Origin of the sequence: Shewanella sp. KX20019 (assembly GCF_016757755.1) — a bacterium.
In the GTDB taxonomy this organism is placed as follows: domain Bacteria; phylum Pseudomonadota; class Gammaproteobacteria; order Enterobacterales; family Shewanellaceae; genus Shewanella.
Map to the genome: position 1 here is coordinate 461,373 of NZ_CP068437.1, position 230,686 is coordinate 692,058.

At 42.8% G+C, this 230,686-nt stretch carries 205 protein-coding genes, 2 tRNA genes and 6 pseudogenes (2 of these 213 only partly in view); 122 read left to right on the forward strand and 91 right to left on the reverse strand.

Features of this window, described 5'->3' with window-relative positions; translation table 11 throughout:
• The 4 genes from JK628_RS02020 to JK628_RS02035 all read left to right on the forward strand — a co-directional run.
• Positions 1–9, forward strand: partial view of an NfeD family protein gene (locus JK628_RS02020; protein WP_202287621.1) — the end only. 468 nt of this gene lie to the left of the window's left edge; 9 of the gene's 477 nt are visible here — the last part of the coding sequence; the start codon falls outside the window, past its left edge; its stop codon occupies positions 7–9.
• 41 nt (positions 10–50) lie between these two features.
• Positions 51–980 (forward strand): SPFH domain-containing protein, encoded by a 930-nt coding sequence (locus JK628_RS02025; protein WP_202287622.1) that lies wholly within the window; start codon positions 51–53, stop codon positions 978–980.
• The gene (locus tag JK628_RS02030; protein WP_202287623.1) at positions 980–1,921 is read left to right on the forward strand and encodes an SPFH domain-containing protein; all 942 of its coding nucleotides are present in this window, start codon (positions 980–982) and stop codon (positions 1,919–1,921) included. The genes JK628_RS02025 and JK628_RS02030 overlap by 1 nt, the downstream gene beginning before the upstream one ends.
• 197 nt (positions 1,922–2,118) lie before the next feature.
• Positions 2,119–2,532, forward strand: coding sequence for an NUDIX hydrolase (locus JK628_RS02035; protein ID WP_202287624.1), 414 nt, complete (start codon positions 2,119–2,121; stop codon positions 2,530–2,532).
• On the opposite strand, the gene JK628_RS02040 is transcribed toward JK628_RS02035, so the two are convergent.
• Complete coding sequence (locus JK628_RS02040) at positions 2,516–4,648, reverse strand: putative bifunctional diguanylate cyclase/phosphodiesterase (RefSeq protein ID WP_237524114.1); 2,133 nt, start codon at positions 4,646–4,648, stop codon at positions 2,516–2,518. The genes JK628_RS02035 and JK628_RS02040 overlap by 17 nt on opposite strands.
• A gap of 485 nt (positions 4,649–5,133) precedes the next feature.
• Here JK628_RS02040 and JK628_RS02045 point away from each other — a divergent pair, with 485 nt between their 5' ends.
• The 4 genes from JK628_RS02045 (at position 5,134) to JK628_RS02060 (ending at position 9,959) form a co-directional block, all read left to right on the forward strand.
• On the forward strand, positions 5,134–5,487 hold the full coding sequence (locus JK628_RS02045) for a RidA family protein (protein WP_202287625.1): 354 nt from the start codon (positions 5,134–5,136) through the stop codon (positions 5,485–5,487).
• A gap of 479 nt (positions 5,488–5,966) precedes the next feature.
• The gene (gene uvrD, locus JK628_RS02050) at positions 5,967–8,132 is read left to right on the forward strand and encodes a DNA helicase II (RefSeq protein WP_202287626.1); all 2,166 of its coding nucleotides are present in this window, start codon (positions 5,967–5,969) and stop codon (positions 8,130–8,132) included.
• A 107-nt stretch (positions 8,133–8,239) separates the two neighbouring features.
• Positions 8,240–9,103, forward strand: a complete 864-nt coding sequence (gene ubiA / locus JK628_RS02055; RefSeq protein ID WP_202287627.1) for a 4-hydroxybenzoate octaprenyltransferase — start codon at positions 8,240–8,242, stop codon at positions 9,101–9,103.
• 319 nt (positions 9,104–9,422) lie between these two features.
• A complete protein-coding gene (locus JK628_RS02060) occupies positions 9,423–9,959 on the forward strand; it encodes a hypothetical protein (RefSeq protein ID WP_202287628.1) in 537 nt (178 codons plus the stop codon).
• On the opposite strand, the gene JK628_RS02065 is transcribed toward JK628_RS02060, so the two are convergent.
• A complete protein-coding gene (locus tag JK628_RS02065; RefSeq protein WP_202287629.1) occupies positions 9,956–10,888 on the reverse strand; it encodes an alpha/beta hydrolase in 933 nt (310 codons plus the stop codon). The genes JK628_RS02060 and JK628_RS02065 overlap by 4 nt on opposite strands.
• 188 nt (positions 10,889–11,076) lie before the next feature.
• Between JK628_RS02065 and JK628_RS02070 the strand changes: the two genes are divergently transcribed.
• Entirely contained in the window at positions 11,077–12,141 is a 1,065-nt protein-coding gene (locus JK628_RS02070) for a hypothetical protein (RefSeq protein WP_202287630.1), read from the forward strand.
• Between the two features lie 142 nt (positions 12,142–12,283).
• On the opposite strand, the gene JK628_RS02075 is transcribed toward JK628_RS02070, so the two are convergent.
• From JK628_RS02075 to JK628_RS02105, 7 genes are all read right to left on the reverse strand, one after another.
• Entirely contained in the window at positions 12,284–12,772 is a 489-nt protein-coding gene (locus JK628_RS02075; protein ID WP_202287631.1) for a hypothetical protein, read from the reverse strand.
• A 1,527-nt stretch (positions 12,773–14,299) separates the two neighbouring features.
• Complete coding sequence (locus JK628_RS02080; protein WP_202287632.1) at positions 14,300–14,878, reverse strand: nucleoside triphosphate pyrophosphohydrolase family protein; 579 nt, start codon at positions 14,876–14,878, stop codon at positions 14,300–14,302.
• 132 nt (positions 14,879–15,010) lie between these two features.
• The gene (locus tag JK628_RS02085; RefSeq protein ID WP_202287633.1) at positions 15,011–15,274 is read right to left on the reverse strand and encodes a hypothetical protein; all 264 of its coding nucleotides are present in this window, start codon (positions 15,272–15,274) and stop codon (positions 15,011–15,013) included.
• Between the two features lie 3 nt (positions 15,275–15,277).
• Complete coding sequence (locus JK628_RS02090) at positions 15,278–15,511, reverse strand: hypothetical protein (RefSeq protein WP_202287634.1); 234 nt, start codon at positions 15,509–15,511, stop codon at positions 15,278–15,280.
• 235 nt (positions 15,512–15,746) lie between these two features.
• A complete protein-coding gene (locus JK628_RS02095; protein ID WP_443020005.1) occupies positions 15,747–16,283 on the reverse strand; it encodes a TlpA family protein disulfide reductase in 537 nt (178 codons plus the stop codon).
• A 76-nt stretch (positions 16,284–16,359) separates the two neighbouring features.
• On the reverse strand, positions 16,360–16,827 hold the full coding sequence (locus tag JK628_RS02100) for a cytochrome c-type biogenesis protein (RefSeq protein ID WP_237524115.1): 468 nt from the start codon (positions 16,825–16,827) through the stop codon (positions 16,360–16,362).
• Positions 16,814–18,811, reverse strand: a complete 1,998-nt coding sequence (locus JK628_RS02105; RefSeq protein WP_202287636.1) for a heme lyase CcmF/NrfE family subunit — start codon at positions 18,809–18,811, stop codon at positions 16,814–16,816. The genes JK628_RS02100 and JK628_RS02105 overlap by 14 nt, the downstream gene beginning before the upstream one ends.
• 646 nt (positions 18,812–19,457) lie before the next feature.
• On the opposite strand from JK628_RS02105, the gene JK628_RS02110 reads away from it, so the two are divergent.
• The 11 genes from JK628_RS02110 to JK628_RS02160 all read left to right on the forward strand — a co-directional run bounded on the left by JK628_RS02110 (position 19,458) and on the right by JK628_RS02160 (position 30,661).
• Positions 19,458–21,491 carry a cytochrome c3 family protein gene (locus tag JK628_RS02110; protein WP_202289684.1) on the forward strand — a complete coding sequence of 678 codons (2,034 nt, stop codon included), beginning with the start codon at positions 19,458–19,460 and terminating at the stop codon, positions 21,489–21,491.
• Positions 21,492–21,585: 94 nt separating this feature from the next.
• Positions 21,586–22,014 carry a rhodanese-like domain-containing protein gene (locus tag JK628_RS02115; RefSeq protein ID WP_202287637.1) on the forward strand — a complete coding sequence of 143 codons (429 nt, stop codon included), beginning with the start codon at positions 21,586–21,588 and terminating at the stop codon, positions 22,012–22,014.
• Between the two features lie 60 nt (positions 22,015–22,074).
• Positions 22,075–22,866, forward strand: a complete 792-nt coding sequence (locus tag JK628_RS02120) for an FKBP-type peptidyl-prolyl cis-trans isomerase (protein WP_202287638.1) — start codon at positions 22,075–22,077, stop codon at positions 22,864–22,866.
• A gap of 43 nt (positions 22,867–22,909) precedes the next feature.
• Positions 22,910–23,626 (forward strand): tetratricopeptide repeat protein, encoded by a 717-nt coding sequence (locus tag JK628_RS02125; RefSeq protein ID WP_202287639.1) that lies wholly within the window; start codon positions 22,910–22,912, stop codon positions 23,624–23,626.
• A 53-nt stretch (positions 23,627–23,679) separates the two neighbouring features.
• Positions 23,680–24,384, forward strand: coding sequence for a 4Fe-4S dicluster domain-containing protein (locus JK628_RS02130; RefSeq protein WP_202287640.1), 705 nt, complete (start codon positions 23,680–23,682; stop codon positions 24,382–24,384).
• Between the two features lie 2 nt (positions 24,385–24,386).
• Positions 24,387–25,334 (forward strand): NrfD/PsrC family molybdoenzyme membrane anchor subunit, encoded by a 948-nt coding sequence (gene nrfD, locus JK628_RS02135; RefSeq protein ID WP_202287641.1) that lies wholly within the window; start codon positions 24,387–24,389, stop codon positions 25,332–25,334.
• Positions 25,335–25,478: 144 nt separating this feature from the next.
• A complete protein-coding gene (locus tag JK628_RS02140) occupies positions 25,479–25,964 on the forward strand; it encodes a nitrous oxide reductase accessory protein NosL (RefSeq protein ID WP_202287642.1) in 486 nt (161 codons plus the stop codon).
• Between the two features lie 21 nt (positions 25,965–25,985).
• The gene (gene nosD / locus JK628_RS02145) at positions 25,986–27,317 is read left to right on the forward strand and encodes a nitrous oxide reductase family maturation protein NosD (RefSeq protein ID WP_237524116.1); all 1,332 of its coding nucleotides are present in this window, start codon (positions 25,986–25,988) and stop codon (positions 27,315–27,317) included.
• On the forward strand, positions 27,307–28,299 hold the full coding sequence (locus tag JK628_RS02150; RefSeq protein WP_202287643.1) for an ABC transporter ATP-binding protein: 993 nt from the start codon (positions 27,307–27,309) through the stop codon (positions 28,297–28,299). The genes nosD and JK628_RS02150 overlap by 11 nt, the downstream gene beginning before the upstream one ends.
• The gene (locus JK628_RS02155; RefSeq protein WP_202287644.1) at positions 28,296–29,141 is read left to right on the forward strand and encodes an ABC transporter permease; all 846 of its coding nucleotides are present in this window, start codon (positions 28,296–28,298) and stop codon (positions 29,139–29,141) included. Before JK628_RS02150 ends, JK628_RS02155 begins: the two co-directional genes overlap by 4 nt.
• 227 nt (positions 29,142–29,368) lie before the next feature.
• Entirely contained in the window at positions 29,369–30,661 is a 1,293-nt protein-coding gene (locus tag JK628_RS02160) for a winged helix-turn-helix domain-containing protein (protein WP_202287645.1), read from the forward strand.
• 134 nt (positions 30,662–30,795) lie between these two features.
• On the opposite strand, the gene fre is transcribed toward JK628_RS02160, so the two are convergent.
• Together fre and ubiD are read right to left on the reverse strand one after the other, a co-directional pair.
• Entirely contained in the window at positions 30,796–31,506 is a 711-nt protein-coding gene (fre, locus tag JK628_RS02165; RefSeq protein ID WP_202287646.1) for an NAD(P)H-flavin reductase, read from the reverse strand.
• Positions 31,507–31,582: 76 nt separating this feature from the next.
• A complete protein-coding gene (gene ubiD / locus JK628_RS02170; RefSeq protein WP_202287647.1) occupies positions 31,583–33,064 on the reverse strand; it encodes a 4-hydroxy-3-polyprenylbenzoate decarboxylase in 1,482 nt (493 codons plus the stop codon).
• A gap of 232 nt (positions 33,065–33,296) precedes the next feature.
• On the opposite strand from ubiD, the gene JK628_RS02175 reads away from it, so the two are divergent.
• Positions 33,297–33,821 (forward strand): hypothetical protein, encoded by a 525-nt coding sequence (locus tag JK628_RS02175; RefSeq protein ID WP_237524117.1) that lies wholly within the window; start codon positions 33,297–33,299, stop codon positions 33,819–33,821.
• Positions 33,822–33,841: 20 nt separating this feature from the next.
• On the opposite strand, the gene JK628_RS02180 is transcribed toward JK628_RS02175, so the two are convergent.
• The 3 genes from JK628_RS02180 to lepB all read right to left on the reverse strand — a co-directional run bounded on the left by JK628_RS02180 (position 33,842) and on the right by lepB (position 35,984).
• Positions 33,842–34,414, reverse strand: coding sequence for an outer membrane beta-barrel protein (locus JK628_RS02180; protein ID WP_202287648.1), 573 nt, complete (start codon positions 34,412–34,414; stop codon positions 33,842–33,844).
• A gap of 226 nt (positions 34,415–34,640) precedes the next feature.
• Complete coding sequence (locus tag JK628_RS02185) at positions 34,641–35,153, reverse strand: TlpA family protein disulfide reductase (protein WP_202287649.1); 513 nt, start codon at positions 35,151–35,153, stop codon at positions 34,641–34,643.
• A gap of 162 nt (positions 35,154–35,315) precedes the next feature.
• Complete coding sequence (lepB, locus tag JK628_RS02190; RefSeq protein ID WP_202287650.1) at positions 35,316–35,984, reverse strand: signal peptidase I; 669 nt, start codon at positions 35,982–35,984, stop codon at positions 35,316–35,318.
• 274 nt (positions 35,985–36,258) lie between these two features.
• Between lepB and JK628_RS02195 the strand changes: the two genes are divergently transcribed.
• A tRNA-Ser gene (locus tag JK628_RS02195) sits at positions 36,259–36,349 on the forward strand.
• Between the two features lie 315 nt (positions 36,350–36,664).
• Here JK628_RS02195 and JK628_RS02200 read toward each other — a convergent pair.
• The 3 genes from JK628_RS02200 to JK628_RS02210 form a co-directional block, all read right to left on the reverse strand.
• Positions 36,665–37,756 (reverse strand): response regulator, encoded by a 1,092-nt coding sequence (locus JK628_RS02200; RefSeq protein WP_202287651.1) that lies wholly within the window; start codon positions 37,754–37,756, stop codon positions 36,665–36,667.
• A gap of 29 nt (positions 37,757–37,785) precedes the next feature.
• Entirely contained in the window at positions 37,786–43,254 is a 5,469-nt protein-coding gene (locus JK628_RS02205) for a response regulator (protein ID WP_202287652.1), read from the reverse strand.
• A 292-nt stretch (positions 43,255–43,546) separates the two neighbouring features.
• The gene (locus JK628_RS02210) at positions 43,547–44,014 is read right to left on the reverse strand and encodes an AraC family transcriptional regulator (RefSeq protein ID WP_237524118.1); all 468 of its coding nucleotides are present in this window, start codon (positions 44,012–44,014) and stop codon (positions 43,547–43,549) included.
• A 303-nt stretch (positions 44,015–44,317) separates the two neighbouring features.
• Here JK628_RS02210 and JK628_RS02215 point away from each other — a divergent pair, with 303 nt between their 5' ends.
• Positions 44,318–44,953 carry a DsbA family protein gene (locus JK628_RS02215; RefSeq protein ID WP_202287653.1) on the forward strand — a complete coding sequence of 212 codons (636 nt, stop codon included), beginning with the start codon at positions 44,318–44,320 and terminating at the stop codon, positions 44,951–44,953.
• Positions 44,954–44,964: 11 nt separating this feature from the next.
• Here the strand turns inward: JK628_RS02215 and JK628_RS02220 are convergent, their stop codons facing one another.
• The 5 genes from JK628_RS02220 to arfB all read right to left on the reverse strand — a co-directional run bounded on the left by JK628_RS02220 (position 44,965) and on the right by arfB (position 47,573).
• Positions 44,965–45,318 carry a hypothetical protein gene (locus JK628_RS02220; protein WP_202287654.1) on the reverse strand — a complete coding sequence of 118 codons (354 nt, stop codon included), beginning with the start codon at positions 45,316–45,318 and terminating at the stop codon, positions 44,965–44,967.
• A gap of 98 nt (positions 45,319–45,416) precedes the next feature.
• Complete coding sequence (locus JK628_RS02225; protein WP_202287655.1) at positions 45,417–46,079, reverse strand: SDR family NAD(P)-dependent oxidoreductase; 663 nt, start codon at positions 46,077–46,079, stop codon at positions 45,417–45,419.
• 50 nt (positions 46,080–46,129) lie between these two features.
• Positions 46,130–46,588, reverse strand: coding sequence for an acetyl-CoA carboxylase biotin carboxyl carrier protein (gene accB / locus JK628_RS02230; RefSeq protein ID WP_202287656.1), 459 nt, complete (start codon positions 46,586–46,588; stop codon positions 46,130–46,132).
• 15 nt (positions 46,589–46,603) lie between these two features.
• Positions 46,604–47,056 (reverse strand): type II 3-dehydroquinate dehydratase, encoded by a 453-nt coding sequence (gene aroQ / locus JK628_RS02235; protein WP_202287657.1) that lies wholly within the window; start codon positions 47,054–47,056, stop codon positions 46,604–46,606.
• Positions 47,057–47,150: 94 nt separating this feature from the next.
• Positions 47,151–47,573 carry an alternative ribosome rescue aminoacyl-tRNA hydrolase ArfB gene (arfB, locus tag JK628_RS02240; RefSeq protein ID WP_202287658.1) on the reverse strand — a complete coding sequence of 141 codons (423 nt, stop codon included), beginning with the start codon at positions 47,571–47,573 and terminating at the stop codon, positions 47,151–47,153.
• A 193-nt stretch (positions 47,574–47,766) separates the two neighbouring features.
• On the opposite strand from arfB, the gene JK628_RS02245 reads away from it, so the two are divergent.
• The 6 genes from JK628_RS02245 (at position 47,767) to JK628_RS02270 (ending at position 55,174) form a co-directional block, all read left to right on the forward strand.
• A complete protein-coding gene (locus JK628_RS02245) occupies positions 47,767–48,126 on the forward strand; it encodes an STAS/SEC14 domain-containing protein (RefSeq protein ID WP_202287659.1) in 360 nt (119 codons plus the stop codon).
• A 65-nt stretch (positions 48,127–48,191) separates the two neighbouring features.
• Positions 48,192–48,368: a DUF3012 domain-containing protein gene (locus JK628_RS02250; RefSeq protein ID WP_202287660.1), complete on the forward strand. Its 177-nt coding sequence runs from the start codon at positions 48,192–48,194 to the stop codon at positions 48,366–48,368.
• A 168-nt stretch (positions 48,369–48,536) separates the two neighbouring features.
• On the forward strand, positions 48,537–48,944 hold the full coding sequence (locus JK628_RS02255; RefSeq protein WP_202289687.1) for a hypothetical protein: 408 nt from the start codon (positions 48,537–48,539) through the stop codon (positions 48,942–48,944).
• A gap of 364 nt (positions 48,945–49,308) precedes the next feature.
• Positions 49,309–50,613 (forward strand): TolC family protein, encoded by a 1,305-nt coding sequence (locus JK628_RS02260; protein ID WP_202287661.1) that lies wholly within the window; start codon positions 49,309–49,311, stop codon positions 50,611–50,613.
• Between the two features lie 10 nt (positions 50,614–50,623).
• On the forward strand, positions 50,624–51,904 hold the full coding sequence (locus tag JK628_RS02265; protein ID WP_202287662.1) for an efflux RND transporter periplasmic adaptor subunit: 1,281 nt from the start codon (positions 50,624–50,626) through the stop codon (positions 51,902–51,904).
• 12 nt (positions 51,905–51,916) lie between these two features.
• A complete protein-coding gene (locus JK628_RS02270; protein WP_202287663.1) occupies positions 51,917–55,174 on the forward strand; it encodes an efflux RND transporter permease subunit in 3,258 nt (1,085 codons plus the stop codon).
• Between the two features lie 807 nt (positions 55,175–55,981).
• On the opposite strand, the gene JK628_RS02275 is transcribed toward JK628_RS02270, so the two are convergent.
• Positions 55,982–56,269, reverse strand: a complete 288-nt coding sequence (locus tag JK628_RS02275) for a hypothetical protein (RefSeq protein WP_202287664.1) — start codon at positions 56,267–56,269, stop codon at positions 55,982–55,984.
• Positions 56,270–56,522: 253 nt separating this feature from the next.
• Here JK628_RS02275 and JK628_RS02280 point away from each other — a divergent pair.
• Together JK628_RS02280 and JK628_RS02285 are read left to right on the forward strand one after the other, a co-directional pair.
• A pseudogene (locus JK628_RS02280) lies at positions 56,523–57,374 on the forward strand (IS30 family transposase); the annotation flags it as partial.
• A 65-nt stretch (positions 57,375–57,439) separates the two neighbouring features.
• Positions 57,440–58,590 (forward strand): IS3 family transposase gene (locus JK628_RS02285; protein ID WP_202286106.1). Its coding sequence is split into 2 segments (ribosomal slippage): positions 57,440–57,677 and positions 57,677–58,590, totalling 1,152 coding nucleotides; the frame shifts between segments, so codons are not numbered across the junction.
• A gap of 18 nt (positions 58,591–58,608) precedes the next feature.
• On the opposite strand, the pseudogene JK628_RS02290 reads toward JK628_RS02285, so the two are convergent.
• Both JK628_RS02290 and JK628_RS02295 read right to left on the reverse strand, forming a co-directional pair.
• Positions 58,609–59,499: pseudogene (locus tag JK628_RS02290) on the reverse strand (IS30 family transposase); the annotation flags it as partial.
• A gap of 735 nt (positions 59,500–60,234) precedes the next feature.
• Complete coding sequence (locus tag JK628_RS02295; protein WP_202287667.1) at positions 60,235–60,513, reverse strand: hypothetical protein; 279 nt, start codon at positions 60,511–60,513, stop codon at positions 60,235–60,237.
• 712 nt (positions 60,514–61,225) lie between these two features.
• On the opposite strand from JK628_RS02295, the gene mepA reads away from it, so the two are divergent.
• Positions 61,226–62,119, forward strand: coding sequence for a penicillin-insensitive murein endopeptidase (gene mepA, locus JK628_RS02300; protein WP_202287668.1), 894 nt, complete (start codon positions 61,226–61,228; stop codon positions 62,117–62,119).
• 114 nt (positions 62,120–62,233) lie between these two features.
• Here mepA and JK628_RS02305 read toward each other — a convergent pair whose 3' ends face one another.
• From JK628_RS02305 to JK628_RS02320, 4 genes are all read right to left on the reverse strand, one after another.
• On the reverse strand, positions 62,234–64,519 hold the full coding sequence (locus JK628_RS02305; protein WP_202287669.1) for an aminotransferase class V-fold PLP-dependent enzyme: 2,286 nt from the start codon (positions 64,517–64,519) through the stop codon (positions 62,234–62,236).
• Between the two features lie 337 nt (positions 64,520–64,856).
• Positions 64,857–65,390 (reverse strand): protein tyrosine phosphatase family protein, encoded by a 534-nt coding sequence (locus tag JK628_RS02310; RefSeq protein WP_202287670.1) that lies wholly within the window; start codon positions 65,388–65,390, stop codon positions 64,857–64,859.
• A 25-nt stretch (positions 65,391–65,415) separates the two neighbouring features.
• Entirely contained in the window at positions 65,416–65,877 is a 462-nt protein-coding gene (locus JK628_RS02315) for a YhcH/YjgK/YiaL family protein (protein WP_202287671.1), read from the reverse strand.
• A gap of 86 nt (positions 65,878–65,963) precedes the next feature.
• The gene (locus JK628_RS02320; protein WP_202287672.1) at positions 65,964–66,392 is read right to left on the reverse strand and encodes a hypothetical protein; all 429 of its coding nucleotides are present in this window, start codon (positions 66,390–66,392) and stop codon (positions 65,964–65,966) included.
• A 103-nt stretch (positions 66,393–66,495) separates the two neighbouring features.
• Here JK628_RS02320 and JK628_RS23235 point away from each other — a divergent pair.
• Positions 66,496–66,624: pseudogene (locus JK628_RS23235) on the forward strand (alpha/beta hydrolase); the annotation flags it as partial.
• Positions 66,625–66,801: 177 nt separating this feature from the next.
• Here the strand turns inward: JK628_RS23235 and JK628_RS02325 are convergent.
• The 6 genes from JK628_RS02325 to JK628_RS02350 form a co-directional block, all read right to left on the reverse strand.
• Positions 66,802–67,197 (reverse strand): hypothetical protein, encoded by a 396-nt coding sequence (locus tag JK628_RS02325; RefSeq protein ID WP_202287673.1) that lies wholly within the window; start codon positions 67,195–67,197, stop codon positions 66,802–66,804.
• 159 nt (positions 67,198–67,356) lie between these two features.
• Positions 67,357–69,285: a S8 family peptidase gene (locus JK628_RS02330; RefSeq protein WP_202287674.1), complete on the reverse strand. Its 1,929-nt coding sequence runs from the start codon at positions 69,283–69,285 to the stop codon at positions 67,357–67,359.
• Positions 69,286–69,352: 67 nt separating this feature from the next.
• Entirely contained in the window at positions 69,353–71,338 is a 1,986-nt protein-coding gene (locus JK628_RS02335) for an Ig-like domain-containing protein (protein WP_202287675.1), read from the reverse strand.
• Between the two features lie 850 nt (positions 71,339–72,188).
• Entirely contained in the window at positions 72,189–73,013 is an 825-nt protein-coding gene (locus JK628_RS02340) for a hypothetical protein (protein WP_202287676.1), read from the reverse strand.
• Positions 73,014–73,035: 22 nt separating this feature from the next.
• Entirely contained in the window at positions 73,036–73,449 is a 414-nt protein-coding gene (locus JK628_RS02345) for a hypothetical protein (RefSeq protein ID WP_202287677.1), read from the reverse strand.
• An 87-nt stretch (positions 73,450–73,536) separates the two neighbouring features.
• The gene (locus tag JK628_RS02350; RefSeq protein ID WP_202287678.1) at positions 73,537–73,944 is read right to left on the reverse strand and encodes a hypothetical protein; all 408 of its coding nucleotides are present in this window, start codon (positions 73,942–73,944) and stop codon (positions 73,537–73,539) included.
• Positions 73,945–74,517: 573 nt separating this feature from the next.
• Between JK628_RS02350 and JK628_RS02355 the strand changes: the two genes are divergently transcribed.
• From JK628_RS02355 to JK628_RS02375, 5 genes and pseudogenes are all read left to right on the forward strand, one after another.
• Positions 74,518–75,102: an ECF-type sigma factor gene (locus tag JK628_RS02355; RefSeq protein WP_202287679.1), complete on the forward strand. Its 585-nt coding sequence runs from the start codon at positions 74,518–74,520 to the stop codon at positions 75,100–75,102.
• 28 nt (positions 75,103–75,130) lie between these two features.
• Positions 75,131–77,959 carry a serine/threonine-protein kinase gene (locus JK628_RS02360; protein ID WP_237524210.1) on the forward strand — a complete coding sequence of 943 codons (2,829 nt, stop codon included), beginning with the start codon at positions 75,131–75,133 and terminating at the stop codon, positions 77,957–77,959.
• A 109-nt stretch (positions 77,960–78,068) separates the two neighbouring features.
• Positions 78,069–79,010, forward strand: a pseudogene (locus JK628_RS02365) (alpha/beta hydrolase); the annotation flags it as partial.
• 170 nt (positions 79,011–79,180) lie between these two features.
• Positions 79,181–79,771, forward strand: a complete 591-nt coding sequence (locus JK628_RS02370; protein ID WP_202287682.1) for an LON peptidase substrate-binding domain-containing protein — start codon at positions 79,181–79,183, stop codon at positions 79,769–79,771.
• Positions 79,772–79,872: 101 nt separating this feature from the next.
• On the forward strand, positions 79,873–80,790 hold the full coding sequence (locus tag JK628_RS02375) for a pseudouridine synthase (RefSeq protein WP_202287683.1): 918 nt from the start codon (positions 79,873–79,875) through the stop codon (positions 80,788–80,790).
• 31 nt (positions 80,791–80,821) lie between these two features.
• Here JK628_RS02375 and JK628_RS02380 read toward each other — a convergent pair whose 3' ends face one another.
• Positions 80,822–82,711 carry an alkaline phosphatase D family protein gene (locus tag JK628_RS02380; RefSeq protein ID WP_202287684.1) on the reverse strand — a complete coding sequence of 630 codons (1,890 nt, stop codon included), beginning with the start codon at positions 82,709–82,711 and terminating at the stop codon, positions 80,822–80,824.
• 102 nt (positions 82,712–82,813) lie between these two features.
• Between JK628_RS02380 and JK628_RS02385 the strand changes: the two genes are divergently transcribed.
• The 4 genes from JK628_RS02385 to JK628_RS02400 all read left to right on the forward strand — a co-directional run bounded on the left by JK628_RS02385 (position 82,814) and on the right by JK628_RS02400 (position 86,828).
• Entirely contained in the window at positions 82,814–83,722 is a 909-nt protein-coding gene (locus JK628_RS02385; protein WP_202289688.1) for a dTDP-4-dehydrorhamnose reductase family protein, read from the forward strand.
• A gap of 61 nt (positions 83,723–83,783) precedes the next feature.
• Positions 83,784–85,088 (forward strand): ATP-binding protein, encoded by a 1,305-nt coding sequence (locus tag JK628_RS02390; protein WP_202287685.1) that lies wholly within the window; start codon positions 83,784–83,786, stop codon positions 85,086–85,088.
• Positions 85,085–85,621 (forward strand): response regulator transcription factor, encoded by a 537-nt coding sequence (locus JK628_RS02395; protein WP_202287686.1) that lies wholly within the window; start codon positions 85,085–85,087, stop codon positions 85,619–85,621. Before JK628_RS02390 ends, JK628_RS02395 begins: the two co-directional genes overlap by 4 nt.
• Positions 85,622–85,850: 229 nt before the next feature.
• Complete coding sequence (locus tag JK628_RS02400) at positions 85,851–86,828, forward strand: sensor domain-containing diguanylate cyclase (protein ID WP_202287687.1); 978 nt, start codon at positions 85,851–85,853, stop codon at positions 86,826–86,828.
• A gap of 111 nt (positions 86,829–86,939) precedes the next feature.
• On the opposite strand, the gene JK628_RS02405 is transcribed toward JK628_RS02400, so the two are convergent.
• Positions 86,940–88,994 (reverse strand): TonB-dependent receptor plug domain-containing protein, encoded by a 2,055-nt coding sequence (locus tag JK628_RS02405; protein ID WP_202287688.1) that lies wholly within the window; start codon positions 88,992–88,994, stop codon positions 86,940–86,942.
• 367 nt (positions 88,995–89,361) lie between these two features.
• Here JK628_RS02405 and JK628_RS02410 point away from each other — a divergent pair, with 367 nt between their 5' ends.
• Positions 89,362–89,715: a YkgJ family cysteine cluster protein gene (locus tag JK628_RS02410; protein ID WP_202287689.1), complete on the forward strand. Its 354-nt coding sequence runs from the start codon at positions 89,362–89,364 to the stop codon at positions 89,713–89,715.
• A gap of 50 nt (positions 89,716–89,765) precedes the next feature.
• Here the strand turns inward: JK628_RS02410 and JK628_RS02415 are convergent, their stop codons facing one another.
• Together JK628_RS02415 and JK628_RS02420 are read right to left on the reverse strand one after the other, a co-directional pair.
• Positions 89,766–90,251, reverse strand: coding sequence for a VOC family protein (locus JK628_RS02415; RefSeq protein WP_202287690.1), 486 nt, complete (start codon positions 90,249–90,251; stop codon positions 89,766–89,768).
• Positions 90,252–90,469: 218 nt separating this feature from the next.
• Positions 90,470–91,384, reverse strand: coding sequence for a LysR family transcriptional regulator (locus JK628_RS02420; RefSeq protein WP_202287691.1), 915 nt, complete (start codon positions 91,382–91,384; stop codon positions 90,470–90,472).
• A gap of 150 nt (positions 91,385–91,534) precedes the next feature.
• On the opposite strand from JK628_RS02420, the gene JK628_RS02425 reads away from it, so the two are divergent.
• Positions 91,535–92,629, forward strand: coding sequence for an alkene reductase (locus JK628_RS02425; RefSeq protein ID WP_202287692.1), 1,095 nt, complete (start codon positions 91,535–91,537; stop codon positions 92,627–92,629).
• 51 nt (positions 92,630–92,680) lie between these two features.
• Here JK628_RS02425 and JK628_RS02430 read toward each other — a convergent pair whose 3' ends face one another.
• From JK628_RS02430 to JK628_RS02490, 13 genes are all read right to left on the reverse strand, one after another.
• The gene (locus JK628_RS02430) at positions 92,681–93,265 is read right to left on the reverse strand and encodes a hypothetical protein (RefSeq protein WP_202287693.1); all 585 of its coding nucleotides are present in this window, start codon (positions 93,263–93,265) and stop codon (positions 92,681–92,683) included.
• A gap of 9 nt (positions 93,266–93,274) precedes the next feature.
• Positions 93,275–94,495, reverse strand: coding sequence for a S1 family peptidase (locus JK628_RS02435; protein ID WP_202287694.1), 1,221 nt, complete (start codon positions 94,493–94,495; stop codon positions 93,275–93,277).
• Positions 94,496–94,957: 462 nt separating this feature from the next.
• On the reverse strand, positions 94,958–96,106 hold the full coding sequence (locus JK628_RS02440; protein ID WP_202287695.1) for a putative sulfate/molybdate transporter: 1,149 nt from the start codon (positions 96,104–96,106) through the stop codon (positions 94,958–94,960).
• Positions 96,107–96,379: 273 nt separating this feature from the next.
• Complete coding sequence (locus JK628_RS02445) at positions 96,380–106,213, reverse strand: VCBS domain-containing protein (RefSeq protein WP_202287696.1); 9,834 nt, start codon at positions 106,211–106,213, stop codon at positions 96,380–96,382.
• Positions 106,214–106,227: 14 nt separating this feature from the next.
• The gene (locus JK628_RS02450; protein WP_202287697.1) at positions 106,228–107,553 is read right to left on the reverse strand and encodes an HlyD family type I secretion periplasmic adaptor subunit; all 1,326 of its coding nucleotides are present in this window, start codon (positions 107,551–107,553) and stop codon (positions 106,228–106,230) included.
• The gene (locus tag JK628_RS02455; protein ID WP_202287698.1) at positions 107,546–109,666 is read right to left on the reverse strand and encodes a peptidase domain-containing ABC transporter; all 2,121 of its coding nucleotides are present in this window, start codon (positions 109,664–109,666) and stop codon (positions 107,546–107,548) included. The genes JK628_RS02450 and JK628_RS02455 overlap by 8 nt, the downstream gene beginning before the upstream one ends.
• Positions 109,663–111,321: an ABC transporter transmembrane domain-containing protein gene (locus JK628_RS02460; protein WP_202287699.1), complete on the reverse strand. Its 1,659-nt coding sequence runs from the start codon at positions 111,319–111,321 to the stop codon at positions 109,663–109,665. The genes JK628_RS02455 and JK628_RS02460 overlap by 4 nt, the downstream gene beginning before the upstream one ends.
• A 259-nt stretch (positions 111,322–111,580) precedes the next feature.
• Positions 111,581–112,411: an alpha/beta fold hydrolase gene (locus tag JK628_RS02465; RefSeq protein WP_202287700.1), complete on the reverse strand. Its 831-nt coding sequence runs from the start codon at positions 112,409–112,411 to the stop codon at positions 111,581–111,583.
• A 32-nt stretch (positions 112,412–112,443) separates the two neighbouring features.
• Entirely contained in the window at positions 112,444–112,731 is a 288-nt protein-coding gene (locus JK628_RS02470; RefSeq protein WP_202287701.1) for a hypothetical protein, read from the reverse strand.
• 373 nt (positions 112,732–113,104) lie between these two features.
• A complete protein-coding gene (locus JK628_RS02475) occupies positions 113,105–114,478 on the reverse strand; it encodes a tetrathionate reductase family octaheme c-type cytochrome (protein ID WP_443020006.1) in 1,374 nt (457 codons plus the stop codon).
• A gap of 69 nt (positions 114,479–114,547) precedes the next feature.
• Positions 114,548–116,260: a DUF3373 domain-containing protein gene (locus JK628_RS02480; protein WP_202287703.1), complete on the reverse strand. Its 1,713-nt coding sequence runs from the start codon at positions 116,258–116,260 to the stop codon at positions 114,548–114,550.
• 171 nt (positions 116,261–116,431) lie between these two features.
• Positions 116,432–116,761: a c-type cytochrome gene (locus tag JK628_RS02485; protein ID WP_202287704.1), complete on the reverse strand. Its 330-nt coding sequence runs from the start codon at positions 116,759–116,761 to the stop codon at positions 116,432–116,434.
• Between the two features lie 449 nt (positions 116,762–117,210).
• A complete protein-coding gene (locus tag JK628_RS02490; RefSeq protein WP_202287705.1) occupies positions 117,211–117,930 on the reverse strand; it encodes an SDR family oxidoreductase in 720 nt (239 codons plus the stop codon).
• A gap of 201 nt (positions 117,931–118,131) precedes the next feature.
• On the opposite strand from JK628_RS02490, the gene JK628_RS02495 reads away from it, so the two are divergent.
• The gene (locus JK628_RS02495) at positions 118,132–119,031 is read left to right on the forward strand and encodes a LysR family transcriptional regulator (RefSeq protein WP_202287706.1); all 900 of its coding nucleotides are present in this window, start codon (positions 118,132–118,134) and stop codon (positions 119,029–119,031) included.
• Between the two features lie 896 nt (positions 119,032–119,927).
• Here the strand turns inward: JK628_RS02495 and JK628_RS02500 are convergent.
• A complete protein-coding gene (locus tag JK628_RS02500) occupies positions 119,928–120,092 on the reverse strand; it encodes a hypothetical protein (RefSeq protein WP_202287707.1) in 165 nt (54 codons plus the stop codon).
• 698 nt (positions 120,093–120,790) lie between these two features.
• Here JK628_RS02500 and JK628_RS02505 point away from each other — a divergent pair.
• On the forward strand, positions 120,791–121,366 hold the full coding sequence (locus JK628_RS02505) for a YdeI/OmpD-associated family protein (RefSeq protein ID WP_202287708.1): 576 nt from the start codon (positions 120,791–120,793) through the stop codon (positions 121,364–121,366).
• A 236-nt stretch (positions 121,367–121,602) separates the two neighbouring features.
• Here JK628_RS02505 and JK628_RS02510 read toward each other — a convergent pair whose 3' ends face one another.
• Positions 121,603–121,797: a hypothetical protein gene (locus tag JK628_RS02510; protein WP_202287709.1), complete on the reverse strand. Its 195-nt coding sequence runs from the start codon at positions 121,795–121,797 to the stop codon at positions 121,603–121,605.
• 884 nt (positions 121,798–122,681) lie between these two features.
• Between JK628_RS02510 and JK628_RS02520 the strand changes: the two genes are divergently transcribed.
• Positions 122,682–123,875 (forward strand): conjugal transfer protein TraF, encoded by a 1,194-nt coding sequence (locus JK628_RS02520; RefSeq protein WP_202287711.1) that lies wholly within the window; start codon positions 122,682–122,684, stop codon positions 123,873–123,875.
• A 23-nt stretch (positions 123,876–123,898) separates the two neighbouring features.
• On the opposite strand, the gene JK628_RS02525 is transcribed toward JK628_RS02520, so the two are convergent.
• Both JK628_RS02525 and metJ read right to left on the reverse strand, forming a co-directional pair.
• Positions 123,899–124,627 carry a sulfite exporter TauE/SafE family protein gene (locus JK628_RS02525; RefSeq protein WP_202287712.1) on the reverse strand — a complete coding sequence of 243 codons (729 nt, stop codon included), beginning with the start codon at positions 124,625–124,627 and terminating at the stop codon, positions 123,899–123,901.
• An 83-nt stretch (positions 124,628–124,710) separates the two neighbouring features.
• Complete coding sequence (metJ, locus tag JK628_RS02530; protein WP_020914530.1) at positions 124,711–125,025, reverse strand: met regulon transcriptional regulator MetJ; 315 nt, start codon at positions 125,023–125,025, stop codon at positions 124,711–124,713.
• Positions 125,026–125,235: 210 nt separating this feature from the next.
• Between metJ and metB the strand changes: the two genes are divergently transcribed.
• The 6 genes and pseudogenes from metB (at position 125,236) to JK628_RS02565 (ending at position 131,015) form a co-directional block, all read left to right on the forward strand.
• Positions 125,236–126,396, forward strand: coding sequence for a cystathionine gamma-synthase (gene metB, locus JK628_RS02535; protein ID WP_202287713.1), 1,161 nt, complete (start codon positions 125,236–125,238; stop codon positions 126,394–126,396).
• A gap of 15 nt (positions 126,397–126,411) precedes the next feature.
• Positions 126,412–128,805, forward strand: coding sequence for a bifunctional aspartate kinase/homoserine dehydrogenase II (locus JK628_RS02540; RefSeq protein ID WP_202287714.1), 2,394 nt, complete (start codon positions 126,412–126,414; stop codon positions 128,803–128,805).
• Between the two features lie 261 nt (positions 128,806–129,066).
• Positions 129,067–130,107, forward strand: a pseudogene (metF, locus tag JK628_RS02545) (methylenetetrahydrofolate reductase).
• A 30-nt stretch (positions 130,108–130,137) separates the two neighbouring features.
• Positions 130,138–130,257, forward strand: a pseudogene (locus JK628_RS02555) (methylenetetrahydrofolate reductase); the annotation flags it as partial.
• 128 nt (positions 130,258–130,385) lie between these two features.
• Positions 130,386–130,754 carry a GFA family protein gene (locus tag JK628_RS02560; RefSeq protein ID WP_202287716.1) on the forward strand — a complete coding sequence of 123 codons (369 nt, stop codon included), beginning with the start codon at positions 130,386–130,388 and terminating at the stop codon, positions 130,752–130,754.
• A 15-nt stretch (positions 130,755–130,769) separates the two neighbouring features.
• On the forward strand, positions 130,770–131,015 hold the full coding sequence (locus JK628_RS02565; RefSeq protein WP_202287717.1) for a cysteine-rich CWC family protein: 246 nt from the start codon (positions 130,770–130,772) through the stop codon (positions 131,013–131,015).
• 283 nt (positions 131,016–131,298) lie between these two features.
• On the opposite strand, the gene JK628_RS02570 is transcribed toward JK628_RS02565, so the two are convergent.
• From JK628_RS02570 to uvrA, 4 genes are all read right to left on the reverse strand, one after another.
• Complete coding sequence (locus JK628_RS02570; RefSeq protein WP_202287718.1) at positions 131,299–133,128, reverse strand: DEAD/DEAH box helicase; 1,830 nt, start codon at positions 133,126–133,128, stop codon at positions 131,299–131,301.
• Between the two features lie 224 nt (positions 133,129–133,352).
• Positions 133,353–134,309 (reverse strand): M28 family peptidase, encoded by a 957-nt coding sequence (locus tag JK628_RS02575; protein WP_237524119.1) that lies wholly within the window; start codon positions 134,307–134,309, stop codon positions 133,353–133,355.
• A 107-nt stretch (positions 134,310–134,416) separates the two neighbouring features.
• The gene (locus tag JK628_RS02580; protein WP_237524120.1) at positions 134,417–134,722 is read right to left on the reverse strand and encodes a hypothetical protein; all 306 of its coding nucleotides are present in this window, start codon (positions 134,720–134,722) and stop codon (positions 134,417–134,419) included.
• Between the two features lie 18 nt (positions 134,723–134,740).
• Complete coding sequence (gene uvrA / locus JK628_RS02585; RefSeq protein ID WP_202287720.1) at positions 134,741–137,581, reverse strand: excinuclease ABC subunit UvrA; 2,841 nt, start codon at positions 137,579–137,581, stop codon at positions 134,741–134,743.
• A gap of 265 nt (positions 137,582–137,846) precedes the next feature.
• Here uvrA and JK628_RS02590 point away from each other — a divergent pair, with 265 nt between their 5' ends.
• The 3 genes from JK628_RS02590 (at position 137,847) to JK628_RS02600 (ending at position 141,246) form a co-directional block, all read left to right on the forward strand.
• On the forward strand, positions 137,847–139,214 hold the full coding sequence (locus tag JK628_RS02590) for an MFS transporter (protein ID WP_202287721.1): 1,368 nt from the start codon (positions 137,847–137,849) through the stop codon (positions 139,212–139,214).
• A gap of 32 nt (positions 139,215–139,246) precedes the next feature.
• Positions 139,247–139,936 (forward strand): single-stranded DNA-binding protein, encoded by a 690-nt coding sequence (gene ssb / locus JK628_RS02595; protein ID WP_202287722.1) that lies wholly within the window; start codon positions 139,247–139,249, stop codon positions 139,934–139,936.
• A gap of 302 nt (positions 139,937–140,238) precedes the next feature.
• Positions 140,239–141,246: a LysR family transcriptional regulator gene (locus JK628_RS02600; RefSeq protein WP_202287723.1), complete on the forward strand. Its 1,008-nt coding sequence runs from the start codon at positions 140,239–140,241 to the stop codon at positions 141,244–141,246.
• 66 nt (positions 141,247–141,312) lie between these two features.
• Here JK628_RS02600 and JK628_RS02605 read toward each other — a convergent pair whose 3' ends face one another.
• Both JK628_RS02605 and JK628_RS02610 read right to left on the reverse strand, forming a co-directional pair.
• On the reverse strand, positions 141,313–143,601 hold the full coding sequence (locus JK628_RS02605; RefSeq protein ID WP_202287724.1) for an OmcA/MtrC family decaheme c-type cytochrome: 2,289 nt from the start codon (positions 143,599–143,601) through the stop codon (positions 141,313–141,315).
• A 293-nt stretch (positions 143,602–143,894) separates the two neighbouring features.
• Positions 143,895–144,875, reverse strand: a complete 981-nt coding sequence (locus tag JK628_RS02610; protein ID WP_202287725.1) for a LysR family transcriptional regulator — start codon at positions 144,873–144,875, stop codon at positions 143,895–143,897.
• A gap of 482 nt (positions 144,876–145,357) precedes the next feature.
• Here JK628_RS02610 and JK628_RS02615 point away from each other — a divergent pair, with 482 nt between their 5' ends.
• From JK628_RS02615 to JK628_RS02635, 5 genes are all read left to right on the forward strand, one after another.
• Positions 145,358–145,852, forward strand: coding sequence for a DUF2726 domain-containing protein (locus tag JK628_RS02615; protein WP_202287726.1), 495 nt, complete (start codon positions 145,358–145,360; stop codon positions 145,850–145,852).
• Positions 145,853–145,959: 107 nt separating this feature from the next.
• A complete protein-coding gene (locus JK628_RS02620) occupies positions 145,960–146,403 on the forward strand; it encodes a cytochrome c3 family protein (RefSeq protein WP_237524121.1) in 444 nt (147 codons plus the stop codon).
• 12 nt (positions 146,404–146,415) lie between these two features.
• Positions 146,416–147,099 carry a 4Fe-4S dicluster domain-containing protein gene (locus tag JK628_RS02625; RefSeq protein WP_202287728.1) on the forward strand — a complete coding sequence of 228 codons (684 nt, stop codon included), beginning with the start codon at positions 146,416–146,418 and terminating at the stop codon, positions 147,097–147,099.
• Positions 147,096–148,037 (forward strand): cytochrome c nitrite reductase subunit NrfD, encoded by a 942-nt coding sequence (nrfD, locus tag JK628_RS02630; protein ID WP_202287729.1) that lies wholly within the window; start codon positions 147,096–147,098, stop codon positions 148,035–148,037. The genes JK628_RS02625 and nrfD (JK628_RS02630) overlap by 4 nt, the downstream gene beginning before the upstream one ends.
• A gap of 22 nt (positions 148,038–148,059) precedes the next feature.
• Entirely contained in the window at positions 148,060–148,347 is a 288-nt protein-coding gene (locus JK628_RS02635) for a cytochrome c3 family protein (RefSeq protein ID WP_202287730.1), read from the forward strand.
• Positions 148,348–148,586: 239 nt separating this feature from the next.
• On the opposite strand, the gene JK628_RS02640 is transcribed toward JK628_RS02635, so the two are convergent.
• Positions 148,587–149,321 carry a substrate-binding periplasmic protein gene (locus JK628_RS02640; protein ID WP_202287731.1) on the reverse strand — a complete coding sequence of 245 codons (735 nt, stop codon included), beginning with the start codon at positions 149,319–149,321 and terminating at the stop codon, positions 148,587–148,589.
• Positions 149,322–149,860: 539 nt separating this feature from the next.
• On the opposite strand from JK628_RS02640, the gene JK628_RS02645 reads away from it, so the two are divergent.
• The gene (locus JK628_RS02645; RefSeq protein ID WP_202287732.1) at positions 149,861–150,280 is read left to right on the forward strand and encodes a hypothetical protein; all 420 of its coding nucleotides are present in this window, start codon (positions 149,861–149,863) and stop codon (positions 150,278–150,280) included.
• A 60-nt stretch (positions 150,281–150,340) separates the two neighbouring features.
• Here JK628_RS02645 and JK628_RS02650 read toward each other — a convergent pair whose 3' ends face one another.
• The 8 genes from JK628_RS02650 to cutA all read right to left on the reverse strand — a co-directional run bounded on the left by JK628_RS02650 (position 150,341) and on the right by cutA (position 162,797).
• On the reverse strand, positions 150,341–151,372 hold the full coding sequence (locus JK628_RS02650; protein WP_202287733.1) for an aldose epimerase family protein: 1,032 nt from the start codon (positions 151,370–151,372) through the stop codon (positions 150,341–150,343).
• 95 nt (positions 151,373–151,467) lie between these two features.
• Positions 151,468–152,625 carry a galactokinase gene (galK, locus tag JK628_RS02655; protein ID WP_202287734.1) on the reverse strand — a complete coding sequence of 386 codons (1,158 nt, stop codon included), beginning with the start codon at positions 152,623–152,625 and terminating at the stop codon, positions 151,468–151,470.
• 164 nt (positions 152,626–152,789) lie between these two features.
• A complete protein-coding gene (locus JK628_RS02660; RefSeq protein WP_202287735.1) occupies positions 152,790–153,821 on the reverse strand; it encodes a UDP-glucose--hexose-1-phosphate uridylyltransferase in 1,032 nt (343 codons plus the stop codon).
• 66 nt (positions 153,822–153,887) lie between these two features.
• Positions 153,888–155,309, reverse strand: coding sequence for a solute:sodium symporter family transporter (locus JK628_RS02665; protein WP_202287736.1), 1,422 nt, complete (start codon positions 155,307–155,309; stop codon positions 153,888–153,890).
• An 89-nt stretch (positions 155,310–155,398) separates the two neighbouring features.
• The gene (locus JK628_RS02670; RefSeq protein WP_202287737.1) at positions 155,399–158,632 is read right to left on the reverse strand and encodes a glycoside hydrolase family 2 TIM barrel-domain containing protein; all 3,234 of its coding nucleotides are present in this window, start codon (positions 158,630–158,632) and stop codon (positions 155,399–155,401) included.
• A 103-nt stretch (positions 158,633–158,735) separates the two neighbouring features.
• The gene (locus JK628_RS02675; protein ID WP_202287738.1) at positions 158,736–160,376 is read right to left on the reverse strand and encodes a cation:proton antiporter family protein; all 1,641 of its coding nucleotides are present in this window, start codon (positions 160,374–160,376) and stop codon (positions 158,736–158,738) included.
• A gap of 286 nt (positions 160,377–160,662) precedes the next feature.
• On the reverse strand, positions 160,663–162,477 hold the full coding sequence (locus tag JK628_RS02680; RefSeq protein ID WP_202287739.1) for a protein-disulfide reductase DsbD: 1,815 nt from the start codon (positions 162,475–162,477) through the stop codon (positions 160,663–160,665).
• Positions 162,474–162,797, reverse strand: coding sequence for a divalent-cation tolerance protein CutA (cutA, locus tag JK628_RS02685; protein ID WP_202287740.1), 324 nt, complete (start codon positions 162,795–162,797; stop codon positions 162,474–162,476). The genes JK628_RS02680 and cutA overlap by 4 nt, the downstream gene beginning before the upstream one ends.
• A 299-nt stretch (positions 162,798–163,096) precedes the next feature.
• On the opposite strand from cutA, the gene JK628_RS02690 reads away from it, so the two are divergent.
• Complete coding sequence (locus JK628_RS02690) at positions 163,097–163,684, forward strand: FxsA family protein (protein WP_202287741.1); 588 nt, start codon at positions 163,097–163,099, stop codon at positions 163,682–163,684.
• Here the strand turns inward: JK628_RS02690 and JK628_RS02695 are convergent.
• Positions 163,681–165,495, reverse strand: a complete 1,815-nt coding sequence (locus JK628_RS02695) for a serine/threonine protein kinase (RefSeq protein WP_202287742.1) — start codon at positions 165,493–165,495, stop codon at positions 163,681–163,683. The genes JK628_RS02690 and JK628_RS02695 overlap by 4 nt on opposite strands.
• Positions 165,496–165,736: 241 nt before the next feature.
• Between JK628_RS02695 and JK628_RS02700 the strand changes: the two genes are divergently transcribed.
• Both JK628_RS02700 and JK628_RS02705 read left to right on the forward strand, forming a co-directional pair.
• Complete coding sequence (locus tag JK628_RS02700) at positions 165,737–166,087, forward strand: hypothetical protein (protein WP_202289690.1); 351 nt, start codon at positions 165,737–165,739, stop codon at positions 166,085–166,087.
• Between the two features lie 171 nt (positions 166,088–166,258).
• Positions 166,259–166,918 (forward strand): thiopurine S-methyltransferase, encoded by a 660-nt coding sequence (locus tag JK628_RS02705; protein WP_202287743.1) that lies wholly within the window; start codon positions 166,259–166,261, stop codon positions 166,916–166,918.
• A 579-nt stretch (positions 166,919–167,497) separates the two neighbouring features.
• On the opposite strand, the gene JK628_RS02710 is transcribed toward JK628_RS02705, so the two are convergent.
• Positions 167,498–168,574 carry a porin gene (locus JK628_RS02710; RefSeq protein WP_202287744.1) on the reverse strand — a complete coding sequence of 359 codons (1,077 nt, stop codon included), beginning with the start codon at positions 168,572–168,574 and terminating at the stop codon, positions 167,498–167,500.
• 495 nt (positions 168,575–169,069) lie between these two features.
• Entirely contained in the window at positions 169,070–170,131 is a 1,062-nt protein-coding gene (locus tag JK628_RS02715; RefSeq protein ID WP_202287745.1) for a porin, read from the reverse strand.
• Positions 170,132–170,513: 382 nt separating this feature from the next.
• Here JK628_RS02715 and tcdA point away from each other — a divergent pair, with 382 nt between their 5' ends.
• Entirely contained in the window at positions 170,514–171,329 is an 816-nt protein-coding gene (tcdA, locus tag JK628_RS02720; protein WP_202289691.1) for a tRNA cyclic N6-threonylcarbamoyladenosine(37) synthase TcdA, read from the forward strand.
• Between the two features lie 143 nt (positions 171,330–171,472).
• A complete protein-coding gene (locus tag JK628_RS02725) occupies positions 171,473–172,090 on the forward strand; it encodes a superinfection exclusion B family protein (protein ID WP_202287746.1) in 618 nt (205 codons plus the stop codon).
• Between the two features lie 391 nt (positions 172,091–172,481).
• On the opposite strand, the gene JK628_RS02730 is transcribed toward JK628_RS02725, so the two are convergent.
• Entirely contained in the window at positions 172,482–172,616 is a 135-nt protein-coding gene (locus JK628_RS02730) for a DUF3149 domain-containing protein (protein WP_202287747.1), read from the reverse strand.
• 543 nt (positions 172,617–173,159) lie between these two features.
• Here JK628_RS02730 and JK628_RS02735 point away from each other — a divergent pair.
• The 20 genes from JK628_RS02735 (at position 173,160) to JK628_RS02830 (ending at position 184,470) form a co-directional block, all read left to right on the forward strand.
• Positions 173,160–173,244 (forward strand) — tRNA-Leu (locus tag JK628_RS02735).
• Between the two features lie 1,141 nt (positions 173,245–174,385).
• Positions 174,386–174,901 carry an H-NS histone family protein gene (locus tag JK628_RS02740; RefSeq protein WP_202287748.1) on the forward strand — a complete coding sequence of 172 codons (516 nt, stop codon included), beginning with the start codon at positions 174,386–174,388 and terminating at the stop codon, positions 174,899–174,901.
• Between the two features lie 174 nt (positions 174,902–175,075).
• A complete protein-coding gene (locus JK628_RS02745) occupies positions 175,076–175,531 on the forward strand; it encodes a hypothetical protein (RefSeq protein WP_202287749.1) in 456 nt (151 codons plus the stop codon).
• Entirely contained in the window at positions 175,531–176,076 is a 546-nt protein-coding gene (locus tag JK628_RS02750) for a hypothetical protein (RefSeq protein ID WP_202287750.1), read from the forward strand. Before JK628_RS02745 ends, JK628_RS02750 begins: the two co-directional genes overlap by 1 nt.
• Positions 176,077–176,296: 220 nt before the next feature.
• Positions 176,297–177,265, forward strand: coding sequence for a hypothetical protein (locus JK628_RS02755; RefSeq protein WP_202287751.1), 969 nt, complete (start codon positions 176,297–176,299; stop codon positions 177,263–177,265).
• Between the two features lie 99 nt (positions 177,266–177,364).
• The gene (locus JK628_RS02760) at positions 177,365–177,646 is read left to right on the forward strand and encodes a hypothetical protein (protein WP_202287752.1); all 282 of its coding nucleotides are present in this window, start codon (positions 177,365–177,367) and stop codon (positions 177,644–177,646) included.
• Between the two features lie 39 nt (positions 177,647–177,685).
• A complete protein-coding gene (locus tag JK628_RS02765) occupies positions 177,686–178,000 on the forward strand; it encodes an integration host factor subunit alpha (protein WP_202287753.1) in 315 nt (104 codons plus the stop codon).
• On the forward strand, positions 177,963–178,358 hold the full coding sequence (locus tag JK628_RS02770; protein WP_202287754.1) for a hypothetical protein: 396 nt from the start codon (positions 177,963–177,965) through the stop codon (positions 178,356–178,358). The genes JK628_RS02765 and JK628_RS02770 overlap by 38 nt, the downstream gene beginning before the upstream one ends.
• Before the next feature lie 45 nt (positions 178,359–178,403).
• Positions 178,404–178,682, forward strand: coding sequence for a helix-turn-helix transcriptional regulator (locus tag JK628_RS02775; RefSeq protein WP_202287755.1), 279 nt, complete (start codon positions 178,404–178,406; stop codon positions 178,680–178,682).
• Position 178,683: 1 nt separating this feature from the next.
• Positions 178,684–179,070 carry a hypothetical protein gene (locus JK628_RS02780; RefSeq protein WP_202287756.1) on the forward strand — a complete coding sequence of 129 codons (387 nt, stop codon included), beginning with the start codon at positions 178,684–178,686 and terminating at the stop codon, positions 179,068–179,070.
• Between the two features lie 103 nt (positions 179,071–179,173).
• A complete protein-coding gene (locus JK628_RS02785; protein WP_202287757.1) occupies positions 179,174–179,947 on the forward strand; it encodes an LPD25 domain-containing protein in 774 nt (257 codons plus the stop codon).
• A gap of 65 nt (positions 179,948–180,012) precedes the next feature.
• Positions 180,013–180,255 (forward strand): hypothetical protein, encoded by a 243-nt coding sequence (locus JK628_RS02790; protein ID WP_202287758.1) that lies wholly within the window; start codon positions 180,013–180,015, stop codon positions 180,253–180,255.
• A 48-nt stretch (positions 180,256–180,303) separates the two neighbouring features.
• Complete coding sequence (locus tag JK628_RS02795) at positions 180,304–180,600, forward strand: hypothetical protein (RefSeq protein WP_202287759.1); 297 nt, start codon at positions 180,304–180,306, stop codon at positions 180,598–180,600.
• On the forward strand, positions 180,597–181,010 hold the full coding sequence (locus JK628_RS02800) for a hypothetical protein (RefSeq protein WP_202287760.1): 414 nt from the start codon (positions 180,597–180,599) through the stop codon (positions 181,008–181,010). The genes JK628_RS02795 and JK628_RS02800 overlap by 4 nt, the downstream gene beginning before the upstream one ends.
• A gap of 101 nt (positions 181,011–181,111) precedes the next feature.
• Complete coding sequence (locus JK628_RS02805; protein WP_202287761.1) at positions 181,112–181,456, forward strand: hypothetical protein; 345 nt, start codon at positions 181,112–181,114, stop codon at positions 181,454–181,456.
• Positions 181,428–182,168, forward strand: coding sequence for a hypothetical protein (locus tag JK628_RS02810; protein WP_202287762.1), 741 nt, complete (start codon positions 181,428–181,430; stop codon positions 182,166–182,168). The genes JK628_RS02805 and JK628_RS02810 overlap by 29 nt, the downstream gene beginning before the upstream one ends.
• Positions 182,169–182,179: 11 nt before the next feature.
• Positions 182,180–183,580 carry a branched-chain amino acid transport system II carrier protein gene (gene brnQ / locus JK628_RS02815; RefSeq protein WP_202287763.1) on the forward strand — a complete coding sequence of 467 codons (1,401 nt, stop codon included), beginning with the start codon at positions 182,180–182,182 and terminating at the stop codon, positions 183,578–183,580.
• Positions 183,577–183,765 (forward strand): hypothetical protein, encoded by a 189-nt coding sequence (locus JK628_RS02820; protein WP_202287764.1) that lies wholly within the window; start codon positions 183,577–183,579, stop codon positions 183,763–183,765. Before brnQ ends, JK628_RS02820 begins: the two co-directional genes overlap by 4 nt.
• Positions 183,766–183,909: 144 nt before the next feature.
• Positions 183,910–184,089, forward strand: a complete 180-nt coding sequence (locus JK628_RS02825; RefSeq protein WP_202287765.1) for a hypothetical protein — start codon at positions 183,910–183,912, stop codon at positions 184,087–184,089.
• A gap of 225 nt (positions 184,090–184,314) precedes the next feature.
• Entirely contained in the window at positions 184,315–184,470 is a 156-nt protein-coding gene (locus JK628_RS02830) for a hypothetical protein (RefSeq protein ID WP_202287766.1), read from the forward strand.
• Positions 184,471–184,833: 363 nt separating this feature from the next.
• Here JK628_RS02830 and JK628_RS02835 read toward each other — a convergent pair whose 3' ends face one another.
• The 11 genes from JK628_RS02835 to JK628_RS02885 all read right to left on the reverse strand — a co-directional run bounded on the left by JK628_RS02835 (position 184,834) and on the right by JK628_RS02885 (position 191,824).
• Positions 184,834–185,010, reverse strand: a complete 177-nt coding sequence (locus JK628_RS02835; protein ID WP_202287767.1) for a hypothetical protein — start codon at positions 185,008–185,010, stop codon at positions 184,834–184,836.
• Entirely contained in the window at positions 185,007–185,789 is a 783-nt protein-coding gene (locus JK628_RS02840; protein WP_202287768.1) for a hypothetical protein, read from the reverse strand. The genes JK628_RS02835 and JK628_RS02840 overlap by 4 nt, the downstream gene beginning before the upstream one ends.
• Complete coding sequence (locus tag JK628_RS23535) at positions 185,779–185,997, reverse strand: helix-turn-helix domain-containing protein (protein ID WP_443019986.1); 219 nt, start codon at positions 185,995–185,997, stop codon at positions 185,779–185,781. Before JK628_RS23535 ends, JK628_RS02840 begins: the two co-directional genes overlap by 11 nt.
• Positions 185,912–187,144 (reverse strand): hypothetical protein, encoded by a 1,233-nt coding sequence (locus JK628_RS02850; RefSeq protein ID WP_202287770.1) that lies wholly within the window; start codon positions 187,142–187,144, stop codon positions 185,912–185,914. The genes JK628_RS23535 and JK628_RS02850 overlap by 86 nt, the downstream gene beginning before the upstream one ends.
• Positions 187,145–187,146: 2 nt before the next feature.
• Positions 187,147–188,826, reverse strand: coding sequence for a DEAD/DEAH box helicase (locus JK628_RS02855; RefSeq protein ID WP_202287771.1), 1,680 nt, complete (start codon positions 188,824–188,826; stop codon positions 187,147–187,149).
• A gap of 13 nt (positions 188,827–188,839) precedes the next feature.
• A complete protein-coding gene (locus tag JK628_RS02860) occupies positions 188,840–189,088 on the reverse strand; it encodes a hypothetical protein (protein ID WP_202287772.1) in 249 nt (82 codons plus the stop codon).
• A 48-nt stretch (positions 189,089–189,136) separates the two neighbouring features.
• A complete protein-coding gene (locus JK628_RS02865) occupies positions 189,137–189,625 on the reverse strand; it encodes a DUF669 domain-containing protein (RefSeq protein WP_202287773.1) in 489 nt (162 codons plus the stop codon).
• Between the two features lie 10 nt (positions 189,626–189,635).
• Positions 189,636–189,827: a helix-turn-helix domain-containing protein gene (locus JK628_RS02870; protein ID WP_202287774.1), complete on the reverse strand. Its 192-nt coding sequence runs from the start codon at positions 189,825–189,827 to the stop codon at positions 189,636–189,638.
• The gene (locus JK628_RS02875) at positions 189,806–190,588 is read right to left on the reverse strand and encodes an ATP-binding protein (protein WP_202287775.1); all 783 of its coding nucleotides are present in this window, start codon (positions 190,586–190,588) and stop codon (positions 189,806–189,808) included. Before JK628_RS02875 ends, JK628_RS02870 begins: the two co-directional genes overlap by 22 nt.
• The gene (locus tag JK628_RS02880; protein ID WP_202287776.1) at positions 190,581–190,997 is read right to left on the reverse strand and encodes a hypothetical protein; all 417 of its coding nucleotides are present in this window, start codon (positions 190,995–190,997) and stop codon (positions 190,581–190,583) included. The genes JK628_RS02875 and JK628_RS02880 overlap by 8 nt, the downstream gene beginning before the upstream one ends.
• A 218-nt stretch (positions 190,998–191,215) precedes the next feature.
• On the reverse strand, positions 191,216–191,824 hold the full coding sequence (locus JK628_RS02885) for a hypothetical protein (RefSeq protein ID WP_202287777.1): 609 nt from the start codon (positions 191,822–191,824) through the stop codon (positions 191,216–191,218).
• 308 nt (positions 191,825–192,132) lie between these two features.
• Between JK628_RS02885 and JK628_RS02890 the strand changes: the two genes are divergently transcribed.
• The 5 genes from JK628_RS02890 (at position 192,133) to JK628_RS02910 (ending at position 196,245) form a co-directional block, all read left to right on the forward strand.
• Positions 192,133–192,333 (forward strand): hypothetical protein, encoded by a 201-nt coding sequence (locus JK628_RS02890; RefSeq protein WP_202287778.1) that lies wholly within the window; start codon positions 192,133–192,135, stop codon positions 192,331–192,333.
• Complete coding sequence (locus JK628_RS02895; RefSeq protein WP_202287779.1) at positions 192,333–194,339, forward strand: bifunctional DNA primase/polymerase; 2,007 nt, start codon at positions 192,333–192,335, stop codon at positions 194,337–194,339. The genes JK628_RS02890 and JK628_RS02895 overlap by 1 nt, the downstream gene beginning before the upstream one ends.
• A gap of 318 nt (positions 194,340–194,657) precedes the next feature.
• Positions 194,658–195,080 carry a RusA family crossover junction endodeoxyribonuclease gene (locus JK628_RS02900; protein WP_202287780.1) on the forward strand — a complete coding sequence of 141 codons (423 nt, stop codon included), beginning with the start codon at positions 194,658–194,660 and terminating at the stop codon, positions 195,078–195,080.
• A gap of 91 nt (positions 195,081–195,171) precedes the next feature.
• A complete protein-coding gene (locus JK628_RS02905) occupies positions 195,172–195,714 on the forward strand; it encodes a hypothetical protein (RefSeq protein WP_202287781.1) in 543 nt (180 codons plus the stop codon).
• A 216-nt stretch (positions 195,715–195,930) separates the two neighbouring features.
• Positions 195,931–196,245 carry a hypothetical protein gene (locus tag JK628_RS02910; protein ID WP_202287782.1) on the forward strand — a complete coding sequence of 105 codons (315 nt, stop codon included), beginning with the start codon at positions 195,931–195,933 and terminating at the stop codon, positions 196,243–196,245.
• A gap of 126 nt (positions 196,246–196,371) precedes the next feature.
• Here JK628_RS02910 and JK628_RS02915 read toward each other — a convergent pair whose 3' ends face one another.
• Together JK628_RS02915 and JK628_RS02920 are read right to left on the reverse strand one after the other, a co-directional pair.
• Positions 196,372–196,758, reverse strand: a complete 387-nt coding sequence (locus JK628_RS02915) for a hypothetical protein (RefSeq protein ID WP_202287783.1) — start codon at positions 196,756–196,758, stop codon at positions 196,372–196,374.
• Positions 196,759–196,766: 8 nt separating this feature from the next.
• On the reverse strand, positions 196,767–197,057 hold the full coding sequence (locus tag JK628_RS02920) for a hypothetical protein (protein WP_202287784.1): 291 nt from the start codon (positions 197,055–197,057) through the stop codon (positions 196,767–196,769).
• Positions 197,058–197,143: 86 nt separating this feature from the next.
• On the opposite strand from JK628_RS02920, the gene JK628_RS02925 reads away from it, so the two are divergent.
• From JK628_RS02925 to JK628_RS03065, 29 genes are all read left to right on the forward strand, one after another.
• The gene (locus tag JK628_RS02925) at positions 197,144–197,470 is read left to right on the forward strand and encodes a hypothetical protein (RefSeq protein ID WP_202287785.1); all 327 of its coding nucleotides are present in this window, start codon (positions 197,144–197,146) and stop codon (positions 197,468–197,470) included.
• Positions 197,471–197,481: 11 nt separating this feature from the next.
• Entirely contained in the window at positions 197,482–197,625 is a 144-nt protein-coding gene (locus JK628_RS02930) for a hypothetical protein (RefSeq protein ID WP_202287786.1), read from the forward strand.
• On the forward strand, positions 197,622–198,257 hold the full coding sequence (locus tag JK628_RS02935; RefSeq protein WP_202287787.1) for a phage tail protein: 636 nt from the start codon (positions 197,622–197,624) through the stop codon (positions 198,255–198,257). The genes JK628_RS02930 and JK628_RS02935 overlap by 4 nt, the downstream gene beginning before the upstream one ends.
• 23 nt (positions 198,258–198,280) lie before the next feature.
• A complete protein-coding gene (locus JK628_RS02940; protein WP_202287788.1) occupies positions 198,281–198,550 on the forward strand; it encodes a hypothetical protein in 270 nt (89 codons plus the stop codon).
• A gap of 11 nt (positions 198,551–198,561) precedes the next feature.
• Entirely contained in the window at positions 198,562–201,132 is a 2,571-nt protein-coding gene (locus JK628_RS02945) for a hypothetical protein (protein ID WP_202287789.1), read from the forward strand.
• 9 nt (positions 201,133–201,141) lie between these two features.
• A complete protein-coding gene (locus JK628_RS02950) occupies positions 201,142–203,487 on the forward strand; it encodes a hypothetical protein (protein WP_237524123.1) in 2,346 nt (781 codons plus the stop codon).
• 792 nt (positions 203,488–204,279) lie between these two features.
• Complete coding sequence (locus JK628_RS02955; protein WP_202287791.1) at positions 204,280–204,780, forward strand: hypothetical protein; 501 nt, start codon at positions 204,280–204,282, stop codon at positions 204,778–204,780.
• The gene (locus JK628_RS02960) at positions 204,749–206,533 is read left to right on the forward strand and encodes a phage terminase large subunit family protein (RefSeq protein ID WP_202287792.1); all 1,785 of its coding nucleotides are present in this window, start codon (positions 204,749–204,751) and stop codon (positions 206,531–206,533) included. Before JK628_RS02955 ends, JK628_RS02960 begins: the two co-directional genes overlap by 32 nt.
• 3 nt (positions 206,534–206,536) lie before the next feature.
• A complete protein-coding gene (gene gpW, locus JK628_RS02965; RefSeq protein WP_202287793.1) occupies positions 206,537–206,749 on the forward strand; it encodes a gpW family head-tail joining protein in 213 nt (70 codons plus the stop codon).
• A complete protein-coding gene (locus tag JK628_RS02970) occupies positions 206,749–208,224 on the forward strand; it encodes a phage portal protein (protein ID WP_202287794.1) in 1,476 nt (491 codons plus the stop codon). The genes gpW and JK628_RS02970 overlap by 1 nt, the downstream gene beginning before the upstream one ends.
• Positions 208,225–208,282: 58 nt before the next feature.
• Positions 208,283–209,263 carry a head maturation protease, ClpP-related gene (locus JK628_RS02975; RefSeq protein ID WP_202287795.1) on the forward strand — a complete coding sequence of 327 codons (981 nt, stop codon included), beginning with the start codon at positions 208,283–208,285 and terminating at the stop codon, positions 209,261–209,263.
• A 3-nt stretch (positions 209,264–209,266) separates the two neighbouring features.
• The gene (locus JK628_RS02980) at positions 209,267–209,656 is read left to right on the forward strand and encodes a hypothetical protein (protein ID WP_202287796.1); all 390 of its coding nucleotides are present in this window, start codon (positions 209,267–209,269) and stop codon (positions 209,654–209,656) included.
• Between the two features lie 59 nt (positions 209,657–209,715).
• Entirely contained in the window at positions 209,716–210,750 is a 1,035-nt protein-coding gene (locus JK628_RS02985; protein WP_202287797.1) for a major capsid protein, read from the forward strand.
• 30 nt (positions 210,751–210,780) lie between these two features.
• The gene (locus tag JK628_RS02990) at positions 210,781–211,131 is read left to right on the forward strand and encodes a head-tail joining protein (RefSeq protein WP_202287798.1); all 351 of its coding nucleotides are present in this window, start codon (positions 210,781–210,783) and stop codon (positions 211,129–211,131) included.
• A complete protein-coding gene (locus JK628_RS02995) occupies positions 211,070–211,471 on the forward strand; it encodes a hypothetical protein (RefSeq protein WP_202287799.1) in 402 nt (133 codons plus the stop codon). The genes JK628_RS02990 and JK628_RS02995 overlap by 62 nt, the downstream gene beginning before the upstream one ends.
• Complete coding sequence (locus JK628_RS03000; RefSeq protein WP_202287800.1) at positions 211,471–211,893, forward strand: phage tail tube protein; 423 nt, start codon at positions 211,471–211,473, stop codon at positions 211,891–211,893. The genes JK628_RS02995 and JK628_RS03000 overlap by 1 nt, the downstream gene beginning before the upstream one ends.
• A 12-nt stretch (positions 211,894–211,905) precedes the next feature.
• Positions 211,906–212,289: a hypothetical protein gene (locus tag JK628_RS03005; protein ID WP_202287801.1), complete on the forward strand. Its 384-nt coding sequence runs from the start codon at positions 211,906–211,908 to the stop codon at positions 212,287–212,289.
• A 23-nt stretch (positions 212,290–212,312) separates the two neighbouring features.
• On the forward strand, positions 212,313–212,606 hold the full coding sequence (locus tag JK628_RS03010; protein WP_202287802.1) for a phage tail assembly protein T: 294 nt from the start codon (positions 212,313–212,315) through the stop codon (positions 212,604–212,606).
• A complete protein-coding gene (locus JK628_RS03015; RefSeq protein ID WP_202287803.1) occupies positions 212,590–214,611 on the forward strand; it encodes a phage tail tape measure protein in 2,022 nt (673 codons plus the stop codon). Before JK628_RS03010 ends, JK628_RS03015 begins: the two co-directional genes overlap by 17 nt.
• On the forward strand, positions 214,611–214,994 hold the full coding sequence (locus JK628_RS03020) for a hypothetical protein (RefSeq protein ID WP_202287804.1): 384 nt from the start codon (positions 214,611–214,613) through the stop codon (positions 214,992–214,994). Before JK628_RS03015 ends, JK628_RS03020 begins: the two co-directional genes overlap by 1 nt.
• Positions 214,945–215,415 carry a hypothetical protein gene (locus JK628_RS03025; RefSeq protein WP_202287805.1) on the forward strand — a complete coding sequence of 157 codons (471 nt, stop codon included), beginning with the start codon at positions 214,945–214,947 and terminating at the stop codon, positions 215,413–215,415. Before JK628_RS03020 ends, JK628_RS03025 begins: the two co-directional genes overlap by 50 nt.
• Positions 215,402–219,424 (forward strand): tail fiber domain-containing protein, encoded by a 4,023-nt coding sequence (locus JK628_RS03030; RefSeq protein WP_202287806.1) that lies wholly within the window; start codon positions 215,402–215,404, stop codon positions 219,422–219,424. The genes JK628_RS03025 and JK628_RS03030 overlap by 14 nt, the downstream gene beginning before the upstream one ends.
• Positions 219,390–220,268 (forward strand): hypothetical protein, encoded by an 879-nt coding sequence (locus JK628_RS03035; RefSeq protein ID WP_202287807.1) that lies wholly within the window; start codon positions 219,390–219,392, stop codon positions 220,266–220,268. Before JK628_RS03030 ends, JK628_RS03035 begins: the two co-directional genes overlap by 35 nt.
• Complete coding sequence (locus JK628_RS03040; protein WP_202287808.1) at positions 220,265–221,020, forward strand: 7-cyano-7-deazaguanine synthase; 756 nt, start codon at positions 220,265–220,267, stop codon at positions 221,018–221,020. Before JK628_RS03035 ends, JK628_RS03040 begins: the two co-directional genes overlap by 4 nt.
• A gap of 49 nt (positions 221,021–221,069) precedes the next feature.
• The gene (locus tag JK628_RS03045) at positions 221,070–222,266 is read left to right on the forward strand and encodes a nicotinamide phosphoribosyltransferase domain-containing protein (RefSeq protein ID WP_202287809.1); all 1,197 of its coding nucleotides are present in this window, start codon (positions 221,070–221,072) and stop codon (positions 222,264–222,266) included.
• Positions 222,253–222,750 carry a DUF1833 family protein gene (locus JK628_RS03050; protein WP_202287810.1) on the forward strand — a complete coding sequence of 166 codons (498 nt, stop codon included), beginning with the start codon at positions 222,253–222,255 and terminating at the stop codon, positions 222,748–222,750. The genes JK628_RS03045 and JK628_RS03050 overlap by 14 nt, the downstream gene beginning before the upstream one ends.
• 2 nt (positions 222,751–222,752) lie before the next feature.
• Positions 222,753–223,142: an NlpC/P60 family protein gene (locus JK628_RS03055; RefSeq protein WP_202287811.1), complete on the forward strand. Its 390-nt coding sequence runs from the start codon at positions 222,753–222,755 to the stop codon at positions 223,140–223,142.
• Entirely contained in the window at positions 223,135–227,850 is a 4,716-nt protein-coding gene (locus tag JK628_RS03060; RefSeq protein WP_202287812.1) for a host specificity factor TipJ family phage tail protein, read from the forward strand. The genes JK628_RS03055 and JK628_RS03060 overlap by 8 nt, the downstream gene beginning before the upstream one ends.
• Positions 227,851–227,859: 9 nt before the next feature.
• A complete protein-coding gene (locus JK628_RS03065) occupies positions 227,860–228,369 on the forward strand; it encodes a hypothetical protein (RefSeq protein ID WP_202287813.1) in 510 nt (169 codons plus the stop codon).
• On the opposite strand, the gene JK628_RS03070 is transcribed toward JK628_RS03065, so the two are convergent.
• Together JK628_RS03070 and parM are read right to left on the reverse strand one after the other, a co-directional pair.
• Entirely contained in the window at positions 228,358–228,702 is a 345-nt protein-coding gene (locus JK628_RS03070; RefSeq protein WP_202287814.1) for a hypothetical protein, read from the reverse strand. The genes JK628_RS03065 and JK628_RS03070 overlap by 12 nt on opposite strands.
• Entirely contained in the window at positions 228,702–229,664 is a 963-nt protein-coding gene (gene parM, locus JK628_RS03075; RefSeq protein WP_202287815.1) for a ParM/StbA family protein, read from the reverse strand. Before parM ends, JK628_RS03070 begins: the two co-directional genes overlap by 1 nt.
• Positions 229,665–230,077: 413 nt before the next feature.
• Between parM and JK628_RS03080 the strand changes: the two genes are divergently transcribed.
• On the forward strand, positions 230,078–230,305 hold the full coding sequence (locus JK628_RS03080; RefSeq protein WP_202287816.1) for a hypothetical protein: 228 nt from the start codon (positions 230,078–230,080) through the stop codon (positions 230,303–230,305).
• Positions 230,306–230,326: 21 nt separating this feature from the next.
• Here JK628_RS03080 and JK628_RS03085 read toward each other — a convergent pair whose 3' ends face one another.
• A protein-coding gene (locus JK628_RS03085; protein ID WP_202287817.1) for a tyrosine-type recombinase/integrase crosses the window boundary here: on the reverse strand, positions 230,327–230,686 show its final stretch. Its footprint extends 861 nt past the window's final position; the window shows 360 of its 1,221 coding nt (coding positions 862–1,221); its start codon lies beyond the right edge, outside the window; the stop codon is at positions 230,327–230,329.

Sequence of the window (230,686 nt, forward strand, 5' to 3'; positions counted from 1 at the left end):
GCTAAATAATTCAACAGTTATATTATCGATATTAGGGAAGGGATCTATACATGTTTATATTTACACTGTTTGTTCTATTTGTTTTTTTCATTCTTTATAAGTTGTTACTCATCGTCCCTATGCGCGAAGTCAATGTTATTGAGCGCTTAGGAAAATTTCGCACTGTCTTACTGCCGGGCTTTCATTTTTTAATCCCATTTTTTGATCGGGTTGCTTATAAACATGAGATCCGCGAGCAGGTACTCGATGTTCCGCCGCAAAGCTGTATTTCAAAAGATAACACTCAGTTGGAAGTGGATGGTCTGGTCTATCTAAAAGTGATGGACGGTAAGCTTGCTAGTTACGGTATTGAGGATTATCGCCGTGCTGCGGTCAATCTTGCACAAACCACAATGCGTTCTGAGATCGGTAAATTGAATTTGAGTCAGACCTTCTCGGAACGAGATAGTCTTAACGAATCTATAGTTCGCGAGATTGATAAAGCCTCTGATCCTTGGGGGATCAAAGTGCTTCGTTACGAAATTAAGAATATTACCCCGTCTAGAAAAGTAATCCACACACTAGAGAAGCAGATGGAGGCTGAGCGTTGTAAGCGCGCCGAAATTACTCTGGCCAATGCCGAAAAAGCGGCGATGATAAATCTATCTCAAGGTGAACGCCAGGAAGCCATTAACCTATCCGAAGGTGAGAAACAGCGTCGCATTAATGAAGCGAAAGGTATGGGGCAAGAGATCACCATTATTGCTAAAGCTAAAACAGAGGGGATGGAGCTCGTCTCGACAGCATTGGCCCAAGATGGCGGCAATGAAGCGATGAATATGCAGCTAAAAGAGCAGTTCATCAATCAAATAGGCAAGATTTTGCATGAAGCAGATGTCTCGATTGTGCCTGCAGAGCTGGCTAAGTTAGAAGGCTTTTTCGAAGGTATGGAGCAAGTGACTCATGCCGTGTCTGCCAATTCAGTGAAAGGAACACGCTAATGATTGCTGCAATTAATACTGATTTGATCGTACTGGCAATTTGGGGACTTATCTTTGCCATCTTCGTTGTTAAGTTGTTTCAATCAATTCGATTGGTACCGACTAAATCTGCTTACATTGTTGAGCGTCTCGGTAAATATCATTCGACACTAGATGCTGGATTTCATGCACTGATCCCATTTGTTGATAAGGTTTCTTACATTCATGATCTCAAAGAAGAAACCATTGATGTGCCGCCACAAGAGTGTTTTTCATGTGACGAGGTCAATGTTGAAGTCGATGGCGTTATCTATATCTCTGTGACCGATCCCGTTAAGGCCAGTTACGGAGTGGTCGATTATCGCTATGCTGCAATTCAGTTGGCGCAAACAACGACTCGCTCGGTGATTGGTACCCTTGATCTTGACCGTACGTTTGAAGAGCGTGATGTGATTAGTGCTAAGGTTGTTGAGGTGCTGGATCAGGCTGGTGCCCTTTGGGGGATCCGCGTTCACCGTTATGAAATTAAAAATATCACCCCGCCAGAAACGGTCAAAAATGCGATGGAGATGCAGGTTAATGCCGAGCGTGAAAAGCGCGCACTACTCGCCAAAAGTGAAGGTGATAAACAAAGTAAGATCAATCGCTCTGAAGGTGTAAAAGCAGAGACCATTAACCATTCAGAAGGTGAGATGCAACGCCGCATCAATGAAGCTGAAGGCAAGGGCGAGGAGATCTTAACTATTGCTCGTGCGACGGCTGAATCAATTGAGCGTATGGCGACGGTTATCGCTGCTCCCGGTGGGCAGAATGTTGTGCGTATGCAGTTAGGCGCACATTACCTTAAGCAAATGGATGGGCTTAGTTCCAGCCAGAGTAAGGTTGTTTTGCCGGGTAATATGATGGATTTTGATCACTGGATGAATAGTATCGGCCTAGAAGAATCGAAGCCGAAAAGCTAATACTTGTGGCGTAGAACATGTTTTAAGCTATCTAATAAGAATGCTAGATTCCTAATGGAAGCTAGCATTTTTTTCACCTAATATTTAGGCTTGTTTCAGCGTTAGATTACAGCACTAATTTATGCTTACTATCGACATGAGTGTTGCGACTGTGATTAATGTAATGAGGTATAAAGCTTAATGAATGGATCGATGATATGGCTTTTGATGATAAATTTAGACTGAGTTGCCATGCGGTGGTATTGCGAGAAGGTGGGAATGAGACAGAAGTTTTATTACTTAAAGCCACTTATGGCTCGCTGTCATGGGGTTTACCTGGTGGGGCACTAGAGCCCGCAGAGACAATTCATCAGGCACTTATTCGAGAGTGTCGTGAGGAGCTAGGATTCACCATCAAAATTAACTATCTGACTGGGGTTTATTATCACAGTCAGCATGACTCGCAAGCATTTCTGTTTAAATGTGAAATGGACGAATTTGATAAAATCACATTGAGTGATGAACATTCACAATATAAGTTCATGCCGCTCTCTTCGCTTTCTGCAGTGCAAAAAACGAGAGTGGTTGATTGTATCGAATTTAACGGCACGGTTGTTAGCCGTAAGTTTTAACCGGTTTGTCTTCGGGCTTCTCCTCTACTCTCTCTATCTTGGGTTTAAACTCAATTTTAGCACTTTTTTTATAGTGTTTACCTATCTCCAGCAGGTCATCAAACACCACGGGTTTACTGATTAAAAATCCCTGAGCATAATCGCACATCATAAAACTCAACTCGTCGAATTGCTCTTGGGTTTCAACCCCTTCTGCAATCACCCGGATCCCCAGTGCGTGAGCCATCTCAATGGTGGCAATAATTAACTCTTTACTAGTGTCATCACTGTTCATATCCTTGATGAAACTACGATCAATCTTGAGGATTTGGAATGGGTAAGTACGCAAGTAGCTGAGTGATGAATACCCGGTACCAAAATCATCCATAGAGATACAGAAACCAGCCTTACTGAGTGCCATTAAGGCATCAAGCGTATACGCATGGCCACTTAATAGTACGCCTTCAGTGATTTCGAGCTCCAAATCTTCAGGACGCATATCTAACTGGCTTACGCTATCGGTAATGAGCTTGACTAAGTTTGGATTTCTAAACTGTCTGGGTGACAGGTTAATGGCTATTCTGAAATTGTCATCGAAGGTTTTTTGCCATGTTTGTGCAGCCTCTAATGCGCGATGCAGAATAAATTCCCCCATAGGTTCTATCACACCCGTCTGTTCGGCAATAGGAATAAACTCGGCAGGTGATACGCAGCCAAGGACCGGATTATCCCACCTTAGCAGGGCTTCAGCGCCCATGATGCTGCCATCACGGATGTCGAGCTGAATCTGGTAATGAACCTGCAATTCACCGCGCTCTAGTGCACCATGGATCTGTTCCTCGATGGCTAGTCGACGAGAAACCTCTTTGTTCATCGCATGGGTGAAGTAAGAATAAGTATTACGACCAATACTCTTGGTATGGTACATTGCGGAATCTGCGTTTCTGAGTAGCTCTGATGGTGTAACGCCATCATTAGGGTAAATTGCAATACCAATACTGGCAGTCAGTATTAGCTGGCGGTTACCGATATAGAATGGCTTTCTAAAGCCACCAATCAGATTTTCAGCTAACGGTTGGGCGTCGTCGGCACAGGATAACCCGTCGAGCAAGATAATGAATTCATCTCCACCTAAACGGCCAACAGTATCCTCTTTACGAGTTGCTTTCATCAATCGATCGGCTGCGGTAATAAGCAGTTGGTCTCCAGCTTCATGGCCCAATGAATCATTAATTTTTTTGAAATCATCTAAATCAAGGAAAATAACGGCTAACATTTTTCCGCTGCGCTCCGTTGACTCCACCAGTTGCTCTAAGCGCCTAAGGGCGAGAAAGCGGTTAGGCAGATCGGTTAAGGCATCATAATGAGCTTGATGACGAATTAGGGCTTCGGCTTCTAGGCGTTCACTATTGTCATGAAAGGAGATAACAGCACCCATTTTGTCGTTGTTAAACGTCATTGGATGAGACCAGTATTCGACAGGAAAGCTACTACCGTCGGCTCGCCAGAAGTGGTCCTCTTTTAGGTGGATGTCGCGTTTCTCTTGTTGATCGATAATAGAGCTTGCTATGGCTAGCTCATCATCAGGATTTTGATGGACTAGACTACGCATATTACAGGCTATCAGCTGCTCTTCACTGCGGTAACCTAATAGTTTTACGCACTGGGGATTGGCAAATATACAACGGCCATTTTCGTCAATGCCATATATAGCTGCGGCAGCTGAATCTAAAATGGCAGATAAAAGGTGATTTTTACTGAGTATGTTTTTTTGATTGATATCCTCTTTTGCTGAGATATCTTGTAGGCGGCTAAACATGTGGTTGAGTTCGATCTCTAATTCACTCAACTCGCCATATTCACCTATTTTATTGCGGGTATTAAGATCTCCATTTGACCAACGACGCACACAACGAGTGAGATGACGTATTCGCGGCGTGACCGCCAATAATTGGAAGAGGCTAACACTTAATACTGCGGCATTAGCTAGGCAAAATAGGGTTATTACAAATATCAGAACAAAGTCAAATGGTGGTTTAACAACAAAGATATATGTTGCCAAACAGAGTGAAATCATGGTGATGACTGAAAGAGTAACTTGCCAAGGTTTTAGTGTGTGTTGTTTCATTGTTAGCATACGCATTTCCTAACTTTGAGTTGTATAAACAGCATCCCCTTTGAAAGAGCCCCAAGGTAAATGCTGGGGTTTTACCGCCGCTTTTTTAAGAGCAGCTTAGTGTTGAGGAAATCAAGGAGATCGCCAAACCGACCTAAAATGCCTTGGAGGGGAGGCTTTCTGAAGAGGGGAAATAAAGTCTTTAGAATAGCGCCCAACATGACTAAACACCTATGTAGATAAGTCAATATAAGTATGTGGGAAGTTTGCTTAGAGTTGGCTATGGAGGTCATTTTAGTCCTTTAAAATATAAGAAATCAGTCCTTGATTACTTGTCTTACCGACTAAGTATAGGATCGAATTTCTGAAACAGGAAATACACAATTGTTCAACTAAGCATCTATTTGAATGGTAAGTGTTTTTCACTAGTAAATTTACACTTTAACGCTAGAATCTTCTTTATAATTCTAAAAGTGAGCTATTTAACTGAGGAGTAAGGGGTGAAAATGAGTATAGAAAGAATTGATACTAAGAGTCGTATGAGCAGAATCGTTAAGCATAACGGTACCATCTATCTATGTGGTCAGGTTTGTAAGGATGCTGAGCAAGGGATCACTGAGCAAACAAGCTCAATGCTGGAAAAAGTCGATGGGTTATTAACCCAAGCTGGTAGTGACCGAGAGCATATCCTGTCAGCGACAATCTACGTTAAAGATATGCAGTACTTTGCCGAGATGAATGCCGTATGGGATGCTTGGGTGCCAGAAGGTCATGCACCTGCGCGGGCTTGTGTTGCAGCCAAAATGGCACGCGAAGCGTTATTGGTCGAAATATCGATAGTGGCCGCTGAAAAAGCCTAATGCTGCTGCGTCGAGATGACAATCATTAAGTATTGTCATCTCGACCTTTAACTCGTGAACTGAATCGAGGTTCTGTTATACCCAAACCTCCTGAATCTGCGGTCTTCAGAGGCTGTTTGCATGTTCAATTCTAGGCGGGTCAGTGCTGTAATGGCATTCCCTTTCGAGCTGGTGCAACAACGAAGTGAGCTTGCAAAAAGCCTTCTTCGATGGGTACTCCTTTTATATAAAGAATCGACTTTATGTTGCGTTATCGATTTTGTTAAGGTCGCGACTATTGACTGCTATCAATGCAAGCACCAAGGATGGTGTGAATGTCAGTTATGCACGACTATATGGATATAGGAGGTAGAGTAACGCAGGAGCTGTTACCGAGGAGCAATAACTTACCTTGATTAAAGCCCATTAAATTCCCACTGAAACCTGCACATTCAAGTGGCTTGGGTATATACTGCCCACCTGATTTTTTGGAGGCAATAATGGACGTATCTTCTTTACTCGACGGCCTAAATGACAAGCAGCGTGATGCCGTAGGCGCTCCGCAATCCAGTATGTTAGTTTTAGCTGGCGCGGGTAGCGGTAAAACTCGTGTGTTAACACACAGAATCGCTTGGCTAATGCAGGTTGAACAGCAAAGCCCCTATGCAATTTTAGCGGTGACCTTTACCAACAAAGCTGCCAAGGAGATGCGTGAGCGGGTAGAGAAAGTGGCGGGTGGCAATATGAGCCGCATGTGGATTGGCACATTCCACGGGTTAGCCCATCGATTACTGCGTACCCATTATAAAGACGCCAACCTGCCGCAGAGTTTCCAGATCTTAGATTCTGATGACCAACTGCGATTGATCAAGCGTATTCTAAAAAGCCTTCAGTTGGATGAAAAACAGTATCCTCCGAGACAAGCTCAAGGCTACATCAATGGCAAGAAAGATTTGGGTCTTCGCCCGTCACATATCGATGCTTGCGGCTTTCCGATAGAGCAAAACCTGCTTAAAATTTATCAGGTTTATCAAGATTCTTGCGACCGCGCAGGTCTGGTCGATTTTGCTGAAATTCTCTTACGAGCTCATGAGCTTTGGCTTAATAAACCGCATATTCTTGACCACTATCAAGACCGATTCAAGCATATTTTGGTTGACGAGTTTCAAGACACTAACGCCATTCAATATGCATGGATCCGTGTACTTGCTGGTTCAAGCGCCAATGTGATGATCGTGGGTGATGATGATCAATCTATTTACGGTTGGCGTGGCGCTCAGGTTGAGAATTTGCATAAATTCTTAGGTGATTTTCCCGCGGCTCAAACTGTCCGCCTAGAGCAGAACTATCGCTCTAGCGGCAATATTCTTAACGCGTCCAATGAGCTCATTGCTAACAATCCTGATCGTATGGGTAAAAAACTGTGGACTGACGATAAAGATGGTGATCCCATCGGGCTTTATTGTGCATTTAACGAAATGGACGAAGCGCGGTTTATTGTGGGCCGTATTACCGACTGGCAAGACGAGGGTGGCAAGTTAGAAGATTGCGCCATCTTATACCGCTCTAACGCACAATCCCGTGTACTCGAGGAAGCGTTACTACATAAAGGTGTCGCCTACCGGATCTATGGTGGTTTACGATTTTTCGATCGCCAAGAGATTAAAGATGCAATGGGTTACCTGCGCCTCATCAGTAATAAAAATGATGATGCAGCCTTCGAGCGAGTGGTCAACACTCCTGCACGCGGTATCGGTGGCCGAACGTTAGAAATAATGCGTACCACTGCTCGCCAACAAGAGCTCACCCTGTGGGACACTTGCCTGCGTTTACTTGAAGAGAAAGTTCTCAGCGGACGCGCTGCTAATGCAGTACGTGGCTTTATGGACTTGATTGTTGCTTTGCGAGTCGACACCGAAGAGCTGTCACTGCACCGACGCACAGATCATGTGATCCAAGAGTCTGGCCTTAAGTTGATGTATGAGACTGAAAAAGGCGAAAAAGCGAGAGCTCGAGTAGAGAACTTAGAGGAGCTCGTGACTGCGGCGCGTAGCTTTATGGTGCCTGAAGAGCTTGAAGATATGGGTGAGCTTAGCGCCTTTTTATCTCACGCTGCACTTGAAGCGGGCGAAGGGCAAGCAGATGAGTTCACCGATGCGGTACAGTTAATGACATTGCACTCAGCCAAAGGTCTTGAGTTTCCAATGGTGTTTATGGCTGGTGTGGAAGAGGGGCTATTCCCGAGCCAAATGGCAATTGATGAAGGTGATCGACTCGATGAAGAGCGACGCCTCTGTTATGTCGGCATGACCCGTGCAATGCAAAAACTCTATATCACCTATGCTGAATCTCGCCGTATATATGGCCGAGAAAGCTTTGCACGGCCTTCTCGATTTGTAAAAGAGATCCCTGAAAAATATGTACAAGAGATCCGTATGCGCACCCAAGTGTCGGCGCCTGCGGTCAGTACTCGCTTTAGTAAGCAAGATAGCTCGTTTAATGAATCAGGCTTTAAGATTGGCCAAAAAGTCAGTCATCCTAAATTTGGCGAAGGCGCAGTGACTAACTACGAAGGTAGCGGCGCTCAAGCTCGAATTCAGGTGAACTTCTTAGATGTTGGTAGCAAGTGGTTAGTCATTGCATATGCACGCTTAGAGAAAGTGTAGAAACGCTATTCTCATCGGATTGACGATAGCAGTTGAATACTTGTTCAGCTCAGTCATAATGCGGGTATGAATTAAAGGCCGAAGACGTTTTAGGAGAGCCTAATAAAATGAATTTAAGGGATAAATTGGATGTCTACATGCGGCTTACTCGCATAGACCGTCCTATTGGCACCTTGCTACTATTGTGGCCCTGCTTGATGGCGTTGATGTTTGCCGCAGGAGGCATGCCAGACATTAAAGTGCTGATTATCTTTATCATAGGTGTGGTTGTGATGCGCGCCTGTGGCTGTGTGATCAATGACTACGCTGATAGAAATCTCGATGCGCACGTTGAACGCACACAATCTAGACCTTTAGCCAGTGGCGAAATTAGCAGCAAAGAAGCACTGTTGTTGTTTGTCGTTATGGCGCTATTTGCATTCAGTCTTGTGTTGTTGTTAAACCCGCTGGTGGTCAAGCTTTCAGTTGTCGGTATTATTCTTACTATTATCTACCCCTTTACCAAGCGCTACACCAATATGCCACAGATGTTTTTGGGCACAGTCTGGAGTTGGTCTATCCCGATGGCTTACGCCGCACAAACAGGCTCCGTACCTGTTGAAGCATGGTGGTTATTTGCAGCCAATTGGTGCTGGACGATCGCTTACGACACCATGTATGCCATGGTTGATCGTGATGATGATCTCAAGGTAGGTATCAAGTCGACGGCTATTTTATTTGGCCGATATGATCGACAGATCATTGCTGGATTTCAGATGGCAGCGCTTACCTGCTTTATTGTTGCCGGTACTATCGCCGGACGCGGTGAAATCTTTGGCTTAGGTATTTTGGCGTTTATTAGTTTTGGGCTTTACCAGCAAAAATTGATTTATGGTCGCGAAAGAGCACCATGCTTCAAAGCTTTCTTAAATAATAACTGGGCAGGAATGGTGCTTTTTGTCGCACTAGGGCTAGATTATTTAGTTTTTTAGTTTAGCTGAACCCTATCTAACCCTGCTCCAGCAAGGTCAATAGCATCAAAATAAACGTCTTCTACTGAAGGCGTTTTTTTATGCGCCACTCTCACTCTTCATAACGATTCATTGCTAGGGAAATACTGATGCGTCTAGACCTGAACTCGCGCAACGCCGCTGATGTACGCATTTTCAAGTCCTTTGGTATAAGCCTGTCTATACTTATCGATAGTCGATGAATATTTAAGATCGCTATAAGCTCTGCTTTTAGGAAAAAGGCATGGGGATCGACCTAATCGTAACAAGCAAAAGGAGTTGTTTGGATGGAGGCGAGGTTATGTCATATTGGGTAACCATATTCGATGCTAGCCAGTGGGCTGATTATGAGTTGCTACTGCTAATGGTGGCCATAGTTATTTTGGTGATTTGGCTATCGGTATGTTTATTTAAGCCCCAAGGAGTGATGCGTTGGACCTTTGCAGTATGTAGTTGTGCAGCGATAAGTGGCTTATGCCTGACAAGCCGGGTGGACGCGTTGCAACTCAGTTTATTATTGAGTAAAGGTCAAAATATAGAAGTCCTTGATGGTAGTTACCGTTATGGCCGTTATCACTTCCCGCATAATTCAGCATATGGGGTCGACTTTCGAGATATTCACATCGGCGATCGCATACTGAAATTGTACCACTCTGGTTATCTTCAGCACCCGCGTTGCTACCGTAATTTTTATAACACTAATGAGTTTAGTGATAACGCCCAGTTACGTCTGTACATTCATTGGTATGAACATGAATTTAGGCATAAGGAAGATATAATCAAGCTTAAAACACCCTGTATTTTGCGTATTGAACAACGCGGTGCAGAGGCAGTTTAAGGCCGCTTAATACTCACGCCATCCTTTAGGTTAAAAAGCCAATAGAGCCCCTGTATCGCACTGGTAGGAAATGCAGTTTCATGGCTGGCGTCATCGATAATAAGTAGCTTAGTGGTTATTGTTTTACTTGCTGAACTATCGACGCGGGTATCGGAATTTTGGCTGGTATTTACCTTATCAAGGGCCTTCTTAAACGCCTGTGCATGGCGGACCATGTTGAAGTTGGAATAACCACCATTGCCATTATGTTCAAGTTCACCAATGCCGATAAAGACATTCGCTTTAATGTTATGCAATGTACTTTTGCGCTGTTGTACAAGATCAAAAATCATCTGTTTATGCCACCAAAACGATGGACTCCCTAACACGTAGTTACTAAACAACTCTGGTTTTTCTAACAGTATATAGGCCCCAAAAAGCCCACCCAAAGAGTTACCAAGATACGTGCGTTGGCTTGGGTCGGTCCTAAAGTTTTGCTGAATATAGGGAAGTACTTTTTCCTGTAGAAAGGTGGTGTGTCGAGCCGCACCTCCCGTCTTTTTTTTCCAACTTTCATCAATGGAAGGGGTGTAATTGCGCACCCGGCTTCTATCACCCTTAAGACCTTTTTGCCACGATACACCGACTAGAATCGCTTGCTGCATCGCATTTGAGTTCATCGGAAATCGTGTTGCACCGGAGACAATCTGAAAAGCGTACATGGCATCGGTGATATATATCACTGGGTAACGATGGTGCTTATTGGCGTCGGTGTCATAGTCTTTAGGCAGTTTAATAAACAACTCGTAGGCTCTGTCTGCATCATTGATCTGAATCGTTTGCGTGCGAGGAATGTTGAATGGCGTATTGTTCTCTGTGGCCTGTACTTGTGCCATTACCATTAAGCAGGTGAAGAGTCCAAATAGACGGGTAAGCAGAGGTAATGACATGATTTTAAGTATAATCCTTCGTCCTGAAGATAAAAACAGGTCAACAAACATACCTGCAATCAAACGTAATGAACAGCTTACTGATTGTTAAAGTTAGTTGCCACTCAAATACAATTTAACCTTTTGCTAACACTATCTATCTTTACCTTTTTTGCGTAAGTTAGGCTATTTAATCGCAGGGAGGCAGTATGCGGCGTAGCGTAAAATTTAGAGTCAGCTTTTTAGCTCTCGCTATCATCAGTTATGTGATTGGGTTTAATTCTCTACCAGAATCACTGAGCAGTGATGTCGACATGTATAAATTGGTCGCGATTGCTGGCCTCTATTTTATCTTTCTTCCTGTTCTATATTGGTTTTGGATAATTAAAGCGGGTAAGCAAAAACCGTGGAAGCTATTGTTGATTTTTAGCCTTAGCGGATTGATGGCACGGTTGAGTTTTCCTGCTGAAATTGCCAGCTATTTTGAATTTATCATGTGGTTGAGGTATCCCATTATCGCGATATTGCTGCTGATAGAGTTTTACCTTATGTTCAGTATCATTAAAGGGTTATGGCAAGCTCGCAGCATGAAAGGAGACCCTAGGGTTCATATCGTCGATAAGTATCAAGATGATAAGAAGCGCTCTTTAGCGCTGGTGTTAGCATCGGAGCCAGCAAGTTGGTATTACGCTATCCCTTGGTTTAGTCGCCAGCATGTCAGCAGTGATTACACGATTGACTTACTGTCGGGAAAACCTTGGGCGTGGCTAGCGATGTTGTTGGGGACGTTAAGTGCTGCTGCTGGCGTTTATATACTGCTTAGCTCTTGGAGCGAGTTAGTGGCTATTATCGTGTCGAGTATTATCGCTTACGGTGTGGTGTTTGTGACGGCTAACTATCGAGTATCAAAGCATTACTCACTCTATATTCAACAAGATAAGTTAGTTATCAATAATAGTATGTGGGGTTTTTTAGCGATAGATATCGCCGATGTTGAGCGTATTGAGGTGGGTTGTTGGGATAAAGTACGCGCAGCGGAGGAGGGTGAAAAAGAGTCGGAACAGCTATGTTTTGGTCGAGGTAAAAAGGCCAATCTACATTTGAAATTTAGCCAGCCGCAAACTTACTTTGGTGCACTTGGACAATTACCTGAGCAGATCAGCGAGCTTAAACTGGTCGTTAACGAACCCAGAAAATTAGCTGATGAGCTTGAAAGTCGCCTGGCGACAGAAGTTGTTGAAATTACGACGATTAACATCGCCAAAGCAGGGTAAGTTAGAGTTGAAATAAATCAAACTCTCTGGTGTACAACCTTCAGTTAATCATTTTTCAGTTAACTCTGATATACGATCATTTGATGCACCTAATGCCTAAAGAACACGCTGAATGCGATCGAGTAGCGAGTATTTAGTCATGTTACTTTGATTGTGAGTGTTCGCATGCGTGCATCTCTATTGTCTTACGAAAGTCTCCTGAAACTGAAAATACCAGTATCCTCTTAGACTTTAAGTAATTCGTATTGCCGTTGTCATGATTTTTACACGGTTGCGAGTTTCCGTAAGGTATAAACACATCAATGCTGTTCATCTCTCCCCATCGCTGAATATACGAAATCCGAATATCTGAAATAGAAACACCAGTTAAATTACTATAGAGCTTATTTGATATCTTCATGTCAATACCATCAACCGCCACAGACAGTTTACTGAGCTGCTGCTTGTTTGATGGCCAAACTGAAGTCTTATTAACATACTCAACAGCTAGGTTGTATGGGATAGATTTCAGTGTTCCTTTCTCGCCAATAAGGCCAGAATGTTCGATTTTCATTATCGTAGGATGCACTAATGCAGCTGAATTTACTGCGCTAGATAATAAGAGAGTAATTATGAATGTGATTATTTTCATATATACACTAACAGCCCATGCAATAGTCGCTTGATAACGTTCTTGGCGACGAAGTGATTTTGCTTCACGCTATCACTGCTAACGAGTTGCTGTAAATAGATTCTTTCTAAGGAGGGGCTCATGAAAAGCACTGTTTTGGAAGAATAAAGAGAGCCTAACTTGGTTCTTGAATCGAATGTATAGCTAATAATCTCTGGGAAAAGAGAGTTACCTTTCGGCAAAGTTGGTTCCAATTACCCCCTGCGGCAGGTGCTGGACAGGATGTCCGAATGTCGTGATCATATGGTCGATAATGTTCCCGACATCATCATGACATTTCCCATATCCCTATGGGTCAGATGTGAGTGAACGACCTTATGTGCAGACGCAACTGAGGCTCGCCGCAACTCTTTATGAAAGAAAGGGTCCCTGTGAACTCAACGAAAACGTCTGACCTCCATGGACGGAGGGAATGCCAAATTATGTCTGGAGCATAATTGGCCTGTTTCCGACGGCCTCAGCCGCATCTACACTGGGTTGGCAAAGCACAAACTCTCGGCATTTGAGTTTTCTATTAAAGACAAAAAAATTAGATAGTTAATCTATAGATAACAGGTAACACCATCTCCCCCGTTGGAAATTTTGCTTTTTAAATTTCGCCGTGTCGCAGAGGGATTGACTCTTATGAAATTAACAGCGGGCGCAAGCGCTTTGCCCCTTGACTCTACTCTTGATTACAAGAATGGGCGAAGCACCACGACATTGACGTTGATTCTGATTTGAAAAAGCAATAACTGATATTGCAGCCAGCACACTTTGGGGCATAAATGCGCTATCTGCTGACCAAAGTGGTTCCAATGACCTGCGGTCGGCGTATGTGCAGACGCAACTGAGGCTCGCCGCAACTATTTATAAAAGAAAGGGTCCCTGTGGGCTCAACGAAAACATCTGACCTCCAAGGACGGAGGGAATGCCAAATTATGTCTGGAACATAATTGGCCTGTTTCCGAAGGCCTCAGCCGCATCTACACTGAGTTATAAAAGCACAATCGTTTAGCATTTGAGTTTTCAGTTTAAGACTACAAAGCACAACTATAAATTCAGAGCAGCAGAAAACACCAACTCCCCATCGAAGTTGCCGAAGTACGCATATAAAAATGTCGTAGAATCATCTTGGACGATGGTTCAGGCTCGGGGGGACATGGCCGTTCATTGGCATCCGTGCCATCACGGCATTCGTGAATCCATTCACATCAGATGTCCCATCTGAGCCGTTAGGCGGTTTTTATTGGAGTATGAGGCCGTATCAAATGCATGTAACTTCGTCGGGGCGGCAGGGGCGATCCAAGAGGGGATTGCTGTTGATCCCCTTTTGGCCGGGTGTGGGATGGAATCCCACGACCTTTATCAAACGGAGTTTGATGATCTCAACCTCAGGTGTGGACGAAGCACTGCGACGTTGATTTGGATTTTGTACAAAATAGCTGACTTAGCCGCTAACCCTTTGGGGGGGTAAACCCGTCATAGCCCAACCAAACCATTAAAATATTAAGCTTTAACGAGCTTCTCTAGATCTGCAGGGCGATAGTAAACAGACTTAAGTACCTTGCCTTGGCGAACAATTTTACCATCCATATCTACATCTTTAGCGCATTTAGCAATGATGAAATCACCTTTAGTGCTACCCACAATTTCTACGCCTTGCTTAGCATAAAAAGCGATGGTCTCATCTAGCTCTTGCTCTGTGCGGCAAACTTTACTCATATTGCTCGAATGAACTTCATCCCAGCAAGTAATAAAGTCAATTTCACGATTCTTAGCAACATGTAAAAGCAGATCAATAACGTAGCTTATTTCAAGGCGGTCAGTCAGTTTTTTAGCACCTAAATGCACTAAACGCCCCATTAATACATAAACCGAATCCACGATTGCGTCTGCCTGCTCGACACGGCTGTCAGCTTCAGCAAGCTCAGTTAACTCTTCAATTGCCAGTGAGGTATGCAGAGTATCGGCTTTATCATCCAGTGACGTTTCATCTTCGATAGGGAGATCAAATGTTGCCCGAAACTGGTGAATATCTCGATAAAGATGGTCGTATAGTGGCTGTTCTAAGGCTGATAGTTTCATAAGTAATACCCTTGGCGTTAATATTCAAAAATTGCCGCCATAGTAAAGAAGTGAGCTTTAAAATGAAAGGTTGCCGATGTGAACGAATAGGCTCTCCTGTATTTTGTTAAGTCAAGCGATTGGACTTACAGGTTAGTCCCCACTGATACCTGAAAATAAAAATGCCATGATGGTGGTTAAAATACCCACTTCAACATCTCTATTAGTGGTTTTCTGATCATTAATGTTGTGCGCCTCTTGCTCTTCTCTAGCTTCGCGTGAGCGGTCAGCACCGGTGATAAAGGGCTCTGCCACTGATTGGGTTTGTTGCACGCTGCAGGCGGTTAAAGGTGATATGACCAAGAAAAGAATAATAAGTAGGCTTGTAGGTTTTATGTTCGTCATCACTTTAGGCATGAGTTAGACCTCGACTTTTAGGTGGCAAAGGATTGGGGAATTAAGCTTAGCGATGAGCCTTTGCACGGAATCGACACTGACATCCAACGCCTGCCAACCATCGGTGCTCATTATCGCGAGGGCGGTGATATGAACTGAATGCAGCTCTTTATTGTCGGACTGGCTTACCGACGTCTCTCCAGAGATCTTAAAAATTCCTTCAGCAGTGGTAATACGACTAATGTTAAACACTTCCATATGTTGATTCGTCCTTGGCATTTAAGTGGGTCATCACCTTAAAACAATACCAGAGGTAATAAAAGTATCGTTGAACTCGTTACATTAAATACAGCATTAAATATCTATAATTACCGTTCTGAATTGATTTATGCTCTTCGAGGTTGAATCAGCCAAAAAAAAAGCCCTTTTGACAATAATCAAAAGGGCAGCGCGATAATACTATTTTGCGCTAGAGCATAGCGAGGATATTGGCTTAGCGGTTTGCGTATTTGCTAATGAGTTTCTCTAGGTAAGGTTGGATATCTTTGTCACTCCAGTCGAGGTAACCACGCAGGAATCCAATAAGGTTACCTGAACCATCAAATACATAAGTGGCCGGTACGACATCGGCAGGCATGACGTTATCTATATTCATTTCAGGGTCTAACCATGTGTGATAGTAAGCAAGATCATGACGGGCTAAGAAAGCCGCGACCTTATCGCTCTCTTCATCGATGGAGACGGGGAGCACCACTAAATCATTGTCGATGTTTGCCTGTCTAATGGCTTCCATTTGTGGGATTTCACTTATGCAGGGAGCACACCATGTTGCCCACAAGCTCATCAATACCACTTTGCCATCGAATTGCTTTAGGTTAATTGAGTCGCCGTTAGTGTCGTTGAAGCTGACATCAGGCACTTTTCTTGCCGAACTCATCTCTATAAAGCGTGACATTATCATCGGTTTTTCTATCGGCTGTCCGGTGTCGTAAACCTTTTGCGTGGGAATGGCTGCCTGTACTGGAAACATCAAGGTCAAACTGACTCCGGCGATGGCGAGCAAAGGCACTAGCGCTTTAGCGTATGAGCGTGGGCGAAGAACTAAATTATTCATGAAGAGTGTCCTGCTCAAGTTTTTGAGTTTTCAATGTTGGCTGTACCAAGAGAAACAGACCGACTATGGCGAGTAGTACCAAGATGATGGGGATTAACCACAGCATAAACGTATGGCTACTGAGTGCTGGCATGTAACGGATCTTCTCGCCGTAACGTTGTACCATAAAGTCAATAATAGCGGCTTTAGATTGCCCTTCGTCCAGCATCAAAAATATTTGCCCTTTAAGTTCACTGGCAATCTTGCTCTGTGAATCAAATAGGTTTTGATTTACCGCCATTGGGCAGCGCAGTTCACGCGCTATTTCAAAGCCTATATCCCGTTTTTGTGCATCAGTATAATGGGTCGGTGCTAGACTATCTTGCGCAAATACAATGGTACAAAACAGTGCTGATAGCAGAATAAACATTGTCGATAGCACGCGGGTTGCACCATTGATTGTGCCTCTATGCCAATTCATTGCAGTACTCCTGGTGCTGTGTTGTTGGCGAATGGATCCTCGCGATACTGTTTCTGCTAACAAAGGCAATAACAACTCCGCTAATCATCATGAAAAGTGCGCCTAACCATATCCAATTTACTAACGGTTTGTAGCTGATCCTAATGAGGTATTCATTGTCATTAAGGCCACTATTTTTCGTCAGTTTTTGTCCCATAGAAACGTATAAATCCCCTAAGAGGCCGCTATGTATTCCCGCTGCGGACATCTCCATGCCATTGGTTTTAAAGGTTTGTCTTTGGGGATAGAGGTAAGTCACAAACTGATTTTGGCTATCCAATACTCTTATTTGAGCTTGAATAGCGGTGTAGCTGCTAGTTTCAACGTTTTGTGTCTCATCATAGATAAAGCTGTAGCCGCTCAGTGTTTTACCTTGACCAGGACCCATGCGCAGTAGCTCCTCAGTCTCAAAGTTGGATACTAACGTAGCGCCTAGAACCGATATTGCTACACCGATGTGAGCGAAACACATCGCGTAAAAACGCATTGATGAACGGCCATTACCTGTGCCGTTCTCATAGTTTTTAAAGGCGGCTCGTTGGACTAATGCAAGCCCTGTAGCGCTGATGACCCATAGAGAAGAGAACAAGCCCAGTAGCAGCCAAATGCTAAATGACTCTTTTGTCATCCAGGTGGCAGTCAAGGCCATTACCATACATGCGGCCACTAATATTAAAGGCTGCTGCACCTTAGTGCTACGGCGCCAATTTTGCAGAGGGGCAAGACCCATAAGTAAACAGATCAGTGCAGTGATTGGAATAAAAATACTGTTGAAATAGGGCGCGCCCACAGAGATTGTTTGCCCAGTGATGACTTCGAATATCAGCGGGTAGCAAGTGCCCAATAGTACCGAAATAGCGGCGATAACAAGTAACATATTACCGAGAAGTATTAGGCTTTCTTTAGACCACAGCGAGAATGTTATCGGCGCCGATTTTATACTCGTGCGCTGGGCAAACAACGCCATCGCCGAGCCTGAGAACACAATCAGTAGGATCAGTATCGACACACCACGGGTGGGATCTGATGCAAAAGCATGCACCGATTGAACCACGCCTGAGCGGACTAAAAAACTGCCTAATAGACTTAACGAAAAAGCCAATATTGCCAGAAAAATACTACTAGACCCCAATATGCCGCGTTTTGCGGTAAGTAACATTGAGTGAACCATCGCAGTCGACACTAACCAGGGAATAAATGAAGCGTTCTCTACTGGATCCCAAAACCACCAACCTCCCCAACCCAGTTCGTTATAAGCCCACCATGAGCCAAATGCATTGCCGCCAGTTAAAAACACCCACGCCAAAATAGCCCAAGGTTGCAGATAGCGCGCATATTGTTGACTTAAGCCACCGGATAACAAGGCTGCAACGGCACCAGCGAAACAGATGGTTAACCCAACGTAACCAAGAAACAGCAGCGGTGGGTGAATGATCAGCCCAATATCTTGCAGTATGGGGTTGAGATCTCTGCCCTCAATGGGGATATCGGGTAATAGCCGAGTGAAGGGGCTAGAGGTAAAAAGTAGGAATAGACAAAAGCCGAATATTAGCAGTGCGGCAATAGCTACCAGTTTCTGATGAAAATGTTGATTTGTCGCAGGGGCGCGGTTAATGATAAAGGCTGACCAAACGGCAATAGCGACCACCCAAAACAACATCGAGCCTTCATGGGAGCCCCATACCGCTGCCACCTTATATAAAGTGGCCAATTGTGTATTGGAGTTATTAGCAACATAAGCGACAGAGAAATCATCAATGAGGAAGCAGTAAGCTAATGAGAATATTGAACACACTAGTGTTAAACACATCAGTGTAGTTAATGGTTTGGTATAGCTAAGTAAATACTCACTGTCTAGTTTAATACCGAGAATTGTGACAGTAGATAATATAAGTGACAAAGTTGAAGATATTATAAGTAGTATCAAGCCTATCTCTGGAATCATATTCACCCCCATACCTCTGATTAGCTATAAATGTTTTTTACAAATATACATTTACCATATAAGTGCTGTCTTTGTATAAGTGACTTGCCTATATAGGTACTATGTATAACTAACTGTGCCGTTTATTAGTTATTCAAGTCTTGTCAATGTCGCTATTACTAGCTATTTATTACTTTAATGAATCCTAAGTTAGATGCTATGAAAATAATGAGAGCTAGTTCAAACTCTCGTTTTAGATATCTAATCACTATTATTTTTAATATGTAAATGTGGTGATTAAGCTATTTTTAGATCTAAAAATCATGGGTTTTACACTTCAAAAGTTAACGCGCCCACTTCCTAAGCTGTTGTTATTTGGTGATTATTTTGTTTTTACAACTACTCATAACTAATGCGTTTTTTTCTGTGCACTAGCGCATACTTTTTGTCTCCATTATCAGGAGAATAGCGGTTGCTCAGTTGTTTAAGTCGTTCGGTGAACGGTTAGGTTTTGTAGAACACATTAGATAAATAGGCCTTGATGTTGCGGTGGTAAATAACGACTCGGTGAAGTTAATTACTGCTTAAATAAAGCTAAAGACTAATGTTAAACGTTAAATGTAAACCAGATTTTAAAAATAATACTGATGATAAGTAGGAGTGAATGATGAGACGATGGAAGCACAAGGTAGCATTAAGTGTGCTGTTTTGTTTTGGTGCCATTGCTAATGTTAATGCCAGTGGTGGCAAATATAACAGTGTACCTGAAATGGGTAAAACAGCGAAAGAAGCAATTGCCAATTACCAAGGTACAGAAAGAGTTAACGGTGTTAAAACGCTGCAGGATTATATTGTTCAAGAGGAAGAGTTATTTGATTTCTTGTTCGAAAATCATCCGCTATTTAAATATCAACAATCCGGAAACTTAGTGGGTGATTACCACATTAGTGACCGTGGTGAAGAGTATTTAGATACAGGTAAGAGCCCAAACTATAGCTCTATTGATGGTAAGCCTCGCGCAGTTCAGTACCGTTTAGGTGCTAAATCTATTTTGGATTATCCAAATAACTTTGTTGGTCCAGAAAAGTGTGCAGAGTGTCATGCTACTCAATATGAGAAGTGGCAACGTTCGCGTCATGCTAAAACAATTCGCTTCCCTGGTGAACATCCAGAGGTCGATAATGATATCGAACAAACCATGTATGACACCAAAGATACCTCAATCTTACCTGACGGTATTACCCCTGATGCGATCTATGCCACCGTAGGTACACCGCGTACTAAATATGGTTTTATTGATGCTTGGCTAGTGCGAGGAACTTACCACATTGAAGGCGGTTTGTTACGTGATGGAACCGGTAAAATGGTCGCAGGTGCTAACCAGTTCTCTCGTGGTTGGGCTGAGTGGCTAACCGATGATATGGCGAAGAAAATCAACGCCGTTATTCCTGAGTTTCCAACAACACTTGCAGGATTTGGCGGTTCAGGTTCGCACCAAAAAGGCATGAGCTCATACGGTGCTAAATACCGTAAAGAGATGTTGTTCCAGCCAGCAAGTTCATATTGCGAAATTTGTCACTCTTTCAAATTTGATTTCCAAAATCAGCAAGAGTACTTCGATGCCTTAGGTGATCCTAAGAAATTGCAAGAGCATACCATTAGTAAGGGTATTGCTTGTGAAGAGTGTCATGGCGCAGGTGGTCACTTAGATGGCGGTACTGGTGGCATGCAGTCTAACTGTGAACGTTGTCACCAACGCTTCCAGTACAACCCGGCACTTATGGACACTCCAGAAAACGAAGCAAAAGGTGAATATGCCTTTGGCGTGAAGATGAAGTCTCTTTGTCCATCTTGTGGTACTGAAGGTTCACAGATGTATAGCTCTATGCACTATGAAAAAGGCATGCGTTGTACAACTTGTCATGATCCACATGAAGTGACCGACGGTTCATGGATGTCTGGCATCACCAAGCCTAAGTTGAAAAAAGACTGTAAAGATTGTCATGAAGCACAAACGCTGATTGCTGAAAATACAGATACTCACAACAAGCAAACTTGCCAAAGCTGTCACATGCCTAACATGGGTAGCTGTGAAAACTTCAAGGCAATGCAGTTCCCTGATCAAGCTGGTTTCGATGCGGTACGTAAGTCTCACATGTGGAAAATCGACGTAGATCCTAAGCGTAAAACGATTAACCCACCTGAAGGTGAGCCTCGTACTCAAGGTCCTAAAGCAGGTAAAGGTTGGACGGTTGCTAAGAATGAAGAGGGACGCTCTTACCTTGATTTAATGTGGTCTTGTGCTCGTACAGCAATCTCTGACCACGATGTGGTAGAGAACAAAGGTTGTCACAGTCAGTTCCAATCTGAGCTAGAGACTGGTTTGCATTATGAAGACCAGATGGAAATCTACGGCGAAGTAATGAAATGGCAGACCCCTATTAAAGAGGTTCACGCCCAAGTTGAAGTTGCACTAGAGCGCATTGATAAGCTGCTCGAAGTCACCAAACTGTCTACTGAAGACAAGACACAGGTTCTTATGCTCGCTGAGAAAGCAAAAGAAACAGTTGATCTTATCCGCAAGGATGGTTCGTGGGGTGTTCACGGATTCCGTTACAGCCAGAAACGTCTCGATGCAGCGCTAACATATGTTACTCAAGCGCAAAACATCCTTGATGGTACTGGTTACGCGGCTAAGTAGGCCCTAACTCGTTAGCAAAATTTTACCTCGGGACCGAAAGTCGTAGCTGGAAATGCCACAACAGAAAGTTCCGAGGTAAATAAGAGACAAAAATATGAAAAAAGCACTTGGTCAGATTCTAGTTACATTCACACTGCTTGCTAGCGCTGCAACTTGTTTTGCTGGCGGCGGTTCAGAGATGGCACCAGCTCCTCGTTATGAGCACCAACTCAATACTATCACCATGAGAGAAGTGGATAGTTTGTTAGGCCAAGAGGGTGTGTACTTCTATGACGTCAATACGTTGGAGTTGTGGGCTGAAGGGTTTATTCCAGGTGCTATCTATTTCAATGTGAAAGATTGGAAGAAACTTTTACCAAAGAATAAAGATGCCGAGATGATTTTCTACTGTGCAAATCGTCTTTGTAATGCAAGTGAGATAGCCGCACACGCGGCAATGAAAATGGGCTACAGCAACGTAAGACAGATGCCCGATGGAATATACGGCTGGCGCTTATCAAACCGCGTAACTGAAAGGCCATAACAGATGGATGTTGTGCAACCAATTTTATGAATGACTTTTTTATTTAATGAGATGATGACCATGAAAAAATTCGCAAAAACTTCTATTGCTGTTGTGACGGGACTTTCCCTCTTTATTTCTGCCAGCAGCATGGCTAACACAGCACTGACTACCGACACTCAAAAAGAGTCCTACAGTATTGGCGCTTCATTGGGAAAGTACATTTCTAGCCAGATTTATAGCCAAACTGAGCTCGGTGCCGAAGTCGACGTTGATCTTGTTATTGAAGGTGTTGTTGACGCGCTAAAAAATAATCCACAATTTTCAGACGAAGAGATCCTCACTTTTTTAAATCAGCGGGCAGAGCAACTAAATGCTGCGAAAACAGCTGTTGCAGAGAAAGCAGCGTTACAGAATATGACCGCTGGTAGTAACTTTCTGACTAACAACAAGAAACTAGCTGGGGTTACCGTTACCGAATCAGGCCTGCAATATGAGGTAATTTCAGAGGGTGAGGGACGCAAGCCCGATCCACAAGATGTGGTTACTGTTCATTACAAAGGTTACCTGGTTGACGGTACTGAATTTGATAACTCTTATGAGCGTGATGAGCCGAATCGCTTTGCCTTGATGAGTGTGATTGAAGGTTGGCAAGAGGGGATCCCGTTAATGAACCAAGGTGCCATTTACAAGTTCTCCATCCCATCAACATTAGCCTACGGCGAAAAACAGGTCGGCATCATTCCGCCAAGCTCAACATTAGTGTTCGAAGTTGAGTTAGTTAAAGTGGAAGCTCCCGGCGAAAACGCACATGGCATGGGCCTGAGCGGCATGGGCATGGGCGGCATGATGGGAATGGATAAAGCGCACTAGTTCATTGAGTGCCTGAATCATCTAACGAAATTAGAGAGTCACTATGAGTATTCTTGCTGTTGGCATTGGGTTTTGTCTTGTTAGCACCATTGTGTTTGTTTGGGTCCATCACCTACAAGCTCATCATCTGCAACACATAATGCAAACCAAGCAGACTAACGATTCATCGGGTACCACAAGCCCCGCTAATCGAACGGTGCCAGCAGCAATTTCTATTGTAATGGTTATTTTACCGCTGGTGTTATATAGCCAGCTTGGACGTTTCACCGAATGGGATAAAGGAGTCATCGACGAACAAATTGATTATCTGATCGCCGCAGATATCAATAAAAATGCACGGAAAGTCAATGAGCAACCTAACAACGAAATTGCATTATTAACTTTAGCTCAATCTTATGCAGAAGGCGGCTTATATGCCCAGTCTATTGCAACCCTAAATGATCTGCTCGCCATCACAGGTGATGACGCGCAGACCTTAGGGATGAAAGCTACTGCTATGTATTACCGAGACAATAGAGCGATGAGTATTGAGACCAGTTTAGTCTTAGCTAGAGCCTTAGCATTGGACGAGTTTGAATTTCAATCGCAACTGCTTATCGCCACGGATGCATACCTCAATAAGGACTATGAAAAAGCGATAACTCATTGGCAGTTACTGCTGCGTAGTCAAAGTCAGGGCTTTAGCAGAGCTGCAATTAATAATGCAATTTTAAAAACCGAGCAAAAAATAGCTAATCGTTCAGTGACTGCATCTGAGTAAAGTCACACCAATAAAAAACAGGTCAGCAACAGAGCTGACAGATGGAGGATGCTGTGAGTGAAAATATAGAGAGACGGAGGTTCCTTAAGTGCTTAGGAGCCAGCTCTTTGATAATAGCGCCCTTAGGGTGCAGTTCAGTCAAAGAGGAGTCGGATGCGAATAAACCCCATTATGTAATGGTGTTTGATCAAAATAAATGCACTGGATGCGGTGAGTGTAAGGACGCATGTAACGTCACTAACAACTTACCTGATGGCAAGTCACGTTTAATCATGGAGCAGCAATCGGGTGGTGAGATTGGCTCTGCTTGCCCTCATTGCGGCAAAACGGACTGTGACTGTGAACGTAAGTATGTTCGTGTTTCTTGCCAGCAGTGCAAAAACGCACCTTGTGTCACTGTTTGTCCAACGGGCGCCGCCCATAGGGATGAGAAAACAGGCATTGTCACCATGGATAAAGCGAAATGTGCAGGTTGTAAGTACTGTATCGGTGCTTGTCCGTACGATGCGCGATTCATCAATGAAGAGACCGATGTAGCAGATAATTGTGATTTCTGTTTAAACACTAAACTGGTGAATGGCGAGCTGCCAGCTTGCGTGCAGCAGTGCCGTTATGACGCCTTGATATTTGGTGATGCTAACGATCCTAACTCTTATGTGAGCAAGCTTTTAAGAGTGAAAGATTCGGTACGCATTAAGCCTGGTTTCGGTACCGAACCCAGCTTGAGATACATACCAATTGTTAAGTTAGGGGTGTAGCTATGGATGGAACTATTGATTTTACCACGGGGTTATCTCAAGGCATTGCGTGGCCTTGGCCGATTGCGGTCTACCTGTTTTTTGCGGGCATTTCCGGTGGCGCGCTAGCCACCGCGATATTTGTTCGCTTCTATAAGAAGCAGACTGAGAATACACCTTTCTACAAAGCTGCAGCGGTGATCTCGTTTGTGACCATCAGCTTGGGCATGTTGTGCTTGGTTTTAGATCTAACCAACCCGTTGTTCTTTTGGCGAATTTTGGTGTACTACAACTTTACTTCCGTGATGTCTATTGGTGTGATTGCCTTAACGGTTTATATCCCGTTGACTGCTATTGTTGCACTATTAGCGTTAGAGGAGGAGCTACGCTCAATACCGGCGCTTAAAGTGTTACTGCCGATTATTCAAAAGCTGAAAGCTGTACGTAAGCCGATTGAAGTGTTGGTGTTGATCTTAGCGTTATCTGTGTGTGCCTACACAGGTTTCCTAATCTCAGCCTTGATCCGCTTCCCAATCATAAATACCTCGGTACTGCCGGCGCTATTTATTGCATCGGGGATCTCGGCGGGGGCAGCATCTGCAAAAATGTTGGCAGTGTCACTCTTCAAAGAAGATCTGCATAGCCAAGATATGAAGCTACTTCATGGTGCTGAATGGCCGATTATGTTTGCTGAAGCCATGTTCATCTTCATGATTGTCACCTCATTAATGACCGGAAACGCCGCTGCACAAAGTGCATTTACGGCTTTCCATTCTGGAGAGTGGGCAAGCGTGTTTTGGTTCGGTGTTATAGGAATTGGGTTTGCCGGTCCGTTGCTGCTGAACTTTGCCACGAGTAAGTCTTTTGGCCATTCTGCTAAAGCATTTTATGCCTCAGGTGTTTGTGCAGTAACTGGCATGATGTGTTTACGCCTGTTTATTTTGTATGCGGGTCAAAACTTTGCGATTTAATTGTTTATTTAATTATCCAAAGTACGTGTGATTAATGGTGAGTAGGTCAGCCCCAATTGCGCCGCCCCTGCAGGGTTGCAATTGGGTGTTGAACCGAAAGCTCAGCCAATTATAAATAATTATTTTTTGCAGTAGAGGTCGTCAATGAAAAAGTTATGGGGCTTGCTGTTATTGCCTTTGTTATTTGCTTGTGGTCAAGAGGCAAGCGATACGGTCGCGGTCGTTGCGCAAACCATTGATGAGCATGACCGTTGCCATATGTGTGGGATGATGATCAAGAAATACCCAGGTCCTAAAGGTCAGGTGCACCTTAAAGGACTGCAGGTGACTCCTAAGTTCTGCTCGACGCGAGACATGTTTAATTTTGTATTACAGAGCGAAAATAAGCGTCAAGTGACCAACCTCTTTGTGCATGATATGGCAAAAACGGATTGGCAAAAGCCCGAAGACAGCGCCTTTATTGATGCTAAAACGGCTTGGTATGTCTATGGTGCGAGTCAAAAAGCGGTGATGGGGCCTGCAGTGGCTAGCTTTGGCACTAAAGAGGCTGCCGTTAAATATGCACAGGAATTAGGTGGCATCGTGCTTCCTTATGAGAAGATTGATACTCAGCTACTCGCCGATCAGTAACTCTATTTAGGCCTATTTTAAATGTCAAAAATGGCTCATGTTATCGCCCACATTATGATTATTGGATCCGTTGCACTCAGCAACTCTCTGATGGCGGCAACATGGACAGTCAATAGTAGCGATGGACTGCGAGAACAGCTGCTCAGCGCGGGTCGCGGCGATACCATAGTGCTGCAAGATGCACATTACAGCGGTAACTTCGAAATCACTTACTCACTCACTCTGCAAGGACGACAGGGAGCCTATATCGATGCCTTAGGTTATGGCAGTGCGATAACCGTTAGCGCTAGCAATGTTGTTATTGAGGGTATCACTATTCAAAACTGGGGCGCGGATCTGTATGAGCGTGATGCCGCAATTTTGATTAGCGAACAAACAGAAAATATAACGATTAACCGCAATAAGTTAACTGGAGATGGGTTTGGGATCCGTGCTGATCATAGCCGATCATTGACCATTATCCATAACCAAATTTCTGGCAATCAACAGCTGCATATTCTCGATAGAGGGGACGGTATTTATCTCAATCGTGTTGAGCAGGCCGTCATTGAGTTTAATCAAATCAGTCATGTTAGAGATGGTGTCTATATCGAATCGAGTAAAGGCAGCTTGGTCGCCAACAATCGCTTTTATGAGCAGCAATATGGCATTCATTACATGTATAGCGAGCAAGATGAAGCTTACGGCAATGTTAGTGAAAATGTGAATGGTGGTTACGCGGTTATGAGCTCGAAATCTGTGTATCTGCATCATAATAGGGCACAAAATGCCAGTGAGTATGGGGTGCTATTAAATATCACTAATGGTGCCCGTATTGAGTTCAATGTGCTACGCAATATCCATAATCCCAATGGGCAGGAGGCCTTAGGTAACCAAGGTCGGGCCATGTTCATCTACGGTGCCTTAGATAACGAGATCCGTGGTAATGAGTTTGCGATGAGTGATATCGGCATTGCGATGGCAATGGGTGGCGAGCAAAACCGCATTTATGAGAACAATTTTATTAATAACAATATCCAAGTTAAATACGTAGGGGATGAGTTGCTGCAGTGGAGTCAGGCGGGGCGAGGCAACTATTGGAGTAGCTATATGGGATGGGATCATAGCCAAGATGGTATTGGGGATCAGAGTTACCAGCCTAATGACTCAATGGATAAGCTGTTTTGGCGCTATCCCGAAGCCAAATTTTTAATGAACAGCCCTGTGGTTTCCCTTTTGCGTTGGGTCGAGTCGCAATTAACCGTATTTTCCGCCAGCGGAATTAAAGATGATCACCCGTTGATGCAGCCTTTTCCAATTAACCATTCTGCTGAGTTAGCGCGTGACGTAAGTGAGTTTGTCTATGAACAGTGATACGAGTATTACGTCTAATACTCCCGTGGTGAGTGTTGAGCGTGTGGGCTTACGCTTTGGAGATTTAGACGCATTGCAGGACATCAACCTGGAGGTGTATCAGGGGCAAACCTTAGCACTGCTTGGTCATAATGGCGCAGGGAAGTCGAGCCTGATAAAGTTAATTTTGGGGTTAATTAAACCGACTTCAGGCAAACTAACCTTGCAGGTTGGGCAAGCTCTGCAGCCCATCAATATTGGATATCTGCCTGAGGATGTCAGTTTTTATGACAAGCTTACTGGCTGGGAAGTGCTTAGCTATTTTGCGGCGCTTAAAGGTATTAACACTCCACGAGTTAAGCAGCTAATTGCAGAGTTCGAATTGGAATATGCCCAGCACCGACAGTTAAAAACCTATTCAAAAGGGATGAAGCAGCGACTCGGTGTCGCTCAAGCTATATTGTCGCAACCCGATATCTTGTTGTTGGATGAACCCACGGTAGGGCTTGATCCGCAAGCCTCGCAGTTCTTGTATCAAAAGATAGAGTCGCTCAAGGAGCAGGGCTGCGCAGTGATTATCTGCACCCATGAACTGTCGATTGTTGAGAAGCATCTCGACAGGGCGCTGTTACTTGCGGGTGGTCGCCGGGTCGGTTGTGGAACGCTTGATGAGTTACGTCATGCAAGTGGTTTAAAGACACAAATTAGGTTGCCCAATTTCACCGATAAATTACGGAGGGATAGCTATCTACAGTCCTTATCGCGTGGGCAAGCGTTAATGATGAGTACTGATGAGCGTAAAGCCGTGATTGAATATCTAGTACAACAAAAGTCTTGTACCGATTTCAGTGTCATTGAGCCCAGCTTAGAGCTTGTCTACCACCACTTTATGCAACAGCAGCCGTTACATAGGTTACCAGCGGATATTGCTGTGACAGATACGTCGCCAAAAGGTTGGTTGCAGTCGTTACTTAGCCCGTTAGCGCGTCAGAGTACATTATGAAGAACCTACAGTTCACTTCACCTGTTTTTATTATTGCTTACAAAGAGCTGCGCGATAGCTTACGCAATCGTTGGGTTCTGTTTATGGGCAGTATATTTATGCTGTTATCGCTCTCTATTACGTTTGCGGGTAGTGCCGTGACCGGGGACATTGCTCTACCGCCACTGGCTAACTTAATGTCGAGCTTGTCGACCACGGCGGTATTTATTATCCCCTTGGCAGCGATTTTGCTTAGTTATGACAGTTTCGTTGGTGAGCAGGAGGCGGGTACACTGCTGTTGTTATTGTCATATCCCATCAGCCGCAGGCAAATACTGGTGGGGAAGTTATTGGGTCATGGTTTGATTATGTTCATCACCACTAGTTGTGCTTTTGGTTCGACGGCAGTGCTATTGCTTGCTGTTGGCAACCAATACTCAATGGTTGAAGTGCTGAGCGCTTTTATGCAGTTTGTTATTAGCAGTAACCTGTTAGCGCTGACTTTTGTTTTACTGGGTTATATCGTTAGTTTACGGGCGACAGAGAAGGCTAAAGCAGTCGCTGGGTTATTGTTTATGTGGTTCATGCTGGTGTTAATTTATGACCTATTGTTACTGACAGTATTGGTATCGGATGTGGGGGTTATCGATAAGCAGCTATTGAATATCTTGATTGCACTGAATCCAACCGATCTTTACCGCGCGATTAACCTAATCTCCATTGATGCACATCGTTCGGGGAGTGCACTCTCAATGATTGGTGATATTGATTTAGGGTTGTCAGTGATGTACTTGTTAATGTTCGGCTGGATCAGTGGTTTGCTGGTTATCTCTCAAAGGATTTTTAATCATAAACCGTTATAAAGCGCTCTCTTTTTCTAGCATAATAGCAGCATGCCAGCTAAGAAGTTGCGAGCGCCAAACCTGATTGTTGATAATTATTTTTCATTTTGTGAACAGTGATATACCTCTATTAACTGTGATCTCTGAATTGCGGTAATTGTCACAATAGCGATCTATTTCTATCACTATAATTTGTTGTAATGCGCAGGTTTAATTAACCGACTCAATTGACTAAAAAGAGGTTAATCTTGCTAAAAGTGACTCCCTATCTGGAACTCGATGAGCAGGCCAAACAGCTGCTGGATCGTGCCAATAGTACGACTATCAGCCTGACATTTTCAGAATCAGCGATTTTATATCAACTGCTCACAACTGATAGCGTATGCGATAAAGATGAATTGCTGGCTGTGGGCTGGCCCGATCGCGTCGTTGCCGCGACCTCTTTAACGCAATGCGTCAGTACACTGCGTAAAAAACTGGAAGCCTATCCAGAAGTTCAGCTTAAAACGGTTGCTAGACGTGGTTATGAACTGCACGTATCTGAGCGTTCCCACATCAAAATGTTAGCGGTGAATGATGCAGAGTCGATTAAGACAGCACTCATTGACGTCTCGATGGTGGTTAAGGTCGGTGGCATTCTTGTGCTGGCTGCACTGTTCTTAATATGTTGGTATAGCAGTGATTATCATAATACGGTAAAAAATACAGGCTTATGGAATGCCGATAAAAAAATGGCATTGAATATCGGTGGCACTAAAGAGATTGTACCGATGTTTTACCAAAGTAATGTTGAGTATCTGCATCAGTCGATGTGGCAAAAACACTTGGCTCCGGAGAGTAACCACGTAAGCCATATTGATAACTTTAAAGGTTATGTTGCGACTGACGGTAATAACTATTCAATGGCGGCTTGCCCAAACTATACAGAGGGTGAATGTAACTGCCATGGGTTAATGAACATCACAGCTATCGATATTAATCCAGCGGGGCTTAACATCAGCCAGTTTGCAGAGCTAACAGAGCGGCTTGAAAAGCGGATCCGTTACAACAAGATTATTATTCCCCACGGAAAAAACGAACTTGAGCATTCGCAGGGAGATATTATTGAGCACCACTATCATGCTGATGTCTATTTTCCAGTGGCCGATGAACTACTGGTGCGCTCAGACCTTAGTCTGTCGTTGATCTATGAAGGGGAAAACACTGGGCAGTTTTACTCGGCGGCTTGTATTACCGATGAAGACTGTTTAACCACGCCGATTAAGTACAAGTTACGCGGTACCTTTAAGCAATATCAGCAAAAAATTGACGATATGACTGTTGATGTGTTTCAAGTCAAAGTGAGCCAAAAAGAGTTTATTAAACCTGAAACGGTAAGCCCGTCAGCGATGTATTTTTATCGAGCGATTAGAAAGCACGACATTACCGATGAAGAGCTGTACTTTTATCGTATATATACCGATAACAAGAGTGCCGTTTGGATCACGCCGATATTAGGCAGTATCGTGGCTTGGTATAAATACGATCAGGTAAGGATCTAGCAAGGTTAGATAGGACGTATACGTTCAATCGATATAAAACTAGTTAAACAAAAAGGGCGCCAAAGAATGAATTTTAGCGCCCTATTAGCGGCTGTTATTGCATAGTCTGTACTCGAACTTGTGCGAGTATTAGATTATTTTATAAAGGCGAATGCGTCACCGTATAAATGGTCTTCTTCAACACCCATGCTACGGAACACTTCTCGCGCTGCACCGACCATATCAAAGCGACCTGCAATATAGATATCGTAGCCATTAAGGCTAACAAAATCGGCTTTTATCTGCTCCAACAAGTTAGCTTGTTTACCATTCCAATCGCTAGGCGCTTGTTCTACCACGGGGACAAAATGCAACCAAGGGTGTGCATCATGCCACTCACGGGCGATTGTTTCGTAGTACATCGCATCTGTGGTACGGCAACCCCAATAAAGCGTGGTTTCAATCTCTTGTCCAAGTGCTATTTGATGCTCAACAATGCTCTTGATATAAGAGAATCCAGTACCACCAGCGATCAGTAAGCGTGGGCGTACACTGGTATGGCGTAAGTGGGCATCGCCGCCAGGCATTTCAATATCAATTGTACTGTTATTTGCTAAGCAGTCTTGAAGACGCTCAACCACTTGCATAGGGTAGCTCTCGCTAACAGCGGCACCAATATGTAGCTCCAGGTGCTGGCTATCAGGTGCTGATGCGATAGAGAACGGACGTTTATCTTTCTCTCCCATCACTACGCAAAGGTACTGGCCAGCTTTGAAATCAAAGGCGACAGCAGGCTTTAAAATAACCTGAAATACCGCATCATTAAACGGTGCGATTTTTTCAATAGTACAACTAATGGTGTTCATCTTTATTCCTTGACGAGCCTCTCTTTGGAGGCTTATTCAACATATGTTTTTGTGCATTACCTAGGGCAAAGCTACGTTATAGGGTCGGTGCGTCGTCTATTCCTAGCTCGCTCCATATTTCATCTATTTTCTGTTTGACTGCTTCATCCATTACGATAGGTGTTCCCCATTCGCGATCGGTTTCACCTTGCCATTTATTGGTTGCATCCATACCCATTTTTGAACCAAGTCCAGCCACAGGAGAAGCAAAATCGAGATAGTCGATAGGGGTATTTTCTATCATTACCGTATCACGTTTAGGGTCCATTCGTGTGGTAATGGCCCAGATAACATCGTTCCAATCTCGACAGTTGACGTCTTCGTCGACGACAACAATAAACTTGGTGTACATAAACTGACGTAAGAACGACCAAGCGCCCATCATCACCCGCTTGGCATGACCTGGGTATTGCTTACGAATTGAGATCACAGCCATACGATACGAGCAACCCTCAGGCGGCAGATAGAAGTCGATGATCTCTGGGTACTGTTTACGTAGAATCGGTACAAAAATCTCGTTAAGAGCAACGCCCAGCATCGCCGGTTCGTCAGGTGGACGGCCGGTATAGGTGCTGTGGTATATCGCATCTTTACGATGAGTCATATGGGTCACAGTAAAGACAGGGAATGAGTCGGTTTCATTATAATAACCAGTATGGTCACCGTATGGGCCCTCTTCAGCAGTCTCGTCTGGATCGATATAGCCTTCAAGAATGATCTCGCTGGTGGCGGGGACTTCTAAATCACAGCTAATTGCTTTACACACGTCAGTGCGTTCACCACGAAGTAATCCGGCAAAGGCATATTCACTCATTGAATCAGGCACGGGAGTCACAGCACCTAAAATGGTGACTGGATCGGCACCTAATGCCACCACCACGGGGTAGCGTTCACCCGGGTTTTTCTCTTTGAAATCTTTAAAGTCTAATGCGCCGCCGCGATGATCAAGCCAGCGCATGATGAGTTTGTCTTTACCCAGTAACTGTTGACGGTAGATCCCCAAATTCTGCCGTTTTTGACGTGGACCTTTGGTGATGGTCAGCCCCCAAGTGACTAAAGGAGCTACATCTCCAGGCCAGCAGTGCTGGATGGGCAGCTGAGTTAGATCAACCTCAGCCCCGCTCTTGACTACTTGCTGGCAAGGTGGGTTGCGGACTGTTTTTGGCGGCATGTTTAAGGCTTGCTTAAACATCGGGATTTTAGAAATAGCATCTTTAAAGCCGCGCGGTGGCTCAGGTTCTTTGAGAAATGCCAGTAATTCACCTACTTCACGCAGTGCGAGAGGATCTTCTTTGCCTAGCGCCATAGCGACTCGTTTCGGTGTACCGAACAGGTTCACCAGCACTGGCATATCATTGCCGACCGGGTTTTCGAATAACAGAGCAGGACCTTTTGAACGCAAAACACGATCGGCAATCTCTGTCATTTCCAGATGAGGGTCGACCGGATAACTAATACGCTTAAGCTCACCATTACTCTCTAGGTGATCTATAAAGCTGCGTAAATCCTTAAAACTCATAGGGGAATTCTCATCGCTATAAACTGTGATATGGCGCGCACTATAGCATTTTTCACGTAGGCGTTAAAAGCATGTTCATCAAAGCTTAGTACGCTGCAGAGTCAGTTGTTAGTAATGGGGCTGTTTTTGCGTTAAGCACAGCTTTAAATGGCATTGGCGTTAAGTGCATTTGGGCGTAATATGGCTTAGCGCTTTATGTTTTGCTAATGTTGAATTAGTGCAGGAGTAGACTATGAAACAACTTATTGCTAGTGGGGTTACGCTATCACTCATGCTGTTGTCTATCTCGGCGGTGGCGGGGAATACTATAACGCAGCAGCACTTATCCATTGTCGCACCGCCGTTATGGGCCGTGAGTAATGTCAGTGTTGGCGTCGGTTGGGGCAGTGGCTGGAACTCAAACTTTAACGACCCATGGCGTTGGAATGTTGGCGTATCAAACGGTTGGTACTCGTACCCCTATCGTGGTCGCTATTACCGTCCAGGTTGGGGCTACTACGGCTCGCGCTGGGGGTATTCAGGTAATCGGCATGTGTATCCATACCGATATCAGCGCCCAAGCTATCGTCAAGTAGAACCTAAAGTCATTGCGGTGCCAGAAAGAGTCACCACCAGCGTTAGCTATGCCACGGGGTTAAGGCAGTTACCGGAGAATGCTCGGGTGATACAAAAAGATGGTCGTACAGTTTATGAATGGCAAGGGGTCGAGTACAGATTCGACTGGTCCACAAATACCTATCAAATAGTGGAGCACTAAATAGTAATGACTTGAGACATCTAGAAATTGTAGGAGAGCGTAGTGCAAAAACAATCGGTTCGCGAAAAATTATCTTTGCCGTAATTCAACCGAGTATAACTAAAGGCTAAGCTTAAATTTCTAGAGAGCTCCCAATCAATACCGACTCCCCAATAGGGACGGATAACTTCATCTGCGACGTGTATTGAATTATTTTTATCATAGTTGTTTCTATAGCTAAAAATGCTGTTATGCATACCGAGTTTTGCACTCCAGCTCCATGATGATAGCGCTATTTTCTGTTTGTACATAGCGCCTAACCCCCAGCCTTGTGCGTAAACCCTCTCTGTGGCAAGCGGTGTTTTTGGGCGATGAGCATAGGCAAAACTATCAATGGCCCATTTAGGAGTGAGAAAGTAGTTATATCCAAGAGAAATAAATGCGCCAAGGTCGTTATCATCTTGGTAGCTAATAAGGGATTCTTTGGCTTTTGCTAGCCCAAAGGTTAGGTTTATTTTGTGATGTGATGCTGCTTGTTCAATCGAATCTTCCGCGTAAGTCGGTAGTGCGATAGCAAAGAGGGCTAAGCATAAGAGGTATGGTAACTTTAACATCAATTGTTTCTATTGTTTCTATTGGTTTAAGTTTGATGCTAGCTATTTATGTTGTTAGAGAATAACTGTTAAAAATACTAGTTTATTGGCTTTTGTGAACTGGGGTGGTTGTTCAGTGAGCTACGGCATCCGCGTTATAACGTTGCGCATACGGTTGCTATTGTTTAGTTGACTATAGTGAGGCCGTGAATAGTGACGCAGCCTCACTTTAATGTGGAGCAGTAAATTACCAAACCACTTCAGTAATCGCATTTTCAGATTCACCAATAAGGGTTTTTACTACATTATTGTCAGCATCTAACAATATCAGCCTTGGTATACCTATATTAGCAAACTGGTTATAGATACTTCTATCGGTATCAGCAACAAGGGTAAAGTTGAGCTCATACTCTGCCGCAAACTTCTCTAGTGCAGGGTTATTCTCCTCCCTGCCAACTCCTATTATGTCGATATTCGGGCTCAAATAAATGTCTGATGCCGTTAGGTGTTTGATGGTGCGTTGTGAGTCATGACACCAGGTGGCAAACAGTATGATTAGCTTGTTGTTACGCGATTGACTCAGATCAATGCTGTTTCCTTGGATATCAACAAACTGGGTGACTGGCACTTTATCGCCCGTTTTTACGTAGGTTAAGTATGTTGTCTCTTTTTGAGCTGTAGTACTGTGTTCGGTATTGTTTGCACAGCCTGCTGTGGTCAATATAAGCAAGCTGGCTAGAATAAGTGTCAGAGATCTCATAGGGTGTCCATTGATATAATACAATGGCTATAAAGTAGCAAAGCCTAGGGCAATTGTATAAGTGTTGTTATCGCTAACTTGAAACAGCTTATTACGTGAGTGTTGCTTAAAGGCGCATACTCAATTTTGAGCAAGCACCTTATTTGCAATGGAACTGCACGACTATAAAGGGTGCAAGAAGCGCTCTTGTCTTGGGAGGTAGTAGTTCTCGTAATTAGCCGAAAATACCACTGTTTGTGAACGGCCAACAATTTCGGCTCGTGGCACAAAGCCTATCATTCTCGAATCCGCACTGTGATCGCGATTATCACCAAGTACCAAATAATGGTCTGCTGGGACGGTAATGGGACCAAAACTAGACTGACGAGTAATAATACCTTGCCCTGATATTCCTGCTAGTTTTACCTGATGGTTCAAGCCTAACAGATTCTCAACTCGGATCTCAGAAGCGTCCTTTTTCTGTGAAGATGCATCGCTGTACTGCAAAGTTTTACCATTAATCGATAATACATTATCACGCATTGATATTATGTCACTGGGAAGGCCTATCACTCGTTTGACTAATTTTTTGTCGCTGGCCATTGAATCAAAAATCACGATATCACCGCGTTGCGGATCCGCAAGCTTAGCAATGGATATATGGGTAAATGGAATGCGAAGGTCATAAGCCATTTTATTAACCAACAAACGATCACCTTCGACGATCGTGGGTTTCATCGAACCGGTGGGCACGCTATTCCAATCGGCAACGGCGCTTCTAAAAACCAGCATGAGTGACACAAACAAAATGAGAGAGCGATTCTGTTTCAGCAGAGTTAATAATCTTGTCATACAATAGTTCCTTTATTGATATTGGTGTTTCTACTTCAATTTGAGACATTGTTGCTGTGCAATGATTCATATATTAGCTAGAGATAAAGGTAAGCAAATATGAATTGCGAATACTTCGGCGGGAAATTTGTGACTTTTACCTGCTGTTTTGCTGGATAATCCAGCAAAGAAACGGTTTTATTACAGAAAATGCATCAAATGGTCTATTTGTTGCCCAGTTGAACAAATATAGGCTTTACATTCTAACTCGATATCCCTATTATTCACGGCGTTCGGAGAGATGGCAGAGTGGTCGAATGCACCGGTCTTGAAAACCGGCATGGGTTTGTAGCCCATCTAGGGTTCAAATCCCTATCTCTCCGCCACATTAGAAAAGCCCGCTATTATATAGCGGGCTTTTTGCTTTTTGTATTTTAAATAATTGAGTCGAACCCTAGGGTTCCTAATGTTTAAAGTCAGCTATCTCTCTGCCACATTAAGAGAAGCCCGATATCGAAAGATATCGGGCTTTTTGCTTTTTGTATTTTAAATAGTTGAGTCGAACCCTAAGGGTTCCTAATGTTTAAAGTCAGCTACCTCTGCGGCATATTAAGACGAAGCCCTTTGCAGGGATGCTAAGGGCTTTTTCGTATGTGAGCGGTAAGGTAATAGCGTTAAGGTTTCAGCTGATCTTATCAATATTAGTTTGTGTCTTTATAGGTTTCAGCAATTTGGTAGAACTTATCGACCACCTTAACAAAGCTGTCCACCATCAGTGGGTCGAAATGAGAGCCTCTGCCTTCGTTGATGATATCAACGGCATTTTGATGGCTGAATGCATCTTTATAAATCCGCTTACTAATCAAGGCATCATAAACATCGGCAATCGCCATCAAGCGAGCGGATACTGGTGTCTGTTCACCCACTAGGCCTTCGGGGTAACCACTACCATCCCATTTTTCATGGTGATAATAGGCAATCTCCTTGGCAAAAATAAGAAAGTTATCAGCAATGTTTATCGACCCTTCAGCCGCTGATATTGCATCACGACCATAAGTGGTGTGAAGTTTCATCTCTTCAAACTCTGCAGCAGTCAGTTTACCTGGCTTTAGCAAAATACGGTCTGCAACGCCAACCTTACCAATATCGTGTAACGGCGCGGATTTAAACAATGCAGTGATAATATCAGGCTGTAAATATGCTTTATATTTATCAGTGGTGGCTAACTCTTCGGCGAGGATTTTTACATAACGTTGAGTCCGCCTAATATGGTTACCCGTGTCAGCGTCCCTTGATTCAGCCAGCGCCCCCATCGCAACCATCGTGACATCTTGTAGCTCATTGAGCTGAATAGTACGCTGTAACACTCGCTCTTCTAACACCTCATTTTGCTTTTCCAATAACTCTCTTGAAGCTTTAAGCAGAAGGTGGTTTCTTACCCGTACTTTCAAAATAGATGGGCTAATGGGTTTGGTTATATAGTCAACCGCGCCAAGCGCTAACCCCTTGGCTTCATCCTCTTCTTGGGACTTTGCGGTTAAGAAAATAATAGGGATATCACGGGTCGCTTCATCGGCTTTGAGACGCTTGCATACTTCATAACCGTCCATGCCTGGCATCATAACATCAAGTAATATCAGGTCTGGTTTGCGCTTATTAATGATCTTTAATGCCACCTCACCACTCAGTGCTGCTTGCACTAGGTAGTCATCAAATAGAACACCTTTAACGACTTCGATGTTAGTCACAGTGTCATCTACTGTAAGAATGATGGATCTATTTTCTTCTGACATAGCTCTATCCCTTAGCGTTACAGAAAATACTATTTTGACTCTAATAGCTTCGATTTAATTAAGGCTAATTGAGCCTCGCCGTCCTCAAAGTTATACCGACTTAGACTATTAGATAGTTCCTCTAAATCCCTGGCCACTTTGGCTTCTAGATCGAACTCGAATAAGTCATTGACGCTGTCAGCAGCGGCAGAGTCAAACATCTCGATTTTGCTTGATATGGCGTCTAACAGTGTCATTAATTCTACCGAAGTGATCGGCTTGCCGTTAGGTACGGCCTGTATTTTCTGTTGTACGGTATCAATAAATAGCGGTAATAGCGTGTCGGCAGTATCAAAATCATAGCTCTCTAGCGCGTTGAGGATCTTACTAACAGCAGTCTCACTGGGGTCCAGTTGGGCTAACTCAATGATGCTGTCGAATGTCTCTGCCACGGCTGTATCATAGTTAGCAAGTTGCTCTTTTAGGGTCTCAATAAACTGCTCAAACTGGGCTGTATCAATGGTGATTTCAGACTTGCTTTGTTGAACATTCTCAAGCTTGTTTGTAGCCAGAGCATGACTAATCGCTGTAATCATCTGTTGCAGTAGTTGCTCTGATTCTGTCAGCAGAGATGCTATCTCTTCATTATGCTCATCAGCTTGAGCTGATTTTAACTGCTTGCCTAGCAACAACTCTAATGCTTCGGTGGGCGGCACCAAATAGTTGGCGCCAATGCTACCTGCAATACCTTTTAGGGTATGAGATACTAAAATGGCTGTTTGTAGATCATTTCGCTGCAGTGCTTCGCGCACCCGTACTATTGAGTCGGCCTCATCGTTAACAACACGAGTGAGTGTTTTTTTATAGATTTTCAGGTTGCCAGCCATTCTTGCGATCGCCGTCTTAGTATCAAACCCTTCAATATCAAATGCTTTATTTACAGCGCCATTTCTAGTGTTTAGGGCGATGACCTTTTCATTAATACTTACCCAATGGGCGAGGGTTCGAAATACTTGTTGTGGATCGATCGGCTTTCGCAAGTGGTCATTCATTCCCGCTGCAATACACTTTTCTTTATCGCCGCTCATGGCATTTGCGGTCATGGCAATAATGGGCAAGTCGATATTTTTGGCGTCTTTTCTAATGACTCGTGTTGCCTCGTATCCATCCATAATAGGCATCTGCATATCCATCAACACGGCGTCAAATTTTTCACCTGCGACTCTTTCTACCGCTTCGGCACCATTCCAAGCGGAAGAGACTTTTAGCCCCGCTAGCGTAAGTAGTTCAATAGCGACCTCTTGATTTATCTCGTTATCTTCCACTAATAAAATGTGTGCTCCTGAGATGTGTTCTGTAGTTGAAAAATCAAGCTTCCCGTCATGAATCTGGCTCTGTGGAACGCTTTTATTATTCATCACTTTTAAGACGGTATCGAGTAACGTCGATATGCTTACAGGTTTAGTCAAGCTGCTATCTAGTTTGATATTTTTAGCTTGCTGAAGCATGTCATCTCGGTCGTAAGCCGTCATGATGACAAACTTAGGTGGGGTTTTAAGTTGGTCGCTATCGGTGATGGCTTGCCCTAACTCTAATCCATTCATGTTAGGCATCTTCCAATCACTGATCACTAACTTATATGGATTACCCGCTAGTTCGGCTTGAATCAGTTTTTCTAAGGCCTCTTGGCCTGAAGCGGCTAGATCGGGTGAAAAATCTAGGCTCTCAGTGAGAGTAAACAGGATCTCACGTGCTGCCAGGCTATCGTCGACGATAAGTACCGGCAGCCCTTTAAGGTTTCTTGTATGATAATCGACCTTTTCATTCGATGTCGTTGATACGCCGAACCGCGCCGTAAAATTAAAAGTGCTGCCTTTGCCGTAGTCACTTTCAACCCAAATATGACCATTCATCATCTCTGTTAAGGTCTTACTGATTGTTAGGCCAAGACCAGTACCGCCATATTTACGTGTAGTAGATGCATCAGCTTGGCTAAATGACTTAAACAAACGACCCAATTGTGCTTCAGTCATGCCAATGCCGGTATCTTTTACAGAGAATTGGACCACAACCTCTTTAGCCACAGTTTCCAACAATGCTGCTTTAATGATGATCTCACCACTATCAGTAAACTTAATCGCATTATTAGCCAAGTTAATCAGTATTTGCCCTAAACGGAGCGGATCTCCCACTAAATTAACCGGCAGCTCAGGAGCAATATCGATCAACAGTTCAATCTCTTTTTGCTGACTCTTTTGTGCAATGATATGCACTAGATTATCGATGGAGTCGTTAAGGTTGAAATCGATATGTTCGAGATCCAATTTTCCCGCTTCAATCTTGGAGAAATCCAAAATGTCATTGATGATGCCCAGCAATAGTTCTGCTGAAGTCTGAATTTTGCCTACATAACCCGCTTGTTTGCGGTTGAGCTCGGTTTGCATAGCCAAGTAACTCATGCCAATGATGGCATTCATTGGAGTGCGGATCTCATGGCTCATATTAGCGAGGAAATCACTCTTAGCCTTGGTCGCTTCTTCCGCTTTTTGTTTCGCTGCATTAAGCTCGCGTTCGGCTTCTTTGCGCAATGTCGCGTCGCGGACGATAGCGGTGTACATCACCTCTTGCTCTAATCGATTTTCGTTCACAGCCACTTCAATTTCGAGTACATTGCCGTCTTTGCAGTGTCCTTGCAGCTCTAATAATAGGTTGTCGGCATGGCTGTTTTCCATTGCCTTGCTGTATTGCTCATTAAAGGGGATATCCATCAATGCTGTAATGCTTGTTTGCAGCAGTTGATTCTTTTTATAGCCAAAAATAGACTCTGCTGAGGGGCTAAACTCTTGGATCAAGCCATGATCATTAACAACAATAATACCATCTGAGGCGTTATCTATGATTGCTCGGGTGCGTTGCATACTGACTTGCAGCTCTTGGGTTCGTTCTTTGACTAACACTTCAAGTTCTGAGCGTGATCTCACTAGCGCACGGGTGGCACGCGTTCCAATACGAAGGGTAAAGAGGGTGCTGCCGAGTAGTAGAATTAACGACAGGGTCAATAGCGACCAAATGGAATACTTAAATGTGTTGAGTAAAGCAAATGACTCGTCAATATCGACTTCTGCAACCAAGCCTACACCCAGTAAATCATCCCATACCCAACTGCCAGCGACCTCGACACCTCTATAATCGCGATAACCGGATAGGTTATAGCCTGACCTTTTATCGGCAATTTGTTTTGCCATATAGGTTAATGGCCATGCAGGGTCAGCAGGTTGAGGGTTGTCGAGTAAGTTTTTTCCGGGATCGGCAATGCGCAAATTAAGGGAAGATTTTTGATATTCCTCAATTAAATCTATCTGTCTTAGATCATCCTCAAAGCGTACATTTGACAGTAGCAGCCCAGCACTATCAAGTGCATAAGTTTCACCACTATGGCCTATAAAGCCCGCCGATAATATGGTTGAGAATGTCCCGTCAAATCTGACGCGTTTGGTTAGAATAGCAATGACCTGATGGTATTTATTGATGATAGGTGCAGCAAAAAACATAGTGGGCGGCTTGTTATCTTTATTGCCATGCTCTAAGCCATCAAAATAGACATCTGAGCGGATCGGAGGGACAAAAACGCTATTGCCAGCTAATACTCTTTCTAATAGATCTGGCCTTTGCTGATGAATCAGATTGATATCACCAATATTGGAATCTCTTCGTGAAGCGATGCTTATTTTGTCTACTGAGATAACGAAAAAACCGTACGTTGGTTCTTTGCCTTGGCTTTCTTCAAAGAACTCTCTGAGTTGGGATTGTAGCGGTGAATTCATTAAGGAATCATGATCTCTAGGAACCAGTAATAGCTGCTCGACTAAATTGATCAGCTTATGATTTTCCCCAGCCCTTTCTAATAGGGCTAACTCGGAATCGACCCAAGTAGATACTCTTTCGTGAGTCGATGTTAGTAGCGTATTGAGGTTGTACTCTAAGGCGTTTTTGCTCTGTTTTTCGGCATAACGCGTCACTATATTTGCCGCTATAACCAAAAATACCGTTAGTACAATTAAGCCAATAAATATTGAACGTTTAAGCTTATCCGAAGCGAACATTTTGGCTAAGCTTTTATCGTTAGCTCTCAATACAGTTGACGTGATGATTGTTGCTAAGATTAAAAGTACAGCAACAATCCCAATGACAAGCCACATAGAACTGACAAAGTTCGTTGATCTACTATTGGTTATTTTACTTTTTGTGGGTTTTAGCCAGTCATCTCTGGTGAGAATTAAATCTCTTAATCTCAGAGAATCTAGTCCCTTTTGCAGAATACTGGCTAATAAAGGATGATCTATGTGTGAAAATAGATGTAGTGTTGATGGGGAAACAACATCCTCATTGATCGGTCTCAGTTGATGTATGTTATGACGAGACATCCAATCATCAACTACCGTCGATGCATCTATTAATGCATCAGCTTCTCCGTCCAGAACTAATTGAATGGCTTCATTAATACCGCTGGTTTCAATTATGCGAACATTGGGGTAAATAGCTTTAATCTTCTTGATGGTGGTATAGCTTTTGGCTACGGCGACTTTGCTTTCACTTAGGTCTGCACTCGTCTTAAACTCAGTCCGATCTCGCCTCACAAAAAATAGATCTCTTACTAAAAAATAGGGAGTAGAGTAGTGCCCAAACTCTTTGCGCTCTTCAGTGACGTAGGCGTGGGGAATTACATCAATCTCACCCTTTTTGAACTGCGATAGCAGGTTGGCCCAACTGTCTTTAACTAGTTCAACCTTTAGACCCGTTTTATTGACAATTTGACTAACGATCTCTCCAGCTAAGCCGCCGATGGAGTCGTCATCATTGACAAATAACATCGGCGGCCAGTGTTCGATACCGATACGAACGCTATTATTTTCAATCCATGATTTTTCTTCATCGCTCAAAATGAGTGTATTGCTCTGTCCGTTTAGACCTGATTCGATGGTTGCACGTTCTTCAATTTTGCTCGCAAGCGCTAACAATAGCGCCATATAGCGGCTTTTATAGTACTGATACTCATCACTGTTGATGATGTTAATACCTTCAGAGTTATAGCCATCAGCAACAAGCTCTATCACACTCTTTTCAAGCTTAATCAAAGACGCATTTGATAGCTGGAGCTCGGCGATTATCTCTTTGTCTTCTATAGACTGACTCGATATCAAGATCTCGATTAAGGCGTTGAGTTTGGGTTCAAAATTCTGGTACCGCTCTAGCCATTTAGCGTCAGCTGAGAATGCATAACTTTGCACCGACGATGTTAGGACCTCGTCGAAATATTTAAGCTCAATTACGATATTCCTGACTTGAGATTTGGTTAATTGTGGCGCATCTAGAGTGGTTATTTTTGAGGGGGGCGTATCTGCTATAACATCGGTATTTGCGGTGGCTGGAAAGAGAGCTGTGAGCATGAAAAGAAACAGCAAACGGTTGACCGCTTTCCCCATCGTCCCTTGAGATAAGGCAAGTAAAAAGTTTGACATAGGCAATACCCGATAAAGTACTTACTAACGAAAAAAGTCTCATTAAACAATGTTCAATCGACAAATGCTATTTAAAAAGCCTATAGACTAATAAACATAAATGCACAATATTATCAACAACTAGTTAACAGTTGTTGGTGGTTATTTTTGCGGAATTTAATCGTTGAAAAGGCTGTTCTATGATTAATTTTAGCAAACTAGAGGGGGGGCGTTTGGCTGATCGGTATCGGTATTAACAAGCTAAGCCCTCAACGATAGCTGTCCACTAAGGGCTGTTTGAAGAGGTTAATGTCTATTTTAATGCAAAATAGATATCGGTAATCAACTCACTTTCAGGCACTTCCGGAAACAGGTTGATGTATTGAAAAAAGAGCGGGAAATCATTCAGAGTTTCGCCGCTATTAGGTAGCCAGTCTCGATAGAACTGATAGATTTTGTCATCCATCTGTTGGTGCGAGCCAAAATGACGGATCTTGGCAAAGCGGCCACCAGGAATAACTTTAGTGATAACGCCATGGTCATTGGGTTGCACTTTTTGTGCTACTTCGCCACAGATATCAAAGTGAAACTGTTCAGCAGGGACTGCGTTTGGGTCATTGTATGGCACGCCAATAGATTGGCTGCTGGCTACAGGAGACTCTTGGGTTGCTTTACGCCAAGCAATGAACTCTTGGATTGAGTTATTCAGTGTGTACGGGGCGCCATGGTGTTCTAATACCGCGACCATGGTCGTTGTTCTGGTGGTTAGCTCTACGTTCACAGTATCATTCCTCGTTAGGTTCACTTTCTCATACTCACTACTCCACAGCTGCCAATTCGGTGTGAGGCGAAATTGAGATGCCGTGTAGCAAATAGTCTCCAACGTGAATATTTATATAGTGTATAAAATGCTCTTAGAGTGGACATTTTTAGTGATAGATGTAACCTGAAGTGCACTTGTATGCAGTAGAGTAGCATTTTTATACCATTCAATAGTGATAAACAGGATGGTGTATATGCTATTAATTTAAACTGCACCAGTCCCTCGTTTAATTATCAATTCAAGCAGGATGACGACGAACTTATGAATCTAGCCACTCTATTTTACGTTTACGACCCTATGTGCAGCTGGTGTTGGGGCTACAAACCAACATGGTCATTCTTAGAAGAGCAATTAAAGCAACAGTTTCCAGAGCTCGCTATCGAGTATCGTTTAGGTGGGCTTGCAGCGGATACCAATGAGTTGATGCCGTCAGAGATGCAGGATTATTTACAGCAAACATGGCAGCGGATCTCGGTGGAACTGGGCAGCAAGTTCAACTTCGATTTCTGGGTAGAATGTCAACCTAGAAGAGCCACTTATCCTGCCTGTAGGGGGGTGTTATTAGCGCGAGATGCAGGGCTGGAAAAAGAGTTCTATATTGCGGTGCAACATGCATATTATCTTGAGGCGAAGAATCCTGCGGATGATGCAACGCTTATAAGGATTGCAAAGTCGTTGGGCATGGATGTTGAGGCCTTTTCGTTAGCCCTCAATAGTGACGCTACTCAAAAGCGACTACTGCAAGAGATATCTCAGGCTCGACGATTACCCATTCAGGGCTTTCCCTCTTTGGTGATGGCGTTAAATGGTGACCTAATATCAATTGAAGTGGATTATAAAAACGCGCAAACCAGCTTTAATCAAATAGCACTGCTGATGAAGGAAGTAATAGCGTAGCGAACACAGGTCTACTCTACGCAGTTGACCTGGTGTTTATTGTTAACGGTTAAGGCGAGTATTTTCATATACTGATCCTGGGTAACGTAACCGCAGCGGCCATTAATCTGTTTACCGGAAGATAAGCGAATGCGATAGATGTATTCGCCATCCACTTGTTCGGTGCTGTGGTGAATGCGCATGGTTTTAGACGGGTCGATATTATCAAATACGAGGTTATTATTGGGAAGGCTGACCTCAACACGGGTAAGCAGTTGCCCTGATTGGTTGTTGATCTCTACGCTGGGCATAATGAAGAAGTAGGCATGATAGCCAATAAATAAACACAGGGCAGTAAATAGGCTGAATATAAGGCAGCTGCGCATCAATACTCCTAAGTAAACGTTGAGTAAAAATCAATTTATGTAAGTATAGAAAACTATTCCATTATTTCACTTTAATGCTGTTGATTAGCGTCTCACTATTATCCGCGGTTAATGGTGATATCTGATATATAACCATGCTCTGTTGCCGTCAGTGCTTGCTTTAACATCAAAGCGGCTTCTTCTGCGCCCATAAATTGACTGGTATTGAGTGTTTTACCACTGGTATCCCAAAACGGTGTTGCCATACCACCGGGGTATACCGCCACCAGTTTCATTGGATGGTTTTTTAGCTCAAGTCGCACTGACTCAACTAAGCCCCGTACAGCCCATTTCGCAGCACAGTAAGTGGACTCTTCGGCCTTCGCAAGTTGCGCCGCTGTCGACATGACCATAACGACGGTGACTGGCTTATCTTTATAGCGTTTGACGGCCTCACGCAGTAGCATTATTGCTGAGGTTATATTATTAGTGATTAAAGAATTAATCGCGGCTACAGATTGATCTTCTAAACGACCAAAGTAGCCACTGCCAGCACTGTGGATGATGACTGATGGCGTTTGTGGCAATGAATCAAATAGCTCAGTAACAGATTGTTCGTTACTGAGATCGCAGGCGTGAGAGTCAACATTGGCCCCTAACGTGGTTGCGATGTTGCTTAAGCGCTCAGCATTACGGCCACTGATCCTTACCGTTGTTTCTTGGCTGTATAGCTCTGCCAATGCGGCACCTAAACCTGAACTCGCGCCGGTTATCAGTATCATTGCTGTTTATGCCTCTTGGTTATGTTCTTTTTAGAGAGCTTAAGGTCATTTTACTCTATGACTAATATCGGTTGCGCGAAGTCTATTTGCTCACCATCTTCGACTAATATAGCAGTGATGGTGCCACTCTTGTCTGCTGCGATACTATTCATCATGGTCATGGCTTCAATGACACAAACAATATCACCTTGTTTCACTTGCTGGCCAAGCAAGCACCAGGGTTTATCGGTGTGTTTTTCTGTTAGGTAGAGAGTACCGACCATAGGCGATAGTAGCTTATGGCTGTCTACATCATCATATTGTTTGCTAGTGCGAGTATGGCAGTTTGGCTCCGCAATTGCTGCAGCGACACTGCTTGCCGGGGCTAAATATGCCTGTGCGCCAGCTTGCATAGGTACTGGGCTGTGGCGACAAATACGTACAGACTCTTCACCCTCTTTGATCTCTAACTCGGCAATATCTGACTCTTGAACTAACTCAATCAGTTTCTTTATTTTACGAATATCCATAACGGGTCAGCGACCTTATTTATTTTTTGATGCGTGTAATTGAGCAATCACTGATTGCAACGCAAATTGGTATCCCTGGGCGCCTAAACCGCAGATTACCCCAATGGCTTTATCGGAGAAATAGGAGTGGTGGCGAAAAGGTTCACGGCTATGGACATTAGACAGATGCACTTCAATGAACGGAATAGCAACACCTAGTAGGGCATCGCGCAGTGCAACACTGGTATGGGTGAAAGCCGCCGGATTGATAATGACAAAATCGGCATCGGTATTGTGTATCGCCTCAATTAAAAGATGTTCGGCATTAGATTGAATGTGATCGAGTGTCACGTTAGCATCAGCTGCCTGTTGTTTTAGGCCATTTATAATTTGTTCAAGGGTATGGTGCCCATAATGTCCTGGCTCTCGGCGTCCGAGTAAGTTCAGGTTAGGACCATTAACGAGTAATACTTTGGCTTGGCTGCTCATGAAAAATCCCCTTGGATAAACCGTGTTAAAGTGCACGAGTCGTTGATTTCAACAAATATTCATCCGTTTGTCGAACTCAGATTACTATTGATATTTAATATCCGCTTTTATTCTGTCTTAGGGCCTTGGTCGCCCCTTTCTGCTTTTTACTATCAATTCGGCGACGCTGGCTACCTTTCGTCGGTTTGGTTGCGATGCGTTTTTTTTGTACTGCAGTAACACTTGCGACCAAGGTGACAAACTGCTCTAGTGCTGTTTGACGGTTAAAGTCCTGACTACGACTCTGTTGGCACTTGATAATGATCTTGCCACTTTTAGTGATGCGGTGATCGGCTTTGGCAAGCAGGCGAGCTTGGTAAAACTCTGGCAGTGACGAGTTTTTAATATCAAAAATTAGCTGCGCTGCAGTAGATACTTTATTGAGGTGTTGACCACCTGCACCACTGGAGCGTATAAATTGCCATTCAATTTCACTATCTTGAATCGAAACTGAGTTGGATATTTTAATTAATGCCAAAGAATAATACTCACTCTATTAAGGTTCATCTCAAGCTTCAGTTGACGCTGCTAAGCTTGATGGAGGTCAATGTTAACAGACTTTAAGCTAAAATAAGGGCTTAAGCCGCTTTTCCTTCAATTTTGATTTGCTATCATCAAGCATTTATTGATACGACTTTCTAAACTTAAGAGTAGTGTTACGGAGCCTAAATATGCTGTGTAAGATCCCCAATATCGCCAAAGGTGTGATTAGCTTATTTGCCAGTGGTCGTTTATCCACTGAAGATTACGGTCAAATATTGCAGCCGATGATCGAAAAGTACCAAGACAACAATGGCAAAGTGTGTCTATATGTTGAGGCCGATGTCTTGCTAGAGGGGTGGGAACATCAATCGTTAGCCGGTAGTGGCGAAGTACAGCTACCCAATTTTGATGCTTTAGTACTGGTCGGTGGGCCTGATTGGTTCGGTAATGCAGTCAGGTTGCTAGGGCCTTTTATGCAAGGTGAGGTTGCTTGGTTCCCATTGGAGCAGAAGCAAGAAGCGGTAGATTGGGTGGCTGCGCGTACTTAAAGCGCCAACTCTTGGTATACTAGCCGAAAAATAAATATATGCTCCCATCTAAAAAGGATTTAAATATGTTTCTGCGAAAATTATCAACTGTATGTTTGGCTTTAGCGTTGGCGGTAGGTGTGACAGCCTGTTCACCTGAAGTGGGTAGTGAAGCCTGGTGCAAGCAGATGAGTGATAAACCGTCAGGTGACTGGTCTACCAATGAAGCGACTGACTACGCAAAGCATTGTGTGTTTAAATAGCGCATAAATGGCAAGTATAAGTTTGATGAAGTTCACTAAGGGCAATATAAAAAGTTGTTCTATGTGAACTTTAAGATATTATGTCTGTCCTATTTGCAAGACCGATACGTTTTTAATTCAATTTATAGGTGAAATTTGCGTTTATTTGCTCCTCAAAATCTCCTAAAGATGGCAACAGTGCTTATCGCTATTGTTCTCCTGCAATTTGCAGGCGGCAACCTTGGCGCGCACCAGTTACATTTAGGTGATCATGAGCAAGAGGGCGAATCTCATCCACATATCCAGTTTAATGCTGATGTCACCACATTGGCCCAATGTATTGATGATTGCAGTTGTCCGCTTGAGCAACAAGCAGCGAACGAGTCAGGCTCAACAGTGCATGAGCATACTATTTCTAAGACAGAGTCGAAGAGTTTTGACTTATGTCTAGATTGTCCTTGTCATGGCGGTCATGTCACCGCAATGTCGATTCATTCGATAGTCCCCGCTATTCCTGTTGGTGACATGCTTAAAAGCAATGACAAGCAATACCTACCACCAGTTCAACTGCAAGATTACCGCCCTCCAATAGTTTGATCCCTATCAGCATCGAAGTACTGACACCCTGAGTTAAGATGATTGAGCTTTGTTCTCGTCGCTAACCACTGTTGTATTTAATCTTTGCTGGATCTTTAGCTTTTATTTAGTGTGAGTAAACCCTAATTGTATGCTGTTGGCGAGTCACATCACCACTGGCAATGCATGATAAAGGTGTATCCATACTGCTCTTATAAAGATTGATACTGATGAGCCAATAACGGTTTAGTTATGGGCAGTTGGTATGACATTCGACACCGATATTCTCTTATATAAAGAGTCTTTGAATATTCACTAAATTAGGGATTTCAAAGCCTTTCTACATTTGAGAGTAATGTTCAGCGTCGGATAGATAGGAATCGCGATGAAAAAAACCATAATCGCCAGTCTGTTGCTAGGGTGTTGGGCAAGTGCCGCAACCTCACAGGTAATAGCAGCAGAAGCAGACTTAATGGCAGCAATGCCAACATCACAGCTAAGCACATCTAATAGCAAGGCTGGACAGTTTAACGACTGGTTGCCGCAAATGATGTCGAGCTTTAACGCACTGCCAGAAATCCAAGCGCAAACTGCGCGACGTCAACAGGCAAAATTGAGTATTCAAGCCGCCGACAGAGCTGTTTATAACCCTGAATTGGGTATGAACTACCAAAATGCGACGGACGATACGTATACGCTCGATATCAGTCAAACTATTGATTGGGGAGACAAGCGTGGCGTAGCGACTCGTATGGCCCAGCTTGAGAGTGAAATATTGTTGTCTGATATTACGCTTGAGCGTAGCCAAATGTTGGCAGAACGCCTGCAAGCGTTGGCTAATCAAGGTCAAGCTCAAAAGGCTCTTCAATTTCAACAGCAACAGTTCAAACGAGCTAAAGCTCAGCTAGAAATAGCTCGCCAACGTACTGAAGTGGGCGATCTGTCTAGTGTTGAACTGCAGCTAATGCAGCTTGAAGTCGCCAGTAACGCCGCTGATTATGCCTTGGCGGAACAAGCGTCTATTGCTGCAGATGGTGCCGTATTAGGTTTATTCGGTGACGTAAACCTCCCCTTTTATGACTTCCTCAATACCTTAACTGTTCAAGCCAGCAAGTTTGATGTTTCTCCGGAGCTGCCTGCGCTGAAAAGTGCCTATCAGCAAGTACTCGTCGCAAAAGTGGCCGCGAAACAAGCCAAGGCTGAAAATGCTGCCGATCCGACGATTAGCTTAAGCGCTGAGCGAGAAGGTAATGAGAATAAAGTTGGCGTTGGAGTTTCAATACCGTTGCAGTTCAGAAATAACTACAGTGAAGTGATTGCTGTGGCCAGTGAAGGTATCACTATCGCTGAGCAAACTTACCTAGCGCAGGAGCGGGTGCTACTGCAACAGCAGAAGCAGTTCTCATTGAGTTTACCTCGGTTAACTCAGCGTTACCAAGACTGGAGTGAGTTAGTACTCACTACTAGTGCGGCAGCAGTAAAAAACTTAGCTCAGCAATGGAGAGCCGGTGATATTAACACCAGTGATTACCTGCAAAGCCAGAGACAGATAAGCAATAGCTATTTGGCTGGGCTCGCTTTGGAATCAGCCCTGTATGAAAACTGGCTGACATGGATGGGAGCAAGTGGGCAGCTCGAGTTTTACCTCAATAGCCAGCTTCCGCAAACAGCGCGTACAACAGTTAAGTAAGGGCTTGAATATGAAAACCAATAATATGATTACGGTAGAAAAAATGAATATTTCACTAAACAAAAGCGCTAAAAAGGGTGTATTTGGACTAAATGCGATTACCCGCGCAATGAGCTTTGGTTTAATCATGGCGTTAAGCAGCACATTCATTATGCCTATAGTGGCAAATGCGGGTGACGGCCATGACCATGCTGAGGAAGCTTCTGTTAGCAAGGATGTAAGCACCGAAGTCATAAAAGACGATGGCCATGGGCATGATGCGGTGGGGGAAGTTGAAGAGGAGCATGGGCTCGATGCACTAAAACTGACTGCGGAGCAGCGTGAACTGGCCGCTATCGAGGTCGTGAGCTTGACAGAGCAGAGCTTTAGTTTGGAGGCAGTTGCAACTGCAACATTGGTCGTTGACCGTGACCGTACGGTCACCATTGCACCACAAGTTGATGTACGCGTACAAAAGCGCAATGTAGTACCAGGGCAAGAAGTGAAGCAAGGTGATGTGTTATTGACTTTAGGTGGTGTAGCCGTCGCTCAAGCACAAGCTGATTATATCAATGCTGAAGCCGAGTGGAGCCGAGTAAAGCGTATGAGCAAAAGCGCGGTAAGCGCCAGTCGTAGACTGCAAGCTCAAGTTGATGCAGAGCTTAAGCGCGCTACACTCGAAGCGATGAAGATGACACCAGGCCAGGTTAAGGCGTTAGCTTCAAGCCCTGAAACCATCGGCAGTTATCAACTGTTAGCGCCTATCAATGGCCGTGTGCAGCAAGATTTGGCCATGCTAGGTCAAGTTATTCCAGCGGGTACTGCACTGATGCAGCTAACCGATGAGTCGCATCTATGGGTGCAAGCAGAGCTGACACCTGCACAAGCTGAGAAAGTGAGTATCGGCACTAAAGCAATTGTGAAGGTGGGTGACAAAAGTCTAGATGCCAAGATTATTGGGCGCTCACATGAGCTCGATAGTGTGACGCGTACCGAGCAGATTCTGGTGAGCTTTGAAAATGCCGGCCATGTATTACACGCCGGGCAGTTTGCTGAACTTTATCTACCCGATGCACAGCAAGGTGGCGTGATACTGCCTGATGCTGCACTGACACGGGGTGGTGATGGCGACTGGCAGGTCTTTATTGAAGATGAAGATGGTTTTGAAGCCCAAGAGGTTGAGGTCGTTGAGCGTCAACGTGGTATGAACCTAGTTCGTGGTTTGGCACCAGGTACTAAAGTTGTGGTTTCCGGGGCATTCTTTTTGTCATCAGAACAAGCGAAATCAGGCTTTGATATTCACGCGCATTAAGAGGTTGTTATTATGCTACAGAAATTAATTGATGCGGCTATCCGTAATCGTTTGATGGTGGTGCTGGCGCTAGTGGGCGCAGTGCTAGGCAGTGTTGCTATGCTGCCAAATCTAAATTTAGATGCGTTTCCTGATGTAACCAACGTTCAGGTCACAGTAAACACAGCCGCTGAAGGTCTTGCAGCTGAAGAAGTTGAAAAGTTAATTAGTTATCCCGTTGAATCGGCAATGTACGCCCTGCCAGCGGTGACTGAGGTGCGCTCTCTATCTCGTACTGGTTTGTCTATTGTCACTGTGGTATTTGCAGAAGGGACGGACATCTATTTTGCTCGTCAACAAGTATTTGAGCAGTTACAAGCCGCCAGAGAGATGATCCCTGATGGGGTCGGGGTACCTGAGATTGGCCCTAACTCCTCGGGTCTTGGGCAAATTTATCAGTACATTTTGCGCGCTGAACCCGGTTCAGGTGTTGATGCCTCTGAACTAAGAAGCTTAAACGACTATCTGGTTAAGCTGATTTTGATGCCAGTTGGTGGTGTGACTGAAGTCTTATCGTTTGGTGGTGAAGTTCGTCAATATCAAGTTCAGATAGATCCAAACAAGATGCGCAGTTATGGCTTATCTATGGCGGAGGTAACTAGCGCATTAGAGAGTAATAACCGTAACTCGGGCGGTTGGTTTATGGATCAAGGTCAAGAGCAGTTAGTTGTTCGAGGTTATGGTCTACTGCCAGCGGGCGATGCAGGTTTAAAAGCAATTACACAGATCCCACTCACTGAGGTTGCTGGTACACCGGTGCGAGTGAGTGATATTGCTAATGTTGAATATGGTAGCGAAATTCGTGTCGGTGCAGTGACAATGACTCGCCGTGATGAAGCAGGCAATAAACAAGCCTTGGGTGAAGTTGTTGCTGGCGTTGTACTCAAGCGTATGGGCGCTAATACTAAAGCGACCATTGATGATATTAGCGAACGTACTGCTTTGATTGAGCAAGCACTGCCTGATGGCGTCGCGTTTGAAGTCTTTTATGACCAAGCCGATCTCGTTAACAGAGCGGTAGAGACTGTACGTGATGCACTGTTAATGGCCTTTGTGTTCATTGTGGTGATCTTAGCGCTATTTTTAGTCAACATCCGCGCGACTATGCTAGTACTGCTGTCTATTCCAGTCTCTATTGGTTTGGCACTCATGGTGATGTCCTATTTCGGAATGTCAGCAAACCTAATGTCACTCGGTGGCCTAGCCGTTGCTATTGGTATGTTGGTTGATGGATCTGTGGTGATGGTTGAGAATATTTTCAAACATCTTACCCAGCCAGACAGACGTCACTTAGCAGAAGCAAAAGCTCGTGCCTCGGGTGAAGATGATCCGCATCATGCCGGTGAAGACGGCTTAGCTGCGGATGAGCGCAGTGGCATCGCTATGCGTATTACGCTGGCTGCTAAAGAGGTGTGTAGTCCTATCTTTTTTGCGACAGCGATTATTATCGTGGTGTTTGCGCCTTTGTTCGCCTTAGAAGGAGTTGAAGGTAAACTGTTCCAGCCGATGGCTACCAGTATTATCTTGGCGATGATATCGGCACTGCTAGTTGCATTAATCGCTGTGCCAGCTATCGCGGTGTACCTGTTTAAAAGTGGTGTAACTCTGAAAGAGAGTGCGGTACTCAAGCCTATTGAGGCCGGATATCGCAAGCTATTGAGCGCCACCATGGCCAGTCCTAAAGTGGTGGTTATTACCGCTGTAGTGATGTTTGCCATGAGCATGATGTTACTACCAAGATTGGGTACGGAATTTGTGCCGGAGCTTGAAGAGGGCACGATTAACTTACGTGTGACATTAGCACCTACCGCCAGTTTAGGAACTTCTCTTGATGTTGCACCAAAACTTGAAGCTATGTTGCTTGAGTTCCCAGAAGTCGATTATGCATTAAGCCGTATTGGTGCCCCTGAACTAGGTGGCGATCCAGAGCCCGTGAGCAATATCGAGATCTACATTGGTCTTAAGCCGATAGATCAGTGGGAGCATGCTGAAACACGTTTAGAGCTACAACGTAAAATGGAAGAGAAACTCAGTATCTACCCTGGACTACTGTTTACTTTTTCTCAACCGATTGCGACCCGTGTTGATGAACTGCTGTCAGGTGTAAAAGCTCAGCTAGCGATTAAGATCTTTGGACCAGACTTGGATGTACTGTCTGAGCGTGGCCAAGCGTTAACCGATCTAGTGACTAAAATCCCTGGTGCTGTTGATGTTTCTTTGGAGCAGGTGAGTGGTGAAGCACAGCTAGTGGTGCGGCCGAAGCGAGATCTATTAGCGCGTTATGGTATCAGCGTCGATGAAGTCATGAGCCTGGTTAGCCAGGGTATTGGTGGTGTGAGTGCTGGCCAAGTGATTGATGGCAATGCACGTTACGATATCAACGTGCGCTTGGCTGAAGAGTACCGTAGTGCACCCGATGCATTACGTGACTTGCTGCTAACGGGCGTGAGTGGTGCAACGGTTCGTTTAGGTGAAGTGGCCGAAGTTGTCATTGAAATGGCACCGCCGAATATTCGCCGTGATGATGTGCAGCGCCGCGTAGTGGTACAAGCTAACGTTGCTGGTCGCGATATGGGCTCAGTGGTTAATGATATCTATGCCGTGGTTCCACAAGCGGAACTCCCGCCTGGCTATACCGTTGTGGTTGGTGGTCAATATGAAAACCAACAGCGTGCGCAACAGAAGCTCATGCTGGTAGTGCCTATCTCGATTGCGTTGATAGCACTGTTACTGTACTTCTCTTTTGGCTCTATTAAGCAAGTGGCGCTCATTATGGCTAACGTTCCGCTAGCACTGATTGGTGGTGTCGTCGCGCTTTATGCCAGTGGTACTTATCTTTCGGTACCGAGTTCTATTGGCTTTATCACCCTGTTTGGTGTGGCAGTGCTTAATGGAGTGGTGCTGGTGGATTCGATAAATCAGCGTCGAGCCAGTGTTAAAACGGAATCTAATGAGTCGCTTTATGAAGCCGTCTATGAGGGTACCGTGGGGCGTTTACGTCCGGTATTGATGACAGCATTAACCTCGGCACTGGGCCTTATTCCTATCTTAATATCTTCAGGGGTAGGTAGTGAAATCCAGCAGCCTTTGGCGGTAGTGATAATTGGTGGCTTGTTTAGCTCAACGGCGCTAACGCTGTTAGTGCTACCGACACTTTACCGTTGGTTATATCAAAACCGTAACGAAGCTAAGGGCCAAGGTCTAAGTAAGGACTTTGAAGCGCTCGATTAGGCATAGTAGAAGTGCCGCTCCGCGTTAACTTTAGCTGGGGCACTTCTACTTTGAACAAGGGTTTTTCTTTGGCAAGGTTGCCAAAGGGGGTGAAAATAGGATGCACAGCATTAGTCTGCCTGAGCATCTTATTCCGCCTTTCTGGCTACGGTTTTTTGATCGCGGTAGCATTAGTTCTATTATTAGGACGTGGTAATGAGTCACAGGGGAAAGCGTTAATTTTCTGCTAGCATTACCACGAGGTTGCCTAACCTGCTTAATCATTGGCTAATGTTGCGACCGGATAATTTAGTACGCGGAGCTGGATCGCTCCGCTTTTTTATTAAGTACTTAGATAGGTGACCAATGCTATTTGGGCTGCTTACTCTAATGACCACATATTTGCTCACTCCCCTCCACCTTTCTAAATGACACCTTGTTCGCAAGGTTTGGCTGGTACTTAAACCAAAACCAAAACCTGACTAATCGGAACAATCTCTAGCGGCCCATCATTCCTCACTAGCTCGTTTTTGGACTGAAATTGGTTAGTACTTAATCTTTGAAAGCAACGATAGCCATTAGGGAAAGTATGGCACTCAAATATTATGCGGTAACGCTGCGTCAAGTTGTGAGTAACTCAACCACTGAACCTAACCTATTGTGCCGTCATCACTACCCCTTAAATGCTAAGCGTTCCGAATATGCCTTAAACTCTTTGTTATTTAACGCCGCCAACAACCGTGGAGTAGTTGGCGCGATTTTTTGCGACCTTTGCAAAAAACGCGACAACTGACGGAGTCGGATTGCTTGGCCTTGTTATGTAACGCTCTACTTAAATAGGGCATTACAACTTTCACATTTTTTCACACTGTGACCAGATTCAATTTTTTTGCCACAAGCAGGGCATTTCCAATAATTCAGTAGATAAACTAGATTAAGACCTACGCCAACTATTAGTAGTAAGTTTGCCACAGAGCGGCTAATTCCTATAAAACTATCCGAACCAGCGAAAAAGATAATAAGTAACGGTAAAAGTAGTATTCCACCTATGATTCTAATTAACATCAAGTTACGACTGATGGTTTTAAATTCATTTTTTATTTCTTGCTCAGTCACTTAAAACCTCCAACAGGTACATAACATCTATGGACGCTCCGTTTTGTGCAAGCAAAATTTTCATTGAATTCAAAGTTGGTATTGCAGCCATCTATTCGGATTCTAGTTAAGGCTTAAGCCTTGATCCCTGATGAGTTCCGCGCCGCGTTCAACATGCAAGTGCACCACCTGAGTTAACTTATTGAAGAGACAGTCATCCTGAAGCTTCTGCTAATGTTTATGTGCGACCATAACACAGCAGAGGAGCTCCAAGATGACCTACAACCACCTTAGCATGTATGAAAGAAAAGCGATCTATTACCGCTTTAACTCAGGTGAGAGTTTAAGATCCATCGGACGGCTTATAGGGCGTCACCATACGACGATTAGTCGAGAGATAAGTCGAAATAAGCCTCTGACATACACTTATTATGATAATGCCGCTCAAGAAAAAGCACTGGCTAGAAGGAAAATTCCCAGGCATCAAAAAAAATACTCAAATATAAAGCTTCGCACTACAGTTATTACGCTTTTAAAGCGGGGTTGGTCTCCAGAGGCTATCTCGGGTCGACTAAAGTTAGAACACCCTGACGATCCTCTTTTTCATGTTAGCCATGAGGCCATTTATCAATGGGTTATTAAAGACTTTAAGCACTCTGGAAACCTATATTGCTACTTAGCAAAAAGGCATAAAAACAGAAGAAAGCAAAGGAAATACGGTGACTTACGTGGTCAAATAAAAGGCAGGGTCAGCATTCATGATAGGCCTCCTGTCGTAGATACCCGCAGTCGTATCGGTGATTGGGAAGGTGACTTAGTTGAAGGAAAGAAGGGCTCTGGTTACTTTGTAACACACCTAGAAAGAAAGAGTAGATACCTAATTGCAAAGAAAATTGATGACAAAAAAGCGACATCATTTAACCGTGTTTCAATTGAAGCCTTTCAAGCACAACCTGAGGCGAAAAGACTCACGCTGACACTCGATAATGGTAAAGAGTTTAGTGCGTTTAAAGAGCTTGAAAGCGCAGTAGGGATCGATATTTACTTTGCAGATCCCTATAGCTCATGGCAAAGGGGAGCTAACGAACATGCCAACGGCCTTTTAAGGAGATACTTCCCTAAAGGATGGTAAGCCCCTAGAACAGTAGACACTTCATAGAGTTATACTTAACCAAAAATATGAGGTGTTACATGCGCGGAAAACGATATCCCGATGAGTTCAAAATTGAAGCCGTTAAACAGGTCACTGAACGTGGCTATAAAATAGCAGATGTTGCTGACAGATTAGGGGTTACTTCCAAAAGTTTGCACAACTGGATTAACAAGTTTGATAAGCCAGAAAAGCAGCACATCACCATTGATAATCAGCAAGACGAAATACGTAAGCTCAAGGCGGAGCTTCGCCGTGTAACCGAAGAGCGAAACATCCTAAAGGAGGCCGCCGTGTACTTTGCAAGCGAGTCAAAGAAAAGTACACGTTCATAAAGTCTAGGCTCAAGCAGTATCCTGTGAAAATCTTATGCGAAATACTTGGAGTCCATCGTAGTGGTTTCTATGCCTGGCTGAAGGAACCTCAGAGTCGAAGAGCGACTGAAGACAAACGCTTGCTGGGTAAGATTAAACAGTTTTGGCTGGAAAGTGGTTGCGTTTATGGCTATCGAAATATCACCTTGGACCTTAAAGATGATGGTGAAGTTGTTGGTAAAAACCGTGTATATCGAATCATGAAACAGGCTGAAATTAAAGCTGTACGAGGTTATAAACGCAATCCAACCTTTGGCGGAGGCGATGTTAACCATACGGCACCTAATACATTAAATCGAGGCTTTGATGTCGTCAAACCCAATATGATTTGGGTGACCGATTTCACTTATATTCGTACCCATGAAGGCTGGCTGTATCTCACCGTTGTGATAGACCTTTTTTCAAGACAAGTCGTAGGATGGACGATGAAAAGTACACCGAAGGCAGAGTTAGTTATAGATGCTCTATTGATGGCTATATGGAGACGCTCACCTACAGAAAAGGTGCTAATACATTCCGATCAAGGAGTGCAATATACCTGCTCAGATTGGCGTAGTTTTCTAAAAGAACACAACCTTGAAGCCAGTATGAGCCGAAGAGGAAACTGCCATGATAATGCTGTCGCTGAGAGTTTCTTCTCGCTGCTGAAAAAAGACAGGGTTAAGCGAAAAGTCTATAAAACCAGAGATGAAGCACGCTCAGAAGTATTTAACTATATCGAATATTTCTATAATCCAGTGCGGCATCATGGTAGTAATAATGGACTGTCTCCGATCAAGTTCGAGAAGCAGTATTATGAAAACCTAGAAAGTGTCTAGAAAACTGGGGGCTTACCAGGTTTCTAGTTGTTCGCTCGTAACTACTGAAAAGTCAGTTCCTTTAGGGAAGTATCTCCTTAAAAGGCCGTTGGCATGTTCGTTAGCTCCCCTTTGTCATGAGCTATAGGGATCTGCAAAGTAAATATCGATCCCTACTGCGCTTTCAAGCTCTTTAAACGCACTAAACTCTTTACCATTATCGAGTGTCAGCGTGAGTCTTTTCGCCTCAGGTTGTGCTTGAAAGGCTTCAATTGAAACACGGTTAAATGATGTCGCTTTTTTGTCATCAATTTTCTTTGCAATTAGGTATCTACTCTTTCTTTCTAGGTGTGTTACAAAGTAACCAGAGCCCTTCTTTCCTTCAACTAAGTCACCTTCCCAATCACCGATACGACTGCGGGTATCTACGACAGGAGGCCTATCATGAATGCTGACCCTGCCTTTTATTTGACCACGTAAGTCACCGTATTTCCTTTGCTTTCTTCTGTTTTTATGCCTTTTTGCTAAGTAGCAATATAGGTTTCCAGAGTGCTTAAAGTCTTTAATAACCCATTGATAAATGGCCTCATGGCTAACATGAAAAAGAGGATCGTCAGGGTGTTCTAACTTTAGTCGACCCGAGATAGCCTCTGGAGACCAACCCCGCTTTAAAAGCGTAATAACTGTAGTGCGAAGCTTTATATTTGAGTATTTTTTTTGATGCCTGGGAATTTTCCTTCTAGCCAGTGCTTTTTCTTGAGCGGCATTATCATAATAAGTGTATGTCAGAGGCTTATTTCGACTTATCTCTCGACTAATCGTCGTATGGTGACGCCCTATAAGCCGTCCGATGGATCTTAAACTCTCACCTGAGTTAAAGCGGTAATAGATCGCTTTTCTTTCATACATGCTAAGGTGGTTGTAGGTCATCTTGGAGCTCCTCTGCTGTGTTATGGTCGCACATAAACATTAGCAGAAGCTTCAGGATGACTGTCTCTTCAATAAGTTAACTCAGGTGGTGCACTTGCATGTTGAACGCGGCATTACTCTACTGCTAGAAAAAATTAACGATGGATGGCACCGTTAATTTGTCGCCCTTGGCAATACGGCAAGTTATTATGGATGGCACCGTTAACTTAATTGAATTTTATGATCAGATCGTGGGGACCCTATAAAGTTCAATTTTTTCAACATTTGTGTAGAAGAGTCAGGTACGGGATCGTCCATATATGTCTATGTATTATTTTTCAATCATTCAAATAAGAAAAAATCACAACATTAAAGATAACAAACAAAATAAAATAATCAGCGACCCTCTGCTGACGGGTATTGTGTTGACTAATTTCGCAAAACTTTTCCATACCCTCCTTTGTAAATAATTTCATGTTTATTAAAATCAAAAACAAAGAGAGTACAAAGGCGCACAACTTACCACCTAAATTCTGTTCGAAAATATATTCATAATTAAAGTACCTCGACACCAATACACATAAAAATAGAATGCTAATCTGAAAAATCACCATCAAACATATAGTTGACATATGAGTCACCTCATTTTTACCTTCCAATTTCACTAATATCCTTTGAAAGCGAAAGTATATCCTCTTATTGTAATCATTAAACCATTTCATATAATTACTCTTTAAGTAAGTTGTAACGGATTTGTTACTCCCATTCACCACCAGTATACGCATCAACCATGAAATAAGATCCACTTGCCATAGTTCCTAGCGGCCAGATAAACCCTAAAGCAGCCATACCAATGTCTAAGGTTGTTTTCATTCCAGATGGTCCATTCGGTGTATTATAATTGTAAACTGAAATACCTACAGCTCCTACAAAAGTGATCCGCCCTAAACCTCTTAATATATTGGCACGACCATATGCAATGCTTCTGCCTCCAGTGGAGCCATTGCCCGGCCAACCAAAACGATTGTATTTCATAATTAATTGAGCCATCCATCATAAAAAGAAGTCATTTCAACACAAAAAAACCTCTGACAACATGAGCACCAGGTAGCACGTAAGACGTAGATTTATCTTATATTAAAATGCCATGCTGATTGGTTTTATGCAATCGTGATAAGTGGACAGCCATACGACTCTGGTACTTTAATTCAATCGGCACTTATTGCTGATATATAGCAACCCATGCTAGAAACGATGATTAAACCAAGCAGAAATACATAAAGATAATTACGTGTTATTTGATGATTTTATCAATAGTTTTTTATGGAAAACTCTGATTATTACGCATAATTGAGTAGTTACTCTAACGAGAAAAGGGACATAAATGCTTTAGCTGCTGACCTAAGTGCTTCCAATTGCCTGCGTGCTGGACTGGAAGTCCTAATGTCGTGGCCATGGCCGCTCTGCGGTTTCATCTGATCTCCAGGGATGGAGGAAATGCCAAATTCTATATGGAACAGAATTGACTCTGAAACCGAAGGCTTCAACCGCATCTACATTGGAGTATAGAAGCAAAACCATTTTGCATTTACGTTGTAAATTTAAAATCAGAAAAGTCATTACTCGCCATAGACAGCGTTTAAGCGTCAGAAAATCTGCTTAAGATAAAACCCATCGAGCGCTTTAGCGAATTTTGGATTGTGAGTTAGGCTTAACTGGTGTTTTACCTTATTAAGGCTGGTTGCTGATGAGTGCGAAGGTGCGGGAGTGGTTAGGTAGCGCTAGCTTAGGGCGACTATCGCGCGTATTGAGCTTGATGCTGATTTTTACTTGTACTGGCTTGCCTGCTAACCAGTGGGAACAGCTTGATACTCCTTATGGTGGAAGTATTGCCGCGATGGGTAGCTATGCCAATGGCTGCTTGGCGGGCGCTGAAGCGTTACCTTTATCAGGGGAGGGATTCCAAGTTATTCGTACCGAGCGACAGCGCTATTATGGTCATCCACTGCTCATCTCATTTATCACACAATTTGCCAGTGATTTTCAACAGTATAATCACGGTGATTTGTTAATAGCAGATATGTCGATGCCACGTGGCGGTAACTTTAGCCATGGTCATTCAAGCCACCAAATAGGGCTAGATGTTGATATTTGGCTTAAGCTGACTGAGCAGGTATTAACACCGGAGCAGCGAGAGCAACCACTGCCATTTGATATCGTTGATGACAAGAAATTCACGCTCGATAGTAAGCAATGGCGACCACAACATACTCAGATGTTGAAACTGGCAGCTGAAGACCATCGCGTGGCACGTATTTTTGTGAGTCCTGTGATTAAACAGCACTTATGTAATATGGAGTTCGCCAATGATAATTGGCTTAGTAAAGTACGCCCTTGGTGGGGGCATACCTATCATATGCATGTGCGTCTGCATTGTCCGGCAGGCGATACCAGCTGTATTAGCCAGGCTGTAATTCCAGACGGAAATGGTTGTAACGAGCTCAGTTGGTGGAAGCAACAGATGACGCAAACTAAGCCTAAATCGCCAGCTAAAAAGACAGCCGAAATAGCTAAAAAGAAAAATAAAAAGCTCAAACCAAAACAGTGTTCTCAGCTACTTTATGATAGTACCGCCAAATAACTATTATCTGCTTGAGTATCAATAAAAAAGCCCGGGATCATTCGATGCCGGGCGTTAATTGCTAGAACTCATTTGTCAGTACTAATCTCTAAGTACTCGTTTTTTAGTTCTAGTTTATGAGCTTAGTGCGTAACCACCCTTGAGGTGAGACACCTGCTGAAATCCAAGTCGGTGCATGGCTTGCGCTGCGATCATTGAACGGCTGCCGCTGCGGCAAACTAATACCCACTGCTTATCTTTATCATCTTGGTGCTGCTGAATAAATTGTACTAGGCGGGTCAATGGTACGTTCAGACTCGATTGCTGTGAGTGGTTTAAGGCATATTCATGGGGCTCACGGATATCGATAATCATCACGCCTTTATCTTGTTTCATTGCCACTTCAAGGCTTTTGGCATCATACTCTTTTATCTTTGATTTATCGCAACTGCCAACGAAAGCGCCACAGATGATCTCAGTGCCGACTTCATCATTAAGGTTGCTGTCTAGCTGTGATTTTAGCTGCTGAAAATGTGCTACAGATAATCCTTCATTTAGTACCGCTTTTAGTAAGTTGTTGCGGCCTATCTCTGCCTCTAGGCTGGTAGTGAATTCATTGTTGTAATCATGGCTGGCACAGATCAAAGTGTTACTACTAATACAGTCTCTGATCAATTTCAGGCTATGAAACAATTCCATGCTGCAGCTGGAATCAAAGTTTGTTCTGCCAAGACTGCCCATCAATATGGTATCACCACAAAAAGCGTACTGAGTTTGCTGCGGCAAATTGTCTAACGTCAGTGGCGTTGAGCACAGTAGTAAGCTAATACTATCGCCAGTATGACCTGGCGTTGGCAACCTGACTAACTGCTTTGAACCTATGCGAATCGTCTGGTATTGCTGAGCTAAATTTTCTATATATTCTTGAGTTACTGGCCAACCTAGTACATCGGATTGCTGCTTTGCTAAGTAACGTTCAACCAGCTGTTCACGTCCAGACTGATGATCGGCATGGCCATGGGTATCGATTGCAGCAACGAGCGTTAGCTGCTGGCACTGCAGTAAGGTGTCCAATCGCTGGATCAATTCTGGTAGTGGATCGATGATCAAAGCTTGTTTGCTTGATGAATCGACATAAACCCAGGTGCAGCTAGCACCAGAGCGTAACTGCAACAAACCATCCAGTTGTGTTTTGTCGGAGATGTCGCTGCTGTCGTCTAATATCATGCAGCTTTGCGTGAGTGCGTTTGACGCTATTTTAATCCGTAAACAAGCTGCATTAACTTCAGCTTGAGTTATCGCTGGCCCAAAGGACATACGAATAGCGGCTTCACTTTGCCAAGCGGGTAGACCCATGGCATCTAGCACAAAGCTTCTACTCACTTTAGAGCTGCAAGCGGAACCCGAGCTGACACGAATGTTGGCGGCATCAAACAGATCCATGATCTCTTTGCTGCTAAAACCAGGCACGGCAAAGTTGATTGTGGTGGCAACGCTATGGTTAAAACTGTTGTTAAATACAATGGCGGGGAAACACTCAACTAAAGTATCGGCAATCTGCTGTCGATACTCTGTTAGTTGTTCACTGTTTGAAAATGTCGAATCGTTAGGGCACAGCAACATCTCAAATATAACGTTAAGCGCAGCCATACCAGGAAGGTTTTCTGTGCCTGAACGCAAGCCACTTTCTTGGCCACCGCCGGCAATAAAAGAGGTGAATGGTGCGCTATCTCGTATATAGACGAACCCAATTCCCTTTGGTGCGTAAAGTTTATGACCACTGAATGGCGCATAATCGATACTGGTGCTCTGCAAATCAAGCGCGGTTTTTCCTAGTGCTTGAACGCAATCAACCATCCAGTAAATATCAGGGTTTGCGCTGCGAATGGTATCTTCTAAAGTGGATAGGTCTTGAAATACACCAGTTTCATTATTGACTGCCATGGTACAGATCATCAGTGCGTTTGGTGCTTGTTGGCTGATAAACTGATGATCAAGTATGCCAAACTCATCAACCGGAATCGCTTTTACATCGGCAGTAATATCTAGCACGCTAAGCCAGTGCTTCAATGATTCTGGCACGGCTTTATGCTCGGTTGCGCCATAAAGCACAGTGTAGCTTTGCTCTGCTAACATATTGCTCTTTGCTGCAATCAGTGCTGACAAGATTGAGGTTTGGATCCCTTCAGTAGCACCACTGGTAAATATGAGCTTTCCCTCACCCGTGCCAAGCAAGGTTTTTGCTCTTAAGCGAGTTTGTTCCATTAAGTGTTTGGCTTGTAATCCAGTGATGTGACTACTACTCGGGTTGCCAAAAAGAGTTTCCATCGCCGATAACGCTGCAGCCGCTGCTTGAGGGAGTACGGGGGTTGTGGCATTTGCATCAAGGTAAATTTGGGGTAACTCAGTGGTGTTATTCATTGTGGTTAGCTCTTTATTGTTATTGTTCTATCGCCCAAGACGACTTATAACTTTTGGGAATAACTAATATCTTGGAGCTATATTAACAGGTTGAGATTAATGATCAAGATCACATTTTCTCAGTTGCAGTTGTCACAAAAGGGGGCAGCGGTGACAGACGAAGTGTGAAAGAAGGTGTAGTGAACCCCTTATATCTCAATTGATTTGAGTAGATAGCGATAGTTAGCTTGGAGAGCATCAGTCTATTTAAGGCAATAAAAAAGCGCCATCAATAGGCGCTTCAATGGTGTATGTCCCCTAAGTTGTTTAGGAGTTGTTTGCTGTGTTACTGGTTAGGTCACAGGTTATTGGCTTTGACTGTCTCAATCAGGTCATCCCACTGTGGGTATTGAGCCAAGCTTTGCGATAAATCACCCCAAGGTTGCATCGTTTGCTGCTTAAATTCGGCGGAGTCGGCCTTTCCTTGCTTGAGCTCATATAGGTAATAAAAGGCCGAAGCGCGGTAATTTGCGGCGCAATGGATCAATATATTTTTGCCTTTATTGGCGTCCATTATGGTAAAAAACTGTTCAACATTGGCTACAGTAGGCTGCTTCCAATCAACATTTATCTGTTGATATTGCATTCCTGTGCGGGCGACTAAACTGGCTTCATCGGCATAACCACTGGAGTTTCCAGCGGGAATGAGGTTGATCACTAACTCAACACCAGCTTGCTGTAATGCGGGAAACTCAGCCTTGCTCGGTAACCCTGAAGTGATAATGCTACCGTCATTAAACTGTACTGCTTTTATGTTTTGTAAGTTCTCAGGTGCAACTTCTGCAATCGCCATTGAACTGAGCAGGCTCGCGAGTAGAAAGATAAATCTCATGGTGTTGTCCCTAATTAATGGCGTACTAGATTTTGACTTTAATGACGACCTTTCGAACTTGTTTTGGCGTCGCACTGGTGCCTGGCATATGCATATCTTCTGGAAAGAAGAGGGCAAACATCCCTGCTTTAAACGGAATAAAAGCTGCGGCGTTTTTATTGGATTGGTAATCAAACTCGGCATAATCATGTTTGGCAAAATAGGGTTTTGAAGGTATTTGGTCTGCTAAAGGTAAATAGCCAAACTCCTCTTCACCACTAACAACGTATTGTACATCGATATACTGCTGGTGGACTTCAAAAGGCTCCACTTCTCTTGGCTTAGTTTCATAATCGTTGACGATAACAAACAGATCCTTGCCATCGAGTTCGTATGTGCCCACCTCCAGCTGGTTAAAATCAGTTTCACTCAGGTGTGCAAGCGCTTTAGCAATGCGAGGGCTGATGTGGCTGTATAGGTTTCGATTTGCTAGCGTGTCTACAATCATAATCTTCTCGTTTATAAGGTTGCTTAAGCGAAGCCATCTAACCTAGCTTAAGTTTTCAATAAACAGAAGTTTAGCGCTATCTGCTATTAGGCGATACAGGAGTTCACTTCAAATGTGATGCCTTTAGCTTCGAAAGCCAGCTTTAACTTTGCAGCAAGTGAAGACTTGGGCTTAAGGGGAAAGTTAATTTTGCCTAGACTTGAATGGATAAAAAGATGATCGCCGAGTAATCGTACCGAATCGATGTCTTGATAATTCAGCGTTAATGTCTTGGGCATGCTGGTATCTGACGTCTCCATCATCTTAATAAAAGTGACTTCAGAGGGCGTAAATACAATTCGTTGAGTCCACAATAAATGAGTGATCCAGGCAGTACTCAGTGTCAAACTCAGTAGAATGACATAGTCGAGAATATCATTGTCGTAGCTTGAGTGAATCGCTAAGAAAGTGAGAGTTATGCCAATTAGGGCATAGCCGACTCTTTGAAAGGGTTTGATGATAGTGCTATTTTCCATATTACATCCTTGTTGCTTCCGTATTAAATCGAGTTTACGCTGCTCGGTAAGTAAGTGAAAAGTTAATTATTGTTTAATTATTGTTTAATTATTTGAGGTGAAAGTGTCTTCGTTACGATTTATTGCGGGCTCAAAAGCCTTTAAAACGCTTAGCGAAAATGGACTACAGCCCGAGCTGTTTAGCCAGTTATTGGCGGCGTCGGGTGGGCCGAAGTGGATTGTTTTTAATGGCTAAACACCGAAAAGCTCGTATGTTTAAAAACAGACATTCAATAAGATACAAACCTTTTGTTTTATATCATTAAAATTATCTAGCGTTTTTCATAAAGATATATGAAATACCAGAGGGTGAATGGGTGAATGGGTTAAAGGGGGGAACCTAAAACCTTAACTATTGATGACTATCTAGCTACTGCGCTTTAAGAAGTTGCTCCTGTACTACCTGATTAACCATGCCTGAGTTATCTATTTTCATCAGTATGTCATGCGGACTTAGATTGTCTTTGACCATAATGACATCCATGCTTTTTCTAGTTTTAACACTCTCAATGTTCAATTCAGTGGCTTTTCTAAGCGCTTCTAATCTGGATCCGTTCTCAATCAGATCTTCTTTCCAGTAGACAATAAAGGTCATGCTGATTTTTCTTCTCATCTGCGCTTCAGCATTTAGGCTTTCTGTTACCTTGTTCTCTTTCACAATATTTGCTGCAGATTCAGAAATGGGCTTGTCGTTAACTTGACTACAGCCAGATATCAGCAAAGATATCAGGGTGAGAGCGATGATATTAAATTTAATGGATGGCATATGAATCCTTGGTGTTATAGAGAGGTTTTTTGACTTGTGATGCTTCGCACTTATGTTAGTTCAAGGGCTAAATAAATCGATAAACCAACGGCTAAATCAACTAAAGCTTGAGCTATAAATGCCCCTCTTTAAAGGGAAGGGCATTTATGGTTTTAAACCTTAGCCTTCACATATGGCAGGTGGTACAGAGCTGCTGAAATCAACTTCAACAATGTCACCACATGAACCATCTTTACAAGATTGAACAGCGACTCTAGTGTAAGCAGAAGCATCTACGGTCACACGAGGAACATCAGCAACAACAGTCTTATCAAAGGCAACAGAGTTAATATCACCAGTAGAGCTAGTTTGTAAGATGTTATAACTAACACCATCTACAGTATGTTGTAGAGTACCAAACTGTATGTTATACATTGAGCAAGCAGTCGGCACAACTTCAATCATTCTAACTAAATAAGCTTCTTGAACTGGTGAAGTAAATGCTGCATAGCGATGTTGAACATTAACTTTATCAATTGCTAGGGCATCATTTTTAAGAGCATTGTAAGCATTGATAACACCAGCACCATAACCAACTTTAGATGCTCTTGATGCCTGACCATTACCATTAAGCTCATGTGGCACAGCAGTGTTTAAAATCATTGCTTCACGCTCTTTAGCTGATAAATCAGGGTATGCTAGCTTAAGCAAAGCGAGGACACCAGAGGCATTAGGCGCAGACATTGAAGTCCCTGAGTTTTCTGCATAACAATCATTGTAGCTATTCGAGTCACCACAATTACGACTAGTACCGTAATAAATAGTACTCATTGTTGCACCAGTAATTTCTTCACCATGAACTGCAATATCAGCAAACTGTCCATAATTAGAGAATCTACTAATTTCACCACTCATTTTAGATGAAGCAACACCAAATGCTTCTTCACAGTTAGCAGGAGTAACATAAGTAGTATCAGCAGATTCATTACCAGCAGCAATAACAACACTAATGTTCATCTTATATGCTTCGGTGATAGCATCTTTTGTATAGCTATTAGCTTCACAACTTAATGCAGATTTTCCGCCTAAACTCAAGTTGATAACATCAACAGGTTCAGAGATTGGACGAACATAACCTTTATCACCCTCTTGTAATGAACCATTGCTGTACTTTTTAATTGCCCACCAAATACCATCACCAATACTGTAGCCATCCCCCCCAAAACTACCGAGAACACGCACTGGCACAATTTCTAGTAAATTATCAGGAACAACGCCAACCATACCAAGGTTATTATTTGAAGTTGCCGCAATTTGACTTGCAACACTCAAACCATGACCATCAATAGCAACAGTGTATACACCATCACCATCTCTGTCCCACCAAGATTTGTCGGTAGAGTCGTTACTTTCATAAAGAGGAATTAGATTTTCGACAGAACAAGTAACATCTAAGCCAGTATTTTCAAGGTCAACAGTTGAGCAGCCCATTTCCCAATAACCATCGCTACCAACACCATCCCCCCCAACAACAAAGTTAGCTTCATCGTCAGACCAAGTAATATCTTCATGTTCCCATTTTCCAGTATCAAGAACCGCAACACGAACCTTTCGGTCGAGTTTTACATGCTTAACAGTATAATCACGAGCTTTAGCAAGACTTGATAAACCCATGCGAGAATCTTCTTGTTCATCTAAATATTCTTGACCTAGATATAAAGGATCATTAAATTTATCAATAACAAGAGAAAGAGTGCCAACTGTGCCACTTTTTACTTTTTGGGGATTAAAATGATTTACATTAATTAATTTTCGATTAATTTTTGGAGAAACTACAATTCCATTTTCTTCTACATATTTGAAGTAACCTGTATTTTGTAGTGTGTTAATTGCAGTCTCGCTATCACCAGCAACATGAACCAAATCAAAAGTTTTTTGAAGTGGTTTTAACAGAGTGATTGTTAATCCTGTTTGTTCAGCAATTTGCTCAATAACATCTGTGCTATGTACGCTTTCATTATCTGCCCAATTTACAATTAACTCGGCAGCATGCGTTGAAACTGAAGTTATAGCTATAATGATCGAAATGGCTATGTGTTTAATTTTCATTTTTCTTACTCTTAATTTGAATTATATAAAGTCATAGTTTTAAAAGCGCCAGTGGATTGCGGATGCGCTAATCAAGCACTGCTTCATTTGCCATTGAAGTAGCAATACTAAGAACTTCATATTCAGGCTTCCACACCCAAGCATCCCCCTGATATGCACCGTAAGTGGTGTTGCCTACAAAGCGACTATAAAAACCATTATCAAGTTCATTCATTTGCTCCCAGTAAACCCGACCTAATTCAAAACTAGGAACCGCAGTTTGCAACATTCCAGACAAGCGGTTAGTTCGTTCAATAATATTTTGTCCACCAGCAGAATAATAAGAATCTTCCTGATTACCTCGGATACGCTCAATGTTACTTACAGCTAGAGCATAGTTTGTAGCATTAGCGTAAAATTGAGAATCAGCCTTACCTGTTTGTCGATCATATGTTTCTTCCTCGCCTACATTACAAATGTAACCAAGTTGAATAACATAGTCACCATCAATGTATCCACCCTTAAACGTATAATTAACAGCAAATCCATTCTGAACAGCCCCTAACATACAATTCAGCTCTTCCGTAGAATCATTTTCAGAAAAATAACGTGAATCAGCAATCAATAGACGCTCATTTAATGCTTCTTGTTGGGTAAGAACACTTTGCATTTCTAGCCCATCAATAAGGAAATCACTAAGACGCTCTAATTCTTGAGACTGTTTTACAAATTTTTGTGCAAGTACGATTTTTTCTTCTAATTCACGCTCCTGAGAAGTTGTAGCGCCTTTTACATAAACCTCATAAGCGGAACCAGCAATACCACCAAAGGAATCAGTTGTATTAATTCGAACAAAAAAGACAGAGAATTTAGAACCAGCAAGAGCAGTTAATGAATATGTTTTTGCTGAATTATCATAAGTGAAAGAAATTTTACTAGCATCACCTTGAAAAACGTCAAAAGGTTCAGCTTCATAAATAACCAAACTATCAGCATCAAGAACTTCAGAAGATGCCATGTCGAATGTTTTAGTTACCCCCTCTTCTAAAAATACAAAGTTTTCACTATCAAGAAAAGGAGAACGATTTGCATAATATACATTTAGTGAAAAATTCAATGTTTCAGTAGTAACACCATCACTCACAGTAAGAACACCAGTATAGTCGCCTTGGTTATCACTAGATGGAGAAACAATAACTTCCTTACTGTCAGGATTGACAACCGCTGAAATTGCAGCTTGATTTAAACCAGAATCAACATTCATTACAACACGATAGGTAATGTTTTCTTGTTCAACAGAACCCAACTCAATTTCAAAAGGGAAACGAGCCTTTGCTGCCTGAGCAACTGAAAGGTTAATGGCTTCTGCATCAAACCAGCTTACAGAATAAGCTACATACTTGCTGACGGAGACGGTGATATTTTTAGCGATACTATCTTTACCGTCGCTGACTGTTATAGTCAGCGTAACAGTGCTGCCAGCAGCGACATCACCTGCGGTAATAACTAAATACTCACCACTAATGGCTGCTGAAATGACGGGTGAAGTGGAGCTAAAGGCGTATGACAGTTCATCACCATCCAGATCTGTCGCAGTAATACCTACCTCTATCGTAGAGTTGCCAGACAGAGATATTTCCGACTTTTCCAGAGCTAGAGTCGGAATATTATTAGGCTTGTCCTTAACCTCTACAGTAACCGTTTTGGAGGTGCTCGCTTTACCATCACTAACAGTCAAAGTTATGGCTGTAGTAAAATCGCTCTCAACTTCGTTTGCACGAATAGTTAATGTGTCACTACTTACACTGCCAGACACAGCAGCATTTGATGAAGTTACAGAATAGGTGAGCTTGTCACCATCTGAGTCCTGGGCATTAATTGAAATATCCGTTGTCAGCCCCTCTTCTAATGATATTGAAGACTGACCCAATAACAGAGTAGGCGCATTATTGCTCACAGAGCCTCCGTTATTACCATCATCAGGTTTACTGCTTGAACTATCGTCACCACCGCCACAGGCTGAAAGGACCGCCGATAGAATAACTGCAGATAACAATCCACGAGTATTGTTCATGTATATTTTCTCGAGTTAAAAACACAAATGTATTGTGTTTATGAAATATTAAGGTAAGGAAAAGGGTTTAAATAAGCCTTTTAAAGTCCATATTTGTGAGTCCGTATATCTAGGTAAAGCAGAGTAAGAACACTAGCCCTACCGCTTTTTCCTAAGTAGTTTTAATACTTTATTGATTACCATTTAATGCATTCAGCATTGTGCTAAATGGAGCTATGAACGAAGTAAAATCGAAGAGTTTGATTGCGAGAGAGATATTGTATCCACAGGGATTGAGCTTCATTATTTAGTCCTTTATATAATGTTTAGATAAAAATGTTGTCATTTATTGCTTAATGATTCACCACTTCAAATCAAGTAAGAACTTGAAGATGTTACCATTATCACATGCTCGCTACTTTGTGACTACTTTTTGGTGGCCTGCAATTTTCAATTGCAAAGCCTTACTAACTGTAAAGATCGGCAGAGATACAAGTGTTACGCCCATCGGCTTCATGGGGTGTGAGGCCGCCCCGCCCCCTCACATCGAAGTTTAAAAAATAAGTTAGATGTGTCTCTGTATTCGTATTTCACCTTAAAATCATCGCTAGAAAGATCTAATGCAACATTGAGCGAATTGGCGTTAATAAAATAGATATCCTAAGAACATTATAAGAAGGATTACTAAGGGGGAACTTTTAGCTGTACTGGCTGTCAGGCTGGTTGCGCCTGCTGTTAACATACCAGATCCCCCTCCAATAACAGCCCCCATTATCATCGACTTTCGAGCAGAGTGACTATCACTTTCAGTATTAATCTTCAACAAGCATTGAATGAATATTCGTCACTCATTTTCGAGGCTACTCACCTGTTACTGACCATTATTATCTGAAAACTTTTCATTGGTTTGATACCAAGGCAACAGTTGCAAAATAGCAAATAACAAGGTTGAAACCAGTAATAACGGCAAACCTAGTCTCATGGTATCAAACAGCATTTTCAGCATCTCTTTATCTAAACCAAAAGAACTCGAATAGCCTCTCATATCATCAAAGTATGAAAAAGCATCATAAATAGGAACACATAGCACAATAAGAAATATTAACGATAAAATTCGACTCACAACTCTAGGTAGGCCAAGCAATAGGCTGAAGAGTGCCAAGAATATAAATACCAGTTGAAACCCTGTACTTTCAACTAACTGAAAGTAGCTTTGAGACTCATTAAATATTTGAGCCAAAGGTAAAATCATAGAGATAAACAAGGTAATTAAAACAAAAGATGAAAACTTATTATGAATTTTAAAACCATTTTCTCCAGGAATACTTATTGATTTAAGTGCGTTGCTGGATTTTGAAAAATCAATATTATTCACTGACTCCTTTGTTTTTCCTGCTGTAGCTGCGGCAAAAATTTTAGCTTTACTAATATTCTCTTCATTAACACTATTTCTAGCTTGACTATATAAATTAGCAGCCACGGCCTTAGCTTTATTTAGGCCTTTATCAGCTGCAGTTGTTGTTCTCAGAACATAAATATTATGTGCTGTACCATCTGTTATATCAAAATCAACTTCATCACCAATAGTGGGGCTAACCTGTGAACTAAACTTGTCTTGAGTTACTTCAAATTTCTGTTCATTTGCGCCACGAATGACAGTTGACTCAGCAGTGGTATGTAAAATGGTCCCTTTCATTACTTATCCTTTTACTCTTATATTAACAACTTGGAGCCGAAATCAGTAGCTTTGGTTTAATGGTCTCGGGAGTTATTTTTGATGAAAGGCCAATAATATTAATTGAAACAGATCGCCCACATAGCGTTTCAACAGCGAGGGTATGAGTATGTCCATTATCAACATTACTTTTTATTGATACCGTTCTACCAGATGACTTTATTTCCAAAGCTAAGGAACTTGAATTTTTTGTATAGCTAACAAATCTATCCTGACCAGTAATATCAAGCACTGCCACGCCACCATCTGGTACATACATGTTTACTACGGATTTTTGAACTTGATCTATGCTAGCACTATAAGGACCCTGAAGTTGAACCACATCAGATACGACTTGTGGCGTTTGGGCAAGTGAAAAACCAGATACTATTATTAATGGTAGCGCTAAAAGTTTCATTGTACTGCCTTTATTATGTTTTTAGTGGTAATTGCTTTGACAAGGATGCAAAGGTGTTTATATGCATATAGGTGTGTAACAATTATGTTAGATGTCGACTAAAGTGTACCTACCGAACTCTTTGGATAATTTAAACCTGTCATTGCTCCCAAATGACTTAAACTTGTATGAGATAATTACCATCCCTGATTTTTCTTTCAATACCATGTCGACCAATTCACAGTCTGAATCTGAGTATTCCTTCTGAACTCTTTTAGGTAACCCTTTATTTTTTTGAGTGACGAGTTTGCTATATTCTGACTCTAGGAGGTATGCCTTTAATTTTTCAGGATTGGCATCTTCAGTGACAAATTCACTAAATGCTTCACAAACATATACTCCAACCTCTTCATTACTCATTTTTGAGATCTGCTCATCTGTCAGTGGAGCATCTGAGCAGCCAATTATGGCAGTAGTCAACACACATAAAGACACCAATGATTTGAGGGTTTTCATACTTTAAGTCCTTTAAAATTAACAATATGCAGAGTCAGATTTACCTATATTACATCTGAAAGTGTCCAAAAGAGTCTGCTCATCAGTGCTTAAGGTCTTGTTACTGATCACCAATGTTTAGCCTCCAGTGCAAAGATTAAACTAACGTATCTGAATGGTTAACAAAGGGAAGATACGTAAATTCCGAAATAATTCGTAAAATAGATAACAGAAAATCACAGAAATTTGACATGACCACAATATTGGTTTTCATGATTTGCGTACCAGCAAAGCACAGGCTGAGTATATTAAATGTGCCGAAGCGTCCTCATATCATAGCTTTCACTTGATTCAGCTATTGATGATATACATAACAACTTCTGATCATCCTCCTAAATCGACGACTCATACATTTGTTGCTTAAACGTAGAATAATTAAAGATATTATTATAAAGTAGCTGGGTCATATGTACCTATAGCAGCTAATGTGAGGTGTTGGAAATTGCTTAAATACCTTTTGGGCACTGATTCCTTCACCATCACCAATTGGCTGTACCCTGATAGGGATTGCATGCAAGCAGGAAAATGGAGTTTATGCCGAGTACAGCTCAAGATGTTGAACAACTCACCAGCATATTGGTTAAATGGAATGCTGGAGACAAGGTTGCAGAGCAACAGCTCTATCAGTTTGCTTATCAAAAATTTCATCAACTTGCTAGTGAAGTCAAATCAAACTCTATCGGTGAACGACCAGCAAATACGCTACTAAGCATATCCAGCAATACCACATCTCTAGTTCATGACGCTTTTATAAAAATTCATCAAAGTAGAGATGTTGCCCCCGAAACGACAAGAGAGCTTTACATAACATTTTCAACGGTGATCTATTCAATCTTGGTAGACAACATACGAAAATCTAAAGCAAAAAAACGACAAAAATACAGTACAGATACTGAAAGTACAGCTATGTTAGACAAAATACAGCGTATTTTAGATATTGAAATTTTACTAAAAAAATTATCTATCGAGTACTCTAGGCAGGTATCCGTTTTTATCTATAAATATGTTTGCCTTACCCCATCAAAAGAGATAGCTGAATTGTTTTCGGTTTCAGAATCAACAATTGATAAAGACCTTTCTTTTATCAAGCTACAGCTTTCAAATTATTACCACAATTAACCAATTTCACTGCAGGGACGTTCTAGTGATGCAAAACCTTTACGAGCACTATTGCCATTTATCGACACTTAACGAAAAAGAAAAATCCGATTACATAGAAAGCCTTAAGCATGATGAGGTTACCTATATAGCGTTAAAAAAAATGCTTATGGATGTAAGTATTGATATCACACAAATTTTTAATGAAAGTATTGAGCTTGCTGGAGAACAGATAACTGGCAACCTTCAGACGGGTGATAGTGTATCGAAGTACAAAATAATAGAACTACTTGGTAAAGGGGGAATGGGCAGTGTCTATTTAGGCAAGAGGCAAGATGGCGAGTATGCTCAAGATGTGGCGATTAAGGTTGTACCGCTTGCTCTATTGGATAATGAATCAGAACAGATTTTTAACTATGAAGCTCAGGCTCTTGCTTCATTAAATCACACTAACATTGTCTCAGTTTTAGATGCGGGTCGAGATGAGCGAGGTTTCGCTTATATCGTGATGCAATATGTTAGCGGACAAACCTTGAGCAAATATGTAGAGCGTAATTTGCTATCCGAGCAGCAGAAACTTGAACTGTTTATGCAAGTCATCGATGGAATTACCCATGCTCATGCAAACCAAATACTCCATAGGGATATTAAACCAGAAAATATTTTGGTTGATGCCCAAGGTCAAGTTCACATAATTGATTTTGGTATTTCAAAATTTATTCACTCCCCAAAAACAGAATACGTTGAACCATATTTAAAAGCACTTTCATTTGCTTACGCCTCTCCTGAGCAAAAATTAGGCGAGCATATTACAATTGCATCGGATATCTACAGTCTTGGAAAAGTTTTATATGACTTAATCGATGACACCACTGTCTTGCAAAGTATCGCTTTAAAATCAACTCAAGATGATACGCAACAACGATATCAAACGACTACTGAGCTTAAAGCGGATATTGAAAGCTTTCTTTATAACAAACCAACAATCGCTTTCAATAATCCATGGTATAACTCAGGATTATGGTTCAAACGCAACTATATCCGCTTTTCTTTAGTACTGGTTATTGCGATAGTTAGTGTGATATCTGGAGGCAAGTATTATGATTCCTACATCTATGCTCAACAGCAAACGCTATTAGCGGATAGTAACTTAAAACTTGCTGAGAACATGCTAAAGCAGGTTGATGTTAGAGTAGTAACAGAGATTGAAAGGCAGAGGGCTTTAGTTAACTCCGCTAGGAGTATCGATATTAGCTTACTCCCTTTAGAGCAAGCTGTCAGGTTTACATTGTCTCTGGCTAATGCATATAAAACTATCGGTGACTATAAGCAATGTCAGTTATATACATCAAAATTATCAAAGCTAACTAATGGTAACGCAAAATTTAAAGTTGAAAACTTAATAGCACGAAAGATTCAAATTGAATTAAATGTATTGAATAATAATAACAAAGAGATGCAACATGATCTTATAGTTTTAAATGAAGATGTGTTGAAGCTTACTGACTTATCTGACAACCGACTTTTTTATCTTATCGATTGGGAAGTTGGTACGACTACAATTTCAAATGTAGAGTTGCAAAAATTGTTTGATTTGCTTACCTCAAACCTCGAGCCAGTCAATAGAAATCAAGAGGTTTTGCTGGAACATATTAGATTAATAGCTATGTCTAATATCAGCAAAGCGGAGCAGTTAAGCGGAGTTGAGAAGTTGCTGGAGTTGGTGGAGAGCAATATTTCTGACATATCTTCTAAAAGGTGGGTTAGTCTTTTGCATGACTGGTATCTAATGTCTAATATACAGGGGAAGCAATCGGCTAATAACATCAGTGACCGATTGGTCAAAAATGCTCAATTACTCCAATCCCTGCTAGATAGTGACCACCCATCAGTATATGTATTAGCGATATTGTCTAAGCAGACATCAGTAATTAATGGTTTTCCGCTTCCTGATAGTATTAGTGATATTTATAATAGTATAGATGCTAATGCTATGCCCCCATCATATCAGACAAACTATTTTATTATCGAACTCACAGAGTCGATCAAAAACAATAAACTGGAAGACTCATATTATATAATGAGCAATGTTTATGGTGATTTGTCTAGCTATGGTGAAAATGCACTCAATTACTATTTACAGTTTACGGTGTTTGCCAATAAGTTTAACCGCCAAGACCTATACCTAAACCATCTTTCAACACTCATTGAACACTATCGACAGAAGAATAATTTAGGCCATGCAGCTTACTTTACCTATGCCTTATGTAGTAATTCGGCTAATATTGACGAAAGGTATTCATCTGAATTCAAAGTCGGCGTTGATGCTTGTGATAAAGCAATGGAGTTTTATAAACAATATCAAGGTAGTAACAGTAATTTCTACATCATGTCACAGCTATCTAAGCTAGACCTTTTAACAACTTCAGATGATAGCAAAACATTAAATAGCTTAGTGGATGAAGCAGTTCAGTTAAAGAGGCATATATCTTATCCTGCTACTGAAAGAAAATATTATATAACTCTTTTTAGAGCCTACCTAGAACTGCAGGATTTTACTACTGCAGAGCAGCTCCTTTCTGAGTTTGAGTTATCAACAAAATCTAGCCTGTTTGATAAATATCTCCTTAAATTGGAACTGTTATCAAGAACAGAGAAAATTGATGAACTTGCTGTCGTGTTGAATTCCGTACCAGAAGTTGACTGCAATGGCATTTCAAATTCAAATATTAGAAATTTTAATCTATATCGAAATAATTCAAAAATGAAGCCTAAGTTATTATGCGAAGGAAAGTTGCACTGGAAAGATATAGTAAAGGATACTGATCTAGCAGAAGCTATCTATTCATCAGTCGACAGCTTTGTAACAGGCTTGTAGGGATTTGACATAGTGTTAATGACAATGACAATGACAATGACAATGCCAATTTCGATTAAAGCTTAAATAAAAAAGCTTTAATCGTTATTGGTGAGGTTGTTAAATACTAATTGGTATTGCGGGGCTAGACAAGTACTTGTTTGGTGAGTTTTTTAAATCGCTGGCGCAACCTTTACATACCTTAGGGGCTTCATCGGGCGCTTGGCGCTTAGCCTGTTTAGCGCAAAATAATCCATTGGCGGCATATCAGCGACTAGAAGACTTGTATATCGACCAGCGTTACGACAGCAAACCTACTGCGGTAGAAGTGTCGATGCAAGTAAAAGGGATCCTTAAAGGCCTGCTAGGCAGTCAAGGGGCGGCTGAAATTGTCTCGAACCCATTAGTTAATAGTCATTACATTGCCTGTCGTGGACGCCATTTAAATCGCCTAGTAGGTAAAGCTCCGCTTGCCGTAGGCTTAGCCGCCGCTGCTGTAACCAATCTTGTTAGTCGTAAAACCTTAGCGTGGCATTTTGAACGTTATGTCTTTGGTGTGCAGCAGTCAAAATCTCCGTTTTATCAGCTCACTGATCTGCCCAGCCAATTTCGTGGTCTATCTATAGACAATATTCAGCAAGTATTACTGGCGACGGGCTCTATCCCTTGGGTATTAGCGCCAGTGACAGAGATAGAAGGCGCGCCGAACGGGCACTATTATGATGGCCGTATTACCGATTATCACTTTGATATCCCGCTTACTGCACCCGCTGGGCTTACGCTTTATCCACATTTCTTTGCCAGAATGTCACCCGGCTGGTTCGATAAGTCTTTGCCTTGGCGAGACGCAAAACATAATTACGACAATGCACTTATTTTGGCGCCAACAGATGCTTATCTAAGAAGCCTGCCCTACGGTAAGTTGCCGGATCGTAGTGATTTTACTCATTTTGACTCCGATTCAAGAATTCAATATTGGCGTAAGGCGGCTGAGATGAGTCAAGTGTTAGCAGATGATTTAGCCGATGTCATCGATAAACAATCTCTCCTCGCAAGGCTAGAGCGGCTCTAAAAACATAAATCTAACTGCAATAAAAGCGCATTTTTGGCTGTCTAATAACTAAGCAGTAGTGAGGTCGTTGCTAAATAGCTTGCTGGCTGAAATTTAATCAGCTGCTACACTTTAGCTTTATTGACGATCGTCAAAAAGATGGTCTGGCCTACCTGCTTATGGAGGTTATTATGCGAACACAAGAGATGGCGTTATTGACGCACGATACCTTGCTGTTACCCGAGGGAAGGATAGAGATCCGCGTGGTCGACCCTGCCTATCTGAGCATGATAGCCGAAGTACTGAAACTGCATTATCAATTAGTTTTTGGTATGAGTCGGGCCAATAATGATCTTCCTTGTTATGAAATGGCGACTCAGTGCGAGATCATTGACTTCAATCTACTTGATGATGATTCCCTTGGGATTGTTTTACAAGGCAAGCAAAGGGTCCGCATTTTGTCCGCTGCAAAGCGTCGAGATGGTGTTTGGATCAGCAGAACATTAGCCTGTAATAATTGGCAACAAGAGCCCATCAATGGCGAGTTCGAGCTAATTAGTGCCGCTTTAGAGCAGTTTTATCAAGTAAACCCAGATCTATTTGGCTTGTATGATAATGATATGCACCTCGAAGATGCCTCATGGGTAAGCCAGCGTTGGTTAGAGGTGTTACCGCTATACAATAAAGATAAGTTACGTTTATTGAACCAACCCAATTGTCATAAAACCATGCATTTTGTGCTCGAATTGATCAAGTCCCACGCTAGTGCCAAATCTTATTAGCCTGAACTGATGTCGGTTTTTAGCTTATAGCTTTCAATTAGCCCCATCTGAGCTACTTTTTGTTAAAGTAGCGCTCAGTTTTATGCAATCAGTATTATTTTATGAGCAACTCCGTACGCGCAGCCCAAGCCTCCTATATTGTTTTACCTGCAACGGTAACCGATAAACCCACTGTATTGAGTTTTTTGGTCAGCCACTTTAAAGCGATTGATGAGGCTGTTTGGATTGCACGGATCCAAAGCGGAAAGGTGCATTGGCGAGATGGACAGTTAGTCACTTTGGACAGCGCATTTATCCCTCGGGCTAGGGTTTATTATTATCGCGAAGTACAGCAAGAGTCGTTGATCCCGTTTGAAGAAAAAGTACTGCTACAAAACGAGCAGATCATCATCGCCTTTAAACCCCATTTTTTAGCCGTTAATCCCAGTGGGAACTTTGTCAATGAGTGCCTAGTTAACCGCTTGCGGATTAAGACGGGTAATGAACAGATTGTGGCGGCGCACCGATTAGACAGAGCAACTGCTGGAGTGATGTTATTGTCACTTAACGCCAACAGCCGTCATGATTATCATCAGCTTTTTAAAAGTGGCTGTATCACTAAAACTTATCAGGCTGTTGCAAAGTTATCAGCCCCAATACAAAAATTGATTGCAGCAGCTAAGTTAAGTTTGCCCAACCATTGGACGGTCAAAAATAGATTAGTAAAAGCAGAGCCGAGCTTTATGATGAAAATCGCTGAAGGCGAAGCCAATAGCCATTCTGAAATTAGCTTGATTGCAGTCAAGGGTAACCTAGGTTTGTTTGAACTTACGCCAGTTACTGGTAGAACGCATCAGTTACGTGTGCATATGATGAGCCTTGATATGCCTATCCTGAATGACAGGTTGTATCCTCAATTACTCGACAAAGCGGCCGATGATTTCGACAAACCACTGATGCTGGTTGCTAAACGACTGGCGTTTGTTGATCCGTTATCAAATGAGATTGTTGATATCAGTTGCGATGGTTTTTCGTTGTAAAACACTTGGTTATAAAAGCGTAATCAACTTACTAACTGCGCCTTGGTGGCAAGAATTCTGTTTCACTCATATCGGCATGTAACACCGCTATTTTGGTTGGCGCGCCGTTTTTAGCCAGTTCGACTCTGCCAATACCGCTCATATTCATTAAGCGTTTACTGCGTGCGCCATTGGGGCGACGGCCACGGATCGACATACGTTTGCGCTTGGTAAAAAAGTTGAGTGGTGAGAAGTGTCCGTATAGCCAACCATTCAACTTGTCGAAGTAGGGCAGTAGTTTCTCTGGAAATTGATTTTTAATGCCGCTACACGTTATTTGGTAAATGGCTGGTCCTGCATCCCTAAATCGTATGCTGATGTCATAGGCAAACGAATAGTGAACATCACCAGAGAGGATCACAAACTGCTCCGGTGTTTTACGGTGTTGAAAGATACTCAACAGTGTATTGGCTGTGCCGGGATGTGCCATCCAGTTTTCGGCATCTACCAGTAGTGACGCCCCACAAAGCGTTGCCATTCTCTGTACCGTTTCAATGAGCTTTACCCCATACATAGGGGCCGCTGACACAATAATTACATTGGGTTGGTTAACCAGTTCCGCTTGAAACTCCATTAGCGCCTCCCAGTCCATTAGGCCTGAAGGTTTACCGAGATTAGACTCGCTACGCCAGCGACGGGTGCGAGTATCGAGCACAATAAGTTTAGGACTGGTGTCTAAACTATAATGCCAGTGCTCAAAGCTAAGCAGGGTGTTGATAAGGGTATCTTGGGCTGCACTATCGGGTGATTGAAACAGGGCATCCAGTTGCGGCCGAACGTCAGTATCAAATTTGCTTGGTGCATTGCCGAGCCCTTGAAATAGCGTATAGGCGATAAGGGCATTGCCTATGATCCGCTTTGAAAATGGGTGGTTGTACGCTGCCAATTCCCACCGTGCAGTAAGATTCCAATCATCAGTAATGTCGTGATCATCGAAGATCATATAGGTCGGTATATGGGCAAATAAACGCCGCACTTGCTGCAGGCCACTTTTAAACTCAAGTAAGTGAGTCCATTCTTGCTGCCAGCGCAGCGTGTTAGCGTTGCTAAGACCTGCGACATCTTTAGGGATATCTATCATTTGCCACAACTCTGGCGACCAACTCAGTAGATAAAGCGCTATGAGTTCATTGAGGCTAACCAGGTGGTTCTCAGCGATAGATGAGGTAAAAATTGGATGGTTGATATACCAACGTTTAATGGCCGTTTTAGCCTTATACTGGGTTTTTGGGAGCAAATTTAAATGGCGCTGATACAGGTCTGCTGGTTGATAACTTATCTGTTCACTGCTCGAGAGGCTACAGTCGATAAACTGTTCTTGATTTAAGCCTAATAGCGCGATTACCTCGCCAATGGCATAGAGCATTGGGCCAGCGATATCATCCACATAAACCTGGTCGCCACTTAACATCAGCAGCGATGGCCGCTCTTGCGGTGTTGCTAATTGTGCCACTTGGGTGTCTGCAGCGACTAAGGCATCTCCGCTGTGGTGGTGGGCGTTGCGGCATGAACCATGGAGTAGGTGATCAATGTGTGGTTTGACAATAAACTCAATGGCGGTTTCGTTACCGTAAGTCAGCCCCTTTACCTCGGCAAATAGATTCGGGTTACCGGCGCTACGAAGTTGATAAGCAAGTGGCGTATCGCAAGGAAGTAGGTCTGGTTGTGATAGACGTATTAAATACTGAAATGCATGCTGGCCAAGTGCAACAATATGAATGTCATCTTCTGTTAGATCGCGCTCAAATCCGGCGTTGGTTATCGTTAGGTTTAACCCTGATAACTGTTCGCGGCAAACGAACCATAAGGTAAAATGTTGCTGATCACAGTGGCGTAAACTGGGGCCTGCAATGATGAGCGGCAAAGCATCTTCAAACGACATTTAATAGTTCTTTAGTGAAATAATTCTAAATCCAGAGTAAACCAGTGCTTAGATGAAGAAAACCCCTTAAGCTAAGCACTGGCAATTTCAAGGAGTGAAATGATGGTAAAGATAATGGTAACGGGAGCAACTGGTTTGCTGGGACGAGCGGTGGTGCGTGAGTTACAGGCTAATTCAAATAACCAGATCATCGCTTGTGGCTATAGCCGTGCTAAAGCGGGTGTGCATAAACTCGATTTGACTCAATCAGCCAGCGTGATGGCCTTTGTCGATACCCAGCGCCCAGACGTTATTGTTCACTGCGCTGCAGAGCGCCGCCCAGATGTATCGGAAAAAAATCCTGCCGCGGCACTCGCCCTCAACGCTGAAGCCACCCGCTCACTCGCCTCCGTAGCTAGCCAGTCCGGTGCATGGTTACTCTATATTTCAACTGATTATGTTTTTGATGGCACGGCTCCTCGTTACGCCGAAAATGCGCTAACTCATCCGGTTAATTTTTACGGCGACTCAAAGCGTCAAGGTGAAGTGATAATTACAGGTGCCAAGCAAGATTTTGCCGTACTACGTTTGCCGATCCTCTATGGTGAGGTTGAAACGGTACAAGAGTCAGCAGTGACGGTTTTGCTCAATCATCTACTCGATACAACTGAGCAAAATATTGACGACTGGGCAGTGCGTAGCCCCACTTCAACGGCAGATATCGCCGTGGCAATAGCACAGATGATCCTTGCTAAAACCGCTGGGACGACCTTGTCGGGGTATTATCATTTTAGTGCTAGCAACACCATGAGTAAGTATCAGATGCTGTTGATCATGGGGGAATTACTTGGGCTTAGTACCCAGCACCTTAATCCCGTGACCTCGCCCACAGATAGTGCCAAACGGCCCCATGATTGCACTCTAAGTTGTGAGAAACTTGCCAGTTTATCGATTCAAAGCAAGGTACCGTTTGAGGTAGGAATTGAACGGGCGTTAGCGTTATCACCCAATGTGATGTCCATATTTAAATAGGATGGTTTGCCCATCCCTAAAGTCACAGTGAAAAGAATAACAATCAATGATAAGCCAACGAATGAAAAACCTTTTTAATAGTCACCTAGGTGCAACTGACCAATTAGCATTTCTGCGGTTTGCAGGCTTGCTACTCAAGCTAGGGCTGATTTTTTTTGCTGCCGAAACCTTCGCACTCTCGCTTAGCAGTCCGCTTTTATATTGGGGTATGTGTTTCGAAGCCCTCTATTTGGCGTTTACCTTTAAGCTACGTGAGCCTATCGCTCGCATGGAGTCAGGGTTATTTATCGTGTTGCTACTTGATACGCTATTTTGGATCTCTTGGCTCTATTTTACTGGCGGCGCGACGAATGCGTTTATCTCCTTATTACTATTACCTATCGCATTTGCTGCGATCACTCTGCCCAAATGGGCGCCGTGGACGCTGACACTATTATCGACAGTGGCCTACAGCTTGATGATTTTTTCAGTGCCTGAAAGTCAAATGAAACATCATGGTATGGACATGAGCTCGCACTACTTAGGTATGTGGTTCAACTTTCTCATTTCGTCACTGGTATTAACCACCAGTGTCGCCTACATTGCACAGCGAATGCGTAAGCAAGATGTTGAGCTCGGTTTTATGCGCGAAGCTCAGCTGAGGCAAGAAAAGTTATTAGCTCTTGGCACGGCGTCTGCGCAGATGGCGCACCAGCTAGCAACCCCATTGGCAAGCCTAAGGCTTTTAGTTGATGAAGCGGTAGAGGAGGCACAAGAGCATGGTCACAATGACTCGCCAGTTTTATCCGAAATGAACGGTGCCTTGCAACGTTGTGAGCAAACATTGCACTCGCTACGCACCGCAACAGAGTCGATTCGAGAGCAGAAACAAAGCATAGTGACTGCGAATACATTGCTACAAACCCTGCAACAACAGGTGTTATTGTTGATGCCACAAGTCAAACTAGAACTCACGTTACTTGATGTTGAGACCATCAATCAACATGCATCAACCTCGGTACTGTCTGATGCCAGCCTACTCCCCGCAATGATGTCTTTAGTGGAAAATGCCGCTAGTGCAAGCTTGGCTGAAACCGGTGATCCGCGAGTCACAGTGTCAGCGGTAATCGCCGCAGAAGGTCAGCGTTTATGCGTATCGGTCAGAGATTATGGCAGTGGAATATCAAAACAGATGCGAGCTCAAGTCGGACATCAACTTATTCAAAGCGAACAAGGCATGGGCATGGCATTGCTGTTAAGCCACGCAAGCTTCGAGCGGCTCGGTGGTCGATTGCTATTGGGCAGTATTGCAAGTGGCGGCACCGTTGCCGAAGTGAGTTTTCCACTGCACGCCGATATTGAAGCATCGAATGGAGAGTTATCATGAGCCGGTTACTGATTATTGAAGATGACCTCGCGCTAGCGAGTGTGCTCAGCCGGCGTATGAGTAAGCAAGGTTTCGAGTGTCAGCAGTGTCACAATGCCACAGAAGGGCTGTTGCTTGCCCGCCAGTTTAGGCCGACGCATCTGCTGCTTGATATGAAATTGGAGCAGGAAAATGGGCTTAAGCTTATCTCCCCACTGCGGCAGTTATTGCCTAAAGTCACTATGGTGTTATTGACTGGGTATGCCAGTATCGCCACTGCGGTCGAGGCTATTCGTCTTGGTGCAGATAATTATTTGGCGAAGCCCGTCGACACCCAAACGTTGTTAAATGCTTTATCAATGACTCCGACTGATATGGCGATAGAGCCGTTGCTCGAAGAGCCTATCTCCCCCAAAAGATTGGAATGGGAGCATATTCAGCAGGTACTGAATGCAAACAGTGGCAATGTTTCAGCAACAGCTAGGCAATTGGGTATGCATCGCCGCACCTTACAGCGCAAATTACTTAAAAAGCCGATTGTTGATCATCGCTAGCGTAGATCAAATAAAGCGCTTGCTTACAGCGGAACTCAATATCAGTTAGTTACTTTTTATAACTACACTAGTAGTGATTTTTAATGCGTTGTTGCTTCTAAATCCATTTATGGCACTGAATGTGCCAAATGTAGGGCAAAAGTTGGACAAATATATCGCATAGTCGTTATGCTGAATTGAGGTAAGCACCGCGAAAATAATGATAGTTTACTCTGACTCGGAGTTGTCTATGAGTAAAAATACTGTTTTCAATACTGATACTTTCCTACTAGAAGATCCAAACGAACTTATTTCCACTGACAAATGGCAAAAAACGGTTAATTTATTAGCCAAGCTTTTTGACGCCCCTGCGGGTTTTTTAGTGCAATATACCGAAAAAGGTTTTCAAGTTACCATCGCTAGCGAGCAAGAGTCTAATCCATATGCTGCCGGTATTATTATCGAACCCAAGGTGAATATTTTTTGTCGCCGTATCGTAGAAACCCGCCAAGAGCTATATGTTAACAACGCTCTCATTGATAACTGCTGGGATAATAACCCTGAAGTTCACAGTGACGGTTTTAGATCCTATTTAGGTGTGCCTGTGTTTTGGCCCAGCGGCGAGCCTTTTGGCACTTTCTGTGTAATGGATTACAAAGAGACCAACTATAAAGCCACCTACCTTGAGCTGATACGCCATCTTAAAGATATCTTGGAATCAGACCTATCATTACTGGGCGCCTATGCCGAGATGCAAAAATTGGCAATTACCGATCCATTATCAGGCGTCCATAATCGACGCGGTTTTAACGTGCTTGCAGAGCAACGGATTAAATTAGCCCTGAGAACTAAAACAACACTTGGTCTTCTGTATTTGGATGTAGATAATTTCAAAGCGATTAATGATCAATATGGTCATAGTGTTGGAGATAATGTCATCTCGCTTATAGGCTTGGTATTAACAAAGTCTGTGCGTCAATCTGACGTGATTGGTCGTCTCGGCGGTGATGAATTTGTTGCTTTGGTGATGTTCGATGATCAGGAAGATCTACAGGCTGTAAAATGCAGAATTGCAGCTGCGCTTTGCTTACATCATCAAGTGGAGCAGCTGCCGCTGTTTACGGTTTCGATAGGCATAACAGAAACCAATGATTCCACCACTATAAGTGATTTGCTTGAAGCTGCGGACAAAGACATGCTGCAGAAAAAGCGTCGATTAGCTTTGTAGTGAATTATCCAATCAACTAAACAAAAATTCCCCGAGACAGAGGAGGTCAGCTCGGGGCAAAAGAAAGTGGAGCCGATGGCCTGTCGCACTTTCGGTTAACTTTATCAGTGCCTAGAAGCGATACTCACCAGTAAACCAAGCATTTAATCCTGTACCTGGCATACGTTCGCCTGGGGCTATCTCACTGCCCATAACGCGATTATAGCCAGCTAAATGGTCTTGGTAGTCAGTATTAAACAGGTTATCGATACCTGCTTTTAGTAGCCAGTTTTCCGCATCATAGCCTACTGACAGGTTCACCAAGGCATAACCCGCTGTTGTTTGCTCAAACTGTGTTTCTGATACCTTATTCTGCGCCGCCACTGCACGGGTTTCGATACGGGCAATCCAGTTGTTAATGTTGAAATTGAGTCCAAAATTCAGATTGGCAGGGCTGATGCGATAGAGGTTATCGTTAATATCACGGCGTTCGCCACGCACGTAACTTGCTACCATATCGGCATTGAAGAACTCGTTTAGCTGATAGGTCGCACTAATATCCATGCCGTAAAATTGTGCGTCAACATTGGCAAACTGCATTGGGTTATCATCACCCATCATGCTTGCAGCCATGATGACAGCGGGATCTGTAGCAGCAACACCTTGAATGTAATCATTAATGCGCTGGAAAAATATCCGTGGGCTCAGGCTGAAGTTATCCGTTTGATAGTCGCTGCCCAGTTCGATTTGGTAAGCGGTTTCTAAGTCGAGATCAACTTGGCCAACATAAGTGCGACCATCTGCAAGTCCACCAGTTGATTGCATAGGTACCCACAGGTATCGTTGCTGGTAGCTAGCACTATCTTGTTTACGTGCAAGTCCAACTACCCAGCTGAGTTTATCAGTTTGCGAGTAGCGCCCATTTATCGCTAAATCCACCCCCGTTTGAGACTGTGAGCGGTCGCTATTATTAAACTGCATCATTAACATATTAATTGGCGGCATGGTGCTCGCCATAGAATGCCCCACTTCCCCTGCATCAGTTTGATAGTGTTTTACCCGTGCGCCGATCTGCCAGTTCCACTGATCAATATCTTGTTGCCATTGCGCAAAAGCACTAAAGCTATTGTCGCTGACATCATTGAAATTATCGACATTAAACATCGGGCTGGTGGGATCGGATATAACGGAATTGTGTTGGCTAAGTTGTGCATCTAAGCCAAATATCCAAGCATCTTGAGCGATTGATATCAGCGCATCGTAGCTTTGACTATCGGCATTATTATACCGTGCATTCATGCTTGGCATTTTCATACGTTGGCTGAAATTATCCATGCCGTGCTTGGCATCACTATAGGCAATATGCCAATTCATATCCCAATTATTAAGGTCGTGTTGTCCCTCTACTTTAACTCTATCGGTACGGATAAAGTCGATATCCATGGGTAGGGCTGGTGTTCCGGCATCGGTCGTTTCTAGATGCTGATAGCCAACCGCTATGGATTCATTACCACCAGTATTGCCCGCTAAGTTGTAACGGTACTGTCCGCCAACCATGGTTTTGTCGTAAGTGGTCGGAGAGATAACTTTATCACCGCCGGATGTGGCGTTGTCATTGCCGTTGAGCATGTCTGCGTACACCAAGACAGCATGTTGCTCACTGCCAAAGTTGCCCTTACCACCCACATAGCTCCGCTCGCCATTGTCTTGGTATTGAGCAGTAACTTTACCGCTCACTTCATCAAAGCTGGCTTGTGACTCAATAACTTGCACACTGCCACCAATAGTATTAGTGCCTGCTGATACTGGCGCGATACCGCGTGTCATCTCCAGTCGTTCTGTTAGCACCAAGCTGGCGTAGCTTAACGGCGTATCCATGGCATTAGGGCCTGCGCTCGACAGCGTCATGCCATTGACTTGGGTGTTAACTTTGTCACCGTATAAACCTCGATACTGGGCAATGCCGGTTAATGGGCCGTTACCATTTACCGAGGCACCAGGCAGGTTGCTCAATAGGCCACTGATGTCTGTTTGCGGTGTGGCGGATTCTGGTGCTACAGCACTATAGCTACCCTGATGTTGCCCGCTGACTTCGATAACTTCAAAGACAGAATCATCGGCGAAAGTAGCTAAAGGAGATAAAGCGGAGAGCACAGATAAAGAGACTAAAGATAGAGGCAACTTCATAATAATGTTGTTTATTTGTTTTGAATGTAGCGGATAGTGTCAGTCGGTCTTTGCTTTAGCAAAGCTAAATCAACAAACTGCGACAAGCTGTCGCAGGCAAATAACAGTAGTGGTGTAGACCTTTGGGATCGTAAAAGTTCTTAGCTTGGTTTGTGCAAGATCGTGGCCTTCGCCAACTCTGGCGTTAATAGCAGGGTAAAGTGTTGGTTAGTCGTACTGCGGAATGAAAATAACCAAGTGTGATGAGGGCATGCCGAATTTCTAGTTGTTTACTAACAAATAGGCAAACGTTAAAAGCGTTGGCAACTTCTAATGAACAAGATATCGCACTATAATGGCGCTGAACTGCACAACAATTTAGGCATGAATGAATAATAACCGAGAGATAATCGCGATCTTACGCGAGCGTATTCCTACGTTCGAATGTACGCCAGGTTGTCATGACTGTTGTGGACCAGTGACCACTTCCTCTGAAGAAATATCGCGGCTGCCAGTAAAAACAGACGCTGAGCATGATGCTGCATTAGCGGAGTGGAACTGCGTTCACTTGGGGCCTAATGGTTGTGAAGTCTATGAAGAGCGACCATTGATCTGTCGAGTCTTTGGTACCACACCGAATATGCCTTGCCCCAATAGTTGTCGCCCTAAAGAGATGATTGACTCGAAAACTGAGCGACAGATCCATCACTTTATTGCCAACACACGACAAGTATTGGTGTAATAATCAGTGGCCAACGCTTGTTGACCACTGCAATGATATCGCAGTTCTGTTTATTCGTACTCTGAAGAGTAAGTTTCTTTGTAAGAGTGAGAATAGAGTTCAAAAAGGCTGCCAAATGGGTCTTCTAAATAGACCATTTTGTAGGGTTTGTTATCATCTTCTGGGTGATAGCGCATTGTATCCATTCTTACTTTTCCGCCATATTGGTTAACTTTCTCAATAACACCTTCGAAGTCATCTGTTTCTAAACAGAAATGGAACAGACCAATTTTGCTGAAATCGACGTTATGTCTCTCCTCTCTGTCTTTCATTTCAAACAGTTCAAAACCGATACCGTCGGTAGTGACAAGGTGAGCAATATTGAACCCTTTGAAACCCTGTCCAAAAACGGCAATACACATGGCACCGATGGCGGTTTCTCTCTCTTCAATCACTGCAGCTTTACTCATGACGATTTCAAGACCTAAGGCTTTGGTATAAAACTCGACCGCTTTATCCATGTCTGCAACCATAATTCCTACATGACTCATCTTCATAATGACTTTACCTTTGTGTTTATGGGTATTGGTTGTTTGTTTCGATGAGTAAAGTATATGGCGGTCATTTTATTTCGTAAAATTATCAAAAGTTATAATATTAATAACTATGCGTAATGAATAAGGCGGGGAAGCAAAGTTGAACTATGTTTATGACCGTGTTTATAACTATGACATGCTCCACCTTATGATCTAATAAGGTGGTCGCAGTTGATTCGTTAAAATAACGCTGGGTAATCAGACTCAAATGCTTGGGTCTTTTGCTTAATAAAATCGATTACTGTGCGAATTTTATGGCTGGGATAATCGCTTTGTAAGTAGACCAATTGCAGTGGAATATTGTCGGCAATATGATCCGAAAATAGCAGTACTAGAGCTCCTTGATGGACCTCTTTGGCGACATCAAACCAGCTCTTATACGCAATCCCTTCACCCGCTAATGCCCAATCTTTGATAACAGCGCCATCGTTGCAGCTTTTGTTGCCAATGACATTAACTGCATACTGCTGAGCTTTATGGCTAAAGTGCCATTTGTGCCAAGGTTCACCATCGCGATTGAGGATGAGTATCTTGTGCTGAGAAAGTTCTTTGGGATGTATTGGTAAGCCATGTTGTTCGATATAGCTGGGCGATGCAACTGCAACTCTTGGCATTAGTGCCAGCTGGCGTCTCATTAGGCTTGAATCTTCCAACTGCCCATAGCGCAAAGCTAAGTGTACATTTTGGCTGATAAGGTCTGTCATTTGGTCGCCAAAATACAGGGTTAGTTTTAGCTCTGGTGCGGTGTTAGCGAGTTCATCTAACCATGCACGAATGATATTACGGCCAAGGTCGGATGGCAGTGCAATACGCAGATCTCCTTTCAGTTCACCGCGGTTATCTGCCAAGGCGTTACTGGCATTGTCGAGCAGTTGCAATGCTTGTCTGGCGGATTCAATGAACAGATGACCCTCTTCTGTAAGTTTCATTTTTCGTGTTGAACGGGCGAACAGTAAGCAATCGAGTTTCTTCTCTAGCCGCTGTAGCGCCGCACTGGCAGCCGCAGGCGTCATGCCAAGCTCACGCCCTGCGGCCGAAATGCTTTGTAGATCGGCAATGCGGATCGTCAACTTCAGATCATTTAGATGGTACATATCAAATAATTTTTGAAAATGATTTCAATATTAGCCCAATTATCAAAATTAGTTAATGGGATTACACTGTTTTACATCATTTGATTTGATCATCTTGGATTGATCAAGTCAGCAAAACTTCGACGTTTTTAGCATACATCAGGAGCTACTATGAACCTTTTTACCCCGTACCATAAATCCCACTTGTCATTAAATAATCGTGTGGTTATGGCGCCAATGACGCGCTCTCGAACCACCCAACCTGGCAATATACCCAATGAGATGATGGCTACATATTATGGCCAGCGAGCATCTACGGGGTTGATTATTAGTGAGGCGACACAGATCTCTGATGATAGCCAAGGCTATTCGTTTACCCCAGGAGTTTACACTCAAGAGCAAGTAGCGGGTTGGCAAAAAGTGACGGCGGCAGTACATCAAGCGGGTGGGAAGATATTCAACCAACTGTGGCATGTTGGCCGGGTGTCTCACCCTGTGTTTCAACAAGGTGCTGCGCCGATCGCGCCTTCGGCAATCAAGCCGACCGATACGCAAGTTTGGGTGGTTGATGAAGCGCATCCTGATGGGCAGATGTTTGATTGCCCAACGCCTAGAGCGATGGATCAAGCTGATATTGATCGGGTGGTGGCTGACTTTGCTCAAGCGGCTAAGAACTCGATTGATGCTGGCTTTGATGGGGTTGAAGTCCACGGGGGGAATGGCTATTTAATTGATCAGTTTCTGCGGACTAACTCCAACCATAGAACCGATGTTTATGGTGGCTCACCATTGAAGCGTATTCAGTTTCTGCTTGATATTGTTAGAGCGGTAAGTGCAAAGATCGGCTCCGATAAAGTGGGTGTTAGATTAGCGCCGTTTGTCACCTTTAAAGATATGGGTTGCCCGGAAATTGTAGAAACCATTTTATTGGCAGCGGAATATCTAGGCCAGCAGGGGATTGCATATGTCCATCTTTCGGAAGCTGATTGGGATGATGCGCCGCAGATCCCAGAGAGTTTTAGGATCAAGTTAAGGCAAGTTTTCAATGGCACCATTATTGTGGCTGGACGTTATGATGTTGAGCGCGCCAGTGCCGTGATAGGCAAAGGTTATGCTGACTTAGTTGCTTTTGGCCGCTCATTTATTGCCAATCCAGATCTTCCCTATCGGTTACAGCATCAACTGCCATTAGCTGATTTCGATAAAGGACCGCTGTTTGGCGGCGGAGCAGCGGGATACATCGATTACCCTGCGTTAACGGCTTAAATAGCACACGGAAAAATAGAGAAGGGGCTACGCCGCCTCTCTATTTTAATACTATTCAGAACTCGGTGTTTCAACCGCAAAATAGTAATTGTACTCTTCGATTAGACTTAATATTTTAGGATCTTTGATGACCGCTGCCGTAAATTGATCGACAGTCGATACAGCCCATGCAAGGGCGCTATCATCTAAGCCTCCAGGACCTTGATCTTGGTAGATATTAATCGCGTCGGTGAAATTCTCTCTATATTCGAATTTTGCCAGACTTTGATTATTGACTCGAAGCTCATAAGTCAGCACCAAGTCGTTATTAACGACAACAGGAAGTAAGCCGAGTGAACCGCCAGCCAGCATCGCAGAGGTTAGTCCTGCAGCCGTACCGCCAGCAGTCGCTTCTAATCTATGGTGTACATATATCTTAATCGGGTTACCTAAGCTTTCTTTATCAATGTCGGTAAATGCCTGATGTAATCTGATTTTGTCGTAAATATCATCACTATTAATGGTGCTAATAAACATCGCTGGTGGCAGTTTTACTGCAGTTGCAGTTGCAGTTGCAGTTTCAGTCATGGTCTGTGCTACTACGGGCTGGATCATTATTATGCTGGCCGTTAGCATCGCTATAAGTGTGTTTTTCATAATCAGTTCCTATTGATAGCAAGCTAGTTGAACCACAGCAGACAAGGCCGCTTTATTGCTGGTACGAATATTTCCCTCGAGGTTAGGTTCAACCTCTTTAAAGGGGATGTTATTACGTTGCAAAAATTTGGCGGCGTACTTTGCATTAAGTGCAAAGTTAACGTTCTGCGGCAGTGCGCCAGATTCGATAAGTGCTGCGGCGTTCAAGGTACTAACGGTGATGCCTATTAACTCACCACCATCAGAAACAACAGGGCCGCCACTTGATCCTGGTTGTATCGGAGCTGAAAACTGAAACAAACCGACAGAGCCTTTAAGGGCAGTATGTGAGCTAACATTACCGCGAGTTAAGTTGGGCGAAACGGCCAGTAAGCCTTGTAATGGATAGCCTACGTTAGTGACGGGTTCACCAAGAAAGAGTTCGGCATTTTTACGCAGTGGTAGGTAAGCCTCTCTTGGCTGGCCAGTACCTACAACGGCCAGATCTAACAGGTTTGAGTCTGCTTCAACTTGAGCGTCATAACTATTATTGTTGTCATGGATTTTGGCTACCATGCAGTGATCAAGTACGTGTGCAGCGGTGAGAATTTGGCCATGTTCATTGATATAAAAACCAGTGCCGCTACTGACAGGCTTTTCCATATTGGCTAATAGAAGCGGATCCACATTTTTCATCGCTTTAGTTGCGGTTAAGTTGCTGCTATCGGGTGTTAGATTATTAAGAATATCCACCACGACTAATTGTGTTGCTCGCATCGCTGCATTATATAAACCAGTGCCACTGCCTATTTGACCAATATCAGCTTTATAGGTTTTCTTGCCCTTGCGGATGACTTTATCGTTATCGTTATAGACCTTATATGTCATGGTCATATGCGCCTTGCCGCTGGAAAATTCCCATTCAGGGTCTAAGTCAATTAGCAGACCATAGGTGTCATCACTTTTTTTATCTAATGCTTGAGCATCGCCAAAATAGGTACTAAATACATCATCGACTCCGGTTGAGAGTGCTTTACCTGGCTCAACCCAGACGTTCCAATTATCAAGGTAGAAGCGGCTTGTGGTATGCGAGTATGGCAGGTAGTAAGCCACTTTTGTTACCGCAGGTATTTGAATTGACTTGGCCAGCTTAACGCCTCTTGGAAGCTTGTTGGCGTTGATTTTTGTGCTGACACAGCCAGTTAGTATTAGCGAGCTCATTAATGTAATGAGCAGAAGATAGAGTCGCATAGATTATCCTTTTTACGAATGCGAGCGAGGGATGTAGGTTAATCACCTCAAGTATGGTGGCAATGGCTGCCGCAAATAAGGAGGGTGTTTGTAGTTAATGACTCTCCCTAAAAGAAAGGTGACTTTACTGCAACAAATGTTCAACATCAACTTGTATCAGTATTTTTACTTATGAATTATCTATTTAGCATCAGGCTTGTGTGCCGGTGATAGTGTTAAATAGACGCTAGACGGGGTGGTGTTATCAATAAGTATGCTTTGTTATTGATGGGTCTGTTTTATGCTTTACAGGGGCTAAAACAGATGCTGAACAATGGAAAATTGCGAGCGTGGAGTTTTTATTAAAACGCTAGGGAGTGCTAACTCCCCACTATTTGTCGATAGCTAATGTTAGACCTTTAATTTCAAGTACCAATTATGGATAGCGAGCTCCTAAGCTTTTCACAGACCATGACGCCAGCTTTAGTGCTTCAGATCTGTATAAAGATGCCACTGACGTCGGCCCATTTCAAGTACTACTCCGACGGTAAGTCCAGCAGCAGTATTAACCAGCAGACAGATAGCGGCGGTTGATAGGATCACAAAAATACAGAAAGGCTTACCATCGATAAAGCGTTTTGACCAAGCCAGTTGAGTCCCTGCAATTGCCAGTAAACTGCCTAATACCGCCAGTGGAATAAGCGATAGCAAGCTGGCGATCCCCTGCCCCCAGAAAGCGGCTATTAATAGGCAGGTCGTGCCAAATATAGTTGGTGCTAACCAAGTGCGGGCACCAAAGTGATGCTGTACTGCCAAGCCTCCTGCACCGTGGCACATTGCGGTTGCACCAAAAGGCGCTAACAGTAAATTTGCCCAACCGGAGCTGGCGGCAAAACGCTCTGGTGCAAAGTTCTCTTTATCATCGTTGGGAAACTTCTCTTTAGCCATGGCGGAGGTGGCAATTACCGCATTGGTCAGTGTTAATGCCAGTTGTGGTAGTACTAATAAACCCGCTGCGGAGCTCCATTCATCGATACTCGGCCAGCCTAACTGCCATGGGGTATAAGTTGAAAGATCAAAGCTGGGTGCGGTTCCGCTATTTAGTTGCCAGACAATGCCCATGCTAATCACCAAGGGCATGGCTAAATAGCGCAGTGGCAAGAATTTACTGCCAAAGAGCAGCGCAAAGGCAATGAGTCCGATAAGCCAAGTTTGACTCATCATCTGCCCCCCCATCCAAATGAGTTGAATACCAATCGCTAACTGAATGCCGATGCTGATGGCGGGAGACAGCTGTTTTGCCATCCATTTAATGGCACCGCTATAAGCGAGAACCAGCAAAATAATGCCCATCATCATGCCACTGGCTTGTAGCATGCCAGGCGTTAGGCCTTGAGCTATCACTAAGGCGGTGATGACTTTCATCGGCTGTATCGGAATAGGGCGACGATAGAGGAATGCGGTAAATAGTGCAAACAGGCCAAAACCCATAAAGATCCCTTGTGGGGAAAAATGGTTTAAGGCGATAAGGCCAAGCACTAAGGGTAGAAAGGTACCTAAATCGGCAAAGGCGCCGCTAAACTCTCCTGAATATTGGTTAACACTATAAAAGCGGTTGAACTTACATCTCATATAACTTGCCGTGGGAAAAGAACCCGTAATACATCGCAAGTTTAGTGCCAAGAATTTACCGATAAATACACCGTAAAAACCGACTTAATCAGCTATTTTCCAACGTTATTGAGACAAGTTGACGCAGGCAGGTAAATATTATGGTCAATAGGACTAATATTCACGAGTACTCAACTACCTCTTTAGTGATAAGTATTTGGATTTCAGAGATGAAACAGCAGTGAAAGAGTCATCACTGCTGTTATTGACTTACTTATTACTGAGCTAGCATGTTTAAAGCTGATTATGCATATCGCTTAATGCTTGATGAAGCAGGTCATCATCATTCGGCTGCTCAAGCCCTTGATGGTCTATAGCATCGTCAAAAGTGGTGAGATCATTATGCAGGGCGTCATGCCTGTCGTCATCAAGTAGTGGATTATCGAACGCATCGACTTGATTAGTATCGAGCATATCGGCATCAGGTCCATTACTTGTTAGCTCCTGCACATCTGGTAGATCGTTCAAGGTTGGGCTATCTGTTTTTGCCGCAAGATCTTGATGACTCATACCGACCATTTGCAAGTAATGATCAATGGGGGCGGAAGTGACTTGGCTTGCTGGCGTATGTAGCGGAGCCGCTAACGGTTCATCTTGAGCTACTAGATCGCCGCCTGATTTTTCGTCGAACTCTGCATGAGCAGTGTCATCTGTAATGGCAAACGGGTCTAAATCAACACTTACATTCGCGACTGCATCGTCTTGCGGCACGTCGTGGGCAACAGAAACTGGTGGGGGCGGTGGTGCTTGATGGCTAAAAACTGGGGTGACTGTCATGTCCAACACCTCAGAACCAAGTGTCAGCTTTCCACTGTGGCCGGGCCCGTGGCTTAAAATGCTCACTTGAACATGCATCACCACATCATCGTGGTGAGAGCCTTGTAGAGCAACCTCAAACCTATCTTCATGTACACCGATATTTTGCGAAGAACCATGTGGTCCTGTATGAGTATTGGCATGTTCTTGATAACTCAATTGGCCTGTTTTGGGGTTTATCGATAGCGTGCCCCATTGGCTAGTATAAGAGGTGTGATAATGGCCATTAACAAGTATTTTCCAACCTTGCTCTGCGACAGGAACAGGGGTTTGAGTTGGCGCTAAAGTCGGGATGCCTAAAGATGCGCCGATATGGTGGCTGCCAGGAGGAGCTGTTACCACGATAGGTTCAGGCTTTGCATTCGCCGCAATGTTTAACGCCGAATTCACGTTGCCGTGCTCATCGGTCATGATCGCTTTTATAATGCTGCTAGGCGTAACTTCAAGCGTAATACCATGGGCTAAACTGTTAGCATCTAGTACGTGGTCGACACCATTGATATTAAGATGTTCACCTATTTGGGCATCTGCTGCAGCATGGACTGTAGCGGTAATTGTGCCGGCATGACCTTGAGCTATTTCAGCTTTGCTGTAGGCGTTGTCACTGCCAGGAGTTTCAAATGTAATACTAGGCATACCTACTTGGGTATCAGTGTCATAGTGCAGGACTTGTGTGGCACTGGCTGGATTGCCTGCGCTATCTGTCGTAGAGACGCTGGCGGTGATTGATGAGGATGCTGATAGCTCGCTACCAGCGATGTTGATACTAAATTGTCCGCTATGATCCACTGTTGCTGTATAGGTATGTTGTCCAACGAGTAAGCGGACAATATCGCCTTGGTGGGCATCGCCCGCCACGTTGCCTGTCACACTGATATCAGTGCCTCTCTCTTGCGCGTTAATCACATTATCGCTAGTGATGGGATCCAATTGAATGCTAGTGTTTGCATGGGTATCAATGGTAAAGGCTTGCGTGCCCGTGGTGGCACTCCCGAGGTTACCGGCGTTATCGCTGGTGATAACGGAGGCTTCAATTGAGTGAACTTGTTGCTGGCCCGACGCGTAAATACTATGGATGTTGGCTTTAATTAAGGTTTGCGCCGGAACTGAAATACTATAGTGACCTTGAGCATCAACCGTTGCGTTAAGTGAGTGAATGGTCTTGCCATTAATACTTAAGCTCACTACATCACCCGCGTTAAAATCACCACTGACTTGACCTGTGATATCAATGCTTTTCCCTGACTCTGCGAGGTTAATAATGTTGTCAGCGGTGACGGAATTAACGCTGATATGAGGAGTTGGATTTTGGGTATCAACCAACAAATGGGTGGTTATTTCTGGTGTTACATTACCCGCGACATCAACCGATCCCACCTTAATGGGATAGCTTTGATCTGTCGGCATAATACTTTGATGCTCAGATGCATTGAGTGTCAGGCTCCAACTACCATCAGCTTTAACGACCGCATTGTAGATATGGTTCTTATCTAATTCGACATAAACGCGATCGCCAGCGGCGATATTTGAGGTGGTTCCCGTTATTTCTAACGGCTGATTATTTTCTAATGCGTTGAGTGCATTATCTTTAGAGATAGTATTAACTGAAATTGTCCCCGGGGTAGTGTCGAGGGTGTAACCAAAGCTGGTGGCCGCTGAGGTGTTACCTGCAATGTCGGTTTGTCTAATTTGTAGGTTATTCTGTCCTTCAGTAGGTGCAAATTGAGTTGTCCAACTGTGGCCGTTATCAATAGAATATTCTATTTTTGCACCTGCTTCACTGGCAATCGTTAACTGTCCATCTTTGGTTATTAAATCTGGGGTTGGGTTGAGCTCTCCACTAGTATCGTGCTTTAAGGACACAGCAGGAGCGGCAACTTGGTTATCTAGTGTGAAGGTCAGTGAAGTTTTAGGAGAGACATTCCCAGCTAAGTCCGTTTGCCTTACATCAACGGTATTTCTGCCTTGTTGTGGGGTAAAACCGTGGGTCCATGTTTGGCCGTGATCAGTGGAATATTCAATGCTTGCACCGGACTCTTGCCCTGTGATGGTTAACGAACCATCGTTACTGATGAGGTCACTGCCAAGCCCTGTGTCGTGTGTCAGTGACAGTGATAATACTGCCACACTAAGGTCTGCTGTTGGCGCTATTTCGTGGGTGATAGTCGAAACATTACCCACTTTGTCGGTAACGCTGGCGGTGACTGTCGCGCCCGGAGCAACTTCAACATTTACTTCACCGGAGATAAACTCTGCATCAGTGACTTTTTGGTCTACCCCGTTAATGGTTAGAATATCTGAGGGTTTAACATCAGCCGCTAGATGAATAACTGCCGTGATAGTCCCCGCAGCGCCTAATGCAACTTCTGCTGCATTGTAGAGGTTATCAATTCCTGTGCTTTCAAAGGTGATGGTAGGTGCACTGGCATGTGTGTCTACGGTGAAACGATCAAATATACCTGCAGTACCGGATGGCGTTTGATTGCCAGCATTGTCGGTTGCTTGAATATAAGCGGTATAGCTGCCGTCAGGAAGATTGGTGGCATTAACACTGTAGCCGCCTTTTCCATCGAGCGTAGCGTGGAGAGTTTCAATCACTTGGCTACCGTGTTTTATCAGAATATCAACGTTTGCCGTATCTAAGCTGACACTACCGCTGAATGTCGGTTGATGGTCTGCTTCCGTTTTTAAATTGACCTTAGCGATGGTGGGAGCCGTGTAATCCACTTCAATCGCTAGGCTTGCATGACTGTGATTACCTGCTGCATCAGTTGCTGCAACGCTTAATGAGTGTAGGCCCTCTGCCAAGTTACTCGTAGTGAGTTGGTACGTGCCTTTAGCATCGGCACTTCCTGTAGCAATAATAGCGCCATGCTCATCGGTAATGGTTACTGTTGAATTAGCTTCAGCAGAACCTGTGATAACAGGTGTGTGATCATTGGTCAGGTTGTCGTGATCTGAGCTCCCTGAATCAGACGTTGCTTTCAAATTGATTGATGGGGTCATCATTGTGGTATCAATTTTAATATTTAGCAGCGGGGAAACTGCAGCTAAAGCGGATGAAGGTGCTAACGCCTTAGCAGATAAATTATGCGTACCGTCATTGAGGCTGGCAAGGTCGGCGCTGTAATTACCATTGGCATCAGATAGAGCGTGTCCAACAGGGATTGTGCCGTCGTAAATGGTGACCTGAGAGAACGGAATATCGGTCGTGCCTGATATTGTTGGCGTATTGTCGTTAGTTAAGTTATCGGTATTTGAACTGCCACTGTCACTACTGGCGATTAAATCTAAACTGACACTGTTAGCTGGTGGTGTGTTAGTGATTCCTGTTGGCGCTTGAGTCGTTAGCTGCGGGGTAGAGTTGATAGCAGTGCTTATGGTTGCTTGGCCACCGGTCGTTGCTGGTGCGGAAACCGTTGCGGTTACAGTGAAGGTCAAAAACTCTCTCGTTTCACCACCATGGCCATCGCTGACTCGAACTTCAAATACCTCATGTCCTGTGTAGGTATGGCTTTGCGGATCGTAACTCATACCTGCAACAGAACTACCTGCTTGATATTGGTAAGCACCAGAAAAGTTATTAATGTTAAGTAAACCAAACTGACCGTGGGGTTGAATAGCATCGTATTGCAACTGTTGGTTATCGCCTTTATCGACATCACTACCCAAGAGCTGACCATTGGTATTGGAGGTACTGTTAAAACTCAATGTTGGTGCGTCATTGGTACCACTAATAGTGACCACTATCTCTTGTTCAGTGCCATCAATTGAGTGTACGGTGAATTTTTCAGTTAACTGCTGATTAACGCCTAATGATTGCACCTCCGCACGACCGTTAGGCACGATATAGTTCCAGCTACCGTCTTTTTGAATGACGAAACCACCTATTGATGCGCTACCATCAGTTTGCTGGTTAAGTGTTTCAGCTTGAAAGGTGTTATCTGGATTATCACTATCGGTGGCCGATAACAGCCCGCTAGCATTAAGAAAAGCAGTATTTATTAGATGAGCATCCTCAGTCATATGACCCGTACTTACACCGCTAATGACTGCGGAGTCATTTGTACCATCGATTTTGATAATGAGATTTTGTGGTGCACTTTGATCGCCATTGTTGTCAGTAGCAGTGATAGGGATGATCAGTGTTTCATGCTCACCGACCGCCAAATGGCTAAAGCTGGGGTCGGTGGGATCGAGGGAGTAACTGCCGTCGTTATTGAGAATAAAGCCAGCATGCTGATATGTGGTTGAGAAGGTTGCTGTATCGCCGTGGTCTAGATCGGTAGCTGCGATCTGGCCTGTTATCTTTGCATCACCTTCATCGACGGTCTTCGAGCTGATGTGACTAACCACTGGCAGATCGTTAGTGCCGTTGATTCGGATCACTAAGTTCTGTGGTGCACTGCTGCCAGTATTGTTATCAGTAACAGTGATAGGAATGATCAGTGTTTCATGCTCACCGACCGCCAAATGGTTAAAGCTGGGATCGGTGGGATCGAGGGAGTAACTGCCGTCGTTATTGAGAGTAAAGGCAGCATGTTGATAGCTAGTGGTGAAGCTTGCTGTATCGCCGTGATCGAGATCGGTAGCTGTGATCTGGCCTGTTATCTTTGCACTACCTTCATCAAGGCTTTCGGAACTGATATGGCTCACCACTGGATTATCGTTAGTGCCGTTGATTCGGATCATCAAGTTCTGCGGCGCGCTGCTGCCAGTATTGTTATCAGTAGCTGTGATAGGGATGATCAGTGTCTCATGCTCGCCTACTGCTAAATGGTTAAAGCTGGGATCGGTGGGATCGAGGGAGTAACTGCCGTCGTTATTGAGAATAAAGCCAGCATGCTGATATGTGGTTGAGAAGGTTGCGGTATCGCCGTGATCGAGATCGGTAGCTGCGATCTGGCCTGTTATCTTTGCACTACCTTCATCAAGGCTTTTGGAACTGATATGGCTCACCACTGGATTATCGTTAGTGCCGTTGATTCGGATGATCAAGTTCTGCGGCGCGCTGCTGCCAGTATTGTTATCAGTAGCTGTGATAGGGATGATCAGTGTCTCATGCTCGCCTACTGCTAAATGGTTAAAGCTGGGATCGAGGGAGTAACTGCCGTCGTTATTGAGAATAAAGCCAGCATGCTGATATGTGGTTGAGAAGGTTGCTGTATCGCCGTGGTCTAGATCGGTAGCTGCGATCTGACCTGTTATCTTTGCATCACCTTCATCGACGGTCTTCGAGCTGATATGGCTCACTACTGGCTTGTCGTTAGTGCCGTTGATTCGGATCACCAAGTTCTTCGGTGCGCTGCTGCCTGTATTGTTATCAGTAGCAGTTATAGGAATGATCAGGGTTTCATGCTCGCCTACCGCCAAATGGTTAAAGCTGGGAACGGTGGGATCGAGGGAGTAGCTGCCATCATGATTTAAGCTAAAGCCCGCATGTTGATAGCTAGTGGTGAAGCTTGCCGTATCGCCGTGGTCGAGATCGGTAGCGGCGATCTGACCAGTTATCTTTGCATCACCTTCATCGACGGTCTTCGAGCTGATGTGACTCACCACTGGCAGATCGTTAGTGCCGTTGATTCGGATGATCAAGTTCTGTGGTGCACTTTTATCGCCATTGTTGTCTGTAGCAGTGATAGGAATGATCAGGGTTTCATGCTCACCGACCGCCAAATGGTTAAAGCTGGGATCGGTGGGATCGAGGGAGTAACTGCCGTCGTTATTGAGAGTAAAGGCAGCATGTTGATAGCTAGTGGTGAAGCTTGCTGTATCGCCGTGATCGAGATCGGTAGCTGTGATCTGGCCTGTTATCTTTGCACTACCTTCATCAAGGCTTTTGGAACTGATATGACTGACTACTGGATTATCGTTAGTGCCGTTGATTCGGATCATCAAGTTCTGCGGCGCGCTGCTACCTGCATTGTTATCAGTAGCAGTGATGGGAATGATCAGTGTCTCCTGCTCACCAACTGCCAAATGGTTAAAGCTTGGATCGGTGGGATCGAGTGTGTAGCTACCATCTGTATTTAAGCTAAAACCCGCATGTTGATAGTTAGTGGTGAAGGTTGCTGTATCGCCGTGGTCGAGATCGGTAGCGGCGATCTGACCAGTTATCTTTGCATCACCTTCATCGACGGTCTTCGAGCTGATGTGACTCACCACTGGCAGATCGTTAGTGCCGTTGATTCGGATGATCAAGTTCTGTGGTGCACTTTTATCGCCATTGTTGTCTGTAGCAGTGATAGGAATGATCAGCGTCTCATACTCACCAACCGCCAAATGGTTAAAGCTGGGATCGGTGGGATCGAGTGTGTAGCTGCCATCTGAGTTTAAGCTAAAGCCCGCATGTTGGTAGCTAGTGGTGAAGCTTGCCGTATCGCCGTGATCGAGATCGGTAGTAGCGATCTGCCCTGTCACCTTTGCACTACCTTCATCGACGGTCTTCGAGCTTATGTGGCTGACTACTGGCTTGTCGTTAGTGCCATCGATCTTGATAATGAGATTTTGTGGTGCACTTTGATCGCCATTGTTGTCAGTAGCAGTGATAGGAATGATCAGTGTTTCATGCTCACCGACTGCCAAATGGTTAAAGCTGGGATCGGTGGGATCGAGGGAGTAACTGCCGTCGTTATTGAGAATAAAGCCAGCATGCTGATATGTGGTTGAGAAGGTTGCTGTATCGCCGTGGTCTAGATCGGTCGCTGCGATCTGGCCAGTTATCTTTGCATCACCTTCATCGACGGTCTTCGAGCTGATGTGACTAACCACTGGCAGATCGTTAGTGCCTGTGATGGTGACCGCGAGTTTTTGCTCGGTGCCGTCAATTGAGTGAACTAGTAAAGTATCGGTAACGGTCTCGCCGATTTTAAGTCTCTGAATCTGTGCGCTGTTGTTATTGGCAGTGTAAGTCCAGTGGCCACTGTTGTTGATAGTTAGCTCACCATATTGCCCTTGCAGGTGATCGGCAGTGAATAGGCTTTGACCGTTGTCGAGATCGGTTACATTTAGCTGACCATCGGCACGTAAACTACCACCGCTGGCTAAGTTTTTATCTTCAGTGAGGCTGGCTGTTGATACGCCTGAAATGACGGCTTTGTCATCAGTACCATTGATGCTGACCGTTATTTTTTTCTCGGTGCCATCGATGCTATGCACTAGCAGAGTATCGGTAACGGTTTCGCCTGTTTTGAGTCCCTGAATTTGTGCGCTGTTGTTATTGGCAGTGTAAGTCCAGTGGCCACTATTGTTAATATTCAATTCGCCATATTGACCTTGCAGGTGATCGGCAGTGAATAGGCTTTGGCCACTATCGGGATCGATTACATTTAGCTGACCATCGGCACGTAAACTACCACCGCTGGCTAAGTTTTTATCTTCAGTCAGGCAGGCTGTTGCAGTTCCCGAAATCACGGCTTTATCATCAGTACCATTGATGCTGACTGTTATTTTTTGCTCGGTGCCATCGACGCTATGAACTAGCAAAGTATCGGTAACGGTTTCGCCTGTTTTGAGTCCCTGAATTTGTGCGCTGTGGTTATTGGCAGTGTAAGTCCAGTGGCCACTGTTGTTGATAGTTAGTTCACCATATTGCCCTTGCAGGTGATCGGCAGTGAATTGGCTTTGGCCGCTGTCCGGATCGCTCACTGTGAGCTGGCCATCGGCACGTAAACTACCACCGCTGGCTAAGTTTTTATCTTCTGTAATTGACCCAGTCGTAGTACCACCAATTTGAGCTGATTCATTGCTGCCATTTACCTGGACTGTGATTTGCTGTGAAACTGGCTGACCTGAACTATCGGTCGCGGTTACAAAAAAGGTTTCAGTGGCTAGTTGCCCCTGATTGAGTGCTAACGTATTAGGGCTTTGATTGTTTAAATGGTATTGCCAAGTACCAGTGCTTGGGTCAATGGTCAGAGTACCCATTTGGCCTTGTCCATTTGCTACCGCCCAGCTAACACTATCGCCATGATCTGGATCTGTGGCGATTAAGCTGCCTGATGCAGTATCGATTGCGCCGTGCTCGTTTAACGCTGCAAGATGAGAACCCGAAATCATGGGTCGGTCATTGCTACCTTCAACTGTAACAGCAACGATGCTCTCAACATGATTTCCCCCAGCATCAGTGGCGGTAACCACAAATTGTTCAGTGTGATGTTCGTTCTCAGCTAAGGCATTGGTGGCCGAAGAGGCATTATTGAGTCGGTAGTGCCATTGGCCAGTGGTGGGGTCAATGCTAATCGATCCAAATTGCCCTTGTGAGTTAGAGATACTCCAGTCTATCTGAGTTGAGTTGTGGCCAGCAGCATGTAAAGTCCCCGATACTGAATCAATACTATAATCTTCTTTAACTTGTTGAATTTGTTGTTGACTACTTACTGATAAAGGCTTTTCATTCGTGCCAGTGCCAGTGCCAGTGCCAGTGCCAGTGCCAGTGCCAGTGCCAGTGCCAGTGCCAGTGCCAGTGCCAGTGCCAGTGCCAGTGCCAGTGCCAGTGCCAGTGCCAGTGCCAGTGCCAGTGCCAGTGCCAGTGCCAGTGCCAGTGCCAGTGCCAGTGCCAGTGCCAGTGCCAGTGCCAGTGCCAGTGCCAGTGCCAGTGCCAGTGCCAGTGCCAGTGCCAGTGCCAGTGCCAGTGCCAGTGCCAGTGAGGTCGGTAGAGTGATGTGGATTTGGGACTGCTATTGTGGTTTTATCAGGGGTTATAGCCGTTAAAGCAACGGTAAAGTGCGGTTGATTGCTTTCATTTGGGGTAAACGTTAGCGGCCTTGCTATGTTACTTAACCCTATCGCACCATTGGCGTTAGCGTGAAAATGTGCTCCTGAATGTAAGCCTGTTGTTTCACTGGAACCTTGTGGTGAAGTATTTGCCGTTCGTTGAAGCTGACGGTTAGAAGATGTATCTGTTGCTGCTTGAGCTGACTCATCAGCTTGTGCCGTTAATGGCGTTTGAGTCTCTTTGTCGGCTTGCTCGACTTGCTGCTTGTTTAATGCAGTTTCTTCAGTTAACGATTCGTTTGAATCCTCTTTTGCGATGCTGCTGGCACTACTCCAAGATTTATCGGCGACTAAGTCCTTATTGCCGATGGCACTGGCTTTGCCGCCATCTCGAAGCTCTTTAGCTTTTAAATGGGCAACCTCCTTATCAAGCTGTTTAGCCTTTTGTTTGGCTTCCAATTGCCTTTGTTTTTTCTCCGCTTCAATAGCTTCTGATGTCTTAGCACTTGATGTGGATTTTTTATCGTCATGACTCATTATCTACTTCCTCTTTAGCGCTCACCAAAAGCTTCTGTCACATTGGTAAAGACAGGCTTCCAAAGGTATTGGAATACCGTTTTGTCTCCGGTAACGATGTCGGCTTCACCTGTCATCCCTGGGATCAAGTCGAACTGGCCGGGTTTATCTGAGAAATAGGGCTTATCAATGGCAATTTGAACTTTATAGAATACACCGCCTTTCTCATCTGAATCGGTACTTGGGGATATGCGTTTTACTATGCCGTCAAGTGCGCCATAACGGCTGTAATCAAAAGCATCAATCTTTATTCTTACCGGTTGACCTATTTTCACAAAGCCGATATCACGAGGTGATAATTTGGCTTCCATTAAACCGGTTTTTGTCATTGGAACAATAACCGCCACTGTGCCACCAGGCTGGATCACGCTGCCTGTTGAAGAGGAGGGTATTGATTGAATGATGCCGTCCACGGGGGCGGTCACTGTATTTTGTGACACTAGTGACCCTGATGATTTCAACCGAGCAATAATACCGAGCAGTTCTGCTTGGGCATCGGTGCGTTTCTCGCCAACCTCTTTCAGTGACGTTGCTTGTTTCTGGTTTAGCTGCTGTTCCAGATTGAGTAAATTTTTAGCTAACACTTGCTGCTTACTTTCCATGCCTTTTAATTCACGCATGTAGGAATCTAGTTTTTGTTGAGACTCTAATATTCTCAGCTTGGATACCGCTTGCTCGGCTGTTACCGATTGCATCATTGTTAGCGTTTGCTCTGCGGTTTTTATCTGATCACTTAACGGTGGGATCTCAGTTTTGAGGCCATCGATCTCAGCTTGAGACTTGGCGATATCAGACTCTGATAATTGCTGCATTGCTATCCGCTCTTGGTTCATGCGGCTCAGTGAAGCAGTGTGCAGTTTGACTAGTTGTGGGTACTCGATTTGGAATTCACTAAAATCTGGCTCACGCTGGTCAATAAAGGACTCGAAACGCTCAATTCTAAGCAGCAGGTTGGCTCGCTTACTTGCCAACTCCTCTTCAGCTGATTGGCTGTCAATGGAGACAAAGCTGGCTAAAATATCGCCTTTTTTAACCACGTCGCCCTCCTCCACAACTACTGAAGCAATGGTGCCGCCGGTACGACTTTGAATGATCTGTCGGTGGCCAAGAGGAACAACTTGCCCCTTGGATTTGGAGATCTCTTCTACCTCGGTAAACAGTGACCACAGCAACATGATTAACACTGAACCGGTGATCAAAAAGATGATGCGCTTAATCAGCTTTCTTTCTGCTGGCGCCTCAATGGCGTCGGTAAATTCATGCTCAGGCCATACTCGATTCGCTAGTTGACGATTATCCATTAGAGAGGTTCTCCTGAGATGATGCTTGCGGTGGCTGAGGCGCTTTTTCAGGGATAGGCCCCGCGTAAACCACAGCTCCTTTATCCAAAATTACGACCTTGTCAGCTTGCTGGATCAACGCTTGATCATGACTGGTAAATAACACTGTGCTTTTGCCTCTGAGTGCGCTAAATGTTTTTAGCAGTTGGGCTTTAGCTGCAGGATTACGATTGGCGATGGGTTCGTCGAGAATGATCAATGACGACTGCTTTAGCAGTGCTCGGGCTAAGCTGATATAGCCTCCTTCAACCGCTGATAACAGCGTATGACCACGATTGAACAGATCAATATTTAGATCGTTTCCTAATGCTTTAAATAGCGACTCACCGCCCGCTGCTTTAATAGCGGTAATCAGCTCTTGATCGGTTGCGTCCAGTTTGGCAATACGCAGATTGTCGGCTAAGGTGCCTGGAAAGAGGTCGGGCTCTGCTGGGCAAAATGCAGCCCACTGCCTAAAGGCCTCGGGGTCATATTGTTTGAGGTTTTTGTCGTTAACGGTGACATAACCAGCTTGTGCCTCGGCAACTCCCATTGCTGCGAGTAACATTGAAGTTTTACCGCAAGCATTAGGCCCTATGATGGCAACATTCTCGCCAGGTTCAATATCAATGCTAACGCCTGCTAGGGCAGGGTCGACATCTGCACCATAACGCAAAGTGACGTGTTGAAAGCGTATCTTAGGAGCGACTTTGGTGTCAGGAGTATCGAGCCTGAGTTCGTTGTGTTCAGTGCCAGCTTGCATAAAACGGTCAAACTGTTTGATTGCCATCTCCATCATGGTGATTTTTTGGCTTGATGAAAATGCTAACTGCGCAGGGCCTGTAATACGCCAAATGAGCATGACACAGGCAATCAAAGCGCCAGGGCTAATGCTCTGGTTGAGCACTAAAAAGATACCAGTAAATACCGTGACCAGTGCTGTCAGTAAGCTCATTGCATGGGCAACTGCCGCGTTTAAGCCGTTGCGTTTGGCGTAAAGGAAGTTTTGCCGACAGTTCTCTTTGCATTGTCTGGCAAACTTGGTATTCCAGCCATCGGTGTTGCCGCTAGTCTTCAGCTGCAGCAAGTTCTTGGCGAGTTCATTAATCGAATTTTGATAATCGCCACTGATGGTGGGTAAGGCTGATTGAGCATATTTATTGACGGCTTTCATCACTAGATAAAATAGTAACAACATCACCAGCGGTACCATGACCAACCAACCACTGAGCAGCGCAATGGTGATCAGTGCGATAGCGGTAAACGGCAGGTCAACCAAACCTGCACCACCGGGGCCAGACAGCAAGGTTCTGACTTTTTCAGCATTACGCATACGCGCCATATGGTTAGAGAGCCCTACTCGAGATAACACCATCAACGGCATGCTTAGCAGCCGTCTAAAAGTAATATCGGAAAGGTCGCGGGCAAAACGGTTACTGGTGGTCGCTAATACGCTGGCTCGAGTAAGGCGAGTAACCACTAAAATCGCCAAAGCGAGTGCTGCCCCAAGGGCGATGGTGGGCAGTACATCTGGAGCTTGCCCGCCTATGACTCGGTCATAAACTGCCATAGTAAAAAGCGGTACCGCTAGCCCGGTAATGCTGGAGAGTAAACTTAGCCAAAATACCGGTCTATACCATTTGGTGCGTTTACTCATATGTGCAGCAAAGGCATGAATGTTTTGCTTACTGGCTGGAAGGCTTTCAACGACAAAAATATGCCCAGTTCGAGGCAACTCTTGCGCAGTTATTAACTGCCATTGAGTAGACTGCTGGTTGAACAGCTCATACTGCTGGCCCCTGCGCTGTAACATGATGGCTGGCTCATCATCAGGGATGATAATAAAAGGATGAATAGACTGAGAAAGCGCACTATTGTGAATTTTATAGACCGAAAAACCAACCTGATGCTTTTTTAGTAAGTTGGCAAACTGGACAGTATCGATGGATTCAATTGCATCGTCATTGAGTAGATTATTCGCTTGAGAAAATAACCCCAGTTGCTGGAAAAGCGCAACTAATATGTGCTTCAATTCAGCAGATGCTTGTTTGCTATCGGTCTCTTTTCGTGGCTGTGTTTGGCTGATTGAGTTCATGCTTTAACCTCCTGCATCGCAGCTAAAACCTGGCACTCACCATGCTCACTAATATTGATGCGCAGGTCACTATGGCTAGCGAGTTCGTTAAAGTGAGAAGCACATAGAATGGTCATTTTTCCTTTATGAGCATTGAGCAGTTGTATCAGCCGCGCTTGTGAATCAGCGTCGAGTGAGATCATCGGTTCATCGAGTAAAAGAACAGAAGGTGATTGCACCACGGCTCTAACAAGCGCTATCAGCTTTATTGCGCCTTTATTCAACATTTGGCTATCGTTTACGCCTACTTCAGTTTGATAGCCTGCTGGAAGCTGAGCGATGCTGCTGGTGAGCCCTAGCGCTTCAGCAACTTCCATCGCCAGTGATTCCCGCTCAGGTTTAAACATGGTCATATTCTCTAATAAACTGCCAGCAAACAGCGTTGGCCAAGGCGACACGTAGGTCACCGATTGCCGATATTCATTGGCTTGGTGTTCGCTTTGCTCAACCCCTGCAACGGTGATGGAGCCTTGATCTAAATGATGAAATGCACCAATAACGCTGAGCAGTAAACTGGCATGGGTCAGTGGATCTGAGGTCACAGTGACTAGGCTGCCACTGGGTATCGATAGGCTAAAATTATTGAGCTTCGCGCCAACTTGAGCACTGGAAACTGCGTTAAAATCGATAGGGCCGAGGGGCAATTTCTGTTGATATTGAGTTGTACCTTTAAAGGCTTCTTGGGGCAGGTCTGCAAGGTCGTCGACGTGGTTCATTGCCGTTTTTGCGCTGGCAACTCGTGAACGTAGACTAATAATGGCGCTTAAGGGCGCAATCGCTCTGCCCGCCAAAATTGAGCAAGCAGCCAACCCACCTGTAGTAAGGTGGCCATCGAGCACTTCAAGACAACCGATAAGTACGATCAATAATGTAGTGCCTTGAGACGCGCCCTGGATGAGCTCTTGTAGCTTTGATGATAACCAATCGACTTGCTGTTGCTGCGCTAATCGACGGTAATTAATTTCGCTATAAGTCGATGATAGACGGGACTCCATCGCTAATGCCTTTGCGGTCGTCAACCCCGATAGCACCAATATCAACATGCGTGAACGTTCACTGTCAGTTAATGCTAGCTGCTGAGTTGCATGGTTAAGTTTTTGGCCAATGAAAAACACTAAAGCACCAATAACTCCCCACACTGCAATAGGAATAAACACTAATGGTCCGCCGATATAAGCGACTAAGGCGAGAAAGATGAGCACGAAGGGGAAGTCCATAAATGCCACTAATGCTTGCCCGGAATAAAGCTCGCGCATGGCGGCGATGCTGGCAAGTCCATTGTAGACCTTACCCGTACCGAGGCTTTCAACATGGTGATAGTCAGATTGCATCAAGGAATTAACGACTTTGGTGGTGGTTTGCAACTCAAAGTTGGCAGCTGATGAGGCTAACAACCAGCTGCGGGCATAGCGTAAAAATAACTCTAATAAAATAGCGACCCCAACAGCTGATGCCAGCACACTCGCAGTGCCGTAACCTTGGTTTGGTAATATCCTGTCGTATATTTGCAGCAGGGTAAAAGGCAGTGCTAAAGACAGTAAATTAATGAAAGTTGAGGAGAGTAGTAACTCAGCCTTGGCGCGATTATTGTTTAGTAAACTGAAGTTCTCTCTCATCGTTCATCACATCCTTGGACAGCCAGAAAAGGGTGTATAAATAATAGTATAGCTTTAGCTAATCTGTTTGATTTAACAGGCTGCTTACATTTGCGCGTGAAAAAGAAACCGTTTTTAGTGGTTTTTTATCAGTGAGATAATTTTGCATGACTTGCGCAGAGCTGACGCGAGTTTATTGGTGAAAGGAGATTCGATTGACGAGGCGTTATGAAGGGGTCTGCCGGCAAATTTGCAGGATTTTGAGTAAATGTCATAGAAATTATAGCTTAGCCATTTTTACTATCTCTGATATAACCAAGGCTTCAGCTTGGGATGGCAGCATATGCTGCTTGCCTGAGGCCACGACGAGTGCTGTGGCACAGGTTGCAGCTAGCTGTACGTGACTTTGACGCCATCGCTCATTGAGCTCTGCAGATTCATGCCATTTCTCTCCAGCGGTGATCACCACGCAGCCATTCTGGTTTGGCGAGCTTGAGGTTTGGAGTACACGCTTTGATTTTTCGATAGTCTCCACATAAGCAAGCATTTGACTCTTGACTGCTGTTCCCCAGTTATCATCAGGCCTCTGGGAGTCTAACTCTTCCAATACCGCCTGCTTTGCATCAGCAATGGTGGCATAGTAAGCATTGTTGGGGTCGATAAAGAGGATGTTGTTCACCGAGTCGGGATATTTGTGGGCGTACATTTGCACTAACAAACCGGCGTAGGAGTGGCCGACTAGAATAACATCGTCACCGAGGCCAAGCGTTTCAAGCCCAGTGTGCAGTGCCGCCATTTCAGCTTCGATATCATAGCCATTAATTGATAGTTCACTGTCACCGTGACCCGCTCTATCGTAGCTAACGAGGGCGTTTCTGATTGAATAAGGTAAGGCTTCTTGAATGTCGCGCCACTGGTTTGAGTCGTTACCGCCGCCAGACTCAAATACGATGACGGGCTCTATCCCTGGTGTGTATTTGAATTGCAGCTGATAACCGCCGACGTCGACCTTCTCTTCTAAGATATCGCGTGAGGGTAAATTTTGCGGCGTGTTATAGCCACAAGCGCTCAAACTCAGGCTGGTAACTACCAAACCGATGATTGTTTTCATAAGAACTCCTTTTCTGTCCGTTAGCGATCGCTTTAAATTGCACTTACTAGCATCAAAACCATGGCCAATAAAAAGTACTTATAACTTGCTTGGCTGAAGCTGATTTTTTGACTAAACCACAGGTTAATGGGTGTGACGAGGCAAGAGGGTGATAGCAGTAATCCACGCAAGAATGCTAAAACTGCAATCGTACCCGCTAGCTGCCCCCAATCTGTCATGCTGGATTGATATATGCCAATCGCATGGGTTAACGCCACGATAATCATAAAGGCTTTAATGATGCGTGAGTTTCTTTGAGTTTTATCAACTTGTGCTGCCATTGCTCTAGAGTCCTATTTAATGGGGGTACTCACAGTGAACTACAGCTATGAAGTCAAATAGATGCATATTATCCCTGCGGAGGTAAACGCGATAAAGCTAAATTAGACGTTGAGGTTAGGAGATGCAAGTGACTTTAATTCAGAGACACTGTCGCTCGGCTGAGCAGGCTTTTATATTCGATTATGATAATGGCCGAATTTTATCAACAGCCAGCTGAGTTTGGTCACGGTTCGTGGCGTTGTGCTAGCTGAATTGCACCTATCGTTAATGGAGTGGTGAAGGAGTGCCAGCCGACAAATCTGCAGGGAGTCGGCTGGCGAATAACGCATTTATTGAAGCAATAAATGCGTTAAATATTGCGATGGTTGGACATTATTTAGCGTGTCTTAAACCACCTTTATTTTTCATCGGGTCGCCATCGTAACCGAGTGCCTTCCAGTTCATGCGGGTACCTTTACTATGACAATCACTACATTTGAGAGCCTCTGATTTTGGCGACACCATATGGTTAATGCGCCACCACATTTCGGTTGCGGCAAAGCCGTGCTCTCCACTGTAAGTGATGCCCTTTTCTGCGAGAACTTTATTGGCTTCCATACCTAACTTGGCTGCTTTGTCCCAATCATAGTCTGTCCAGTATCCGCCTTCACCGTATACTTTTGCTGTGACAAATATGTTTTGCTTACTGTCATAGATCTGCTTACCGCGGTGAACTTTAAAGGGATAGATTTTAGCGCTACTATCGTTAATATCTCCCAGTGGGCTGGTTAACTTGGTGATCTTACTTGGGTCCATTTTATCGCCAACCATATAGGCGTCAGCACTACCGTTATACCAAGCGTATTCAGGTTCAACCATCTTGCCCCAGACGAAGTTGCCTTTCTTTTTCTGGTAATTTTTCTTGCCGTATTGATCTTTAGTTTCTTCAAGATCGCTACCTGCCGTAGACCAATCCCAGCTCATTTTAGTCGGTTCATTACGAGCAAAAAATGGAATATGGCAAGTTTGACAGGCGACGCTGGCAGCATGAGTGTTGAGCTTAGTATTTTTGTGCGGCGTTGCTTCATGACAATTGACGCAGCCAATCGGATTTTGACCGCCAGGAGAAACTCCCATGGCATTACCTGTGATCTGATGAGCCTCTGTGGTATGGCAATCTTGGCATTGGAAATCATTGCCATCGGTATCCATATGTACGTCAGTGGCTTTATCAGGATAAGACATAGAGGAGTCTAAATCGCCATGCTTAACAGCATCACCGCCGCCACCAAAGAAGTGACAAGTACCGCAGTTATCGCGCACAGGCGCACCGACATTTTGTGCTACTCGCTCAAGGTTGACTCTGGCTAATGCTTCGCCAGCGCCAGCTGGATCTTTTATGTAAGTACCGGTGGTGTCATGACAGACAAGGCAATCGACCTTGGTCATGTCAGTAAAGTCAAAGTTATTGTCCTTCCAGCCATAACCCGCATGACAGCTGGTACATCTTGGTTCATTGCCCGATATTGAGGTACAGAAGTTATTGATCGCATCCTTCTTACCGCGTTTAACCGTACGTCCTGGTAGTTTTTGTTCTAACTCCCAGGTCCAGTGTGAAGATTTCATAAAGTCTTTGGCATGATCTTCATGGCATTCGATACATTGAGTCGTGACTTCAGAGCCTTGAGTAAACGGGCCCTGTATATACTCGCTGTGGGGATTGGCCGCCATGGCAACTTGAGCACTTGCAAGCAGACCTAGGGCCATGGTTGCTGTGATAATTCTTTTCATTTTTGATACTCCTGCCCCGGCTAGCGCCGGGGGGATTGACCCAACTTAGAATTTAACAGTAAGAGAGGCGTTGACGTCATAAGCGGTATCGACCACAGGTAACATTGAGTACGAGCTACCCGCGATAACATCGTCTACTTTCTGTGGTGCACCAACGGGGGTGCCGCTGCCGGTGTATTCGAAATCGTAATAAATTCCAGCCAGTTTTATAAACATATTCGGGTTGATATCGAACATGTAATAAGCTTCAGCAACATGGCCACGAGTGGCTAATTTACTGCCGATTGGGTCATCTTGTGCTTGAGTAAATGGCGTCCAGTACTTAGAGCCATAGTTGTACTCAAAACCGACCTTGCCGTAAGGCGCTGGGACTTGTATACCTGCATAGATGCTATAACCATCTTTGGCGCCACTGTCATCGGCTGCACTAGGCATCATGATGATTTCGGTGCCATCAGAATTGAGTTTAGCTTCAAATACGGCATCACTTGACATGCCGCCAAACATCCCTGCGTTGCCATTGCCATCGGTACGAGTCCAACCGCCTGAGACAAACCATTTCACGTCGTTATCTTCTTCACGCGAGAAGCCGATGCCACCGAGGTATATGTCGCCAATTACGCCGCTAGGTTGTACCCGAGTGACAAAATTAAAGTTATCGAATTTTTGCATATCTTGGTACATGGTGGGTGCAAAAATACTGGCTAGTTGGGTAGGGAATGCCATGGTGCCTTTAAAGCCATCGTTGACATCCATCGCACCAAATAGGGTGAACTGCAGGAAGTTCTTACCATCGTTAATGGCATCAATATTAAATCCGCCTAGGTGAGTATCTTTAGTGACGATGTCACCGAACAACTCGCCATTACCCCATTGCGATTCAAAACCTTGACCATAACAGAAGCGCACAACTTGACCTTCAACACCAGTAATATCGCCTAAGTGATAACCCATGGTAGCGCCATCAAAGTTGAAATTAACCAGATGCCCCGATGGTGTGCCGCCACGCTTTTCATTTTCACGATACTGGGTTGGTGGACCATAAGTTGATGGGCGACGACCAATCGATAAATATAGTGGAGAGCCGTTGATGTTTTTCCAGTCAAAATAGGCACGCTCGACTCTGAGGAAGTCACCACTTGTGCTACCACTGCTGGTGCCATCCATGGTAAATGAGTTCCAAGAATCAAATACTTTAACGCCCGTTGAGTCGCCCCAGTTTTTAAACATCGATAAGCGACCTGCAAAGCTGACGTTATCCCAGACTTTGGCTTTTAAATTAAGTCTAAGGCGGGTGGTGTAGTAAATGTCATTATCGATATCTTGAGTGGTTTTCTGTGCCAAAGCATAGGGCATGACACCTTGTAGTTGACCACTTTGGAAGGCTGCAGCAAGGTTGGGATCGGCAGCCATCATTTTGCCGAGCGGAGAGTTAGCATCGGTTGGTGAACCAAATGCACCAGACATGGCTTTAGCGCCAAAGTCATTAAAATCAACTTTAATGGCGGGGTTCCAAGTAACATTCTGGTAATGCAGGGTGTGAGCTTTGGTGCGGAAGTCACCGGTGATCAATAGTCTATCTAATGCTGTATGGCGTTCGTTGCCATCGACACGATCATTGAGATCGTCCAACTCGCTTGTGATGTCTTCAAGTTGTTGTTTAAGATCTGCCATTTTTTGAGCATCGTTCTCAGCAGCATAAACGCTACCAGACAAAGCGAGCGCATTGGCAACAAGCAGTGAAATTAGGGTACGCATAACATCTCTCCTTTCGAGTTTTTAACCGCTTTTTATAGGGTTAGCCTCGATTGATGTTGAGGAGTCGCCTCGGTTTTGCTGATTTTTGGCAGCATTAAGCCCTGAGGTATTCCCCATTTTTTCAATTTAATGTGTTGTTTTATCGCTAGAAGGACTTAACCCTTCGCGCGGTTAGCCACAGGTTTGTGGTTGATCTGAATCGGCCGCATGGTCATACAAAAATTGCTGAATGTCCTTAATATCTTTCTCAGAAAAAGCATTGAACGCTTCTTGATCACCCTTATGTTTCATACGCTTAAAAAAGCGATCCCACTGACTCATGGTTTTTGTCATTGGAGTGACTTCTCCACCGGCATCCCCTTTGTTGTGGCAGGCTTTGCACTCTTTTTTATAAAGATGTTTACCTTTTTTAGGGTTACCGCCATCAGCGGCTTGCGCTTGAAGGCCTAAAGACAGGGCTACTGCAAGACCTATTCCGATTTTCGTGATTGTTTTCATCATCAATTCCTTACTATTTTTATAGGTTTTACGCCGTCCTTTGCGTGGTTAACAGAATGGTTCCAAAGTGCTTCTGTGTTGTTGCTAAATTTAACAAGTTGGTATTGCGGAATCGTTGAGCTTGATCACTTTCATGATAAAAATCTAATTGATAAAAATATCATTGAAAAAAAACTAATGAACTTAGCCGTAGCAGTTTTTGTTGTTGTTTTTTAAGTGTTTTTTTGTTTTGTTGTCGTCGGTAAGTTTTTAGTCGGAGATTTTAATCTGTTTTTGCAACTGATTTAGATCACATTTTTGATTTTTAGCTATCTCTAAAGTGATATGGGCTAGTTAATTTTAGGTAAAAATAAAGCCCTGCTAACATTTGTTAGCAGAGCTTTATTTGATAGTTAAAGATGGCAGTCGCAGCGAGTGCTAAAGTGCCACCTTATTTGTTACAGTCAAAATAATTATGGTTGTTGGCGCGTTGTTGCTAGTACGATTTCACGTACACAAACATGTTGTGGCTGTTCAAAAGCAAATACGGCAGCGTCAGCAATCACGCTAGGCTCAATAATGCCACCCATGAACTCTTTCCAACCTTCGTAGCCAGTTTTAATCTCATCACTAGTAGTATGGCTAAGCAGTGGTGTTTCAACGGCACCAGGTGCGATGGTGATCATACGAACATCATCCATTGCAACTTCTTCACGGATATTTTCCGTTAGTGCGTGAACAGCGAATTTGGTTGCACAATATGCCGCATGGTTAGGGAAGGTCTTACGGCCAGCAACTGAACTGATGTTGATAATGGTACCAGTTTTACGTGCTTTCATACCCGCTAGAACAGCGTGAATACCGTTAAGTACACCCATCACATTGACGTTGAGCATCTGGCTCCATTCCGCCGGATTTTGTGTGTCTGCAGCGCCAAGTAACATAAGGCCAGCGTTATTGATTAAGCCGCCAACAGGACCAAATTTGGCTTCAGCTGTAGCGATTGCACTTTTCATTGCCGCAGCATCAGTAACATCAACACTGATACACAAAGCATTTTCTAGCTTTAATGCCTCCATAGGCTCAACGCGACGAGCGAGTAAAAGTAGTGGATGGCCTTTAGCGCTAAAGGCTTGTGCCATTGCTGCGCCGATACCTGAAGATGCGCCAGTAATTACGATAAGTTGTTTCATATAAACCTCAGTAAAGATGTATTACGCCAGTCATGCAGTTGAGTTGGCTGTATTGAGTCGGCAGTATTATGTTAATCATGTCGAATTGGCCGTAGTTTAGCGGTATGTTGATTGTTGATATATAACGTATAGCGAATATCATTGTTTACGCTGGACTCCTAATGTAAGCTGGCTATTCCGTTTTAGGGCAGAAGCTAACAAATGTACAAAGACTTAAATCTAGCAGATGTGAGAGCATTTACCGTGATTGCAGAGCAGGGCAGTTTCACTTTGGCCGCAGAGCAGTTGGCATGTTCTCGCTCGCATCTATCCAAGCAACTGACCCAATTAGAGAGTTATCTTGGAGTGACCTTGATAACCCGTACTACAAGAGCGCAAAGGCTCACCGATCAAGGTGAGTTCTTTTATGAGCGCTGCCAGCATGCATTAGATGTGGTGGAGCAAGCGGTGGCTAAAACAGTCGATAATGCGCAAAACTTGCAGGGTAATATCAACATTAACTGTGTTGGCGGCTATATCGGTGAGGAGATCGTCACCCGTTTGGTGAATGACTTTATTAGTGCACACCCTAATATCAGTATTAATTTGGACTTTAGCAGCCAGCGGGTCGATCTAGTATTAGATCACTTTGACTTGGTTTTCCGTATGGGCGAGCTGGAAGACTCTGGTCTTGTGGCGCGTAAATTGATGGACATTAATAACTGCACCTTGGCCGCACCGCGTTATCTTCAGCAAAAAGGTAAACCCCTACACCCTAAGGCGCTCAACGAACATAGCTGTATTATCGGCACCGTGAACCACTGGAGCTTTCAACATAAAGCGGATGCTAAGCAAAAAGCGGATGTGGCTATTACCGGGAAGTTTCGTTGTAAGAATGGCCGAGTGATGAAAAGCAGCGCGCTAGCGGGGCATGGAATTGTACGCTTGCCAGAGCTTTATTGTGCTGATGAGTTAAGTAAAGGCGAATTGGTACATGTGTTTGACGAGTGGCTTATTCCGGCAACACCGCTATACCTGCTTTACAATAAAGACAAGTTTCAGCCGGCGCGATTACGGGAGTTTATTGCTTTTACTACCCAACATTTTTTGGACTATGTCTGATAGTCTCTGCAGATAACCTGACGGTGAACATTAAAACAGCTGCCTTGCGGCCGAGGTAAGTCGTGGTGCTTCGCCCACACCAGAGGTGCAGATAATCAAACCTCGTTTGATAAAAGTCGTGGGATTCCATCCCACACCCGGCCAAAAGGGGATCAACAGCAACCCCCTCTTGCCTAATTCTTACAAAAGAAGTCCTCTCCGCCCCTACGAAGTTACATGTATTGAGTACAGGCCTCATACTCCAACAAAAATCGCCTAACGGCTCAGATGGGACATCCATGCCCCCCGAGCCTGAACCATCATCTGATAGGCCGGATGCCTGAATGTCTTGAAGTGCATGGATGCACGAGAAAGCCCATGATGGTTCTACGGCATTTTTATCTACGTACTTCGGCAACTTCGATGGGGAGTTGGTGTTTTCTGTTAGTTTTGCGGAACAGTCTCTTTTTGCGTTCATTAATCAAAACACAAATGCTGAGAGTTTGCGCTTTTATAACCCAGTGTAGATACGGCTTAGGCCTTTGATGGCATGGATGCCATCGTAGAGCTTACAGGGATGTACTTGCAGCGTGCCTAAGAAGTGTCTGCGCATACGTCGACCGCAGGTCATTGGAACCACTTTGGTCAGCAGCTAAAGCATTTATGTTCCATTCCTATTTAGTCTACATATTGAAGCTATCAAGTTGAGCATACTTATTTATAAAAAAGTCGTGGCGCTTCGCCCACACCAGAGCCAAGGGGCAAAGCGCTTGCGCCCCTTGGCAATCCCTCAGCGCCCCGGCGAAATTTAAAAAGCTAAATTTCCAACGGGGAAGATTGGCGTGTTCTGCTGGCTATGCAGAGTGGTGACTTTAGTGGTTTTAAATTAACAACTAAATTGCTAAAAGTTTGCGCTTTTATAACCCAGTGTAGATACGGCTTAGGCCTTTGATGGCATGGATGCCATCGTAGAGCTTACAAGGCCAATTCTGTTCCATACAGAATTTGGCATTCTCTCCGTCCATGGAGGTCAGATGTACTTGCAGCGTGCCTAAGAAGTGTCTGCACATACGGTCGTTCATTCACATCTGATCTATAGGGATATAGGAAATGTCATGATGATGTCGGGAACATCATCGACCATGTGATCACGACATTCGGACATCCTGTCCAGCACCTGCCGCAGGCAATTGGAAACACTTCGGGCTGAACGCGGCAAAGATGCTGAGTATTGATATCAGCTAGAAAGCTAGTTATGTTATTGATTATCAACGGGTGGCTAAGTTTGTTCGTTTCTCAAGGTAGTAAATGGAGTTCAGAGTTAACAGAAAAAAATTCTGCTTCGATGGCTTACAGGTAGTTGTCTTTTTGCTGTAGTCGTTTCCATTTTATCAATGCTATATTGGGAATATAACTACATACCAGAACCCAATATCAATTGGCGCCCAATTAATGATTTTGTCGATATGTTATATTTAATGCCAGTTGGCTTTTTATTTTCAATCGCTATGCCTTGGGGTGGTCTAGTTTAATTGGTTTAGTTACTGCTTTATGGTTTAAGGATTTACGTCCAATATCAATATCTATTGTTAGCGCAATGTATTTTGGGTGGTATTGGCCTAAGTGGTTTGTTGGTCTGATGGGCGTATAAGCAACGCCACATAACGCCAACCCAAAGTCCGACAGCTAACACTGTCGCATTTTTTGCAAAAAAAAGCGCAAAACCCACGCCAGCACGTTGCGGCTTGGGTTGGCGTTATGCCGAAGAGAATCTAATTAGATGCCTGAACCAGATCCATCGAGAATCATGACATTTGCAACACCGAAAGATCTCGGCGAGTGGCTAAAGGTGAATCACGCAACTGAAAGTGAGTTGTGGGTAAAGATATTTAAGATAAATACTGGGATTCAAAGTGTCACTTGGAATGATGTAGTGATAGAGATTTTGTGCTGGGGTTGGATTGACGGTGTGAAAAAGTCAATTGATGATCAAGCCTATCTTCAACGCATAACTCCCAGAACAGCACGAAGCAACTGGTCTAAAAGAAACACTGAGCATGTTGAACGTTTGATTAACGAAGACCGAATGAAGGTATCTGGGCTTGTGCATGTTCGTGCCGCGAAAGCTGACGGTCGTTGGGAAAACGCTTATGTGGTAAGCCAAATGGAAGTGCCCGCAGATTTCATAGCCGCACTAGAAAATCAGCCGATCGTAAAACAGTTTTTTGAAACTCTTAATAAATCGAGCCGTTATGTTATCGCTTACGGCTTAACAAGTGCAAAGAAACCCGAAACTAGACAAAGACGATTTACAAAATACATGTCAATGCTTGCTCATGAGGAAAAACCTAAATAAGTGGCATTCGGCATAGCAAGTCACTCAAAAGGACAAACAACAGTTGGTTTTTGCTCCTTCGTCACTTGTTTTAGCAAACAATTATCAGCCCCTTAAATGGGCGTTATCGAATATTCGATTGTCATACTTTGCTTCATCAAAACTTCTGACCTGGAATCTAAGCACTTGTTGAGAGCCTGTCTATCCAAGCTCGACGTGCAGACTGGCAGAACTACGCCAGCCCCATGGCTAAATACTTAGGCCTCAAGTAGCTCTTCGATACCGGTAACACCGAAGTATTGCACTGAATTCTTGATGCTGATCTTTTTGGCTATGAGATCACCGTCTTTATAGATCTTAACGACCTTTTTACCGCCTCTATCATTGGTGCTGTATTCATATTCATCGTTAAGGCGAAGCTCGTCAAACTGAGACTTCATGATTAGATGCATAGTTGCTCCTATCTCTAAAAGCTTATTGGTTTGGTTAGATGGAAGACTAACCTATTAATTAGACTCAGCGATCTATCCAATAGTTTCGCTTTTAATATAGACAATTTTATTCAGTGTTGTCACTGGATTTATGGCACTAAAACTCCCTTCAGCTAATTAGATAGGAAGGGGCGTCATATGAGCCTTTGGTTACTTACCAGTGAATCGACGAGTAGAATACTGATGGATAGGCGCTCCAGAGGAGTACTACGTCATAAAAGTTACTTTAGAGATTTTACTTTACGACCACAGCTATTTCAGCCGTCAGTTTCGGCGCTTATTTGGTAAGCGTCCGTCGCAATTTAGACGAGAGCACCGCACTAATTAAATGATTGGTATCGTTGCTTAATGAGTGACAAAGCCTGTAAAAATCGCCCTTTGCTGCAAGTGGTTGAACATATTTAAATACTGGGGCGATACTTTGGTAATAAAAATGTAGTTTTAAGGTTAAAATTTTATCCCTTAGTTGTTTTTTTTGGCTTAGAATAACTCTTGATAAGAAAAAAATAATTAATACCAATCAGTATAAAGATTTGATCGCTCAGCGAGAGTTTAGCGATTCTGAGGCAAGGCAACGAGTGAAGAGCATAGTTATTCTACGTTTAAGCTCGTTAACACAGCATCAGAAACGCTAAAACTCGTCTGTAAAGAGGGTTTTTGGCTTCCTACTTCTACGTTAAATGAACTCATAAGGGAATAATCATTATGTCATTCATTCGCCTTGAATTAGTTCGCCAACAAACACTCTGAGTAGATCAACTACTTATATTGATTGGTATAAGACCTTTTTTCGATTTGGACCGTATTGGTGTTAAAGCGTTAAGGACATAAAAAGGGCGGAATGGATGAAACTACGTAAACTAGCGCTATTATGCGCACTAATCCCCAGCTTTTTTGCCTATTCAGGCCAAGAGTATTATGAGGCCCGTAGTGATGCAATGGGCGGCGCTGGTGTTGCCTCGTCTAATAATGAGGGGGCTGCTTTTGTTAACCCAGCATTGCTCGGTTTAAATGCACACAAAGATAATTCAGCTGTTTTATTGATGCCGGTGCTCGGTATTGATATGGCCGACAGCGACAATATGATTGATAAATTTGACTCTCTTATTGATTCATATGATGGCTTGGCCGCTGCTATTGATGCGGGTAACAGTGGCGATATTGATGTTTACCGAGATGATTTGATCCTCGATTTAGAATCGCTGAAAGGTACGTCTGCGTACGCCAGTGCCGGTCTTGGTTTTAGCGTGGCGATTCCACATCAAAGAATGCCAATGGCTATTTTCTACAAAAGTTACGTGAACGCCGTTGGTGTCGCTAACATTGCCCAATCGGATATCGATGCGCTTACAGACTTAGATGTAAATAATCCGCCAGCAGTGACCGACTTAGCCTCAAATGGCCAAGTGATTGGAGGGGCTGTATCTGATTTAGGAATAGCGTTAAGTTTCCCGCTCTCTATTGTCAATATGCCTATCTCGGTAGGTATATCACCAAAGTTCCAGCGCATCGATACGTACAACTATATTGCTAGCGCGAATAATTTTTCTGCCAGTGACTTTGATGATGTTGAATACCGTAACGATGAAACCAGTTTTAATATCGATGTCGGTGTGGCTATTGAGCCAATCAATGGTTTGGTATTTGGTTTGTCAGGTCGTAACCTTATTAGCCAAGATGTCGATACCATTGAAGTTGAAGGGCAGAAGTTCACCTATCGCGTTGAGCCTTTGGTGACCGCAGGTGTTGCTTATGACTGGAGTATCTTGACGGTAACAACCGATGTTGATTTGATTGAAAACAAGAAGTTTAAAGAGCTCGATGGCACGCAGTATTGGCGCCTAGGCGGTGAAGTGCGGGCGTTTGACTGGATGTCATTGCGTGTTGGTTATCGCCATGACATGAAAGATTCAACGGCGAACATCTATTCTATTGGTTCTGGTTTTGCCTTTGGTGAGTCATTTTTCTTAGACTTTACAGGGATGTTTGGCAGTGATGAAGCGATAGGTGGGGTGCTACAAACCTCATATCACTTCTAAACATGGTTTACTTGAGCGTTAGGTTAACTAAGTTCGATAATCGACTTAACTGTTAAGATAAGTGCACTGAAACTACATAAGACCAGAGTAAAAACTCTGGTTTTTTGTTTATCGACTCTACCGACCAATCTACCGGCAACTGCATAACCCAATATTACAGAGGGCAATAGCATTAATGATGCCCACAAATGTTCAGGCTTTAATAGCCCTGCAAATCCTAAAATGGCCAATGCAATCATAGAACTAAATATGAAGAAGGCTGATAGGGCCGCTCTAAATTGACCGGCATCTTTACCTGCGAGCAATATCGCCAGCGGTGGTCCACCTATGGCAGCAATGTTGCCAAAAATGCCAGAGAGAACCCCTGCAATAAACAGGCTTAAACGGTTAACCGAAATATTAAACTTCAGCAAGCTAAAGCCAACGGCGATCGCCACGGTAAGGGCTATTGCCAGCCCTAGAATAGGCTGAGGGGCTATCAATATAAGCATAGCGCCTAAGATCCCACCCGGAATGCGCCCCAGTAGCGCATATTGCAACCCATTGAACTCAAGCTGCCCACGCTCTCTAAAAAGCGTTAATACGGCCGTAGAGAAACCCATCATAATGACTGATGCTGGCACTAGCGAGGGTTCGATAATATATAACAGTGGACTGGCGATGATAGCTAAACCAAAGCCAATTAGACTCTGTGTTAATGCACCACAAAATATAATGATAGAGGCGAAAATAAGCGTGTTTGGGTCTAGCATTTAGCTACCTGTGGATCTTTTTTCGCGAACGAAAGCAAACAAGGACCGCTATAGCGGTCCTTGTTTGCACATACTTAGCCTGTCTACTCTAGCTCTTCCCACTCAATGCCCATCTCATCCATCAAGCGTTTAACTTCCGCAGGCATGCTATCAGGCTTATCTTTTGAAAGATCACCATCATTTGGCAGCGGTTGTCCTGTGTAAGCGTGTAGAAACGCCTCACAGAGTAATTCGCTATTGGTGGCATGACGTAAGTTATTCACTTGGCGGCGTGTACGCTCATCGGTAAGCACCTTGAGTACTTTCAAAGGAATAGAGACAGTAATTTTTTTTACTTGCTCATTCTTTTTTCCGTGTTCAGCATATGGGCTGATATAATCGCCGTTCCACTCAGTCATTGACTCACCTGTAATTTTTAAATTCGGGGCAGATTTTAACCCCTTATGCAGCACAGTCAAATTATTGCCTCTATTTTATGACAAATGCAAATAGATTTCTAAATGCTTGGACGTCTAAACGGCCAAAAGTGATTGACTAGGGTGAATTGCTTAGGTACATTTAGACGTCCAGACATCCCTAATAAGAAAATCTAGCAAGAGGAGTAGTACATGACCGAGCGTAAACTAGCCACTGTAGCTGTGCGCCAAGGCATCGAGTCCGATAGCCAACATGGTGCGGTTGTACCTCCGATCTATCTTTCTACAAACTATTCTTTTGATGGTCACAAAAATCCTAGAGATTTCGATTATAGCCGCTCAGGCAACCCCACTCGTTCAATCTTAGGCGATGCTATCGCTGAACTCGAAAAAGGTTGTACAGGGGTAGTGACTTGTACTGGAATGGCAGCCATAACTTTAGTGACTAGTTTACTTGGTCCCGATGACCTGTTGGTGGTACCTCATGATTGTTATGGTGGTAGTTATCGTTTATTTGTCAATCTGGCGAAGAAAGGTCAGTTCAAACTTGAGGTCGTTGACCAAACCGATACAGCGGCATTGGCTATAGCCATTGCTAGAAAGCCTAAAATGGTGTGGCTAGAAACGCCGTCAAATCCACTGTTACGGGTTGTTGATATTGAAGCAATAAGTGCTGCTAGCCACGAAGTGGGTGCACTCGTGGTCGTTGATAACACTTTCCTGTCACCAATCTTGCAACAACCCTTACTACTTGGTGCCGATATCGTGATTCATTCGACCACCAAATATATCAATGGCCACAGTGATGTCGTCGGTGGTGCTGTGGTGGCGAAAGACGCTGAGCTGGGCGAGTTGTTGCATTGGTGGTCAAATACTTTAGGTCTGACGGGCGGTGCATTCGATAGTTATCTTACATTGCGCGGAATTCGAACACTTGCGGTAAGAATTCGCGAACATCAGGCGAATGCGCAGCGGATCCTTGATACTCTTACCCGTCATCGCGCAGTAGAAAAAGTTTACTACCCAGGGCTTAAAGATCACCCTGGTCATGAAATTGCTGCTAAGCAGCAAAAAGGCTTCGGTGCGATGCTCAGCTTTGAATTAAGAGGCGGTGAAGAGCAATTAGTCGCTTTCTTAAAAAATCTTAATTATTTCTCTGTTGCAGAAAGCCTCGGAGGAGTAGAGAGTCTAGTGGCAGTGCCTGCGACCATGACGCATCGAGCGATGGATCCTGAAGCACGTGCTCAAGCAGGGGTTAAAGACACCTTAATCCGTCTTTCTGTTGGTATCGAAGATGCTGATGATCTTGTTGCCGATATTGAAGCTGCACTCAATGCAGCTGTCGCTTGTTAATTAAAGGGGTTTAAGATGGCACGTTGTCACTTACATAAATTTGGTGGCTCCAGTTTAGCTGACGCAGACTGCTATCGTCGCGTTGCACATATTCTCCTGACTCATGGTCACAGTGACGATCTTGTGGTGGTTTCTGCGGCAGGAAAAAGCACTAACTTTCTATATCGATTGCTGGAACTGAGCACCACAAAGCAGTTGTGGCAAGAAGAGTTACAAACGCTGATTAGTTTTCAACAAAGACTGATAGAGCAGTTACTGTCGAATGAGCAAGCTCGATCGTTAAGAGAGCGCCTGTCAAACGATAAAGCGCAGCTGATCAGCTTGTTATCATTAGCACCTATCAACGATTACCAAAGTAGCCAAGTGGTTAGTTTTGGTGAGCGTTGGTCATCACGCTTGCTGGCAGCTTTATTGCGAGAGTCAAGTGTGGCAGCGTCTGATGTGGATGCGCGTACCTTGCTGATTGCCGATGAAGGCGCTGTGCCGCAGATCCGCTTGCAAGACTCTCGTCAAAGAGTGCAAACCCTGATTGAAGCCCACCCCAATGAACGGCTGATTATCACTGGTTTTATCTGTGCCAATGACAAGGGTGACACTTTATTATTAGGCCGAAATGGCTCCGACTTTAGTGCTACGCTCATTGCTAGCTTAGCGGATATTGAGCGGGTAACAATTTGGACTGATGTTGAAGGTGTATTTAACGCAGATCCTAATAAGATTAACGATGCTAAGCTACTGAGCAGCTTATCATTAGACGAGGCTAATCGTCTGGCACATTTAGGCTCGCCTGTACTGCACAACCGTACCCTGCAGCCGCTGTTTGATACTGACGTGAGCCTTGCTGTACGCTCAAGCTATGCGTCACATACCGACTTTACCTTAATTGCGCCTAAAAGCTCCTCTGCTAGTGCGCCCGTCGTGACCAATCTCAACAGCGTATCACTGTTTAATATTCAGTTGGATGGCGCTTTCTCTACATTGCTCAATTTGTTAACTGATTCGGGATTATACCCCCTAGCGCATTGGTCGCTTGGGAAAAAGCGCGTTGAACTCACCGTTACTTTAGAGAATCAAAAGCAAGTGCAAGCGCTGCTCGATGCTAATAGTGAAGCGTTAGGCATTACGGATCTTAAAATTAGAGACGATTATGGTCTTGTAGCGTTAGTCAGTGCCGATGCGGATCTTTATCGCCGCGGTTTTGCCAGATTACTCAGCCGTAATGCTCGTCCGCTGTTTAATGACGGCATGAGCTTAGTGACGTTAGTACCCCAATCACAGGTAAACCTGTTGACTCAGAAAGTACATCGTCGCTGTGCAGGCCCACGCAAGCGTATTGGCGTATTGCTCTTGGGGGTAGGTAACATAGGTGAAGCTTGGATAGAGCTATTTAACGGTGCCAGAGCAGCTTTAAATAAAGAGCTTGAGGCCAGTGTTGACCTTGTCGGGCTCGTTAGCTCTCGCAAAGCGCTAGTTAGCGATACGGGGATTGCACTGGATTCATGGAAGGCGGTATTTGAGCGAGATGCATCGCCTTGGCAGTACGGTCACTTGTTTGAAGAGCTACAAGGGCTTGAGTGTGATGAAGTTGTCGCGCTTGATATTAGTGCCAGTGCAGATCTAACTCTGCAATATCCGGAGTTTTTTGCCCGCGGTATTCATGTTGTCAGTGCCAATAAGCTCGCAGGTTCTGGGCCATTGCCTTTTTATCGCGAGTTAAAGTTACAGCTGGGTAATCGTCGCTTGTTTTGGCGTTATAACGCCAGTTGTGGAGCCGGGCTGCCGGTACAGCATGCCATTAATGATCTGCATAACAGTGGTGATAGTATTGAAGCCGTAGGCGGCATATTCTCAGGTACCTTGTGTTGGTTATTTGAAAATTATGATGCGGCTAAACCCTTTTCAGAGCTCGTGGTTGAAGCACGGGGGCTGGGGATCACTGAGCCGGATCCGCGCGATGATTTATCGGGTCGAGATATGCAGCGTAAATTGCTTATTTTGGCCCGCGAGATTGGCTTAGAGATCGAACTTGAAGATATCGAGCTTAAGTCATTGGTGCCTAAGCACCTTGCAGAGCTGCCGTTAGCGCAGTTTTTATCGCGTATCGATGAGTTAGATGAAGATATGTTGCAGCAGTATTTAGCCGCAGTCGAGCAAGATAAAGTGCTTAGGTACGTCGCAGCGCTAGATAGAGTCGACGGTAAACTAAAGGCTGAAGTGAGTCTGCAATGGGTTGATAACAGTCATCCTTATGCCAACTTAACCCCTGGCGATAATGTGTTTGTTATTCGCAGTAAGTTCTACCAAGACAATCCGCTGATTATTCGTGGACCAGGAGCTGGAAGACAGGTGACAGCCGCCGCGGTGCAATCAGATTTAGCCCATATATGCCGAGACTTACTGCAAGAGTAGTGTAGCTAATCGAGCGATAGCGAATTAATAATAAGTGCGTTCCAGTTACTGGAATGCACTTTTTTTATGGCTTTGATTTATCGCTGTGTTCCATCTAGAACAAGTAACTGCTGCATTGCTTTACTGTCTCAAGAAAAAAACTCACTTGGCTGCTTTTTACACTTGACTTCAATCTCAGTTTCTCTAGTATATGGACATATAGACGTCCAAACGTCTATACCGAGATTGCGAGACTAACGAGTTGAAGTAGAGGAAATAGAAATGGGCTTTCACCATGCACAACATGCGACATCATTGAATCAGAGCTTATCTGAGCTTAGAGATGATATTAACGTTTCTTTTGAATTCTTTCCGCCTTCAACTCCTGAGATGGAAAAGCTGTTGTGGAACTCTATTCGTCGCCTTGAACCACTGAACCCTAAGTTTGTGTCAGTTACTTACGGTGCAAACTCGGGAGTTCGAGATCGTACCCATGGCGTGATTGAGCGAATTCAAAAAGAGACCGACTTGGTTGCCGCACCACACTTAACGCTGGTTGATGCGAGTGATGAAGAGCTCAAGGAGCTGGCCAAACACTATTGGAATAGCGGCATTCGTGACATTGTTGCACTGCGTGGTGATTTACCGGAGGGCAGCGCGAAGCCAACTCGTTTCGCCAATGATCTCGTGCGTCTTTTACGCTCAGTGGCAGACTTTGATATTTCCGTTGCGGCTTACCCAGAAGTGCACCCTGATGCCACTAATGCTCAGGCGGATCTCATCCATCTTAAAAAGAAAATCGACGCCGGTGCTAATCGTGCTATCACTCAGTTCTTTTTTGATGTTGAATCCTATCTGCGTTTCCGTGACCGCTGCGCTGCAGCAGGAATCGATGCTGAGATTGTCCCGGGAATTTTGCCAGTGACAAACTTTAACCAGACTAAGCGTTTTGCGGCCATGACTAACGTATCCATTCCTGGTTGGTTACACCGTCAATTTGAAGGCTTAGAAGATGATGCGATAACGCGACAAATGGTTGGGGCTAACGTGGCGATCGATATGGTTAAAGTGTTGGCTCGGGAAGGGGTAAAAGATTTCCATTTCTATACGCTAAACCGTGCCGAACTAACCTATGCGATTTGCCATACATTAGGTGTTCGCCCTGGTAAGTAAGTTGTAGATCAAGCGCTAACGTTGCAGATATTGGATATGGTTAACGTGTTGGCTCGGGAAGGGGTAAAAGATTTCCACTTCTATACGCTAAACCGTGCCGAACTGACCTATGCGATTTGCCATACATTAGGTGTTCGCCCTGGTAAGTAAGTTGTGGATCAAGCGCTAACGTTGCAGATATTGGATATGGTTAATACGTTGGCTCGGGAAGGGGTAAAAGATTTCCATTTCTATACGCTAAACCGTGCCGAACTAACCTATGCGATTTGCCATACATTAGGTGTTCGCCCTGGTAAGTAAGCCTTTTTAGTTTAGCGTGAATAAACCAATAGCCTACTAGTTAGTCTATTGGTTTTTTACTAAATGGACTTCGTTAATAGGAGTCCTTTTTGTTACATTAATAGTTCGCTGAGATAAAAGGGGATTTTATGACACAAACACATAGCGCTAGTTGTCATTGCGGGGCGGTTAAGTTATCGCTTAATCTACCTGATGGCGTTACCGATTTACGCCGTTGTGATTGCTCTATGTGCCAGCGCCGCGGCACTATAGTGGCCTCAGCTGATCTTGACGGCCTAAAAGTGGTTGCAGGCAAAGATAAGCTATCGTGCTATCAATTCAATACGCTTACCGCTAAACACTATTTTTGCAGTATTTGTGGAATATATACCCATCATCAAAGGCGCTCTAATCCGAATCAGTTTGGGGTGAATGTTGGCTGTATCGAGGGCGTTAACCCGTATGAGCTAACCAATGTAGCGATAGTCGATGGGGTTAATCATCCTGCAGACCGATGAGGAAAACATAATACAATGAAATCAGATCCTTCTACTTGTCCGCGGTGTCAGTCTCAAAATGGCTGTGCAATATTGCAGGGTAAGAGCATTGAGCTGTGTTGGTGTCATACACAAGCATTCCCATCGAAGACAGTACTTGCTAACGCTATAAGTGCTGGGGGAGCGAGTTATTTATTGGAGAATAAGTCCTGTCTCTGTCAGGCATGTATCAAAGCCTTGAAGCTGGAAGAGAAAAATCGACAATATAAAAGGGTCGATTAAAGCGGGTTACAGCTCGGTATAACAGGATGTTGCCACTGAAAATCAGATAACAAAAAAGGAGCCAGTGGCTCCTTTTTTATGTCTGGAACATTTATGCCAATTTTCCATGGACGGATAAAAATTGACGTTATGTCTGGAACATTTATGCCAATTTTCCATGGATGGATAAAAATTGACGTTATGTCTGGAACATTTATGCCAATTTTCCATGGATGGATAAAAATTGACTTTAGGTCAATTTCTAATTCATAGAAACTGACCTTATTCCGTTATCTTTGCGAAATTACTCGCCAGATGGACCTTTACGGTGCGGCTTTCTGTCACCTGAAGGACGACGGTCGCCGGCAGGTTTGCGAGGACGACGTGCAGGACGGCTATCGCCACCTGAAGTGTTCTCGAACGTTTCGCCTGCAGCTTCGCGAATATTCAATGGGCGGCCACATACACGTACTTTTCTAAGGTGCTCAAGTACATCTTTTGGCATTCCATCAGGCAAGTCAATTGCGGTGACGTGGTCAAATAATTGGATTTGACCAATGTAACGGCTATCGATGTTTGCTTCGTTTGCTACTGCGCCAACGATATTACCAACACCAACACCATTCTCACGACCTACATCGATGATATAGCGACACATCTTAACATCTGGATTGTCCTTCAATGAATCAGCTGAACCAATGCTAGTTGGCGTTGGGCGAGATTCACGACGAGGACGATCACTGCGATCACGTGGAGCGCGGTCGCTACGATCACGAGAGTTACGGTCATCACGGCTATCGCGCTGACGCTCATGAATTGATGGTAACTGAAGTGGACGATCTTTCTGAACTTGCTGCAGAAGTGCTGCCGCAAGAATGTCGGTATCGACCTCTAGCTCTTGACATAGTTTTGCAACAGCGCCTTTCATGAAGTCTAAAGAATCTTTAGCGATCACTTCAGAAACTTGCTCACCTAGACGAGAAAGACGACGCTCGGTCACTGTCTCTGGGCTAGGTACATCCATTGGCGAGATACGGCTCTTAGTTGCACGTTCGATAGTGCGCAACATACGCATCTCTCTGTGTGTAACGAAAAGAATCGCCATACCTGTACGACCAGCACGACCAGTACGACCGATACGGTGAACGTAAGCTTCAGTATCATATGGGATATCGTAGTTAACTACGTGTCCAATACGCTCAACGTCAAGACCACGAGCCGCGACGTCAGTAGCAATAATAATATCTAGCTTGCCACGTTTAAGCTGGTCAACGGCACGTTCACGTGCTTGTTGATTCATATCACCATGTAGAGGTGATGAAGCGTAACCGCGAGCTTCTAACTTTTCAGCGAGCTCAACACAGCTGTTACGAGTACGAACGAAGATGATAATACCTTCAGTCTTCTCTACTTCTAGAACACGTACTAAAGCTTCTAGTTTGTTGTGCTGTGATACTTGTACAAAACGTTGTTCAATCGTCTCTACAGTTGTCGTTGTAGTAGCGATTTTAACGTGTACAGGCTCAGTTAGGTATTTGTTAGCAACACGCTTAATTTGCTCAGGCATAGTCGCCGAGAAAAGTGCTAATTGGCGCTGCTTAGGAGTATGCTCAAGGATCCATTCGATATCATCGATGAAGCCCATTTTTAGCATCTCATCGGCTTCATCAAGCACCATTGCTTTCAGTGACTCTAACTTAAGAGTGCCACGACGCATATGGTCCATAACTCGGCCTGGAGTACCAACAATAATCTGTGGGCCACGACGCAAAGCATTTAACTGCTGTTGCATGCTCTGTCCGCCGTAAATAGGCAGAACGTGTAGACCCTTCATGAACTTAGCGTAGCTTGCGAATGCTTCAGCAACCTGAACGGCAAGTTCACGTGTTGGTGCAAGCACCAAAATTTGTGGAGAGTTTGTATTTGGATCAATGCTGTTTAGTAGAGGCAGTGCAAAAGCACCTGTTTTACCTGTACCAGTTTGAGCTTGACCTAAAATATCTTTACCAGCCATGAGAGGATCGATACTCGCAGCTTGGATCGGAGTTGGTTTTTCGTAACCGAGCTCGTCAAGAGCACGCAACAAAGGCTCGGATAGACCGAGTTCGCGGAAAGTTTTTTCACTGGATGACATGGGTTGTAGCCTTGTGGAATAGCAGAGTGCAGTTAAGCACCGATGTTTATAGACAGAAAATCAACCCCGTGTCGACTTCCCGCACCGAAAACGTTCAGTAAGCCGCTTAGTATAGCAGGATGTAATTGGTATTACCATTTAATACTGCTATTTTTACCAATAACTAAGCAATATGTAGGCCAATTAGTGGTTTAGCTAAGCGTAAAAACAAATAACAGTGGCTTTTAAGGGCTATATTGCAGTAGGAAGCTATCAATAATTAGTAGTTGGTAAGCGGATTCGACCACAGCAGCAACAAAAGTAATATCTATTTTATCTGCGGTATCACTGGGTTGATGGTAATCCCTATGTGTAGGAACGCCGAAGTAAAGCCAAGGGACCCCCGCTTGGTGCATCGGGTAATGATCTGAGGCCCTCAAAAAATCAACGCTGATGACACTGCCATCGAATGCTCTAGGGCGTCGGGTTTTGATGCAAAGTTGGTTTGACTGCGTCATCGACTGTTGTATTGTTTCAAATGAGTCAAAGCGCCTTGCTCCTTCAATATAGATAGCCCTGCGTCTATCGGGACGGCCTATCATATCCAAATTAATAACCAGCTCTATTTGAGGTGTCTGCGGCAAAATGTTCTTTTTTGCAAACGTATCGACGAGGGCGTAACCGCCATGCAAGCCAGGTTCTTCTGCGTCAGTGGCCACAAAAAGTAGATTGACATCAGCTGTTTGAGTGACTGCCTGCTGAGCCATTTGCAGTAAAGCTGATACCCCAGAGGCGTTATCATCAGCGCCATAATATATACGTGTTCCCTTGCTGCCTAAGTGGTCGTAATGGGCCAATACCACTCGCCATTGGCTTGTCGGTTTCTTCGCTAACACGACTCCAGCAACATTTATCCCAACTTTGTCAGAAAACGATGCTGAATAACTGAAGGGATGCTGGTAGTCGCCTTGCCATGGCGCAAGACCTATCTGTTGAAAGCGACTGATGAGATACTGTCTTGTTAAGGCTGCTCCCTCAGAGCCTGTATCTCGGCCAGTAAATTCATCTGAGGCAAGTTGGCTAATATCAGCATTGAGCTGTGTTTGGTCAGCCCAAGTCGAACGGGGGTGTTTATTACATTGAGGAACACTGCTGCAAGCAATCAGACTCGAGCAAACAACCACGACTAATAGACTCCGCATGCAACTCCTTATGCCGGTAAACATAATCAATAGTTGTAACATAAGTGCTTCAGAAAGTGATCTTGAGTTAGCGCTATATGGATAACCTAACTAATTGTAGTTACTATCTACTCGCTTGGATGCTTATTGAGCATGAGTGGTTGTAATGGTGCTTTTAACTTGTATTCGCTAGTCCCTGAAAATAGACGCTGCTTTACACCAACATTGACCTGCGAGTGCATCTTAAGGTTACCCACGGGTAAGAGCGCGATAGATCCGTCGGCCAGTGCGATAGTACTGCTTTGCTGGTCGCTGTTGATCACTCGGGCATTGGTTGATTTACATTGACCAAATAATGGGTCTACCACCGCCGTAATGAGCAGGCCTAGTGTAAACACTAGGCCTGTGGTTAATAAAATATTACTACTTGGCATTAAGCTAATCGGTCTCTTTTATTTTTCTAACAGCGGCTTTAAGAAGCGTGCAGTATGAGATTGAGTATTTTCAGCAACCTGCTCAGGTGTGCCTGCGACCAAGATTGTTCCGCCACCGGAGCCCCCTTCAGGACCGAGATCGATGATCCAATCAGCAGTCTTAATCACATCCAAATTATGCTCAATGACCACAATAGTATTGCCATGGGACTTGAGGCGATGCAATACGTCAAGTAAGAGTTGAATGTCAGCAAAGTGCAAACCAGTGGTAGGTTCGTCCAATATGTACAGTGTTTTGCCCGTGTCACGTTTAGACAGCTCTTTTGCCAGCTTTACCCGTTGCGCTTCACCGCCAGAAAGTGTGGTCGCACTTTGTCCTAAACGGATATAGGATAAACCAACATCCATCAGTGTCTGTAACTTACGTGCCACCGCAGGGATCGCATCGAAGAAGGGCCTTGCTTCCTCTACTGTCATCTGCAGCACTTCGTGGATGTTTTTACCTTTAAAGCGAACGTCTAACGTTTCACGGTTATAGCGTTGAGCCTTACAGTCATCACACGGCACATAGACATCGGGTAAAAAGTGCATCTCAACCTTAATCAGTCCATCACCTTGGCATGCTTCACAGCGCCCGCCTTTGACGTTAAATGAGAAACGCCCCGGCAGATAACCGCGAGTACGTGACTCTTGCGTTGCTGCAAACAGTTCACGAATTGGGGTGAAAATACCAGTATAGGTCGCGGGGTTAGAGCGCGGTGTACGGCCAATTGGACTTTGATCGATATCGACGACTTTATCGCAATGATCCATCCCGACAACTCTCTTGTAGGGTGACGGCTCATCTACGGTTGCACCGTTTAACTCGATGTGGGCAATTTTATAAAAGGTATCGTTGATTAGGGTTGATTTACCTGAACCGGAAACCCCAGTAATACAGGTGAATAGTCCGACAGGGATCTGTAAATCGACATCTTGTAAATTATTACCTGAGGCACCAAACAACTCGATTACTTGTTCAGGATTGAATTCGGTTCGCTCAGTCGAGATGTGGATCTGTTTTTCACCGGATAGGTATTGGCCAGTTATAGACTCTTTACACTCGAGTAGATCTTTAAGGGTGCCTTCACCAATCACTTGCCCACCATGCACACCAGCACCTGGGCCAATATCAATTACATGATCAGCCATGCGGATAGCATCTTCGTCATGCTCGACCACAATCACGGTATTACCGAGATCGCGTAGATGAATCAGTGTTTGTAATAAACGCTCGTTATCACGCTGGTGTAAGCCAATAGAGGGCTCATCTAGTACATACATTACGCCCACAAGTCCGGCACCAATTTGGCTTGCTAGACGAATTCGCTGGGCTTCGCCGCCCGAAAGGGTATCGGCAGAGCGAGATAAGCTAAGGTAATTAAGGCCAACATTTACCAGAAAACCTAAACGATCGCGCACCTCTTTTAAGATCTTATCGGCTATTTGGGCGCGCTGTCCGCTTAACTCGAGATTGTTAAAATAGTCCATGGCTTCACCAATAGACCAATGGGTCAACACAGGCAGGTTTAGATCATCAATGAAAACGTTACGTGCTTCTTCACGCAGGCGCGAACCACCACAGCTTTGGCAAGACTGAGTATTAACAAACTTGGTAAGTTCATCGCGTACCGCATTAGATTCTGTCTCACGGTAACGTCTATCCATATTATTCAAAATCCCCTCGAAAGGGTGATTTCTGACCACTACATCGCCGCGGTCGTTAATGTATTTGAACGCAATGCTTTGGGTGCCTGAGCCGTAAAGGACTAATTTTCTAACATCGTCTGTTAGCTGCTCGAAGGGCTTTTCGATATCAAACTTGTAATGTTCCGCTAGCGAGGTGAGCATTTGGAAGTAATAGAAATTACGTCTATCCCAGCCTCGAATGGCACCGCCAGCAAGTGATAACTCAGTATTGGTTATCACTCTTTCAGGATCAAAAAACTGCTGAACGCCAAGGCCATCACAAGTTTGGCAAGCCCCAGCAGGATTGTTGAACGAGAAGATACGCGGCTCAAGTTCGGCCATGGAGTAGCCACATACTGGGCAGGCAAAGTTAGCCGAAAAGACATGCACTTCAGCTTTAGCATTACCTTCAACAGGATCCATACTGGTGATTTTGGCTATGCCGCCAGATAGCTCGAGTGCGGTTTCGAATGACTCTGCTAAACGCTGCTTAATATCATCACGGACCTTAAAGCGATCCACTACCACTTCGATAGTGTGCTTTACGTGTAGATCGAGCTCTGGTGGATCGGTTAAATCACACACTTCACCGTCAATTCGAGCACGAATGTAACCCTGTGCCGACAGACTTTCGAGAAGCTTTACATGTTCACCTTTACGGGCGTTAACCACTGGCGCTAGCAGCATAAGGCGACTGCCTTCTGGCATTTCAAGCACTTTGTCGACCATTTGGCTAACGGTTTGCGCCGCCAAAGGTTCGCCATGGGTGGGGCAGCGCGGTTCGCCGACTCTGGCAAATAGCAGTCTTAAGTAATCATAAATTTCGGTAATGGTACCCACGGTTGAGCGTGGGTTATGAGAGGTCGATTTTTGCTCGATAGAAATAGCGGGACTTAAGCCTTCAATGTGATCAACATCGGGCTTTTCCATCAAACTTAAAAACTGACGAGCATAGGCCGATAATGACTCTACATAGCGTCGTTGTCCCTCGGCATATAGGGTATCGAATGCTAAAGAGGATTTACCTGAACCCGATAGCCCGGTGATAACAATTAGCTTGTTACGGGGTATGGTTAGGTTGATGTTTTTAAGATTGTGGGTACGAGCGCCACGTACTTCAATATTTTCCATCTAGCGTTCAGATCTCAAAGCCGAAAAAAGTGGTTAAGTATCTCACAAATTTAACGGAGGCAATAGACAAAGTAAGTGATCAATTGTAGGGGAAAGATAACGAATTTGCTGAGTTAATAAGAAAACCAAGCGAGAATGCGGGTTTGATGTGAACGCCCAAAAGGTGGTGTAACTATACATCTTTTGCTTTTCCTTTTGGGCTAATGAAAAACTTCGTGGTAAACTGCGCGACTTAATTTAGAGTTCACTGATCAGGGCGGGGGCAATGGCCAATAACGGACTTTCAAAGACTGAGAAAAAAGTCGCGTTTTCTTTAGCCAGTGTATTTGGGTTGCGCATGATGGGTCTGTTTATGATCATGCCCGTCTTCGCACTTTATGGGCAACATCTAGAGGGCTTCTCACCATTATGGGTGGGTATTGCTATTGGTGCCTATGGTTTAACGCAAGCTATTCTTCAAATCCCTATGGGGATCTTATCTGACAAATATGGTCGTAAACCTATCATTTTGATTGGCTTACTGATCTTCGCACTAGGTAGCCTTGTTGCGGCTAATGCTGACACTATTTATGGCGTAGTGGCCGGGCGAGCCCTGCAGGGTATGGGCGCAATTGCCGCCGCCGTATTGGCTCTAGCTGCAGATTTAACCCGTGATGAGCAACGTACTAAGGTGATGGCCATTATCGGCATGTGTATTGGGTTTTCCTTTGCACTATCGCTCTTAGTCGGTCCCATCGTGGCACAGCACTTAGGCCTATCTGGTCTGTTCTTTATGACGGCTGGCTTGGCTGTTTTAGGCATGCTAATCGTACAGTTATTGGTGCCAAATCCAATTTCACAAGCACCAAAAGGTGACACCGTCGCCGCACCTGAAAAGCTGCGTCGCATGCTGGTTGATCCGCAACTGTTTAGACTGGATGCGGGCATCTTTATTCTGCACCTAGTGCTAACCGCGGTGTTTGTCGCACTTCCATTAGACTTAGTCGATGCGGGGTTAGTCAAAGAGGAACATTGGATGCTGTACTTCCCAGCATTTATGATCGCTTTCTTCCTAATGGTGCCGCTGATTATCATTGGTGTTAAGCGCAACAATACTAAAGCGATGTTTCAAGTTGCACTGTTGATTATGATGGTCGCACTGGGTTCGATGGCGCTGTTTGCTGACAACCTGATGGTATTGGCTATTGCAGTGGTGTTGTTCTTTACCGGCTTTAATTACCTCGAAGCTTCTCTGCCGAGCCTGATTGCTAAGTTTTGTCCGGTAGGTGATAAAGGTTCAGCCATGGGCGTATATTCTACCAGCCAATTTCTAGGCGCATTTTGCGGTGGATTATTAGGCGGTGGCGCCTATCAGCTTGTTGGCGCAGAAGGGGTATTTGCGGTTGCGCTAGGCTTAATGGGCATTTGGTTCTTACTCACCTTTGGTATGAAAAACCCAGTGCTTTTGAAGAGTTATACACTAGAGGCTGATGTCAATGACAGACAGGGCGCAAAAGTGATGGCAACCGAGCTGTCAGCGTTAACTGGCGTCGCAGAAGCCATAGTGGTACTTGAAGAGAAAGTGGCTTATTTAAAAGTAGATGACCATTTCGATTTGAGAGAAGCCAGAGCTGTGTTAGGCTCTGTCAATTAGTGAAAAATTTATAAATATTGCAGGAGATTTCAATGGCCAGTCGTGGTGTCAATAAAGTAATTTTGGTAGGTAATTTAGGACAAGATCCTGAAGTTCGTTACATGCCGAACGGCAATGCCGTAGCCAACATTACCGTGGCGACAAGTGAATCTTGGAAAGACCAAAGTGGTCAAAAGCAAGAGCGCACAGAATGGCACCGCGTAGTGATGTTTGGCAAGCTGGCTGAAATCACAGGTGAATACTTGCGTAAAGGCTCTCAAGTTTACCTTGAAGGCAAGCTGCAGACACGTAAGTGGAAAGACCAAAGCGGTCAAGATCGTTACAGCACTGAAGTTGTTGTCGATCAAGGCGGTCAAATGCAAATGTTAGGTGGCCGTGGTCAAGGTCAAGGCGCACCAGCACAAGGTGGCTACCAGCAGCCACAACAAGCACCGCAACAGGGTGGCTATGCACCTAAGCCACAGCAAGCGGCTCCTCAGCAAGGTGGTTATGCACCTAAGCCTCAGGCAGCTCCTGCACAGGGCGGTTACCAGCAGCCACAACAGTCAGCTCCACAGCAAGGTGGTTATCAGCAACCACAGCAAGCAGCACCCGCTCAAGGTGGTTATGCACCTAAGCCTCAGGCTGCACCAGCTGCTCCTCAGCAGCGTCCAGCTCCGCAGCCACAGCAGAATGTGACTCCAGATTTGGATGATGGCTGGGATGACGATATCCCGTTCTAGGACATATATAAATTAAAAGTGTCAAAATAGACACAAAATAATGATTGAACCCAGCATTTTTGCTGGGTTTTTTGTTTATGTTGGTTACATAATATACGTTACTGAAATGTAATAAATTCTAAGGATAAGGTTGAGAGGTTAACAATACGTTACTTATTGCTAGGTGGAAATAGATATCGTTTTCAATTACTTGCGTAAGGCGAAGGATAAATTGATTATAATCAGTCTGTGCGATTGGTATCTCAGTTATTGGCTGATTAAACGAGTAGCATACCTAAATTATGGTATTCGAGACGACATATATGGATCTTAAGTTATCTAGGCTAGATTATTTTACCTTGCAAGTGCTGGTTGGGCTTTATGAGTTAAAAAATGGCACCTGCCTCGCCGTAAAATTAGACGTGGCGCAACCTAAGGTAAGTAGAGCCCTAAGCACCATTCGGGAAGTCTTTAACGACGAGATGTTTGTTCGTAAACAGTATGGGTTTGAACCGAATGAACTGGCTATAAGAATATACCCTTTTGCCAAAAAGGTCATTGATGGTTATCAGCAAATCCAACTGGCGGCGCAGAATAATTGCGAGCAAAAACGAATAGTTAACATAGCAACCTTAGACTATAACACTAACTTACTCCACCGAAGTGTTGTGGCGGTTTCGAAAAAGCTAGCGCTTAACACGGTCGTTAATATTATTCCCTGGAGCGATGAGATCCAAAAGCAGATCACATCGGGCAAGGTTGATTACTCTATCACTATTAACCCAGTAGAAAACGACAAGATAATGAGCGCTAAAATTGCCGATGTAAAAAAGTTTTACATCGTAGCGCGCAAAGGGCATCCCATTTTTGAAAAGACATTTGGCTATTCTGATTTGATTTCAAATAGTTTTGTACTCATTAACTATGCAAGAGTGGGCCTAAAGAAACGAGCGATTGAGCACTATGTAGAAAAGCATGGTGGGACAATGGATATTGTCTTAAAAACCAATAGCCTTAATAACGCGTTAAGTTTTGTATCGAGTAACGATTGTATTTGCATCAGTGCAACCGAAACCGTGTTGGAGCATGTTGTTGGCAGAGACGATTTACAGTATCAAGATACTTCTGAATTTTGGGCTACCCATGTAATGGCTGACTTAGCGCCTGCAGTTCGACAACACAGTCAATATCTACAGGGGAGAGTCGAGGGGGATATAGTATTTTTTAACGAGCTTGTATTGGCAATGCGAGACGGCTTAGTAAAATTGCAAAAGTGCCTATCTGCGATAAATCAACAGGACTCATTATCATCTATCGAAGAGCACCATTAGTCGCAACCAGAAAACCAACAAGCCAACCGAATACGGTTGGCTTTAATTATGGTGAAATCAAATTAACTATTTAATATGATAGGCTGCGATTTTTTCTTGAGAGTGACAAACACTACATGCCTCTACTGTTGGAGTACCATCAAAGCTTGCGTTACCAGAGCTAATGGTGTGCTGCTTGGCTGACTCTGAAGTATGACAAGACAGACAAGTCGCTGCTGCAGGACTGATAAAGGTGTCGACGACATTGTTATGACGCACTAATACCGGTGTCGTTTGTTCTACCTTATCTAAGTTGAAGCTGTCCTCAACGTGACATGACAGACAGTTAGACTTACCTGCTGGATAATTAATCTCTGAGAAATCCATTGAAGGTCTACCAGAATAATTGTTAATCCCTTTAGCCCCTCGTGTACCACTATGAATACCGTGCACCATCACTTTATAATCAAAGGCATAAGCAATCGCTTCAGGTAGCGCCGCATCAACTCGGATCATTCCCACTTTTCGTGGAGAGTTAGGGTTGTGACATGTGAGGCAGCCACCTTCTTGATAAGTAACACCATGATGCTTTAATGCGCCAAATCCTTTCGTTTCGATTGTCTCCCCTTTCCAATCTCCATCATGATGCCAGCTATCGTCACCCATGATGAGAGTGGTTGCCGCGTCATTTAATGTGTTATGGCAAGCGGTACACTTGTTATCAGCAATTATCTGTCTACGGGCTACCGCTGTATAATTGTCTGCAGATTCAGTTACCACGCCATCGCTATTAAATGCAGCTGAAACCGCATTTGGAGTGACCGTATAAATATTCTCTTGGCCGCCATTGGCTGCACTTTCAGTACATGAGGTGAACTCTCCACTATCTTTGTTGAAGCAAAGCTCACCGTCGAGTACTAAGGTACCGCTATAGTTTTCGACAATGGTTGAAGGCAATTTGTCTGTGACAGTCACAGTCGTTATGCCAGTCGCTGCATCGTAGCTAACCATGCTGCCTTTTTCTGCGTTGTCGCTAACGATATCGAAGTAGATTGCACCAAAATCAGTTTCACCTGTTTGAGGCATTCTGCTAAAGCTATCATCTTGGTTACCAAAAATGGCCTTAACAAAGAACTCTGGGTAGATAACTGAGATATGGTTGTAAGATAAGTAATCGAGTTTCGTTGGGTCAACAGCGGTTCCATCGACCATGACTTTAAGCTCAATGCTGGCTTGACCCGCATTTTGGCCATAGGTATAACCAGATACTTGCATATCAAGTAATTCAACATTAAAGCGTTCTTTAGCGTTAGCTGCCAACGTTTTAACATTGAGGTGTGCATGAGCGATATCAACAGAGGTTGAGGTATGGCACTGAGCACAGGGTCCGGTAGGGTACCCTGCTTCATGCATTGGACGCGCTATAGTAGTGACTGAATCATGGCATGAACGACAAGTTTCTTCTGAAGGATAACGAGCAAAATCATTCCATTGAGGTAGTGACTCGCTCTCCTGGTGACAGGTATCGCAGTTGATTGCTGACTGTGGATAGTTATTCGCTCCACCGTCAGTTTTCAACTCAATATGAGCACTATGGACCAAGCGGGTGAAGACATTTTCTGCACCCATGTGCCCTTTATTGTCATTGTGACAAGTGTTGCATGACTCTAATGTATTATAAGTACCGCCATGATAGATGTTGCCAAAGTCTGCATGACAGCTAATACAGGTTTGACCATCAACCATTTCGCGGCTAACTAAACCATCTTCAATGGTGATGTCGCCATTTTGGCTGAAATCATACACGAGGTTGACATTAGGCACTTTATCCCCGTTCGGAAATGTCCATTTGGTGGACAGTAATAATCTTTGAGTAGCCAGTTCATCATAACTAATGGCTTTAACGGGGGGGCTATCACCAAAAGAGCTGTCCAGCGGGACTGAAAAAGTATATTGGTAAGAGCCATCGTTGTTATCAACAAGCTCTCCTTTACATGAAGGGGTAGCGCCTGGAGCTCCAGAGCAATCAGCACCATAGGCTAACCATTGTGGTGCTTCTCCGGTTACCTCATCTGCTGGCATCAGTTGGTGCATATAGAAACCAATATTGGCGTCAGTGAGTCCAATAACTGGGATCTCATTTTCATTCAGTGCGGTGAGCAACACACTGGTAACTTGCTCTGAGTTAATGGAAACGTCATCAACCGTTAAGTTGAGAGCGTTTGCCGTGCGGACGGTGACGAGTCCGTCATTGCCGTTGTTTCCGTTCTCTCCATCATTTCCATCTTTGCCATCATCACCATCGCTTCCACAGCCAGAAAGGCATCCGCTCATGAATAAGGCAGATATAATTATTTTCTTATTTATATTCATCATCTACTCTCGCTTTATATTGTTAGATTAATTGTTGCGAAGCCAATTTATATAGTTTTTTACAAATTTAAATATTAATAGATCACACGAATGAATCGTTAAAAATACTTTTTCGGAAATATAGAAATTAATCACATCTGAAATGTTAATATGTCAAATTTACAATTTGAATATCTGAGTTGAATTTAGGGGTGGTTAGCTCTGCAACTTTAACAAATATAACTTTTATATTTTTATTAGATATTGCAAGGCCTAAATGATTAACGAGTAGTTTGTTTGTTTAGTTAGTGCGGTAATTAATCATGCTCTGCACCATTTAGCGTGTTGAGGATTAATGATGAGATAGTGTCTATCAACCACGGTAGATTTGGTTTTTTATTGTTCTTGTTGTATGTTAAGTAAAGTGTTGGTATGCAGCTGTTATTATATAAACGGTTAACCTCAACTTTAGACAGTTTGCAGATATGTAAGCTGGGCATATTTTCGATAGCGTTATAGATAGAGCTATAAGGCAGAATCGTTACCGCATTACTCTCACGTAGGTAGTCAAATAAGCTATAAGCACCGCACAGCTCTACTTCTATATCTAATGGTATTGAGTTTTTACTACAGTACTCTTTAAACTTACTACCACTCGATGTTAAAGAACCAGTGTTACATTCAACGTAGCGATAGCTTGCGATTGAACGCAGGTCAATATCCTGTTTTAACAAAGGGTGGTTTCTCTCACAAACTAAATAAAGGCTGTCTAGCCTGGCAACAGGAATGGAAGCTATACTATTATCATAAGAGTTAACCAGCTCTTCATTATCACTGCAGCATATACCAAAATCTATTTTACCCGATATGACTTCGACAATAGAGTTACGGCCCCACTGAGAGAAATTAAAACTCATGTTCTTCCCACTACTATGGATTGTCGATAGTAGTGACTTTGGGAAAGGGTAGGAGAGAATATCGGGTGCAGAAATTTCAAAATGGCCAACGACACTGTTTGTCGTTTTGTATTGAATATCTTGTAGCTCTGAGCAGCATGCCATGATCTTTTTTGCTATAGGGTATACTTTATCTGCAAACTCATTAGGAATTAACCCATGCTTCCTACGGATGAAGAGTTCATTACCTAAAACTTCTCTAGTATGCTTGAGACTACGGCTTACTTTAGGTGCTGAAAGACTCAATTTATTAGAAACTTTTGTAACGGATTTGTTTTCATATAGATTGACTAGAATATTAATGCTTAATAGGTCTAGGTGGCTAAAGCAAATAGTGTTCATCGTGTACTCTTAGCGTCTTAATAATGTTTTTATTGTACATGCTATTTTTTATTTTGCTAAATACGAATTAAGAAATAACGACTTCCTCACAATGTTTAGTTATTCAACTTTAGTATGTAAGTTATTTAAATATTAAATATCTATCTTTATCTTGATATGTGGGCGTTATAATTTTTGCTTAGTTAACAGTGGTTTGGCCGTTTTCATCATTAAGGTTGATTGTTGCCATTTCAAGGTTCTTAGTTTAGCTGTGCGCCGTGCATTATCCCATTAATGAATTTCTCGTAATATAAAATTCATATTTTCACCAAGTGTAATTGTAAAATGCGAATTTTATAAATTTGTTCGCTATTGCAAATGGAAACATCTAAAAACACTCTGCAATTTAATATTGATTTAGATCAATGTTAGTCAGGTGGATAAAGTTAGTATTCACATCGCTGAACAAGTTAAATATAATTTTTATTTTGGAGGTTTATATTATGAATGCTACGGTGATATTGAATTACGCTTTCATTTACTTTGTATTGTTTCTAGTTGTACCTACAGTTATTGTGATATTTACAATGACCTGTATTAAGTTCTTTAAATCAGAAAAAATACAAACTGATGGAGTGGTCATTGAGTTGACACCTGAGAGAACAAAAGAGAAATATTCAGGTCTCATCAGTAAGCTGAATGAAATAGCAAAAGAAAAGTATAATGTTTTATATGGTACCTCACTGGATAGTATCCTTGATGTAAAAAAAGATAATGGTAACCACGTTAAAGGTAACCTTAAAAACTGCCACTTAGACTACGTGATCATGGATGAGCAATCTGTAGTTAAATTGGTTATTACTGACCCTGGACACAATACGCCAGAAAACAGTGATTTTATCGATTCATCTTTGGCTAAAGTCGGGGTAGATGTTATCCATATATCTGACGATAACAAATATGATGACTTATTAATAAGGTCAGCATTAGTTGCTTAACAAAAGTCAGTGCTAAACCGTCGCTGTTTGGCACTGATTTCTAATGCTTTTAAATAATACTCGTTTAATGGGGCCTCGTTATGTCCAGTTTTTGTAAAAGATACGTATTGTTAACAATTTCTCTAATAGGGTTGATTTTAACCCCTTTAACTACTTTACATGCTAAAACGGTTGAGTTAGTAATAAATACTGATAAAAAATGCATTATGTGCCATAAGAAAAACGGCAAAATGTACGGTGTTCACGCTAATAATTTATTAGAAATGCGTTGTCAGAATTGTCACGGTAAAAAAGAAGGCCACCCGAGGAAAAAATCAAATCTAATAAAGTTTGGTGGTGACTCGGTGAATATTGCTGCGCAACAAACCGCAGTTTGTACTAAGTGTCATGAGCCTGATGATTTAGCTAAAGCAGATTGGACTCATGTAGTTCACTCGGACAAAGTTAATTGCGCTAAGTGCCACAAATTACACTCAGAAACTGATCCAGTTATAGCTATTCAAACAAAAGAACGCGGTCAGCTTTGTGTTAGCTGTCACAAGATCCAGTAATGAGAGGAATATATGGAAAATAAAAGAAGGCTATTTTTAAAAGGTGCTTGTGCTACTGCCGTAGGAGCCGTTGCCTCTACAAAGTTTGTCGCTGCACAGCCTGAGACCGAAACCATTGAAGCTGACGTTAATTACGCTCTTATTCATGATGAAACAAAGTGCATTGGTTGCGAAGTGTGTGTTGATGCTTGCCGTGAAACGAATAATGTACCTGAAGGTGTTAGCCGCTTAGAGATTGTTAAGACTGGCCCGTTTGGTGAGTACCCGGAGCAGTACTTTCGTTTTTCTCGCAAATCATGCCAACATTGCGATGCTACTCCTTGTGTCAATGTTTGTCCGACTGGAGCTGCCTATAAAGATCCAAAAACGGGCATTGTCTCTGTAGACAGTTGGAAGTGTGTTGGCTGTATGTATTGCATTGCAGCGTGTCCATATCAGATCCGATTCATCAACCCTGTAACCAAAGCTGCCGATAAATGTGATTTCTGTAAGGAAACTCGCCTTAAAGAAGGAAAGCAACCTGCTTGTGTTACTGCTTGCCCAACCAAGGCGCTTGTCTTTGGTAACCTAAAAGATCCAGATTCTGAAATTGTTAAGGTGTTAAAAGCGACACCAAATTATCGCAGCAAAACGGAGTTGGGAACCCGTCCCAAACTGTTCCGTATTGCAGCAAAAGAGGGGGAAATCGTATTATGAATCCATTCCACTTTGATAGCCTTATTTGGCACTGGCCAATCGCAATTTATCTGTTTTTAGCGGGTATTTCAGCAGGAGCAATCTGTTTCGCTGTGTTACTTAAGCACTTCAAATTAGGTAAGGATGCTTACAAATCAAGTTTCGTTCAAGCAGCTTGCTTACTGGCACCCTTAGCCGTGTTCGCTGGACTCGGTATCTTGGTCTTAGACTTAACTAAGCCGTTTGATTTCTGGAAGATCCTAGTATTTTACAATCCAACTTCGATTATGTCTGTCGGTGTTGCCGTGCTAATGATCTATCAAGTCGCCCTATTTGCATGGTTAGCTTGCTTATTTAAAGAGCCTATCTCTAATTGGTGTGACCATCGCTGGCCGGTGGTGGATAGAGTACTAAATGTACTCACTAGACATGAGCCGACGGTTACCGGGCTGCTAGTGATACTTGCGCTATCTTTGGGAGCTTATACGGGATTTTTACTCTCGGCGTTGACCACTTATCCAATGCTGAATAATCCAGTCCTGCCTATTCTGTTTCTGGTATCTGGTATCTCTTCTGGGGCAGCGGGCACCTTGTTAGGCGGATTGTTACTCAAGGGTAACCCCGACGGTAAAGAAGTTCATTTCATACATCATATTGAAATACCGTTAATTTTATTTGAATTAGTACTCATTTTTACTTTCTTTATTGGCTTGATTATCTCTGGCGGACAGAGCCAGGTTGCAGCGTTTACGGCACTCGGTCAAGGCTTCTGGGGCTGGATATTTTGGGCGGGCATTATTTTAGTCGGTCTAACATTGCCGCTGGCCTTCAACTTATTTATGACTGCCTCTTCTAAACGAAAACTATCCTATGTCGCTATTACTGCAAGTTGTAGTTTATTAGGCGTTTTATTACTGCGTAACTTCATTCTTTACACCGGTCAAATGACTGTCGCATAAATCAATATCTGGAGTTTATAACATGCTTAGAGTATTAGGATTAACGTTTTTATTATTGTCAGGTTATGTATATGCCGAACCGATTGCGGATACCCACACAGAGATGAGTGGCTGTGAATCTTGTCATATGGGCGGTGAACCCTCTGCTGATCTAGCTCATGAGAATGCCGCTTGCGTTGACTGTCATGGTTTTCTTAAGGAGTTTGCTGATGAAACGCATATAAAGCACGATGACGTTTTAGAGTGTAGTAGCTGTCACCTAGCTCACGAGGAGGTCAGCCCAAGTGAGTCTTGCGTTAATTGTCACTAAGTCGTCGTGACAATTAAGCTGTACAGTATCAATTAGCTCCTTATCCTCATCATTGCTAATTGGTTTCGTTGAAGTGTTTTGTCCTCATTTCAGCACTTACACGGACGTTATTGGGCAGGAAGCCGTTTTAAAAATACAAGACTAATAACCTGTATTATTTATCGACCCAACCTCCAAATGGGCTAGCCACTCTATAGTATAGAGTGGCATTTTTAGGCGAAAAATGGCTGTTAGCATCGTTACCAAGGCTCGATATGGTACTTATCTAAAATCGCTTGATATTGGCCCGACTGCTTGAGATTTTCTATCCCCTCAGCAAACCTATTCTGATAGTTTTTCTGCAGATCTTTGTGGCTAAACCCCACATAGAGAGGAGTGGAGACCCCTTCGCTTCCGGCAAACTTAATATCCTCAAAGTCGCCAAATGACTTTGCGGTATGTGCTACCACATACCTATTGCCCAATAACACATCGACGCGATATTTTTTAAGTAGATTTATGTTGGTTTTTAGCGGTGTTTCACCGGAAGCACGATAGCTAAATGGGCTCTTTTTTAGGTATTGATTAATTTTGTCACCATAGTCATAACCTAAAATACTAGCTACCGCCTTACCGTTAAGATCTGAAAGTGTTGAGTAGTGCCAGTCATTGGAACTATGGACGTAAAAGTCATTGCTGTACTGACCTAGCGCTATATTCGGCGTCTGTAACTTAAAGTGTTCAATGTGTTCAGGTGAGACGGCTAACACCGCATGAATTTGGTTACGCTGCGCTAGCCTTAAGGCTCTTTGAAAAGGGAGAGTTTCAAACTTTGCGCTAACGCCAACGGTTAAAAATGCCTGTTGAGTCAGTTCAACTAAATAACCTGAATTGTCAGTGCAGATATAGGGGCACCAGATATCAGATGCAATAACAATCTGCTCAGCTTGGGCTGGAAAACTCAAGCTCAGGATGACCAGTAATTTAAGCTTCACAATAGTCTCTATAGTGCTTTTGACTGACGAGTGGCATCGCAGTTTAACAAAGAAAGGCCTAAGACGCAGGAAAATTCACAGCACGTGACGGGGGTCAGCTGCAAAGCTTAGTCGGAGATGAAATCAAGGCTGTCACTCAGAGGTTGAAGGTCGTGACAGTTTTCCGCCTGACTTCATTCTGTCATATTACTCGGACACTATGTTGTTTTGAATTAATGCAAATATACAAATTAAATATTTTTTTCAATACGTTGATATTAATTGTGTTTATTGTTTTTTGTTGTATTGTTCGAATTTATTCTCAGATAAAAACTTGAATAACGACGGCTTTGAACTAAATTCGATAATAGCAGCGAAATAGCTGAAATATGTTTGAAATAGTTCATGTTAAGTCGATAGGTTTTGCTACTGAAAAAGCATTAAACTGCCACGATTTGGCTGAAATCTCAGTGCAGAGCCATTGAGTAAACCGAAGTAAATGAAAGCAATATTTACTTTATAAGTTTTGGGTATGTGTTGATTTAAGGGCATTGGCATATATGTATAATTCGTCAAAAAAACCTGTTTGGTATGGTGAGCTAATAGCCTCTCGTGGTAATACCGTGATCATTTATGATAAACAATTCCCCGAAGCTTCAGCGGGTAGGGTTTACTTTTACAATACGGCTCGTGACGCCATTATTGAGTATGCGGAAGAGATTGTTAAACCGCATTTGCATGAGTTATCAGGTGCTGCATTAGCGACTGCTGAGGCGAACTTCGGCGCTGCTTGGGATGTTGCTCGAACAGCATTTATGGCGCAGCATTCTGGCTGGGTAGAAGCTCATAATCCCAAAACTAGCATGGTTAAAAAAGCGAAACCTGAACCCATTATTGAGCCTGAAGCTGAATTAGAGGCGGAGTCTACTGATGAAGATGATTTCGACCGAGGATGGTCAAATGATGATTTCGATGACTAAGATAGTTGAGATTATTTAAATTGTTAGTATCAAAAAACAGCGCGTTAACGCTGTTTTTTTTTAAGCTTCAACATCAAATTGATAACGGCTGATATGGTGATAAATTTCGCCAGGCCTAATTAAGCCATCACCGGCAAATTCGGCTTGGTTAGGCGCATCGGGTACTTGTTGAGGCTCTATACAAAAGCCTTGATATTGCGACAACCGCTGTTGGTTTTTACCCATAGTACCTTGCAAAAAGTTAGCTCCGTACACTTGAACACTCGGTTGGTTGGTATAGAGAGTCATGCCGCGGCCACTTACCTTAGAGCTCAAACGACCGAATCTTTGTAGCTGTGGCTCAGTTTGGGGTAATAGGTAACAATGATCTATCCCTGCAGTGGCCGTAAACTCTTCAGCACCGATAAATGATTGTAACTGCTTGGCTTGATGCAGATCGAGTGCACTATTGCGGGTGTCAAAAATTTGAGTGGGTACACCAACGTCATTCATCGCTAGATATTGAGTTGCATCAACTTGCAGCGCGTGTTGCAAGCTACTGCTGCTGCCATCTAAGTTAAAGTAACTATGCTGGGTAAGGCTAATTGGACAGGTTTTATCTGTACTGGCAAGCATCTCTACGTAGAGGTTATTCCCCACCAGACGATAATCTAACTGTACAGTGCACTTGCCGGGAAAACCCATATCACCATCGGCACTGACTAAACTTAAGCGAACTCCATCGGGCAGTTGGCCTAGATGCCAATGCTTGCGGTTGAAACCCTCTTTGCCACCATGTAGACAGTTGCTAGCCTGATTGATATCTAGCTGGTATTGCTGACCATCTATTGAGAACTGTCCGTTGGCAATACGGTTGGCATAGCGACCAGCAATTGCACCTAAATGGGCATCTTGCGCTAAGTAGTCACTGACACTATCACACCCTAAAACGATATTGCCACGTTCACCATCTCGATCAGGTGTCCACAGCGAACGAATTATTCCACCTAAGCTCAAAACCTCTAACGCTATAGTGCCGTTGTCTATTCGAACCCGTTCAATTTGGCCACCACGAGGGTCGGTCCAAGGGTCTAGAGGGCTAAAACGTACCATGGTTTATCCTTGTTAAAAGGTTACAGCGTCTATTTTGCGATTAACACTTTGATATAGCGAGATGAATACGTATTCCACTCGCTATCGATAGGTGTCTATTGGTCCAATCGTTTAGCGCCATCAGATGCGGAGCAAAGGTAGATTGCAGCTTCGATGCCTGTTTTTTCAAAATACCTATTTTCTACGGCTGCCACAACTGCGTCGGTTAACTCATGATCAACGAGGGCGACAACACAGCCACCAAAGCCACCACCAGTCATCCGTACACCGCCTTTTTCGCCAATGACCTTGGATATGATTTCCACCAGAAAATCAATTTCAGGCACGGTGATTTCAAAATCATCGCGCATAGAGATATGGGACTCGGCCATCAATGTACTTAACTGCGAAATATTGCCTGACTCCAGTGCCCATGCGGCATTTTGGGTTCGGCGATTCTCAGTAATGACATGCTTCGCGCGTCGATAACAAACATCACTGAGTTCATTTACAGCAGCATCTAGTGTGGTGAGCTCGAGATGACGCAATGAGTCTAGGTGGAAGTGCTGCGCTACTTGTTCACACTGCTGGCGGCGCAGGTTGTACTCAGACTCAACCAAACCACGTTTAACATTAGAATTGATTATAATCAGACTTAAATTATCGGGAATACTGACGGCCTCGCTATCGAGATCGAGACAGTCTATTAGTAGTGCATGATCTTGCTTCCCTAGCGCGCTGATCATCTGATCCATAATGCCGCAGGCGCAACCGACATATTGATTTTCGCCCCGCTGTGCTAGTTGGGCGATAGCAAGAGGTGATAGTTTAATCTGGCTAGCGTCATTGACCGCAGTACCGAAGGCAACCTCTAGCGCGGCAGAGGAGGAGAGGCCTGCACCGAGAGGAACGTTACTGACAATGGCTAAGTCGAGCCCTTTAGGTGCCAGACCCGATACCGCCATCGCGGCACTAAAGCCTTTAAGGTAATCAACCCATTCAAGCGACTCCGGGGTATCGCCCTCTTCAGCAAATATCCACTCTTTCATCTCGCCGGGAAAGGCATCTGAGACTGCGCGGAATTTGTTATCTTCACGACGCTTTATGGCAATAATGGTGTGAAAGTTAATCGCTGCTGGCAGCACAAAACCGTCATTATAGTCGGTATGCTCACCAATTAAATTGACTCTTCCGGGAGCAGCATAGAGCGCATCAGCTAGAGTGCCGAAAGTTTTAACAAAAAGCTTATTGGCTCGTTGAGCTGGATTGGACATGGTTTACTTTTCCGAAAGTTGGCTTTCACTATCTAAATGGTGGCGTACAGTCGCTTGCTAATAAAAGCGTATAAATCGATTACTAGGTCGCTCTGCCGCGAAGCAGTAATATTCACTTCATTAACTTTATATCACGACTCTACCTCATGTGTAACTGAGTTTTTTTATCGATTTTCATAGTGAACTTCTGGCTGAGCCCGCAGTAGGTTCGCTGCTTGCTCAGGGGTTAAGTCTCGCTGACTTTCCGCTAGCATCTCGTAACCCACCATGAATTTCTTTACATCGGCACTGCGCAGTAATGGTGGATACACATGTCCATGCAGCTGCCACTCTGGATGAGCTTGCTTATCAAATGGTGCACCATGCCAGCCCATAGAGTAGGGGAAACTGGTGTTAAACAAATTGTCGTAGCGTGTCATCAGTGACTTCATTATGGTCGCTAATGAAACTTGCTGGTCCGCACTTAGTTTGTCTAAATGAGATACCGTAAAGCGGGGTAAAATAAGGGTTTCAAATGGCCAAGCCGCCCACCAAGGCACTACAACGAGCCAATCATCATTACTGATGACTACGCGCTCTGCGTTGGCTATCTCTTTACTGGCATAGTCCAGCAGCATCTGTCGTTGGTGACTTTGATAATACGCCAATTGAGTGCGGGTCTCGGTGACCGCCTCATTAGGCAACTCGCTTACCGCCCATATTTGACCATGGGGGTGAGGGTTTGAACAACCCATTGCTGCGCCCTTGTTTTCAAATACTTGCACCCAAGGATAGTGTTCACCTAGCTCGCTAACTTCTTTGGCGAGACACTCAAATACCGCAGTGAGTTGGCCAATAGAAAGCTTAGGCAGCGTATGACTATGGTCGGCAGAGAAGCAAATAACCCGGCTGGTACCTGTCACGGATTGTAACGCAAAGAGCGGGTCATCTTGCTGCGCGGCGGGTGTATCAGCCGTAAGCGCAGCGAAATCATTGGTGAATACAAATGGTAAGCTATATTGAGGGTTTTTCTCGCCACTAATTCTACTGTTCCCAGGGCAAAGATAGCACTCTGCATCGTATTTTTGGGCGCTGGTAACCGTCGTTGACTCTCTTTGTCCCTGCCAAGGACGCTTCGCTCGATGTGGAGACACCAATAGCCACTGCTCGGTTAGCGGGTTAAAACGTCTGTGGGGATGGTCGTCACGGTCAAACATCTAAAGAGTCCTTCATATTTTGTGTTTAACAGGGGCTGTGATGCACAGCCCCTGAGGTTGTTGCTATTAGTTAACGGAAATCGGAGTGATATCTTGTTGCGGTGCGAATACAAACCGACTCAAGAACAGGGTGACTAAGATCGTTGCCGCGAGTGTGATAGCCATCATATGGATAAAGTGCAGCGGGCTCCAAACAAAGGTAAACACCGCATAAACCAACACCCCAAATACTAAGCCGACTTTAATCGCCTTGGCACTGACATTCTTAAATACCAGCGCACAGATAAATGCCGCCAACACGGGCATGGAGTAAAGTCCATTGAGCTTTTGTAGTAAAGAGATGATGCTTTCTGATTGGGCAAACACTGGCACCAACAACAACGCGATAACGGTGAATACCAAGGCTACGATGGTACCAATTTTTCTGACATCGGCCTTTGGGTTGACGTAGTTCTGATGAATATCACAAGTATAGAGGGCTGCGGCTGAATTTAAGCAAGAGTTGAACGAGCTTAATACCGCGCCTGCCATTACTGCTGCAAATGCACCAGACATCCAGCTTGGTAAGATATCGCCCACTAATTTGCCGTAGGCGACATCGCCGACGTCGCCATAGAGCTTATAAGCAACGATGCCCGGTAATACCACAATAATAGGGATCACTAACTTCATCGCTACCGCAGCATAGAGGCCTTTTTGCGCCTCTTTAACTGACTTTGCCGCTAAAGCTCTTTGGGTTATCACCATATTGGTGCCCCAGTAGAAGATCTGAATAAAGACCATTCCTGTCAGAAGGGTGTGCCACGGGATATCGGACTGGTCGTCACCTATCAAGGTCAATCGTTCGAGTGGTACCCCGGAAAGATCCCAGTTGACGGCGTTGAGTGCTAAATAGGACACCACAATCCCCATCAATAGCAGTCCTATGCCGTTCAAGCTATCTGAAATTGCAATCGCTCTAAGGCCACCAAAAATCGCGTAGATGGCGCCGACCACAGCAAAAATAACCGCCAAAGCGACGACTGAAATTGACAGGCCAAACATCGACTTCATAAATAAAGAGCCGGTGTAGAGTACGACTGGCAATAGGATAAAGGCGTAGCCGAGCATAAACAGTACTGACACCATGGCACGGATGCCTTTGTCGTTATATTTGCGCTCAAGTAATTCGGTGGTCGTGGTGCAGTTGTACTTGTAGTAGATAGGGATCAGCCATTTAGCGAGGATCACTAACCCCACAGCAGCGGCAATTTCCCACCAAGCAATCAATAATGTCTGCGCGCCATTCATGCCGACTATCTGTTCGGCGCTGATATTGGTCATCATCAAAGAGCCAGCAACTACGACCCAACTTAAGCCGCCACCCGCAAGAAAGTAATCTTTGCTGTCGCTAGTGTCTCGCACTATTTTACGGCACTTTAGGTATGTAATGAGGCCGACTAATGCTGTTAAGCCAAAAAATATGACCAGCTGAATAACTTGTTCCATGTCTATCCTTTATTATTAATATTTCACCCTAGGCCGTATTAATAACTGACTTTAGGTATGGTTACTTCCCAGTACTTAAGAATTGGTTATTAAGGTTTTGCTCTTGCTTGTTGTTGAATGTCACTGCTGGCTGCCACCGGTTCGATACTAAAATTGAACTGCATTGGCTGCGCTTTAATACGATAAGGCTGGTGCACTTGTCTGCCCCATGACGTGTCACCGCCGACACCCATCTGTTTGTAATCGATGTTCCAAGTGACAAACTCTCGGATGGGGATCTCGGCGCCGTGGTTAGCCGTTACGGGTACCAGACCTGAGGCAGAGCCGGAGGCGTCGCCTTGCCTGAAGTCGATATCTGCTTGGGAAAAAGGCCAAAGGCTTGTTTGCAAAGTTTGTTGTTCAGCCGTCGCTTTAGCCAGTAGCCCTTCGCCTTTAGCATCAGTAATGGCAACATAGCTGACATCACTGCGTTGACCCGTTTCTTGTGGTCGAGAGTAGCGATGGAAAGCTTTATCAATAGGCAGTGTAAACCAGCTAATTGGATTACCTGATTTCCTATCGGCATATGTCTCCTCTGGTCCACGACCGAAATAGTGCATAAAGCGCTGGCTAAAAGGCAATTGTGTCTGAAAACCAAAGCGAGGCAGGTCGGCTAACTCTACATCTCCCGGTGTGAACTGGCTTTGTACTAACAGTTGCCCGCGAGTACTTATTTGATAGCGGGTGCTCAGAGTAAAGTTTAATGTCGGATGCTGCTGCACCACTTCGATATTAAAAGGGCTGCTACGTTTAATCGATAGTAGCGTCAGTTGCTTTGCCGCATCTTGCCATGCGCCAGCCCACTCGGGCATTTGGTTGCCTAAGTCGTTGTCAGTCGGCGCACGCCAAAAGTTAACCATTAATGGCGCCGTTAACTGCGATTGACCATCTTGCTTAATGTCACTGAGCCAGCCGGTTTGTTTAGAGATTAGATATCGGGTCGCATCATCACCTAATTGCCAAAAACTATCATGCTCAGTAATAGCCTTAGCTAAGATTGTTTTCTGAGTGGAGGCTTGCTGCAAGGGGAATTGAGCAAAAGCGATGCGGTGATCGGTGTCGAGCATAGGTTGCGGTTTATCGACCAGCACCTCTAACAGTAAAAGGTATTCATGCTGCTTATGGAAAAGTGAGCGCTCAATTGGCAGTGTGACCGGCGTAGACTGGCCTGCTATAACCGTTGGCATCTTAATGATGCCGTGAGCAAAGTCACTGCCATCTTGTTCTATGGTCCACTTTAAACGCAGCCCTTGGGTATCAATAAAGTCATAGCGGTTTTCAAGCTCAAAACTGACCGAGTCTGTTGCTGCGACAAATTGATTGAAACGCAGTGGCTGGTAGACCTTTTTGACCTCACTTAGGTGTGGGTGCGGGTTACGGTCGGGATCAACAAGACCATTATTTAGGAAGTTACCATCGGTAGGCATATCGGGGTGGTAGTCTTTACCGTAGGCCCAGTATCGCTGGCCATTTTCATTGATGAATGCCAAAGACTGATCGACCCAATCCCAAATAAAACCGCCTTGTAGCTGTGGGTGGCGCTCAATAACGTCCCAGTAATCTTGTAAGTTACCAACGGAGTTACCCATAGCGTGGGCGTATTCAATCATGATCAGCGGGCGATCGTTTTTCTCTTTGGCATATTTTTCAATACGTTCAATTGACGGGTACATAGGAGCCACAATGTCAGTATAGGCATGCTGCCCCGCAGGCTCGTATTGCACTGGTCGGCTAGGGTCACGCTGTTTTATCCACTTATAGAGTGCTTCAAACATGCTGCCTTCGCCAGCCTCATTGCCAAGAGACCAAATTATGATCGAGGGGTGGTTCTTGTCTCGCTCGACCATGCGTTCAACGCGGGCCTGATGTGCGGGTAGCCAGCTCATGGTATTACCGAGCTGTGTCGACTCATCAATGGCGAGTGGGTGCGATTCAATATTGGCTTCATCGATAACATACAAGCCATACTTATCGGTCAGGCTTAACCAGTAGGGATCATTGGGGTAGTGGCTTGAGCGTACGGCATTGATATTATTTTGCTTCATTAAGCGAATATCCGTTTCCATACTCTGACGGCTAACAACATGACCTGTGTCGGGGTCGGTTTCGTGTCTATCGACGCCACGAATGGTAATGGCTTTGTTATTGACCTTCAGCTGACCATTGCTGATCTCAATGCGGCGAAAGCCTAGCTGTTGACTGGTTGCCTGCAGGAGTTTGCCGTTAGTATCGTGAAGAGCAACAACTAGTTGGTATAGGCTCGGTGTTTCAGCGCTCCAGAGTAACGGAGCTTGCAGCGTAAACTCGAGTTGTTCGCGAGTTGTAGATTTGAAATTGGCTACCGCTTGTTTACCCTGTTTTATTTCGATCCCTTGTGGTGAAATAAGCTGGTAACTCAGTGATAAATTCGCTGTGCGCTTACCCTTTGTCAAATGGCTTTTAAGATCAATATCAATCGCTAAGTCGGCGGCTGATAGATCTTGTTTCAACGTGTATTTAGCATCAATATCTGCAATACGCTGTTTCTCGGTCGCGTACAGGTATACATCGCGTTCGATGCCGCTAACCCGGAGCATATCTTGGCTCTCAAGGTAGCTGGCGTCACTCCAGCGGATAATTTGCAGCGCGATAAGATTATCACCCGCGACAACTTGTGAGGTGATATCAAACTCAGCTGGGGTCTTGGCGCCTTGGCTGTAACCAATTTCGACCCCGTTAACGTGAGCACTTAATGCCGAACGTGCAGCGCCGATATGCAGGAATACCTGTTTATCGGTCCATGCTTTAGGCAGGGTTACCATGCGTCGGTAACTGCCGGTTGGATTATGATCCTCGGGAGCATCTGGCCAAGTTGTGGTGAACGGGTAGCGCTCATCGAGGTAAATGGCATGGCCAAAGCCTTGGGTTTCCCAGTTTCCAGGAACTTGGATACTCTGCCAGTCAGCAAGGTTGGCTTGTGGCTGGGCAAAGTCCTTGGGCGCGACAAACGGGTTGTTGGCGTAATGAAACTGCCAGCGGCCATTAAGATCTACATAGTTAGCGCTACTGCGGTGATCCGCTTTTATCGCCTGCGACAATGAGGCATAACCAAAAAAGCTAGCATGGGGCGGCTGCTTATTCTGTTCAAACACCGTGTGATCTTGCCAGCGTTCACGCTCCTCCTTGGCGGCTGCAGAGTGGCTCAACAGGCAAAGACCAATGACTGCTATCCACCTGCTGATGGATAGGGCTTGTAAGCAATATTGTGGCGTATATAGAGTCTGTCGCTTGTTGTTATTATTCATTGGCACGTAGGTTATTTGTTATTTTTATTAGCAAATAACATACGTGATCACTAGAATAATGTATACAATTTAAAGGCTGTTTTGTTACGAGGTACGTTAAAAGTTAGCTAATCTTAGCCTCATTAGCATGGTTAACCGCATCTGGGTTATCAGGTTCAGTGCCATTGGGACTCAGTAACTCTTTGACTACATGGTCGACAAAACCCGCACCAGCAGCCTCGTATAAGTTGTAAATACTGTGTACTCCGGACTCACTGAGCGACTCAGCATCTTCTTTATATTGCACTATCGCGCTTAGTTTACCTCGGTAATCTAGCCGTTTTAGTTGCTCAACCGCAAACAAGTTACCCACATGATGTGGCATGGCAAGTAACACCAGTTCAAGATTGGGAGCATTATCCAGTTTCTCCCAAAAATCGGTATCTGAAGCGTCTCCTTGCACCACGTTGCGGCCCTGCTTTATATGGTAATCGACCAGATCTTGCTTATGTTCAATTCCTAAGATCTCACCATCATATTGGGTTCGCAGCTCGTCATATGCTCCGCAACCAATGCGGCCCATTCCTAAGATCAGAAACCTTGGATTACCAACATGTATAGGGCGATCCTCTGGGTGCAGTGGGTGTTTCTCTAAACGCTGTAACCGACTTTGATACTTTTGGTAGAGTCTATTTGAAGCGATATTGAGCGGCGCTGAGAACAAAAAGCTGAAACTGAGGGCGACCGCTAGAATAATCATCCATTGAGGTGGTAACCAACCTTTTGAGGTTGCAACAGCGGCGACAATCAAGCCAAACTCACTGTAATTACCTAAGCTGAAAGATGACAGCAGTGAGGTACGAGAGCGCAGCTTAAAGTGGGTCAACAGGTAGAGGAATAATAGGATTTTAATCGGTACTACTAATACCAATATGGCGGCCAAACCAATATCGGAGAAGGTCGGTAGACCATTGAGGCCAACGGTTAAGAAAAATGCGACTAAGAATAGCTCTTTAAAGTAAAACAGTGATTTTGCCAGCTCTGACGATTTTGGGTGTCCCGCCAACAGAATACCAATGACGAGTGCACCGAGATCCGGCTTTAGACCAACGACCTCAAATAACCATGCACCCATAACTAGCGCCATGACTAAACCGAAAAGTACCAGTAGTTCTCCATGACCGACGCGGTCAAACGCCTTGTAAATAAGTGGTTTTGCTAACGGCAGTAGCAGTAAGCATAACGCCCAGTATGAGGGAATATCGCCTTTGGAAATCGTCAAGAATGCAACCGCAAAGATATCCTGCATAATTAAGATACCAATCGCGACTCGACCATAGAGCGACTGCATATCACCTTTATCTTCAAGGATTTTTACCGCAAAAATGGTGCTAGAGAAACTTAAAGCAAACGCCAGCAGCCCTAGTTGGTTGAGCTCAAGTCCTGTTAATTGCTCTAAGCCGAGTAAGCCTAACAGTTTTAACAGTGGGATGAAAAACAGCATTGAGCCGAGCAGGTGCAGGCTGGAACCAGCCCAAACCTCGACTTTAAATAGACTGCGAATATCCAGCTTAAGACCAATGGCAAACAACAGTAAAGTAACGCCCAAGTTTGCCAATTGCTCTAGCATTGGCAAACTCGATTCTTCAATTCCAAATAAAAACAGTACAAATCCCGCAACTAGATAGCCGATAAGTGGGGGCAGTCCCACACGGCTGACTAGCATGCCGCAGGCTAAGGTGATGATGAGTATAGCGGGTTCCATATTGCTCCTTGCAAGAGGTTATTATTCAATCCGGATTAAATAACAGCGGGTTGTACTCGCCACTATTCGAATTGATATTATGACGCACCATTGTACTTTAATTTCATGAAGCTTAACTGAATTTTGGCAACTATTTTACCGTTTACCTATGGTATAAGGACCCGCTCGGCGGCTAGGGGTGGCTACTTTCAACAGAAAATTTGGGTTACTACCAGAGCTATCCCCAAACCAGAAAAAAGCCCCTCAGGTCAATGACCAAAGGGGCTTGATAAAGCTTGTTGAAACTTTATTTAACTAAGTGATCCAGATGCTCAGCGAAGGCTTTTGGACGCATAAAACCGGTGACTCGTAAGTCATCTCTTATGGCGCCGGTTTCATCAAACATCAGTAGCGTTGGTAAGCCTAATATGTCGTAATGCTCGAGTAACTCAATGTCGATATCATCATTGTTGGTCACATCGGCTTGCAGCAATACCATCTTGTCCATTCGGTCCATCACTGCAGCATCTTTGAAGGTAATCGCTTCAAACTCTTTGCAGGCAACGCACCAGACAGCATAAAAATCGACCATCACTGTTTTGCCTTGTTCCGTCGCCCCTGCAATTTCACTATTGAGATCTTCAAGCGATTTAATGCGCTTAAATCCATGAGATTGCTCGACACTGCTCAGGTTAGCATTAGCGTGAGAGGTAAAACCAAAATGATTCATCACGGCTTGCATGCCATAGGAGAAACTCCCGAGGAAAACAAGCAACAGCAGTACTGCTCGAGTGGTTTGTTTCCAGTTAAATTCCGTTAGCTTATTTTGATGCATTAGGTAGCCGACTAGAACGACGCCCCAAAGTGACCATAAGACATCGGAGATCAAGCCTGGCCAAATTCGCCCTAGCATGACAATCGATACTGCGATGAGTAGGAAGCCAAAAATGGTCTTAATGATATCCATCCAACTACCCGCTCTCGGTAGGATCTTGCCGCCTGAGGTACCAATAATCAACAGTGGTATGCCCATCCCCATACTGAGTACATAGAGCGCTAAGAAGCCTTGTAGTAGATCGCCTGTTTGTGCCACATAGATGAGTGCGCCTGACAGTGGCGCCGTGGTACAAGGCGAGGCGACGAGTCCAGAGATGACACCCATCAAGAACACACCAATGACGTTGCCGCCTTTTTGGTTGTTCGACATTGAGTTCATCTTCTCTTGCCAGCTCGATGGTAGTTTTAGATCGTATAAGCCAAACATAGACAAGCTTAAGACGAAGAATAAAACGGCGAGCACAATCAATACTGCAGGATGCTGTAGATATGCTTGATACTTCATGCCAGCAGAAGCCACCACAAGACCCACCAAGGAATAGGTGATAGCCATACCTTGGACGTAGACCATAGACAAGCTAAAGGCTTTAGCAGTAGAGAGCTTCTTTCCTTGACCCACTATAATGCCTGACAGAATTGGGTACATCGGGAACACGCATGGCGTTAATGCCAGCCCAATACCTAAACCAAAGAAGATCACCAAGGTCCAAATCAGGCTGTCGCCTGCAAGCATCTGGCTTAAGCTATCTTGCTGGGTAATAGGCGCAACGTCAGCATCACTAGCAGCAGTAAGGTCACTGCTATTTGGTAGGTCAAGAATGCCGTCATTGGCGTTAACATCAGTTAGCACTGCGGTACGCTTGGTTGGGGGGAAGCAAAGCTTACCTTCGGCGCAGCCCATAAAGGTGACGTTAAGCTTGTCGCCTGCGACCGCTTCTTTTATCGCAACAGGTATCTCAATATAAGAGTAATACACTTCTTGCTCACCAAAGTACTCATCGTTATGAGCTTTACCTTTGGGCAGTGCAATTTCGCCTAATACTGCACCGTCGGCTTCAAATTTCAGTTTGTCGCGGTACATGTAGTAACCGTCGGCAATGACCCAGCTTATTTTGACCTTATCGCCTTGCTGTTTAAAGTCGAAAACAAATGCTTGATCGACGGGCATTAGTTCAGGTTCACCCTTTAAAAAGGAGAATTTATTGCTATCGAAAATGCTTTCAGCGTGCGCTAGTGGGCTAAGCAGTAGCAGGGAGGCTAAAAACAGAGTAATCATTTTTTTCATGGCTGTGTGGTTTCTTTTATCCAATCAAAATAGGCTGGCAATCCCCGTGTTACAGGTATTGCTATTAGCTCGGGAACGTCATAGGGGTGCAGCTCCAATACTGCAGTCTCAATCGCTGCGTAGTGCTTGGCGAGACACTTAATTTGTAAACAGAACTCCTTCTCTTCACAAATATCACCTTGCCACTCATATACGGATGTTACCGCTGATGAGATCTGTACGCATGCAGCAAGTTTGGCCTTCATTAACGAGTGTGCTAAACATTTAGCCAACGCTTCGTCAGGGCTGGTGGTTATTACCAGTAAAAATTCATTGTCCATTTAACATCGTCTTTCCTGCTTATAGCTTACTCAATTTAAACTACACAGATTAAAGCTGCTTTAAGGCAATTGAATTAAGCTTGTTGCTGCAATTGTCGCTAACGCTACTTTACGTGTTTTGCCTAATGCATGCATTAGGGCATTGCGAAAATAGTGATACCAGTAGTTTTTGCTTACAAATGCGTTGGCATTTGAGCTGAAACTGTGGCGGTTTTAATGTCTATGGTCATATATGACTTGAAAATAGACCGACTAACCCCAATTTAGTTTTCATCACCATCAAAAAATGTGAGGCCAGCGTGTTTTTAATTTTGTTGTTAATTTTTGTCGTAGTTCCTGTGATGGAGCTATCTGTACTGATCCGAGTCGGCGAAGCCCTCGGTAGCTGGACCACTGTGGCGTTGGTTATTTTTACCGCTGTTGTTGGGGTGTCGTTAGTACGCAGCCAAGGTATTAGTACCTTGATGCAAGTACAGCAAAAGATGGCTCGTGGCGAAGCGCCAGGGCAGGAGATTGTTGAAGGGATGATGTTAGCGGTAGCGGGCCTACTGTTACTTATTCCCGGTTTTGTAACGGACTTTCTTGGTTTGATTTTGTTAACACCATTTACGCGCATTCCGGTAGCGGGTTACTTCTTCAAGCGGATGCAACTGAAAGTTAAAGCCAATGGAGGCTTTCAGGGAGGCTTTGGCCCCGGCATGGGCGGCCAAGGCAATCCATTTGGTCAGCAGGGTGGTCAGTCACCTTTTGATGACGGCAACACTTTTGATGGTGATTTTGAGCGTAAAGTCGATCCAAGTGATAAGCGTCCTGAAACGCATCAAGTTGAGGGTACGCTTGATGAGGACGACAAAGCTAAAGATGATAAAGCAGAGCCTAAAGGCTAATTTTTATTTGTGTCTTGTTTCGGGTTTCGTGGATAAAAGAGATCTGGTTTGCGTTCCACATGGTTAAATTTACGGGTGTTTTTATAGGGCAGCTTCATAAACCCAGACACCCCTTTGCCTTGTATTTTATCGACATGGCTTAAGATGCGGTCTAAACAGCCGCGAAATGCCGCTTGTTTTCGCGGATTAAGTAAACGCAAGTAGCTGTGGATCTTCATATGCTTAGGCAGTGCTTCGAAGATGATGCAGCCGGTATGATGAATCTGGTTAATGATGGCAAGCTCGGTCATGATCTCTCTGGGAAGTTCTAAGTTTTCTTCTGGATCGCGGCCATCTTCAAAGTAAGAGTGCAATCTTGAACGATCTTCCAAAGATGGCACATCACCCACTTCAAAAGGTAACTGTTGTTCGCTACCAATAATAAACGGTTGTTGACTGTCTTCTCGCTCGATATGCAGTGTATCTCTGGCGTTAAAGAAACAGGCTTTAAATACCCCAATACGGTGAATACCACTGGCAAGCGTGACCATGTTATTGACTGCAATTGTTAAGGCCTTTTTTTGACTCTCGTTGTATAGCGCGAGATTAGAATCAATAAACACCCCTGTTTCTCGCCAATGAATAGCCAATCCGCCGACGATGTCATATTGCGCGATGCGGCCGACCGCCGCGATAAAGCCTTTTTCGGTATCACCCATACCCGCCATAAAGTTACGGTAGTACTTCTCTAATTGCAGATCATCCATCTTGGCAATGGGATCATCTGTATTGTGCTCTTGGAGAAAAGCCTTACGTGAACTATAGGTAACGGTTTCTACCTCTTTATTGCTCGCTAATACCCAAATTGGAATATCGGCGATAAGCGGTCCGCTATTGATTTCAGGCAGATGCATTCTATGGCTATGGGCCATACTTTTAACAAAGTAATCCCCGGCATGTTGTCGTTGAACGGGATCTTCACTTAACATACCGTCTAAGGTTTTGGCCAGTTCAATTGGTAAGCCAATGCTGGTGGCGGGGATAACTCTACTGCCAAAGCGACTGGCTTGGCCTGAAGCCAATGCGTAGAGCGTTGCAGCTACGCCTTGCTCGTCAAATCGTGGGCTCGACAATGCCCCATTAAGTTGCTCTTCACCGATAAAATATACATCTCCCATGCGGGCATTAGTATGTTGCTGATCGCTAGACATTAAATCCATCACATTGCCGTTAACTGGGTTACCGTCATTGTCGCGTTGGGCAAATACAGCAGACCCCCAGTCGATTAAAGACAGATGCTGAGTAGTGACATCATAAACAAGGTTTGACGGTTTTATATCGCCATGGATAAGTGGCCGGCCATTATGCAAGTACTTGAGTATTGCAGCCAACTGGCGGGCAATGTTCATCACCATGGCCACAGGCAGAGCGCCAATACGCAAACAAAGCTGTTCCAAGTCCTCTCCCGGTGCTCTGGCCATCACCAAAATACCTTGCTTACCCACATGTTGATATTTTATCGCCGGAGGCACATTGGGATGGATAACCTGAGAGAGCATAAACGCTTCCTCTTCCAGCCTATCTTGCACATGTTGTGGCAGCGTTAAGCGAGAGAACTTAAAAACATGGGCTTCTCCTTGTGCATTAACTCCAGCAAATACAAAACCATAAGCGCCTTTACCCACCAGTTCGAACTCTTTGTAACCAAGCTTGTTCAGTTGCTGTTTACAGAGTCTCATCCAAGCGCGACGTCTACGGGCATCATTTGCTGCCATTAGGTAGATGGATTGCTCTTCAGAGATATAAAAGTGTTGTAGTTCCGGCGTTTGCAAGTATCACTCCTCGTTATTAGCAATCCTTATTAAATCAACATTAGCGCTGATAGTCCAAGCTCATTGGATCAGTTAATAAAGATTGCCGTTTAAAAGAGGGAAGTCAGTCACACCTAACGAACTATTTTGAAACAGATATTGATGCATATCAATTCTGTACCAATAAGAGAAAGGTAATCTTGGAGTCAGTACTAGAATGGATAAACTAATAAAGTCAGTGCGGTCTGCACAAGGTGATTATATGTCAGGGTTAGATAAGTCGCGGTTGATCGAGTTACTCGAGTATCCTAGGCAGCGTATTTTACAGTCAATGGAGCTGAACCAATGTCCACATGCTGGTTTTTTTAACCATACCGACATGCAGTGCATCAATTGTCATCAGGGGATGGAGTGTACCTGGATGAATCATAACGATGAAACCGTTGCAGTGGATCAAAAAACGGCAGAGGAGTTAAGACAACAGCTGTTAGTTGCTGTCGACTTTATCGATTCGAGCTTAAGTCCGCATCATTTGTCTCGCCGTCATTGTGAATGTGAAAACTGTACCTGGCTTAAAAAAGTGCAAAAAGCACTCGATATCTCCGCAGCATAATATCGCTGCAGCTTGGTTTTCCTTTTGCTAATGGAGTGTGTTGGCTTTAGAGTATTGCTATCAAAGTGGTATGCCGAAGTTGAGGTGTAGCTAAGCGGTGTTTTTTTACTGTTTTAGGCTATATGTGCAAGTTTTTGGATATGCCCAATCAAATACTTTTAGGACCTAGTTATGCAACCAAGCTTTTGGCATGAAAAATGGGATGCCCAACAGATAGGCTTTCATCTCAGTGCTGTTAACCCGCTATTAGTTCAGTATTGGCCGCAGCTACAACTCGCCGCCGATAGCCAAGTTTTCGTCCCTCTATGTGGTAAATCTTTAGACATGTGCTTTTTAGCGGAGCAAGGTCATGGTGTGATCGCATGTGAGCTAAATGATTTAGCGGTGTCTCAGTTTTATCAAGAGAATAACCTACCTTATAGCGTCGACAAGGTGGATGAACATCAGCGCTACCAAACCGAGCAGATCACCATTTATCAAGGCGATATCTTTACCTTGAACCGCCTAGATATGGAAAACGTCAGCGCATTTTATGATAGGGCGGCACTCATCGCTTGGCCTGATGCGATGCGACTTAACTATGCCAAGCAACTTGCGAATTTGATCCCAGCTGGCAGTGTTGGTCTGTTAATCACCTTAGATTACCCACAGTCAGAGTTAAATGGTCCACCATTTGCGGTATCAGATGACTGGGTTATGGCTAACATGAGTGATAATTTTGAGATTGAGCGTTTAGCCACTAATGATGTGCTAAGTGATAATCCTCGCTTCATTAAAAAGCAGGTGTCATCATTAACCGAATCGGTTTATAAGTTAACCAGAAGAGGTTAGGCCGCTAGAAGCTGGGAAAGCCGATTAAGAGCCGATTAAGAGCCGATTAAGAGCCGATTAAGAGCCGGTTAAGAGTCGACTAAGAGTCGGGGGAAGAAACGATTAAGAGCCGATTAAGAGTCGACTAAGAAACGGTTGATAGCCGGTTTGAAGCGGATTAGGAGCCGGGAAGAAACAGTTAAAAGCCGATTAAGAGCCGGGGAAATAAACGGAATTAAAGCAGAGTTAAAGCCGTAAAAGATAAGCTGAGGCTAGTTGTTCCGGGTGTTTAGTCTTAGCGTTACCGTCTTAGCGTTACCATCTTAGCGTTACCATCTTAGCGTTACCGTCTTAGCGTTACCGTCTTAGCGTTACCGTCTCAGCGTTACCGTCTCAGCGTTATCGTCTCAGCGTTATCGTCTCAGCGTTATCGTCTCAGGGTTTCCCGTCTCAGCCCTCCCGGCTTTAAATCGTCTCAGCATTTACCGTCTTAGCGTTTACCGGCCATTAACCGATTCGACCTTATTTTAGACATTAAAAAAGCGACCATAAGGTCGCTTTTTTGGGGTCAATCGTTAGAGAGTCTTAAGACTCAATCGATTAGAAGTTGTAACGCATACCGATAGTGAATACGCTGTCATCTTCTAGATCAATCTTAGCGCCTGCAATTTTGTAGTCGCCTTCGTACATAGCGTAGTGGCCATATACCATAGTTGACTTAGAGATCTTGTAGTCAGCACCAACAGTGATAACTTGAACGTTTACGTCAGAAACGGTTGTGTCATTTGTAACACCGCCAGCATTCTTGAAGTACTTGCTTAGACCAGAAGTATCAGCACCGAACTCAGCTTTTAGGTTTACGCCGTTTAGGTTGTAAACAGCATTGACGAAGTAAGTGTCACCATCAAGATGATCATTTTTCTTTTCACCGCTAGAGATAGCGCCTTCAGAGTTCTGGAAGAAACCACCAAACTTGAATTGACCAAACTTAACTTGAGCAACTGCACGGTATGCATCGATACCGCCGATGCCTTTGTTGTATGCACCAGCTGCATAGTAGCTTTGTGCTTTAAGCTTCTTGTCACCAAGTGTAGCGCTCAATGCATACTGAGAATCTGAATCAGTACCCGCACCTTGGTTGTTATCAGTCATCAAGTAAGTTGCGTTTAATGTAACTAGATCTGCAATCTTTGGAGAGTAGTACCAGAAACCATCAGCTGAACGAGTTTGCCCAGCAACTAGACGATCGATATCGGCGTTAGTGTTACCAAATACGTCAACACCACCTTCTGCTTGCTTGAATACTGTGTCGTTACGACCAACAAGTACAGTACCTAGGTTTGCTGATTTAAGACCTAGGAAAGTGTTACGAGATTTAAATGTATCACTGTTACCAGAAGTGTTTTCTACTTGGAACTCCATTTGGTAGATAACATCGATGTTGCTAGTTAAGCTCTCGCTACCCTTAACACCAATGTGAGAGAAGTTGTTTTCTAGATAAGTACCGCTTTCACCAACTGTAGCACCGTTAGTGCCACCTTGAAGTGTGGTGCTAGTGTCTGAATTCGTTACAGCTAGGTCTAAACGGCCGTAAAAGCTTGGACTTTCGGCTAGTGCGCCGAACGAAGCTAGAGTTAAAACTGATGCCACTGATGCAGAGATAAGTGTCTTTTTCATTTCATTTGCTCCCAGAACCTAAGTTCTTATACGTTTCTTATGGTTTTTTACATAAACTTTTGTTTTTGTTACGAGCATCCGAGCTCGTAACAATTGTGGGAGCAAATATTACAGTTTTATGGCTATGAAATTGTGGGCTAGATCAAGTTTTGAGTTTTCCACGATAGAATTGCTACTTTTTTGTGGTGATCAAATTAATTTGGTTGTTTAAATGGCCATTTCGACACAATTCACTTTTATCTTGTATCTCTAAAGGGGTATTTGTATGGAGTTTGGTTAAAACTGCTAATGCTTAATTAGCGAGTGTAAAACTATTATTGGCGGAGATTACCGTCAATGTTAAAGATTGAAAAATGATTGTGAAGTGATTATAGCGACATAATTGAATGAAGCGGTTGAAATGTTGCCTTTATGTTCTTTTTTGGTTGGCTTTGTGATCGTTGTGATCATAAGAAAGGCAGCGATGGCTGCCTTTGCGAATGATGTTTTTTACGATTAAAAATCGAAACGCATACCAATGGTGACGATATCGTCACCTAAGTCTTGCTTAACGTTACTTAACATCATGTCGCCATCATATTTAGTGTAGTGCCCATAAATAAGCATGTTCTTGCTTAAGCGGTAGTCCGCACCAACACTGAACTGCTGCAGATCGACATCGCTAACAGTTTCTAGTGAACCGTCATTTCCACCCACATAACGGCTAACATATTTACCCAAACCTGAATCATCGCTACCGTACATGGCTTTAAGCTTTAAGTTACCCAAAACATAGGCGGCATTTATAAAATAAGTGTCACCTTCTAAGTTGTCATACTTGCTGTCAACGTGTTCACTGTTTTGGTAAAAACCACCAACAATGACATTACCTAGTTTAACTTGGGCTACGCCACGGTAAGCGATCACATTTTCAATGCTGTCGTTATATGCCGCAGATACGTAGTAGTTTTGCGTTTTAAGGGCTTTATCACCAATGGTCGCGCTAAGGGCATACATATTATCTGTGTACTTGTCATCGCCAGAAGCATCTAGTTGGTCGTAATTGTCATCCATCAAATAGGTGGCATTAAAGGTGACAAGATCGGCGATTTTTGGTGAGTAGTAGGTAAATCCATCGGCACTTCTTGTTTGACCAGCGGCTAACAGATCGATATCTGAGTTAGTGTTACCGAAGAGGTCAAATCCACCCTCCGCAGCTTTGAACACTGTATCGTTACGACCGACAAGAATGGTACCTGCGGTAGCAGACTTAAGGCCTAGAAATGTATTACGGGCGCCGAAGGTATCGCCAGAATTGTCAAAGTTACTGACACCAAACTCCATTTGGTAAACGACTTCCAGTCCATCGTTAATCTTTTCAGTTCCTTTAACACCTAACCAGGAGAAGTTGTTCTCGATGATGGTGCCAGACTTCTGGTTTTGCGTTGCCATACCCATGTCAGAGTTAGTGATTGCTAGATCAGCACGACCATAAAAGTTCGGGCCATCAGCTAATGCTGTAAAAGAGGTGGCGGTGAGTGCTGAGATAATCGTGGCGGACAGAACAGTTCTTTTCATTTTCATCTTCCTGTTGTGTATTGCTAATCTAAGTTTGGGCTTTCAATCTTGACTATCTAACTGGCTGAATAACCAAGCTGAAGCTGTATTTGTCGGCCAAAATAGTGCATCGAACAGAAACTCAATAGCGCGATCAAGATCACATTTCACAGATGTTGCGTGACATTTATCATGGCTATTTACCTTTGTTAAACAGGTATTTAATCCAAGTGAGATAACTGGTTACAGTGATATGGCCAGTTTGTCTTTTTTGGCTAAAGCTGTTCACATAGTTGTCATCGTTGCTGGTAAAACTTTAGAGTTTTACACTGAATTGAGATAAAATCGTCTATCGCTTTCTATCTATTATCTCTCCCAGTTGAGTATCACCGTGAAAAATCAAATGTTGTCAGACGCCTATTTAAATCGTTTTGCTGGAATTGGCCGCTTATATGGCCAACAAGCACTGCAATATTTTTCGCAATCTCACGTGGTTGTCGTGGGAATTGGGGGAGTTGGTACGTGGGTGGCAGAATCTCTTGCTAGGAGTGGTGTTGGCCAGATAACGCTAATTGATCTTGATGATATCTGTGTGACCAATACCAACCGTCAATCACATGCGTTAAAAGAGACGATTGGTGAATCTAAAGTCGAAGTGATGGCACAGCGATTAAAACAGATCAATCCAGAGTGTATCGTTAATGAGATCGAAGACTTCATTACGGTAGATAATTTGTCTGCCTATTTTCAGGGTAAAAGGGCTGGCGGTGATCTGGATTACGTCATTGATTGTATCGATGCAGTAAAACCAAAAACAGCATTAATTGCCTGGTGTAAACGGCAAAAGTTACCGATTGTCACTGTCGGTGGAGCGGGTGGACAGACAGATCCTACCCAAGTACAGGTGGCAGATCTAGCTAAAACCTATCAAGATCCTTTGCTTGCTAAAGTGCGAAACTTACTTAGGCGTGAGTATAATTTTTCAAAAAATGTCGCGCGTCGATTTGGTATCGAAGCGGTGTTCTCAACTGAGCAGTTAGTTTATCCCCAAGCCGATGGCTCTGTTTGCAATACTAAGACAACGGCCGAAGGCAGTATGCGTATGGATTGTGCGTCCGGATTTGGCGCTGTCACAGTGGTTACCGGTACCTTTGGTTTTGTTGCGGTAAGCCGAGTGCTGACCAAATTGGCATCCAAGGCTGTCGGCACAGGTTCGTAGTTAACTGATACTTTCTTCACATTTGAATATTTACTGTTGACGGGCGCTGTACTTAATATTTGATCCTTATTTTTTGACGCGATCTTTGGCATCATTTTTGCTTTTATCTAGCTAATAACAGATTTCTGACACTGGATTTAGCTATGCAAAAAATAAGTTTCGATGCATTATCTTTTAAAGGTACATCAATTAAAAAGTTGATGCTTAAAGCAATGCTGTGGCTTTCATTAGCATGTGCAGCACTGCTATTTACCCCGGTTACTTTATTAGCATCAATTAACCTTGCTGAATTTTCAGAGCTACATGCTCACTTTATCGGACTAGGTTTGATTATAGGTGCAGCTTATTTATTGACGCAGATCCTCAATTACTTTCTCGATGAATCGATTAGCTATTTAAGTGCCAAACGATCAGTTGAAGTGATTGAAGAGAAAGTAAAACTACTTGATCCTAACGAGCGCGCTTTACTCAGAGAGTTCTTTTTGCAAGGTGAAACTATTTTAACTTTGCCTGAAGCGGAGCAAGCGGTTAAGAGTTTATCTAGCGCGGGTATTTTGGAGTATCTTGGCAACCAAAAGCACTACGCTATCCAAGGTTCAACTGCAGATTTTAAAATATCGATGCGGGCTCGGGAGCATCTGAATCGTCAAGTTTTGCGCTTTCCTATGGGCGAGCCAAGCCCTGAAGAGATGAAGAATCTGATTAAAGCGCGGCCACAGTTTATCAATAGCTTTGTTACACCGCGTAAACACGCAGCGTAGCTATTGGTTCGATAGTTGATAAAGGCTGGGGAACGGGCCGCAAGGTGTTTCGTTGCTGTACGCTTTCTTCTAAAACAGCGCATAAAAATGGGGGCAAATAGCCCCCCTGCATTAATATAGCCATCCTACCTGAAGATGCAGGATTCAGTGGGAATTTAATGGACTTTAATCAAGGCGTTGATTGCCACTAATGGTCGTTCCCTTAGTAAAATCAATAACACAGAGTAAAGTCCATTAAAACCCATCGTAGAAGGTGTTGTGCAAGCCCACTTCGTTGTTGCACTAACTTAAAAGGGAATAACCATTTCTATGTTAATGCGCCTAGAGTTGAACTGGCACAACGCCTCTGAAACGAGCATCTTCAAGTAGGATGGGTATATAACGTTGGAGATTAACTCTCAGGATCTGCAGATTTGGTATAGAACAACCACATCAGATAAGACATGATGCCGATAGTGCAAAAAATAACGATCATTGAAAGCAAGCCGATAGCGTTGCCAAACATCAAATCTAACCAAAATGCCATGTGCGAAATCCTCTTTCTTATTAGTTCACAACCAAAATACTCCTCTCTTAAGTTGTAGTAATTGATCTTGGTCAAGTTAGAACTCGCTTACTGTAAATTTGCTGCGTAATTGTTAATAAACATGCTATTGATCACGTCTTGCTAATTTTACTCTTGGCTAATTTAAGTTTTTAGTATTGATTATGTACAATCAACCACAGTTAAGTTTGAAATTTGTTCAGTTGATGAGAAAGTCAATTCAAAGTGCTTGCCATTCCGATATCCGCAGGTATAATTCGATTCACTCTTTAGGGGCAAGCATGAACCTACAGAGGATAGCAACAAAGCCTGAGTGGTGGAATTGGTAGACACGTCGGATTCAAAAGCTTCAGCATCATTCGCCCTAAGCAATCGAGTGTTTCTGTAAACGGCTTTAAAATTCAGAATGTAAATCAATAAGCTACGATTTAAAGGCAAAGGTAAAAAACAAGTTTTCTGGATGCCCTAAAAATTTGTTGGATACCGAAAGGATACCCGGGCCTTAAACCGGGTGCTTTGAAAGTTGGCCGTGTGATGAAATTGGTAGACATAGGGGATTCAAAATCCCCCGCCGAAAGGTGTGGCGGTTCGAGTCCGCCCACGGCTACCATTCAAAGTAATGTTTTAACCCGCAACGCTAAAGCAAGTTTACTGAGGCCCGCGCAGCGCAGCAAGCAGGAACAGTGAACGCAGTCTGAAGCGGAATATCACCAATCCTGAATTGGCGGTATTTGTTGTTTATAACTTAATACATAAATTATACAAGTTTATCCACAAGTTATCATTCTCTCTATCCCTTGTCAGCCATAGCTTTAGCGCACTTATCAACAGAATTTCGTTTGTTTAATATATAATAAGATCTAGATCTAGATATTAGAGATCTAGAAGATAGATCTTCCCCAAGGGACGCGACAACAAAAAGTTGAAAAAGCGCCACTTGAGAATAATCTTCAGTTCATCCGTATAATCCTGAAGGCGTACCCCGGTTTAAAGCTACCTGGTACAACTGCAATCTTGAACCCCGCCCACTTTCCACATGGGTTGCTTCTAGGATTTCCGCACGGCGATTGCCCCGGCCAAAAATCCTATTTGGCCGATCTCCTTTACCGTTCCCGGGTTAATGCCCCAACCGCAATGAAACGCCCTAAGCTAACGTTTCATAATGGAACCCGGGTTTACTCGCTTGTGCTACTCACTATCCCACACAAGCGGCCTGAATTTAATCAGGGGAACGGTTACTACCTTGGCGGTAGAATTAACCACGAAAAGAAAGAAATTTAGGGGAATTTTAAAGTTGGACTTGATTTAGTCGATCAAAGGGTTATCATGCAACCCGCCCTTTGGACAGTCCAGCCGAAGCCCTAAGCTTCATACTGTTCGCGGTTACTTAATCTTGGCGGAGGTAGTAACCAGGGCGCAACTTTACCCCCTTTCTACAAATGATCAAGATAAAATCCAATAAAGATATTCTGTTTGGTCAATGATCACACTTTTCATATCGCAAACAATTCCCATTGCTTCAAAAATGACCTATTTTAAATCAAACACCTTAAACGGTGTTTTTTTGTGTCAGCTTGTTACAAAGCGAACATTCCTTGTGTTTGGTAGTGATATTAGTGTGATCAAAATCACGCAATTGCATATAAATATACAAAATGCCATGTAATTAAGTTTTACAACTTGTAAATAAGACTTAATAGATATATTTTTTAATGTATCGAAACATAATAAGAAACTGATTGGTGGTAACAATGGATACTATACTTAAAGATAAGGTTGATTCTCACACTAAGAGAAAGGAAGCAGTAAGATATTTTCTTGATGAAATATCTGGAAATGAATTAAAACTAAAAGCATTCTTCAATGAAATGTCAATTTCTAACCTAAAGAAATTTAGTAAAGTATCAACAGCTATATTAGAAGTTAAAGAACTTGATGAAGAAGCCGCCGAAAGAATTAAACAAGAAAAGCTTCTTAAACTAGAACAAGTTAAGAGAACAGCAAAAGAATTGGGCCTATCTGATAGTGATCTCTTTGATATATTCAGCAATCAACAGATTGCCGGAATGAAACGCGCACGTGATATGGGAACAACAACAGTAAAAAGACCATACAATAAGCGACCTTTAAAATATAAATGTGAAGTTGATGGAAAAGAACATTTTTGGTCAGGCCAGGGACCACTTCCAAAACTATTTATTACCGCTTGCGAAAATGACAAAAAGACAAAGGAAGATTATCTTCTTCCAGAAATTGAATGGCGTTGAAATAAAGCCATTTAACCTAGCCCCCAAGCATCAAACAGTAGGCATATTTTTTAACCAAGTATGCCGACACAGCGCCAAAAGCCTATATGTTTGATGTGTAGTAGGCCGTCAAAGTCCCCCCTTAGCCACCTAGCAAAAATAAGGGGGGCAACCCATTTTTAGAAAGGACTTTTTATGTGCAACTTATGTGATTTTATTAGTGAAAGTGCAAAAGATATTGAAAAAAAATTACCTGAATTTGAAAAGCTATTTATTGAAAATGTTGTAAGTGAAAATGAAACAGTTAATTGTTTTTCAAAAGATGAACTTGATTTTACTATAAGATTAGAATTTGCAAGAAAAATGATTGCATCAACATTCCTGGGCTTATTATCAACTGGACTTGAACAGGATATATTCTTGCAAGCAATATATGATGCACTTGATCATAGTGATGATCCAAAAGAATCATTGTTATTTGAATTATCAAGCAGATTCAATAAAAGACTATTTGAAAGTGAAACTGGTCTTGATCCTGAAACTATCATAAAAAAAATGATTGCTTATGAAGAAATAACTGGCAAAGAATTTAGTGGAGCTGTTGTTGTTAAACCAAAATCACAACGTGATGATAAAGGCACAGTTCATTAATGGATCAGAAAGCTATTAGTGCAATAACTTTACGAGACATTAAAGATAAAGGAAAGGCCCGTTTATTAAAAATGTATTCAGGTGTGTTATGGGCAATTGATTTTATTGAAGTTGATAATAAAATCAGCCTGGTTATAAATGAAAGGTTTAATTCTGAAGATGTTTTTTATACAAAAGAACTTTGTTCTAATTTAACTTATGCCAAGCACATTTTGAAAAATTCATTAATTGATGCAAATCTTATTCGCAAATATAAAATAAAAGAAGATTTAAAAAAATCAAATCAACTTGAAGCAATGGTTAATTTCCAAAAGGAATTAAACAAGCAAGCTGGAACAGTTTCAAAAGCAATTTGCACTAGAACGTTTACCGGGTTTGTAACCATAGATAAAAGTTGTGGTTACACATTGCCTGAAATAATTGAAAAGTGGGTGATGTATGATTGTAAATTCTTGGTTAACAATGAATTTGAAACGTCATATATGACCAATGAAGTGACAATGATTAAAGTGATTTGGTCCAAATCGCTTGATGATCTCTATTGATGAATTTATCAATGGTAAAAAAGCCCGTTTAATCAATGGGCTTTTTTTTGACAAAAAATGACACAAAGTGTGTCAGCGTGACACTGATAGTAATAAAAAATGACCAGGGGTAAAACTATTTTACAAAACGTGAAGTTTTTACTTGTGTTGTTGCGTAAGGTTAGGCCATAATGGCCATGTTCCCAAGAGGTGAACAGTTCTTTAAAAATTGAGGTATAAAATGACTTGTTTTAAACAAACACTAATGGTGTTAATGCTGGCTTCTTCATTATCTGCTTGTGGAGTAGATAGCAAAGATGAACCAATTAAAGAGGCTGAAGAAATTCAGCCAGTAAAAGAAACACAGCCGCCAGTTGATGAAACAATCACTGTTGCGCCTGTTAAGCCTATTGTTGAAGAACTCCTTCCATATGAGCCGGAAACAATAACCAAACCTGAAGGGCCAACATCAATCAAACCAGGAAGCCAAACCCCTGGGCCAGTTGATGAAACAATTACTGTTGAACCTGTTAAGCCGATCATCGTTGAACCTTATAAACCAGGAACAGCAACGATCCCAACAGGCCCAACACTAATAAAGCCATTTACTGCTAATGATATTTTTTCAAGTGGTAATTATACGGCTGAATATGAAATTACAAATAAAACCGGAAGTGACAAAGTAATTGCTTCAGTAAAAAGTAATGATTTTTCTAAAACTTTCACAATCAATGTTAGTGGCTTAGATATAAGCGAAATCACCATTGGTTCAAATGGTTCAATAATGTCTATTGATGGAAGAAATATCTTTTCTTATGACTTAGTTGCAATGGCTGATTATTTGAATGTTAATGAAACCAATGTTGGCGAATATGTATATTGTCAACTTGACAGCAGTTGCCCAACTGAAGAATTAAGATCAACAATTACTGTTAAACAAACAATAATTGAATCTGATGTTTCTGTTGATGTTTTTTATGAAGATGAAGAATTTGGCTTTAAAAAAACTGAAGGCTTTGGAAACCATGGAAAGCTAGAAATAAACAAGAAAACGCCACATGGCACACGTAATATTGAAGTTGATTATATTTTCAGTAAAGATGCAATTTTTACATTCAATATGGTTGTTACAACCAAAGAGAATGGCAAAGATCAATTTATTGGAAAGTATGAAGCACCGTTTGTGCCAATTTTTACAAACTTTAAATAAAACACTTGCAGGTTAGGCCGAAATGGCCTAGTATACATCACAGGTTACAGAGAAAGCCACCAATCTTGGAAGGCTAAATGATAACCGGGTTCTTTAATAATGAAACTATCTGATGTATGTAAAATCTGCACTAATCTTGAAGATGCGGATTTCTGGATTTGCCGCCGTGGTTCACTCGGCAAAGTTGGTTTTCCAACACAGGAATTCAATGCTGAATCAATTGGGGTTAAGGTGTTAAACACTGATTTATTAAACCCTAGATTTCTGTTTTATTGGTTTGAAGGTATCCATGCTGAAGGCGTTTTTAAAGCGCTTGCAACAGGGACAACAAACCTAGTTAATATCAAAGTATCTGATATTAAAAACATTCAGTTAGGTTAATATAGGGGGCTTTGGCCCCCTTAATTATTAAGGATAAATATGACTTTAACCAAAGCCGTTTTGGCTGAAAATCTAAATTACAATGTTGGGCTTTCAAAAAAAGAATCAAAGGAATTTGTTGAATCGTTTTTTTCAACAATGCGTGAACACCTTGAAAGCGGACAAGAATTAAAACTTTCTGGATTTGGTAACTTTTCAATCCGGGATAAAAAACCAAGACCAGGGAGAAACCCAAAGACTTTAGAAAGCGTTGAAATATCTGCAAGAAGGGTTGTAACGTTTTTACCTGGACAAAAATTAAGGGGTAGAATTATTAATGAATATGAAACAATTAACGCGAAAAGAAGCTCTTGAAATCGGTTCTAAATCGGCTATTGCTGTTATTAAAAAGAATTTGAAAGCTGACTTCATTGAAGATAAAACTGGCTTTGATGAAACTTTGTACCCTACAACACATTTATTGTTAGAAGATGAAGGCTTTGAACCGCCAAACGGCGCAATTGTTGATCACTATTTAAATCAATTAAAAGATCACAATCCTGAATTATCTGATGCAAAAATTGCCGCAATGCTTGGCCTTGCTGGCAACCGTAGAATCAGGGCCTTCAGATCAGGTGAACGTGATGTTCCTTTTTCTATATGGCGAAAAATCCTGATCATGATGGGTAAGGTTCCAAATGATGCAATTAAAGTGATTGCAATATTTGAATAATTGATTTTAAAGCGCCAACTATGGCGCTTTCCGTGGAAGGTTATTATGAATCGTAGAATTAAAGAGGCCCGCGAATTCGCCGGGTTTACTCAAGTTTCTGCCGCTTTACGATTGGGCATGGCCCGACAAACTTATCTTGATATGGAAACGGGGAAAACAGAACCCCGTTGTTCTATGGCCATTCAAATTTCAATACTTTTCAAATGTGATTTGCTTTATCTAATAACTGGTGATAATTCCAATGAAATAAATCTTAACAAGATTTTAAAAAATAAAAGATTTGTAATTACTGGTTCTATCATGGGTATGAGTGAGATTAGATAATATGAATTTAAATTATATTCTTATCGGGAAGAATCCTGTTTGTGTTGGCGATGATTTTTTTGCTTGGTCTAATTGGATGGGATGGGCTGCAAGGAATAATGCGCGGCATGTTGGCGACTATATACAAGGGCCACAAAAGCCCATAAAGAAAGGCAACAAGAAAATGCTTGGCAAGATCAATCATTTTCGTTCTGAGGCTGTACGGGTAAGCACAGTGTTCTTGGGCCTGGATCATAACTGGTACGACAACGGAAAACCCATTATTTTTGAAACCATGGTTTTTGGTGGTATCCGTGACGGGGCCATGATTAGGTATAGAACCTGGGATGATGCAAAGGTTGGCCATGATGAAATGGTTGATGCAATAAAGAAGAAAAAATTATTTTAAGATGTATGTGAAATAGTTCTTGCAGGTTAGGCCGAAATGGCCTAGTATAGCTCTATCGAAACAAAGCACACAAACAGCGGCCATTGCCGACTTGGAGCAAAACATGAACACTATTAAAATCCGCAAAAACGCATCAAAAAAAATCGCTTCTTTCATCGCTGAAGCGACTTATATCACAATCCAAACTTCTTCAAGCAACATGGATGATTCATTCAGCAAGAATGCTGATGTGGCTATGACTGCTGAAGAAGTTAACGCTTTCATGGCTGCCAACTACAACGAACTTGAAGTTAAACTTCACGCTGATTCTGAAGGCAACAACACGCATTTAACGCTTCGTGATGGTCCTTATTACTTTTGTGATGAAGTGGTTGTTCACTTTACTGCAAAGCCTGTTGAATTAATTGAAATCACTGTTATTGAAGCTGAACCAGTTAAATTCAAAATGACTTTGGCACAAGTTAAAGTAATGCGTGAAGCTGGCTTTATTTCACCGTTATCACATGGCGCGAAACGTCCTGAAAACGTTGCTGATGAAGATAAAGAAATTGTTTCAATCAAGGTTATCTGGTCTGAATCAAGCGTGTTTAACAAGGCGCTACGCTCTGAATCATTCGATATTAACCAGCGTGTAAGCATGGAAGAATACAACCGCCTTTCATGGTTAACATTGGCTAATCAAAAACGCTTTATGGCTAAAACAAATGAAAGCTATGGATATGATAAAACGAAAATTGAAATCACGCTTGCAAGTGGCCAGGTTTGCACATTTCGCCATGATATTTGCATCAAGGAACCAACGCTTCAAGGCGAGTGGGCCGCCTGGGTTGATTACTGTCGTGCAGAAGAAGCCCGCAAACAAGCAATAATTCACTAACCAAAACGGCGGGGAAGCCCGCCAATATTAAAAAACACAATACCTATTCAGGTAAGGAAATTAAATTGAAAAAAATACACGCGTTTAAAGCCACCTTAGAAACATTAGATACAATTATCACAATATTTATAATTGTTTGCGGCGCTTTGATTATTGGGCTTTGTGGTCTTGAAGTCATTGTTATTTTACCAACTTTGGCGGGGTGTGCTTTGGCGTTTGTGATTAAAACATTAACTTTTGGCGTTGGTTTTTCTGTTGCTCAAATTGCAATAAATACAAATAAAGAAGAAATTATTCAACCTGAATAATTAGCTTAAAAGAATGGCGGGGAAACCCGCCAATAATAAGGGTATATTTTGACAAAAGAAATAAAACCAAGAATAAGAGTGACTGATTTAGAATTTGGTTACATGATGATTAATCATAAAAATTGTTATCCGCTTGAAGTTGTTGGATCTGTTAAGGCGGAAGATGAACAAGGTGTTTTTTATTTCCCAACAGTAACAAATTATTCTGAATGGGATGGCCAGCAATATATTACAGGTAATAAAGACGGATATAAAAACCGCGAACAATTATTAAAGTGTATTGGCCGCTGTTGGGATAAAGTTGAAGCGGATATTGAAAAAAATAAATTGGAAGCATTAAAATGAAAAATATATTTAAAGTAATGGTTGTTATTAGTTTCTTGTTTTTAACTGGTTGTTCTTCACTTCCATCAAATAAGCAGATTGAAGAAATGGAATTATCATTAATAATGCAATCAACATGTAGCTTTGATAATACTGTAAGAGATATTAAATACGCTTTAGATGATAGTTCTGGATCAGTTTTTATCGGTCTTGGAATGGAAAATAAAGTTCGTGAGCGAGTATATCAAGAAAGAAAAGAAGCATCATTTGTATTTTATCAAGATAATCCTTTGTATGGAAAAATAATGATGTATGGTTTTTCAGTTAAAGGTGAAACGGTTAAGTTTATAGCAAGAAATGATTATATGATTGATGCTTATATTGATAAGCTAGATGATAATTTTGAATGTTTCAGTGCGAATAATAAGTGATTATTAAAGGTTTATTATGTATATAAATATTGCAATTCTTATTTGCGTTTTTGTTTCTTTATTCACAATATATATTACTTCTAAATAAAAGGATGGTAAAAATGAAAATAACAGTAATTAAACAAGAAGTTGGAAATTCAACGAAGAAGCTGATTAACACACTTCATATAGACCGTGGCGGAACCGTTCCTTTAGTTGAATTTGAACCAGCATCAGCGGCAAGATTCGCTGAAATTATTAATGTAATACGCGATCACTATCAAGTTGATTTAAGGCAAATTTGCAAAATTTTTGGTAAAGAAGGAACAACACAGGATTTGCGCGATATGCGCCGTGTTATTACTGGGAAAATGCGGCTTTTAAGTGGTGATTTTCAACTTGCCTTAATCGTTGTAAAACTTATTGAAGAAGAAAAAAATGAACCTACAAAATTTATTATCAAATGAAGTGTTGATGAACACTTTGTTCAGCGGTGATTTAAACGTTTCTATTGATAACGACACAATAGCAATCACAGCGCATTTACTCGACAACAACGGCCAGCCACAAGTTTTGCCCGCTGCTTTTGTTAATTCATTCGATAGAAATACATTCAGAAAGTTCATGGCTGAACAGGGCCTTTATGTTTACCCAACTGAAGAACTTTGTGAATGGATGCGCGAAAACGTGATCAAGGTTTTTGGTCCTAATAACATCATTGAAATTGGCGCTGGCAATGGGGTTCTTTCTAAAGCCCTTGGAGTAAGAGCAACAGACAATTATTCACAAGCAAGCGATTACAAACCAGTTTCAAAATATCGTGAACTATGGGAACAAGGGCGTGAAAGTATGGCGTTAACAGGTAATAAACCAGTTAACTATGGTGAAAACGTATTTAGGATTGAAGCCATAGAGGCCGTGAAGCGATTCAAACCAACTTGTGTGATTGGTTGCTTCATTACTGATATGTATCGCCAGGAACATCACGACAGGGGCGGCAACGTGTTTGGTGTTGATGAAGTGAAGATGAAGAAGCGTGTTAATCAATATGTAATGGTTGGCAATTTAAAAACCCATGCAAAGAAATTGATGTTAGATGGCGATCATGAAGAACTGAAGATTCCTGGCATCATTACCAGGGCTGAATTTCCTGAATTAGATAGAATTTTTGTTTGGTAAGTAACCGTGTAATGGATTTATTTGAATGGATTCTCAAACTTTTTAAAGTAAGACTTATGATGAAAAAACAAGACATATTAGCAATTGGATTAATGACATTCGCAATGTTCCTGGGCGCTGGCAACATTATTTTCCCACCTTCTTTGGGCATTGCAGCGGGTGATAATCTATTTACAGCTTTGGGCGGATTCTTGATCACATCAATTGGATTGCCAGTAATTACACTATTAACTTTTGGATATATTTCATCAATTGATAAGTTAACATCAGCTTTGCCAAAATGGCTTGATAAAGGTTTCTGGATCGTTTTGTTGGTTTGTATCGCGCCAGCGTTTGCAGGGCCTAGAGCAATCACAGTAGCTTATGAAATGGGGTTGTCACCATTAGTAGAATCAGATCAGCTTTTGGTTTTTTCTTTGATATTCTCTTTGGTCGTACTGGCTTTATCTATTCGTGAAAACAGATTAGTTGATTCACTTGGTAAAATCGTTACTCCCGCTTTGATTTTGATGCTGCTTGCAATAATTGTTGTTGGTTTTATTAATCCCGTTTCACCAATTGGTGAACCTAACACGGCTTATACAATTGCACCGTTTACAAATGGGCTTCTTCAGGGCTATTTAACAATGGATTCACTAGGGGCCATTGGCTTTGGTTTCGTGATTATTAATGCAATAAAATCAAATGGTGTTGATAATCCAAAATCAATTACAAAGATGGTGTTCATCATTGCTGGTATCTATGCCGTTCTAATGACTGCCTGTTATGTTTCTATTGCTTATATTGGCGCAACATCATCAGCGGTGGCCAATGGGGCCACAAACGGCGGTGAAATCCTAATTTCTTATGTTGTTTATCAATTTGGGATGCTTGGCCAATTGCTATTTTCTGCAATCATCATTGTTGCCTGTTTAACCACTGTTGTTGGCTTATCAAGTGCATTTGGCGGTTATTTCCACGACAAACTAGGCTTTCCATACAAGCCAACTGTTGTGGCTGTTGTGGCGCTTACAGGATTAGTTTCAAACTTTGGACTTGATCAGATCATCACATTCAGTTTGCCAGCTATTTTGATCCTTTGTCCTGTTGCAATGTCTCTAGTTATTTCTGTTTTGGTCTTTGGGTCAGAAAAGACAGCAGGAAAGCAGATCATAACAGCAATGATAACGGCTACAACATTTGCAACCTTTGATTCATTGAACATGGTTGGTTTGACTTCAGAAGGATTGAATTCAATCCTATCTCAATTCGTACCGTTATATGATGATCATGCTTCCTGGGTGATCCCATTCGTTGTGGTCATTGTTATTATGAAGGCTATTATTTTGAATCCTGGTGAAATTAAACTGTATTCTTATTGGGGTTTAAGTTCACCAGAAATAAAAAAGAGTACAAAAACAATTTCAAAATGATTAAAAATATTTGGTTAAAATATGATGGCTGGATTGTCTTATTACTTGTTGGAATGGTTGGTTGGGGCGGCTTGGAGCTTTACAAGTTAAATGCTGAACTAGCAAGTGCAAAATCTGAAAGGAACGCAATCAGTAAAACGATTAGTAATATCGACAATAAACTTAATAAATTGTTAGAGAAATAAAGATAGAAAGCCCGCAATAGCGGGCTTTTTTATGCCTGAAATTTAGTGAATAAAAACGTTGCCAGTTAGGCCGAAATGGCCTATAATGTTTTTGTGGTCACGGCAATGGCCACAACGTTCTTTAAAAATTAAATTGAGGTAAAAATGACAAAGCCAACAAAACGGCAAGTTCAACAGCTTGAATATGATAAGCTTAGAATAGAGACACGAAAACTTAAACTTGAATCAACATGGATTGTTGTTCAGATAGGGGGCGCATTATGGGGGATAACAAAGCTCACACCGCTTCTTCAAGAACTTATATCAAAAGGTATTCAACAATGATTAAAGAGATTTGGTTCAAGTATGATGGATATATCATTGGCATTCTCGCCGCAACAGCAGGAATTATTTTGGCAATGATGTTCTAAAGATTAGCCCGCAATAGCGGGCTTTTTTATGCCTGAAATTTAGTGAAGAAACATGTTTACACTTAGGCCGAAATGGCCTATACTATCTTTGTTGTCACGGCAATGACAGCAAATTTAATTTACTAATTGAGAATGAATTATGAACTACGAAAATTGCACAAAAGAAGAACTTGAAAAAATCATCAACAACCTTTCAATTGAGGTAACATATTGTGAAAGGAAACGAGATACCAAGATGATGATGGATGCCATCAGGGAAAGAAAGAAGGCCCGTGAAGCCCTAGAAAACAAATAAAAAGTAAGCCCCGCCATAGTGCGGGGCTTTTTGCATTCAGTGGAAAATAAATGTTTACATCTAGGCCGTAATGGCCTATTATGTTAATGCTGGGATCTAACCTTCTTTTTTTTGCAAAATTTGGCTAGGGTTGCCGCCCGAAAAGGTGATCATTTCTCAATTGTGATCACCCTGCCTTCCAAAATCTTTGCAATGGGTTAAAATGTTGCCCTCTTATATGGAGGAAACAACATGATTTCAAGATTTTTTTCAAAGTACATATTTCATTATTTAGTTGTTGGAATAACGGCGATTTACTTTCTTAGCGAATACGTTGCCGCATAAGTTTTGCCCGGGAATCCCATTATTCCTGGGCATCACAAATCAATTCCATTCTTCAGGGTCAAGGCAAGCAGATTCCCCCCAGGTACAAACCCCGCACATATCAAGCGAGTGAACCAAAATACCTTTTTCATTATAGATTTCAACCGTTGGCGTTTGGCCACAGTTGCAACAGTTTTCTTCATAATTTGGCTTTGCAATGTTAGTTTGTGGACTCATTTCAAACGTCCCTTGTTAGGTAGTTTGTTAAAATAGCCTTCAGCAAATGAAAGGGCATCTTCTGACGGTTCGCAAATATCTAAATCAGCCCTGGCAATCATTGGTTCACCTGTTGTGGCTGGAACAATTAAGCGGGCTATTCCGCAAGGATGCCACCAAACAAGTGTTAAGGTTTTATTTATCATTACATTGTTTGTTTTATCGGCCAGCTTCATTGGTGAATGATGCAAGAAAATCTTCTCACCTTCTTTGCCTTGCCATAGACTAAGACCACCCATTTCAACAAGTTTTGCTTCAATATTTCGGCGGTCCTTATGTTCAGCATAAGAATCAGCTTTATATTTATCACGTTCTTTTGTTCGTTCGGCCAGGCGCTTCTTCAGGTCCGCATTTGAAGTTTTTAACCGCTTAGGATCACCAAAGGCTTTGCTTTCTTTTAGTTGGCGTTCAGCCTTCGCAACCTTGCCTTCAAGAATGGTTTTTTGTTGGCTATGCTGATCATTGACAATCTGAAGCCTGATCATTTCCTTGGCAATTAATTCAGCCTTAACCATATATTGTTTATGTTTTTCTTTTTGAGTTACCAGAATATTAATCTGATCATTTGCCGCTTGTAATTGCTGTTCAAGATCGGTGATTGTATTGGCGCAAATGGACAGTTTAAGATCACTTGTTGAAGCGGTTTCAATACTATCCGCAATCAAGCTTTCAAGGCTATCAAGAAGAAGCCCAGCGTTGCCATTAACAAGTTTAATCACCTGTTCAAGTTCATTTTCCATTTTTAAAATCTTCCAAATCTTGTAAATCATATCTGATGGACTTGCCAAGCTTATGAAAGGGCAATTCCATCAATCCAGTATTCCGCCAATTCTTCAACGTATCAGCGCTGTAACCTATAACATCAGCGGCTTCTTTCGGTGTTAACAGTTTGGGTTGTTGGTAAAATTCGTGCATTAAATTCATCCTGTAACCTCTTAACATTATCATCGTCAAAAAGAATCCAGCCGCCTTGCGAATAGGCAATTAATTCATTGCTGGTGTATAGCTGTTTTTTTGGATCGCTTAAAGGTTCACTTGAATTGTGAAAGCTTTTGCCGTTCATGTTGTATTCAACAGAATCATCACTGATGTTAATTACTGAAGCCTGGATGAAGCTTGTAAGCCATAGATGATGTTTACAGCCTTCCCATTGCCTAGCAATTGGAAGAACTTCACCTGAACGCTTACAGGCCCATTTGCCGCCGCTTCCTTCAAGTATTGGGCAACCTTTTAAACAATTTCGGCAATGCGCTTTTGGTGGTAGTTGTTCACCCCAATAAACAGCCTGGTATTCTTTATTTTTGTAACGCTTGATTTCAAAATAATCACGTGAAGGGAAAGCCGATGGTGGCGCATCTTCCCTGGTAATTAAATTTTCAGCCCTGGATAAATACCCGGCCCAAGCATATGCTTCAGTGTGAACAATTTCAGTGTAAATTTCACTTGTGTTCTTGTTATACGCAATGAAAAATGCGATGGCCATCCCACTTGCCGCAATGTAGCATTGGCATTGCCCCCAATACGCCGGGCTGAAGTTCTTCAAACCTTCTTTTTTTAACAGCTTCCAGGCTTGTTCCTTCAATCCCTTCACTTCTAAAACGGCCCAATCTGGCGTTTCTGCTAATCCTTGAATTGCGCCATCCATTGAACCGCCAAAATGGCCGCCAAAACCATCAGGCGTAAATTGCCATTGTGTTTGGGTAACTGGATCAATTTCAAGAATCGTGGTCCCGGATAACCTTAAAATATTGATAACTTCAGTTTCAAGAATATGGCCAAGTTTAAAGATCCTTTGCTTCCTGGCTTCAATTTCCCTTGGTAGGCTCCAACGCCATTGAAGCCAAGTGGTTCTTGCATCTTTGTTACCGATAACAGAAAATCCAAGATGGCCCCGGGGGGCGATCATTAACGTTTCCATTTCAATGGCAATATCAATTTCAATTTCAGTTGTATTAAATGGCTTAAATTCTGAAGCCGCATAATTTTTGGCTTCCATTTGGTAATAACTCGCTTCAGATCTAAAGCCTAAATTGAACAGCCTGTTGGCACGGGCCATGAAGGCGCGACATTTTTCTAAATACTTATTTTTTGTCATAATTACTTCACATAAAAAATTCGTTTGATGGGATTAAATTTGTCGTTTGGATCAATCTTGATCTTCTTAATTGGCCGCCAAATATCACTTGCTTCAGCTAGTTCATGGCCCTTTTCAGCATTCCAGGGAATTGGCGTTTCTTCTTTGGTCGCTCGTATCCATTCAGCCCGGGAAAAGAACCCGGCTTTTGATTTATAGCCAAGGTATAAACGTTTGTAATAGATCTGAAGTTCGCCGCAATGGTAGGCAAGAACCAAAAATGAACTTCCACCTTTTGTTTCAACAATTTTGGTTGTTATTTTTTCAACTGTTAGTTCTTGAATTGAATTTTCATCATCAGAAAAAACAGCCATTGTTGAAGCATTGGTTTCATGACTAACAAGCAAGCAGCCACAAGAAACGCACTTTGAAGCGTTTGGCTTGTTTGGTTCATCACATTCAGGGCAACGTTTAACGGGGATAGGGGCAAAACGTTCACCGCAACATGAACAGACAACCGCAAAGAATGGAAGTATTTCACCGCATTTTGGGCAATCCTTCACTTTGCTGATCGGGCTTCTTTTTTTCTTTGGCACTATTTGATCAAGGCAACCGTGAAATTCCAAATTGCGGCCCATATCGAGCAATAAACAATCCTTCTTTCCATCATAAAGACGCATACCACGGCCACAGATTTGAATGAATCGAACACTTGAACGGGTTGATGTGGCCAACGCAATGCAATCAGTGATTGGCAAATCTGTTCCTTCAGTAAGAACGGCAACATTGCAAATAACGTCAACTTCCCCCCTGGTGAATTCTTCCAGGGTTCTTGTTCTTATTTCTGGATCAGTATTGCCATGAATCACAACGGCCTTGTAAGCGCGGTTATTGATTTCTTTTGCAATCATCTTGGCATGTTCAACGCTGGCACAGAAAAACAGCGTGGCTTGCCTTTTCTGTTCTTTAACGGCTATATTTTCCCATTCAGTAACCGTTGCCCTAATTAAACCAGGGGATTCATAGCGGTTCGCCAGGTCTTTTCCGTTGTAATCGCCAGCGGTTATTTTTACCCCGGTTAAATCAGCCTTTGCACCTTCATCAATCCGCTTGGCAACCAGGCGGCAAAGAAAACCACGATCAATCAATTCTTTCATATTTACTTCATAACAAGCGCCATGAAATAAACGGCCTTCACCATAAATGGCCCCGCCTTTCATACGCCAGGGCGTTGCAGTAACGCCAACAATTGAAAGTTTTGGGTTTACCCTGGTGAAGTGGGCAATTATTTTTTGATAGCCTGTTTCTTCTTTCTCGCTGATGTTGTGCGCTTCATCAATGAAAATAAGATCAAACACACCAAGTTTATCAAGCGCTCTTATTATCGTGTCCCTGGCTGCAATTGTTACGGGCTTCACTTCTTTGCGCTTTAAAGAAGCGGAATAAATCCCGACTTTTTTTGTTAGTTCTGGTGCGATTTTTATTAATTTTTCTTCTGCTTGGCATAACAACTCTTTTCTATGGGCTAGTAATAGGATTTTAACGCCAGGATAATCACGTTGAAGGCGTTGAATAAGGGCGGCCATGATTACTGTTTTTCCAGCACCAACAGCCGCAACCAATACAGGATGAAGCCCTTTGTTTGTTTTCCACCAATCATAAATGGCTTCAATTGCATCATTTTGATAATCACGTAATTTCAAAAAATGCCACCAATTAAATTATTTCCGTTAAAAATTCGGGCTTCAATGGGCGCATTCTTTTTGGCGTGGTTTGCCAGTATTCATCCCATAATTTTGAAGCTATGTGATAAGGCATGGATTTAAAGAATGAATTAATCTTTGCCCTTGGATTGTTTTTTGATGTGCTGATGAAGGGTTCTGGCAAATTCCAATCAGTTTCACTCATGAGTGAATGAAACTCTTTGCGGGCTGGCTTTGGTATTTTAAATATTGCATTTCCCATAATTGCAACCTTGCTGATTAAGCCCGGTCAATCCGGGCTTATTTCGGTTTATTCCCAAGGGCGTTTTGTATCGCCAGGGGATTCATTTTGTTGTGTTGATTGCTGTTGTTGTTGACCACCATCAATAGGACCAACGTATTTTTGAATAACGTTCTTATCTTCATATTGGCCAGTTTTATCTTTCTGAATGCCAACCTTTGCGCGGAACGGTTTAAATTCAAGCTGTTTGATTGCTTGCATGTTCATGGTTGCTGGTACTTCACCAAACACACAAACAAACCAGGCTTTCAATTCACCAAGACCGATTTCAACACACTGTTGGCTTTGGTTTCGGATGTTCAAAGAAGTGAAGAATTTGCGGCCTTCATATTGGCCTTCAAGAACTTCAATTTGGCAATTTAGATATAGGCCGCCATTGTCTTTGGTTGCCTTTGGTTCAATCAGTGAAGCGCGTAATGAATACGTGTCACGTGGAAGCGCATCAAAATTGCCGTGTTCGCCCGCTTGGGACATATCAAGTTGGAAATCATCAAACATGTTTTTACTCTCATTTATGCTTATTAGAATCGAGCCACTTATAAAAATCAGCGGCAGGGTAACGGATGGAACGGCCAAGTTTCACAAACGGCAATTCACCAAATTCAGGGTGATTTGGCATCCTACGTTTCACAAAGAAACGCCGTGAAAGCTTGGTTATGTTCGCAACATCTTCTTCAGTTAGAAGTTCATTTTTTGGCATACTCGTTCCCAAAATGCCCGGCCATTTAATTCTTCTTTTTCTTTCAGTTCCAAACGTGAAACCCGGCACTTTGCTTCATGTGTGGCGCGGCATTCAGTGAACATAATTCTTCGCCCGGCATCACGGCCAATAGTACGTTTCTTGAACCCTTCACCAACGCTGGCCGCTGTTCGGTCATAGTTAACAAAGAACACACAATCAGCCCATGCAATGATTGGCGAGGCAATTTGTTCATGGCATGAAAGTTTGTATTGGTCCCATTGATCGGCTGAACAAATATCATGGAAGGGCTTAATCCCTGAATGGCCAATCAATATGGTTTGCATCCCCTTATTTCTAAGAGCATCACAAGCGTTCATTAGGGTTTGAACTTTTTCAGCGGCGCGTTTGTAACCTTTGCCCCAGGGGATTTTTTCAAATGTGATTTCAGGTTCATTTTCTTCAGCCGCATATTCTTTGGCCACAATGTTTCTGATTAGCTGTTCAGTTGCCGTGATTGAATCAAGAACAACAACCTTGTAATCATGTTCAGCTTCATACAAGTAAGCCAGGTAATCCAGGACTTCAGCCCAGGTTTTAGCTTTGGGGAATTTTGCAACATCCAGTTCATCACAGCCATCTTCAGTAGGAATGAAAATGGTTTTCAATGAATTATTAGCAGCAGCGGCCCAGGTAGATTTTCCACAACCAGGAACGCCATAGATTAAAACGCGCAATGGCTTGGTTTGAATACCCGTTTGGATAATGCTTGGATCAATCATTTGATTTACCCGCACTAATGCTGAAGGTCGGTTTCTTATCCTTCAACTCTAGTGATTCACGGATTTTTTCCCAAAGTTCAGGATGGAAATCTTCCAGGTATTTTGTACCTTTGCGGATCTCTTTATATTCCGTTTTGAACGGCCATAAATCAGCGGGTATTTCGTGACGTATTTTATCCAAAATAGGCGCATCAAATTTACGATTGAAACCAGTGGTTATTTTCAATCCGTAAAATGAATGTGAGCCTTCAGGCTTTTTTAAAAGGGCATCAGCAATAGGACGTTGTTGTAAAATTTGCGCCTCAAGTTCAACACGTTGATCTTTAATGCGTTTTTCAGCGTCCTTCAGTTCTTGCCATTCAGATTTTAATTGTTCATAGGTTTTTTCGTTCCCATTCATTCTTTTCACTTCCCGGCGTTGCCATTAGGTATGGGGTGAAAGGATATTACCATTAGTAAATTAAAAGCAATTACCGTGGGGAAGTGTGGCTAAGTATATATGCAGTTTGTGAAGATTATCGCGTATTTTGTGATTAAGGCGTGATGAAATGTTGACTGTTCGTAAAATAGGGAGTTTTATGTGGGGTATGCGGAAAGTGAATAAAGGGCAAACGATATGCCCTTTATTTAGAACAGACAGCGAAAGATAACTTTTCCTTCGATGATTAAGGTTTCAGACGGTTCAAAAACAATGCCGTTATCATCAACAATTTTATCATCAATTCTCGTTGTCAAATTGATTATGATTAGATTGTCATGGTGTTTTACAGCATAAAAGCCAGGTTTGTTGACGGTTTTAATGCTGGTATCAACTGGATAAATATCTTCATTTATAGTTAAGAATTCAACATTAGAGATTTCAACATTCTTGGAATCTAAAAGAGTTTTGCTAATTGATATTAAAGGAATTGAATTTGTTCTTTCTTCTTGAAATAAGATTTCCTCTTTATCAATTTTTGTTGCAGATACTAAAGCTGAAGTATCTGATAAACAATACAAATATGCAGGATCTTCACCCGTTAATTCAGCTACTTGTTTTATAACAAAGATAGGGGCTAATTTTCTTGCTGTTTCATAGTGGTAATAGGTAGGAACTTCAATGCCCTTTATAAATGAGGCGAAATCATTAATTTTTACAAAGCTTGGATTTGTTGTGGAAGCTATTTCACGCGCACGGCGTAACCTTTTTGCAACTTCCGCCTTAACTTCAGTCCTATCGTAAATATCGTATGTCATTTTATGAACCTAAATAATGCTTTATAAACGGATAGCATTTTACCCAACGCAAAGTTCATTGCAATAGAATAGAGAAAAAAAATGAAATCTTACATAACCCTACGAAAATTAAGTGATCAGGTTGGTATATCCCAAACAGCTAACTTTTGTGATGTTCCATACATAACGTTATATAGCTGGCTCAAGGGAAACCGCATCCCACGACCTAAACAGGCTGAAAAAGTCATTGTTTCAATCAAAGAAAATACAGATTTTTTTACTGATTGGAATGGGATTTATGGGTCTTTAAATTAATCAAGGTGATCGAAATGAACGATATAGCTGACAAATCGCAAATTGCAGAAGAACAGTTTTTGAACATTTCCCTGGCGATCCGTAAAGAACAGTTAACACCTAAAGGGGCATGTTTTAATTGCTTGGAACCCATAACCACTGGCAAAAACAAACTGTTTTGTGATTGTGATTGCCGTGAGGATTATGAAAAAAGAACAGCTAACGGGGGGAGTTAATGAACAACACGCTTACATTTGCAAATCAATACATAAGTTTAGGCTGGCGAATATTCCCAATTCACGGAATAAAGAACGGCGTTTGTACTTGTGGCAATAAAAACTGTAATTCATCAGGAAAACACCCGGCCCTGGTTAGAAGCTGGAAAGAAGAAGCGACAACAGACAAAGATAAAATTGCTGATTGGTTTGATGGGCGTGAATGGCTAAATATTGGCGTGGCCACTGGTAAAGAATCAGGGATCATTGCGCTTGATTTTGATAGCTATAAAGACGGCGCTTTTTCTTGTGATGAAATGGAAATTGAATGTGGCGGTTACATTACTGATATTGCTTGCATCCAAAACACCGGGGGAGGGGGCCAGCATTTACTTTTTGATTACCCGGAAGGGGAAAGCATAGGTTCACGGTTAAAGCTTCGTGAAGGCTTCGATGTGAAAGCTGATGGCGGCTATATCGTGGCGGCTCCTTCATTGCATAAATCAGGCAAGCATTATGAATGGGATGATGATGAAAATCCATGGATGAAAGAACTTGAATTCTTGCCTGAAGGGGCCGTTGAATTCATTAAACGCCATGTTGATAACACGCCTGAATTTGTCACTGAAGATGAACCCGACCAAACGCCAGATTCAATGCGCCGTTTGCGTTCAGCCCTGTTCTATATTCCCGCTGATGTTGGCCGTGATGAATGGATTAATATTGGCATGGCCCTTCATGGGGCTGGCCTTGGTGATCAGGCTTACAACATGTGGCTTTTGTGGTCCAGCACATGCCCTGAAAAGTTCACGCCAAGCACTATGGCCCATGAATGGAAATCATTTGATTCTTCCAGGGGGATTCACCCTGAACTGATTTTCAAGATTGCTGAAAAATATGGTTGGGAAGATCCGGCCCGCCATCAGTTGCCGGAATTCGTTGAAGAAGATTTTGAACAGGCTGAACTTGATGAATCAGATATTTACTATGGCGTTTCAGCAGTCTATGAAGCGGCTAAGGATAGGCCGGAAGGTTGGTGGTATGGCGCGGCTGTTTTCCCAGGGGCCAAGATTGTTATTGCTGGCGCACCAAAGACAGGTAAAAGCCAATTTGCACTTGCTATGGCCCGCCAAGCGGCTGTTGGTGGTGAGTTCCTGGAAGAAAAGTTTACCAGGCCAATTAAAACGCTTTGGCTTCAAGCTGAAATCCATGGCGGCTTTCTTTCAGACCGTTTGAACATGCTGATTGATACACGTGAACTATCAACGGATGAACTTTGTTGCCTGGATGAAAACTTTGCTTGTACCAGGCGAATTGCCAAGAACTTGATGGATGATGCAGATCTTAAATGGTTGGCGCAGATTATCAAACGCAAAGGCTTTCAATTCGTCATAGTCGATCCCCTTATTAACTTTGCGCCAGGCATTAAAGAAAGTGATAACGCTGAAATGTTTGGCCTATTGTCGCGCCTGGATAAGTTGGTTGAGTTCACAAGCGTTGCCCTGGCCGTAATCCATCACACTTCCAAAGGAAGCAAGATGGCTGAAAAGGTCCAAAACTATGACAGGTTTGAATCAATCCGTGGCGCTTCTTCTTTGCGTGGCTGGTATGACAGCGGGATCTTGTTAGAGAAAGAAAAGGCCGGAAAGATTAGGGCTTATTTTGAAGTTCGTAACCGTGAAGGCATTGAACCAATGACATTGCGCCTGGATAAAAAAGAACGCAAATGGGTGATCGAGTCTGAAGAAGTAACCAAAGATGAAAATGGCGCTTATGGAATAGATGTGGCGGTTAACAGTGAAAGCCGGGTTGATTGCCTGGTTCGCGTACTTATGGAACATGGCGGCCAATTACCAAGGGCGCAAGCAATGGCAGAATTCAAGAAACAAACGGATGAAGCCGGGAAAAGTGAAAGCACGTTCAGAGATACACAAACCATGGCGATCAACCAGGGAAGGGTTAAACGTGACAAAAACGGGCGAATATCAATACTAACAGTTATCAATTTGAAGCCTTCAGGCGTTTAAGTTCTGGTAACGTTTATTTTAATAAGGTTAGTTTGCTAAGGCGTTGAATCTAAGCGATTAATACAGACGGGTTTAATACAGACATTGCAACAGAACAATTAAATGTTCCTATTGTACTCATTGTTTTCTTGTTTATATTAATTGCTTATTTATCAGCTACTTATTGCGGCTAACGCAGGTTAACTTTTTTTATTTGACCTATCATGTTATATATGGTATGTTACGGCTCGTAAGTCTACGACAGAGCGGAACATACCACACGTGACAGGCGTGAAAAGATAAGAAAAGCAAAGCTTGGTTTCAAAAGGTTTGCAAGGTATGGATTATCAACAGCTTGTTTTTGATTACCCGTTAACGGTTAATAAGATTTACCGCAATTTTAAAGGGCGCATAGTCCTCACACCTAAAGCCAAAGAATACAAAGCCAAGGTTGTTAACCAACTGAAGCGGGCTATCAAAATCGGCTACCATTTCCCATATAATGAACAAGCAAGCCTTCAAGTTGAATACTGGCTTTATGCGCCGGATAACCGCCGCCGTGATTTGGCCAACCTGGATAAGCTTCTTTCTGATGCCATCACTGAAGGTGGACTTTGGCCAGATGATTCACAGATTGATGATCACCGTTTTATTCGTGGCTACATTGCCGGGGATGATGCCAGGGTTGAAATCTATATAACTGAAATTCCCCCAGGTTATGAAATCCTTTCTGAAATAGCCCCAAATCCTTTGCCTGATTAGCTGTAAGCGATTTTTATTATTAATTCGAGTAACCACAACAAAAAAGAATTGATGCGCTTAGAAACGATTACAGCGCTTTGGAGTAGTAAAGATGGGTGATGTTTCCAAACTATTTGCAATGATGGGATGCCGTGGGGCAAATATTAGCGGGATGCCAAGAGGCGGAAAGCCAAGCCTTACTTCAGAAGATATTTCCGGGGCTTTGGGAATGGGGAACCTGGATGAAGGGGCTTATCTTATTGGCCGGGCAAAATGGCTAGATGATCAACAAGCGGGCCTGAAGTTATATGAAGCGCTGAAGAAACTGTTCATGGCCAAACATAAGGTGAATGAAACCAGGGCAACAGGATTGGCCAGGCTTGCCTTGTTTGATGTGCTTTGGTTCAAGACTTGCCCAACATGCAAAGGGGGCGGTGATCACTTCAATGATGAAAAGCTTCTTGTTACGTGTGAACGTTGTGGGGGTGTTGGGTCGGTTAATCTTACTGAACGTAAGCAAAGCCAAATTTCGGGTGTTCCCTGGTCCACTTGGCAAAGAAACAAAAGCTTTGCCTACATGGTTGATGATGTTCGCATTCAGCTTCTTAACCTGGAACATATAGCCGGAAAACACATAAGGGATTATTTAAACTAATTTGAAAATATTTTATTTGCAGTCCGCAAATTAACTTTTGCGGGCTGTATAGCGCCCCAAGGATTAAGCCTTGCATAACGCGAAAAACCCTATACAAAACGCACACTTAGGTACTTTACAAGTGGGCCAAAAACAGTATGATAAATCCCAAGATAGCCATTCTTTACTTACTTCATAAACTATACGAGGAAGAACCCCAAACGGTTCTTTTTTTTTATGCGATTAAAAGACAAAAGCGTTAATCCAAACGGGATGCGACCTGAATTAGTTTTTGCATTAATGATGGCCGACCAAGTTTATTCAGAATACGGCGTTGAAATGGTTGTTACATCCATTAACGATGCCCGCCATTCAAAAACATCACTTCACTATTCTGGCCAAGCGGCTGATTTGCGGATCTTCAATTTGCCGGATGGTAAATCACATGAAGTGTTAAGCAAGATTAAAGGGAAGTTGTTGAACGATGCGTTTGATGTGGTACTTGAAAGTGATCATATCCATCTTGAGTTTCAACCCAAGCGACAGGATTAAAAAAACCCGGCAATTAGCCAGGCTTTAAAATGAGTTTGCCGCCCCCTTCCTAAGACACAATACGTGAGGCTTTTAACTTTGCCATGTCACAAGGTCAGAGCGTTGATAGTGCTGTTGGGGGCCGCTTTATTCCTGGTTATACAGTGGTTGAATTACAACCCTACCAGTGAAAGCAAGAAGTAACCGCCATGCACCATATGGAATCACTTCATCACCCTTACACCATTTTCTTATTGTTCGGTTCTTTGGATTTACGGATAAACCAAGTGAACGCTGAATATCAATATTGGTAAGTGGTGTTTTCTCTTTGATTTCATCAATAAGCGCGGTTACTTCTTGCGGGGTCGGTGCAATATAACCATTGCTGATGCCCTTTAAAATAGGGTTATCACTGTTTTTTTCTTCGTATCTGATTGCCTTATTAACTTCACTAGCCCGCATGGAAATGACAAATTCCTTTTGTTCATCAAGTGGGGGAAGTTTTAAGATCATTTCTCTCGCTTCGTTTTTCATGATCGGTCCTAAAATCCTGAGTTAAGAAAATCTTCTTTTTCAAAGATGATGATCGTTGAATCGCCCGCCGGGTATTCTTTATAAAACTTAGTCAGTTTTTTGGCTTGTGATGAACGTTTAAAGGCTTGGAAAAGAAGTTCTGTTGATGCGTTGGGATTAATAACTTTAATGCCGATGGAAAACGCAAAGCGCTCTTTTGATACCAGGCCAGCTTTAGCCCAATCAATTGGATGTTCAGTGATAAAGAAATCAGCTTGTGAATCATCTTCAACAAAACGCATTAAATCTGAATATTTCATTTGTAAACTCCAACACGTTTCCGTGTTTTATTAGTTAGCAACAATGATTGTTTGCAGAGCGCAAACTATAACCTTAATGGCCTGTTATGACAAGAGAAAAGTTCGATTCAAACCAGTTAGTTTTTATGCTGGTTGTCTTTGTTTTTACGTCAATGCTTGCCTGGCTTACTTATACCACTAACCAAAATCAGATTGGATTTGCAAAAATCGAACAACGGTTAATTTCGGAACAGGAAAAAGCCAGGATTCACAACCAACGGATTTCAGACACTTTGCAAATCGTGGCTGAACAACTTCAAACCCTTTCTAACCGATTAGAAAAATCAAATGATAGACATTTTTTAGCTTCTGAAGGTGAACAGCTTGAACAGCGTGTTCATGATTTGGAAATTACTATTTATAAAAATAATTAAGAGGTGATCATATGTGGTGGCAAAAAGTATTAATTAACATTGCCCTTTATGCAATGGATAAAATTGTTAAAAGCGTTGTTACTCAATTCAGCGATACAGATGCAGAAAAAGCAAAAGATGCGCTTGAACGTGAAAAGAAACGCTTAATGAAATGAGTATAACTATCAGGCCCAAAACAAACCCTGATGTGTTTATAAATAGATTAAGCGGGCGTTTGGATGGCATGGTTGCCCGGTCAAACGTCCGGGCCTTGAATAAAGGCATTGATGCCGCTGCAACAGTAGCAACAAAACTTATTGCTAAAGAAACAAGTCTGAAGCAAAAAGCAGTTAGAACCAGGCTGAAGAAAATTAAAGCCAGCAAGGCCCAACAAATAGCCAGGCTCGATGCCAGGAAAGCAAGACCGCCAAACCTAATCAGAGCAGTAAGCCCAAGCCAGCAAAAGCCAGGTTACTTCAATGAAATAACCCGCCAGGCTTCAACAACAAAATCAGGTAAGCATAGGCCAGCTAAACACCGGGCAAAAGGTGTTAAGGCCAAAACGTATGGGGCAAGAAGAACCCATGATTCAACATTTATTGCCAAAGCAACAAACCAAACAATATTAGTCTTTTCAAGAAAGTCTGATAACGCCTACCCAATAAAACCGATTTATGGCCCTTCCATAAAACGTGAATTCACTGATAAAGAAATTTCAACAGCCTTTTCAAAAAGGGCGGAAGAAATGTATTCAAAAGAATTTGATCGGTTAATTCAATACGAAATAAAAAAGGCGGGGTTTGTTTAGGCACTCAATTTAAGAAGTTCCCAATGTCATATTCAACTAATCCCGCTGAAACAACCGTTGTTTCACTGAAGGCGAACACGCCAACAAAAATACTTAATGAAAACGTTTTTCGCCAATCCCTAATCATTAAAAACGCCACAACTGGCCAGCTATTAATTTCCGCTGGCAATTTCAATAGCCAGGCCGCCGCAATTCAACTTAATGAGTTAGAAATCTGGGAAGCCTATGTTCCTCCAACTTCTGAAATCTGGGTTCGTTCATCCGTGGATGGCCAGATTGGAATTACTGAATAAGGGGAAGAAAGATGCCTATTTATGGTGGTATTCAAAAAGGCGCTTCAATCAGTGCTATTCCTTCAGCCTATGTTTTTGCAACTGTTCCTGAACGTGATGCGTTCTTTAATAGTGATGAAAAAGAAAACCTAACATCATCAAAAACTTTAGTTATTGCTAATAACACTTTGTATTTATGGATTGGCCAATCAGCCCCGGCTAATTATGATAATTCAAAATGGAAAGATGCCAATGCAACAATACAAGGTCCAAGAGGGAAACAAGGCTTCCAGGGGCCAAAAGGTGAAATTGGTCCAATCGGTGAACAAGGTGAAATTGGTCAGAAAGGACCAATAGGCCCTATAGGCCCAATCGGTGAACAAGGTGAAATTGGCCAGAAAGGGCCGATAGGTCCAATAGGCCCAATCGGTGAACAAGGGCCAAGAGGAACAGAAGGGAAAGCTGGCCAACGTGGTGTTAAAGGTGATCAGGGTTCACAAGGTTTACAAGGTGATACAGGGCTTCAAGGTCATGATGGCCCAATCGGAAACCAAGGCCCGGTTGGCCAAAAAGGCGAACATGGCCCGCAAGGAATTCAAGGCCATCAGGGTATTGCAGGGAATCACGGTGATAAAGGTGATAAAGGTGATACTGGCCCACAGGGTGATAAAGGCGATCAGGGCATTCAAGGCCCACAAGGCCATAATGGTGCTTCTGGTCGTCATGGTCCAGTTGGCCCACAAGGGGATATTGGGATTCAAGGCCCTAAAGGCGATACTGGCCAACAAGGCGCACAAGGCGTTGCTGGTCTAGGTCTAACTAATAGAGGCGAATGGAAAACTAACACAACTTATGCGAATGGTGATTACGTATTCTATAACAATGACCAAGGTGTAAGCACATTATACGTTTTTCATGGAAAACTTGATTTTACTAGCGCAGTACCTCCCCCACGATATGCCCAAGGTTGGGCAGAATTAGACGCGCCAAAAGGTGATAAAGGCGATCAGGGCATTCAAGGCCCGCAAGGTGATAAAGGAAGTCCCGGTTTACCAGGTGATCAGGGCGTTAGGGGAAATGATGGCCAACAAGGCCCTAAAGGTGATAATGGCGGTCAAGGCCCTAAAGGTGATAAAGGCCCCCAGGGTGATAAAGGGATCATTGGTATTCAAGGCCCTGAAGGAAGCGTTGGTGAACAAGGTGAACGTGGCCCAAAAGGTAACACTGGTAATCAAGGTGTTCCTGGCACAAAAGGAATTCAAGGCCCACAAGGTAAATCAGGAACTAATGGGCTTGCAGGTGATCGAGGGCTTAAAGGCGATACTGGCAAACAAGGTAATGAAGGCCCTGTTGGTGAATCGGGCCAAAAAGGTGCAAAAGGTGATACTGGTGAACCAGGCTTAAAAGGTCAACAAGGTGATCCTGGACAAAAGGGCAATCAAGGTATTGCTGGTTTAGGTCTAAATAACAAAGGAACCTGGAAAGCAGGAACATCATATTCCCCAGGCGATTATGTTTTTCACCTTGTTAATGGCGGCGTTAATACCTTATTTGTTTATGCTGGTATCACAAGCGCTTCATCACAAAATGTACCAAATGAAGATAAAGCAAACTGGTTTGAATTAGCTTCACCACAAGGCGAACAGGGCCAGAAAGGTAACACTGGTAATCAGGGTGTTCCTGGTACAAAAGGAATTCAAGGCCCACAAGGTAATTCTGGCCAAAGAGGATTGATAGGCCCCAAAGGTGAACAGGGTGAAATTGGCCCACAGGGCAATAAAGGTGATCCTGGCCAAAAAGGTGAACAAGGCGAACAAGGCCATCCAGGAAATCAAGGTGAACAAGGCCCACATGGCCAAGATGGTATTAATGGTCAATCCGGCCCTAAAGGTAATAAGGGTGATATTGGTCAACAAGGCCCTATAGGCCCTAAAGGTGATCCTGGTAATCAAGGCCAGAAAGGCGATGTTGGTAATCAAGGCCCTAGAGGTTATCAAGGACAGCAAGGCAATAGTGTTGGTATTATTTCAGTTGGTTCAAGCCTAAATGATTCATTACTAACACTGAAATTCACTTCAAATAATGGAAATGTAATTCAAACATCCATTGATTTGTCACAAGCATTACAAGCGCATTTAGTTAACTTTACTGCTGAAATGAAAGGTAAGAATGTTACTAATGTTTCTGAAGCGCTTCATGCTCTTAATGGAACAACACCGCCTGATCATACCGGGAGTGATGATAAACAATTCTATTATTGGGGCCGTGTAGAAGATATTGATGTTGTTGATGATGCCTATGCAAATGCTAGTTTGAATAAAACACCAATATCAAAAGTGCATGGCTTTCATGCCGTTATGGAAGATAATTTACCTCCAAATGGAATATTAAAACATAACATTTTGGTAATCCCTTCAACCGTTTCAAATGCTGCTGAATTTGATGTTAAACAAACAGGCAATACATTTACAGAGGCATTATTCAAAAAGAGAAACGTCACTATCAATGGTGATGAATACACGCTTTATGCCCAAATTACCGCACCTGAAAGTCCATTTGAAATAAGCAAAACATACCAGGGTGCAAGATGGACATTTTTCTAAGGAGTGATGATGACTGTTAAAATGCAAGGCCAAATAACAAAAAATTCTCAATATGATAATTACCCACTTGTAGATGATAAAAGCATATTAGGTGGAATCCGTGCAGTAAAAACAAAAGATGATTTATCAACGCTTGATTCTTCAACGTTAAAAAATGGAACCATTGCCGTAATTACTGATGATAAACAAATAGTTTACTATTTTGATAGTCAGTGGATAGATCTTATGTCGCTTGGTAACTACTATTCAATTGAAAGATTGTTTGGCAATGCCGACGCATTTGTACCAAATAAAGAATATAACATTGGTGATATTGTAAAATTTAATGATGGCTATTATTTCTTTATGTATAAATTCAAAGGCGAAACACCACTTAAAGGTGATGGGGTAGCCCCATTAACACTTCAATCACTTCATACTTATATGTATCAGATTCACAGTGTTGTCTTTAATGGGTTCGCTGGGAAAAGCAATGAGTTAGTTGATGGTAAGTTTTATAAAGCTGGCGAAACGTTTTCAATGATGGGTTTTGTATATGGCGTTAACCGTGACAGCTATATAAGCATGAACGATCCATCAGATGATGGTGAGATAACTATTCTTTCACTACGGGCGTTATTTGATAAGATAAATAGAATTTCCCCGCATAATGGTGATGACATAATCATACGTGATCGCATCCTTTATCAAGAAAATGAAAATGAAAAAGTAGCAATCTTTAAGCGGTACAAAGAACACCACAGCTATGCTTTTGGTAATGGTGAATATGACTTGATTCTTAACTCTTATTCAACACCAAAAATGTTTACAACTGGCAAAGATAAATCAGTTTATAGTATGCCAATTGAAGGTGTTTTTGTTGATAAAGTCTTTGATATTGATAAAGAGTTAAAAGAAGTTGATTATACTTTTACAGCGTCAGTAATCATTGAATCATTAGATATAATGATAAATGAAGAAGAATCGTTACATATTGAAGATTGTCAGGCTGAAGCCTATGTTATGGATTATGAAGATCCAGATAAGCCTAGACAAAGGTTAGTATTAACATCAGATTATGCTTATGTCCATAATCATGAAAACACCTATAAACTAGCCCGCTTCCAGTTTGATAAAACAGTGATAACAAGTATCGGTGAAGAATATATTATCAAGATTGTCGATAATAAAAATTCAGGCGTTAAAATTACCGCTAAAGGCAAGATTGATGACAAGGGTGTTTTTAAATCTGCTTATAAAATAAATGGATCTGAATATGCGATTTCAGCAATTGCATCACGCGAAACGCATATTATCGGTGATATTACACATGATTTTAATGTTCAAACATCAGATAAAATATTAAAAGTCGTTGATGTAAAAGATAGCGTTGAACGCTTTCTTGGTGATGGCGGAACAAGCGCAAAACACGGAACGTATTTTAGATATGAATATGATTTCGATTTTGATGATTTATCCGTTAATAAATTCATGATTCAAGTCACAGGTGAAGCAAAAGAAATTGATTACACAATACGTGTAACATATGGAAACTATGTTGATTCATATACAGGCGGGCTTTATTTAGATAAAGATTCACCGACTAATGAGCTTATTACTGCAACTGAAGATTTCAAAGCTGAATTGTTCATTCCAAAGGGCAGTAAAATTGAATTAACAATAAGAACAAATAAAAATGTTGGTCTATTTGGTTCAACTCAAGTAGATAAGGTTGTATTTAAGCCTAATTTATATCTCTATGGATTTGAGCGCGTTAAAACCATTGTTCCAGATTGGCATGTTGAGCCGATGCTAATCACGGGGGATATGGTTAAAAACTTTGAAGATAACCTTACTAAAAACGGTATAGGGGGCGCTTCAGATGGCAAAATGTTTGATGGTGATATTGGGCGTACTGTTATACGTCAAATGAAGCTAATCAATGAAGATAAAGATGAAGTGATGGAAGATGTAACAGTTAAACTTTCAGGATCATATGAATCTTTATCACCGACAAATGAGCCTAATGAACTGATAAGCACACAGTTTAATGATGGTTATCAGGCAAGTGAAATATCTATGTTGTTCGCAGCTTCAGAAAACGCTGGTTTAATTAATGCAGTGTTATCAATGGAAGTGCTTACTAAAAATAATGGGATAGTAAAACTACCTAAAACAGTTTTATCAAAACCAGTATTACCTTTCACACCACATGGATTACCTGGCCTTACATTTGATACATCAGGTATTAATGATGACATAACAGGGTTCAGTATATCGTTAGTATCAGGCGAGATAGTTGAATCAAATAGTGCAAATGAAAACAGGTTATGTGGGTTTGGTATAGGCATAAAAACGCCTAATTTATTGGTTTAATATAGAACAGGCCCCGTTTATATAAGCGGGGTTAATAAACATCACATGGATTTTAGGCAATAAGAATCACTAGACCGTGTATTGCATATCAATATAGCAACGGAGCTTGCGGAGTTTCATATATTAAGTTTTGATGTGGTAAGGTTAAGTTTAATTAGCCGGGTATCAGTTGCTTAATTTCAATGGGAAGCCAAAACCATAAACACTCATTTTATTAATTGGCTAGTGAAACCATCATGCAATTATCATACTGTTTATATCGGTCAAAAATGTAGCTAATTAAACTGTGGCACTTGTTAATGTCTTTTGATTGTTAACGAAACATTGACTTCTCACGTTACGAGGCCCATAATTCAATTACCACATCTTGGTATGGGCCTATTCCAATACTAAGTTAAAAAAGCCCTTCTAGCAATAGAGGGGCTTTTTTTATACCTATTATATTCTTATTGTATTATTAACACTCATTGTTATGCCTATTAATACAACGAACGATCATCAATATAATTAACCATCCGTATAATTAATGCGTGATGTTATATATCTATCAGTTAATAGCTATATAACAGAGCATATTAAACAGCCCATATATTACCATCTAATTGCTCTTGTAACGCATCCTAACAAGCATATTAATTTCAGCACCATCAGCCCTATATATATACATAAGGCGGGGAGAGGCAAGCCCTGTAACAATTCAAGGTACTTCCGCAACATCAGTGTAACGTGAGGGTACAAGACCTCGGAATTTGGCTAGGCGCAGAGATTTTCAGAACAAAGTTGTTGTTTACTATGGAAAATAAAACTGAACATTTACTTATAAAGAAGATGATGGCAAAGAGTTTGGGCATTTCTGTTCAAGCCTTTGATAACTGGAATGTTAGCCCTGAATTCAGACAGGGACGATCAACATTTTATTCCGTTCGATCCGTTTTAGATAATCGGATCAATCATGTTTCTAACAAGCTTGAAGAAAAGCAACAGCGCGATCCAAGCACGTTGGATATTGATGAAGAACGGGCCAGGCTAGTTGCAGCGCAAGCCGACAAAACAGAACTTGAAGTTAAACTTCTAAAACGTGAAAGCGTGAAGATTGAAGAAGTTACCCATGAATGGGCTGAAATGATCGGCAATTGTCGCGCAAAGCTTTTATCAATTCCTACAAAAATCGCACCAAAACTGTTAGGCATAGATGATATTTCTGAAGCCCAACAGATTTTAAAAGATGCAATTTTTGAAGCACTAACGGAACTATCAGACGATGTTTATACGCAAGATCAAGAAGGCACGTAAAAGTTGCCTTGCTGGTTTTGCTCCCCCACCTGATTACAAAGTTTCCGAATGGGCCGATGCTGAAAGAAGATTATCTTCAGAAGCTTCAGCCGAGCCGGGAAGATGGCGAACAAGCAGAGCGCCATATCAACGTGAAATCTTAGATGCCATTTGTGATCCGCTTGTAGAAGGCGCGGTTGTAATGAGTTCAGCCCAAGTGGGAAAAACTGAATTCTTACTGAATATCATTGGTTATTACGTTGATTATGATCCGGCCCCGATCCTATTACTTCAGCCAACGGTTGAAATGGCGCAAGCCTTTTCAAAGGATCGCCTGGCTCCAATGGTGCGGGACACGCCAGCAATAAAAGGCAAAATCAAAGACGCTAGAAGCCGGGATTCCGGCAATACCGTTCTTCATAAATCCTTTCCTGGTGGCCACATCACCATGGCCGGGGCTAATAGTCCGGCATCACTAGCTTCACGGCCAATAAGAATCCTTTTGGCTGATGAAGTGGATCGTTACCCGCTTTCTGCTGGTACTGAAGGCGATCCATTTAACCTGGCAAAAAAGCGAACAACAACCTTTTGGAATAAGAAGATTGTTGCCGTATCAACGCCAACCGTAAAAGGCGCAAGCCGTATTGAAGCGCTGTATGAAGATTCAACCAGGGAACGGTATTGCCTGGCGTGTCCTTCATGTGGCGAGTTGCAAAGCCTTAAATGGCGGAACATAGACTTCAAAACGGTTACACATTGTTGTGAAGAATGTGGGGCAATACATTCACAAATTGAGTGGACCAAACATGAAGGAACCTGGATTGCTGAAAATCCTGGCCATAGAATCCGTGGATTCCACCTGAATGAATTGGTTTCCCCATGGCGGAAATGGTCCGACATCATACAAGATTTCTATGCGGCCAAAGATAACCCTGAACTATTAAAAACCTTTGTGAACACTTCCCTTGGTGAAACCTGGGAACAAGAAGGTGAAACGCTCGATCATCACGAAATAATGAAACGCAGGGAATGTGATTTTGAAATATTACCTGAAGGCGTTCTTTGCCTAGTTATTGGCGTTGATGTTCAAGATGATCGCCTTGAATACGAAATCATAGGTTATGGGATGGGGCATGAATCATGGGGGATTGAACGTGGTGTTTTGTATGGCGATCCCGGTAAACGTGAATTATGGCGTGATATGGATGAAGTCCTTGATAAAAGGTTCAAGCACTCAACAGGTGCGGTTTTATCCATATCGGCTGGCTGTATTGACTCCGGCGGCCATTTTACACAAATGGTTTATGACTATTGCCAGGGGAAAGAACATAGGCGCTTTTTTGCTGTTAAAGGTGTTGGCGGTCCTGATAGGCCAATTGTTTCTTCACCACAGCAAAAGCAACGGGGTAGAACAAAACGAAAAGTACCATTGTTCACCGTTGGCGTAGATGGGACCAAATCCATTGTTTATGGCCGTTTAAGGATTTATGAACCTGGCCCTGGTTTTTGTCACTTCCCGCAAAAGTACGATGAAGAATACTTTGCACAGCTTACCGCTGAAAAATGTATTACCAAGTTTCACATGGGCTTTCCAAAAAAGGTATGGGAAAAAACCAGACCACGAAATGAAAGCCTTGATATTCGAGTTTATGCCCTGGCGGCTTTAACTTTGTTGAATCCCAATTATGAAGCAATTCAAGCCAACCTTGTTCCTGTTAAGAACCAGGAAATCAAAAGGCGTAAACGTGTCGTTAAATCAGCTTTTATAGGCTAATCCATGTATTCAAAAACCGACTTGGCCGCTGTTCAAAAAGCGCGGCTTGATTTGATCACTGGCAAAAAGGCCGTTGAAGTTTCTATTGCCGGGCGGCGTGTTCGCTTTGCTGATGTAAACATGAATGATCTTAAATCGCTGGAAAAAGAAATTAAACATTCTTTAGGAACAGGTAAGAAAAAGTTTTCTTATCTTATTACTACTAAGGGGCTTTGATGCTTAAAAAGATAATTGCCCCAATAGCAAGCTTGTTCAATATAGGTCACGCTAAAACATCCTTTGAAGGCGCAAGCCAAAGCCCAAGATTAAGAGGAAAGGGAACCCAAAGGGGAAATATTAATACACAGCTATCAAGTGAATTAATAACGCTTCAATCACGTTCACGCCATGCTTGTAAAAATAACCCCTGGGCCGGGTCCGCTTCTGATGGTTATGTCACAACATTAATCGGAACCGGGTTAATTCCCCGCTGGCAAATCGAAAACAAAGAACTTGGCAAACAGCTTCAAAAAGAATGGAACAAGTGGGCCAAAGAAGCTGATGCTGATGGAAGAACCAATTTTGCCGGGCTTCAGTCTTTGGCGGCCAGGACTCAATTTGAAAGCGGTGAAGTGTTGATCAGGTTTAGGCCAAGAAGATTAACCGATTCATTGAATGTGCCACTTCAATTGCAAATCTTACCGCCAGATCAATTGCGCCATGATCTGAATATTCGATTAAGCCCAACACGAAAAGTTGTTATGGGAATTGAACTGAATGGCATTGGTAAACGGACCGCTTACCATATTTACAAAGAACCACCTGGCAACCCGCTTGAAACAAACGTTGATTCAATCAGAGTAAACGCAAACCAAATCCTTCATGTTTTTGAAAGCTTTGCGCCTGGTCAAATGCGCGGTTATCCAATGCTTTCAAGAGTATTGGCCAGATTGTATGAACTTGATGAATATGAAGATGCTGAACTTGTTAGGAAGAAGGCGGCGGCAATGTTCGCGGCATTCGTTACAAAAACACCTGATGATAACTATGAATTTGAAGGCATGGACCAGCCTGAAGATAGTGAAGGGAACCAATTAATTGGCATTCAACCCGGGGCCATTCATTACATGGAACCAGGGGAAAGCGTTGATTTTTCAAGTCCGGCTGATGTTGGCAGTAATTACACAGCGTGGATAACTCAGCAATTGCGAGGCATAGCCGCTGGCATTGGTATTACTTATGAAACGTTAACAGGCGATTTGAGCCAGGTTAATTATTCAAGTATCAGAGCCGGGTTAATGACTTTCAGGCGCAGAGTTGAAGCCCTTCAGCAAACCATGATCATTCATCAATTTTGCCAACCAGTTATTGAAAGATGGCTTGATATGGCGGTTGCATCAGGCCGGGTGAACATTCCTGATTATCTTGAAAATCGTGATGAATACACACGGATTAAATGGATTGCCCCGGCATGGCTTCAAGTTGATCCCCTTAAAGCTGTTCAAGCCGACAAACTAGAACTAGAAGCGGGCCTTGCCACTAAAACTGAAAAGCTTGCTGAACGTGGCCGTGATATTGAAGATTTTGCCGCTGAACTTGAAGCAGAAGAAGAAATTCTTCCAAAGCCTGAACCCATACCAAATGAGGTGATTGAAGTGGATGAAGAAGATAAAAAACCAAATGAAAAAGCAAAAAAACCTGATGGGGAATAAAGCCCATTGTTTAAATTCACAAGCCGCATAGAGCGGCTTTTTTTATGGGAAAAATAAAATGCCAAGTTGGTATTCAATCCAAAATAAAGCCGGGAAGGCAAAGATTGAAATCTATGATGAAATTGGTCTATGGGGCATTTCAGCAAAAGATTTTTCACAAGACTTAAAAGCCTTAGATCCTTCAATCCCGCTTGATATTCACATCAATTCCCCTGGTGGTTCTGTATTTGATGGCCTGGCCATTTATAACATGATCAAAGCCTGGGGCGGTGAAACAACCGCTTACATTGATGGAATGGCGGCTTCAATGGCTTCAGTTATCGCCGTTGCAACCAACAAAACAATCATGCCTGAAAACGCATTTATGATGATTCACAATCCTTGGGGCTTTGCCGCTGGTGATGCTGATGAAATGCGTGATTACGCTGATTTCCTGGATAAAATGAAAGGTTCATTGGTTTCTTCTTATACCAAGAAATCAAACGCCACAGAGGAACAAATCACAGAGTTAATGAACGCTGAAACCTGGCTTACTGGCACTGAAGCCCTTGAATTAGGTTTAGCCGATGAATTAACAGATAAAGCAGAATTCAAAGCCTGTTCAGGCTTAGAAAAGAAATTCAAATCAATTCCTGAATCACTTTCATCTATCCAAGAAGAAGAAATTCATGAAGAAGAAATTGAAGAAAAGCCGATTGAAGAACAAGCGCCGAAAGGTTTTTCACGTTCTGAAATCACAGAAATGATCGCTGATGCAATTGTTCAAGCAAATGGCAAACCAAAGGCTGAAGAACCCGTTAAAGAAGAAAATTCTGATTACGAACGTTCAGAACAAATCAGCCAAATTTGCCGTGCGCTTGGCTTCGATGAACTAGCCGCCGATTACATCAAATCTGATTTATCTGTTGACCAGGTACGCGCAAAGATTTTTGAAGAAGCGAACAAGCAAACAGAAATCTTTAGTCAATCAAGCCCTAAAGACCTTGGCGAATCGCCACTAATCGCCGCAGTTAATAAAGCTCACAATTTGGAGAAGTAAAAAATGTTAATGCCTAAAAGAGTGTTATCACAAGGCGCTGTAATTCAGGACGTTCTTGTTTGGGAAGAAGAAAATCTTTATTCACGTGATTTTGGTTATCCGGCATCAGTACCTTTAATGATTGGCGATGTAATTAAAATTGAAGCTAGTAAATGGGTAAAAGCCACGTTTGATGATGTTTATACAGCGAATGATTCTAAAATTTGCGTTTGTTGTTCAAAAGTTCCTGTTAATGGTGAGCCTATTGTTATTGCCCGCCATGCAATTTGTAAGTTCCAGGGTTTAAATCTTCCCGTTCAAGGTGGCACAGAAAAAACCTTTATTGATGCTTACAACGCATTTGAACGCCGTGGAATTATGTTGCGTGAAGTAGCAACAACACCAACCGCTTAATTCATTCTTAATCAATTTCAAAGCCTCCAATTGGAGGCTTTTTTTATAGGTAAAATATAATGCCAGCAATTATTAATCCATTTGAAGATGAAGCCTTTGGCCTTGTTGAATTAACAGATGCAATCAACCGTATTCCTAACTCATACGGCCTGATTAATTCAATGGGCTTATTTACAAATAAAGGTATCCGTACCACTTCAATTGCTATTGAAGAACGCAATGGCCGTTTGGTTCTACTGAAAACGGCGGCACGTGGCGCACCTGGTACACAGTACAAAAACAAAAAGCGCAAAATGCGTTCATTCTCGACTTTGCATATTCCATATGACACTTCAATTTTGCCTGATGAATATCAAAACCTTCGTTCATTTGGCAGTGAATCAACCCTTGAAGCAGCCAGCACACTAATGGCTGATAAATTATCTGATATGCGCCTTTCACATGCGCAAACCCTGGAATGGTTACGCTTCGCAGCGCTTACCGGGAGATTGGTTGATACAGATGGTGAAGAATTGGTTGATTTCGTTGATCAGTTTGATATGGCCAATCGCCGTAAAACTGGTGCTGATACAGAGTTCAAGAAAAAAGATGCAGCAAAATCAACACGTAACAAAATCGTTGCTATCAAACGTCACATTGAATTGAACCTAATGGGCGACACAATGACGGGTGCAACAGCGTTGGTTTCACCTGAATTCTTTGATGGCTTTATTGAACTTCCTGATGTTCAAAAAGCATATGAAGGCCATGCCGCAGCCATTCAACAATTTGGCGGCGATCTTCGCCAGGGCTTCAATTGGGGTGGTGTTACTTTCACTGAATACAATGCCCAAGTTAGTGATGATAATGGCAAAATCAACCGCTTGATTGACGCTGGTGATGGCTTGATTTTCCCAACTGGTACGCGCAACACGTTTGTTAACTATTTCGCGCCAGCGGATACGCTACAAGCAGCAAATACTATGGGCCAAGAACTTTATGCAATGCAAGAAGCCCGTCCATTTGGCCGAGGCATTGACGTTCACACGCAATCAAACCCATTGCCATTGAATACTAACCCGGCTCTTTGTGTTCCTATTTCTTTTGCTCAATAGGAGAGGCCCCCAATACGGGGGCTTTTTATTATGTTCAGTGATCTAATCAATGATGTGAATAACGCTGTTATTGCTGAATTGTCAGACACAACAGCCGAAAACACACGCACAAAAAAAGAATTCCAAGTGATATTTGATAGTGAATATTCATCATTGGATTTCTCAGATTCAAGTATTGATTCATCTTCCCCTTCAATTGTTGTTCATTCAGATGTTGATATTAAACAGGGTGATCCAATCACCGTTAATAAGATTAATTATTTTGCTGAATCACTTCATCCTGATGGGCATGGATTAAAGCTTGTAAGGCTTTATATAGATGGAAATTCGCCAGCTATCCCGGATGAACCTAAAGAGAATTTTACAATCGAGTCTTGGTAGTGATGTTCACGTTGATGCGGCAATTGCTTACCCATTAACAATGAATAACGTTCCAGCCGTATTGATATTTTCAAATGCAGAATCAAATGAAATGGTTGCTGAAACCGTTTCAACTCGCAAGACAGATTTCATAATTCAAGTATTCCAGAAAGGTTCACAAGATACGCTTGATGAACTCATTTCAAAAGTTGAAACCACTATTCGTGACAACAGAACCCTTGAAGAATCTGTTCACTTCGCTTGGTTAACAAATATTACTTATTCCATCAATTCAGATGGGGAAATTCCTATTTACCAGGCCGATCTTAATTTAATTGCAGAATATACAGGGGCTAACTAATGGCATTAGGTTTAGGCACTAAGTTTATGCGTTCAGATGATGGCACGGATTACACGGCTATTGGCGCATTAACTCAAATTTCAGGCATCAGCCAAACACGTGGTGTTATTGATGTTACTAACTACGATTCAAAAGGCTACCGTGAAAAATTGCCTGGTTTGCGTGATGGCGGCCAGGTAACGCTTTCATGTGTTTATGATGCAGCAGCAACAGAGCAAGCAAAGCTTCAAGTTGATTTTGAAGGGGATGCTTCAATCTATTATTCAATTCGTTTGCCAGATGCAGCACACACGGAATTTAAATTTAAAGGTTTCATTACTTCACTTGGTCTTGAAACACCTATTGATGGACAAATCACACGATCTATTACCCTGGATATTTCAGGTCCCGTAACTAAAGGCGTATTTGTTCCAGTTTCATAAAAGGTTAAAGCTATGACATTAACAGCCAAGAAATTAGACATTTCTTATCAGAAAGAAATTATTAACGTTGATGCTTGGGGCGGTGAAATTCATCTTTATGAATTAAGCGCTTTAGATCACATGCTGGCCATTGGTTTATTCAATGATCTTGGCGGCAAAAATAATGAAATGCCTGAAGAAATGTTTTATCTAATGATGGGGTGGATGATCTCAAAATCAGCCAAAAATTCAAAAGGTGAAGCCATTTTTGATATGGAAAATGATGAAGATAAAATGAAATTATTGGCTGTTAATCCAAGCGTGATCAAGACCGTTTTTGATCGCGTTTTGGTCCTTAGCGGATTAACAAAGCCAGAAACAAAACCCAAAAAAAAAGCCCGAACGAAACGGCGTTAAATAAATTCGTTCACCGATTAGCCTTGAAGCTAGGTTTCTTCAATATTGATGAAATGCTTGCTTCAGGTTCTTCTTCACACTTGTTGGCCTGGATGGAATTCTTTAATGAAGAACCATGGGGCGCAGAAATTGAAGATTATCATTTTGGATTGGTTTCTTCAGTCCTGGCAAATTGCCACAGAGGAAAAGACACACAACCCTTCAAACCTTCAGATTTTATGCTCAAGTCAAGTGCAGACAGTGAACCGCAAACCGTTGATGAACAGCTTTCAATTTTGAATGCAATGGTGGACCAAACAAATGGCAGCAACCAATAATCTTGTTCTACAGCTTCAGCTTGATTCGCAAGATTTTCAAGAACAACTGAACAACGAAAAACGAACAATCACTAAATGGGCATCAGACATTTCAAAGAAAACAGGCCGGATGTTGAAAACCGTTGCTGTTGCCCCATTCAAATTCATTAAAGAACAACTGTTTTCAATTAAAGGGTTGTTACTTTCAACGTTTTCACTTGCTGGAATTGGTGGCTTCTTTAAGAAAACATCAGATTCAGTAAAGGAAATGCAAAAACTGGCCAAATTTTCACAATTAACAACAGATGAATTCCAAAAGCTATCCTTTGCCGCTTCAACCGTTGGCGTTGAAGCAAGCCGGGTGGCCGACTTCATGAATGATGCCTTATTAAAAATTAATGAGTACATCAAAGAGGGAAGCGGAGAAGGGGCCAACATAGTTAAAATGCTTCAACAAGCTGGTTATTCCCTGGAACAAATCCAAAAATTAAAAGGTGAAGCGCTTTTTGATGCCATCAGTGATGCCGCAGCAAAGACCGGGATTGATGTTAAAACATTAAATCGTTACCTGGATGAATTGGCGAGTGATCCAGGTGTTGAACTTTCAAGTGTTTTCACTTATGACCGTGAAAAATTCAAGAAAGCAATGAAAGATTTTAAAGATCTAGGCATTGCACTTGATCAAGATTTACTTAAAGCAAGTGATGATACCCGTGGGGCATGGTTAAAACTTACAGCAATAATTGAGAAATTTTCTCAAATATATTATGCGTCCCTTGGTCCTGTTCTTGAATTTATTGCCCAACATCTAACAAATTTATTAACTGAAACAGCTAAATCAGAAGGCGGATTTAAAGCCCTTGGTTTAACCCTGGCAAGCCAAACGGTTGGCGCGTTAAAAGATGCAATTACATTTGTTCGTGAACTTGTTGGCCAATTTAAATATGGTATTTACCAGGTTCAAGAAGTGGCCAATAAATTTGGTGCTGATTTCGATTTTGTTGATGATCCTTTTAAGAAGCAAAAAGAAAACATTGATAATATTGGCATTTCAATTGATGCCATAGATCCGAAATTAAAAAAACAGAAAAAACTTCTTTCTGATTTGGATCGCCAGGAAGCTTCACAACGTGGTTACTACCTGGAAGGCCAGCAAGCAGAATACCAGGCGCAACGCGATTCAATTAATAATGAAATTGAAGCTTTAAAAAAACAGAAAAAAGATTTAGCCATTCAAAAAGGTGAATTACTGAAAGCCCTGGAATCAGGCCAGGGAAATCTTTCTTCTTCAGATTTCACACCTGAAGCCGGAAAGGTAGAAACCTTTTTTAAAGAAGCTGAAGTTTCATTAAATGATAAGGCCACTGAAGCAGCGAAAACATATAAAGATGCTGTTCAAGAGACTACCGATGAAACCGAAAAAGCTAAAGACGCTGTTGAAGGCACAAAATCCGCTTTTGACCAGGTGAAGCAAAATATTGATGATACGTTCAGGCAAGAAGGAGTTGCTTCAATCCAAAGATTTGGTGGCGCGATTGAAAACACCTTCATGGATATGCTTAATGGCGGAAAGTTAAACTTTAAAGCTTTAGCTGATTTCGTTATTCAAGAACTTCAAAGAATGATGATAAAAGCCATGATTGTGAAGCCAATTATGGACAGTTTAACCACTGCCTTTGGAAGCTTTACAGGAGAAGCCGCCGGGGAGAAAGCCGCTGGCGGTCCTATTAGTGGCGGCCAATCCTATTTAATTGGTGAACAAGGTCCCGAACTATTCACGCCATACACTTCAGGAAATATCACACCAAATAACAAGCTTGGCGGCGGTGGCGGCGGTGTTAGCGTTAACATCATTAATAACAGTGGTGAAAAAGCTGAAGCTGAAACCCGTGATGAAGGTGGTGATAAAATTATTGATGTGATTATTGGCCAGGCAAAAGCAGCTATTTCAGATGATATTAGCCGTGGAACAGGCGTGGCCAAAGTATTTGAAGGAAAGTATGGCCTTAATCGGAAATCATTCTAATGATTATATGGATTAAAAATATTCCCGCTCCAAACTTCGGCGGAAAGTTCACTTCCTCAGAAAACAGAATTGAATCACTTTCCAAAATTGCACATGAAGAACGCATTGTTGATTTCAATTATCGCAGCAAATTTAATGCAACATTCATTTTTACTGAAAAACAATTTGCCTTATTTAAAGGTTTTTATGAATACGATCTTCATGATGGAATTGATTTCTTTAAAGTTGATTGGTTGCATTTAAAAGCGGTTTGTAGATTTTCAACTAATTACAATGCACAACGCAATAACGATGGTTGGACAATCACAGTTGAACTTGAGATTGATAATGCCCTTGAAAACATTCCCTTCGACATTTCCCCCGCCAGAAAACAAAACGTCTGAAAAATTATCTTCAAAACATAGCGTTACTGATTTTGTTGGTAATAAAAGGATACGGCGGAAAACCAGAATAAGAACATCAGAAATAAAACTTTCTTATGTATTAACTAAAGACCAAGTAACCGATTTTAAAGCGTTTTGGCGTTCAATCGGAACTGATGATTTTATTCTAAATCTTTCAATGAATTATAAGCCCCGGGATTTCACGGTTGCTTTCATGGGCAATATCGAAATTGAACCAATCACATTCACCTATTCAAGAGTTTCATTTGTATTAATTTCAAGGCAGCCAATAAGAATTTCAGCGCTTGAATTTGATGTTGAAAAACTTGGGCCATTTGTGGTTTCTGATTGGACTCTTATTGATCGCCTTTATGCCATAACTGATATTGAGTTACCAAGGATTTTCAATGGATATAAATGATAGATTGAAGGAGGTTGTTGAACGTTCAGAACGATCATCAACCAAACTGGATCTTTTTGTAAATGGTGATAAAAACGCAATTGTAAAAGGTGATAAAGGTGATTATCCAAGCCTTTTGAAAATAAGTGCAGATGCAGAGGCCAATTATACAAAGCTTGATAGTTCTGTTGCTTCAGCGACAGCTTCAAAAAATGCGGCAAAAACTTCTGAAACAAATGCTAAGGCGAGTGAAACTAAATCAAAAGCATCACAAACAGCGTCTAATGTGTCACAGGTTGCGTCAAAAGCGAGTGAAAATAAAGCTAGAGCCTGGGCGAGTAATCCAAAAGGGACCGCTGTTGAACCTGGTAAATATTCCGCTTTGCATCAGGCAACTGTTGCCAAAGAACAAGCTGTTATTTCTACCTCAAGCGCAGCGGCTTCAAAGGCTTCACAGAGCGCTTCTAAGGCATCACAGACAGCTTCAAAAACTTCTGAAACCAATGCCCTTAATTATAAGAATGCAGCCAACACAGCCAAGACCGGGGCCGATGCAGCCAAGAAAGCAAGCGAGGTGGCCCGGGATAGTTCAAAATCCTGGGCAACATCAGACACACCGCCCGCAACCGGGCTGAAATCATCCAAAGTCTATGCCACAGAAGCGAAAACAAGCGCAGCCGGGGCCGTAACTGCAAAAAATGCTTCTGTTGTAGCACAGAGAGCCAGTGAAGATGCCAGGAACAAATCAAAGGCAAGCCAAACAGCTTCTTCAAATACAGCAACCGCTTCAGCGGCTTCAGCAGTCAAAGCCAAAGCCTATGCTGAAAATGATGAAGGGAAGGCGGTTGAAGCTGGTAAATATAGCGCTAAACATTGGGCTGCTAAATCATCAACATCAGCTTCATCTTCTTCAACTAGCGCAATCGCTTCAGCGGCTTCAGCAAAAACTTCTTCTGATAAATCTAATCTTTCAGGAGCAAGCGCACAGAATTCAGAGAAAGAAAGAAAGGCTTCTGAAGCAGCAAAAACCGCTTCAGTAAGTGCAAAAAATGATTCTGTTACGGCAATGAATAAATCTAAAGAATGGGCAACAAGAAACGATGGTAAGCCCGTTGAAGGAACACTTTATTCAGCCAAAAAATATGCTACTGATGCGGCTGGTTCAGCAAATTCAGCCAAAGCTTCACAGAGCGCTTCTAAGGCATCACAGACAGCTTCAAAAACTTCTGAAACCAATGCTGGCAAATCTAATGCAGCGGCTACAGTGGCCAATACAGCGGCACAGAAAGCCAAAACTGATGCGCAAGCAGCAAACACAGCGGCGCAGAAAGCCAAAACCGATGCACAGAACGCTTTAAAAAATAAATTTGATAAATCTGGCGGGAAAATAACAGGTGTTACAACCGTTGATAGTTCTGATCCTACCCCGTTGCATGTTCGCCGCAATTCATCAGATTCAAACATTTCAATTTCATTCCAGGGCAAAACATTACCACCAAAATATTTTGGTTTGGGTGCAAGTGGGAAACTGAAGTTTGGCGATACACAAGATATAAATGGCCAGGGTTTTGATATTTATCATGAAGGCAGAAAGCCGACATATGCAGAGATCGCAAGTAAGCCAGCAATAACGCTATCAAACACAAGCATTGGAAGAATGGTTTCAGGTAAGCAAGGTTTTCAGCTTGAATATGGTTCAACTGAAACACAAACTTACAGATTTGAATCTGATTATTGGCGTTTATATGCTGGTTCATCAAAAATAGTAAGCACAGCAGCAACAGCCGTGCGTGAAGTATTAAAAGTTAAATATGATGGAACGGTTTATTCACATGGAAAAATCGTAATTGATGGGGCTGGCCGTGTTCCCTGGGCCGTTCTTAAAGACGTTCCAGCGGTTGCTTCACGTTGGCCAAGTTGGGGAGAAGTAACAGGGAAACCAGGTGTTATTTCTTTCGTGAAGAACCTGGCAACAACTGACAAGCTAAACAACATCATAATAACGGGGTGGTATGACAATCCATCAAACGCAACCGCTTCAACAACTAATAATTACCCTACGGGCCAGGCTGGTTGGTTAGAGGTTTGGAATAACTCAGCATCACAGGTTTATCAGCGTTATCAAACCTATTCACCTTCAAACCAGGTTTGGACACGAAACCGATATAACAACGCCTGGTCAAGTTGGGCCAGGCTTGCCAAATCTGGTGAAAGCTATACAAAAGCTCAAGGTGATGCGCGATTTATTAACAAGTCTAGTGAAGCAAAATATTTCCTAAAAACAGGCGGAACTTTAACGGGTAATGTAAGTGTTTCCACGGCTGGTGAAGGCATCTTTCGTGTTGATGCCGGGACTAATAAAAATGTTTCATTATACCTAACTGAAGATAATAGAAATCATGGCGCTTATATCAGATACCAGGGCCTTGATAATAACGCCACATATTTTGGCACAAGGAACGGCAACGTTGACATTCCTTTTATGTCAATTCCGCGCGGGACAAATGCGCCAACATTCGTGGGAACGCCAAAAGTTGGAAGCAATGCAATTTATCACAAAGGCAACAAGCCGACTTGGGCTGATGTAGGTGGTAACAGCTACATTAAAACAACTGATTCATCACACCTTCAAATAGCTTCTGGTAAGTGGATAAGGGCGGCAAGTGATTCAACAGGATTTATCCCTTCAAAAGCAGCAACCGGGGCTTCATCCCAATCATTCATTGGAACATCTTCATGGTGGTTTAAAGAGACTTGGGCCAATACGCACAAAGGCGGGAATGTTGATGTTACATCCAATGTTAGTGGCAAGGTTGTAAAAGCAAAATCTTCAGCATCAACGTATGGGCTGCAAATTAATGGGGCTGGTACTTATTCTGAACTTGTGCCAATAACAAAAGATGGCGTTGAACAATGGAGCTATGCATTACGGTGGTATGGGGGTAAAGATTGGCGGTTTGGTGGTTCTAAAGCATACCATGAAGGACACATGCCAACCCCGGCAGAAATTGGAGCGTTAGCAACAACAGGGAAGGCAACAAATTCAGGGAAAAGCGACTACCTAACAGGGTTTTATGTTGGGGGTGGCAAAGAGCTTCCTAATTATTTTGGTGCTGGCCGTGGGAAGCTTCAAATGCTTACAACGCCTTCATGGGGTTGGGCTGATACTCTTTGGCTAAGTAGTTATAGCGGAAGTGATGTAAAGCTTAGTAACCAACTTGTAATCAGTAAAGTTGGGAAGAGCATTGGTTTCAGGCAACAGAATTATGATTCTAAAACTTGGGGCGCAATTAATGAAATTTATCACACTGGACACAAGCCAACTTATGCCGATGTTGGCGCTTTAGCGGCGGGTGGTAAAGCGGTTGATGCTGACAAGGTTGATGGTATCCAGGGCGCTTCATTAATGCGTTCTGATGCTGATGATACGTTTACTGGAAAGATCATTTCAGGGAATCGTGGCAATGGTTTTTATGGCGTTTATGACTCCAAGAAAACCCAAAATATTTGGAGCATGGGAACCGCTTATCCTGGTGATCCGGCGGGTACGAACTTTGGCAAGTCCTATGGCTTTGGTTACAAGCACACAACCAATACGTTTGGTGGAACCATGGCCGGGGGGCATCAAATTGTATTTACAGAAAATGGTAATCCTGGTTGTTCAATCGGCCTTGCTGGCGGCTTCTGGTCCCGTCAAAACATCACCGCTTATTCTGATATTCGCGTAAAAACCAACATTGAAAAAATCCCCAATGCACTTGAAAAAGTGATGAGCCTTGGCGGCTATACCTTCGATAGAACTGATGTTCAAGATGAAGATGGTAAGCCTTTCCGCCAAACAGGCGTAATTGCTCAAGAAGTACAGAAAGTTCTTCCTGAAGCGGTTACAGGCGGCATTACAGATGATGATCATTTATCTGTTGCCTATGGGAATATGATTGGCTTGCTTATCGAGGCTATCAAAGAGCAACAAATTCAAATTGAGGCATTGAAGAATGGGAACACCAACAGGGAAAATATCAGCAAGTGATATAAATAAAGAGTTGGGACGGTCAACATCAGCTTCTTTCAATTTAAATGATGGGGCAGTTCGAGCATTAGCCAACAAGCCTGGAAGCGGAAAAACTATTTCATTTGGAGATTTAAGAGGCAAACAGGCCCTTTATCGAAAAACATTAACTAAAAGTTTAAACAACGTAAAACTTATTGATCAAATTCCTTCAGCAAATCGTTCAGCAACAACCATTGAAGTAACCATAAATTCAGGCGTTTATATTCGTTCAACATCGACAGGAACCCCGGCACTTAACATTTCCGGGTTTCCTGGACACGTAACGATAAAGCTAATTAATAAAGGTTACATCATAGGGCGTGGTGGCAATGGTGGTGGTGGCGGAAGGAATGGGCATACAGGCGGATATGGTGGCGGCGGTGGTGGCACGGCACTTTATGCGAGGAATATTGTTCATCTTCATAACAGTGGAACAATTGGGGGCGGTGGCAAAGGTGGTAATGGCGGCAATGCCTTTGCAAAGAATCCAGCGGCCAAAGGTCAAAAGTTAGTAATAGCTGGCGGCGGTGGCGGCGGTGGTGGTGCTGGCGGTGGCAGTGGTGGCGGTGGTGGCGCTGGCATGAATGGTGGCACATCAGGGAAAGGTGGTGGTGGTGGTTCGGCTACTGGCGGCGGCGGTGGGGGTGCTAGAGGATCATTTAAATATTGCAGCAAATCATCAAAAGGTGGTTGTGTCGCGTATGCATACAACTATGCAGTAAATGGGGCGAAAGGTGGCGGCATGGGCAGCGGGAAAGCCATTGATGGCGGTGGAAAAGTCGCAGTCAAAGCAACAGGTAAAATATACGGAGCTAGATCATGAAAATTGTTGTTCTTCTTAGTGGCATTGATTCATTAATTGCCAAGAAAAAAATTGAAATTGATTATCCTGATGCTGAAATTGTTAGTGTTTATTATGACTATGGGCAACCTTTCAAAGATAACGATCTCGCAAGCCTTCCTGATGATGTTGAAGTTAGAAAATTTGACCTGGCCCCGGATTTATACCCTGGTGGCGTGTCTGATGTTAACGGAAGGAATATGGCGGCAATTACTTTATCTTGCCAATGGTATCAGCCGGATATGATCGTTTGTGGCTTCCTTTATGATGAACAGGGAAGCTATAAAGATGATGATATTATTTTTTGTAATTTAATGGGCCGTATTTTACAGCGAATATATAACAAGCCAATAAAAGTAACATCACCATTTTTTGAAATGCGGGCAACAAAATCTGAAGCTATTGAATGGGCTTTATGTAATGGCTTTACAATAGATGATTTAACAAGAACAGTTTCTTGTATGTTTGTTGAAGAAGTTGGCCATCAATGCGGAACGTGTTTTAAATGTTTCACACGTTATATGGCGTTTTTATATAACGGCATTGATGTTTATAAACAATATCAAAATCATCCATTTTCAAAAGCTGAAAATCTAAATAATGTTTTTGATCGCGTTTCTAACAGTGATTATATATACACGGAAGCAATGAGATATTTTTTAAAGTTAAGTGATGAATATGATGTTGCATTTGCTCTTAGTTCAAGGTCAATTAATAACTATTTGAAAAAATAGTTTTATTTTATTCTAAACAATGAGGGGCCGCATTTAGCGGCTTTTTTTTATGATATTAAATGGCGATTTTTTCAAGGCTGGAAACCATAGGCTTAAAACTGATGTTGAAGAAGTTCAATTTTATTTTGAAGTTAGAAACAAAGAAACGTTAATTGTTGGCATTAATCATCTAGTATCAAAACTAAAAGAAAAAGTTACCCATGATGAAATAAATAATTCATTGCGATTTGCTACTTATAACACTTTGCCATGGGAACGCATCATTGAAAAATATGATGGTTATCTTCCAATTGAAATAAAAGCAGTTGAAGAAGGCACACTTGTTCAACCAAGAACACCGTTCTTAACTATCAATATAAAAGATCCTGAATTCTTTTGGTTAGGCACTCACATTGAAACCTTCATTTTCAAATCAATTTATCCCGCTTCAACTATTGCAACACGATGCTTGAACATCAAAAATTTCTTGTTGAAATATGGGATTGAACACTTTGGGCAGTATGGCGGGCGCGGTTATAGGTCCGATGAAGAAGATTCTTTATGTTCGATGGCATATAGCCTGGTTTTTGATTTACAGCCCGCTATGGCTGGCAAGCTTTGGCATTATCATCCTGAACATAGGGTTTATGGTGAAACAGTAGCCGGGGAACATAACACTGTTCTTATTTATGGTGAAGATTACATTTTAAGCCAGGTTCAAAAGTATGGCGGGTTTATTCATTCTGATACATACGATTTTGATAATTTTATCAACAAGCTTCAACAAAATGAAAACCATATTGTTATTGGTCTTGATTCCGGCGATATGGAAGAAGAAATTTTTAAATGCGCTGAAATGCTTAATGAACGTTTCTTTCATCAAATTATGGATGGCAAGAAATTATTAAATGGATTTTCAATTTGCCAGGTTAAAAGCGTTTCAAATGAAAGCCTTCAAAGAATTGTTCATAAGATTCATCAATCAGAATGGCATAAATCAAATTTCATTCTTGGTTTAGGTGGCTTTATTTGTCATGACACTGATCGTGATGATCAGGGTTTTAATTACCAGGTTTGCGCGGTGAAAATAAATGGAACCTGGGAAGGGCGCGGCAAAACTCCAAAAGATATAAATAAACATTCTATTTCTGGTTATTTTGATGTTGGTGAATCAATTTTGAATCATGGTGTTGTTGGAAACGTTTTAACTTTTCAAGAAATAAAAGAAAACGTTAAAAGATATATAAGGAATAATGATGGTAACTGATGCAGAACGTGAAGCTTATGCAAGCTGTAAATCAACAAACGTAACCTTATACACAATCCAACTTGATCATTCTTCATTTACAAAACCTTTAAGAATCGTTGCAGATAATGAACCATTAAAAACAACAAAAGATGGCGCTGATATAGAATACCTTCCTTTTTATTTTCAAATAACAAGGCCGCCAATTTCTGAAGAACCTGATCCTGTAATTAAAGTAAGCGTTGATAATGTTTCAGGTTATTTAACACCTTACTTTGAAGATGCAGCAAAAACACCTGAATTAATAACGTTAACGTTTCGCCCTTACCTTTGGAATGATTCAGGTGATGAAGCAATCATTACTGAATTAAGTGAAATGTCTTTATTGGTTAGAAGTGCAAGTGTTAACACATCATCAATAAGCATTACCGCCGCTTTAGTTAATCCCGCAAATACGCCGTTTCCAAATGAAACATATACACCTGAACGTTTCCCGGGGCTTTAAATATGGATTGGGTTATTCCTTTTCTTGGTCGCAAATGGGTGAACCAGGAACAAGATTGCTGGAAGCTGATTCAAGACGTTTACAAAGAACGTTTGAACATCATTCTTCCTGATATTTGCATCAATGCAGATGATTTGAAAACGGTCCTGAATGCTTTCAAAAATGAAGATTATTTGAAGATTTGGGAACCGATTGATGAACCTGAAAACCTTTGTTTGGTTTTCTTTTCTACTCACAAAAACCCTTCACATGTTGCCGTTTATTTAGATGTTGAGGACGGCAGATATTTACATTCTTATCAGGGCGCGGGTTCTGTTTGTCAGACCATTGTTGATGCTGAAATCAACGGTTGGAACAGGCCCAAATTTTATAGGTATCGTGGCCATGATTGAAACTAATAAAAAAGTTGTTTGGCTTAATAACCCGTTCGATATTGCTGATCATGATGTTTATGAAGTAAAGCCTGGGCAAACAATTCAAGATTGGGTTAATGAAAATGGTGGCGTTGAAATTCTTAATGTTCGCCCAACAATTTGCTATTACAACGGCAAACAAATCATGCGTGATGATTATAAAAATATCACAATTGAAAAAAGTGTTGCCTTTATTACTTTACCTGAAGGCGGTAAGGGTGGTTCAAATCCGCTTCAAATAGTCGCAATGGTAGCAATTGCCGTTCTTGCTGTTTATACAGGTGGTGCGGCGGCTGCAATGTATGGCGGTGCGACAACCGTTGCCGGGGCAACAGCTTCAGCCGTTACAGTTATGGCGGTTAACATGGCGGGGGCGGCAATCATGAGCGCCATTATTGGCCCGCCTGAAGCCCCAAACAATTCAATGAGCCAACCAAGCCCAACATATAGCTTACAAGCGCAAGGCAACGCCGCCAGGATTGGCGCAGCAATCCCCGTAATCTATGGAACAAATAGAATCTATCCTGATTTTGCGGCGCAACCATACGCAATTTTTGAAGGAAATAATCAATACCTTCATCAGCTTTTTGTAATTGGGCAAGGTGATATTGATGTAAGCAAGGTTCTTTTTGAAGATACAAGCGTAGATAATTTTGATGCTGATATTGAAGTTGTAAAACCTAACAAGCCAGTGACTTTATTTCATTCAGCAGTTATCCAGGCATCCACGGCGGGTGGCCAGGGATTAGAATCTAAAGGCACACAAGGCCCTTATGTAATCGGCGGACCAAAAGACACGTTCACAAAGCTTGCGGCTGATGTGGTGTTTCCTGGTGGCTTAATGACGTTTAATGATGAAGGTGATGAAAAATCCGCTTCAGTTGGGCTTCAAGTTATTGCTGAAGTTATAACCGATAAAGGGATAGCAACTGGCGGAACTGTAATTTTATATGCTGGAACTGTTACACGCTGTACCAGAACAGCGCAAAGATTAACCTTTTCACAAGAAGTGCCTGAAGCCCGCTATCAAATAAAGTTTGTTAGAACAACGGGGAAAGGCGGAAGTAAAACAACTGATGCCTTACAAATTGGCAGTGTTAAAGGGTTCAAGAAGCATGATAACAAGTATGGTGATCTTACTCTTTTAGCCATCAAAGTAAGAGCAAATGAAAACCTAAGCAATGCAGCAAGCAGAAAAATCAATTGTATAGCCAAGGGTAAAATCAGAGAGTGGACACAAAAAAACGGTTGGAGTAATCCAGTATATTCTTCAAATCCGGCCTGGGTTTTTGCTGATGTATGCCGTGCCAGGTATGGCGGAAATTATGAAGATGGAAGAATTGATTTGCTTGGCCTGGAACAACTGGCCGCAAAGTTCAAGGTAAGAAAAGACAGCTTCAACGGTATCTTTGATTCACAAACAAATATTTCAAATGCTCTTAAAAAAGTTTCTCAAGTAGTCAGATCAACGCCTGTTAAACAAGGCAACTTGATCAGGATGATTCGAGATCAACGCCAACAGATACCTTCAACCGTTTTCAGCCATGCAAACATTAAAGATTTCAGTATTGATTTTGTGATGCACGGTGAAGAAAGTTCTGATTCAATCCGGGCCATGTATTTTGATTCTGAAACGGGATACAAGCAAGGTGAGGTTCTTTGTAAACTTCCAGGAAGCAGCGCAACCAAACCAAAAGAATTAATGTTCTTTGGCATTACTAACCGGGCGCAAGCTTGGCGTGAAGGCATTTATCATATTAGTTCGAGTACATACCGCCGTTCATTTGTTAATTTTAAAACTGAAATGGAAGGTTACATTCCTTCTTATGGTGATGTTGTTCTTGTTAACCATTATCTTTTAAATCCTGATGCAATGTTTTCAGGGCTGGTTATATATCAAAAAGATTCTGAAATAACACTTTCCGTTTCTATTGGTGGTGACGTTGGCGATATGTGGCTAATGAGTTTAAGGGATGATGAAGGCCGCCCTTCAAAAGCAATCCGTGTAACCAAAATTTCAGATAATGTTGTTAAGGCAAATGAAACGCTTCCATTCGTTCCAAACACAAACCCAAATAATGAAAGAACACATTTTGTTATGGGCAAAGGTAATGATTGGGCAGCCAGGGTGAAAATCATTGGTGTTGAACCTGGATATGATGATCAGATTAAAATTTCAGGTGTAATTGAAGATGATCGTGTTCATGAAGATGGTGATGAAGGCCAGATTCCAGGGAAAACATTTTTTCAGACCATGAGCAAATTTAGCCCGGTTATTGTTGGGCTATCAGCAACACAAGGCGGGACCAAAAGAAATCCGATGATTTATGTTCATTGGGCTGATGTTCAAGGTATTAAATATTATGAAGTTGAAGCCAGTTTTGATGCTGGTACAACCTGGCAGCCAATGGGTAAACCTGTTGAACCAAATATTCAATTCCGTGTTCCACCTGGTTCAATGATAGTAAGAGTGGCCGCAAATGCCAAGATGCGAGGCAAGTGGGAACAAATCACGCTTAATGCCGGGGCTGAATTTTCAACGCCTAAAGCCGTTGTGATAAATCTTGATTCACCATTCACCGGGAAAAGTTTAAAAGCTTCCTGGGCGGCTGAACCTTCAGCTATTTATTACCGCATTCAGATGATTTATAAAGGCGCTTTGCTTCGTGAGCTTTACCAGGAAGCAACAAAGACTTCTTATGAATATACACATCTAATGGGGGCAAATGATGGCGCTGGCCGAGTATTAACAATAAAAGTTTGCGCACAGAACGCCAATGAAGTTCAGGGGCCTTGGACAGAGTTCACAGCAACAAACCCCCCACCGCCAAAGATTCCTTCAACAGCGGTCTATACAGAGGGTTTCATGGATGCCGTAATGCTGAAATTAACCTATTCAGCCCCGGCAGATTTTGACCAATTTGTGATTCATGGAAGTACAAACAAAGGCTTCCCGGTAACTATTGCAAACATTATTGCCTATGATAGATCTTCAAATCCTTCATTCAACGTGCCAACAAAAGCCGGGTTTTATATCCGAATTGCGGCGGCTGATGTATGGGGCATTGATGGCTTAAATTATTCTGATGAAATCAAGATTGAAAACATTCGTGATGTGATTAATGAAATCAAAGGTTCTGTTACTGAAGAATTTCTTGATGAAGCTTTGAAGGAAGATATTCAAGCGATCCGTGATAAAGCTGGCCTGAATGCTTCAGCAATTACCAGGCTTGAAATTGTTGATACCAACACGGCAAAAGAAATCAAAGATATAAAAAGCGTTAACGCTGGCCAACAAACTTCTTTAACTGAAGTGAATAAATCGGTTGATGGTATCGAGGCAATGAAGGCGGTTGTTATTGATAACAATGGCACTGTTAGCGGCTATAAACTTGTAAGTAAAATGAATGATGCTGGTACGCCAGTTTCACAAATGAGCTTTGCGGTTGATAAGTTCTTTGTTGTTGATCCAGCCAATAAAAACAGCCTTCCTTTTGTTATTGATACCAAAACAAAAAGCGTTGTAATTGGTGATACTCTTATTCGTGATGGTTCAATTGTCGCTGATAAACTAAGTGTTACTAATCTATCAGCAATCACGGCAAACCTGGGAACTGTAACAAGCGGAACATTCACAACAGGAAACAAAGATTCAGGTAACACATATGCTGTAATTAGTAATAGTGACCACTTTCCACTATGGATAGGACAGGGTGAAAAAAATGATGCTAATGCCGTTTTATCAATTTCTGATACAGGATATTTAAAAGCCAGGGGCCAAATTGAATGTGAAGAAGGAAAGTTTCTTTTAGGCCAAACCACAGAAGGTGGTTATACAAGCCTTAACGGTGCGGGTGAACTTCACAACTATAATTATATAGTTGAACGTGATGGAACGCTTAAAGCCCAAGATGCACAGTTGAGAAACGTCCATCTTGAAGGTTCACTTGATGCACAAAACATATCAGTTAACGCATTGAATTCAACAATCACAGGGGCCAATATTGTTGGCAAAACAATCATTGCTGATATGTTTATTGGTCCTATTGGAGACTTTAAAGAAGCGCATCTTGTAGCAAACAATTATTATTATGGTCCTAATGGCAAAATTGCAAAAGGTCTTTGGATTAGTTCAAATCCATCAGGTTCAATTGCAAACATTAAAGGGAAGGGCTATGAAGCCTATCTGAAATCACCAACTTCAGCCAAGTATAGTGGTAGTGCTGGCGGCGGTGGTCTTGGTACTTATACCGCTATTTTAGATGACGCTTATTCTGCAATCACTAGAAATGCAAAGATTGTGAAGGGGCGGCTGAAATCAACATCAGTTTCATGTTCAATTTATTTAAAATTAAACACAAGAATCAAAACGGCTGTGGGCAAAGGTCATTCGGCTGTTACTGGTAAATATAGCACCATTAAAATTTATTCTGGTGCAACATTATTGGGACAAAGCACAATTCCTGAAACCATAAGCGGAACGTTTAAAGTCGGTCCTTATAATCTGCAAATTAACCGGGTTGTAACTGGTGGTTCTAAGGCTGGCGCGACTTATGGGCCAATTGAAGTGAAAGGAACCATTACCATTCCATTTGCAAAGGAATCATCAAACGATAGGATCAAGCTTGTTCTTGTTGCAGAATCAAACAATAACACGTTAAGGATTAACACAACATATTTACCATAAGGGGCCGAAATGGATAATTATTTTACTGATGAATATCAAAGGCAAAAAGTATCAGCCTTTCATGTTGATGGTTTGGTTGGCCATGTTCTAATCGTTTGTATTGATTATTATGGCTTTCATGAAAGAAATCTTTTTATTGATAGCCTGAAATTAACATCAGGTATTAAAACCTATGAATTTTCTGAAGAATTACCGATTGATAGTGAAGGGTATGATCACCTGATTTATTGCGTTGATGATTTCAGTAATTATGAACATTATGAATCAACCAGGCATTTGACAGATGAATCAGGGATTAAAAAATTAATCATTTGGAATCCCAAGCTTTCTGTTTATTCGATGCCACAAAGGGCGCTTGATAAAACAGATTGGATCATCATCAGGGAACTAGAAAAGCGGTTCTTGTCTGATTTACCTATAAGCAAGAAACGTGAGGAATGGCGGGGATTGGCGGATAGATATTTAAAACTATCACCAAAACCCCCTTTAATTAAACCAGTGGATGAATCAGCCCCATGATGGGGCTTTTGCTTTAACTAGATTTTTGTTTTCAATTTTAATATCTGATTTGATAGCCTGGGCAGGAAATGAATTAACTTTTTGTTCAGGCTTCTTTTCAACGGCATTATCAGAACTATCAAAATTTATAGCCGCTATCAACGCTTTTTTATCAGTGTATCCGGCAGATTTAAGAGCCATGATAATCTTGCCAAGGCCAACACGTTCAAGCATGTAACCCATACTAACAAGATTAATAATTGCATCAGTTTGACGATTTGAATTATTAATATATTCAATTTCATCTTTATGGAATCTAGGATCAAGATAAGCCGTTATTCTTTTTCTAGCCATTAAAGATTTCCCATAATGCAATAAGCCCGAGCATTGGCGAAAGCTGGCGCTTCAGGAATAAATGAACGTTCAAACCCACCAAGTTCATTGCGTAAATCTTCAGCACCTCCCCCGATAAAAATCACTTCATCTACCTGGTTAGAGCGATCAACTTTACCGCTTACAATCTGAATCAACCTATCCGAAATAGTTTTTTTTGCTATGTCACAAAGATGGCCAATATCAATTTTTGAACCACCAATTTCAAAGAAGCGATCATTATAAAACTTATTTAAATGAAACGGACTGAAATCACCCATTGAATGATGGCGTTTCATTTGTTCATTTAATTCTTTAAAAATATCAAGATAACCAAGTTTTACAGTTTCAGATAAATCAGTGTTAACTTCAAAGTCAGGCGTTCCAACAACAATATCTGTTGTACGTCCACCAATATCAACGCAGATAAAGCCAAAATTATATTCCCTGGTCTTAACACCATGATCATCATGTGAACAACCCCAAGCGCCAGCAAGCCCTTCAGGAAGAACTTTTTCAGCAATAACGTTCACTGATATCGCATCAGTTGAATTTAATACTTTTGTTGCGGCAGATTTTTTTTTCTGTTCAATTTTAGCCTGGTTGATTCCATCAATGTTGAAAAACTGGCCATATGTTATCCCGGTTGCAATTTTTACATCCCCGGTTATTCCGGCCTCTAACAATGCGTGTTGAAGAAGTACGGTATTTTCAGGACTGAAAGGATAATTTTCATTCCTTGTATCAATTGCTATTGATGTGCTGTTTTTACTAATAGCAAAATCAACACCATCACATTGGTAAGTTATACCAGAGTCACCGCCCATATTTACTATGCCGCGCCCTTGAGAAATTATAGATGGAATGCAAAAATTCTGTATGTTTTTTTCAGAATCGTAAAAAGCAAGCTTTACAAATGCACATCCAATATCAGCACCAATCATTTTTCACTACCTTATTTAATTTAGTTGTAATTAGGTATTCACCCTAAGCCAGATTGATTTTACACAGCGCAAAGATCAAAGCAACACAAATTATTACGTTTAGTAATAAATGGGGTGGAAAATAGGCTTATTTTTATGGTTAGTACACTTCGTAAACATACCTAACACAATTGGACACACAGTGACACAGTATGTGACAGATTGTATACAGTAGTGATATGCTATCTAATCCATTATTATTTAATGACTTAGTTGTGATGGTTTGTTACTTAAATGTAATTAATTTGATTGATTTTACAACTTGAATAATTTAATGCTTTTTTTGCAATAAACTTAACAGAATGTAAAGTATCAATTGTCCAAAAGAGGTAGATATATTAAGCTTACTGAAAGGGTTAAAACGGATATAATTTATGGTTACAAGCAGTTTTAAAGATAGAACGTCCAGCTTATCCAGCAATTTGAAGGCATATGGAACATTACTTCAAACGATTGGGAAGAATAAAGAAGTACCTTGTTGCCTTACCAATGGCGAATTGAAGATTATAGATACTGTTAGCGCATTACTATATGAAGCAAGTGAAGAAACCGAGGATCTTAATTCTTTTCATGAATACGAATTGTCAAAGCTGGGCGATTAACACCTTTTAAGGGGTAATGTTTTACCCCTTGTTTTCCCCTTCAAATGATAAAATCAGGTCAGCAATTTGATTTGATGCCCTTCTAAGCCTATCAAGCGGGCTTATTATATACCCGGCAGTAACATCACGATCATCACCCGTTGCATGTGATAATAATTTTTTAATAGCATATTGTGAAATATCCAGGCTTTCAGCCAGGGTTGAAAACGTTCTACGCAAATCATGTGGCGACCATTTGAACGCTATTTCTTCAGAAACGAAACGATACCAGGTAATCAATGTGTTTTCAGATAACTTTGATTCACCATCATCAGACGGAAAAACCCATTTGCTTTTATTTATTAACCGCCATTGACCAAGAATGGAAATTAAATAATCAGG

What these genes read in the sequence shown, in the direction of transcription:
- JK628_RS02025 (WP_202287622.1), top strand. Translation starts at nt 51, where the DNA reads ATGTTTATATTTACACTGTTTGTTCTATTTGTTTTTTTCATTCTTTAT.
- JK628_RS02030 (WP_202287623.1), top strand. Translation starts at nt 980, where the DNA reads ATGATTGCTGCAATTAATACTGATTTGATCGTACTGGCAATTTGGGGA.
- JK628_RS02035 (WP_202287624.1), top strand. Translation starts at nt 2,119, where the DNA reads ATGGCTTTTGATGATAAATTTAGACTGAGTTGCCATGCGGTGGTATTG.
- JK628_RS02040 (WP_237524114.1), bottom strand. Translation starts at nt 4,648, where the DNA reads ATGCTAACAATGAAACAACACACACTAAAACCTTGGCAAGTTACTCTT.
- JK628_RS02045 (WP_202287625.1), top strand. Translation starts at nt 5,134, where the DNA reads ATGAGTATAGAAAGAATTGATACTAAGAGTCGTATGAGCAGAATCGTT.
- uvrD (WP_202287626.1), top strand. Translation starts at nt 5,967, where the DNA reads ATGGACGTATCTTCTTTACTCGACGGCCTAAATGACAAGCAGCGTGAT.
- ubiA (WP_202287627.1), top strand. Translation starts at nt 8,240, where the DNA reads ATGAATTTAAGGGATAAATTGGATGTCTACATGCGGCTTACTCGCATA.
- JK628_RS02060 (WP_202287628.1), top strand. Translation starts at nt 9,423, where the DNA reads ATGTCATATTGGGTAACCATATTCGATGCTAGCCAGTGGGCTGATTAT.
- JK628_RS02065 (WP_202287629.1), bottom strand. Translation starts at nt 10,888, where the DNA reads ATGTCATTACCTCTGCTTACCCGTCTATTTGGACTCTTCACCTGCTTA.
- JK628_RS02070 (WP_202287630.1), top strand. Translation starts at nt 11,077, where the DNA reads ATGCGGCGTAGCGTAAAATTTAGAGTCAGCTTTTTAGCTCTCGCTATC.
- JK628_RS02075 (WP_202287631.1), bottom strand. Translation starts at nt 12,772, where the DNA reads ATGAAAATAATCACATTCATAATTACTCTCTTATTATCTAGCGCAGTA.
- JK628_RS02080 (WP_202287632.1), bottom strand. Translation starts at nt 14,878, where the DNA reads ATGAAACTATCAGCCTTAGAACAGCCACTATACGACCATCTTTATCGA.
- JK628_RS02085 (WP_202287633.1), bottom strand. Translation starts at nt 15,274, where the DNA reads ATGCCTAAAGTGATGACGAACATAAAACCTACAAGCCTACTTATTATT.
- JK628_RS02090 (WP_202287634.1), bottom strand. Translation starts at nt 15,511, where the DNA reads ATGGAAGTGTTTAACATTAGTCGTATTACCACTGCTGAAGGAATTTTT.
- JK628_RS02095 (WP_443020005.1), bottom strand. Translation starts at nt 16,283, where the DNA reads ATGTTTCCAGTACAGGCAGCCATTCCCACGCAAAAGGTTTACGACACC.
- JK628_RS02100 (WP_237524115.1), bottom strand. Translation starts at nt 16,827, where the DNA reads ATGAATTGGCATAGAGGCACAATCAATGGTGCAACCCGCGTGCTATCG.
- JK628_RS02105 (WP_202287636.1), bottom strand. Translation starts at nt 18,811, where the DNA reads ATGATTCCAGAGATAGGCTTGATACTACTTATAATATCTTCAACTTTG.
- JK628_RS02110 (WP_202289684.1), top strand. Translation starts at nt 19,458, where the DNA reads ATGAGACGATGGAAGCACAAGGTAGCATTAAGTGTGCTGTTTTGTTTT.
- JK628_RS02115 (WP_202287637.1), top strand. Translation starts at nt 21,586, where the DNA reads ATGAAAAAAGCACTTGGTCAGATTCTAGTTACATTCACACTGCTTGCT.
- JK628_RS02120 (WP_202287638.1), top strand. Translation starts at nt 22,075, where the DNA reads ATGAAAAAATTCGCAAAAACTTCTATTGCTGTTGTGACGGGACTTTCC.
- JK628_RS02125 (WP_202287639.1), top strand. Translation starts at nt 22,910, where the DNA reads ATGAGTATTCTTGCTGTTGGCATTGGGTTTTGTCTTGTTAGCACCATT.
- nrfD (WP_202287641.1), top strand. Translation starts at nt 24,387, where the DNA reads ATGGATGGAACTATTGATTTTACCACGGGGTTATCTCAAGGCATTGCG.
- JK628_RS02140 (WP_202287642.1), top strand. Translation starts at nt 25,479, where the DNA reads ATGAAAAAGTTATGGGGCTTGCTGTTATTGCCTTTGTTATTTGCTTGT.
- nosD (WP_237524116.1), top strand. Translation starts at nt 25,986, where the DNA reads ATGTCAAAAATGGCTCATGTTATCGCCCACATTATGATTATTGGATCC.
- JK628_RS02150 (WP_202287643.1), top strand. Translation starts at nt 27,307, where the DNA reads ATGAACAGTGATACGAGTATTACGTCTAATACTCCCGTGGTGAGTGTT.
- JK628_RS02155 (WP_202287644.1), top strand. Translation starts at nt 28,296, where the DNA reads ATGAAGAACCTACAGTTCACTTCACCTGTTTTTATTATTGCTTACAAA.
- fre (WP_202287646.1), bottom strand. Translation starts at nt 31,506, where the DNA reads ATGAACACCATTAGTTGTACTATTGAAAAAATCGCACCGTTTAATGAT.
- ubiD (WP_202287647.1), bottom strand. Translation starts at nt 33,064, where the DNA reads ATGAGTTTTAAGGATTTACGCAGCTTTATAGATCACCTAGAGAGTAAT.
- JK628_RS02175 (WP_237524117.1), top strand. Translation starts at nt 33,297, where the DNA reads ATGAAACAACTTATTGCTAGTGGGGTTACGCTATCACTCATGCTGTTG.
- JK628_RS02180 (WP_202287648.1), bottom strand. Translation starts at nt 34,414, where the DNA reads ATGTTAAAGTTACCATACCTCTTATGCTTAGCCCTCTTTGCTATCGCA.
- JK628_RS02185 (WP_202287649.1), bottom strand. Translation starts at nt 35,153, where the DNA reads ATGAGATCTCTGACACTTATTCTAGCCAGCTTGCTTATATTGACCACA.
- lepB (WP_202287650.1), bottom strand. Translation starts at nt 35,984, where the DNA reads ATGACAAGATTATTAACTCTGCTGAAACAGAATCGCTCTCTCATTTTG.
- JK628_RS02200 (WP_202287651.1), bottom strand. Translation starts at nt 37,756, where the DNA reads ATGTCAGAAGAAAATAGATCCATCATTCTTACAGTAGATGACACTGTG.
- JK628_RS02205 (WP_202287652.1), bottom strand. Translation starts at nt 43,254, where the DNA reads ATGTCAAACTTTTTACTTGCCTTATCTCAAGGGACGATGGGGAAAGCG.
- JK628_RS02215 (WP_202287653.1), top strand. Translation starts at nt 44,318, where the DNA reads ATGAATCTAGCCACTCTATTTTACGTTTACGACCCTATGTGCAGCTGG.
- JK628_RS02220 (WP_202287654.1), bottom strand. Translation starts at nt 45,318, where the DNA reads ATGCGCAGCTGCCTTATATTCAGCCTATTTACTGCCCTGTGTTTATTT.
- JK628_RS02225 (WP_202287655.1), bottom strand. Translation starts at nt 46,079, where the DNA reads ATGATACTGATAACCGGCGCGAGTTCAGGTTTAGGTGCCGCATTGGCA.
- accB (WP_202287656.1), bottom strand. Translation starts at nt 46,588, where the DNA reads ATGGATATTCGTAAAATAAAGAAACTGATTGAGTTAGTTCAAGAGTCA.
- aroQ (WP_202287657.1), bottom strand. Translation starts at nt 47,056, where the DNA reads ATGAGCAGCCAAGCCAAAGTATTACTCGTTAATGGTCCTAACCTGAAC.
- JK628_RS02245 (WP_202287659.1), top strand. Translation starts at nt 47,767, where the DNA reads ATGCTGTGTAAGATCCCCAATATCGCCAAAGGTGTGATTAGCTTATTT.
- JK628_RS02250 (WP_202287660.1), top strand. Translation starts at nt 48,192, where the DNA reads ATGTTTCTGCGAAAATTATCAACTGTATGTTTGGCTTTAGCGTTGGCG.
- JK628_RS02255 (WP_202289687.1), top strand. Translation starts at nt 48,537, where the DNA reads ATGGCAACAGTGCTTATCGCTATTGTTCTCCTGCAATTTGCAGGCGGC.
- JK628_RS02260 (WP_202287661.1), top strand. Translation starts at nt 49,309, where the DNA reads ATGAAAAAAACCATAATCGCCAGTCTGTTGCTAGGGTGTTGGGCAAGT.
- JK628_RS02265 (WP_202287662.1), top strand. Translation starts at nt 50,624, where the DNA reads ATGAAAACCAATAATATGATTACGGTAGAAAAAATGAATATTTCACTA.
- JK628_RS02270 (WP_202287663.1), top strand. Translation starts at nt 51,917, where the DNA reads ATGCTACAGAAATTAATTGATGCGGCTATCCGTAATCGTTTGATGGTG.
- JK628_RS02295 (WP_202287667.1), bottom strand. Translation starts at nt 60,513, where the DNA reads ATGAAATACAATCGTTTTGGTTGGCCGGGCAATGGCTCCACTGGAGGC.
- mepA (WP_202287668.1), top strand. Translation starts at nt 61,226, where the DNA reads ATGAGTGCGAAGGTGCGGGAGTGGTTAGGTAGCGCTAGCTTAGGGCGA.
- JK628_RS02305 (WP_202287669.1), bottom strand. Translation starts at nt 64,519, where the DNA reads ATGAATAACACCACTGAGTTACCCCAAATTTACCTTGATGCAAATGCC.
- JK628_RS02310 (WP_202287670.1), bottom strand. Translation starts at nt 65,390, where the DNA reads ATGAGATTTATCTTTCTACTCGCGAGCCTGCTCAGTTCAATGGCGATT.
- JK628_RS02315 (WP_202287671.1), bottom strand. Translation starts at nt 65,877, where the DNA reads ATGATTGTAGACACGCTAGCAAATCGAAACCTATACAGCCACATCAGC.
- JK628_RS02320 (WP_202287672.1), bottom strand. Translation starts at nt 66,392, where the DNA reads ATGGAAAATAGCACTATCATCAAACCCTTTCAAAGAGTCGGCTATGCC.
- JK628_RS02325 (WP_202287673.1), bottom strand. Translation starts at nt 67,197, where the DNA reads ATGCCATCCATTAAATTTAATATCATCGCTCTCACCCTGATATCTTTG.
- JK628_RS02330 (WP_202287674.1), bottom strand. Translation starts at nt 69,285, where the DNA reads ATGAAAATTAAACACATAGCCATTTCGATCATTATAGCTATAACTTCA.
- JK628_RS02335 (WP_202287675.1), bottom strand. Translation starts at nt 71,338, where the DNA reads ATGAACAATACTCGTGGATTGTTATCTGCAGTTATTCTATCGGCGGTC.
- JK628_RS02340 (WP_202287676.1), bottom strand. Translation starts at nt 73,013, where the DNA reads ATGAAAGGGACCATTTTACATACCACTGCTGAGTCAACTGTCATTCGT.
- JK628_RS02345 (WP_202287677.1), bottom strand. Translation starts at nt 73,449, where the DNA reads ATGAAACTTTTAGCGCTACCATTAATAATAGTATCTGGTTTTTCACTT.
- JK628_RS02350 (WP_202287678.1), bottom strand. Translation starts at nt 73,944, where the DNA reads ATGAAAACCCTCAAATCATTGGTGTCTTTATGTGTGTTGACTACTGCC.
- JK628_RS02355 (WP_202287679.1), top strand. Translation starts at nt 74,518, where the DNA reads ATGCCGAGTACAGCTCAAGATGTTGAACAACTCACCAGCATATTGGTT.
- JK628_RS02360 (WP_237524210.1), top strand. Translation starts at nt 75,131, where the DNA reads ATGCAAAACCTTTACGAGCACTATTGCCATTTATCGACACTTAACGAA.
- JK628_RS02370 (WP_202287682.1), top strand. Translation starts at nt 79,181, where the DNA reads ATGCGAACACAAGAGATGGCGTTATTGACGCACGATACCTTGCTGTTA.
- JK628_RS02375 (WP_202287683.1), top strand. Translation starts at nt 79,873, where the DNA reads ATGAGCAACTCCGTACGCGCAGCCCAAGCCTCCTATATTGTTTTACCT.
- JK628_RS02380 (WP_202287684.1), bottom strand. Translation starts at nt 82,711, where the DNA reads ATGTCGTTTGAAGATGCTTTGCCGCTCATCATTGCAGGCCCCAGTTTA.
- JK628_RS02385 (WP_202289688.1), top strand. Translation starts at nt 82,814, where the DNA reads ATGGTAAAGATAATGGTAACGGGAGCAACTGGTTTGCTGGGACGAGCG.
- JK628_RS02390 (WP_202287685.1), top strand. Translation starts at nt 83,784, where the DNA reads ATGAAAAACCTTTTTAATAGTCACCTAGGTGCAACTGACCAATTAGCA.
- JK628_RS02395 (WP_202287686.1), top strand. Translation starts at nt 85,085, where the DNA reads ATGAGCCGGTTACTGATTATTGAAGATGACCTCGCGCTAGCGAGTGTG.
- JK628_RS02400 (WP_202287687.1), top strand. Translation starts at nt 85,851, where the DNA reads ATGAGTAAAAATACTGTTTTCAATACTGATACTTTCCTACTAGAAGAT.
- JK628_RS02405 (WP_202287688.1), bottom strand. Translation starts at nt 88,994, where the DNA reads ATGAAGTTGCCTCTATCTTTAGTCTCTTTATCTGTGCTCTCCGCTTTA.
- JK628_RS02410 (WP_202287689.1), top strand. Translation starts at nt 89,362, where the DNA reads ATGAATAATAACCGAGAGATAATCGCGATCTTACGCGAGCGTATTCCT.
- JK628_RS02415 (WP_202287690.1), bottom strand. Translation starts at nt 90,251, where the DNA reads ATGAAGATGAGTCATGTAGGAATTATGGTTGCAGACATGGATAAAGCG.
- JK628_RS02420 (WP_202287691.1), bottom strand. Translation starts at nt 91,384, where the DNA reads ATGTACCATCTAAATGATCTGAAGTTGACGATCCGCATTGCCGATCTA.
- JK628_RS02425 (WP_202287692.1), top strand. Translation starts at nt 91,535, where the DNA reads ATGAACCTTTTTACCCCGTACCATAAATCCCACTTGTCATTAAATAAT.
- JK628_RS02430 (WP_202287693.1), bottom strand. Translation starts at nt 93,265, where the DNA reads ATGAAAAACACACTTATAGCGATGCTAACGGCCAGCATAATAATGATC.
- JK628_RS02435 (WP_202287694.1), bottom strand. Translation starts at nt 94,495, where the DNA reads ATGCGACTCTATCTTCTGCTCATTACATTAATGAGCTCGCTAATACTA.
- JK628_RS02440 (WP_202287695.1), bottom strand. Translation starts at nt 96,106, where the DNA reads ATGAGATGTAAGTTCAACCGCTTTTATAGTGTTAACCAATATTCAGGA.
- JK628_RS02445 (WP_202287696.1), bottom strand. Translation starts at nt 106,213, where the DNA reads ATGAGTCATGACGATAAAAAATCCACATCAAGTGCTAAGACATCAGAA.
- JK628_RS02450 (WP_202287697.1), bottom strand. Translation starts at nt 107,553, where the DNA reads ATGGATAATCGTCAACTAGCGAATCGAGTATGGCCTGAGCATGAATTT.
- JK628_RS02455 (WP_202287698.1), bottom strand. Translation starts at nt 109,666, where the DNA reads ATGAACTCAATCAGCCAAACACAGCCACGAAAAGAGACCGATAGCAAA.
- JK628_RS02460 (WP_202287699.1), bottom strand. Translation starts at nt 111,321, where the DNA reads ATGAGAGAGAACTTCAGTTTACTAAACAATAATCGCGCCAAGGCTGAG.
- JK628_RS02465 (WP_202287700.1), bottom strand. Translation starts at nt 112,411, where the DNA reads ATGAAAACAATCATCGGTTTGGTAGTTACCAGCCTGAGTTTGAGCGCT.
- JK628_RS02470 (WP_202287701.1), bottom strand. Translation starts at nt 112,731, where the DNA reads ATGGCAGCACAAGTTGATAAAACTCAAAGAAACTCACGCATCATTAAA.
- JK628_RS02475 (WP_443020006.1), bottom strand. Translation starts at nt 114,478, where the DNA reads ATGGCCCTAGGTCTGCTTGCAAGTGCTCAAGTTGCCATGGCGGCCAAT.
- JK628_RS02480 (WP_202287703.1), bottom strand. Translation starts at nt 116,260, where the DNA reads ATGCGTACCCTAATTTCACTGCTTGTTGCCAATGCGCTCGCTTTGTCT.
- JK628_RS02485 (WP_202287704.1), bottom strand. Translation starts at nt 116,761, where the DNA reads ATGATGAAAACAATCACGAAAATCGGAATAGGTCTTGCAGTAGCCCTG.
- JK628_RS02490 (WP_202287705.1), bottom strand. Translation starts at nt 117,930, where the DNA reads ATGAAACAACTTATCGTAATTACTGGCGCATCTTCAGGTATCGGCGCA.
- JK628_RS02495 (WP_202287706.1), top strand. Translation starts at nt 118,132, where the DNA reads ATGTACAAAGACTTAAATCTAGCAGATGTGAGAGCATTTACCGTGATT.
- JK628_RS02500 (WP_202287707.1), bottom strand. Translation starts at nt 120,092, where the DNA reads ATGAACGACCGTATGTGCAGACACTTCTTAGGCACGCTGCAAGTACAT.
- JK628_RS02505 (WP_202287708.1), top strand. Translation starts at nt 120,791, where the DNA reads ATGCCTGAACCAGATCCATCGAGAATCATGACATTTGCAACACCGAAA.
- JK628_RS02510 (WP_202287709.1), bottom strand. Translation starts at nt 121,797, where the DNA reads ATGCATCTAATCATGAAGTCTCAGTTTGACGAGCTTCGCCTTAACGAT.
- JK628_RS02520 (WP_202287711.1), top strand. Translation starts at nt 122,682, where the DNA reads ATGAAACTACGTAAACTAGCGCTATTATGCGCACTAATCCCCAGCTTT.
- JK628_RS02525 (WP_202287712.1), bottom strand. Translation starts at nt 124,627, where the DNA reads ATGCTAGACCCAAACACGCTTATTTTCGCCTCTATCATTATATTTTGT.
- metJ (WP_020914530.1), bottom strand. Translation starts at nt 125,025, where the DNA reads ATGACTGAGTGGAACGGCGATTATATCAGCCCATATGCTGAACACGGA.
- metB (WP_202287713.1), top strand. Translation starts at nt 125,236, where the DNA reads ATGACCGAGCGTAAACTAGCCACTGTAGCTGTGCGCCAAGGCATCGAG.
- JK628_RS02540 (WP_202287714.1), top strand. Translation starts at nt 126,412, where the DNA reads ATGGCACGTTGTCACTTACATAAATTTGGTGGCTCCAGTTTAGCTGAC.
- JK628_RS02560 (WP_202287716.1), top strand. Translation starts at nt 130,386, where the DNA reads ATGACACAAACACATAGCGCTAGTTGTCATTGCGGGGCGGTTAAGTTA.
- JK628_RS02565 (WP_202287717.1), top strand. Translation starts at nt 130,770, where the DNA reads ATGAAATCAGATCCTTCTACTTGTCCGCGGTGTCAGTCTCAAAATGGC.
- JK628_RS02570 (WP_202287718.1), bottom strand. Translation starts at nt 133,128, where the DNA reads ATGTCATCCAGTGAAAAAACTTTCCGCGAACTCGGTCTATCCGAGCCT.
- JK628_RS02575 (WP_237524119.1), bottom strand. Translation starts at nt 134,309, where the DNA reads ATGCGGAGTCTATTAGTCGTGGTTGTTTGCTCGAGTCTGATTGCTTGC.
- JK628_RS02580 (WP_237524120.1), bottom strand. Translation starts at nt 134,722, where the DNA reads ATGCCAAGTAGTAATATTTTATTAACCACAGGCCTAGTGTTTACACTA.
- uvrA (WP_202287720.1), bottom strand. Translation starts at nt 137,581, where the DNA reads ATGGAAAATATTGAAGTACGTGGCGCTCGTACCCACAATCTTAAAAAC.
- JK628_RS02590 (WP_202287721.1), top strand. Translation starts at nt 137,847, where the DNA reads ATGGCCAATAACGGACTTTCAAAGACTGAGAAAAAAGTCGCGTTTTCT.
- ssb (WP_202287722.1), top strand. Translation starts at nt 139,247, where the DNA reads ATGGCCAGTCGTGGTGTCAATAAAGTAATTTTGGTAGGTAATTTAGGA.
- JK628_RS02600 (WP_202287723.1), top strand. Translation starts at nt 140,239, where the DNA reads ATGGATCTTAAGTTATCTAGGCTAGATTATTTTACCTTGCAAGTGCTG.
- JK628_RS02605 (WP_202287724.1), bottom strand. Translation starts at nt 143,601, where the DNA reads ATGATGAATATAAATAAGAAAATAATTATATCTGCCTTATTCATGAGC.
- JK628_RS02610 (WP_202287725.1), bottom strand. Translation starts at nt 144,875, where the DNA reads ATGAACACTATTTGCTTTAGCCACCTAGACCTATTAAGCATTAATATT.
- JK628_RS02615 (WP_202287726.1), top strand. Translation starts at nt 145,358, where the DNA reads ATGAATGCTACGGTGATATTGAATTACGCTTTCATTTACTTTGTATTG.
- JK628_RS02625 (WP_202287728.1), top strand. Translation starts at nt 146,416, where the DNA reads ATGGAAAATAAAAGAAGGCTATTTTTAAAAGGTGCTTGTGCTACTGCC.
- nrfD (WP_202287729.1), top strand. Translation starts at nt 147,096, where the DNA reads ATGAATCCATTCCACTTTGATAGCCTTATTTGGCACTGGCCAATCGCA.
- JK628_RS02635 (WP_202287730.1), top strand. Translation starts at nt 148,060, where the DNA reads ATGCTTAGAGTATTAGGATTAACGTTTTTATTATTGTCAGGTTATGTA.
- JK628_RS02645 (WP_202287732.1), top strand. Translation starts at nt 149,861, where the DNA reads ATGTATAATTCGTCAAAAAAACCTGTTTGGTATGGTGAGCTAATAGCC.
- JK628_RS02650 (WP_202287733.1), bottom strand. Translation starts at nt 151,372, where the DNA reads ATGGTACGTTTTAGCCCTCTAGACCCTTGGACCGACCCTCGTGGTGGC.
- galK (WP_202287734.1), bottom strand. Translation starts at nt 152,625, where the DNA reads ATGTCCAATCCAGCTCAACGAGCCAATAAGCTTTTTGTTAAAACTTTC.
- JK628_RS02660 (WP_202287735.1), bottom strand. Translation starts at nt 153,821, where the DNA reads ATGTTTGACCGTGACGACCATCCCCACAGACGTTTTAACCCGCTAACC.
- JK628_RS02665 (WP_202287736.1), bottom strand. Translation starts at nt 155,309, where the DNA reads ATGGAACAAGTTATTCAGCTGGTCATATTTTTTGGCTTAACAGCATTA.
- JK628_RS02670 (WP_202287737.1), bottom strand. Translation starts at nt 158,632, where the DNA reads ATGAATAATAACAACAAGCGACAGACTCTATATACGCCACAATATTGC.
- JK628_RS02675 (WP_202287738.1), bottom strand. Translation starts at nt 160,376, where the DNA reads ATGGAACCCGCTATACTCATCATCACCTTAGCCTGCGGCATGCTAGTC.
- JK628_RS02680 (WP_202287739.1), bottom strand. Translation starts at nt 162,477, where the DNA reads ATGAAAAAAATGATTACTCTGTTTTTAGCCTCCCTGCTACTGCTTAGC.
- cutA (WP_202287740.1), bottom strand. Translation starts at nt 162,797, where the DNA reads ATGGACAATGAATTTTTACTGGTAATAACCACCAGCCCTGACGAAGCG.
- JK628_RS02700 (WP_202289690.1), top strand. Translation starts at nt 165,737, where the DNA reads ATGTCAGGGTTAGATAAGTCGCGGTTGATCGAGTTACTCGAGTATCCT.
- JK628_RS02705 (WP_202287743.1), top strand. Translation starts at nt 166,259, where the DNA reads ATGCAACCAAGCTTTTGGCATGAAAAATGGGATGCCCAACAGATAGGC.
- JK628_RS02710 (WP_202287744.1), bottom strand. Translation starts at nt 168,574, where the DNA reads ATGAAAAAGACACTTATCTCTGCATCAGTGGCATCAGTTTTAACTCTA.
- JK628_RS02715 (WP_202287745.1), bottom strand. Translation starts at nt 170,131, where the DNA reads ATGAAAAGAACTGTTCTGTCCGCCACGATTATCTCAGCACTCACCGCC.
- tcdA (WP_202289691.1), top strand. Translation starts at nt 170,514, where the DNA reads ATGTTGTCAGACGCCTATTTAAATCGTTTTGCTGGAATTGGCCGCTTA.
- JK628_RS02725 (WP_202287746.1), top strand. Translation starts at nt 171,473, where the DNA reads ATGCAAAAAATAAGTTTCGATGCATTATCTTTTAAAGGTACATCAATT.
- JK628_RS02730 (WP_202287747.1), bottom strand. Translation starts at nt 172,616, where the DNA reads ATGGCATTTTGGTTAGATTTGATGTTTGGCAACGCTATCGGCTTGCTT.
- JK628_RS02740 (WP_202287748.1), top strand. Translation starts at nt 174,386, where the DNA reads ATGGATACTATACTTAAAGATAAGGTTGATTCTCACACTAAGAGAAAG.
- JK628_RS02745 (WP_202287749.1), top strand. Translation starts at nt 175,076, where the DNA reads ATGTGCAACTTATGTGATTTTATTAGTGAAAGTGCAAAAGATATTGAA.
- JK628_RS02750 (WP_202287750.1), top strand. Translation starts at nt 175,531, where the DNA reads ATGGATCAGAAAGCTATTAGTGCAATAACTTTACGAGACATTAAAGAT.
- JK628_RS02755 (WP_202287751.1), top strand. Translation starts at nt 176,297, where the DNA reads ATGACTTGTTTTAAACAAACACTAATGGTGTTAATGCTGGCTTCTTCA.
- JK628_RS02760 (WP_202287752.1), top strand. Translation starts at nt 177,365, where the DNA reads ATGAAACTATCTGATGTATGTAAAATCTGCACTAATCTTGAAGATGCG.
- JK628_RS02765 (WP_202287753.1), top strand. Translation starts at nt 177,686, where the DNA reads ATGACTTTAACCAAAGCCGTTTTGGCTGAAAATCTAAATTACAATGTT.
- JK628_RS02770 (WP_202287754.1), top strand. Translation starts at nt 177,963, where the DNA reads ATGAATATGAAACAATTAACGCGAAAAGAAGCTCTTGAAATCGGTTCT.
- JK628_RS02775 (WP_202287755.1), top strand. Translation starts at nt 178,404, where the DNA reads ATGAATCGTAGAATTAAAGAGGCCCGCGAATTCGCCGGGTTTACTCAA.
- JK628_RS02780 (WP_202287756.1), top strand. Translation starts at nt 178,684, where the DNA reads ATGAATTTAAATTATATTCTTATCGGGAAGAATCCTGTTTGTGTTGGC.
- JK628_RS02785 (WP_202287757.1), top strand. Translation starts at nt 179,174, where the DNA reads ATGAACACTATTAAAATCCGCAAAAACGCATCAAAAAAAATCGCTTCT.
- JK628_RS02800 (WP_202287760.1), top strand. Translation starts at nt 180,597, where the DNA reads ATGAAAAATATATTTAAAGTAATGGTTGTTATTAGTTTCTTGTTTTTA.
- JK628_RS02805 (WP_202287761.1), top strand. Translation starts at nt 181,112, where the DNA reads ATGAAAATAACAGTAATTAAACAAGAAGTTGGAAATTCAACGAAGAAG.
- JK628_RS02810 (WP_202287762.1), top strand. Translation starts at nt 181,428, where the DNA reads ATGAACCTACAAAATTTATTATCAAATGAAGTGTTGATGAACACTTTG.
- brnQ (WP_202287763.1), top strand. Translation starts at nt 182,180, where the DNA reads ATGGATTTATTTGAATGGATTCTCAAACTTTTTAAAGTAAGACTTATG.
- JK628_RS02820 (WP_202287764.1), top strand. Translation starts at nt 183,577, where the DNA reads ATGATTAAAAATATTTGGTTAAAATATGATGGCTGGATTGTCTTATTA.
- JK628_RS02825 (WP_202287765.1), top strand. Translation starts at nt 183,910, where the DNA reads ATGACAAAGCCAACAAAACGGCAAGTTCAACAGCTTGAATATGATAAG.
- JK628_RS02830 (WP_202287766.1), top strand. Translation starts at nt 184,315, where the DNA reads ATGAACTACGAAAATTGCACAAAAGAAGAACTTGAAAAAATCATCAAC.
- JK628_RS02835 (WP_202287767.1), bottom strand. Translation starts at nt 185,010, where the DNA reads ATGAGTCCACAAACTAACATTGCAAAGCCAAATTATGAAGAAAACTGT.
- JK628_RS02840 (WP_202287768.1), bottom strand. Translation starts at nt 185,789, where the DNA reads ATGGAAAATGAACTTGAACAGGTGATTAAACTTGTTAATGGCAACGCT.
- JK628_RS23535 (WP_443019986.1), bottom strand. Translation starts at nt 185,997, where the DNA reads ATGATAATGTTAAGAGGTTACAGGATGAATTTAATGCACGAATTTTAC.
- JK628_RS02850 (WP_202287770.1), bottom strand. Translation starts at nt 187,144, where the DNA reads ATGACAAAAAATAAGTATTTAGAAAAATGTCGCGCCTTCATGGCCCGT.
- JK628_RS02860 (WP_202287772.1), bottom strand. Translation starts at nt 189,088, where the DNA reads ATGGGAAATGCAATATTTAAAATACCAAAGCCAGCCCGCAAAGAGTTT.
- JK628_RS02865 (WP_202287773.1), bottom strand. Translation starts at nt 189,625, where the DNA reads ATGTTTGATGATTTCCAACTTGATATGTCCCAAGCGGGCGAACACGGC.
- JK628_RS02870 (WP_202287774.1), bottom strand. Translation starts at nt 189,827, where the DNA reads ATGCCAAAAAATGAACTTCTAACTGAAGAAGATGTTGCGAACATAACC.
- JK628_RS02875 (WP_202287775.1), bottom strand. Translation starts at nt 190,588, where the DNA reads ATGATTGATCCAAGCATTATCCAAACGGGTATTCAAACCAAGCCATTG.
- JK628_RS02885 (WP_202287777.1), bottom strand. Translation starts at nt 191,824, where the DNA reads ATGACATACGATATTTACGATAGGACTGAAGTTAAGGCGGAAGTTGCA.
- JK628_RS02890 (WP_202287778.1), top strand. Translation starts at nt 192,133, where the DNA reads ATGAACGATATAGCTGACAAATCGCAAATTGCAGAAGAACAGTTTTTG.
- JK628_RS02895 (WP_202287779.1), top strand. Translation starts at nt 192,333, where the DNA reads ATGAACAACACGCTTACATTTGCAAATCAATACATAAGTTTAGGCTGG.
- JK628_RS02900 (WP_202287780.1), top strand. Translation starts at nt 194,658, where the DNA reads ATGGATTATCAACAGCTTGTTTTTGATTACCCGTTAACGGTTAATAAG.
- JK628_RS02905 (WP_202287781.1), top strand. Translation starts at nt 195,172, where the DNA reads ATGGGTGATGTTTCCAAACTATTTGCAATGATGGGATGCCGTGGGGCA.
- JK628_RS02910 (WP_202287782.1), top strand. Translation starts at nt 195,931, where the DNA reads ATGCGATTAAAAGACAAAAGCGTTAATCCAAACGGGATGCGACCTGAA.
- JK628_RS02915 (WP_202287783.1), bottom strand. Translation starts at nt 196,758, where the DNA reads ATGAAAAACGAAGCGAGAGAAATGATCTTAAAACTTCCCCCACTTGAT.
- JK628_RS02920 (WP_202287784.1), bottom strand. Translation starts at nt 197,057, where the DNA reads ATGAAATATTCAGATTTAATGCGTTTTGTTGAAGATGATTCACAAGCT.
- JK628_RS02925 (WP_202287785.1), top strand. Translation starts at nt 197,144, where the DNA reads ATGACAAGAGAAAAGTTCGATTCAAACCAGTTAGTTTTTATGCTGGTT.
- JK628_RS02930 (WP_202287786.1), top strand. Translation starts at nt 197,482, where the DNA reads ATGTGGTGGCAAAAAGTATTAATTAACATTGCCCTTTATGCAATGGAT.
- JK628_RS02935 (WP_202287787.1), top strand. Translation starts at nt 197,622, where the DNA reads ATGAGTATAACTATCAGGCCCAAAACAAACCCTGATGTGTTTATAAAT.
- JK628_RS02940 (WP_202287788.1), top strand. Translation starts at nt 198,281, where the DNA reads ATGTCATATTCAACTAATCCCGCTGAAACAACCGTTGTTTCACTGAAG.
- JK628_RS02945 (WP_202287789.1), top strand. Translation starts at nt 198,562, where the DNA reads ATGCCTATTTATGGTGGTATTCAAAAAGGCGCTTCAATCAGTGCTATT.
- JK628_RS02950 (WP_237524123.1), top strand. Translation starts at nt 201,142, where the DNA reads ATGACTGTTAAAATGCAAGGCCAAATAACAAAAAATTCTCAATATGAT.
- JK628_RS02955 (WP_202287791.1), top strand. Translation starts at nt 204,280, where the DNA reads ATGGAAAATAAAACTGAACATTTACTTATAAAGAAGATGATGGCAAAG.
- JK628_RS02960 (WP_202287792.1), top strand. Translation starts at nt 204,749, where the DNA reads ATGTTTATACGCAAGATCAAGAAGGCACGTAAAAGTTGCCTTGCTGGT.
- gpW (WP_202287793.1), top strand. Translation starts at nt 206,537, where the DNA reads ATGTATTCAAAAACCGACTTGGCCGCTGTTCAAAAAGCGCGGCTTGAT.
- JK628_RS02970 (WP_202287794.1), top strand. Translation starts at nt 206,749, where the DNA reads ATGCTTAAAAAGATAATTGCCCCAATAGCAAGCTTGTTCAATATAGGT.
- JK628_RS02975 (WP_202287795.1), top strand. Translation starts at nt 208,283, where the DNA reads ATGCCAAGTTGGTATTCAATCCAAAATAAAGCCGGGAAGGCAAAGATT.
- JK628_RS02980 (WP_202287796.1), top strand. Translation starts at nt 209,267, where the DNA reads ATGTTAATGCCTAAAAGAGTGTTATCACAAGGCGCTGTAATTCAGGAC.
- JK628_RS02985 (WP_202287797.1), top strand. Translation starts at nt 209,716, where the DNA reads ATGCCAGCAATTATTAATCCATTTGAAGATGAAGCCTTTGGCCTTGTT.
- JK628_RS02990 (WP_202287798.1), top strand. Translation starts at nt 210,781, where the DNA reads ATGTTCAGTGATCTAATCAATGATGTGAATAACGCTGTTATTGCTGAA.
- JK628_RS02995 (WP_202287799.1), top strand. Translation starts at nt 211,070, where the DNA reads ATGGAAATTCGCCAGCTATCCCGGATGAACCTAAAGAGAATTTTACAA.
- JK628_RS03000 (WP_202287800.1), top strand. Translation starts at nt 211,471, where the DNA reads ATGGCATTAGGTTTAGGCACTAAGTTTATGCGTTCAGATGATGGCACG.
- JK628_RS03005 (WP_202287801.1), top strand. Translation starts at nt 211,906, where the DNA reads ATGACATTAACAGCCAAGAAATTAGACATTTCTTATCAGAAAGAAATT.
- JK628_RS03015 (WP_202287803.1), top strand. Translation starts at nt 212,590, where the DNA reads ATGGCAGCAACCAATAATCTTGTTCTACAGCTTCAGCTTGATTCGCAA.
- JK628_RS03020 (WP_202287804.1), top strand. Translation starts at nt 214,611, where the DNA reads ATGATTATATGGATTAAAAATATTCCCGCTCCAAACTTCGGCGGAAAG.
- JK628_RS03030 (WP_202287806.1), top strand. Translation starts at nt 215,402, where the DNA reads ATGGATATAAATGATAGATTGAAGGAGGTTGTTGAACGTTCAGAACGA.
- JK628_RS03035 (WP_202287807.1), top strand. Translation starts at nt 219,390, where the DNA reads ATGGGAACACCAACAGGGAAAATATCAGCAAGTGATATAAATAAAGAG.
- JK628_RS03040 (WP_202287808.1), top strand. Translation starts at nt 220,265, where the DNA reads ATGAAAATTGTTGTTCTTCTTAGTGGCATTGATTCATTAATTGCCAAG.
- JK628_RS03045 (WP_202287809.1), top strand. Translation starts at nt 221,070, where the DNA reads ATGATATTAAATGGCGATTTTTTCAAGGCTGGAAACCATAGGCTTAAA.
- JK628_RS03050 (WP_202287810.1), top strand. Translation starts at nt 222,253, where the DNA reads ATGATGGTAACTGATGCAGAACGTGAAGCTTATGCAAGCTGTAAATCA.
- JK628_RS03055 (WP_202287811.1), top strand. Translation starts at nt 222,753, where the DNA reads ATGGATTGGGTTATTCCTTTTCTTGGTCGCAAATGGGTGAACCAGGAA.
- JK628_RS03060 (WP_202287812.1), top strand. Translation starts at nt 223,135, where the DNA reads ATGATTGAAACTAATAAAAAAGTTGTTTGGCTTAATAACCCGTTCGAT.
- JK628_RS03065 (WP_202287813.1), top strand. Translation starts at nt 227,860, where the DNA reads ATGGATAATTATTTTACTGATGAATATCAAAGGCAAAAAGTATCAGCC.
- JK628_RS03070 (WP_202287814.1), bottom strand. Translation starts at nt 228,702, where the DNA reads ATGGCTAGAAAAAGAATAACGGCTTATCTTGATCCTAGATTCCATAAA.
- parM (WP_202287815.1), bottom strand. Translation starts at nt 229,664, where the DNA reads ATGATTGGTGCTGATATTGGATGTGCATTTGTAAAGCTTGCTTTTTAC.
- JK628_RS03080 (WP_202287816.1), top strand. Translation starts at nt 230,078, where the DNA reads ATGGTTACAAGCAGTTTTAAAGATAGAACGTCCAGCTTATCCAGCAAT.